The organism is Candidatus Poriferisodalis sp., from assembly GCF_965221945.1.
GTDB lineage: Bacteria > Actinomycetota > Acidimicrobiia > Acidimicrobiales > Poriferisodalaceae > Poriferisodalis.
This window is the reverse complement of record NZ_OZ244925.1, coordinates 1654589-1885274: the sequence shown is the minus strand read 5'-3', so window position 1 is coordinate 1885274 and position 230686 is coordinate 1654589. Positions and strand designations below refer to the sequence as shown.

Below are 230686 nucleotides of genomic sequence, written 5' to 3'. Positions count from 1 at the left end.
GAACCCGGACATCGGGCGAGATTCGGGTGCTGGGTGTCGATCCGGCCGAGGCCACTGCGTCGTGGCGTGAGCGCATCGGCGTCGTACTGCAAGGCGCCAAGCACGAGGGCGACTTCACCGCATCGGAAATCGTGACGATGTGGTCCGCGTACTACCGCTCTCCGCGCCCGACCGCCGAAGTGCTCGAGTGGGTCGGGCTCTCCGATGCCGCCCGGACTCGAACCCGACGATTGTCAGGCGGCCAGAAGCAACGTCTGGCCGTGGCCCTGGCACTGATCGGCGATCCGGAGTTGGTCTTCCTGGACGAGCCGACGACAGGCTTCGACCCAGCCGCTCGCCGTGAGGCCTGGAACACCATCGGCGGGTTGCGAACGCTGGGCGTGACCGTGCTCCTGACCACTCACTACATGGACGAGGCGGATCACCTCGCCGATCGGATCGTGGTGATCTCCCGTGGACGCATCGTGGCGAACGGCACCGCATCCGAGTTGGCTGCCCTCGCCGCTATGGGGGCGCGCATTAGCTGGGAAGCGGCGGAACTGGAACCGAGCCGCCTGCCGGACAAGTTGCGTGAATTGCTGAACGGCGACGGCTCCTCGATGCCGCCGGGTACTGCCGCCGCAGGAGCAGCGGGCGGATTGCGCCACGAACTGGTCACCGCAGATGTGGGAGGCGTGGTGCGGGAGCTGCTGGCTGCGGCCGACACGGCTGGCACGCGGCTGGACTCGCTGGCGGTCCGGCCGCCCACGCTGGAAGACACCTACCTGGCGCTGACTGGCTCAGACTCTTGAGGGCCCTTCGACAGCTCCGCAGTGAGACCTCGTTCAACTTGCTGGGCTTCTGGCGCAGCCCCGCCGCCACGTTCTTCACGGTGGTGCTGCCGCTCGTGTTCCTGGTGATCTTCACGTCAATCTTCGGCAACGAGATCATGAGCTCTACCGGGGCACGCGTCGCAACGGTGTACGTCCCGGGAATCCTGGCGCTGGCACTTGTCTCGGCCAACTTCATGAACGCGGCCATCGTCACGGTAATCAAGCGCGAGAACGGAGTGCTCAAGGCCATGCGGGCGACACCGCTGCGGCCTTGGGTCTACGTGGGCGGGCAGGTCGGTTCGTCGCTGGTCCTGACGGCGCTGATGACCGTGCTGGTGATAGGCATCGGCTGGCTCGGCTACGGCGTCGAAATCCAGCTCGCCGCCCTGCCGAGCCTGTTCATCTCCCTGCTTGTGGGGGCGGCTGCGTTCTCCGCCCTGGGCTTGGCTATCACCTGCGTCTGCCCGAGCGAGCAGGCGGCGCCTGCGATCACCAACATGTGTGTGCTGCCGCTGTACTTCGTGTCCGACGTGTTCATTCCCTCGGACACAGCACCGCGCTGGATGACTTTCATCGGCGACATCTTCCCGATCAAGCACCTCGCCCATGCGCTGGGGCGCACCTTTGATCCCTTCGCTGAGGGCGTGCCGATGCCGGTGTGGCGCTGGGTGATCATCGGTGTGTGGGGAGTGTTCGGAGTGCTGGTCACGGTGCGGGCCTTTCGTTGGACGCCTCGCAGCTAGCCAGATGTCGGGACCCATCGGGCGCGTGCCCGTCGTGACCTCGCTGTGACCTGATGGCGCGACCTGTCAGGCAGACTGGCGGCGTGGACGTCCTGGCTGACCTCGATGCGCGCGGTCTGATCCATCAGACGACCGACCGTCGGGCGCTCGCGCAGCGTCTGGAGTCCGGCCCGATCACTGTGTACTGCGGATTCGACCCCACCGCCGCCAGCCTCCATGTGGGCAACCTCATGGGACTGCTGACGCTGCGTCGGCTGCAGCTGGGCGGGCACCGTCCGATAGCCCTCGCTGGCGGGGCGACCGGCATGGTCGGCGACCCCAGCGGGCGCTCGACTGAGCGCAACCTGCTCGATGACGACGCTCTGGCCCGCAACCTCGAAGGGATCGTGCCGCAGCTGCGGCAATTCCTGGACTTCGACGACGGGACCTCCGCAGCACGGCTGCTTGACAACCGCGCCTGGACTGTCGGTGTCGGCGTGCTCGACTTCCTGCGAGACGTCGGCAAGCACGTCACCGTGCAGCAAATGGTCGGCAAGGAGTCGGTCCGCAACCGACTGGACGAAGGTGATGGGCTGTCCTACACCGAGTTCAGCTACATGCTGCTGCAGGCGTACGACTACCTCTGGCTGGCCGAGAACGTCGAGTGCGAACTGCAGGTCGGCGGCTCTGATCAGTGGGGCAACATCGTGCTGGGCATCGATTTGATTCGGCGCCGGCTGGGACGCTCCGCCCACGCGCTGACCTGGCCATTGTTGGCGCGCAATGACGGCACGAAATACGGCAAGACGGCTGGTGGCGAGACACTGTGGCTGAGCGCCGACGCCATGAGTCCTTACCGCTTCTACCAAACGTGGGTCGGTGCTGATGATGCCGACGTGGGCAAGCTGCTGGCTCAGCTCACGTTCCTCGATATCGCGGAAGTGCAGGACATCACTGCTGCGCACGAGGCCGATCCGGGCCGTCGCGAGGGCCAACGGCGCCTGGCAACCGAGATCACGCGCATCGTGCACGGAGATGCGGCGGCCACCGCTGCGGCCGGGGCCAGTGAGGTGCTGTTCGGCGGGATGGCGTCGCTGCGCGAGGTGTCGGCACCAGCGCTGGCGTTCGTGGTCGAAGAAGTCCCTTCGGGCCAGCTGCGAGTGCTCGGTGCATCCGTAGTGGACGTGCTCGTCGACGCCGAATTGGCTCACAGCCGCAGCGAAGCTCGCAGGGCGCTCGCCGAGGGCAGCGTGTACATCAACGGCGATCGCACCAGCGATCCCGACCGCCGCGTCGGGGCGAACGACCTGCTCTATGGCCGCTATGTGCTGCTGCGGCGAGGCAAGAAGCGCTGGCACGTGGCGACCGCGCCCTGACAGCGCCGCGTACAGGCGAAATCTGTGACTGAGAGTGGTTGCGGAGGTGGGTCGCCCCCTGTAGTGTCATGCCTCCCCCTCGCAGGCCGCTTTGCCGGCCGGAGGGGCCCGACACCTCCGGCGGCGTCCCCCGCAGCACTCCTTCGCAGAGGGCAGCGGCAGACGCCGATTGAGTGTCAGCTGCCGGCGGCTTCGCCTCAGCAGCGCTCCTTGACAACAGAACAGAGGACGAAAACGCCAGTGCGGGCGATCGGCTGCTGGATTCCAGCCGCCGGTCGAACCACACAGCCGGTCCGCGGTCTACCCAGACCGGGGACCAACTTATTCGTGCCGGAGCATCAGGCTCGCCTCGAGCGGGCCGACATGCGACGGTGCACCAATTCCAGCCAGTTGTCGCAGGAGAGGGGATTTCCCCTCAGATCGCGTCACGGGCTCTTCGATCGTGCTTGCGATGTCTAGTCGCAGCCGCTTCGGCGGTTGCAGCGGCACGGCCACCTTGGTGGCCGCAACGACACAGCAGGCCTCGATCTCGATGGAGAGTTTGATCCTGGCTCAGGACGAACGCTGGCGGCGCGCTTCATCCATGCAAGTCGAACGAACCCGAGACTTCGGTCTCAATGGGGAAGTGGCGAACGGGTGAGTAACACGTGAGAAACCTACCCCGGAGATGGGAATAGCCCAGGGAAACCTGGATTAATACCCGATACCCTGCCTGCACCACATGGTGCGTTCAGGAAATGCTCCGGTGCTCCGGGAGGGTCTCGCGGCCTATCAGCTTGTTGGTGAGGTAATGGCTCACCAAGGCATCGACGGGTAGCTGGTCTGAGAGGACGATCAGCCACACTGGGACTGAGACACGGCCCAGACTCCTACGGGAGGCAGCAGGAGGGAATATTGCGCAATGGGCGCAAGCCTGACGCAGCGACGCCGCGTGGGGGAAGAAGGCCTTCGGGTCGTAAACCCCTTTCAGCAGGGACGAAATTGACGGTACCTGCAGAAGAAGCGCCGGCCAACTACGTGCCAGCAGCCGCGGTAATACGTAGGGCGCAAGCGTTGTCCGGATTCATTGGGCGTAAAGGGCTCGTAGGCGGTTTGGTAAGTCGGGTGTGAAAACTCAGGGCTCAACTCTGAGACGCCACTCGATACTGCCATGACTAGAGTCCGGTAGAGGAGTGTAGAATTCCTGGTGTAGCGGTGAAATGCGCAGATATCAGGAGGAATACCGATAGCGAAGGCAGCACTCTGGGCCGGTACTGACGCTGAGGAGCGAAAGCGTGGGGAGCAAACAGGATTAGATACCCTGGTAGTCCACGCCGTAAACGTTGGGCACTAGGTGTGGGTTCCATCCAACGGAATCCGTGCCGTAGCTAACGCATTAAGTGCCCCGCCTGGGGAGTACGGCCGCAAGGCTAAAACTCAAAGGAATTGACGGGGGCCCGCACAAGCGGCGGAGCATGTTGCTTAATTCGAGGCAACGCGAAGAACCTTACCTGGGTTTGACATGTTGGGGACAGCCGCAGAGATGCGGTTTCCTTATGGTCCCATCACAGGTGGTGCATGGCTGTCGTCAGCTCGTGTCGTGAGATGTTGGGTTAAGTCCCGCAACGAGCGCAACCCTTGTCCTATGTTGCCAGCGCGTAATGGCGGGGACTCATGGGAGACTGCCGGCGACAAGTCGGAGGAAGGTGGGGACGACGTCAAGTCATCATGCCCCTTATGCCCAGGGCTGCAAACATGCTACAATGGCCGGTACAAAGGGCTGCGAAACCGCGAGGTCAAGCGAATCCCAGAAAGCCGGTCTCAGTTCGGATTGGAGTCTGCAACTCGACTCCATGAAGCCGGAGTCGCTAGTAATCCCGGATCAGCAACGCCGGGGTGAATACGTTCCCGGGCCTTGTACACACCGCCCGTCACACCACGAAAGTTGGCAACACCCGAAGCCAGTGGCCCAACCCGCAAGGGGGGGAGCTGTCGAAGGTGGGGTTAGCGATTGGGGTGAAGTCGTAACAAGGTAGCCGTACCGGAAGGTGCGGCTGGATCACCTCCTTTCTAAGGAGTCACCTCCGAGACCGAGACCACCGAGGTCTCGGTTCTCAGACGGAGATTCCCAGTTGGAGCACTGGTGCTGCCTGGATCCATTGGCTGATGTTCTTCATCAGCCGGTTTCAGTCGGCTCGTCCTCTGTTCTGCTGCCAGGGAGCGCTGTGTCGCGCCATGGCGTCGCAGCTCTCTGATAACTGCATAGCGATGCACGAGCATCAAACCCTCGTCGCTGGCGACCGTTGAGTGGCACGAAATAGCTGCCGCTTAAACGTGTTCAAGAGCGATGGAGGGATTTTGATTCTTCGAGACTGAGTATCGATATACCAAGCTACGAAGAGCCAATGGTGAATGCCTTGGCGCCGAACACCGATGAAGGACGTGATAGGCTGCGATAAGCCACGGGGAGCCGCCGAATAGGCTTTGATCCGTGGACATCCGAATGGGGAAACCCGGCACCTTTTATCGGGTGTCACGTCTGCCTGAATCTATAGGGCAGTTCGAGGGAACGAGGGGAATTGAAACATCTCAGTACCCTGAGGAAAAGAAAGCAACAGCGATTCCCGGAGTAGCGGCGAGCGAAATGGGAACAGCCTAAACCGAGTCCGGTGGTAAAGCCTGGTGGCGTTGCCGGATCGGTGTTGTGGGACATCCCCGACCGAACACCAGATCGGTCAAGGAGTTACAAAACAAGCAGATAGCGGAACCGTACAGGAAAGGCGGGCCAAAGAGGGTGACAGCCCCGTACGCGAAATCTGTTTGTCTCCTGGGATTGCTCCCGAGTAGCGCCGGTTCCGTGAAGGCCGGCGTGAATCTGCGAGGACCACCTCGTAAGGCTAAATATGTTTCGGCGACCGATAGCGAACTAGTACCGTGAGGGAAAGGTGAAAAGTACCCCGGGAGGGGAGTGAAATAGTACCTGCAACCATTGGTTTACAAGCAGTTGAAGCGCTACCGGACATTCGTGTCCGTGCGCGACAGCGTGCCTTTTGAAGAATGAGCCAGCGAGTTACGGTGTGTGGCAAGGTTAACCAGTGATGGGAAGCCGGAGCGAAAGCGAGTCCGAATAGGGCGCACAGTCGCATGCTGTAGACCCGAAGCCGTGTGATCTATCCATGGGCAGGGTGAAGCGGAGGTAAGACTCCGTGGAGGCCCGAACCGACCTAGGTTGAAAACTGGGCGGATGACCTGTGGATAGGGGTGAAAGGCCAATCAAACACGGTGATATCTGGTTCTCCCCGAAATGCATTTTGGTGCAGCGTCGCACGTTCAGCCATGGAGGTAGAGCACTGATTGGGCTAGGGGGCCCACAAGCTTACCGACCCCAGTCAAACTCCGAATGCCATGGCTCCAGAGTGCGGCAGTGAGTCCACGGGGGATGAGCTTCGTTGGACGAGAGGGAAACAGCCCAGAACGCCGGCTAAGGCCCCTAAGTGTGTATTAAGTGGCAAACGATGTGGGATTGCCCAGACAGCCAGGAGGTTGGCTTAGAAGCAGCCACCCTTGAAAGAGTGCGTAATAGCTCACTGGTCGAGTGGTCCTGCGCGGATAATGTAACGGGGCTAAATACACCGCCGAAGCCGCGTCTTTGAATTCACCTACGGGTGGATTTGAGGGGTAGGGGAGCGTCGTGCCTGCTGCGAAGCTGGAGCGTGAGCGCCAGTGGAGCGGGTACGAGTGAGAATGCTGGCATGAGTAGCGAGAGAGGGGTGCGAATCCCCTCCGCCGTAAGCCCAAGGGTTCCTGGGGAAGGCTGGTCCTCCCAGGGTTAGTCGGGAGCTAAGGCGAGGCCGAGAGGCGTAGTCGATGCACAACCGGTTGATATTCCGGTACCACCGCGTGCGCGCCCAGTCCAAAATGCGGTTGCTAAGGGGCTGTCTTCCCTTCGGGGAAAGACGAACCGACCCACCGCACTGAGGACAGCAATGAGGGGACGCAGGAGGATAGGTGAACCCAGGCGATGGTAGACCTGGGGTAAGCGTGTAGGACGGGGACTAGGTAAATCCGGACCCCATGAAGTCTGAGACGCGATGCCGAGCCGCTACAGGCGAAGTCACTGATTCCATGCTGCCTAGAAAAGCCTCTAGCGAGTTCACGCGGTGCCCGTACCTAAACCAACACAGGTAGGCAGGTAGAGCATACTCAGGCGAACGGGAGAACTGTGGTTAAGGAACTCGGCAAATTGCATCCGTAACTTCGGGAGAAGGATGACCCCATGATGGTGACGGCACTAGCTGCCTGAGCCGGAAGGGGTGTCACAAAATAGGGGAAAGCGACTGTTTACTAAAAACACAGCAGCGTGCGAAGTCGTAAGACCATGTATACGCTGTGACGCCTGCCCGGTGCCGGAAGGTTACGGGGAACGGTTAGCTCTTTGGAGCGAAGCTGTGAACCTAAGCCCCGGTAAACGGCGGCCGTAACTATAACGGTCCTAAGGTAGCGAAATTCCTTGTCGGGTAAGTTCCGACCTGCACGAATGGCGTAACGACTTTCCCACTGTCTCAACCACAGACCCGGCGAAATTGAAGTACGAGTAAAGATGCTCGTTAGCTACAGAAGGACGGAAAGACCCCGTGGACCTTTACTATAACCTGGTATTGGGTTGTGGCACGTGTTGTGTAGGATAGGTCGGAGACGAGGAAGCGTACGCGCCAGCGTGCGTGGAGTCAACCTTGAAATACGACCCTGCTCATGTCGGAACTCTAACCTAGGACCCTCAACGGGTTCGGGAACAGTGCCAGGCGGGTAGTTTGACTGGGGCGGTCGCCTCCCAAATGGTAACGGAGGCGCCCAAAGGTTCCCTCAGACTGGTTGGCAATCAGTCGTCGAGTGCAATGGCACAAGGGAGCTTGACTGTGAGACATACAGGTCGAGCAGGTGCGAAAGCAGGGCATAGTGATCCAGCGATTGCGTGTGGAAGCGTCGTTGCTCAACGGATAAAAGGTACCCCGGGGATAACAGGCTCATCTTCCCCAAGAGTCCATATCGACGGGAAGGTTTGGCACCTCGATGTCGGCTCATCGCATCCTGGGGCTGAAGCAGGTCCCAAGGGTTGGGCTGTTCGCCCATTAAAGCGGTACGCGAGCTGGGTTTAGAACGTCGTGAGACAGTTCGGTCCCTATCCTCTGTGGCTGTAGGAGATTTGAGGAAAGCTGTCCGTAGTACGAGAGGACCCGGATGGACGCAGCTCTCGTGTGCCAGTTGTTCCGCCAGGAGCACGGCTGGTTGGCGACCTGCGGAAGGGATAAGCGCTGAAAGCATCTAAGCGCGAAGCCTGTTCCAAGATGAGATCTCCCACTGGTACAACCAGGTAAGGCCCGTGGAAGATAACCACGTTGATAGGCCGGATGTGTAAGCACAGCAATGTGTTCAGCAGACCGGTACTAATCGGCCGAGGGCTTGGTATCGATACTCAGCCTCGAAGAAGCGCACCACGTAGTGCGCTGAGCGTGCATCGCTTTGCAGGAGTCGCCGTGCGAGATATCTCGCACGCGAACTGGAACTGTGCATACGGCACGACCGTACGCACTGGATCTCCGGTGGTTATGGCGGCAGGGCCACACCCGTTCCCATTCCGAACACGGAAGTTAAGCCTGCCAGCGCCGATGGTACTTGGGGGCAATTCCCCTGGGAGAGTAGGTCGCTGCCGGAACCCTGAACCCCCGTCGTGTTAGCGGCGGGGGTTCTTCGCGTTCGGGGCCTAGATGATTAGTTCCAAGGGTTTAGTGGTCGTAGGCGGTGAGTGAGCGGCTGGGGCGTGTTCGGTGGTAGGTCTCGTTGTGCCAGATGGCGGCCGTGAGGGCGAGGAGCCGGGCGCCGATGCGCGCGGCGACGCCGGCTTTGGTGCGGCCTTTGTGGCGTTCGAGGCTGAGCTGGCCTTTGAGGGTCTGGTTGATCGATTCGATGATCTGGCGCAGGGGCCGCAGGAATCTGGCGCCGGGCCGTGGGGCCTCGGATCGGGTGGCGGGGCGCAGCACGGTGATGCCGACGTCGTTGAGGTCGGCTTCGAACGCAGCAGAGCGGTAGCGGTTGTCGGCGATGAGGGTCTGGCCCGGCCGGGCGATCCCGGCGGCGTCGATCATGTCGGCGCAGACGTCGCGTTCGTCGGCTTTCGCGCCGGCGAGAGCGAACGCGATCGGCAGCCCCGCCGGGGTGGCCACAAGATGCAGCCGCAAGCCCCAGAACCAGCGGGAATGCGACGCGCAGTAGCCGTATTGGGCCCATCCCGCGAGGTCAGACCCGAGTTTGACGGGTGTTTTGCGTTTTGGCAGGTCAGTGGGGGCGCGCGGGTTGGTGTTTCCACTACATCGGTTCTGGGGAGGGGGTACGCGTTAGTGGATGCGGGCTTTGTCCCAGGTGCGTGTGGGGGTGTGGGTGGCGGCGAGGATCTGGTTTTGGAGGGGGCTGCGGCGGGTGGTGAGGGTGATGTGCTTGTCGTGGGCGGTGAGGCGGACTTGGCGTATGCGGTCGAGTTCTCGCAGGGCTCGGGCGGCGGTGAGGTGCTGGTCGGGCTGGTCGGGGTCGGCGATGTGGGCTGTTTGGAGGTCGCGTGAGATGAGGGTCTCGGCCAAAGCGGCGTAGACGCACACGGCGATGTGGCCGCGGACGCGTTTTTCGGTCCAGTGCCGTATGGGGCGCAGCCGCAGGAAGTCCTTGAGGGTCCGGAACCGGTCTTCGACGTCGGCGAGCTGACGGTAGGCGGCGACGACGCGTGCGGTGGGGGCCTGTTGGGCGTCAAGGCTGGTGGTGAGCACGTAGCGGCCGGCGAGGAGTCTCTCGTAGGCGTGAGCGTGTTCGTCGTAGTGGTAGACGAACCGGCCGGGCGCGATCTCGAGGTCGAACAGGGCGGCGACGCCGCTGGGCCCCAGGACGCGCTGCGCGGCGCGTCCGATCAGGGCGGGGTCTGCGAGCCGTCCGGCCCGGACTCTGTGTTCGAGGGCGACCAGGCCGGCTTCGGCGCGGGCGACGAGCTCGGCTGTGCGCCGCGTGTCGCGTCGGGCGCGGGCGTCGGACTCCACGACTATGGCTCGGGTGCCGTCGGCGAGGACGGCCTCGGCGGCGCGGCACCGACAGGCGGCCACGTCGGTCCAGGCGGTGTCGGCGCCGATGGTCTCGAGGGCTTCGCGGCAGGCCTTGTCGCGGTGCAGGCGGGTGGCGAGCACGTGGTCGCAGCCGGCGTCGGCGACCGCGGCGACGTTGCCCGCCGAGACCAGGCCCCGGTCCGCGACCACGCAGATCCTCCCGACCGCGAACCGCTCGGTGAGGTCGGCGAGCACGCCGGGCAGCGTGGACGCGTCGTTGGTGTTCCCGGCGAACACGTGGTGCGCGATCGGGACGCCGTCGCCGGTGCACAGCAGCCCGATCACGACCTGGGGCCGGTCCGGGCGCCGGTCGCGCGAATAGCCGAACGCCTTGGACCCGAACCGCTCCGAGGGACCCGTGGAGCCCTCCAGATAGGTCGAGGTCAGGTCATAGCACACGAACCGCAGGTCCAGGCTGGTCAGGTCGCACAGCCGACCGAACAGGAACTCCTCGGTCGAGTCCTTGACGTCCGCGACGGCGTCCAGCGCCCGGTAGTACTGCGCCGGCGACGGAGCGGACCACCCCTCGGGCATGACCACGTCGGCTGCGGCCCACTCGGGCAGCCGCCGCTTCGAGCACGGCGCGACCAGCCGGTTCGCCGTCATCGCGAACACCGCGTCGCCCAGCCGGTCGGCGCCGCGCGCCGATCCCGCCTCGGCGAACCAGCCGCCCAGGCCCAGCCGCTCCCACACCGCCGCCGCGCACGCCACCCCGCCCGCCGCGGGCGCCCCCTCGGCCTCCACCGCCCCAGGATCGACGCGTTCGCGTTCCAGATGGGCCTCCAAGGCTGCGACGATGCGCTCGAGCTGGCCCGAGCGTCGCAGCGCTGAGGCCTCGCCCAGCCGCAGCAGCGTGCGGTGCCCGACCTTCGCGCCGTCGCGCACCGACTCCACCAAAGACAGATACTCATACGTCTTGTCGCCCCTGCGCCGCCTCGTCGTCTTCACGAACACCCCAGCAGCATAACACCCACCACTCCCGCCAAGCTGCAAATGTCGCCCCTACAAAACCATCACGGAACAACCTCGCCGCACCCAAACCCGCAGGTCACAAACCCGACACCCGCCCAACACGCACCCCAACCCGTCAAATTCGGGTCAGAGCGCTTTTGGGTCTCGCGGCTGGTGCCGCACTCGACCGGGGTGGAGTCCACCAGCCACACGTCGTCGTGCCACGACTCGCACTCGCGTGCGAGGCATCCCATGACACGAGCGATCATCTCGGCGCTGCGCCGCAGCCGCTTGTTGTAGCCGTCGCGGTTGGGCAGATACGGGAACCACGGCCCCAGATGCGCTCTCGCGTAGCGCACGAACTGCGACTCGTTGTCATAGCCCAGCAGCGCCGAGATCACCGCCAAGGTGACCAGCTCCGCGTCCGACAGCTTCGGGGCGAACCCCACCACAGGCCGCCGCGGAGCCCACCCAGGGTTCTGCGCCAACAGGTCATCGATCCTCACATACAGTGCGGTCGCGAGGGTGTCCAAGTCCGGGCCCATGCTGAGAACCTCCAAGATCGAAGCGTGAATACACACCCCGAGCTTGGACACCCTCACCCCACAACCGGTGGACCCGACCCCTTGGAACTAATCATCTAGTCTCGAGGAGTGACGCAGAACCGGCGCCCGCCTCGCAGAGGCCCGCAGCGGCGCCCCGATCGCGACAGCGATCGACGGCAAGGTCCCGGTCGTCGAGGCGAGTCCGGCCGCGGTCGAAATGACCGACCTGGGAAAGATCGCCGCCCTGGGGGCCAACGTGAGCAGCGTCGGTCTGGACCTCCTCGTCGAGGTGACAAGCCTGTCGACGAGGTGGCAGAGCGAGCGGCCCGGCGGACAGATTGGGGCGGGGTTGCACGCAAGGGCGCTTCTGTGCTTCGGCCGATCCCGGGGGCCGACCGGGGGGACGCGTATGCCGCGGGGGTGCCGGTCCGCCAAGAACCGCGACCTTCGGTGCCTCAGGGCCCGGAGCCCCTCCAGCGTGCCGCGACGAAGACGACAAAGACACAGCCCCGGCGTCGGCCGAGAGTCCGGCTGGATGTGCCCCAGCTGGACCCAGCATCGGTGCGAGACCTGCCGGCATCCGAACGGGACCGACTCGCTCATCGCCTGCGCGATGCAGGAGAGGACTTTCTGGCAGAACGATTCGGCGACGCGCTCAGCACGCTCCGACCACTGGCGTCGAGATATGCGGCCGTCGCGGAGGTGCAGGAGCTCTACGGCCTCACGCTGTACCGCCTTGGTCGCTGGACTGCGGCGTCACACCGGCTCGAGCAATATGAGGCGCTTACCAGGGCTATCGACCAGCTGCCAGTGCTCGCGGACTGCTACCGGGCACTGGGCCGGCTGAACGACGTGCACGACGTCTGGGATCGGCTGAGGCACGCCGATCCTGACGCTGAGACGATCACCGAGGGGCGCATCGTGGCTGCGGGTGCGCTGACGGACGAAGGCCGCCCACGCGACGCCATTCGCTTGCTTGAGGCGGGTCCGCTGCGCCCTAAGGGCCCTCAGGAGCACCACCTCAGGCTGTGGTACGCGCTCGCAGATCTGTACGACCGGATCGGGGACTTGCAGCGGGCCCGGCGCGGCTTCGCCCGGATTGCCGATGTCGAGCCCGAATTCGTTGATGTGCAGGACCGGTTGGCAGCACTCGGCACGCACAACGCCTAGCGATAGCGCACAACTTCAAGAAATCCCTGCCGGATCAGCCTTCCGCCGCGAGCGCGCGGGTAGAGTGATCCCGTCATTCGGCGAGCGCCGCCCTCAGTACCGGCCCTCAGTACCGGCGCCGCCCGATCGCGCGAGGCAAGCGGCACAACGTGACTACCGACATCGAGCGCCTGCTGGGCGAGCAGGCCTCCTATTTGCTGGACCACAAGTGTGAAGGCATCGGGCGGGATCTGCTCACCCTGCCCGGGCCGGACTTCGTAACCGACGTCGTAGCCGGCACCGACCGTTCACCCCAGGTCATGCGGAGCCTTCAGTCATTGTTCGACCACGGCCGCCTCGCCGGCACCGGCTATGTCTCGATCTTGCCGGTGGACCAGGGAATCGAGCACTCCGGGGCTGCTTCGTTCGCCCCCAACCCGATCTACTTCGATCCAGCTTCCATTGTGGAGTTGGCGATCGAGGGCGGTTGCAATGCCGTGGCGACCACGTTCGGCGTGCTGGGGGCGGTGTCCCGCCGCTACGCGCATCGCATCCCATTCATCGTCAAGCTCAACCACAACGAGCTGCTGACCTATCCCGCAAAGTACGACCAGATCATGTTCGGTTCGGTCGCCCGGGCGCATGAGCTCGGCGCCGCTGGCGTCGGAGCCACCATCTACTTTGGCTCGGCTGAGAGCGGACGGCAGATCACTGAGGTAGCCGCTGCGTTCGAGGAAGCACACCGGCTCGGCATGTTCACCGTGCTGTGGTGCTACCTCCGCAACCCAGCCATCAACCTGTCCAACGAAGCAGGCGGCGTTGACCACCATGTGTCCGCCGACGCCACCGGGCAAGCCAACCACATCGGCGTGACAATCGAGGCCGACATCATCAAGCAGAAGCTGCCCGAGAACAACGGCGCTTTCGTCTCCGTCTCGGGTTTTGGCAAGACCCACGCTGCCGTGTACGACCGGCTGACATCGGATCATCCAGTGGACCTGTGCCGCTGGCAAGTGGCCAATTGCTACATGGGACGTGTCGGGTTGATCAACTCGGGAGGAGCCAGCTCGGGCGCCACGGACTTGACCGAGGCCGTCACCACTGCGGTCGTCAACAAGCGAGCGGGCGGCATCGGGCTGATCTCGGGACGCAAGGCCTTCCAACGGCCAATGGTCGAGGGCGTCGAGCTGCTCGGCGCCATCCAGGACGTGTATTCGGACCCGGCGGTGACCATCGCCTGACAGGTGACCCCAACCCGGCTGCATCGGTGCGGCCGCGGCTAGCGTGGTCGCCTGGAGCGGCTGAAATCCCCCAGGAGCCGTCTTCCCCCAGGAGCCATCCCCCCCAGGAGGTACTGTGACCGACACCGCATCGCGCGAATTGCCGCTGCAGGAGATCGACGAGGTCATCATCCGATTCGCCGGTGACTCCGGCGACGGCATGCAGTTGACCGGAGATCAGTTCACGAGTATCTCCGCAGCCCTCGGAAACGACCTGTCGACCCTGCCGGATTTCCCCGCCGAGATCCGCGCCCCGCAGGGGACACTGGCGGGCGTCTCGGCCTTCCAGGTACGCATTTCGGACTTCGACATCACCACGCCGGGCGACGCTCCGACAGTGCTGGTCGCCATGAACCCCGCTGCGCTGAAGGCTCAGCTGCACCATCTCACGCAGGGCGGCGCGCTGATCATCAACACCGATGCCTTCACCGACCGCAACCTCGAGAAGGCCGGCTACTCCTCCAACCCGCTCGAAGACGGCACGCTTGACGACTACCGGGCATACCCGGTGCCGATGAGCCAGATCACCCGGGACGCGGTGGCTGAGCACGGCGTCAAGCAGCGCGACGCGGAACGGTCCAAGAACTTCTTCGCGCTCGGGTTGATCTCGTGGATGTACACCCGGCCGACCGAGCCGACCATCGAATTCATCAACACCAAGTTCCGGGGTCGCACTCAGGTCATTGACGCCAACACCTCCGCCTTCAAGGCCGGCTACAACTTTGGCGAAACCGCTGAGATCTTCGAGGCGCACTACGAGGTCAAGCCGGCCCCGCTGGCACCTGGCGAGTACACCAACGTCAACGGCAACACGGCGCTGGCGTGGGGCTGCGTCGTGGCGGGTCAGCTGGCGCGCCTGCCGGTGTTCCTGGGCTCATATCCGATCACCCCGGCGTCGGACATCCTGCACGAGATGTCGCTGAAGAAGAACTTCGGCGTGCGGACCTTCCAGGCCGAAGACGAGATCGCCGCTGCAGCGTCCGCTGTGGGGGCGGCCTTCGGCGGAGCGCTGGCGTTCACCGCCACGTCGGGGCCAGGCCTGGCCCTCAAGGGCGAGACGCTCAGCCTCGCGGTGAGCTTGGAGCTCCCGTTGGTGGTGCTCGACATCCAGCGCGGCGGTCCGTCCACGGGACTGCCGACCAAGCCCGAGCAGGCCGACTTGATGATGGCCATGTACGGGCGCCACTCTGAGTCGCCGCTGCCCGTGGTGGCGCCGCGCAGCCCGGCCGATTGTTTCGACATCGCGATCGAGGCGTCGCGCATCGCCTTGAAGTACCGGACGCCGGTGATCGTGCTGTCTGATGGCTTCCTGGCCAACAGCTCCGAGCCGTGGCTGCTCCCAGACGTCGGCACGCTGCCTGACATCGGGGTCGACTTCGCCACCGAGTTCAACGGCACCAACGAGGACGGCGACGGCATCTTCCTGCCGTACCTACGAGATCCGGAGACTCTGGCCCGACCGTGGGCCATTCCCGGCACGCCTGGCTTGATGCACCGCATAGGTGGCATCGAGAAGGAGGACGGCACCGGCAACATCTCCTACGAGCCCGAGAATCACCAGCTAATGGTGGACCTGCGGCAGGCCAAGATCGACGGTGTCGACGTGCCCGATGTCGAAATCGCCGGCGACGTCGATGCTGATCTCGTCGTGTTGGGCTGGGGGTCCACATGGGGGGCCATCGACGCCGCCGCCGGACGGCTGCGAGAGGCTGGCTTCCAGATCGCACACGTGCATCTGCGACACCTCAATCCGCTGCCGACGAATCTTGGCGACGTGCTGCGGCGCTACCGGGCCGTGGTGTGCCCCGAGATGAACAAGGGCCAGCTCAGCGATCTCGTGCGAGCGAAGTACCTGATCGATGTCGAACACATCGGAAAGATCGACGGCGTGCCCTTCACCACGAGAGAAGTGACCGCCGGGGTACGCAAGCGCCTCGAGGAGTTGGCAGCCACATAGAAGCCGACGACGCAAATCCACACACACGACATACGACGCACGAATCGCAACTGGCACAAGCCGGAACAATCTCCCAACGAGCACTCAGAGCACAGACAGAGGCCTAAAGCACGATGACCGACACCTCTTTCACGCCGACCACACAGCCCGCAGACTGGGCCACCGACCAGGAGGTCCGCTGGTGCCCGGGCTGCGGCGACTACTCCATCCTCACGGCGATGCGGATGCTGATGCCGAGCCTCGGCACCGAGCCGCACAACACGGTGTTCGTCTCGGGCATCGGGTGTGCCGCCCGCTTCCCGTACTACATGAACTCCTACGGCGTGCACGGCATCCACGGCCGAGCACCTGCGATCGCCACCGGTCTGGCAATGGCGCGGCCCGATCTCGACGTGTGGGTGATCGGCGGTGACGGCGACATGCTGTCGATCGGCGGCAATCACCTGATTCATGCGTTGCGTCGCAACGTCAAGATCAAGGTCCTGTTGTTCAACAACCAGATCTATGGCCTCACCAAGGGCCAGTTCAGCCCCACCAGCGAGATCGGAAAGGTCACCAAGAGCTCGCCGATGGGTTCGTTGGACGCCCCGTTCAACCCGCTGGCAGTGGCGCTCGGAGCTGAGGCCTCGTTTGTGGCCCGTACCCACGACATGGACCGCCAGCACATGATGGAAACCTTCCGGCGGGCGCACGAACACGAGGGCGCCGCGTTCGTGGAGGTGTTCCAGAACTGCAACGTCTTCAACGACGGCGCCTTCGAAGGTGTCACGAAGAAGCAGAATCGTGACGCCAATCTGATCCCGCTGACGCATGGCGAACCCATCCGGTTCGGGGCTGATGGCGAGTTCGGCGTCATTGACGAGTCTGGCTGCGCCCGGGTCATCCACTCAGTCGATGTGAGTCCTGACGAGCTGCTCACCCACGACGAGACCAAGCACGATCCGTCGACGGCGTTCATGCTGGCCCGTCTTGCACGCGGACCCTTTGAGCCGACTCCGATCGGCGTATTCCGTGCCGTGCGGCGCAGTGAGTACGCAATGGCTTCCACGCGACAGCTGGCCGCAGCCCAGGAAAAGCAGGGCCCCGCGGACATCGGACAGTTGCTGCGTGCACGCGGTACTTGGTACGTCTGAGATCCATCTCGTGCCCCGAGGCTCGCGGCGGCAAGACCGCCGCGGCCGTGTCTGAGAATTCGCTGCGGCGCCCGATGGGCGCGCTGGTACTTTCGGCTGCATGAACGCCGTGCGACGACGCCTCGACAACGAGTTGGTGCGCCGAGCCATGGCGCCGTCACGGGCGGCCGCGCAGGCACTCATCTCCGGTGGTCGGGTGCTCGTCAGCGGTGCCGTCGCGCAGAAGCCCTCACGGATGGTGGCGGCCGCGGAGCCGGTCCAGCTCAGCGGTGAACCTGCCCGATTCGTGTCACGCGGCGGCGACAAACTCGATGCAGCGCTGGACGCCTTTGGGGTCCCCGTCGTTGGGCGGCGCGCATTTGACGCCGGCTCTTCGACGGGCGGGTTTGTGGACTGCCTGCTGCAGCGAGGCGCAGTTCAGGTTGTGGCGGCCGACGTTGGCTGGGGTCAGCTGGATGCACGTCTGCGCACCGATACCCGGGTCACGGTGCGAGAGCACTGCAACGTGCGTCATGTGGGGGCCGCTGACATCGGCGGTGCGGCAGACATCGTGACCGCCGACCTGTCGTTCATTTCGCTGCGAACGGTGATGGCGAACCTGGCGGCGTGTACCGCACCCGGCGGGGATGCGGTGCTGCTTACCAAACCGCAGTTCGAAGCCGGCCGGCGGGAAGCCTCACGGGGCAAGGGCGTGGTCCGCGACCCCGAGGTGTGGCGGCGGGTGCTCAGCGAGGTGGCAGCGAGCGCGTCCGGATGCGGCTTGGTGCCGGCAGGCGTCGCCGTTTCGCCGCTGCGAGGTGCGGCGGGCAATGTCGAGTTCTTCCTGTACTGCCGTCGCGCTGCGGACCAACCGAGCCACGTCGTCGGCGCCTCCCGAACCGCCGCCGCGTTTGACCTCGATGCCGCAATCGACAGGGCAATCCAGCGTGTCGACGGCACACGCGACGACGGGGGAGCAACTCGATGAGCGCGGTGCTGATCATCGCTCATGCCGAGCGCGCCGAGGCAGTGTCGGCATCGAAGCGATTAGTGGACTGGCTCGAGAGCGAGGGTCACACCGTCGAGCTGGGACGTGTGGAGGCATCGGCCATCGGTCGCAGCGAACTCGCAGCCGACGAGCCGATCGGCACCATGCCGGATCTCGCCGTGAGCGTCGGCGGCGATGGCACCATGTTGCGCTCGTTCGATCTGGTGGCGGCCGCAGGAGTGCCGGTTCTCGGCGTCAACGTCGGCCACCTCGGCTACTTGACCGAATTCGAGCCTGCACAGCTCACCGAGACGGTTGCCGCGGCGCTCGAGGGGACGCTGGGCATATCGGTGCGGATGATGGTCAGCGCCACCGTGCGCCGGCGACCTGGCGAAGATCCCGACGACCCCGACCCCCACGACGCAGATACGTGGACCGGTTTGAACGAAGTCGTCCTCGAAAAGCGCGATCCGGGCCACACGGTCAGGCTGGAAGTCTGGCTCGACGGCGACATGTTCGCGACCTATGCGACAGACGGTCTCATCGTGTCCACACCAACCGGTTCCACCGCGTACAGCCTCTCTGCGGGAGGAGCCGTCGTTGCGCCGACGCATTCGTCCCTGCAGGTCACGCCCGTCGCGCCGCACATGCTGTTCGATCGGTCGCTGCTGCTGCCACCCGACACCGAGATCGGCATCCGGGTGGTCAGCGAGCGGCCGGCGCTGGCCGCAGTGGATGGGCGTTCGGCCACAATGCTGCAGACAGGTGACGAGCTCGTGGTGACGCGCGCCCCATACGAGGCACAGTTCGTCACCGCCGGCGGCGACAGCTTCCATCGCGTGCTGAAGCACAAGTTCGGCCTCAAGGATCGCTGAGTTTGCGTCGATGAGCGAGCGACCAATGCCCTGCCAGCGGCAGCCACCGGACCCTTGCGGTCGACCGGAAAGCGGCAGGAGCTGCTGATGCTTGCAGAGCTGGCGGTGCGCAATCTCGGGGTAATCGAGCGAGCCAGCCTGGTGCTCGGCGCGGGAATGACGGCATTGACCGGCGAGACGGGAGCCGGCAAGACGCTCGTTGTGCAGGCGGTTCAGCTGCTCGTGGGCGGGCGAGCTGATCCTGCGATGGTGCGGGCAGGCGCGACCGAAGCAGTCGTCGAAGGCAGGTTCGTGAACCCTGATGGCAGCGAAGGGGTGCTGCGTCGCGTGATTCCAGCCGCAGGCCGCAGCCGTGCCTACATGGACGGCACCATGGCTTCGGCACCGGAGCTCACCGAGCTGGGAGCCGGGCTCATCGACCTGCACGGGCAGCACCAGCACCAGTCGTTGCTGCGGCCGCGCACCCAGCGTGAGGCGCTGGACCGCTGGGGCGGCGTGGACCTGCATCCATTGGCGGCAGCACGTGAGGAGCTGCGGGCACTGGCTGAGAACCTGGCAGTGCTCGGCGGCGATGCACGTGCCAGGGCACAGGAAATCGATCTCCTGCGGTACCAGGTCGACGAGATTGCCGCCGCGCAGCTGGAGGACCTCGACGAGCTGGAACGGATCGCGGAGCGCGAAGACCTGCTGGCGGATGCGACATCTCACCTCGGGGAGGGGCACGCGGCCCGCCACGCACTCGCCGGTGACGACGGCGTCATCGACAAGCTGGGCAGCGCTTTGGCCGCGCTGGGTGGCCGGAAGGCGTTTGCCCCCCTGAGCGAGCGACTCGGGGCCGTGGCCGCGGAGCTGGACGACACCGTGGCGCAGCTTCGGAGCGTGCTCGAGACGATCGAAGACGATCCCGGTGCGTTGGCCGATGTCCGCGCACGGCACCAACTGCTGCGTGAGTTGACGCGCAAGTACGGCGACACACTCGCTGAGGTGATGTCGTTCGGCGCCCGCGCTGCCGAGCGCCTCTCGCAGCTGGAACACCACGAGGAGCTGGCGATCGAACTGGAGTCGGGCATCATCGCAGCGCAGCGCCACATGGACAGCGAGGCACAGACCGTCGCTGCAGCTCGCCGAGCGGCTGCTCCGGGGCTGGCTGCCGCCGTGACCGAGCACCTGGCGTCGCTGGCGCTGCCCGGCGGCACGCTGGATGTCGGCGTATCGGGCGGCCCGCCGAGCGACAGCGTCGAGCTGCGCTTCAGCGCGAACCGGGGTGTTCCGCCCGGCCCGCTGTCCAAGGTGGCCTCCGGCGGCGAGCTGGCACGGGTGATGCTGGCCTTGCGGCTGGTGCTGACCGCTGGTCCGCCGACACTGGTGTTCGACGAGGTCGACGCCGGCATCGGCGGCGAGACGGCGGTGGCCGTCGGTCAAGCGCTGGCCTCGCTGACCAAGAACCACCAGGTGCTGGTGGTGACCCATCTCCCGCAGGTCGCGGCATTTGCGCATCACCATGTGGCGGTGCGCAAGACCGACGACGGCGCAACGGTGGCGTCGGATCTGGTCGCGGTCACTGGCACCGAACGTGTGAGCGAATTGGCGCGGATGCTTGCGGGTCAGCCCCACTGGGCAAGCGGCCGCCAGCACGCAAGCGAACTGCTCGACAATGCCGCTGCGAAGCGACCGGCGCTCGATGGAACGCAGCCGGACATCGACGCAGCGACGGCTGAGCTCGCCGACGAGGGGGACGCAGCGGTGGTTGCTGAGCCAGCGCGCAGCGGCGCAGTCCCGTGAGCTTGTCCCGCGACGCACAGACGGCTCGCCGCCGGCGTGTGCGGCGCCGCCAAGACGGGGCCAACGCTGAATTGGCGGGCCGGTGCCGCGTGGACCGCCGCACCAAGAACCTGCTCCGACGCTTGGAACGAGGCGAGATAGCAGTCATCCACCACGCAGATCTCGATCGGGTCGCCGCCGATGGGCTCTTGGCAGCCGGGGCGGCGGCCGTGGTCAACGCTGTGCCGACGATGAGCGGACGGTACCCGGCGCTCGGCGGCCTCACGCTCGCTCAGGCCGGGGTGCCCGTGCTGGAGGACATCGGCGAGGCTGCATTCAAGGCGTTGGGAGAGGGCGACGAGATCGCAATTGCCGGCGACGAGGTCCTGCGCGGCGGCGAGGTGATCGGGACCGGTTACCGCCGCGACGCCGAGTACTTCGAGCATGTGCTCGAATCGGCGCGCATTGCGGTGCGCAGCGAATTGGGGAGCTTCGCCCGCAACACGCTTGAGTACCTCGAAAAGGAGCCGCAGATCCTCACCGAGGAATTGGACATCCCTCCGCTGCGACACGAACTGCGCCGCCGCCACGTGCTGGTGGTGGTGCGCGGCATCGACTACCGCGAAGATCTCGCGGCACTTCGGCGCTCGGGCTATATGTCGGACATGCGGCCGGTGCTCATCGGTGTGGACGGAGGGGCGGATGCGCTCCTCGAAGCAGGTCTCGTGCCGCACATCATCATCGGCGACTTCGACTCAGTCTCGCCGCGGGCGCTGAACTGCGGGGCGCAGCTCATCGTGCATGGCTATCCCGAGGGGGGCGCGCCGGGTGCTCGACGCCTTGATGATGCAGGCCTGAGCTATGACGTCATTGCGGCGCCCGGCACCAGCGAGGACGTCGCATTGCGACTGGCATTTGAGCAGCGCGCAGAGCAGATTGTGGAGGTCGGGTCCCACACCTCAATGGTCGATTTCTTCGACAAGGGCCGCCGCGGCATGGCATCCACCTTCCTCACCCGGATGCAGGTGTCCTCGGCACTCGTGGATGCAAAGGGTGTGAGCCGTCTGTACCGCACCCAAGTGCGCAAGCGCGACATGGCGATGCTGATCGTCTCGGCGCTGGTCACTATCGGCGTCATTGCCGCAGTGACCGAGCCAGGCCGGCTTCTGCTGCGCACGCTGTGGATCAACATGGGCCTCTGAATGGTCAACCTCCGCTACCACATCGTGTCCATCGCGGCCGTCTTCCTGGCCTTGGCAATCGGCCTGGCGCTGGGCTCGACGTTTGTGGACTCGGTGTTGGTCAGCAATCTGGAATCCCGGGTGGACCAGCTTCAAGCCGACACTGAGGAGGCGATCGACAGGCGTGCCGAAGCCGAGGCGGCGCGTGACGAGGCTGAGGCGGCGCGTTCCGAAGCGCTTGCGAGCGTCGACGCCGCGCGGTCCGAACGGTTCGAGGTCGAGGATCTGGTCCGCCCATACCTTCCGCAAGGGCGTTTGAGCGGCACGACAACGCTGATCGTTGCACCCGAGAACACCGACACCGACGCGGTTGTCGCCATCAGAGCCCGCTTGGCAGCAACCGATACACAACTCGGCGGTGTGCTGTGGCTCAGCGACGATCTGCGCCTCTATGACTCCGAAGTGCGCCAACGAATTGCTGTAGCGTTCTCGCTCGCAGGCGACAGCCGCAACGCGGTGCGCAGGGCGTTGCGCTTCTTGGTGCCCCAGGCGCTCCTGCGGCCATCGGAGGCCGGATCGAGCCGAGCACTCAATGCCGACGTCAACGCGGTCACCGACGCCGGTGCGCTCGACGGCTTCTCGCGCGGCTTCCTGTTGGCCCCTCGGACGCGCACGACGCTCACACTGCTTCGCGACTTGGGCTTGGTCACCCACGACGGCACCGGTGCAGTCGCGTTGCACCTGCTCGGCGGGGAGGGACTGCGCCTTGTGGTGGTGACCGATGCAGCTGCAGCAGGGCTGAACGAGGACTTCGTGTTCGACCTGTTGACGGTCATCGCTGACGACGGATACTCGGGCAGCGGCGTGATTGTCGAGGTGCCCGCCCGCGACGCCGCAGGCATCGGATACGGCGCTGTGCTCGAAAGGGTTCGGTCAGACCCACTGCTCGCCGCCTCGTTCTCGAGCGTCGACGGCGTGGACACCTTCTCGGGCGATCTGGCGCTGCTCGTGGCGCTCGAGGATCTGCCCGAGATCCGTCACTTCTCCTCGGCCGATCCCGAGCACGGATTGGGCCCGTCATGACACACGCCGTGGCAATCGTGCCCGCATACGACCGGGCCGACACGGTGGGAGCCACGGTGACGGCGCTGCGGACCGTGCCAGATGTGCTCGATGTCATCGTGGTCGACGACGGGTCGTCCGATCGCACGGCCGCGGTTGCGGCCGCCGCAGGGGCGCGCGTCATTGAGCTCGCGCGCAATCGCGGCAAGGGAGCCGCGATTGCCGCGGGCATTGCCGCCTCCGGTGCCCCCGACGCGTACCTGCTCATCGATGCCGATCTAGGCCGCACCGCTGCGCTGGCCGGCGAACTGCTGCGGCCGGTTGCGCTGGGAACGGCCGACATGACGATCGCCGCGTTCGAATCCCCCCCTGGCGGGGGCGGGTTCGGATTCGTCAAGGGCTTCGCGGCGCGCGTACTGCGCGCCGAGACCGGGCTGACGCTGGCAGAGCCGCTGTCGGGCCAGCGCGCCCTGCGGGGTCCGCTGCTGCGTTCGCTGGAGCTCGCCGACGGATTCGGTCTCGAGATCGCCTTGACGCTCGATGCGGCCTCGCGCGCGGCTTCCATCAGCGAGATCGAGGTCGGATTTTCCCATCGGCCGTCCGGGCGTGACCTCAGCGGCTTTGCTCACCGGGCAAGAATCGGCCGGCACGTGTACCGCGCCGCGGCCTCCCGCATCGGGGGCCCGAAGACCATCTATCTCCTGATCGCATCGCTCGTTAGCCGAGCGCTGTCGTCACGTCGACCAGCGTCTCGGAAGCGAGGGCGGGACGTGCATGCGGCGTTGAGGCGACTGCGATTGTGGCGGCCGTCGTGGCCACAGTGGCGCTTGGGATTGCGGCAAGGGCTGGGGTCCCGTCTCAAGTCACGGCGGCGCCGGACCCCGAGCGAACCGTGAGGCCTCGGCGTAGCGCCTGCGAGGTCCACTGACGGCAATGACGCTCGCACTCGTCAATTCCGATTTCGACAATCGGCTGCGAACTGCATTGCTGCTCGTCGCTGCGTTCTTCGGCTCGTTGGCGATTGCGGCGCTGCTGTGGCGCTGGCTGGGCAACCGCATGGCGCGTGGCCGCTGGGTACGCCCCAACTACCGCGGACAGCCCGTCGTGGCCGTGGGGGGACTGCTGACGGTCGCAGCGAGCATCATTGTGACGATTGCCGTGACGGCTGCGCTCGTCATCATCGAGCCTGGCGGACACGGTGTCTGGGCGGTCGTCGTGGGGGACCGCCACTTCGTGCTGGACCGTTCGCCGGAACCCGCAGCAATCGCCGGGGGCATCGCGGCGCTGATGCTGCTGGCAGGTCTGGGCTGGCTCGGCTACCGCGACGACACTCGCGGAGCCATTGAGCACCAGGACTCACTCGGCGGGTTCGCCGGACACTTGCGCCTCAGCTGGCAGCACCGGCGGCTCACCACCGGGGCGCAGAAGGCGCTTGGCGGCTTGGCGGTGGCATTTGGAGCAGTCCAGCTGGCGACCTGGGCCGATCCGAGCGACTGGTTCTCCACAGCAGCGTCACCGCCGTGGAGCATCGTGACGCTGCTGCGTGGAGCCCTGATTGTGGCCCTCGCGGCCAACCTGGTGAACCTGTTGGACCGGGTGCCGGGACGCGCCACCAAGGCTGCTCTGGCGTGGTGGCTGGTGGGTCTCGTGCCGGCGGCGATCACGGCATCCTGCGGCCGCGGGTGCTTCACCCAGGGACCCGATGCGGCGGACTGGGGGGTGTGGGCTGCCGGAGCGGTCGGAGCGGCGGCCGGGCTGCTGCGCAGCGAGCTGGCCGAAAAACACATGCAGGGTGACACTGGCGTCAATCCCCTCGGTGCGGTGCTGGGCATGGCCACGATCGCCATGTACTCCGCGGCCCTCGAGTGGGTCGTGCTGGTGGTGCTGGCGGTGCTGAACCTCGCGAGCGAGCGCTGGTCGTTCAGCCGGATAATCGACGCAGTGCCGCCGCTGCGGTGGCTGGACCGGCTCGGCTCGCCGTACCGCCGCGACTGACAGGCGAGTCTTATGCCCGCTGCATGGCAGCAGCGCACTGGCGATGTTCCGCTAGGCGGGCGTCGAGGCTGGGGTGGACGATCTGACCGTCGGCGACGACGGGGCGACCGGCCACGACCGTGTCCCGGGCGGACAGCGGGCCGCAGCGCAGCCACGCCTCGATCGGATCTGACAGTGCACCAGCGAACGCGGGACCGTCGAGCTGCCAGACAACGAGGTCGCCGCATGCACCGGGCGACAGCTCGCCGATCTCGCCCACCCGGCCGAGACAACCCGCACTGCCACGAGTTGCAAGGTCTAGGACATTGCGGGCGGAGAAATACACCAAATCGGCTCTTCCGGCGTCATCGGCGCTGCCGCCGGTCGCGCCGTCGCCCGTCCGGCCGCTGTCTAGGCCCTGCTCAGCGCTCAAGTGTCGCTGGCCGTCGCGCAGCCGTGCTACCAGCAGGGCATTGCGCGCCTCGGTCCACATTGATGCCGAATCGGTACTGGCCGAGCCGTCCACGCCGAGGCCCACGGGCACACCGGCGGCCCGTAGCTCGCGTACCGGGGCCAGTCCGACACCGAGCAACATGTTCGAGCTCGGGCAGTGCGCCACTCCGGTGCCCCAGGAGCCGAGCCGTGCGATCTCGGCGGGGTTGGGCTGCACCCCATGTGCGATCCACGAGCGATCCGAGCCCCAGCCGCAGTGCTCGAAGTACTCCACCGGCCGCATCCCGAACATCTCGATGCAGAACCCGTCCTCACCGGGGTCTTCAGCGAGATGCGTGTGCAGACGCACGTCAAGCTGGGAGGCCAACGCAGCGGTGGCGGTCATCAGATCGGTCGAGACCGAGAACGGCGAGCAGGGCGCCAGCGCGATGCGCACCATCGCGTTCGGTGCGCGGTCATGGTGCACGGCGACAAGCCGCTCCGATTCCGTCAAGATCTCGTCGGGCGATTGGCATACCTCGTCGGGCGGCAGTCCACCCGCCGAGCGTCCGAGCGACATCGAGCCCCGTGTGGGATGAAAGCGCATGCCCAACTCGGCAGCTGCGGCGATCTCGGCAGTGATCAGGTCGCCGGCACCTCGGGGGTGCACGTACAGGTGATCGGTGCTCGTGGTGCAGCCGCCCAGCGCCAGCTCGGCAAGGCCTACCCAGGCGGACAGGTACGCGCCCTGCTCGTCGAGCCGTGCCCACAACGGGTACAGCGTGGTCAACCAGTCGAACAGCCCGCCCCGAAGCGCCGGTGCGTAGGACCGAGTGAGGTTTTGGTACATGTGGTGGTGGGTGTTGATGAGCCCCGGCGTCACCAGGCAGCCGCTCGCGTCGATGTGCCGCTGCGCCCGCGGAGGCGCCTCGCTGGCTCCTCCGACAGCGCTGATGAGACCGTCCGCGATGGCAACCCACCCGCCATCGATCTCTTGGCGCTGATCGTCACACGTCGCCACCAACATGGCGTTGCGTACCAACAGATCTGCCGGCTCTTCGTTGCGTTCTTCGTTCGTGACGTCGTTCATCGTTTCCCGTCCAGCAGGTGGATGCTCCCGAGTGAAGTTCTCAGCGAGTTCCCCCCAGGTCGCTGAGCTCTTGCGGGGATCAGCCACCCCCGGCCAAAGCGACGGTAGCTTGAGATGAAATTCGAGGGAGCCCACTAAGGGAGCCGCGTGGCCAAGCACATTTTCGTCACCGGTGGAGTCGCCAGCTCCCTCGGTAAGGGACTCACCGCGGCCTCACTGGGGCGCTTGCTCGTCGCCCGCGGACTGCGGGTCACCATGCAGAAGCTGGACCCGTACATCAACGTCGACCCCGGCACTCTCAACCCGTACGAGCACGGCGAGGTGTTCGTCACCGACGACGGCGGCGAGACCGACCTCGATCTCGGTCACTACGAGCGGTTCATCGACGTGTCGCTGACCCGTGATTCGAACGCGACGACGGGCTCGATCTACCAGAAGGTGCTGGCTGACGAACGAAGGGGCGAGTATCTCGGGCGGACGGTGCAGGTCATCCCGCACATCACCGACGAGATCAAGGAACGCATTCGAAAGCTGGCGACCAGCGACGTTGACGTGGTCATCACCGAGGTGGGCGGCACGGTCGGCGATATCGAGATCCTGCCCTTCCTTGAGGCCATCCGGCAGATGCGCCTCGAGGTCGGTCGGCAGAACATCTGCTACGTGCATGTCACGCTGGTGCCGTTCATCGGCCCCTCAGGCGAGCAGAAGACCAAGCCCACACAGCACTCCGTGACCGAGTTGCGCAGCCGCGGCGTGCAGCCCGACGCCATCGTGCTGCGCAGCCAGGGTCCCATCGAAGACGGCCTGCGCAACAAGATCTCCAACCTCAGCGACGTCGAGCTCGCCGGCGTGGTGAACGCCCCCGATTCGTTAGTCCTCTATGAGATACCGATGGTGCTGCGGGCCGAAGGTCTCGACAGCTTCCTGTGCGGGATTCTGGGCTTCGAAGATGTCGAGCCCGACCTCGCCGAGTGGGAAGCGATGCTGGCCCGCATCAAGGCACCGCAGGCGACGGTGCGCGTCGGCATCATCGGCAAGTACGTGACCCTGCCAGACGCTTACCTGTCGGTCGTGGAGTCGCTCCGCCACGCGGCCTCCTACCACGGTGTCGAAGTTGAAATCGAGTGGATCCACTCCGAGGAGATCGAGGGTCTGCTCGCTGCGGGGCGATTGCGGCATCTCGACGGCATGGTGATCCCGGGAGGGTTCGGCTCGCGAGGCATCGAGGGCAAGATCGCCGCAGCGGCGTACTCCCGCGAGCACGACATCCCATGCCTGGGTCTGTGCTTGGGGCTGCAGGTCATGGTGATCGAGTTCTGTCGCAACGAATTGGGTTTGCTGGGCGCCAACTCGACCGAGTTCGACCTCAACACGCTGCACCCGGTGATCGACCTCATGCATGCGCAGCGCAACGTCCAGGACAAGGGCGGCACGATGAGGCTCGGCGCATATGTGGCCAGGCTGGCTCCTGGCAGTCGTGTCGCAGCGATGTATGGCGACACGCTGGTCAACGAGCGTCACCGGCATCGCTACGAGGTGAACAGCGCCTACCGCCAGCGGATGGAAGATGGCGGCCTGCAGTGCAGCGGGATGTCGCCCGACGGCCGGCTGGCGGAGTTCATCGAGCTGGACGGCCACGCGTACTGGGTGGGCACCCAAGCGCACCCGGAGTTCAAGAGCCGCCCCAACCGGCCCGCACCGCTGTTCTGCGGATTGGTGGGTGCTGCGCTCGCCCGAGCCGAGGGACGCAACCCACAGCTGCTGCCAGCATCTTCTGGAACCGGACCGCTGGGCTCAGAGCCGCTGGGCTGACGGTGTCCGCTGCGCTGGCAGTCGAGGCCGAGGACTACTTGGGCTGGCTGTCGAACGAGCGGGGTCGAGCGCCGCGCACCGTGGCGTCGTACCGGGCAGACCTTGACGCCTTCGCAGCATGGCTGGAATCCAGAGGCGGAGGACTGCTCGACGCCAGCACCTCCGATATCGCCGCCTACCTGGCGCACCTGCGAGACGACCTCGGGCGGGCCCCCTCGACGGTGGCCCGGGCCGCGGTCAGCCTGCGTGGCCTCTACCGGTTCCTGATGGCCGAGGATCTGGCGTCGACCGATCCAGCTGGGGCGCTGGACGTGCCCCGCACGCCCGCCGGTTTGCCCCGTGCGCTGCGGCGCGACCAGATCGAACAGCTGCTGGCCTCACCGGTCGGGGACAGCCCGCTGACCCGGCGCGACCGGGCAATGCTCGAAGTGCTCTACGGCATGGGCCTGCGGGCCAGCGAGCTAGTGGCGCTGTCCTTGGGCGATGTCGATCTCAACGAGCGGCTCATGCGGGTCTGGGGCAAAGGACGCAAGGAGCGAATCGTGCCGGTGGGGCGTCATGCCGCCGATGCGGTCGGGGACTGGTTGAGCGGGGCCGGCAGGGGAGCGTTGGAGCCCGAGCCATGGAAGTCCCGCGACGATGCCGCGGCACTCTTCCTCAACGCCCGGGGTCGGCGGATCACCCGCCAGGGGGTGTGGCTGATCGTGCGCCGCCATGGTGAACGCGTCGGTCTGGGCCCTGACCAGTTGACCACTCACGTGCTGCGCCACTCGTGCGCCACCCACATGCTCGACGGCGGCGCAGACATCCGCAGCGTGCAGGAGTTGCTGGGCCACGCCTCAATCTCGAGCACTCAGCGGTACACCGCGGTCTCTCAAGAACGACTGACCGAGGTGTACCGCCAAGCGCACCCCCGCGCCCGCTATTAGCGCTGGGTGTCGCTACTTGGGCAGGAAGCCCATGGCCGTCTTGGCGCGAGCCAGGGTGCCTGCTGCCACCGCTTCAGCCTTGTCGGCACCGGCCGCGATGATGCGAGTGAGCTCGGCGGGGTCCGCATCGAGCTCGGCCTTCTTGGCGGCGATCGGCTCGAGCATCGCGATGACCGCATCGGCGGTGTCGGACTTGAGCGCCCCGTACTGGCTGTAGCCCGCCGCGGAATCGGCTGGGCTGCGATCGGTGGCGGCACCCAGGATCGACAGCAGGTTCGAGACGCCTGGCTTGGCGTCGGAGTCGTAACGCACCTCGGACTCGGAGTCGGTCACTGCGCGGGCGAACTTGCGAGAGATGTCGGCAGGATCGTCGAAGATGCCGATCGACCCCTGCGGGCTCTCGGCTGACTTGGACATCTTCGCGGTGGGACTCTGCAGATCCATGACGCGGGCGCCCACCGCGGGAATAGCAGCATCGGGAATCACAAACGTGTCGCCGTAGCGGCTGTTGAATCGTTGCGCCACATCGCGGGTCAGCTCGAGGTGCTGGCGCTGGTCGTCGCCGACGGGCACCCGGTCGGCGTCGTAAATCAAGATGTCGGCGGCCATCAGCGCCGGGTACGTGAACAGGCCGGCAGAGACATGGTCGCTGCTCTGCCCGCCCCCCTCTGAGCGAGCCGATTTGTCCTTGAACTGGGTCATCCGCCGCAGCTCGCCGAGCGACACCGTGCACTCGAGCAGCCACGAAAGCTCCGTGTGCTGGGGAACATGGCTCTGGACGAAAAGCGTGCAGACCTCAGGGTCCAGGCCGACCGAGATGAGCGTGGCCATCGTGCCCAGCGTCGCGGAGCGCAACTGTTGCGGATCCTGCTGGATGGTGACGGCATGCAGGTCGACGGCGCAATAAAAGGCGTCGGCATCGTGCTGATCGATCGCCCACTGACGCAGCGCCCCGAGATAGTTGCCGAGGTGAACGTCGCCGGTGGGCTGGATTCCCGAGAGCACTCGTGTCATGGCGCCTGACGGTACCGGGCCGGTGTGCGCGGGCCGCAGCGAAAGCCGCATTGGGCTGCAGGCCACTCGGCGCGGCCATTTTCGAAACTCACCAAATATCCCGAGCCATGCCCATAGGCCGCGGTACCTTCGGGCCGCGTGACCCACGAGGTTCGCACCGAGGCCTTCGCGGGCCCGCTGGATGTGCTGGTGAAGCTGGTCGTCGCCCAGGAGGTCGACATCTGGGAGGTGTCGTTGACGCGCCTCGTTGACGACTTCGTCGCCGTGATGGTGGCTGCGGACCTCACGCTTGGCACCGACGGCGAAACCGACGTTCACAGCAATGGCGAGGCCAGGATCGACCTCGATGTTGCGAGTGAGTTCACGCTGCTGGCTGCAACGCTGATCGAGCTGAAGTCCCGCCGCCTGCTGCCCGCCCCGCCTGTCGAGCTGGATCTGGAAGAAGAGCTGGCGGCATACGGGTTGCGGGACGCGGCATTTGCACGACTGGTCGAGGGCCGAACGTTCGGCGTCGCGGCCCGGCTACTGCGAGAGCGGTGGCTGGCCGCATCGTTGCAATGGCCCAGAAACGCCGGTCCCGAGGAGCGGTTCGTTGCCTTTGCGCCTGACTTGCTCGAAGGCGCGTCCCGTGACGACTTGACCGCAGCGCTCGAGCGCGTGCTGGCCCCAAGGCCCGTGCCGCGTGTCGACATCGGTCACCTGCGTGCTGCGGGGATCACGGTGGACGAGGCGCTGAACCAGATTGCCGAACGGCTGATGGTGGACGGTGCGGCATCTTTCCGCGAGCTCACCGAGCATCTCACCGAGCGCATCGTCGTCGTCGTGTACTTCTTGGCCGTGCTCGAGCTGTTCGGATCGGGGCTCGTGGAATTGGCCCAAGCCGAGCACTTCGGCGATATCGGCGTGGAGTGGACCGGGGGCGACGACGCATCGCTGCCGGTATCGGCTGTCGGCTACGGGGAGGACGCTGCGTGAGCAGCAAGCGTCCGCCGCACAGCTCGACCAACGGCCTGCGCCTCGTCAGCGATGAGGGTCGCACGGTCGCTGAACCGCCGACGCCGCCGATCTCACCGGCAGAATCGCTGCCACAGCCCCCACTGCACCCGTCGATTCCGGGCCAGAACGGGCACGCCGAGAATGGCGTGGCGGAATCCGGTGCCGGTCTGGACGGCATCGCTGCTGAAATCCTCGCCGGCGAGATGACGCTCGACGAGCTACGAGCGCTCGACGACAACGAGCTGTACGCAGCGATCGAGGCTGTGCTGATGGTTGCAACCGAGCCTGTGCCGGCCGAGGTGCTGGCGTCGGTGACAGCGGCGCCCATCGCGTCGGTCCACGTGGTCTGCGAGGAACTCGCTCGCGAGTACGCGACGGCCGAGCGCGGTTTCACGCTCGTGCGGATTGCAGGCGGCTACCAGCTTCAGTCAGCCCCGGCCGTATCGGAGTATGTCGAACGGTTTGTCGGCGGTCGCCGATCCGGGAAGCTCTCCGCCGCGGCGATGGAGACCCTGGCACTGGTGGCGTACAAGCAGCCAATCTCGCGTGCCCAGATCAGTGCCATCCGGGGCGTGAATGGCGACGGTGTGGTGCGCACGCTCGCAGATCAGGGCTACATCATTGAGGTCTCGCGCGATCCGGGACCGGGCAACGCTTCCCTGCTGGGGACGACAGCGCTGTTTCTGGAACGACTGGGCCTCGACGGCCTCGAGGACCTGCCGTCGCTGGCGGAGCTGAGCGTGGACCCCGACGCGGTGGAGGCCATGGACCGCCTTGCAGCCAGCCGCACCGGCTAGGCGACGTGGCACCCGCTGGCGGGCCAGAAAGCGGTATCGAGCGACTGCACAAAGTCATGGCGCGTGCTGGCGTAGCCAGCCGGCGCGCGTGCGAGGAGCTGATCATTGCGGGACGCGTCACGGTCAACGGCGCAACAGCCCGGATCGGCGATAGTGCGGGACCGGCAGATCGCATCGAAGTCGATGGAGCGGTCGTCACATGGGACCCGGAGCTTGTCCACTACTTGGTGAACAAGCCGCGCGGGGTGCTCAGCGCCGCATCGGATGACCGGGGACGACGCTGCGTGACCGACCTGGTGCCTGCGGCAGTGCGCGTCTTCCCAGTCGGTCGGCTGGACGCCGACAGCGAAGGGCTCATCATCGTGACCAACGACGGCGAGCTGACTCACCGGCTGACGCACCCGTCGTGGGGTGTCGACAAGGAGTACTTGGCGCATGTGGAGGGGGTGCCGTCCCGAGGATCGCTGGCCCGGCTGCGCGATGGCATCGAGTTGGAAGATGGGAAGACTGCGCCAGCGTTGGTGTCCATGCCGCAGCCGTCAATGCTGTGCATCACGATTGGGGAGGGCCGCAACCGCCAGATCCGCCGCATGTGCGAGGCGGTGGGCCATCCGGTGCTGCGGTTGGTGCGCACACGCATCGGCACGCTTGCCGATCCAGCACTGCGCCCTGGCGAGCACCGATCGCTCAGTGCCGACGAGATTCGAAGGCTGCACCGGGCCGCAAGGAGCGGGGATTGACACAGACCGCAAGGCGCGGAGATTGACTCGGGCGCGGTGCGAACTGCTGCCCGGCACCCGCAGACGCGTGCAGTTAGGCGGCCCCTCAATGTCACAGCGAGCGACCACAATGGACGTAGCGCAGGCAGAACACCCTGATGTATTGCCCGAGAACCTGCGCATGCACACCGGAGCAAGCAGATGAGCCTCGCTGAGACATACCGGCTGTCGGGGCGCTACACGGACGACAGCGGCACCACGTTCATGACTGGGCTGCAAGCGTTGGCGCGCCTGCCGATCGAGCAGCTGCGGGCCGATCGGCGGGCTGGACTGCGAACGGCGGCCTTCATATCGGGCTACCCCGGCTCGCCACTCGGCGGCTATGACGCCGCCGTCGAGGCCGCCCGTGCCACAACCGACTTGCCAGTCGTGCATTCGCCTGCTGTCAATGAGGACCAGGCAGCGACCGCCATCATGGGCAGTCAACTGGCCACCACCCGGCCCGACGCCGTCTATGACGGCGTGGTCGGCCTGTGGTACGGGAAGGCGCCCGGCGTCGACCGCGCAACTGATGCCCTTCGACACGCGGTGTTCGCCGGCACCGATCCTCGCGGTGGCGCGGTCGCCATCGCCGGCGACGACCCGGCCGCCAAGAGTTCCACGATCCCCTCGAGTTCCGCTGGGACCATGGCCGACCTGCACATCCCGGTGCTGTATCCGGGCACGCCCGCCGAGGCGCTCGATCTGGGCCGCCACGCCATCGCGATGTCCCGCACGACGGGCCTGTGGACGGGCCTGAAGATCGTGGCCGACGTGGCAGACGGCGCCGCAACGGTCCTGCTGGATCCAGACCGGTTCGACCCGGTCATCCCGCTCGTCGACGGCGAGCCCTACCGCCACAGGCCCGACGGCTACCTGCTGACGCCGCACACGGTCGACATCGAGCGTGAGATCGTCGAAATCCGCTACGAGCTGGCCATCGCGTACGCGGCAGGCAACCACCTGAACGACGCCACGGTCGACCCTCCCGACGCCTGGATTGCCGTCGTGGCCTCGGGCATCACATACCGCGAGGTGCGCGAGGCCCTGCGGCGGCTGGGCCTTGACAGCGACGAGTCGGTGCGAGACGCCGGCATCCGGCTCGTGCGGATGGGCATGCCGATCCCGTTCAGCGCTGAGCGAGCCCGGCACTTCGCCCGCGGGGTCACTGAGATCTTCGTGATCGAGGAGAAGAGCCCCAACATCGAGTCGCTGCTGAAAGACGCCCTCTACAACCAGTCGCACCATCCCCGCATCGTCGGCAAGACCGACGAGAACGACCGGATGCTGCTGAGCTCGTATGGTGCGCTGACCGCCGATGACCTCATCAAGCCGCTGCGCAGTCGCCTCGGGGCTCGCATCGGCGACCGGCTCGTGGGGGCCCGTCCCGAGCGTGTGCGCATCGAGTTGCCGCTGGCACCGCCGCCCGAACAGAGCCGTTCGCCGTACTTCTGCTCGGGCTGCCCGCACAATCGATCCACCGAGGTGCCCGACGGCGCGCTGGTGGGCGCAGGCATTGGTTGCCACACGATGGCGCTGTTCATGAATCCCGAACGCGTCGGCGACATCGTGAGCGTGACGTGCATGGGTCAGGAGGGCACCCAGTGGATTGGCATGTCGCCCTTCGTGGAGACGGCCCACATCTTCCAGAATCTGGGCGACGGGACGTACTTCCACAGTGGTCAGCTGGCGATCGCCGGCGCGGTGGCGTCCGGCACGAACATCACCTACAAGCTCCTGTGGAACCGGGCCGTCGCCATGACCGGCGGGCAGGATCCTGCCGGCCAATTGGAGGTGCCCGAGGTGGCGGCGGGTCTGCTGGCAGACGGGGTGGCCAAGGTGCTGATCACCACTCACGACCCCGCCGCCTACCACAGCCGCTCGTTGCCTGCGGGTGTGGAGGTCTGGCATCGCGACCGCCTCACCGAAGCTCAGGAACTGCTCGCGGACATCGAGGGCGTCACCGTGCTGATTCACGATCAGCAGTGCGCGGCAGAGGCACGCCGGGCCCGAAAGCGGGGAACGCAGCCGACGCCGACCCAGCGGGTGCTGATCAACGAGCGGATCTGCGAAGGCTGCGGCGACTGCGGGCGCAAGAGCAACTGCCTGTCGGTGCAACCGATCGACACGTTCTTCGGCCGCAAGACCCACATCGACCAGATGTCCTGCAACCTCGACTATTCGTGCCTCGACGGTGATTGCCCGTCGTTCATGACCGTGAGCCAGCGTGGACCGTTTCGCACCGCAGTGCGGCAAATGCTTGCGCCGCTGCGGCGTGCGCCCCGGACCGGAGAAGGAATTGGCGTCAGGCCCGAGCCGCCAGCCGAACTGCCCGAACCTGTTCGGTTCACCGGTCCCGATGAGGTGTCGGTGCGCATGTGCGGGATCGGCGGCACCGGCGTCGTGACGGTCAACCAGGTGCTCGGCACTGCGGCGATGTTCGACGGCTTCGAGGTTCGGGGGCTCGATCAGATCGGTCTGTCGCAGAAGGCCGGCCCCGTTGTGGGCGATCTGCGGCTGCGGCGCCTCGGGGGACCGGCTACGGCCCGCCTTGGCAGCGGCCAGGCCGACGTGATCCTGGCTTTCGACTTGCTTGTCGCCGCGTCTGGCGCGGGACTCGATGTGGCCGACTCCCAACGAACCATGGTCGTCGGCTCCACGTCGGTGACGCCGACCGGCGCGATGGTCGCCGATCCGAGCATCGAGATGCCCGCGACCGCCGAGCTGCTCGAGCGGGTGGCGGCCGTCACTGTTGACGGGCAGCGGCACTGGGCGGACGTCGGCGAGCTGGTGACCGCATTGTGCGGCTCGGCGGTCACGGCGAACGTGTTTGTCGTGGGAATGGCCATGCAATCTGGCGCACTGCCCATAGCACCTTCGAGTGTGGAGGCGGCGATTGAGTTGAACGGCGTTGCGGTGGCCCAGAACATCGCGGCCTTCCGCTGGGGCCGGGCGATGGTTGCTGACCCGAACGGCACCAAAGCAGCCGCAATCGCAGCGGCAGCCTCGGCGCCCGTTGCGGATCGAGGCTCCAGCGACATCGGCGCCCGCGAATTCTCGTTGCCGCGCCCCTTGGCGGCTCGCATCGACGAGATGGTGGACGACCTCGGTGGCGTGGAAGCGGCGCACGATTCAGCGGAGCTGCGATCCAGCCTCGGTACCTATGTGTCAGAACTCTGCGCCTACCAGTCCGAACGCTTGGCGGCCGACTTCCTGGAGGCCGTCCAAGGTGTGGCGCGTGCGGATCGGACTGCGGGGGACGGCTCGGCCAGATTGACCGATTCGGCAGCGGCCGGGCTGTTCAAGCTCATGGCATACAAGGACGAGTACGAGGTTGCCCGCCTCATGGGAGACCCGGCTGCGAACGAGGCTGCGCGCGCCTTGGCGGCTTCGGTTGGCGGCACCGTGTCGTGGAACTTGCATCCGCCGGTGCTGCGGGCGCTTGGGCGCACGGGCAAGGTCCGGTTCTCGCTGGCGTGGCGACCGATGTTCGCGCTGCTGGCGGGCGGCAAGCGCTTGCGAGGCCACTGGTTCGATCCCTTCGGCCACACCGAGATCCGCCGGACCGAGCGGGCGCTGGTACACGAGTACCTCGCCGCCCTCGATGCCGCTGTCGAAGCACTCGAGCGTGACGCCGGCGCCGCTCGATACGAGCAGGCAGTTGCCATCGCCAGGTTGCCGGAGCTGGTGCGCGGCTACGAGGACATCAAGATGGCCACGGTCGAGACGTTTCGGGCTGAGCTCGACGAACGTGTCGGCGAGCTCACCCTCTGAAGGTCGATCAGGCAGATCGGTAACCAGAGCCTGCACACGGGGAGGGTCGGGAGGCATCGGTACCCTTCGGTACGTGGCGACTGATCCCTCCGCGCCCGAGCAGGTGCCGTCGTTTGGCACCGGGGAGGTGCGGCGCGCCCAAGTCGTCGGCACGGGCCTGATCGGCGGGTCGGTCGCTTCTGCATTGCGCAAGTCGGGTTGGCATGTGACCGGGCGGGACGCTGTCGGCGGTCACGCTCAGCGGGCGCTCGAGCTTGGTTGTCTGGATGCCATCGGCACCGATTCCGAGGCGATGTTCTGCGTGGTGGCCGTGCCTGCTGCATTTCTTGCCGGTGAAGTCACGAGAGCACTCGCAGATACCGCAGCGGGGGGTGCTGTGGTGACCGACACCGGCAGCGTCAAGACACCGGTCGCTCGGACCATCACAGATCCTCGTTACGTGCCGGGCCATCCGATGGCCGGTTCAGAACAGGAAGGCGTCGAGGGAGCGAACCCGGACATGTTCGTCGGCGCCGTGTGGACGCTGACGCCGACCGAGACCACCGACGACAACGCCTTGCGTTCGTGCCAGACGGTGCTGACCGGCTTCGGGTCTGATGTCGTGACGATGACGCCCGAACGACACGACGCACTCGTGGCAGTGGTGAGCCACGTTCCGCACCTCGCTGCAGCATCGCTGATGTGCCTCGCAGACGAACGGGCCCTCGACGATGCGCCGCTGCTGCGCCTCGCGGCGGGCGGTTTCCGGGACATGACGCGAATCGCCGCGGGACACCCGGGAATCTGGCTCGACATCTGCGGCGAGAATCGAGACGCCATCGTCGACGTGCTCGATGAGCTGTCCGAGCGCTTGACACAGATGCGCGAAGTGGTAGCGGGAGCAGATCGCGAGGGCTTACGCGCCGTACTCAACCAAGCGCGTCGAGCGCGTACCAACCTGCCGTCTCGCTACGTGCGGCCCCAGGAACTCCTCGAGGTGCGGGTGCCGATCCCGGACCGCAAGGGCCAGATTGCCGCCATCACCATGCTGGCTGCGGACTGCGACGTGAACGTGGCCGACATCGAGGTGGCGCACTCACCCGAGGGAACCGAGGGCGTGCTCGTGCTCGTGGTGGCGCGCAACGAGGCCCAGCGCTTCCTTGCCGCCCTGGCCGGGCAGGGCTACCACCCCACGACGCGCGATCTGGCATGAGCGAAGGGCGGGTCATCGCCCCCTTCACGAACGGGGTCTCAGGCACAGCGTCGGTGCCGGGCTCCAAGAGCATCACCAACCGGGCGATGCTGTGCGCAGCACTGGCCGGCGGGCTCAGCACGCTCGACGGAGCGCTGTTCGCCGATGACACCGAGGCGATGATCGACGTCGCACGCGCGATGGGGGCGTCGGCGCGCATCGATCGCGCGAACTCACGGCTGGTCGTCAACGGCATCGGTGCTGGCAGCGCTACTGAGCAAACTGCGGGGGACGGTGTTGCGCGGGTGCATGCGAGATCATCGGGCACGACGGCACGCTTCTGTCTGCCCGTGCTCGCAGCGATCGGTGGGCGGTGGCTGCTTGACGGTGATCCGCAGCTGCGTGCCCGTCCCTTCGGGGACCTCATTGCAGCTGTGCGTTCGCTCGGTGCGGAGGTACGCGAGCTGGGCGAGCCCGGCCATCTGCCGCTTGACGTGGTCTCGGCAAACGGCGTCTACTCCCTCGCTGAACCGCGTCAGGTTCGGATTCGGGGAGACGTGAGCAGCCAGTTCGCCAGTGGTCTGCTGTTGGCGGGTCCGCTGCTCGGTGGCATCGACCTGCAGATCCACTCGGCGCCAGACGCCGTGAGCCGGCCGTACATCAACATGACGGTTGCGGTGATGACAGCGTTCGGCGCAACCATCGACACGCCAAGCCCAGACCGCTATGTCGTGGCGCCAGGCGGCTACCGAGCTGGGGGCTATGCGATCGAACCGGATGCCTCTGCCGCGAGCTATTTTTGGGCAGCGGCGGCGCTCTGCGGCGGCAGTGTGCGTGTCGAGGGCCTGGGGAACAGCAGCATCCAGGGCGACGTCCGCTTCGCTCAGATCCTCGGTGAGATGGGAGCTGAGGTCGCGATCAGCCACAATGCCGTCGTTGTCGGTGCGCCGGCGGACGGAGCGCTGCAGGGGGGCACATTCGACCTGCGCGACTGCTCCGACACGGCCCAGACGCTGGCGGCAGTGGCCGCGTTCGCCGAGGGCACGACACGCATCAGCGGCATTGGTTTCATCCGCCGCAAGGAGACCGACCGCATCGGCGACACCGTGTCCGAGCTCTCCAAGCGTGGCGTCCCCGCCGTTGCTGAGCCCGACGGCATCAGGATTCGTGCGAATCCGTTCGGGCTGCGAGTGGGTCGGGTCGACTGCCACGGCGATCACCGCATGGCGATGGCGATGTCGTTGATCGGCCTGCGTGTTGCGGGCATCGAAATCGACGACCCGGACTGCGTAGCCAAGACATTCCCGGAATTCTTCGACTCGCTCCAGTCGCTGCGATCCCCGCCGGAGGGGGCTCGGGAGCCGATTTCGCCGGTGATCGCGATTGACGGCCCTGCTGCTTCAGGCAAGTCCAGCGTGGCCCGTGCCGTGGCAGCCGAACTCGAGATGGACTACCTCGACACCGGTGCGATGTACCGGGCGGTGGCATGGGCGGCGTTGCAGTCACATGTCGACCCGCACGATGCCGAAGGTGTCGCCAAGATTGCCCGCACGGCCGAGATCGAGATCTCCAGCGTGGGTGACGCACAGCGCGTCACGGTGGACGGCGTCGATGCCACGGCGGCGATCCGCAGCGGCGAAGTGGACCGCAGCGTCAGCGCCGTCGCGGCCAATCCCGCAGTGCGGCGAGTGCTCGTGGAGCACCAACGGCATTGGGCCAATCGATTGGGCGGGGGAGTCATGGAAGGCCGCGATATCGGCAGTGTCGTGTTCCCCGACGCCGTGCTGAAGGTGTTCCTGACAGCCACCCCAACCGAACGGGCACGTCGTCGCCTCGCACAGCAGGCCTCATCAAGCGGCAACTCCGATCGGGTCCCTCCTGATGACGGGGCGGTGGCAGTGTTGGCCGCCGAGCTGAGCGAGCGGGACCGGCTCGACTCGGGCCGGGCCGACTCGCCGCTGCGAGTGGCGCCCCGAGCCGTCATCGTGGACACCAGTGAGATGACTCAGGATGAGGCCGTGGCGCAGATCGCTGAGCTCTACGCGTCAGCAACCGACTTCCGACTGCCGGCCGGAACGGCGAACAATGTCTGAGTCCGACGGCCCCGAGGTTGACCTGCGCGACAGCCGGTTCAACCTCGCGGTTTACAAGACGGCGAAATACCTGCTGTGGGGCATCTTCCGGACCTGGAACCGAATGTCCGTCGAGGGGCTGGACAACATGCCTGATGGCCCGTGCGTGTGGGTGCCCAACCATCGCAGCTATATCGACACGCCGATCCACGCCGCGATTCCGGCGCAGATGCGGGTGATGGGCAAGGAATCGATGTGGAAGTACCGCCCAGCTGCCTGGCTGTTCAACACGTTCGGTTGTTTCCCCGTCAACCGCGACGCTCCTGACCGGGCGGCACTGCGGATTGCGCTAGATGCGCTGCGCTACGGCGATTGTCCGGTGGTGATGTTCGGCGAAGGCGAGCGTAAGGACGGCCCGCGGGTGCTGCCGCTCATGGATGGACCGGCGTACCTGGCCGCCCGGGCGCAGGTGCCAATTGTGCCCGTCGGGATCGGCGGAACTGCCGCTGCCATGCCTCGCGGTGCCAAGTTCATGCATCCCCGTCGGATCAAGATGATCATCGGGGAGCCCATGGATCCTCCGCCGCTGAGCACCAGCGGGCGGGTTTCACGCCGTTCGGTGCGGGAGGTCACCCGAGAGCTGCGCGAGCGTATGCAGGAGCTCTTCGACCGGGCTCAAGCCGACGTCGGCACGCCCAACGTGTACTGAGGACTCCGGATCGCTTCAGTCCGTCGTTGCGGCGAATGCGGCAAGCACGTCGCTCGCCGCTGTCGTCCTATCGGCTGCACTCACTCGTGCCGCTGGCGCCACGGCGAGGCTGGCATGCACGGCGGTTTCCATGGCGCCCAACACGTCTCGCAGCTCTCTTGGCGGGGGGAAGTACTCGTCCTCATCGGTGATGGTCACCTCTCTGGTTCCCGCTGTTGGTGCGAGTCGCGAGATCACTGCATCCACAAGCTCCTCCGGTGCGGACGCCCCCGCAGTGACTCCCACCGTGCCGAACAGGTCGTCGGGCAGCTCAACGGCGGCGTTCACCCGCAGCACACGTTCGCAGCCCGACTCGGCCGCCACCTTGGCGAGCGCCATGGTGTTGGACGAGTTGGCCGAACCGATGACGATGACGGCATCGCAGTCGGGGGCGATCTTCGCCAAGGCGCCCTGCCGGTTGGTGGTGGCGAAGCAGAGGTCCGAGCGGCCCGGCATCCACACTTCGCCGAATCGCGCCTGTGCCGCCTCGGCCACGTCTGACCAGTCGCGGTGGCTGAGCGTCGTCTGGGCCAGTACGGCCACAGGTCCATCGAAGTCGTCAAGAGCGTCCACGTCGGCCGGCTCGGACACCAGTGAGATCGAGGCGGGCGCCACCGCCATGGTCCCCACTGCCTCGTCGTGACCCTCGTGGCCCACGTACACGACTCGGTAGCCTTTCCCAGCACGCACGCGCACCTCGTGGTGCACCTTGGTGACCAGCGGGCAGATGGCATCGACCACGTAGCCGCCCCGCTGGCGAGCCTCGTCGACAACCTCCGGCGCCGAGCCGTGAGCCGACAGCATGAGCGGCCGGCCAGCGGGCACTTCGGCCACGTCATCGACGAACACCACCCCGAGCCGTTCGAAGCGATCGACCACTAAGCGGTTGTGCACTATCTCGTGGTAGCAGTACACGGGCGGTGCGAACGTTCGCACCATCCAGGCGAGCGCCTTGATGGCCATCTCCACGCCGGCGCAGAAGCCGCGTGGCGCGGCCAGAAGCACCCGGTCGACTGCCACGGCGACGACGCTACCGACCCAGCACAGAAACCCAGTGCAGCAACACAGTGTGGCAACTGGGCCGAACCAGCAGGGCAAACGGTGACAGCTTCCTATCCTGAACCCATGTCCCGGCCGGTTGTTGTGGCGGTGGAGCCCGGCTCGGCGGCCGAGGTTGCCGGATTGGCTGTGGGCGACGAGGTGGTGTCGATCGACGGCGTCGTGCCGACCGACGTGATCGCCTGGCAGCTGTTGCTTGACGAAGCCGACCCCAGCCTCGAAATCGTGCGAGCCGGCAGCGCGGTCCAACTCGACGTCAGCAAGGACGCCGGGGTTCGGTTGGGTGCCGAGGTGAACGCTGCGATCTTCGACCGGGTTCAAACGTGCGACAACCATTGCGAATTCTGCTTCATCTATCAGTTGCCGCCGGGACTGCGCCGAAGCCTCTATCTCAAGGACGACGACTACCGGCTGTCGTTTCTGTACGGGAACTTCACGACGCTGACTCGCTTCACCGAGCTGGATCTCGAGCGGGTGACTGATGAGCGCCTGTCGCCGCTGTACGTGTCCATCCACGCCACCGACCCCGACGTGCGGTCTCGGATGCTGCGAAACCCACGCGGAGCGACGAGCCTGCGATGGCTGGGCGCCTTGCTGGATGGCTGCATCGAAGTGCACGGCCAGGTGGTGGTGTGCCCGGGTGTGAACGACGGGGCAGTGCTGGCGGACACGCTGCTGGGCGTACTGGACCGATTCTCATCGCTCGCAACACTGGCGGTGGTTCCGCTGGGTGTGAGCTCCCACCAGCGGGAGCCAGCGATGCGGCCGCACACCGCAGCCGAGGCCGCGGCAGTGATCGATCTGTGCGAAGAGTGGCAGCGGCGATTCGGAGACGTGCTGGGGCGGCGCTTGGTGTTCGCCGCCGATGAGTACTACCTGCTCGCCGAGCGGCCCTTCCCGGACGCGTCGACCTATGGCGAATTCCCGATGCACGAGGACGGCATCGGCATGGCGCGAGCCTTCGAGCAGGAGTTCTGGGCCGCAGCACCGGATGCACCCGACGACGGCAACGGGGCGCCCCAGGCCCGAGCGCCAGCTGCTGGCTTCTTCTCATGGGTCGACGGAGCGCCGGCGGAGGGCTACCGGGCGGTCCGGGTGCCGGGGCACGGCGCCAACCGCAGCGGCGAGGTGGACGCCGAAGGTTTGCCGCTCAGCCTCGGCTCGGTGCCGGTGAATGTGCCGGTGAATGTGCCGGTGAATGTGCCGGTGAATGTGATTGTGTCACGGCGGCCGCGGCGAGTCCGGCCCGACGTCGACCGGCCGATCGGCGTCCTGACCGGCACCTACGGTGCTGCTGTACTCGAACCGCTGGTAACGGCGTGGCGCACCGGTGCGGCTGCTAGCGAAGCGTCCGGCGTGCCTGACGTGCGCGTCATCGAAGTCTCCAACCGGTTCTTCGGCGGGAACATCGGCGTGACAGGCCTGCTCGCTGGTGCCGACATCGCGACCACGCTGGCCGGCGAACCGCAGGGGCATCGTTATGTCTTGGCAGACGTGTGCTTGTCGGGCGGCAAGTTCCTCGATGGCAAGACGCCGGCAGAGCTGCCCCAGCCCGTCGAGATCGTCCCGACGAGCGGCACCGCCCTGCGGCAGCTGCTCGATGCTGCGGTGCGGTCCGAGCCTGCCCGGGCGTCGGGCAACGAGGCTGCGCCTCACCCAGCGGGGGCTGCCCGATGAACGCGGGCCTGCCCGTGGTGGGGATCGTGGGGCGGCCCAACGTGGGCAAGTCCACCCTGTTCAACCGGCTGGTCGGGCGACGCGAGGCCGTGGTGGCGCCCGAGCCGGGTGTGACCCGCGATCGCAAGATGGCCCCCGCCGCCTGGCGCGGGCACAAGTTCCTGGTGGTGGACACCGGTGGTTGGTCCGCTGCCGGCAACACACTCGACGACAAGGTGTCGGCCCAGAGCGAGCGAGCGATGGCCGACGCCGACGTGCTCCTGCTGTTGGTCGACGTGACCGTCGGCATCACCGAGCCCGATGCCCGCATCGCATCCATGCTGCGCCGCAGCGGCCGGCCGACCCTGGTCGTTGCCAACAAGGCCGACAGCGGCACCCGTGACGACGGGCGATGGGAGTTCAACCGCTTGGGTCTCGGCGAGGCGTGGGCGACGTCCGCGTTGCACGGCCGCAACGTCGGCGACCTGCTCGATCGGCTGCTGGAACTGCTCGACGTGGATGAAGCCGATGCAAGCCTCGACCACGACGACGGCCAGTTGCTCAACCGCAGCAATGAGGCATCGCATGACGAAGACCCGACCGGCCAAGATGAGTCCGGCCAAGATGACCAAGACGCCCAAGACAAGGTGCCGGCGGTGGCGATCGTGGGCCGCCCCAATGTGGGCAAGTCGACCTTGTTCAACCGGCTCATCGGCGACGAACGGTCTGTGGTGCACGACCGGCCCGGCACGACCCGCGACACCATCGACACTCTCGTGGAAACCGAGGCCGGGCCCGTGCGGTTCGTGGACACAGCGGGCATGCGGCGCAAGGCCCGGGTCGACGCGGACACCGAGTACTACGCCAACCTGCGGGCGCTGCGTGCCATCGACGCCTGCGACGTGACATTGCTGGTCATTGATGCCACTGAAGGCGTGACGGCGCAGGACCAGCGGCTTGCTGAGCGCATCGACGGCGCCGGTTGCCCGATAGTTGTGCTGATCAACAAGTGGGAGACGCTGGACGCCGAGCACCGTGAAGGCGTACTCGGGGAATTGGCGCGTCGCCTGCACTTCGTGGGCGAAGCGCCGGTGCTGCGCATCAGCGCGCTCACGGGTCGGGGCGTGCACCGGCTGGTGCCTGCAATCGAGGCTGCCATGGAGGCGTATGAATCGAGAGCGCCGACGGCCAGGGTGAACGAGATCATCCAGCTGGCTCAATCCGCCCAGCCAGCCCCCGGCGGGGCACGGGTGCTGTATGCCACACAGGTCGCCACGCAGCCACCGACGTTCACACTCTTCGCCAACCGGGAACTGCCGGCGACCTACCTGCGCTATCTCGAACGTCGCTTGAGGGAGGCGCTGGGCCTGGCCAAGACTCCTCTGCGGCTGCGGGTGCGACGACGATGAAGCGCCGTGCGCCACCCAGCGCGCCACGGCTGAACCGTCGCCCGCAGGCGGCCGATGTGGCCCACCCGGAGCGACGGCCTCACGGCCGCGACGACCGTCGAGTGCAAAGGCGCAGCGGCGCTCCGTGGCATTTCTGGCTCGTCGTCGTCATGGCAACGGTGTATCTGGGCTGGCGGGCCATCGAGGGCATCGTGTGGCTCATCGGGTGGATCGGTGGCGCTATCGGCTGAGCGTTCGGGCCCGTCGAATCGGAGAATCCGTCAGCGGCTCGCAGCGCGAATGAGGCGGTATCGTGCTCGCCTACACGGGCTGTGGCGCAGTCTGGTTAGCGCACTGGTCTGGGGGACCAGGGGTCGGAGGTTCAAATCCTCTCAGCCCGACCACACTCAGACAAACCTAGGTCGTTCATGGCGAAGGATGCTGCAGCAACGGCGGTCACTCCCACTGTGGGGGCGACGCGGCGATTGGCCACCGGCGTGTTCGCATTCGAGGGCGACGACTCCGACGCCGATCTCCGCCAGCAGTTCGGCGTGGCTTCGCTGCTGTATACCGTGCGCGAACTCAGCGGGCTGAAGTTCATCCGCAGGGACATCGGAACAGCGGGCGAGCTCTACTACTACGTGCGCAAGTGGACCCAGCAGCGCTACCGGGACTACCAGGTGGGCCATTTCGGGTTCCACGGCAAACCCGGCGAGCTGTGGCTGAGCGGCTCGACCAAGGTGACCCTGGACGAACTTGCCGAGGTTATTGACGGCCGAGCCGGCGGCCGGATCATCTACTTCAGCTCGTGCGAGATCATGGGCACCGACGACGCGGCATTGCGACGCTTCCGTGAACGCACCGGTGCAAGCGCAGTGATCGGGTTTCTCAAGCGTGTAGGAGGCAGTCTGGAGCTTCCGGCGTTCGAGCTCTTGCTGCTCCAAGCGCTCAACGACGACGTGAAGATCGGCAACACCGAGGACCGTCTGCGCAGTCAGCATCCCTACCTATGCGACCTCCTCGGCCTCAAGATCATCAGCTGACCGCACGCCCTGGCTGGGACGCGCAGCTTGCGCTCTTGGCGCGGATTGTCGTCGCCGCGTTGGTGGTTGGGGTCGTGCTGAGCTGCAGCGGAAGTGCAGTCGACGATGCGGAGATCGAGGACCAGCTCTCGCACCTAAGAGTCGAATGCCGAGAAGCCATCGACGTGGTCACCGAGCCTGGAGCCGGCTACACCGCACACGGCTCTGACGGCGGGTTCATTGCGCTGCCCGCGTCGGCGATGCAACTCGGGCGATGGGCGCCGGAAGGCTCCGGCCATGAGGACTATCGGTTCTCAAAGTTCGGGCTGATCGTGCGCCGCTTCCGGCAAGTATCGCTCGAGGTCGTGAGAGCCCCTGACGGCGCTTTCTTTCACTACGGCGGGAGCGCACTCGCGGCCCCAGATGTCTTGACTGCTGGCCCTTGTGACACCGATGGCCCCGAATGTGTGATCGAGCCCACCGAGCACCTGAGTGTCGGGCCTTGTGGCTCCGGTCGTGGTGAATGGGTCGTGTGGGCGGGCGGAATCTGGGTCAACGAACCCGGCTGCGTCGAGGTGGTCGCCTCGTCGCACGACGAGGAGATCTCAGCATGGCTAGCTGTCGGCGCTTCCTGCGATGGGACAGGTACAACGTCATGAGCGGCCGCGCGGATAGGTGACGTCTCGGAAAGCTGCTGTCACGCCTTCTTTGTGCAAATTTGCCGTCTGTGGCGGCACTTCTGCACAAAGTTCGATGCCAAAAAATTCTCTGCGCAAGATTGCCGCCTACAGCGGCATTTCTGCGCAAGATCCAGGCCGTGGGGGCTGCCGGGCATCGCCGCCTATCCGCTAACGCTCTGAGCGTGGGGAAGTGCCTCGGTGGTAGAGGGACGCCTCGCCGGTGGACCGGCGCCAACGGAGCAAGCGGGTCCGTCGAGTGGATGCGTGGCCGGGGCGGTGCAATGATGAGCGACAGGAAAGCTCAGGGAGGAATGCGGATGAGTGAGGCAATGATCGAACATCGGAAGCCCGAGATTGCGGTCGAGCCCGAGCCGGGACTGGTCACCGTTCGGGTGGACGGCGTGGTGGTGGCGGAGTCGACCTCGGCTGTGGTGCTCACCGAGGGACGGTTGCCGCCGCGCCACTACCTGCCCGCTTCGGACGTGCGGATGGACCTGTTCCGCTCAACTGTCACATCGACTCATTGACCGTGGAAGGGTGATGCCAGCTACTGGTCAGTAGCAGTCAACGGTCGCAGCTTTGCCGATGTCGTGTGGTCCTATCCCGATCCCATCCCTGAGATGGCCGGGATCGCCGGGATGATGAGCTTCTACGCCGAGCGCGGCGAGGTGTCCCAGGACATTTCCTGAATCCCGGCGCCCGAGCCGATCAGCGCAGCGTGGCAGCCAACTCCAGCGCCTCATCCCACGTGGGGTGGCCAGCCAGCAGGCGGCGGAATCGGACGAACGGCCTGATCGAATCGAGCGCCATCACGGCGCTCAAACGCCCGTCGCGCCGGTAGCCAGCCAGGAACGAGCGGCCTGTATCCGAGACATCTGCAGCGGACCCGACCAGCACCTCGACGTCATCGTCGGCGTCGGGATGTCCCGCGACCTGGATACGGGCGTCGTATTGGTCGGACCACACGAAGGGCACCGAGTCGTAGGGCTGTGCCTCATCGGGTGCCATCAGGTTGCGTCCGACCGCCATCCCGTGCTCGACCGCCGCGGTCCAGTGCTCGACCCGGATGGGCGACTCGCCGTACAGCGGGGCGAGCCATCCATTGGGAGCCCGCGCAACGTCACCCACGGCGTAGACACCCTGGGGGCCGCAGCACAGCGTGGCGTCGCACACCACTCCGTTGTCGATCTGCAGTCCTGAGCCCTCGAGCCATCCCGTGTTCGGGACGACCCCGATGCCGACGACGACGAGGTCGGCCTCGATGCGGCTGCCGTCGGCCATGGCGACCGCCTCGACCCGGTCGGAGCCCAGCACGCCCTCGACGCCGACGCCGAGTCGCAGTTCCACACCGTTCTGGTTGTGCAGTGCGCCCACCCGGGTGCCCATCTCGGCTCCTAAGCCCCGCACGAGCGGCGCCGAGGCTGCTTCGATGACCGTCACCTCGCATCCGCGAACCTTCGCCGAAGCGGCAACCTCCGATCCGATGAAACCGCCCCCCACCACGGCAACGCGTGCGCCGGCGACGAGACCATCCCGGATGGCCGTCGAGTCGTCGAGGGTCCGCAGCGTGTGGACGCCTTCGATGCCCTCGGTTCGGGGCAACGGCCGGGCTGCTGCGCCCGTGGCGATCACCAGTGCATCGAACGGCACCGTGGCGCGGCTGTCGCCGCTCGCCGATCCGTTGGCAGCCGGCGCGACCGCAACGGTTCGATTCTCGAGGTCGAGCCCAACTGCGGCCGTGCCGAGCATCACCTCCACATCGAGCTCGTCGTAGGCACCGTCGGCGTCCAGCATGAGCTGGTGAGCCTCTCGCTCGCCGGTCAGGAACTCCTTCGACAGGGGAGGCCTGTCGTAGGGCAGATGGGACTCGGCGCCGATGAGCGTCAGCGCACAGTCATGTCCGGCGGCCCGAATGCTGTGCGCAGCCCGAGCGCCTGCGAGGGACGCGCCCACAACCACGACGCGTTCTGGCCGGTTCATCTGAGGTGACACACGAGCAGTGTGGCAGCCGCGGACGCGCCGGGGCGAACGCTGATGCACTCCTGATCGAAGGCGCCGGCATTGCAGCCGAGGGCGCTCAGTAGCCCGGAGCGTCGGCTGTGCGGAAGCGACCGGGCTGGGGCCGGCAGCCTCTGTGTTCACACGGCGCTCTGTGCTCAGTCGACGCGCATCTCGCAATGCGCAGCGCGCGTCGCCGCGAACCGATAGCGCCGAATCCGGCCAATTCCCGCTGGATCCGGCTGAAGCTCGCCACACCCGTCTCGGCGCGCTAATAATGTTCCTCACATCTCTGTAGTTACAGCAGTGTTATTCGGGCAGTGTGCTGCGGGTCGGCATCACGCCACGGCGTCACTGCCATGCAGGGGCATGAGAGGGACGAGAACCACATGACCACCACACGTCGCACGGCGCACCTCGGCGTCTGCCTGCTCCAGGGCGGGCCGGCATGAGCGTCACTGAGGCTTCGGCGACTGAAACACAGCGGCAGGCCGCAGATTCGCCCGGAATGCGCGTGCAGAAGCGTGACGGTTCGATGCAGGCCGTCGACGTCAACAAGATCGTGCGTGCCGTCGAGCGATGCGCCACCGAGCTTCCCGGTGTCGATCCGATGCGCATCGCTACCCGGACGATCTCGGGTCTCCATGACGGCGCCACCACCACCGAGCTCGACGAACTGTCGATTCGCACGGCCTCGGCGCTGATCTCCGAGGAGCCGAACTACTCGAAGCTTGCGGCCCTGCTGCTGGCCACCTACATCGACAAGGAAGTCCAGAACCAGAACATCCACTCGTTCAGCCAGTCCATCGATCTCGGCGGCGAGTGCGGACTCATCCACCCCGACGTGGTGGCATTCGTCGGCACAAATGCCCGCAAGCTCAACGACGCCATCATGACTGAGCGCAGCAACGGCTTCGAGTTCTTTGGCTTGCGCACCGTCTATGACCGGTACCTGCTCCGCCATCCGCAGCGGCGCACCGTCGTCGAGACCCCGCAGTATTTCCTTCTGCGGGTCGCCTGCGGCCTGTCCCGTACTGCGGAGGAGGCCATCTCGTTCTATGAGCTGATCTCCAGTCTGCGCTACATGCCGTCGTCGCCCACATTGTTTAACTCGGGCACTACCCACCCCCAGATGTCGTCGTGCTACTTGCTCGACAGCCCCGAAGACTCCCTTGAGGGCATCTACAACCGCTACACCGACATCGCCAAGCTGTCGAAATTCGCCGGCGGCATCGGTGTGGGTTGGCACCGGGTGCGATCGCGGGGCTCGCTCATCGGCGGCACCAACGGCGAGTCGCACGGCATCGTTCCGTGGCTCAAGACGCTCGATTCATCTGTAGCCGCGGTGAACCAGGGTGGTCGGCGCAAGGGTGCAGCATGCGTCTACCTGGAATCGTGGCATGCCGACATCGACGAATTCCTGGAACTGAAGGATTCGACTGGCGATACGGCCCGGCGCACACACAACTTGAATCTGGCGAACTGGGTGCCCGACGAATTCATGCGCCGGGTCGAGAACGACTGGCAGTGGTCGTTGTTCGACCCGAAGCGAGTGCCGCACCTCACCGACCTCTACGGCGATGAGTTCACCAAGGCGTACCAAGAGGCCGAAGCAGAGGGTCTCTATGTGGAGCAAGTGTCTGCTCGGCAGCTCTACAGCAGCATGATGCGCACCTTGGCGCAGACCGGCAACGGCTGGATGACCTTCAAGGACACCTCAAACGTCAAGTCCAACCAGACAGGCGAACCGGGCAACGTCATTCACCTGTCAAACCTGTGCACCGAAATCCTCGAAGTCACCAGCAACGCCGAAACAGCCGTCTGCAACCTCGGCTCGGTCAATCTCGCGAAGTTCGTGCGGGACGGGACTGTCGACTACGAGGCGCTCGGCGAAGTGGTGCGCGCAGCGGTGCCGTTCTTGGACCGTGTCATCGACATCAACTTCTATCCGACGTCCGAGGCGGCCCGTTCCAATGAACGCTGGCGCCCGGTCGGGCTCGGCGTCATGGGCCTGCAGGACGTGTTCTTCCAGCTCAATCTGGCCTTTGACTCGCCTGAGGCTTCTGCGGTGTCGGCCCGGATCGCCGAGGAGATCTACTACTGGGCGGTCTGGTCAAGTTGCGAGCTGGCCCGTCAGTACGGCCCGCACGCGGCCTTCGGCGAAACCCGAGCTGCTGCTGGGCAGCTGCAGTTCGACCTGTGGGGCGTCGAGCCAGCAGATGCACCGCGCTGGGCCGAACTGCGTGAACGCATCGGACAACACGGACTGCGGAACTCGCTGCTCGTGGCCATCGCTCCAACGGCCACGATCGCGGCGATCTCGGGCTGCTACGAGTGCATCGAGCCTCAAGTGTCGAACCTGTTCAAGCGCGAGACGCTCTCGGGCGAGTTCATGCAGATCAACCGCTACCTCGTGCGCGAGTTACAGGCCCGCGGCCTGTGGAACGACGCCATGGCGAATCGGATCAAGATGGCCGAGGGCTTAGTGGCCGACATCGCGGAGATCCCCGCCGAGGTGCGTTCGGTGTACCGGACCGCATGGGAGCTGCCCCAGCGGTCGCTCATCGACATGGCTGCGACACGCGGCGCCTTCGTCGACCAGAGCCAGTCGTTGAACCTGTTCATGGAGAGCCCGAACATCGGGAAGCTCTCGTCGATGTACATGCATGCGTGGAAGTCGGGCCTCAAGACCACCTACTACCTGCGCTCGCGGCCGGCCACCCGCATCAATCAGACCACTACCGACAACGCGTCGCAGCCTGATGCGACAGTCGCTGCCATGCCCGAAGCGACAGCTGCCGCTGATGCAGTCGCGTGCTCTCTGGAGAACCCCGAGACATGCGAAGCCTGCGACTGAGCAGTCCCTGATCAACAAGAGGCCTACTAGGGAGAGCAGAGGATTCTCATGGCACTCGTCCAGCCAGAGCCCGAATTGGGGCCCGAGCCGAGACCACAAGCCGTACCCCAACCCGACCCGGCCGCCGAACCAGCAGTGCGGCAGGGCAAGATCTTGGACCCCGGTTTCGAGTTGACGCTGCGTCCTATGCGGTACCCGCAGTTCTTCGACATGTACCGCGATGCCATCCGCAACACCTGGACGGTTGAGGAGATCGACTTCTCTGACGACATCGTCGATCTGAACCGGAAGCTGGCACCCGCTGAGCGGCATCTCATCAACCGGCTCGTGGCGTTCTTCGCCACCGGCGATTCGATCGTCGCGAACAATCTGGTGCTGAACCTGTACCAGCACATCAATAGCCCTGAGGCTCGGATGTATCTGAGCCGGCAGCTGTACGAGGAAGCGCTGCACGTGCAGTTCTACCTGACACTGCTGGACCACTACATCCCTGACATCTCCGAGCGGTCGGCGGCCTTCGCTGCCATCGAGAACATCCCCTCGATCGCTGCGAAGGCCGAGTTCTGCTTTCGCTGGATGGACAGCGTCTGGTCGGTCGATCGACTCACGACGGTCGAGCACCGCAAGGCGTTCGTGCTCAACCTCATCTGTTTCGCCGCGTGCATCGAAGGGCTGTTCTTCTTCGCCGCCTTTGCCTACGTGTACTTCCTGCGGTCGAAGGGGCTGCTGAACGGCTTGGCGGCCGGCACGAACTGGGTGTTCCGGGACGAGTCGGCGCACATGAACTTCGCTTTCGAGGTGGTGCGCACGATCCGGGCCGAGGAGCCCGAACTGTTTGACATGGACCTGGCTGAGCGAATCCAGCAGATGGTCACCGAGGCGGTCGACGTCGAAACGCAATTCGCGCACGACGTGCTGTCTGGCGGCGTCGCGGGCATGTCGGTGACCGACACCCGGGCGTACTTGGAATTCGTTGCCGACCAGCGCCTCGCCCAGCTCGGCCTTGCCAAGCACTACGGCTCGAAGAACCCCTTCTCGTTCATGGAACTGCAAGATGTGCAGGAACTCACGAACTTCTTCGAGCGCACCGTCGCCAGCTACCAAATCGGCGTCGAAGGCGAAGTCGCCTTCGACGCCGACTTCTGATCGGAGCGCTCTTGCTCTCAGCCGAGGTCGAGAATCATGCTGAGGGCAGAGTCGATGCCCCACTGCTCCTCGGGGCGTAGACGGCCTACGAAGTCGCCGAGCCGGGTCACGTCAACAGCGCCCACTTGCTCGACGAGTACGGCGGTCTGCTGCCCATCGAACTCGATGGTGGGCCTGAAGGAGGCTGGCCGAGCGCTGGTCGAGGTGGGTGCCACTAACACGACCGAGCGCGGCAGCAGCGCGTCGGACTGCACGACAACTCCGAATCGTCGCCCATGTTGCTCGTGGCCAACGCCTCGGGGAAGACGCAGTTCGTAGATGTCACCCCGGCGCACGGAGCTGTTCCATCAGATTCGCTACAGCGGTCATCTCGGTGCGGTCGGCGACATCGGCCTCGAGCGCGGCGACCTCAGCGGCCAGTGCCGAGCGGGCGCGCCGCCGCGCTGCTTCGTGCACCAGCGATGATCTGATGGCCTCCGATTGCGTCAGCCCCTGAGCCTCGAGCTGGATCAGTGCACGGAGGGACTCCTCGTCGAGTCGCACAGAGATCGCCCGAGCCATGGCAACAACATATCGCGAAATGTGATACACACCCGTCGGGATGCGCACCGGCCACAAATCAGAAACTCGCGTAGAACATCGCGAGTCCCAGAATGACGAGGATCGGCACGGCTGCAATCTGTGCACCTGCCCTCCACAAAACGGGGGGAGGCCCAGATTCAGGCTAAGAGACCGCGCGGATAGGCGACGTCTCGGAAAGATGCTGTCACGCTTCTTTGTGCAAATTAGCCGTCTGTGGCGGCATTTCTGCGCAAAGTCCAGGCCCGTCGGGGCTGCCGGGCATCGCCGCCTATCCGCTATGAATCACCCCCCAACAACCCGACCAGACCCGAAGTGATCCAACCCGACACCGGCCCGCGAATCCCGCACCCGCCAACAGCCAATCGGTGGATTCAGGCTAAGAGGGCCAATGGATGTCTGTCAGCCGTCAGCCGGCTTTGACCCACGCAGTCACGACCACCCCGACGAGCAAGAGCGCCGCAACGACCGAGATGGTCAGGCCGGCAATGCCCAGTCCGCTGAATCGTCGGGTGCTCGTCTTGGATCGTGCTATGGCGCGCAGCGATAAGACGAATGCCGGCGTCAACAGAACGAACTCGCACGGAGCAACAATTAGTGTGACGAACAGCGCTGTGAACGCAGCGTTGCTCAACAATAGGCCGCTGCCTCCGAACCATCCGTCGGGATTGTTGGCGAACGAGATTGCGAGCCACAACGGCGGGATGATCGCAGCGAGCGAGAGGAGGAATCCGGCGGTCGCCATGCCGTTGGTTGTAAAGCGTGAGGGTTGCGCAGCAGTCTCGCCGCTCGGTGGAGGTGGCGACGCTGGCCGAGGCCGACGAGTCCGTTTGGCGTCCTGTGGACTGTCTGGGTCATTCATGATGGCGACGAATCTCGCATTCGATGGTTGTTCGTGCGGTCAGGTGCTCTCCGCGAGGCGCGTGGCGGACCGAGCAGAGCAGCCGCGGCGAGGGCGCCGATGAAGCCTCCGGTGGTGGAGAGAGCGAGGTCGCTGATGGTGTCGGCGTAGGTGAGGCCGAGTGCCTCGGCGGCGCCGAGTTCGCCGGCGATCCATTCGGCGATCTCCCAGATCACGATGGCCACGGCACCGAAGCCGGTGCCGATCTTGACGGCGTCGCGGCGGTCCGCGAGTCGGCGGAAGCGCCATGCCAAGAATGCTCCGACCAGCAGTACCCAGTTCACAAAATGGAATACATCGTCGAAGTGGCTGAATGAGTCGTAGAGACCTGCCACATTGCCGCCAAGATCCAGCACGAACGGCGACATGGCGAGCAGGTCCGCCGTCGCCGGGTAAGGGGTGAACCGGCGCCGCCATGCCAGCGGCACGACGGAGCTAGCGACGACCACGATCGGCAGGCGCCATGCCATGCCCTTGCCCTCGAGTTGATCCAGCGGCACAACTGTCACGGCGACAGAGGCCGCGAGCAACATGGCCTTGAGCAGGAGCACCAGTCGCCGCGGCCATCGCTCGCCGTCAATCCGCTCCACGCCCGTGGCTGAGGGGCTGCAGTCCTTCACGGCCAGTCCATTGTCCGAGAGGCAATCCGACGTGTCGTGCGTTGAACGGATGGTGGTCGAGCGGCCTCAAGTTCGGTGTCGTCAGTGTCGTCCGGTTGCGTCGGCGAGTCGTCAGTCACAGCAGTCGCGTCATCGATCGGCAGCGTGGGTGTATTCCGCGGTCAAATGACGGCGGCGGCCTTTGTCGATGCCGCGGACGAACGGTGTGCGCATCTGTTTGACGAACCCCATCGGGTAGTTGCGGTTGATGAGCCCGAGAGTGCCCACGCCGTCGCCCTTGGGCAGGAACCAGGTGCCGAACAGCAGGTCCCAGATGATGAGGACGTTGCCGTAGTTGTGGTCGGACTCGGCGATGCGCTCGGAGTGGTGCCAGCGATGCAGTTCGGGGCCGCTGAACACGTAGTTGAGCGGTCCGAAGCGGACATCGCAGTTGGAGTGCTGGTAGAAGCCGGTGACTCCCCACAGCACGTAATAGACAGCCAGCGCCTCTTTGGAGACGCCGACGAGGGCGAACGGCACGATGTCGATGGCGAAGTGCGCCAGCTTCTCGAACGGGTGCACCCGTGCTGAGTTGACCCAGTAGAGCTTGTGCGGGGAGTGATGCACTGCGTGGAATCCCCACAGCGGCACGAAGCGGTGCAGCGACCAGTGGATCCAGTAGCGCACGAAGTCCACAATCAGCAGCATCATGACTACCTGCACGACGATCGGCCAACTATGGGGCCACAGGCCTGTGAGCGACCGATCGGTGGCTGCGAGCCAGTCGACCAGCCAAAACGTGACTGCCAGGCCGCCCAGGTATGGCAGCGCCATGTGGAACGCCGCCATGAATGTCGCGTCGGAGCGCACCTCGCCCGCCGTCGGGTGCCACTCACGCCGGTAGGGCAGCTTCGCCTCGTGCCAGGTGACCAGGACCGCCGCAGTGGCGCTCGCCGCGTACGACGCCAGCGTCAGGGGCAGCCCCGCCGCCTTCAGCGACAGCAGCACCGCCATCGCAAGTGCCATCGTGACCGGATACGAACCCGCCCGAACCAACCGAACGCATTGCCCGTTCTCGGCGGCGGCCGCTGCAGGCAATGCCGGAGACCGGCCGCTTGGACCAATCGAAGCAGCCACTCAGAACACCTCGAGAGTGCTGAACAAGTAGCTCACCAGCTCGCCGAACTCGGGGAGGGTCAGCGCGTAGCCCTGTTCTGCCTGATTCTCGGCCTGATTCGCGAAATAAATGTATGCGACTCTTATAAGCAGATTCCCCTTGACACGGAACGCGAGTGCTGTCACGTCTTCGTCGCCGATTCTGAACGACAGAATGTGGGCCAATGTGCCGGACCTCAGCGGTGCGATTTCCGATGAAATGATCTCTTCGGCACCTTCGTAGCGAGTCTCCAGCGCCGTCAGGATTTCGGTCGCGTAGTCCTGCAGTGTGTATGTCTCAGCTTCGGCGACGCTGAATTGTACGATGGTGACTCTGGCGATGCCCTTTGGGTCATCAGCCACCAGTAGATGACTCGGGTTCGCAGAGGGCCGCTCGACGTAGTGGCCCGGGAACTGAATCTGGAAGAGGGCATTCGGATCCTGGTAGATCCTCATGATTCCGTGTGGGCTAAGGACAGCGTCGACCGTGTCCGCGTGCGACCCAGCGAACGGGTAGATGGCTGCAGAGAGGTCGTGCAACATGTCAGCGAGCCACAACACGGTGTTGGCTGCGTCGTCGGTTCCAGCACGCAGCTCGGCAAGCTCAGCCGCTCCGCCGTCGGTCGCGTGCGCTGCCAATGAACGCAATGCCCCAGCGGCTGCGGAGATCTCACCTGCTTTGGCGTGCAATTGGCCGTCGTGCAGCGAGCTCGCGGCGGCGTCAGCGATCGAGGCAGCTTCGATGCTGCCATCTGCCATCACTTCTGGGGTGTCGGCGCTGCTGATCGCTTGAGCCAGAGTGCGAAGCGCTGCGCTGGCCTCGTTGAGGAACGACGCCTTGAATATGTCGTCGGCCAGCGCACGCAGCATGCCCGCGTGGCCGTGCATTCCCAGATCGTCGGCTGCTCCCGCTGCTCGCCTTGTCATCAGGCCGCGGTTGACCAGACTGGTCCGCCGCGTGGTGGCCTCGTGCAGAAGATCGCGTAGACGAGCGATCTCGTCGTGCATTCCTGCAGCCTCGGCTGCGTCGATCATCTGCTGGATCAATTCGTCGACATCGAGGTCATTGAAAGCCGGGTTCGCTGGCGCTGCAGCTTGCTGAGTCGCTTCTGCCGGCTCGGTTGGACCTCCGTCCCCATTGCCATCGCCGCGAATGGCCTGCGGTTCGGATCCAGACGTCCCGGTCGCATCGTCCGGCTCGGGCCCGGCAGAGGGAGCCGGCAGTGCTGTACTCAAAGTCGGCTTCGACGCTGCGTCGCGCTCGGCGAGCGCTGCAACGATTCCGAGACCTATGAATGCCACGACGAGTGCCACTGCCGCGTAGGAGCACACGATGCCGGTGATGGCCTGTGCTCGACCCTTGCCGTTGATCTTGCGCGACTGGCGCAAGGCGACGTGGCCGAGCGGGGCGCCGACCAGTGCGGTGATGCCGAAAGTCACGAAGGCAACAATGCCCAGCACCATTGCCGCAATGGCCAGGCCGTTGGTTGCAGGCAGTGTCGGCGGTGAGCTCTCGCCACCGGCTGGAGCGTCGGGCGGTTCGTCCTGCTCGAGAGACCAGCTGGGCAGTCGGGCGGCATCGGAATTGGTGTCGTCGCCGTCGGGCGGCGTCGTCAGCGAGTCGTCAGGCACGTCCGCGTTGCCTCGCGCCAAGCGACCAAGATTGCCGCGGTGACCTCGCCACCAGCTGCTGCATCAATTTGTTTTTTCGACGAACAGCAAGTATGAACCCGTGGAGGTACGGCTCGAATCAGGCAAGTACTCGACGGCGATGAAGTAAGTGCCGCTACTCGGCACTTGGTACACGACTTGAGCATTGAGGTTGCCGCCCAAGAAGTCCAGCGGTCCGCTGTCGTCGTCCGCAGCGACTAGTTGGCCGTCGCTGTCGGCGAAGCGGAGGTAGGTGTCCGCATTGGTTGAATCGACCCAGATGCGTACTTGATCCCCTTGAGTCAGGTCGATCTCGTATGTGTCCGAATCACGGTGGTAGTCGAACACGCCGGCATAGCGAGCGGGGCCGTCGTCGAGTTGCAACTCGACACCGGTCTCGTCGAAGTACTCGATCAGCTCGGCATTACTCTGCAAGCGGCACGACGCCGATTCCGTCGCGAACCCTCCGACTTCCACAAAGCTCAGGAGTGCGTCGTCAGCCGAGAGACGAAGGCTGCGCGGCAGGTCGCCCTCATCGTCGAACTCGGTGTGCGGCTCGAACCAGTCAGCCACCCACATCCAGGCGTCGGAGCATCCATGCAGCTCTACCTCAACGTCATCGTCTCCGTCGTGGTCGATGAGAAAGCTCCGAATGTGGAATCCAGCGGGGAGTGTGAAGCGTTGCTGGGTGCTCCCGGTCTCGCCCAGTCTTGATACCCAGTCAAAGGAGTACTCGTAGTCTTCGCTATCGAGCATGAGCTCGATGATCGCGGCATCGTCGACAGCAGACGTAGCGATACCGAAATTGGCGCCGCTCCAGCCCCAGGTCGAGACGCCGACGACCCTTCCCGCGCTGTCGACCAGAGCACCGCCACTCTGGCCGCCGGCAATGGATGCGTCGGTTTGCAGCAGCGTCAGGTCGTAGCTGTCCCATTGGCGGACGCGCGACAGGATTCCGCGGGTGATCGACGGCTGTGGTGCATCCTCGAATTCGGCGGGGTACCCGATGAGGTACAGATCACTGCCGGGGGGCAGGTCCTCGCCGTCCGCGAGGTCGAGCTTCGGCTTGCCGGTCCGGATCGGGCCGAGGATGGCGATATCGGCCCAAGGATTCGAAGCGACCACCGGGACCCCCGTGTACTCCGTGCCATCGGGGAACAGCACTGTTGACGCCTCTCGGCAGTTCCATATGACGTGATCGTTGGTAACGATGTAGCCGCCCTCGATCAGAATGCCGCTGCCATGGCCCACGCAGCTGCGCACAATCGGGATTGACGGCGAGACGCGAGCGAAGATCTCTACTGCCGATAGTTCTGCGTTGGCAGAGCCGGACTGCGAGTCCGAGGACGCTGTTGTGCCGCAGCCCCTGCTGCTGGCTGTGCCTGTACCGGCGTTACGCTTGCGCGCGGCATCGTCGAGTGTGGCCAGGACGCGCTGCACCTCTGCGCCGACAGCCTGCGCGGTCTTCCAGCGGTCGGCACCGGAGATCCTCCTCAGCGAGCGGCCCGAGATCTTGCTTCCGGGAACGGCGCCGGTGCCGCCGACGACGTACCCACCGGATGCTGCGGCGTCGAGGCATTCAAGTTCGGACGCGGGGAATGGCTCATCGCGCCCTCCGGCCAGGATGATGCAGTCAGTGCCGAGGGCGCCGGCCAGCGTGACGGCTGAGTACATGTCGGACTGTGCGGCGGCGTCTGAGGCCACGACGATGGGCAAGGCGCCGATGCAATTGCCAGTCTTGGTCTGCGGTGGAGTGCGCGGCGACGGCTCGTGCGCGGCTGCGGGCGCGCTGTACAGCGTCGTTGCGGCGATGAGGACTGCCGATACAAGCACGGCGCCCCAGCGGCGCCGCGGTCGTGTTGGAGAGTCAGGAAGCTCAGATGCGCTCACTGAACGGAGCTGCTTCGATGCATCAGGGGGGGGGCATTGCTGTGTGCTCCTGTGCTCGGGCGCAGCGCGCTCAGACCGGCCAAGCGGGCTGATGCTTGACGTACAAAGTGGAGTGTCTAGCAGAATGCATGTACTACATGCAATGTTCCATGAAATTGATATATGGCTGCGCACGTGCGATCACAGTCGAGGTTGCGCGTGCGACCGAGCGGCCCTCGCTGACGAATTGCAGAGCCTTGGACTCACGAGGCCGCTTCGTGCACCAGCGAGGATCTGATGGCCTCCGATTGCGTCAGCCCCTGAGCCTCGAGCTGGATCAGTGCACGGAGGGACTCCTCGTCGAGTCGCACAGAGATCGCCCGAGCCATGGCCACAACATATCGCGAAATGTGATACACCCCCGTCGGGATGCGCACCAGCCACAAATCAGAAACTCGCGTAGAACATCGCGAGTCCTAGCAGAGAACCCAATATGGCACCGGCGGACTCGCTAGTGGAAGGTATGTTCGCTTTGCGAAGCCAGGTCCACGACTTCATCGCTTACCGACATCACACCGTCAATGGCGACCTGCCGCGTCAGGGCGGTCCGTGATTCGGCGGAAGCGCCAAGCCAGGAATGCCCCCACCAGTGGCACGACCGCGGCGGCTGTCCCGGAATCCGCAAGGCTCACTCGATCGACTCGACGTTGATGATGTAGTTCTGCGAGTACGAAAATTCGGGGTAGTAGCTCACGGCGATGTGGAAGGCGCCGGCGCCGATTGCCTCGTAGAGGATCTCGGCGTTCACGGGGTCGCCGAACACAGCGACGGGACCGCTGTCGTCGTCTTCGGCAACGATGGCCGAATCCTGGTCGAACAGCGTCAGCGTCGTATCGGCGCCAATGGAATCAGTCCAGATGCGGATGGTGTCGCCGCGCGAGAGCTGAATCGTGTACCAGTCAACGTCGCCGTTGTAGTCGAAGATGCCTGCGTTGCCGACGTCGATTCCGAGGCTCGTACCGTCTTCGTCGTGGTAGCGACTGAGAACTGCATTGCTGCGCAGCGTGTACGAGGCGCCTGCGTCAGTGCCTGCGACCTGGACGAATGCGTAGGGGCCGGGCACCGTCGCGCGTCGTGGCAGGGCCTCGTCGACGTCGATCAGATTACTGACGATGTCGGCTACCCACAGACCTGCGCCGTTGGCACCCTGAAGCTCCAGTTCTATGTCATCTCCAGCGGGTGACGAAGCGACGAAAGTGAACGATTCCCACTCATCAGTGACGACGATGTGTTGCTCATGCGCAAACTGCTCAGGATCGCCGATGCGATCTGAGTAGGAGAAGACGTAACCGTCATCGTTCAGCATCAGATCTATGAGATCAGCGTTGTCCGCCGCCGATGTGGAAACCGCGAAATTGGCGTCCGTCCACGACCAAGTAGAAACGCCCACGACACACCCGCGACCGTCGACGAGGGCCCCGCCGCTCTGGCCTCCGGCAATCGCCGAGTCGGTCTGCAGCAGCGTGTGGTCGTAACTGTCCCAGTGGCGGACGCGCGACAGGATGCCGCGTGTGATCGTCGGCTGCGGCGAGTACTCGTACTCAGCCGGATAGCCAATGAGGTACACATCGCTGCCGGGAGGCAACTGCTCGCCGTCAACTAGCGCCAGTTGCCTCCCGTCGGTATCCAGCGGGCCAATCAAAGCGATGTCGGCCCAAGGGTTGGTCGCCACGAGCGGCACATCGACGTACTCACTGCCATCGGGAAAGACGACCGTCGCTGCCTCGAATGGCCACAGCACATGGTGGTTGGTCAGCACGTAGTCGCCCTCGACCAAGATGCCGCTTCCACTTCCCCAATCGGTCTCGATGTACGCGATTGAAGGCGCGATGCGGTCGTAGATTTCCTCAGCCCCCAGCTCCGGGCCTTGCTGTTGGCTGCAGTCACCGTCCCTTGCGGAACTCGCGGTGACTTCAGTTCTGTCGGTGCCGGCGCTGTCGCTGCTCTCGTCGGATTCGCCGATGCACGGGGCCAGTCTCGGAAGAACAACATCCTCGTCGAGCTCTCCGAGAAAGTCGCTCAGGTCCTCGTTGTCAGGGATGCTGTATTCGCTCGACAGGCGCTCTGAGATGGATGCGGCCAATTCGGCATCACCAGGAAGCCGCTCGACGCACTCCTCGTAACCGGACGCAATCGCGACAACCTCGCGCAGTTCCTCGAGCGTCACGGAGACGTAGACGGCAGCGGCGGTCTCAGGTGCCATGCAGCGCCATAGCTCGTGGGGCCACCGGTCGTCGCCGACACTGATGCCAAGCAACTTCGAGGTGATAACAGGCCAGCCCTCCCCATCGGATGCCGTGAGGCCGAGCAGTTCTTCACGCAACTCGTCGCCCAGAGCGTCGTCGATACACGCCAGCTCGGCATCGTCGGCTGTGACATCGATCAGTTCTTGCCACGTCATGCCGCTTGGTATGTCGAGAACGGGTACGGCCGCGGTGCTGCGCGTCGGCCCGGTACCGGTGTCGACTGGTGAGTCCGCGGAGTCCGTCGGCGTGGAATCCGAGCAGGCTGTAGCACCGGCAGCAAGCGCAAGTAGTAGCGCAGCAACGCGAGCGGGCAAACGGGGATTTGGTTTTGGAAACATCGCGTGGTTCCTTGGACGGTGGAGGTGACAGCCGGGCGGCTGACGCTATGGATTGGCGTGTACGTCAGATGCAGCTCTGCCGCCTAGAGCGACAGCAGTACCGTCATCGCCCTGGCCATCGTCACCAGGTACGAACTGGCCATGACCGGCCGCGCAGCCGTGCCGTGCTGGAGTATCTAGCAGGACTCTATGTCCTGTGCAGCAAAATGTACATCAGATGCATCACTGCACGTCTGCGATCAGGTTCGAGCTCACGCCTGTTCCTGTGCGGCCGCCGTCGATGACATGCATGGCGTCTGGCTCAGGAGCCACCGGACGCGTCGAATGCTGCCATCAGCTGATCGACAGCCGCAGCCGGCGTCAGCTGGTCGGACCGCACCTGTGCTTCGAGGTCGGCCAGCAGGTCGTGCACGCTCGCAGCGAGCTGAGCGCGCATTCGCTCGGTCAGCATCGCCCGCATCCAGCGCACTCGCTGGTCGGCACGGCGCGCTGCCAGCTCGCCCGAAGCCGACATCAACCGGCGATGTTCGAGCACGTGTTCCCACAGGGTGTCCAGGCCGTCGCCAGCCAATCCTGAGCACGTGATCACCGGGGGAGTCCATGTGGGCGAGGCCGGCTGGGTCATGTGCAGCGCCAACTCGTAGTCACGCGCTGCCGCGCTGGCGCGCTCGACGTTGTTCCCGTCGGCCTTGTTGACCGCAATGAGATCGGCGATCTCGAGAATGCCCTTCTTGATCCCCTGCAGATCGTCGCCGGCACCCGCCAGCATGAGCACGACAAAGAAGTCGACCATGTCGGCCACGGCGGTCTCTGATTGGCCAACGCCCACCGTCTCGACAAGCACGACGTCGAATCCCGCCGCCTCGAGCACGAGGACGGTCTCGCGGGTGACGCGTGTCACGCCGCCCAGTTGGCCCGCAGTCGGCGACGGTCGAACGAAGGCTGCAGGATCGTTCGCAAGCGCAGTCATTCGGGTCTTGTCACCGAGGATGGAACCGCCGTGGAGCGCTGAGGTCGGGTCGACGGCGAGGACGGCCACGCGGTGCCCGCGCTCAGTGAGCATCCTGCCGAGCGTCTCGATGAGCGTGCTCTTGCCAACTCCGGGCACACCGGTGATGCCCACGCGGTGCGCACCGCCGCTGTAGGGCAGCAATTCATGGAGCAGGTCCTGCGCCGGCTGAGCGTCAGCGGGCCGCTGGGACTCGACGAGCGTGATGGCCCGGCCGATGGCGGCACGGTCGCAGGCGCGCACTCCGGAAGCAAGTTCCCCAAGAGCTGCGATGGCGGCCACTGTGTGCAAGGTACCGGGGCGCAGGGGTCCGTTCGGTATTCGGGCAGAATGTCGCCGTGGGTTTGTTGAAGCGCATCCGCACCGCAGACCGATCCCATCCCGCGGATCAGTTCCTGCACCAGGGCGATCATGTTCACGCGCTCGTGCCGGCACAAGGCGGCCTGCACCCGTTCACGCTGCTGCTGATCGGTGTGGTGGCGCTGGCGGGCATCGTGCTGACGGTTGACTTGCCGTGGGTGCAGATCAGCCTGATCTCGACAACGGTGTTTGCCACTGTTGCGGTGCTCAGCATGTCGCGCTACCGACTACTGGCCCTCACCGATGCGGACATAGTGGTCATGCGCACCCGGGCCCTGCGCCCGGCCAAACCCGTGGAGCTGCTCGAACGCATCGAACGCATCGAGCCATTCGGCGTCCGGGGCTCAGGGTGGGGTCAGATCGTCGTCGGCTCGGAAAAGCTGTGGGTACACCGCCGCTACCACAGCCAACTTGACGATGCCGACACGCGGCTCGCAGCTGCGCCGCGCCGCCTCCGCTCGGCGTCCAGCACGGCATACCGCGGTACCCGGGCCAAGAAGAAGATCCGCAATGTGGGTGGCCGCCACCGCTGAGCCGCGCCGTGTGAGTTCGCGCCGATGAATCGGCGCGGGGCCGGACCAGCTAGTCGGCGGACTCGAGCAGGTCGAGCATCTCCGCCGCAGCGTGGGCGATGACCGTGCCGGGCGGGTAGATCGCTGCGGCACCCGCAGCTCGCAGCGCTTCGAAGTCCTGCGGCGGGATCACGCCGCCGACAACGACGAGGATGTCGGGCCGCCCCAGCTCGGCGAGAGCGTCCCTGAGTTTCGGGACCAGCGTGAGATGTCCCGCCGCCAGCGAGGAGGCGCCCACGATGTGCACATCGTTTTCGACGGCCTGGCGCGCTGTCTCAGCGGGTGTGCTGAACAGCGGGCCGATGTCGACGTCGAAGCCGAGGTCGGCGTACGCGGTCGCCACCACCTTCTGCCCCCGATCGTGACCGTCCTGGCCCATCTTGGCGACCAGGATGCGCGGCCGACGCCCTGTCCGCTCGCCGAAGGCGGCGACCCGGGCGCGCACTGCATTGACCGTGGCCGCCATCGGGTTTGTGCCGTCGGGGCCAGATTCGTTGCCAGCCATCTCGCTCCCGTACACGCCGCTGATCGTGCGGATTTGCGCAGTGTGCCTGCCGAACGCGTCTTCTATTGCCGCGCTGATCTCTCCCACGGTGGCATGGCAGCGCGCAGCGTCGATGGATGCGGCCAGGAGATTTCCCTCTCCTGTGCGCGCCACCTCCCGCAGCGCATCCAGCGAGCCCTTTATCGCATCCCGGTCACGCTCCGCGCGCAGCCGGTCCAGCTTTGCAAGCTGCGCGGCACGCACCTCCGCGTTGTCGACTCGCAGGATGTCGACCTCGGCGTCGAGCTCGGACCGGTAGCGGTTCACCCCCACGACCGTCCGCTGGCCCGCCTCGATGCGTGCCTGCGTCCGGGCGGCGGCCTCCTCAATGCGCATCTTGGGAATCCCGGCTTCGATTGCGCGGGCCATGCCTCCGAGCTGCTCCACCTCGACAATGTGGGTTGCCGCCCGTCGCGCCAGCTCGGCGGTGAGACGCTCCACGTAGTAGCTGCCGCCCCATGGATCGATCACCCGGGTCGCGCCGGCCTCGTGCTGTAGGAACAGCTGCGTGTTGCGGGCAATGCGGGCGCTGAAGTCGCTCGGCAGCGCCAGGGCTTCGTCGAAGGCATTCGTGTGCAGGCTCTGGGTGTGGCCGTCGACGGCGGCCATGGCCTCGATACACGTCCTCACGACGTTGTTGTACGGATCCTGCGCCGTGAGCGACCAGCCCGAGGTTTGGCAGTGGGTTCGCAGCGAGGTCGACCGCGGGTTCTCCGGCTCAAAGGCAGACACCAGCTTGGCCCACAGCAGCCGGGCGGCCCGCAGCTTGGCGACTTCCATGAAGAAGTCCATGCCGATGCCCCAGAAGAAGCTGAGGCGTGGCGCAAAGTCATCGATGTCCATGCCGGCGCCGATGCCGCACCGCAGGTATTCGAGGCCGTCCGCCAGCGTGTAGCCGAGCTCGAGATCGGCCGTCGCCCCGGCTTCCTGCATGTGGTAGCCGGAGATCGAGATCGAGTTGAAGCGCGGCATTTCGGCCGACGTGAAGTCGAAGATGTCGCTGATGATCCGCATGGATGGCTGGGGCGGGTAGATGTACGTGTTGCGGACCATGAACTCCTTGAGAATGTCGTTCTGAATGGTCCCGGTGAGCTGCGCGGGGGCAACGCCCTGCTCCTCTGCGGCCACGACGTACAGCGCCAGGATGGGCAGCACAGCGCCGTTCATCGTCATCGAAACGCTCATGCGGTCAAGCGGGATGCCGTCGAACAGCGTGCGCATGTCGAGAATCGAGTCGATGGCCACACCGGCCATGCCCACGTCTGAAGCCACTCTGGGATGGTCAGAGTCGTACCCCCGATGGGTTGCGAGGTCGAATGCCACCGACAGGCCACGTTGGCCGGCCGCAAGGTTCCGCCGGTAGAACGCGTTGGAGTCCTCGGCGGTGGAGAATCCTGCGTACTGGCGGATCGTCCAGGGCTGGTTGGTGTACATCGTCGGGTACGGACCGCGTAGGTACGGGGCGAAGCCGGGGAACCCGTCGAGGTAGGTGCGCTGGTCGGGGTCTCCGCTGCCGGCGTAGAGGCCGGTGGTGTCGGCCGCGACGTACAACGGCGCCACATCGATGCCCTCAGGCGTGGCGCTTGCAGCGGGGGAGCGACCGGTCACCTCCGCGAACCGTGCCTCCCATGCCGAGAGGCTCGCGCCGTTCGATCCCTGCTCATCACCGGCACTGCCGACGAGATCGAGCTGCGAGAAATCTCCGACTGCGCTCATGACTCCAACGCTCCGGCCTCGTAAGGAGCAGCCCAGCGATGCACGCCCAGGCTTGCGCCGAGCTTGCTGCGGTTGGACTCAGACGTCGCGCCGACCTCAGTTGGGTAGACGAACTCGGTGACTCCGACGAGCACTCGCTCGCCCGCTGTGATCCGTTCGTCGCGGTGCTCCCGCTCGGCAGACAGCGATGCTTCGAGCTCACCGCTGGCCATGACTGCACAGATGCCCCCGGCGGCTTCGATGTTGCGAAAACGATCCCAGGAAGCGCTCGCCATGGACCGGGTGAGGTCTTCGACGTACCAGCTGCCCCCAGCGGGATCGATGACCGAGCCGATGCGGCTCTCGTGGCGCAGGATCAGCTGCGTATTGGCCGCTACCCGCCACCCCAAGGCGCTAGGCGCTGCCGCGGCGCTGACGGTGTCGAAAGGGCGGACCGTTATGGCGTCGACACCCCCGTTCGCAGCGCCGAAGGTGGCCGTTGTGGCCCGCAGCATGTTCACCCATGGATCGAGTTCGCTCAGCATCGCTGTCGAGGTCACGGCGTGCAGACGCAGGGGCAGCCCTGTACCTCCGACGATGTCGACGCCGCATGCGCTCAGAACGCGGGCCCAGCACATGCGCAGCGCCCGGCACTTGGCTGTCACCACGAAGGGATCGGGTCCGGCTGAGATGGTGAAGCCAACCAGTCGGGCAGCGGCTGCGGGATCAAGGCCGGGGCCTGCGGGGGCATCGCATGCCGCGCGCAGCCAGGCCACGCCGGTGGCCAGCGTCGCTGCAAGTTCCGAAGCGTCAGTCGCCCCGGCATCGGCAAATACCGAGCCGTCGGCCTCCAGGGGCACCCCTTGCGGCCAGCGCTCGGCGAGGTCGGTAGCGCTGAGCGCGGCACGCTCCACAGCGGCCGCGAGTTCATTGGCGTCGCCAGGGTCGGTGTCCGCTGACCAGCCGCAGGCTGCAGCTGCGATCGGATCCACCCCCAGCCACGAGCGATTGCGCCCGGGTTCGCAGCGCTGACGGCGCAAGACCTCCAGCAGCGCCCCGGCGTGCGCGGGCGAGGTGCCGGCCTGCAGGTGGATCGTGACACCCGCAGCGGCGGCATCGCCGATGCAAGACGCCAGCGCATCAGCGTCGTCTTCGGCGCTCCAGCCGCGGGCCACTGTGACGGCATCCACTCCCGACGTTGTGTCGACGGTGACTGCGTCGGGCGTGCCAGGCCGGCGAACGTCGTGGATCTGGCGGACTTCCCAGCCCTGTCCACCGCTCGCTGCGGTAGCGCCCCGAACGTACGGCGTGTCGCCTGGAATTCCGGCGAGGTTCCCTTCGGTGCCATGTCGGTGGGGCGAATACAGCGGCGCAGTCTCGATGCCGTCGATCAGCATTGTCTGCAGCGATGACAATGGCTGACCGCGCAGTGCCCCTCGCGCCGCGGCTTCCCAGTCGACTTCGGTGACGTCAGCGAAACCTGGGTCTGCAAACAGCGAGCCGGGCTGGGAAGGCACAGTCTCAGGAGCGGGCACGGTCCGCAGGGTAGCGGTCGCTCCTTGAGCAGGAATGTGCTGGTAGCAGAAGGGATTTGCGGGCAACCGTGGCATCCTTGCCCGCATGAATGCCCCCGCATCGGCCTCAAGCTCAGGCGCGGGAACAGCCGCTGAAACTGAGTTCTCGCCCTCCGGTGCGGACGAGCTGCCGCCCTATCGCTACAACGCCCAAATGGCGAACGAGATCGAGCTGCGCTGGCAGGCGCAGTGGCGCGCAGACGGCACCTACCACACGCCGAACCCCAGCGGCCCGCTCGCAGGCCCCCAGAACCCGGATGCCCTCAAGCTCTTCATCATGGACATGTTTCCGTACCCGTCGGGTTCGGGACTGCATGTCGGGCACCCGCTGGGATACATCGGCACCGACGTGTATGCGCGCTTCAAGCGCATGAGCGGATACGTGGTGCTGCACCCGATGGGCTATGACGCGTTCGGCCTGCCCGCCGAGGAGCACGCCCGTCAGACCGGTGAGCATCCCCGCATCAACACCGAGCAGAACATCGCCACGATGTCGCGCCAGCTCTCCCGGCTGGGCCTCGGTCACGACGACCGGCGATCATTGGCCACAACCGACATCGAGTACTACCGCTGGACGCAGTGGATCTTCGTGCAGATCTTCAATTCCTGGTACGACACCGAGACGGACTGTGCCCGCCCGATCGCCGAGCTGATCGAGCTGTTCGAATCCGGCCAGCGGGCCACCGCCGACGGCACTGCGTGGGCACTCATGACCGAGACCGAGCGACGGGTCGAGTTGGACCGCTACCGCTTGGCATACCTGGGAGAAGCGCCCGTCAACTGGTGCCCAGCGCTGGGCACGGTGCTGGCGAACGAAGAGGTCACCGCCGACGGTCGGTCTGAGCGGGGCAACCACCCTGTGTTCCGCCGGCCGTTGAAGCAGTGGATGATGCGCATCACGGCCTACGCCGACCGCCTGCTGGCTGATCTCGACCGGCTGGACTGGCCCGAAAGCGTCAAGATCATGCAGCGCAACTGGATCGGGCGCAGCGAGGGCGCGCTGATCAGCTTCGCCACCGACGCGGGCCCAGACGTTGCGGTGTTCACCACACGCCCCGACACCATCTATGGCACCACGGCCATGCTGCTGGCGCCTGAACACCCACTGGCCGACAAGCTCGTCGCCGACCGGTGGCCGTCGAGCACCGATCCGCGCTGGATCGGCGACGCCGCGACGCCTCGTGAGGCGCTGGAGGCGTACCGGGCCCACGCCGCGGCGATGAGCGACCTGCAGCGGCAAGAGAACCGCGACAAGACAGGCGTGTGGCTGGGGGTCAACTGCATCGTGCCCACTACCGGTGAGTCGGTGCCGGTCTTTGTGGCCGATTACGTGCTCATCGATTACGGCACAGGGGCGGTGATGTCGGTGCCCGGCGAGGACCAGCGCGACTGGGACTTCTCCGAGCAGTTCGGGCTGCCGATTGTTCGCACTGTGCAACCACCACCCGACTATGAACCGAAGGCCTACGTCGGCGAGGGCCCGGCCATCAACAGCAGTTTCCTGAACGGGATGGGCTCAGCCGAGGCGAAGGCCGCCATCTGCGACTGGCTGGAGGCCAACGGCCACGGAAGTCGCACGGTCACCTACAAGCTGCGGGACTGGCTCTTCAGCCGGCAGCGCTACTGGGGCGAGCCCTTCCCGATCGTGTTCGACGAGACGGGCCTGCCGCTGGCCGTGCCCGAGAGCGAACTTCCGGTGGTGTTGCCAGAGCTCATCGACTGGGCGCCGAGGTCCCTTGACGAGTCCTCGGATCCCGAGCCGCCCTTGGGCCGGTCCACTGAGTGGGTGACCGCCACCTACGACCTCGGCGACGGCGAGCGCACTTACCGTCGCGAACTCAGCACGATGCCTCAGTGGGCTGGGTCGTGCTGGTACTACCTGCGCTACCTCGACCCGACTAATGACGAGGTCCTTGTGGATCCCGACGTGGAGCGGTACTGGATGACCGATGCTGCCGGCGGAGTCGGCGGCGTCGACCTGTATGTCGGTGGCGTGGAGCACGCCGTGTTGCACCTGCTCTATGCCCGCTTCTGGCACAAGGTGCTGTACGACCTGGGACACGTCGGCGGGCCGGAGCCGTTCGGTCGGCTCTACAACCAGGGCTACATCCAGGCCGCCGCGTACCAGGACCAGCGTGGCGTGTACATCGAAGCGTCCGAAGTGGACGAGCGCGACGGGAAGTTCTTTCACGGTGATGTCGAAGTGACGCGCCACTTCGGAAAGATGGGCAAGTCGCTGCGCAACGCTGTGACGCCGGACGACATCTACGGCGCGTACGGGGCAGACACGCTGCGGACCTATGAGATGTTCATGGGGCCGCTGGATCAAGGTCGGCCCTGGGAGACCCATTCGGTGATCGGCTCGCACCGATTGCTGCAGCGTGTGTGGCGGAACCTGGTCGACGAAGAGACCGGCGCGCTGACAGTGTCAGATGTCGAGCTTGATGCGGATCTGGAGCGCTGGGTGCACCGCACCATCACTGCGGTCACCGATGCCATGTCGGATCTGCGCTTCAACTCGGCCATCGCACGCATTACCGAGCTGAACAACGAGCTGACCCGCCGTGGCGGCCCGACTCCCCGGCCGGTCGCGGACGTGCTGGTGCGGCTGCTGGCGCCGCTGGTGCCGCACCTCGCAGAGGAACTGTGGTCAAAGCTGGGCAATACGACCACGATCGTCTATGCCCCGTTCCCGGTGGCCGATCCGACATTGCTGGCAGCCGAGGTCATCGAGGTGCCGGTCCAGATAAATGGCAAACTGCGCAGCCGCATCACGGTCGACGCCGCCATCTCGACCGCCGATCTGGAGGCCGCCGCGCTGGCCGACGAACGCATCTCACAGCTCACCGCCGACACCGACATCCGGCGAGTCGTGACCGTACCGGGCAAGCTGGTGAACATCGTGTTGGCGTAAGCCAGCAGCAATAGACACGTCTGGCGCAAGCCAGCAGCATCGAACACCCGCTGGGGGATCAACATGAGCGGCAAGGAAAAGCGCGCACTGGGCGTCACGGCCACCGAGACTCACGGCGGCAAGCTCGCAGCGCGGGCGCTGAAGGCAGCCGGCGTGGAATGCATCTTCACTCTGTCCGGCGGTCACGTCATGGGGATCTACGACGGCTGCCTCGACGAGGGCATCGACATCGTGGACGTACGCCACGAACAAGCGGCCGTGCACGCTGCCGATGCGTGGGCGCGCCTGCACCCGGGCAAGGTCGGCGTGGCCATCCTCACTGCAGGCCCGGGAGTGACTGACGGCGTGACCGGCGTCGCGAACGCCTGGCGTGCCAACTCGCCGATCTTGGTCTTCGGAGGTCAGGGACCGTTTCGTCACGCCGGACGGGGCTCGCTGCAGGAGATGGACCACGTGTCGCTCATGCGGCCCGTGTCGAAGTGGTCGGGCGCGTGTCTCGAGACCCGCCGTATCGCCGAGTACATCGAGCTGGCGGTACGCACGGCGCTGAGTGGTGTGCCCGGGCCTTCGTTCTTGGAGATCCCCATGGATGTGCTGCACGGCAAGGTGGATCTCGACGCGGTGGCCATACCGCCGTTTCGCGACTACCGAGTCGCGTCGGCCGCACCTCCTGATGTGCTTGGGGCCGCAGCAGAGATCATCGCCGACGCCCGAACGCCCGTCGTGATGGCCGGCACGTCGCTGAAATGGAGCGAGGGCGGTGCCGCGCTGGCTGCGTTTCTGGATGCCACGGCCATCCCGTGCTACGTGAACGGCATGGCCCGCGGCGAGGTCAATTGGGACCATCCGTCGTTCCTGTCGCTGACGCGGGCCCAGGCGCTTGCGGGGGCTGACGTGGTGGTCCTTGCCGGAACGCCGCTCGATTTCCGGATGAAGTTCGGCCGTGCCATCCCTGCCGACGCCCGCATTGTGCAGCTCGACTTGGACGAGACGCTTATCGGGCAGAACCGTGCCGCCGAGGTCGGGCTGGTCGGCAACCTAGGTGCCAATTTCGAGGCGCTCTTGGATTTGTTCAAGTCGACCGGCGTCTCGGTGGACGCCTCGGCGCACCTGGCTGCACTCGCTGCACGCGAGTCCGAGCTCGACGAGGCTCGCAACGCCGAGCTGAACAGCGACGAAGTGCCGATCGACCCGCTGCGGCTGTGCCGCGAGATTGCCGATGCCGTCACCGATGACATGATCGTGATCGGCGACGGGGGCGACATCGTGGCCCAGGCATCCAAGGTCATCCGCGTGCCGCGCCGCGGCACCTGGATGGACCCCGGCCCGCTCGGGACGCTTGGCGTGGGGATGCCGTTCGCTCTCGCTGCGCAGAAGGCTCACCCTGACAAGCGGGTGCTGATCGTGTACGGCGACGGTTCGTTCGGCCTGAATGGATTCGAGTACGACACTGCGGTGCGCTTCGGCCTGCCCATTGTGGGCGTCGTCGGCAACGACGCGGCGTGGGGCCAGATGCTGCGGCCGCAGGCCAGCCTGTACGGCCAGGATCGGGTCGTCGCCACCGAGCTGAACTACACCCGCTACGACAAGGTGGTCGAGGCCATGGGCGGCCACGGTGAGCATGTCATCGAGCCCGGCGAGATCGCACCGGCACTTCGCCGTGCATTCGACTCGGGTCTCCCGGCACTAGTGAACGTCGAGATCCGCCAGGATCGCGGTGCCATGAAGGGCTCCACTTACGTGTAACGACGCACAAGATCGGGACTGACTGCGCGCATTTGAAGTAATGCACAGCGTCTGATGACAGCGGGCGCATTCGATACGCTGCATTCCACACAAGGCGATCCTATGCATCTAAAAGGCTGCATCGAAGCATCCACAGTACAATGAATCGGATACAATGCAAGCACTTCTCCAAGACGGCCCGCAGCGATGACCGATGACGCGAACACACGTCCGACGAGCACAGGCCCGCCGCAGGTCCGGCCTGCTGGCGCCAAGCATCGACGCTCTATTGACGTCTACACGGTGGAAGGCATGGGTGCCGTGCTTGCCCGGCTGCGTCGCGAGGCCGGGCTCACGCAGACCCAGTTCGGTGAGATGGTCGGCGCATCGCGCCCGTGGGTGTCCGATCTTGAGCGTGGCAACCTGCGCCGCGGACAGCTCGATACGGCACTGGCGTGCATCCATGCGTTGGGCTACCGCATCGTGCTGGCAGACATCGATACCAAGCCATCGGTGCTCGACGATCTGAAGAACAGCATGCGCCGCGGCCCCCTCGCCCGCTGCGTCGATTCAGGCAGCGAAAACCACTCGTCACGATGACGAGGCAGCTCGCAATCCTGCTGAACGGCAGGATGGCCGGCACCGTCCACGACGATGCCGATGGCGCCTCATTCGTCTACGACGACGACTACCTCGACGGCGGCCCCGATTCTGTCCCCCTGTCGATCAGCATGCCGCTGACGCGACGGCGGCACCCCGGGGGTGCGATCAAGACATGGCTGCAGGGCCTGCTCCCCGACAACGCCGAACTGCTCCGGTACTGGCAGCAGGGAACCGGTGCAGCCTCGGTGGATCCATTCGATCTGCTCGCCACCGCGATGGGCCTCGACTGCGCCGGCGCCGTGCAGGTTTGCCCCGCTGCGGAAGCCGACACTGCACTGTCCCGCGGCGGGAGCTATGAGCCGTTGAGCGAGGCGGAGGTGGCGCGGCGACTGACGTCCATCCGGCACCGAACGCACCTCGCGAGAGATGTCTTTGTGCCCGGCTACTTCAGCCTCGCGGGAGCGCAGGCCAAGATCGCGCTCCATCGTCACCAGGGCGCGTGGCATCAGCCGCACGGCACTGCCGCCACCACGCACATTCTCAAGCCTGCTGTTTTCCTGACACAGCACCAAGCGGTCATCGAGCACCTGAGCATGGCCGCGGCGAGACGCTTGGGGCTGCCCGCAGCGGGTACGGAGGTGGCCGTCTACGAGGGCTGCGACACGGTCATCGTGGAGCGCTATGACCGTCGGCACGTCGGCGGCCACGTGCTGCGGCTGCACCAAGAGGACATGTGCCAGGCCTTGGGCCTGGCCTCGACGCTGCGCTATGAGCAGCAGGGCGGACCGTCGCAGGCCCGGATCGTGCGACTGCTGCGCAGGCACTCCACATTGCCTGCCGACGACATCGCCGACCTGGTTGATGCGTTGGTCTACAACTGGGTCATCGGTGCCCCCGACGGCCACGCCAAGAACTTCAGTCTTCTGCTGGATGGCGCTGAGGTGCGCTTGGCGCCGATGTACGACGTGTGCACTGTGCTGCCCTACCTGGATCCCGAAGAGACGCCCATGCATGCGTTCGCCGTCGGCGGCAGCCACGCGGTCGCTCCAGACGAGGCGGTGCCGTGCTGGACCCGCTTCGCCGCTGATGTCGACGTGCCCGCCGACCCGCTCCTCGTCCGCATCTGCGACATTGCCGCTGCTGTGCTTGACGCCTTCGCCGCTGAAGCAGCGCTGCTGCCGGGCGACCTCGCCTCCTCCCCCCGCGTCACCTTGCTGCTTGATCGCCTCGGCGCCCGCACAGAGGCCTGCCTCGCCCACGTGTGTTGAGACGGTGATGTGTCAAGCGAAGTGCCCGGGTCACGATCCTGTCTTGGCCCATCCGATGGCCCGTAGGGCCGAATTCGCACGGCGGCTCTACGATCAGCACATGTGCGGGCGCTTCGTCTCAGCGGCGGATCTGGAGACGGTGGCGGCGTATTTCGACACCCCATTGCCTGGCTTCGATGCGCCTCGCAGCTACAACGTGAGCCCGACCACCGACATCGTGGCAGTTGTGGGCGCGGAGGATTCCCGCCGGCTCGAGACATTCCGGTGGGGCCTCGTGCCGCCGTGGTCCCCCGATCCCAGCAAGGGCCCGCCGCTGTTCAACGCGCGATCCGAAACGGCGGCGACGAAGAACTCCTTCCGCGGCCCGTTCAAGCGCCGCCGATGCATCATTCCCGCCGACGGCTTCTACGAGTGGCCAAAGGCGCCGACCCGCACGAGCCGCGACGACCGCCCGCTGCCGCACTACATCACCCGCGCCGACGGCGGCATGCTCGCCATGGCTGGCCTGTGGGAACGATGGTCGCCACCCGATGGCGCTCCCGGTGAAGATGGCAACTCTGGCGGCGACGGAGCTGAGGTGGCTCGATCAGCGCTGCACTCGGCGACGGTGCTGACCACCGCAGCAAACGGCTTCATGGCGCCGATTCATGACCGCATGCCGGTGCTGCTGGAGCGTTCTGCGTGGGATGCCTGGCTCGACCCATCCAACGAAGATGTAGGCGAGTTGTCGGCCATGCTCGTGCCCGCGGCTGAGGGGATCCTGCGCTCGCATCAGGTCGGCCGCGTCGTGGGCAACGTCCGCAATCGCGACGCCAGCCTCATCGAGCCGACCGAGTCGGATCAGCTGTTCTAGCGCCGCTTCAGTGCCATCGGATCCGCAGCGCTAACGACGCATGCGCTCAGTCGGCCAACGCAGCTCGAATGGCCTCGGCCGGCCCGGCGAGATCGGTGGGATCCGCCATCGGCAGGGCACGGGCGAAGTTCATGTCGGCCATGGAGTTCACCGGGCACACGTGAATGTGACAGTGGGGCACCTCGAAGCCGGCGATGACGAGACCGATCCGCTCGGGCCTCAAGGCGCGCATCTGTGCCTCGCCGATGCGGCGGGAGACGTCGAACAGGTGTGCCTGCAATTCGAGCGGGACGTCCAGCCAGTGGTCGATCTCGGCGATCGGCGCCACAAGCGTGTGGCCCGGTGACAGCGGGCTGATGGACAGGAATCCGACGCAGTGTTCGTCCCTCCACACAAACGTCCCGGGCAGCTCGCCTTCGATGATCCGCGTGAACACTGAGCTCATCACGCGCATCCTAAGGATGCGCCGGACTCCGCACGCGCAGCCTGAGGATGCGACGGGCTCAGCACGCGCAGCCTAAGGATGAGCCGGCGACTCATCACGCGCTACCTCGGCCGCTGCGTCACTGCGGCTCCGCCCCGCGTGGCGTCGGTACTGTGAGACGGATGAGCGGGGCTGCGGATGGGTCGTTGACCGAGAGTCCCGGGTGGCGGCCCTTCACAGTGCCGAACCTGATCAGCCTGGCTCGACTGTGCTGCCTGCCGTGGTTCGTGTGGCTCGTGTTCGGCGCGGAGGACCGCTGGGCCGCCGCGCTGCTGCTGGGAGCGCTGGGCGCGAGCGACTGGGTCGACGGCTGGGTGGCGCGCCGCTTCGACCAGGTGTCGGAGCTCGGCAAGATTCTCGATCCGACGGCCGATCGACTTCTGCTGCTGGTGGCGCTCGTGGCGATGATCGTCGACGGCTCGCTGCCGATCTGGATCGCGGTGCTGGCTCTCGTGCGAGAGGGCGGGGTGGCCGTGGCAGCAGTGGTGTTGGCAGCGGCAGGCGCCCGCAAGATCGACGTGACCTGGTGGGGCAAGACGGGGACATTCCTGATGATGTTCGCCGTGCCGTGTTTCCTGGCAGGTCTGAGCGACATCGCCGCAGCGGACGTGTTTCGTGTGCTGGCCTGGGTGTTTGTGGCAGTCGGACTGCCCATTCACTATTGGTCTGCATTCGGCTATGTGCCCCAGGCGATCACCGCTGTTCGGGAGGGACGCGCCGTCCGGCTGAGCCCTTGAACGCAGTGAGATTGCTGATGAGGGACTGGGTGCCACGAGTTATTGGTGTGACAGCGATCCGGTAGGTTCGCGAGCATGGAGATTCCCGCCGAGCTTCACTACTCGAGCGATCACGAATGGGTGCGCCCCACACAGGGGGGATTGCAGGTGGGCATCACCGATTTCGCACAGGACGCGCTCGGCGATGTCGTGTATGTGGAGTTGCCAGAGATCGGCGCGGTGGTCACCGCCGACGAGGCAATGTGCGAGATCGAGTCGACCAAGTCCGTCTCGGACCTCTTCGCCCCGGTATCGGGAGAGGTTGTCGAGGTGAACGTGGCGCTCGAGGACGAGCCGCAACTGGTCAACGAGTCCCCCTATGGCGACGGGTGGATCTGTGTGATCGCCCCGTCTGATGACGCTGCGCAGGCGCCTGCCGAGATGGAGGCGCTGCTTGACGCCGACGGCTATGCCGCGTTGATCGCCGAGGACGTCTGATCGTCATGGCTGTCACCTGCGGTTCGTGCGGCCAGTCAAGCGCTGACGATGCCCGCTTCTGTTCCGGCTGCGGGAAGCGCCTGGACCCAACCGCCGATGCGCCCACGGAGGTGCTGTCGCCGGTCGGTGCCACCGAGATTCCGCCCTACAGCGGCGCGGCGGAGCTCGTGGTCACGTCAGGGCACCGGTCGGGGACACGATTCGAACTGGCTGGCGACCGGGTCACCGTGGGGCGCCATCCCGACAGCGACGTATTCCTCGACGACATCACCGTGTCGCGGCGCCACGTGATTCTCGAACTGGGGCCCGCCGGTCACATCCTGCGCGACGTGGGCTCGCTGAACGGCACGTATGTCAACGGCAATCGCACTGACGGCGAAGTGACCCTGCGGGGCGGCGACGAGTTGCAGGTCGGCAAGTTCAAGCTGCTGTACCTGGTTTCCTCGGTGGGGCTGTGAGCGCCCAGTCCGAGCCTGAATCCAAGAGAGGGCGGCTGTCGATCGGCGAGGTCGTGTCCTTGCTGCGGCCCGAATTCGGCGATCTGACCGATTCCAAGATCCGATTCCTCGAAGATCGCAAGCTCATCTCGCCGGCTCGCACGTCGGGGGGTTACCGCAGCTTCGGACCCCACGACATCGAGGTTCTGCGCTGGATCCTGGCTCGCCAGCGCGACCAATACCTGCCGCTGGGCATCATCGGGGAACGCATCGATCGAGGCGAGCACCTCGTGGACATCTGGGGCATCGGAGCCGACGATGCCGGCGAATCGCCAACCTCAACTGCTGCTGCTGAATCCGAGCCAGCGGCGGCGCACGAACCAATGGAAGAGGCTGTAACGGCGACACCAGCTGACAGCGATGCAGCCGAGAGCTCCAGACCGACCGAGGTACAGGCGACTGGCTACCGAACACAGCCGCCGTGGACTGCTCCGGACGACTTGCGAACGTTCAACGCGGCAGAGCTGAGCGCCGAGAGCGGGCTGACTCTGGCCGAGGTTGCCGAGCTGACCGAATTCGGGTTGCTCGTGCCCCTCGACGAAGCCGATGCTGCGGGGTCCCTGCCGCCCGGGGGAGCGGCTGTGCAGGTATCCCTCGGGCTTGAACCGCCTGAACCCCGCTATGGCAGCGGCGCGTTGCTCGTCGCCCGCATCTCACGTGAGTTCTCCACGTACGGCCTGCAGGCCCGCCACTTGCGTGTCATCCGAAATGCCGCGGCGCGCGATGCCGCCATGTTCGAGCAGGGCATACAGCCGGTCCTCCATGCCGGCGGCACATCTGCTGCCCTCGACGCGCAACGCTCCCTCGGGCGCCTGGTGACGCTGTGCGAGCGCTTGCGATCCCAGGTGATGGGGGAGGCGCTGCGCCGCTACTGGCGCGACCCGGGCCCATAACCCGGGCTCATGGCTCACAGGGGCCGAAGTAGTGTTCGTTGCATGGTCGAGATGGAGCTTCTTGGCGTGCAGGTGGAGATGCCCTCGCAGAGCCCGTTGCTGCTGCTGCGTGAAACCGGCGGCTCCCAGCGAGTGCTGCCGGTCGTGATTGACACGCCTGAAGCCCAAGCGATCTACCGCGGCATTGAGCAGATTCGCGTGCCGAGGCCGCTCACGCACGACCTGATGGCGGCCATCTTGGACGTTCTCGGAGCGACCCTCGTCAAGGTCATTGTCACCGACCTGCGCGACCGCACGTTCTTTGCCGAGATGGAGGTCACCATCGGCTCGGCCACCCATACGATCTCCGCCCGGCCAAGTGACGCCGTAGCGCTCGCAGTGCGGGCCGATACTCCTATCTTCGCCAGCGAGTCTGTGCTCGACGAGGCGGGTCAGATCATTGAGCTGCCACCTGATCCTCCCACCGATGTCGACCCCGATGAGCTTCTCGACGAGTTCAAGCAATTTCTTGATGATGTGCAGCCCGACGACTTCGGGCCCGCGGCGGAGGCAAGCGACCCAGAGTGAGACGCGGTGACCGGACCGTTGCCGAGGTCCGATCAGCCACTGGACCCATGCAACCGCGAGTTGCTGGGCTTCTCGCGGTGCTGAGCGCAGCGGTGTTTGCCTCACTGGCGGCCTGCAGCGCCCCCAGTGGAGTCCCGACGCAGAGCGAGTCGGCCTCCAGTGCGCCTCCAGCGTCTCTGGCCGACAGCGATGCAGCAGGCACCGATGTGACTGCCACATCGACGGAACCTCTATCGGCGGTGACTCCAACGGTGCCGCCAGCCGCCCGGGTGCAGGTCTCGGTGCCGCCGCACCCCGCCCCCCGTCGAGCACGGTTGGTTTTCACCGGTGATGTTCTGTCGCATGGACCGGTAACCCGGCAAGCACACGCAAACGGCTCGAGTGACCTTCGATACGACTACCGACCGATGTTCGCCCAGGTGCGCGACAGCATTGCCAGCGCGGACCTGGCGATCTGCCATCTCGAGTCTCCGCTGTCTGCCGACAACACTGACCTGAGCGGCTACCCACTTTTCAATGCACCAGGCGACCTCGCAGTTGGGCTCGCCGATGCCGGATACGACGGGTGTTCGGTGGCCTCGAATCACTCTCTGGATCGAGGCATCGACGGCATCACAGCAACGCTGGAGGTGCTGGAGCGTCACGGGCTGGGCCATGCCGGCATGGCTCGAACCCCTGCTGAGGCTGCGATGCCTTCGATCTACGTCGTGAACGGCATCGTCATCGGCCACCTGTCCTACACCTATGGGCTCAACGACATTCCGCTGCCTCCCGACAGAGATTGGGCCGTGGACGTCATAGACCGCGATGCCATCGAGGCCGAGGCTCAGGCTGCAGTGGCTGCAGGAGCTGAATTCGTCATCCTGAGCATCCAGTGGGGCCCCGAATACACGAGTGTGCCCAACGCCAGCCAACGCAGACTCGCCAACAATCTGCTTGCAGACAGCGATATCGACCTCATCGTTGGTTCGCACGCCCATGTGCCCCAACCCATCGGCAAAGTGGGAGACAAGTTCGTGATCTTCGGGCTCGGCTATTTCCTCACGAACCAGTCGCCGCTGTCGTGCAGATCGTGTCCGGCAGCCACAGTCGACGGTGTCCTCGTGGAGGTGGTGCTCGCCGAGACGCCCGCGGATCGCATCGAGGTAGCTGCACTCGGCGCGACTCCTACGTGGGTGGATCGGCCGCACTACACAATCGTCGATGTTGCCGACGAACTCGCAGGCGATCTCGGGCCGAACCGGCGCGGGGTGCTGGAGCGCTCGTGGCAGCGCACCGCCGGTGTGCTGCGTGCCGAGGGCGTCGACATCGTGATCGAGGGCGACCCCGCAGGCACCCAGGCCATCTCGGGGGCGCCGGACATTCCATCAGCGTGGCCCCTTGCGCTGCGGTGACGCGCCCCCGTACGCTCTGTTGGAGCACAGATCACAACTCGGTAGTTCGCCGGGTGTGATTTGCAAAGCCGTAACTGGACGGGGAAGGAGACACCGATGGCCAACCAGCAGCGAGATTTCTTGCCCGAGCCCGATACCTCCGAGAGCGATGACCTACCGAAGCCGCAGCCCGAGCCTTCCGCCGGATCAGTAGGCGCGATCGTGCCTCCGACAGCCGTCCCTCGCACAGCCGTCGCTGACGAACCGGGTGAATTCTCTGAGGGATTCTTTGGGCCGCAGACTGCGGAACTTGTCGGGATCAGCTACCGCCAGCTCGACCACTGGGCCCGTAAGGGGCTGGTGAGGCCGTCGGTCGCGGAGGCAGCAGGCAGCGGATCGCGCCGCCGCTATTCCTACAACGACCTCGTGGAACTGAAGATAGCCAAGAAGATGCGCGATCAGGGCATCGACCTGAAGTCAATTGCCCGGGCGTTCGACTACCTGCGCAACCAGCTCGGGGGTGAGGTCGCCTCAGCGACCATCGTCATCAGCGGCAGCGACGTGCTGATGGTCGACGACGACCAGGTGCTCAGCCTCCTGCGCCAGGGTCAGGCGGCGATGCTCAATGTGCTGTCGGTGGCAGGCGTTCGCCGAGAGCTGGATGCGGACGTGGTGAAGCTGTTCCCCGACGAACCTATTGCCGTGCAGCTCAGCTTCGACATCGGAGACGAATCCGACACTGACAGCACCAGCTGACGCCCCGCAAACGTCCCGGGCCGGTGCTCAGTCGGCCCTCTTCAGTCGGGCTCGTCGGTCGGGCTCGTCGGTCGGCACGAATTGCAACGACGCCGAATTCATGCAGTAGCGATCGCCCGTCGGCCGCGGTCCGTCGGGAAAGACGTGACCGAGATGAGCCCCGCAGGCCTTGCACATCACCTCGGTACGGACCATGCCGTACGCGCGATCGGCCTCAGTGTCCACCGCATCGCCCGAGACGGGCTGGGTAAAGCTCGGCCAACCAGAACCGCTCTCGAACTTCGTTTCTGAGCTGAACAACTCGGCGCCGCACACCACGCAGCGGTACCCGCCTTCGTCATGGTTGTCCCACGTCTCGCCCGTGAACGGCCGCTCGGTGCCTGCCTCTTGGGTGACGTGGTACTGCATCGGCGTGAGTCGCTCCCGCAGCTCGGATTCGCTGAACGTGACAGGGTCCTCGGTCATGGACACCACGGTAGTGACGCCGCGGCCTGCTCTCGTGCTGATCGCTGTTCAGATGATGTCCAACGAGGGCGTGAGCGACCGGACCAGGGCGGCGGGCCATCGACGGTCGGTGGTCAGGAGTGCATCGGCCTTGTGGACGATGGCGGTTGCGATGACGAAGGCATCGGGGAGCTTCAGCGATGGGTGTTCGGCCCGCAAGCCGGCGGCGGTTCGGGCGACATCGGCATCGGCGTCAAGAACGCCGATCGGGATCGCTGCGAGTGCTGCTTCGAATCGTTCTGTGGCCTTGCTACCGGCCTGTGCTGGGTAGACGAGGCATTCGGCGAAAGCCGTGACCGGCAGCATCAAGCGCTCGGCAACCGACGCTGCTGCCGCGAGCGCATGAGCGGAGGTGTCGTGGTGCGGATTGGCCCGATCGAGGTGACCGATGACCACGCCGGCATCCACGACCACCAGCCCAGTCGCGCTACTCCCACTCACCGCGCAGCACCTCGACAGCGTTCTCTGGATAGATGCCGTCGAAGATCCCGGCAGTCTCGGCGAGCCGGTCGCCGACCCGCTCGAACAGGACGCGTCCCGGGCCCAGCGCTCTGCCCTGCAACGAGTCGCCGGCGGTCAGGCCCGCGGCGGCAAACGCCTCAGCCGGGATCGTGACCTGATGCTTCGACGTAATCGTCGTGCGCCCCCGGGGACGTTTCCTTACTTCTCTAGTCATAAGTAAGACTATATCGCTCGAGCCGTGGGCCTCGCGCAGTCGTCGACGCTCCGGTGCAGGGGGCACAGCTAGGACGACGTGTTGGCGGGCCCAGTGCCGACGGGCCCTGTGCTGGCGGGTTCAGCACTGACGTCTCGCACGATGTCGATCATCTGGTCGAGCGTGTCCAAGCGATCGATGGCAGTGGGTCCCTCGGGCTGCAGGCGCAAGACGTCCACGCCGGCGTCTCGATACCCGCGCACCTGATCGGTGACCTGTTCGTGGGTCCCCAAGAAATTCGTCTCGGTGATCAGCCGATCCGGAACCGCTGCGGCGGCGCGATCGCCGTCGAGCCACAGGCGCTGCACCCCACGGCACTCGTCCTCGAAGCCCGCCCGGCAGTAGGCGTCGTTGTAAAAGTTGGCCGTGGCCGATCCCATCGCGCCCAGCGTGAAGGCGACGCCGGGACGCCGCGGTTCGATCAGCGCTTCAAGATCGTCACCGAATTCGACGGCGCCCCCGGCCTGGCAGGCCACCGAACCTGGCGCACGCCCGGCCGCCGCGGCCCCCTCAAGCACCTGACCCCAGGTGACCTCGGGACAGCTCGGCACGAAGCACACACCCACCCAGCCGTCGGCAGCCTGACCGGTGTAGCGCAATGACTTGGGCCCAAGGGTCGCGAGCCAGATCTCGATGGTGTCATTGGCGGGTTGGGAGAGACGCAGAGACTTGCCCTGACCGCCCGGCAGTGGGAGGACATGGTGGCGGCCTTCGTGGGAGATCCGCTCGCCGGCGAACGCCTGGCGGCAGATGTCGACGGTCTCGCGCAGCCGCCCCAGCGGGTCGGCGAACGGCACCCCGTGGAGGCCCTCGACGACTTGAGGTCCACTGACGCCGAGTCCCAAGATGAAGCGGTCGCCCGTCATCGCAGCCATTGACAGCGCAGTCATGGCGGTCATCGCCGGGGCGCGGGCCGATATCTGCAGGATGCCGGTGCCGAGCTTCACCCGTTCGGTGACTGCGGCGAGGTACGCCAGCGTGCTGACGCCGTCCATGCCCCACGCCTCGGCCGACCACAAGATGTCCACGCCAAGACGCTCGGCCTCGCGCAGGAACTCGACCTGTTCGTCCCAATCCCGCCGCTTGCCCGACGCCGGCCCCCCGAATCCAATGGCTGTGCGCATCAGCGCACCCTAGGTCTTTGCGTTCGTGGCGGACGGCTGCTCAGACGGGGTGCAGGGTCACGAGGCCGCCGAGCTGGGCGAGGTCTTGCAAGGCCTGGTCGTAGAAGAAGCGCGCCGAGCAAGCGTCACGCGCCCATGCTTCCTCGGCCGGAGTCGGGTTGCGCCCAATGGCGCCGATGCTCAGGCCACCCGTTGTCGCAGAGCTGATCGCCGTGCGGTTGCCGATGAGCAGTGCCTCGAGCGCATCACTGCGATCGCCGGGTTCGTCGAAGACAAACATCCGCCCGCCATCTGTCACGAAGGGCGTGACGTAGTAGGTCCGGTCACCAGCGGGCGTCTCGGTATCGAGCCGCAGCATGAGCACACCGTCAAAGGGGGCGAACGGTGCTCGGGAGACGTACGGCTGGTCTGGCACGGCGCGCAGCGTATCCAGCTGCCGCAGATTCGTTAGGTTCGGGGCCACCGACCTGCGAGACCACCGGGGAGTTGCAATGGCACAGCGTCAATCGGGAATAGGCGACACCGAGTACTTCGGATTTGAGACCTCGTTGGCGGACAGTGGTGTCCTGACCGTCACGTTCAATCGACCCGAGGCGATGAACGCCTCGAACGCGCCGATGAAGCGGGACTTGGTCGAACTGCTGACCCAGGCACAGATGGACGACGACGTGCGCGTGCTCGTTTTCACCGGCCAGGGTCGGGCCTTCTGGGCCGGCGACGACCTGCGCGGCTACGAGGAAGTCCATCCGGGCTCCACGGCGCCGATCTTCGGCGGCCACCACAACGCGCCGGGCACCTACAACGGACTGCGGACGATCTCGCAGGCCGTCAACACAGCGGTCCGCCATCTGGACAAGCTGACCGTCGCCGCGATCAATGGCTTCGCCATCCAGACCGGCTTCAGCTTCGCCTTGGCCTGCGACTTCCGCATTGCGGCACGCTCGGCTCGCATGGGTTCTGCAACGCTTCGCTTCGGCCTGCTGCCCGACGAGGGCGGCCAGTGGCTGCTGGTGCAGCATCTCGGCGTGGCCCGCGCGACGGACTTCATGATGCGCAAGCGGATCGTCGATGCATCGGTGGCGCATGAGCTGGGCCTGGTCCATGAGGTGGTCGACGACGACCAGTTGCCCGCAGCCACGGCCGAGCTCGCAGCCGAACTGGCCGAGGGCCCCCAGGTGGCGATGCGCATGCTCAAGCGGTCGATCCTGCTGGCGGCGGAGATGACTTGGGAGCAATCTCTCGACGAGATCGCTGCGAAGACCGCAATCACCGATCACCTGCCCGATGCAGCAGAGGGCGTCTCGGCATTCCTGGCCAAGCGGCAACCCGAGTTCAACGACTGGCTCCGCTGAGCCACCAAGAGCCTCGACGAGTCTCCCGCGAGGACCTTCGGTCCCACCCAACTCGCTGAGAGTCGCGGCCAGATGGCATACTGCCGCGCATGGCTGCATATTTCATTGCTCAGTACGTCGTGAAGGACGCCAATGCGTATCGGCAGTACCAGAAGGCGGCAGCGCCCACGGTGCAGGCCGCAGGGGCCAAGCTGGTTGCGTTCGACGCGGCCTCCGAGGTGATGGAGGGCACCCCGCCAGGTCCCCAGACCATTGTCCTGGAGTTCCCCGATACCGAGGCCGCCAAGGCTTGGTACAACTCGCCCGAGTACCAGGAAATCGTCGGCATGCGTCTTGAGAACACCGAGGGTTTCTCCGTCCTGGCACAGTCGTTCAACACCGGCTGAGCCGGAATTCCGGCTGTGAAGCGCGCAGAACAAATCGATCAGATCAAGACGCTGCTCGCGCGCCTCGACTCTGGCACCAACGTCGATGCCGGCGGTGTGCGTTACAACCCCACGTCGGCGTATGCCGATCCAGAACTCGCAGCACTCGAGCAGCGGGAGTTCTTCGATCGATACCCCCAGATCGTCGGGCTGTCGGGCGACCTCCCCGAACCGGGTTCGTTCATGACCTTCGACGAACTGAGTACGCCGATCCTGCTGACGCGCTCAGCATCGGGGGAATTCAAGGCGTTCGTGAATGTCTGCCGGCACCGTGGCGTCGTCGTCGAAACAGCAGAGCGCGGCACCAAGCGGCGTTTTGCCTGCCCGTTCCACAACTGGACCTACGACGGCGACGGGACATTGGTGGGATTGCCGAAATCCGACCAATTCGGGGAGCTGGACCGCTCAGAGCTCGGCTTGGTCCCGTTGCCTGCGGTCGAGAAGCACGGCCTGCTGTGGGTGCATCCGGTGCCCGGCGGCGTCATCGATCCCGACGAGCTGTTGGGTGCCGAATTGGCAGCCGACCTCGCCGATTGGGATCTCGGCGAGCTGAGGTGGCTCGGCGGCGACCGGTACGACGTGGCGTGCAACTGGAAGCTCGCCATGGACACCTTCGGCGAGACCTACCACTTTCCGGTGCTGCATGCCGACACGCTGTATGGGGCCTTCTACGGCAACGTGCAGTGCTATGACACCTTCGGCCGGAATCACCGGATGCTGCTGTGCCGGCGCGAGATCGACGACGTGCGCAAGCTGTCGCCCGACGACTGGGATCTGTGCACCGCCACACTGCCGGTGTACTGGCTGTTCCCGAATGTCCAGTTCATCCCGTCAGGCAGTGTTGTGTACGTGGTCCGTGCCTATCCCGACGCCCGGTACCCGGGGCGGCACATCAGCCGCATCTCGTTCTACTTGCGACCTCATGTTTCGCTCGACACAGCGTCTGACGCTGCATCAGATGCAGACGCCGCTCACTTCGCCGAGGAGGTCGCTCGTGGTTTCGGGAACATCATCCGCGATGAGGACTACGCGATGAGCGCCAGCCAGCAGCGCTCAGCCAGCAGTGGGGCGCTTGAGCACGTCGTGTTCGGACGCAACGAGCCGGCATTGCATCACTTCCACAACACCTACCGAGCGGCGCTCGGCAAAGAACGGCTGCCGTTGCACCCGACGCCCTGATCGGGCCCCAGAGGAGGCACGGACCGCAGCTCAGGCTGCCACCAGTTCTTCGAGCGCGCCGAGCAGCATCCTGACGTTGCGCATCCGGGCTGTGTGGCCCATACAGCCGATGCGCCACACCTTTCCTGCCACGGGACCCAGCCCGCCGCCCACCTCGATGCCGTAGCGCTCGAGCAGGGTACGCCGCCCGGCGACGTCGTCAAAGCCTGCTGGCAGCGTGACGGTGGTCAGCTCGGGCAGCCGGTGGCCCTCTTGGGCCCACAGCTCGAAGCCCAGTTCCGGCAGGCGGGCGTGCAACTCATCCCCGCAGGCCTGATGGCGTGCCCAAGCGTTGTGGAGCCCTTCATCAAGCACCGCTCCGAGGCCGGCGTGCAGCGCGTAGAGCATCGAGATCGGGGCCGTGTGGTGGTAGGCGCGAGCGCCCTCCCCGACGACATAGGCCCGGATCATGTTGAGGTCGAGGTACCAGCTCTGGGGCTTGGCCACGAGTGATTCGAGAGCGCGGTCGCTGACAGTGAGGGGGGCAAGGCCCGGTGGCACCCCGAGACACTTCTGGGTGCCGCTGTAAGCGATGTCGGTGCCCCATCCGTCGATGTCGACCGGGATCCCGCCCAGCGACGTGACACAGTCGACGAGCAACAGTGCATCACCCTTGGCCTCACCGAGCGGGGCGATGTCGTTGCGCACACCCGTGGAGGTCTCCGCATGCACCACCGCGATGATCTTGGGCGAGGGGTGCGCGTCGATGAGCCGCTGGGGGTCGATAGCGCGGCCCCACGGCTCCTCGACGGCGACAACATTGGCGCCGCATCGTGAAGCGACGTCACACATGCGGGTGCCGAAGACGCCGTTGACGCCGATGACGACGGTGTCGGCGGGCTCCACGAAGTTGCAGAAGGCGGCCTCCATGCCTGCCGAACCGGTGGCGCTCACGGGGAACGTCAGCAGGTTCTGGGTCTGCCAGACGGTTCGAAGGCGCGCGTTGATCTCGTCCAGCAGAGCAATGAACTCGGGATCGAGGTGGCCGAGCACCGGTCGGGTGAAGGCTTCGATGACTTCGGGATAGGGGTTGGACGGCCCCGGTCCCATCAGGATGCGGTCGCTGTGCGTCACGGGCCCGCACGGTACCGCTCGAGCGGGGGAGCCGTGACGACACCGGGGCGGACTACGGGCACCTAGTCCCTCGGCAGGATTCCGCGGGCAACGTTGACGGATGTGTGAATCCGGGTCTGGCCGCTGGTGCGTTGCGTCCTGCCGCCCGACGGCAAGAGAGCCGCGATCTCGTTCTGAACGGCGGTGGGAATCGCGTTGGTCCCGCCAATGATGCGAACCAACCTCGGCTGGACGAGTCTGAGAAGTTCTCCTGTTTCGGCCGGCAGCATGCCGGGTGCCGTGTAGACGACGAGGGCGCCAGGCGTGCGTGCCGAGAGCGCGGCTGCGACGCCGATGTCGGGCGGGCTCCAGCCGCTGGCCACGATGACGACCCGTTCGTTGGCGGGAACGGGCGTGGAGTGCTCGTCGAGGTACTGCGCGGTGAGCTGTGCGGTGTGGGTCCGTGAGCTGCCGTTGATGCGCTCGACGCCTGTGTCGGGAGCGGCTGCACGGATCTGGTCCTCGACGGTCTGTGATACCGCTGCCGTGCCACCGACGACGAGGATGCTGCTGGGAGATGTGTCCGCGATGAGCTGACGCAACTCTGCTCCGAGCTCGGCGGTCTCCGTGTAGACGACAGCCGAGTAGGGCAGGCGCGCCGCCAACGTTGCGGCAATGCCGATGTCGGGCGGCCTCCATCCATTGGCGACGATCAGCACTGCGTTCCCCGCACGCGTGCCGTCGAGGGCCAAGCGGGCGGCTCGAACTGACGTCTCGACACGCGTCGCTCCCGTGATGCGCTTGATGTCCGCAAACGGCTCGGAGGCGGCAAGCGACTGGCGCACTGCTTCGGACACGGCGGTCTCACCGCCGATGATCGCAATGAGGTGAACGGTTCGGATGTCGAGGAGCGCCCGGACTGCAGCCGGAAGGCGGTCACCTTCGGTGTAGACGACCGCGGCGCCTGCTGTGCGGGCTGCGAATGCCGCAGCAACTCCGACGTCCGCTGGACTCCAGCCATTGGCAACAAACAGCGTCGTCCCTTCCACGCCATCGATGCCGCCGCCGCCTCCGCCACCACCGCCACCGGTGGTGTTCAAGCGTGAGCTGCTGATTGTTTGGGAGTTGCCTCCGTTGTCGTTCGACATAGTCGACGTCGTTGACGAACCGCCGGAGCTGGAAGCCGACTTGACAGGTCCATGGTCGTCGTCATAGACGGCTTCGGCGCGCAGGGAATACCCAGAGTCGCTCCTCGTGACGATGTAGGTGTTCGAGGCGGAGCGGGGAATGGGTGTCCATTCCCCGCTGGAGCGCTTGCGTTGCCACTCCCACCTCAGATTGGCGATGTCGCCGTCGGGGTCGCTCAGTGTCGCTGTCACCGCAGTTCCCGTCGGTTGCGATTCCGACAGTGACACGCTTCCGAATTCATCGAGGTCAGCGACAGTGATCCGGACACGCTGCGTGGCCGTGAAGCTGCCATCGGAAACGCGGACGTCGACCTCATAGGTGTTATCGAGATTCGCATCGGCCGGCGCATTGGCGTCCGGGAACTGCTGGAACCTCAGCTCGCCGCGCGTGCTGATCTGAAGATCATCTTCGTCGGGCCCGCCGAGGCTCCAGCCGAGCGCGCCGCGGTCAGGATCGTATGCGCCGAACAAAGCGACCTCTGTGTTTCGTTCGTCGATATGCACGACGCGGGGGCCGGTCAGCACGGGTGCTTGCGGCTGGTCTTGAACAGTGATGGTGACGGGTCGTTGAGCCCTCGCACCCGACGGGTCCGCAGCGTTGACCGTGAGATGAAACGCTTGGCCCGGATATCCGTCGAGCGGCGCATGTGTGCGGATCTGACCTGTTGTCGCGTCGATCCTGAAAGAGCCGTTGCCCACGCCGCTCAGGGAGTAGACGAGGGGATCGTCATCGTCGTCATCGGCGCTGACGGGGGGCCCGACGGCGTAGCCGGCTGGATCGGTCTCTGGTACCGATCGTTGCGCTGCCGCAGTCGAGTCGAAGTAGGGGGCCGTGTTGCTGGAAGGCTCAGCACGTACCGCGCTGTTCCATGTGAACCGCTCTGTCTTGTTGTCGCCCTCACCGTCGTTGTAGCTGACGTTGACGCGTAGGTATCGGCCCTGGTCGCCCGATGTCGGGTAGTACGAACTTGACGTGGCGGCGCTGATCGTCGACCAGCTGACACGGTTCGACGAGCGTTGCCAACTCCACTGCGTGCCTGTCACGCTGCCGTCGGGATCGCCGAGGCTCAGATGCACCGAGTTGCCTACTTGCGGATACAGCCCGAAGGGGCGCAGCTCCGGACTCTCGTCGATATTCGAGACCTTGACGGTTACGGCGAGCGAACCGGTGTGGTCGCCGTCGAACGCTTCGACGGTGATCCCGAAGACGTTGTCCCGATTCGCGTCGGCGGCCGACTCGAAATCCGGCGTCTTGGCAAATTTCAGCTGGCCGAACGCGTCGATCGCAAAATCAGCGCCGTCTCTCCCCGCAACACTCCACTCGACATCCCCGGACTCAGGATCGTCGACGGAGTACCGACCGATGATCGAGGTGTCATCGGTGTACAGCTCATCTCGCTCGATCGAGGTGTCGCCGCTCACGGTCGGTGCCTCGTTCACGTCCCGCACTCCGATGCGCACCGCCCGCGAGGTGGTCAGCGCGCCATCGGACGCCTCGATGCTGACCTCGTACACGCCGTCGCGGTCAACGTCGCCGGGCTGTTCGAAATCCGGGGCGCTGTCGAGGCTCAACACACCGTCGTCACCCAGGCTCAGCGATCCGGAGTCACCGCCGCCGAGTGCCAGGGTCACCGTGGCATTTTCAGGATCGATCGCCCGGTATCGGCCCAGTTCGCCAGAGATGTTCTCCGACAGGCTGACTGCACGGGGGCCCAGCAGCACCGGTGCTTCGTCGATGCCCGTCACGGACACCGCGACCGCAAGCGAGACTGTGTTTGATCCGTCGGATGCCTGGACCAGCAGGTCGTAGCTATTGTCCCCGCCCCGGTCTGTCGGCGACTCGAAGTCGGGCGGAACGGCGAAACGCAGCGCGCCGTGGCTGTCGATTTCGAATGCCTGTTTGTCGACCCCTGCCACCGTCCAGGCGATCTCGGCGCCTTCAGGATCGTCGGCGTAGTAGTAGTTCAGGACGGTGTCGGCGTTCTCGGTTGTTGTTGCGGTGGCCGGACCGGTCACCGTGGGCTCCTCGTCCACGTCGAGGATCGTGACGGTCACGTCGATCGTCGTGTCGGTCGACGTGACCGGTTCCCCGTCGCGGTCAGTGCCGTCGTGCACCGAGACCGTGAAGGAGTGAGTCTCCTGGGATTCCCGATCGAGGGCTGCCGCAACTCGCAGCTGTCCCGACGATGCATCGATCTGGAAATTGCCCGTGTCGGCGCCCCCGAGCGCGTACGTCAGCGGGTCGCCGTCGCGATCCACCGCAGCCACGGGCCTGCCCACGGCGGTTCCCACGGTCGCTCCCTCTGGGATGCTGCGCAGTCTGGATTCCGAGGTCCGGAAGATTGGCTTGGCTCGGCAGTACGGGAGCCCGAGTTCGGCGATGTCGTGTTTCGAAACATACGACAACGATCCGGGCACGCAACCAGTCAAATTGTTGTCGGCGAGTCTGAATTCTTCCAACTCCACCAGCTTCTCGAGCTCGATGGGGATGTCGCCCGTGAGGTTGTTGAGGTTGAGTTCCAGTCTCGTGAGGTTCGTCAGATTGCCGAGCGAGGCCGGAATGCTGCCGCTCAGACCGTTGCCCGTGAGGTACAGCACCTTGAGGTTGGAGAGATTGCCGAGCTGTGAGGGAATCGTGCCAAAGTGCTGATTGCCGGCGAGGTGGAGCTCGGTGAGGTTGGAGAGATTTCCCAGCTGTGAAGGAATGTGGCCGAGCAGGTCGGTGCCGGAGAGATCCAAATGGCGCAGGTTGGTGAGATTCCCGAACGAGGGCGGAAGGGCTTGGAGGAAGAAGTTGCTGGTGAGGCTGAGCGTCTCAAGGTTGGAGAGATTGCCCAGCTGCGTCGGCAGCGGCTTTCGCAGTTCGTTGCGCGCGAGGTTGAGATGGCGGAGATTGGTGAGATTGCCGATCGATGCCGGGATGCTTCCGCTGAGGTCGTTCGAGGGCATGGAGATCGTGGTGAGGCCGCTCAAGCTGCCCAGTTCGGTTGGGATCGTGCCGCTCAAACCGGTGCTGCTCAGCCGGAGTTCCGTCACGCGACCGCCCGACATCGTGATGCCCGTCCACCCCGTCATCGCACGTGACGCCGACCAATTGAGCCGGCCCGATCCAGCCAGCGTGGACTTGAGGCCGAGCAGTGTTTCGCAGTCTGCAACGAGGCTGGAGTTGCCGGTGGGATTCGGCACGGCGGTGCCGCTGTTGCACGTCAGTGTCTGCGCCGACACAGAGGGCTCGCGAACTGGCGCCACAACACCCGCAAACGCCAATACGAATGCCGCGAAGGCGAGTCTTGAGCGCTGGCGACGTGCTGGAACCGCGCCGCGCGAGCCCGAAGTCTGCATGGCGGCTCCCACCAGTCGCGTGGTCAAGGCCCCGACAGCGCGATTGGCAGCCGAGAAGACTCAGAGTAGAGAGACGGATACGAAATGCGGTGGCAATCAGCAGCTGAGGATGAGGTATCCCGAGTGTGCGCGCCCCGAGCTGGAACGTTTCAAACGTCGGCTCAGGACTGGTGGTCAGGAGGGCGCAGCAGGGCGATGAGGCTGGAGGTGTCCCAGCGGCCGCCGCCGAGCTCACCGATGCGCTTGTAGTACTGGTCAACCAGCGCGGTGACCGGCAACCGAGCGCCGTTGCGCTGTGCCTCGGACAGCACGATACCGAGGTCCTTGCGCATCCAGTCGACGGCGAAGCCGAAGTCGAACTCGTCGGCCATCATCGTCGTGCCGCGGTTGGACATCTGCCAGGACCCAGCGGCTCCCTGCGAAATCGTGTCCAGTACGGCGTCGAGATCGAGTCCTGCCCGGCGACCGAACTCAAGGCCTTCGGACAGCGCTTGAACCAGCCCGGCAATGCAGATCTGGTTCACCATCTTGGTGAGCTGCCCCGAGCCCGCGGGCCCGATGAGCGTGACAGCCCGGGCGTAGGCGTCGATGACCGGGCGGGCCCGTTCGAAGTGCTCGGCGGCGCCGCCGCACATGACGGTCAGGACGCCGCTGCGCGCGCCCGCTTCGCCGCCCGACACCGGTGCGTCGACAAAGCCCACCCCACGCGCAGCGCCCTCATCAGACAGCTCTCGTGCAAGGTCGGCCGAGGCGGTGGTGTGGTCGACGAGGATCGATCCCTCGCTCATGGCGGCCAAAGCCCCGTCATCGCCGTAGGCGACGGCTCGCACGTCGTTGTCGGCGCCCACGCACATGAACACGATCTCCGCCTCGTCGGCGGCGTTCGAGGGCGTCGTAGCGATTGTTCCGGGGTGTTCGTCGGACCACCGCTGCGCGACGCTCGTGGTGCGATTGAACACGGTGACACGGTGGCCCGCCGCGGCGAGATGGCCGGCCATCGGGTAGCCCATCACGCCGAGCCCGATGAATGCGACGTCGGTGGGCTCTGGCGTGGACTGCGTGGCGTGGTCGGGGGAGTCTTGGCTCATCTTGCGGTCCTCCGGTGGTCGGGTGTTGCCGTGCGGCGCTCCGCCAGCATCGCCTTCACCTCGTGCTTACGTACTTTGCCCAAGGCGGTGCGAGGCAGCTCGTCGAGCCAGATGACGGCCTTGGGCTGCTTGAACCGCGCAAGCTGACCGTCGAACAGGCGCAGCAGGGCTGCTGCGATGGCATCGTCAGACTCAGCATCGTCGGACCCGGCTTCGAGGCCGAGCGTGTCTGCAGACGGTGCAGCACGCACCGCCACGATCACCGGAACCTCGCCCCAACGTTCATCGGGCACTCCCACGACGGTGGTTTCCGCGACGAGGTCGCTGCGGGCGAGCACCTCTTCGAGTTCTGCTGGGTAGATGTTCTCGCCGCCGGAGATGATCATGTCCTTGCGCCGGTCATCGATGAAGATCCAACCGCTGGCGTCAGCGTGACCGACGTCGCCGGTACGGAACCAGCCGTCGGTGAGTGCCTCAGCGGTTGCCAGCGGGTCCCGCCAGTACTCCCGCAGAATGCTTTGGCCGCGTACCCACAGCTCGCCATGCTCGCCAGGCAGCGCATCGGTGCCAGCGTCGGTGACGATGCGCACCTCGCACATCGTCGACGGCTTGCCGCACGAACCCGGATGGTCGGCCGCTTCGTCGCAGCGCAGGTGTACGGCGATCGGGGCCGTTTCAGTGGAACCGTAGATCTGCCCGACCGGCAGGCCCCGCTCGAAGTACGGCCCGGTGACGGCACTGGGAACAGGTGACGATCCCGTCATGATCCCGCGCAGCGAGCCGAGATCGGCACTCGCGAAGCGCGGGTGAGCGGCAACGGCGGCGAGCGCTGCCGGTACCAGCACCGTCCAGGTGGGCTGCCACTGCTCAACGTCGGAGATAAACAGCCCGGGATCGAAGGCGCGATGGATTAGCACCGCCGCTCCGCCCAGCACCGCCGGGAGCGTCTGGATGTTGAGCCCGCCGACGTGGAACAACGGAATGGCCGTCAGCACCCGATCAGCGCTGGTGAGGTCGTGTGCGTGCGTGGAGTTGACGGCATTGGCTGCCATGGCCGCTTGGTCCAGCAGTGCGCCCTTGGGGTGTCCGGTGGTACCTGAGGTGTATGCCAGCAGCACCGGGTGTGCCGGCGTGCCCCGGCGGGCAGGTGCCCCTTTCGGGGCGCTGAAGTCGTGGGGCTCATCAGGCACGACCAGGGTGTCGCATTGCGTGCCGATCAATGCCGCGTGCTCTTCGAATTCAGTGTCGACGGCCAGCAGGCTCGGTCCGGCGTGGTCGAGGATCCACCGGTGCTCGGGCGGTGCCAGGCGCGAGTTCAGGGGGAGGTAGATGGCGCCCAGCCAGGAACAGCCGAGCATCAACCTCAGTGCGGCTGGCCGATTCGGACCGAGCCACGCCACGCAGTCGCCCTCGCCGATGCCCGCAGCCGCCAGCCAGCTCGCAGTAGCGACGATCTGATTGGCGAAGGAGCCGTAGGTGTGCTCGACCCCTTCGAATGCCAGAGCGGTCGCGTCCGGGCAGTGGTCGGCCCAGCGTTCGACGCGAGCTGCAAGGTCGGCTCCGGTAGCCAGCGGGCGGGGGTCGCTCACAGTGCTGGCTGGTAGGGACCGGTTGGCAGGTCGCTGGCGCTTGTGCTCAGGCCAGATCGCCTTGCAGCACACCGGAGATCACAACCGCCTCGCCATCGAGCAGCACGCTGTGATTCCGCATCGGCAAGTCGAAGTGCCCGAGCGTGTGGCGGCCGGCGTGCTCGTTCGCCCCCGTGGAGTACAGGAAGTTGCCGGCGAAGGCCCGTTGTTCGGTGCCGTTGGTCTGGCTTCGGTCGTACATCGACATGGTGTCCCAACGCGCGCCCGGGTTCATGCCCCATCCCACGTGGCTGGTCGCGTATGCCTCCCGGTCGCCCCAGGCGTCGGTGTAGCTGCGGAACAGCGCAGCGTCAGTGCCGGTGCCTTCCACTTCGACGACGTAGTCGTCGCTGATGTGCAGCGTGACCGGTGACTCGATATAGCGCTTGAACGTGAGGTTCATGTCGCCGCGGTCCATCACGATGGTGCCGTTCACGGTTCCGGCCTTGGGGAATGCGAGGCACAGACCGCCGGGCCAATGGCTGATCGTTCCCGGCCGCGAGGTGTACCCCCAGCCGCCCCCGCACGGGGCCTCGCTCACGTCGACGACCAGGTCGGTGCCTGCGGCCGAGGTCACAGCCATCTCGCAAGCACCGATGAGCTTCTTGATGCCGACCTTCACCTTCGGCTCGAGGTCAGGCGCCGGCAGGAGTCGCTCCAGCGCTTCAGGATGCTCGTTGGAGACCATCAGGATCCGGGTGCCCTCGCCCAGGATCTTCGGGAGCTCCGGTGCGTGCAGCAGTCCCTCCACCGTGCAGTCGACGACAAAGTCCACAGCGCCGAGGGCTGCAAGGACCGCCGTCGAGCCGGCGATCGCATCCGATGCTCCCGTTGACCTCACGGGTACCGGCGCCGACTGGCGCGGCGTGGGCACGACGACGTGGATAGGCGGTGCGCCGAGGCGATCCAGCGCCAGTTCGGCCAGGTTCACGTTGACGGCCCTGCTCTGGCTCTCCGACAAGATTGCGGCAGTTTGGGGCGGCTCGACGCCGCACATCTCGAAGACCGACGCAAAGGCGTCGATCCACTTGGCTTCAATTCGTTCGACCAGCATCCGGTCCTCCAGTCTCCCGACAACGCCAAGCTAGAAGGTCGCAGAGCCTGTGTGTTCTGCGAAGCGGGGGCTATCGGTTCAGACCGCTTCGACGGCGGTGAGATGGGCAGCGTCGTTGAAGCGACGCACTTGCCAGCGTCGCCCTTTGTCGCCGTCGAGCAGCCCGTTATCGCCGTCAAGCAGCTCGAGCTCGGTGATCGAGGTCACCGCAGTGACTACGCCGACGCCCGGCTGGGCGGGCGGGATGCCGAATGCCATCGCCATCGCTGCGGACACGATTCCGCCATGGCACCCCACGAACACCGTGGCGCCCGGATGCGATGCTGCAATGTCATTCAGCACTTGCGCAACTCTGTGACGGAACCCGGCTCGGCTCTCCCCACCGGGTACAACCGGTGCGTAGGGCTGCCCGTCAGAGCGGACGAAAGCGAATTGCTGACGTGCGGCCTCCCACGTCATGCCGTCGATGGGACCAAGACGCATTTCCTCGAGGTCGTCATGGATGCGAACGTCGAGGTTGCCCCGCTCGCCCCCGCCTAGTGCCGGCAGCACGATGTCGGTGGTCTCACGAGCCCGCGGCAATGGAGACGTGTACACGAAGTGCACCTCAGGTTCGCGCCCGGCCGCGAATCTGTCACGGAGTGCTGCAGCCTGAGCATGACCCCGGTCGGTGAGGCCGCGGCATCCCTTGGGTCCGCCGACGATTCCCTCAGCCATTGCCACTGATTCACCGTGCCGCACAATCAGCAGCCGCGAGAGCAACTGCTCGTCAGTCATCTCGCCTGCTGCCGACATCCACACCGGAGAACTCTAGGACCGGCCTCGCGAGACCAGTCCCCTCCTGCGCTGGCTAGCGCAACGGGAGAGGCGAACCGATGTGCTGGGAGCGACCGATTCTCCGCTGGGGCCGCGCCGGCATCGCACCAGTCGGGTCGGTCGGCGTCGGATCGGCATCAAGGTCCATGGGTTCCATCGTGACGGGGTCGAACACCGCCACGGCACCGCTTCGGACGTTGCGGGCAATCCACACTTCAGCGATGCACTCTGCCTCCGCCGCTGCTGATTCGGCAGCATCGGCGAGGCGTTCTGCGGGCCGGGAGAACACGAGCGCTTGAATTCCAACGCTTGCCGCAGCTGCGGGATGGGTATAGCCAGCTCGTTCCAGTTGTTCGACCGTCGAAGCAGCGGTGAGGTCGGCACCTTCCGCATACACACTGAATTCATAGGTTCTCGTCACGACCACTCTGCCTTCCGTTCCCACAATTGATGCCGGGACCTCAGGCCGGATGGCAATGTGCCCGGCGAGCGTGCGCACTTTAGCCGTGCCGACTCGGTTGCTGTCAAGTGCATTATCTTCGATCTATTTCTTCGATGGCTGTGTTGTCTCGATCAATGTCGATATAACGCGCTCACCCAGACGCTCGAATCACCTGTGCGACGGAGCGAGTGCTCGCTCACCCCCTGGCGACGCGCCCTGCGCGCACCTGCGCCGTAACCTGCGAAATCGCAGCGCAGAACCGTCGGAGGCAGTGATGGGATCGATTGAGGCGGAAGTCGAGCCGACCGAGGTGGGGTTCGACCCTGCCCGGCTGGGACGCATCACAACGCACCTGAATCGCTACGTCGACGATGGCCGCCTGCCCGGCGTCTCGGCACTCGTGACGCGCGGCGGCAAGATCGCGTACACCCACCGCTACGGCGATCGGGATTGCGAGCGGTCCCTGCCGGTCACGTCCGACACGATCTATCGCATCTACTCGATGACCAAGCCGATCGTGTCGATCGCAGCCATGCAGATGTACGAACAGGGCCTCTTCCAGCTCAAGGACCCGGTGTCTCGGTGGATTCCGTCGTTCGCGAATGCGCGCGTGTTCGCGGGCGGCAACGTGATGCAGTACCAGACAACCGAACCGGCCAGCGAGGTCACGATCCACAGCTTGTTGACCCATACCTCGGGCCTGACGTACGACTTTCACTTCTCGAACGCGGTCGATGCGCTCTACCGGGCGAATGGCTTCAACTGGGGGGCTCCTGGCAATCTCGAAGAAACCTGCGAAGCCCTCGCATCGCTCCCGCTGCTCTTCGATCCCGGCACCGAATGGAACTACAGCTACTCCACCGACGTCCTAGGCCGTGTCGTCGAGCTCGTCTCTGGCCAATCCCTCGACGACTACCTCGTCGAGCACGTGACCGGACCGCTGGGCATGGCCGACACGGGCTTCGAAGTGCCCTCCGCCGACGCTGAGCGCTTCGCAGCCAACTACACGACAGCCGTCCTGGCAGCGAGCGACTTTGCGGGCAACACGGGGCCATCAATTCCGGCGTACCGCCCCGACGATCCGGGCCTGCGGCGCACCCTTCTGGACGATCCGCGCACGTCTGCCTACTTGGCGCCGCCCAAGATCCTGTCCGGCGGCGGCGGCCTGGTGTCGACCATGGGCGACTACCACCGGTTCACCCAGATGCTTCGCAGCGGCGGCGAGCTCAACGGGGTCCGCGTCATCGGTCGGCGCACCCTTGAATTCATGGCCAGCAATCACCTGCCTGGCGGCACTGACCTCACCGAGTGCGGCCGGGCGCTGTTCTCCGAGGCGCCTTTCGATGGAGTGGGCTTCGGGCTGGGCTTCTCTGTCGTGCTCGATCCTGCGAAGGCCAAGGTGGTGTCCAGCAAGGGCGAGTTCGCTTGGGGAGGTGCCGCATCGACGGCCTTTTGGGTGGATCCGGTCGAGGACATCACTGTCGTCTTCCTGACGCAGCTGCTGCCGTCGAGCACTCATCCCATCCGGCCTGAGCTGAAGGCGCTCGTCTATCAGGCACTCGTGTGATGCCGGCTGCGTCCGATCCAAACAGTTTCGATCTCATCATCGTCGGCAGCGGTTCGGCAAATTCGATCCCGGGTCCCGAATTCGACGACTGGTCGATCGCACTCGTGGAGCGCAGCAGGTTCGGCGGCACCTGCCTGAACGTGGGGTGCATCCCGTCGAAGATGTTCGTATACGCGGCAGATGTGGCCGACACCATCCACACCGCCGCTGCCTATGGCATCTCGGCCACCTTCGAGGGCGCGGATTGGCCCGCCATCCGGAATCGAGTCTTCGGGCGCATCGACCCGATCGCCGAAGGCGGCAAGGTGTTCCGCTGCGGGACTGCCTGCCCGAACATCGACGTCTTTCTGGGCCAGGCGCACTTCGTGGGCGAACGTGAGCTCGAGGTCCGGCTGAACGACGGCGGTACGGAGCGCATCCGGGGCCGTCACGTCGTGCTGGGAGCGGGGGCACGGCCGTTCATACCGCCGTTCCCTGGCCTTGAACGCACGCCGTACCACACGTCCGACACCGTCATGCGGCTTAACGAGCTGCCGCAGCGGATGATCGTGTTGGGCGGGGGCTACATCGCTGCCGAGTTGGGCTACGTGTTCTCGGCGCTCGGCACCGAGGTCACAATGATCAACCGCAGCGAGCAGCTGTTGCGGGCCGAGGATGATGACGTTTCCGAGGCATATACCCGTGCAGCGCAGCGACACTTCGATCTGCGGCTCGGCGCGACGATCACCCAGGTGAGCCCAGAGCCGAGCGGCGGCGTCTCGGTGGAGCTGAGCATCGGCGGGGAGCACCAGCAGGTGAACGCTGATGTCCTGCTCGTGGCCACGGGCCGGGTTCCCAACGGCGATTTGTTGAACCTCGATGCGGCCGGGGTGGCCCACGACGGCGGTCGCGTGCTTGTTGACGAGCACTTCCGAGCGAGCGCGCCGTGGGTGTGGTCCTTCGGCGATCTTGCCAGCGAGATCCAGCTCAAGCACCTCGCCAACGCTCAGGTGCGCGCAATTCGGCACAACCTGCTCGTAGCCGAGGGCGCCGCAGACGGTCCAATGCACACGGTGTCCGAACGGCTGGTGCCCCATGCAGTGTTCTCGCACCCGCAAGTCGCGTCGGTCGGCCTCACTGAGCGAGATGCTCGGGCAGCCGGCCTGCCCATCTCGGTGGCCAACAAGCCGTTCGGCCACACGGCCTACGGCTGGGCCATGGAGGACCGCACCAGCTTCGCCAAGCTAATTGCACACGCCGAGACCCGTGAGCTGCTCGGCGCCCACATCATCGGTCCGCAGGCTTCCACGTTGATCCAGCAGCTCATCTCGGGCATGACATTCGGGCTGACCGTCGATCAGATGGCGCACGACCAGTTCTACATTCACCCTGCGCTGACCGAGGTGATCGAGAACGCGTTGCTCGATCTATAGCCGGCGGGGCTACCCAACCCGGCGGCCGTCAGGCGAAAGAGCCTCAGACAGCCTCAGGCGCAGCAGTGCCGATGGCAGGACTGGCCTTGTAGTCGTCGGAGCAATCTCGGGGAGCGGACGCTGCAAGCTCCTTCAGCTCCGCCAAGGTGAGCGCCTTGGCAGTCTTGGGAACCGGGGACTTGCGCATGGCGCGCTTGCGGTCAGTTCGCATCGGGACGCTCTCCTTCCTCCGACGGCCTCGGGACGCCTCCGTAGGCTTCCCGGTGCTCAATCGTAGCCTGAGCGAGGATTGCGACCAGATCGTCAGCCACTGCGGGCGTCAGCTTGAGCCTCCCCACGATGGTGCCATCGCAATCCACGAAGCTCGAAGGCATCACGACGAAATCGAGTGTGAACTCGTGGCGCGTGTAGGACGCTTGCACATAGTTCGAATACACCCCGCCGTCAGGGACGCCTTCCTCGAATCCGAAATAGCGTCCCTCTTGCTCTTCGTCGGCCACCCCGTGCCTCGCTCTCTCATCGCTCAGGAGCAGTTCGGGGCGCTCTGGGTCGCCCGGATCTCCTGCTCGGCCTCTTGTCTCAATCCCGACACGGCAAATAGACGCGCCCGAAACTGCTCGTCAATCATCGGCCTGACCCTTCAGCCACAAAGCACGCAGTGTCGCGCACTCCCTCGACGCATACGCGTCAGATTTTTCGGATGTACAGCAGCGGGCGCAGTTACTCGACGCGGCGGGCGTCGGGGATCAGGTTGATCTCCCAGATCACTTCTTCGAGCCGATCTTCGGCTGAGACGGCCTCGTAGCGGCACGGCCGCTCGGCGGTGACCGTTGACGGTGCTGGTGTGAGCACTGTGGAGGGCCGGGGGTGACAGAACTGCACCACGCTGAGCCGGTCGGCGCGCTGGTCAGGGTCGGCCTTCACTCGGTGCCAGCCGGCGCCGATCAGGCCGTTGGTGACGTGCTCCAGCATGATCCCCGAGTTGACGATGACGTGGTCGGCAGGCGGAGCTGCCTCCACCCATTCGCCGTCGATGCGTACCTGCAGGCCGCGGTCGCTCGCGCGTGGCAGTGCAGTGATGAGGTTGATGTCGGCGTGTTCGTCGGCCCAGATGTGACCCTCAGCACCGCCGTCTGGGGCGCTCGACATCGGCGGGTAGTGGATGGCCCGGCTGAGGTGCGTGCCGTAGTTGGTCATGTTGTCGAAATAGGTCTCGTGGGCGCCGATCCCCTCGGCGATGACCCGCAGGAATCGCCGTTGCAAGTCCACAAGCCGGCGATGGAACTCCGTGAGGATCTCGCCTGCGCCGGTAATGTCGGCGTCCGGGAAGACGGACGGTGGGTACCAGCGCGCGTACTTGACCGTGAGCGGATGGCCGGCCGGCGGCAGGTCGCTCCAGTTGAACATCTCCTTCCAGTCGGGCAGATCGGAGATGGCGGCGGTCTCGGTGAGCGGTCCGGTGTAGCCGCGGGCACCAAACGACTCAGTATCGACATAGCGCGCCTTGGCGTCAGGTTCGAGCGCGAAGAACCTGCCGAGCACGCCGTAGGCGTCGTCGAGCGAGTCGCCCGACAGGTCGTGCGCTGTGTAGACGAAGCCGGTCCGCAGGCTGGTCATGACGCCGTCGGTGACCGCTCGGCGCTGCGTCGCAGAGCCTTGCTCGAATGCCAACAGGTCCACGTCGAGAATCTCGTCCATCGCGATCTCCGGAGTTTGATCCGCTTCGTTCAGCAGTGAGGCGTGTGGCTGCCACTGACCCTACGCGTGCTCGCTGCCAGGCTCCTGCTGGCGCACAAGCCACTTTTCGTAACGCGCTGGATCGGTCCACGCGCCGGTCTCGGCGTCGAAGCGCGCCGCCTCGGGGACCATCAGATCCGGATCGGTGGTGCGGGCCTGCGTGCTCGACACTGCGCCCACCCAGTCCGGCAGGTTGAGCACCAGATGGGCAGGACACTCATGCGGCGGACGAGCAGCGATCGCCACCGTTGGCAGTGATGCGATCGATGCATCGCGGCGGGAGGAGTCGTTGCCGTAGAAGACCGAGTCGTGAATCTGGTGCCACTTGTCGGCACCCATCACGATGACGTCGAAGCCGGCGGAGATTTCCGACAGCAGTTGCACATCGGTCACGCTGACTTCCAGCCAGTCGAACCGTTCGGCAATCCAAGTGAGCACCCTGACCCGATCAACCAGTCGGGGACGCAACACCTCTTCCTTGGCAAGGGCTACCCGGCTCACCGACCACACGAGCACGTCGAGAGCATGCTGGGTGCGTACCGCCTCGCTGATCGCGAGGTGCGCGTTCGTCGGCGGATTGAAAGAGCCGGGAAACACACCACGGCGCAATGTTCGGCCGGTGGCGCGTGCCGGTGCTGCGGCTGGTCCCGACGACTCTGCGGTGCCGCCGGTCTGCTCCTGTGAAGCGACCATGTGTCAGCTTCAATCGGCGCCCGGGCCGACATTGCCGGTGATGGTGATGGTGCCGGTGTTTCCCTCAGTGAGTTCGCCGATCACCGCTGCGTCATGCCCGCAGTCGCGCAACTGGCGCATGGCGATGCCGGCTCGCCCCGGCTCGCAGCTGAACAGCAGGCCGCCCGAGGTCTGCGGGTCGCCCAGCACGGTTCGGGACAGCGTGTCGCCGCCGTCAAGCCGACCGTCCAGATGATCGAGATTGCGCTGAGTGCCACCTGGCGCGAAGCCGCCCTTCGCGAGCCCAAGAACATCAGGCAGCAGTGGCACTGCCGGCGCGTCCACCACAGCACTGAGGCCGCTGCCCATGGCCAGCTCCGCCAGATGGCCGAGCAAGCCGAACCCGGTGATATCGGTTGCTGCCGTCGCACCCACCGACAGTGCGATGTCCGTCGCTGCAGCATTGAGCCGGCCCATCTCGACGATGCCGGCCTCGTAGGCGGCGTGCAGTTCGCCCCCTTGGGAGACCAATTCTGGTTCCGAGCGCATGAGCGCTGTCGCCAGCAGACCGGTACCGAGCGGCTTGGTGAGCACCAGCGCTTGGCCGGGCTGCCCGCCGGCATTCGTGAGCAGGCCTGTCCCGTGGGCACCTGCTGCGCAGACGCCGGTCACCGCCATGCCGTAGAGCGGTTCGGGTCCGTCGATGGTGTGACCGCCGGCCACGATCCACCCGCCGTCTGACGCGGCGTCCGCGCCGCCGGCAAGCACCTCGCCCAGCAGGTCCAGCGGCAGCACGTCGCGTGGCCAGGCAGCCAAGTTGAGTGCGAACAACGGCCTGGCGCCCATCGCATAGATGTCGCTGGCGGCGTTGGCCGCAGCTATGCGCCCCCACGTGCGGGCGTCATCGATGATCGGAGCGAAGAAGTCGGCCGAGCTCACCAGCAGTTGGCCGTCGGCGAGCCGCCACACGGCCGCGTCGTCACTGGTGTCGGTACCGACGACGAGATCGGGGTGAGACGGGGGAGTCAGATGGCGCAGCACCTGCGCCAGCTCGGAAGGTCCGAGCTTGCACGCTCAGCCCGCACCGTGGCTGTACTGGCTCAGCCGGAATGCTGAGCTGTTCTCCGACACAGCGGCAACGGTACCGAGGCCCCCGGCCCGAGCGGCCGGTGAGCGAAGCGAACAAGAGCGGCAGATGCGGCCCGAGCGGAAGGCGGCGCTGGACTGGCCGTCAGTCGTAGCTGAACACGGCGTCGACGATGAGTTCGAGGGCCGCGACGGCATCGATGCGGTAGGCAACCTCGCTGTTGGGTACGGCATCGGTTCCTGGTCGCTCGTCGACCACCGTCATGCCGCGCGTGAACTCGCCCGATGTCTCCACGTCGACGCGGCGGGCGACGAAGTTGAACAGATCGGGATGGGTGACCGCCAGGACTGCGCAGGGATCATGCAGGGGCGCAGCTTCCAGGCCGGCCCGCTCGCGATAGCCAGCGAGGTAGAAATCGAACAGTCCGGCCACAAACGTCGCCGCCGTGCTGCCGTGGTCGCGGAGTTGAGCGATGACATCGGGCCCCACGCACAGCTGGTGGGTGAGGTTGAGCCCTGCCATGCGAACGAGCGGTGCGCCGCAGGCAAACACGATCTGCGCGGCATGGGGGTCGGCCCAGATGTTGAACTCGGCTGTCGGCGTGACATTGCCTGGTCCCACCGCACCGCCCATGAGCGATATGCCTGCCACACGCTCGACGATGTCGGGAGCTTGCCGAACGGCGAGCGCCACGTTGGTCAGCGGTCCGACCGGGACGAGCCAGACGTCGTCGTGAGCCCGGACTGTCTCGATGATGCAGCTCACCGCATCGTTGCCCGCTGCGGTGCGGTGCACCTCCGGCCGGGGCGGGCCGTCCAATCCGGTGTGTCCATGGGCGCGCGGTGCATGGGCGGCCGGCACCACCAGGGGCCGGTCGGCACCGGAGTGCACCGGCACGTCGAGGCCCGCGAGCTGGCACATGAGCAGTGCATTCGCCGTGGTCATGTGCAGCGGCGCATTCCCCGACACGGTCGTGATGGCCAGCAGTTCGCAATGACGAGCCGCCAGCAGGATGGCGACGGCGTCGTCATGACCGGGGTCGCAGTCGAGAATGATCTTCGGCGCCATGGCGGCTACAGCTTGGTGATGCTTGGGGCCGGCGCTTCGGTCTCACCCCAATAGTGGGGGAGGCGCAGGTAGCCGAAGCGCGTCATCTCGACAGCGGCCGGCAGTCCCTGGATCTCCTTGAGGCGCTGAATACTGCGGATGTGCGAGGACATCTCGTAGAAGAGCATCCAGATCGCGCACTCGAGCGTGTTCACGATGAGGCGCTCGTCGTCAGGGTCGTGCCAGGCACCCCGTGGCAGCACGGTGATGGCGTCGTCCCAGAAGAGCGTGCTGTGACGTGATTCGACCATCTCGCGGAAGGTCTCGATGGGGTGTTCCGCTACGACATGGCGCATCCAACTCAGGCCGAGATCCAGCTTGTCGAGCAGGTCACCCACGTCCCAGAACAGCGCTGGGTCGAGACGCAGGCCGTGCTTGTTGTTGGGGCCCTGGTGGTGCTCGGACCACACGATCGGCTCTGGGATGTCATCATCCGGCCACAGCAGGGAACCGCAGCGGCGTTTCGAGAAGATCAGCGACACCCAGGCAACGTGCGAGATCTGCCGCCGGATCGACCACCACATCAATTCCCGGTCGGGAGACTGGTCGTCGAGGTCGAGCTGGGAGTCGCTGAGACCGTCGATCTCAGCTCGCAGCCAGGTGTCGATGTGGGAGAAGTACGGCATCGTGCCGGGGCCGGCATCGGCCGGCATCTCCAGCACTGAAGGATCAACTCGAGCCATGAGCGAACGCTAGGCGAAGTGACGTCGATACGACGTTGTGAGAGCACCGACGCCCTCACTGCGTGGTTGCGAAGAACGGCCGAGTCTTGAGCGCTCTCATTGGTGCCGGATTCGTCAGCGCACACGGGGGAGCGTCCGGGGGGCCGTACTGTCTCAATGGTGCTTGGTGTTGCGCGGTTCCGGGTTCGTGGCAAGACGGGCTTGTCGTCGTTGGAGTGGCTGCTGGTGGCCGCGGCATCGGCTGCCTTGGCGGCTATGGCGGTGGTGGCGGTGCAGTCGGTGGTGCGTGACGTGGGTCTGGATGCGGGGAGTTTCAGTGCCCGTTTCCGGGCGGCGCGTGTCGCGGCGGACTCGGTCACGCGGGAATGGCGAGCCCATCACCCGGCGGACCAGTTTGAGGCCGATGTGCTGAATCGGCGCTACGGCGAGCGCTGCGCCCGTTTGGGGATCACTTTTGCTGACACGGAGGCGCTGCCGTTCTGGAAGCCGGGTGTGCTCGATGCGGGGGGCGGCTGGTTCGAGGTGCACAAGCTGCCGGTGTGCAGCCTGCAGAACGTTCGGGGTGAACGCGAGCGTTTCCGCCCGTTCGAGACGGCCCCCGTTGAGCCCGCACCGCCCGCGACTGGCGAGCGTCAGAACGAGTGATGTGGGATCAGGGTTTGCGTCGGCAGATGGCTTGGGGCTTGCCGGTGCCTGGTACGTCTGTGTCGGCTTTGTTGAGCTCGCCGACGGTGGGAGGCGTAGCGCCGGTGGCGCCGGTGGGTCTCACGAAGACGGCCTCCACGTCGAGGCTGGTGTCGCTGTAGAGGATCTCGAGGCGTTCGCAGCGGGCGGTGAAGTAGAGCTCCCACCGCTGCCAGGTGTTGTAGCGGGCGTCGTCGGGCGATGCGGTGCGGGCTTCGCGGATGACGGTGTCGGCTGCGACGTTGGCGGCAGTTGCGCGTGCACTGCTGCCGCCGAGCTGTTCGGCGGTGTCGTCCACCACGTTCTGGACGAGCACAACGGCAAGCGCGGCGAGTCCGGCGACGGCGGCCACGATGAGCAGCCATTCCAGGGTGGTGAGGCCGGCATCGTTTCGGCGGGTGGTGCTGTGGGTCATGGGGGCATTCCTTTGGTTGGGTTGTGCGAGTGTCATGGGATAGGTCCGACCGTGGCCAGGCGTGTTCCCAGGGTGAGTGCGGTTCCCAGTGCAAGCGCCGGCGCGCAGCGGACTGTTGCGCCGCGCCCTTTGCGCAGCGTCACCATGAACGCGCGGGGCCATGCGGCGACAGCACCGGCCGCCAGCGCCCACCAGGGCCATGCGGGCCCCCACCAACTCAGCAGCAGGCTGTTGACGATGATGAGCCGGATGTCGCCATAGCCGATTGCGTCCGGGCGGATGCGGTAGGCGATCTCAGTGACTGCGGCAATGGCGGCCGTGCTGGCGAGTATGCGCGTGCATCGGCTGGGCTCGCCGAGTGCAATGGCCGAGCACCCGAGCAGCGAGGCGATAGCGATGCCAGCGGCCCAGCAGGCTCGCCGGCTGATGATGGCGCTTCGCAGGTCTGTCCACGTTGCATGCGCGGCGAGCAGTGACCACGCCCCGGTGGCCGCCCAGATCCCGATCCCGGCGCTCACGGTGTCTCGCTCTCGTCGTCTGGTGTGCCGCTCTTGGGGTCGTCGGGTGCCTTGCCGTCGGGATTGGGTGCCTGCGTGAACACTGCGACATGGGCACCGTGCCCGTGCAGTGTGCGGGTGCCGAACAGCCCGCGGACAGGGGCTGTGGCGCCGTCGGTCTCGCAGGTGACATGGGTGGCGACGACCAGCACTCGCCGGGTCACGCCGGCTGCTGATTGCTGGCCGGCGAGGTCGGCGGTGGCTTCGGTGACAAATCCGGCGCGACCAGGTGCGGGCCGGGGACCGTCCAGGCAGAGGTAGTCGAGACCGGGCCGGGCGCCGAGCACGGCTTCGGCAATGAGTTCGCGGCGCGGCTCGCTGCTGGTGCCCTCGTTCGGCTCGCCGCCGTCGGCGGGTCCATTCGGGGGATCGTCGTTACAGCAAAGCGCGGCGGCCACGGCGGCCTCTTGCGCCGCGAGGCTCGTGACGAGTTCGGCACGGGCGCCGCGCCCCGCCCACAGGATGAATAGCACCCCCAGGGCGAGCATCGGCGTGAGCGCCATCAGCTCCAGCGACGATGACGAGCCGTGTTCGCCTCGACTCGTTCGGCGTGGCCGGATTGGCTTGGACCCAGCACTGCACAGCAGGCGTCTTCGCTGGGGCCGGATCGGTGTCACGAAGCGCATCGGGTGCTCAGCCGCCGAACGCCGTACGCGTGGGCAGCGATTCGGCAAAGATCCGCGCCGCGTTGTCGTTTCCGGGGCGGGCATCGAGCGGCGCGAGGTCGAGCAGGTCCCCGCAGGCCGGCTGTGGGGTTGCTTCGGCGGCGGCGGGCAGGGGAAGCGTCCCGATGGCCTCTGCGCTGATCGGAAGCCCGCGTGGCCACACCTGCGACGCGGCCCAATCGGTTGTCGCCCAGTCAGCGGTGAGCCCGAGGTGGGCGGCATCGGCGACGACGGCTCGACCTCCCGCGTGACACGGCAGACTGGCAGGGTGGTCGCCGTTGGGGGTCGTCGCATGCGCAGATGCGGCATACGCGCTGCTGTAGAAGCCCGCGACGGTCATCCCATCGAGACCGCTCCCCGACAGACCAGTGAGCAGAGACTCCGTGAGCGTTTCGCAGGCGTGCTGGAGTTTGTGTCCCAGCGCCGCGAGATCGCCGTCCCCGGTGTCATGGTCCAAGGGGGCACAGTCAGGGAAGAACCAGCCGACAGGCCCGTGGTCGCGGCCTTGGGCGTCGCGCCATGCGACGGCAAGCGATGCAAGGTTCTCGGCAGCGGCATCAGCTGCGGATTCAGCTGCGAGCCGTCGCGGTACGGCCGCAGCCACCACGGCTGCGAACACGCAGACCGGCACCATCAGCATCACCAGCAGGGTCACGGCGCCTCCCGCCTCGTCGCGGCTGCGCCTCGTCTGCGTCGCCCGCCGGGCGTGTGCGCTCACCGGCAGTCTCCTGACGCCCGCAGCGATGAGCGCGGCGAGGTCCTGCCGCTGCTGATTCTGTGGCCGGGGATTGTCGTGCTCCTGTTGCTCCTCGCGGCACAAGCGTTCTTGGTTGCCGGCGCGCGGGCGCAGGCCGACGCAGCGGCCTCGGAGGGCCTGCGCGCGGTCTGGGAGGCGGTCGGCGATGCGGGCTTGGCGTACGCCGACGACGGCAGCCTGCACACCGGCAGCGAGCCGCACCCGCGTGCGGCCGTGATGTCGGCGGCCGCCCACGACGCAGTCGCGCAGGCGGCGTCGGGCAGCGCCGGAGGGTGGCGCTGGTGGACACCGGGTGCGGTGACGGTTCGCAGCGATTGGTGCCATAGCGGCGCCCGCTCGGTTCTGCGGCCGGGTCCGGGCGAGCCGGGCTGGGTTCGCGTGACGGTGTCGGGCGATGTGTTCGGGCCGTTCAGCGCCCTGTGGCCGGGTCGGCTGGATCGGGTCCATGCCGCAGCAGCCGGCCCAGCCGTGCTGGTGCCGCCGGCGGCCTCCGAGTCGATCGGTGTTGACGACGGCGGCCTGCCGTCGGTGCCCGCCGATCTGCCTGAGTGCTGAGCCACGGTCATGGTGCTCGATGGCGGATCTGGCACACCCAGCGCCCGGAAGTGTGCGTCGGGTCTTCGCCGTCCGCAGCAGGCGTCGTGTGGGGCGTTTGGGGGGACTGAGTGGTGACGACGACCGCAGTGGTCGGCGACGGCTCGGTGACCGGCACTGCAGTCTGGACCGGAGCAGGGATCTCGACGGGCACCTTCAGCCAAGTCCATTCGGCGTCGCTGATCGCGTCGGCGTAGGCAGATTCGAGGGCTTCGCATTGCCGTTCGAGCGCGACCAGCGCTGCGGTCGCGGAAGCCGAACGTTCAGCATCGCCGTCTGAGGTTTCCAGCGCGATCAGTTGGGCCGCCGCATTGCCGGAGATGCGGGCCGCTGCGACGCCTGCATTGATGAGCCTGGTGTCGGCGTCTCGATTCACGTAGCTGGCGTCGTCGATGAGGTTTTGGAATCCGACGGCCATCGCCGCGGCGAATCCGCCCGCGGCCGCAATGACGAGCAGCCACTCCAGCGTCGCGAGCCCTGCCATGTCACGGCTAGCAGCAGTCCGAGGTGCACCCGAGCGCTCGGTCTGTTGCGCACTCGGGCGTTCGGTGAGCGGCACCATCGGTCAGGGAGCGTTCGCGACGATGCCGCCGGTGAGCGACACGAACGGGGGATAGATGAGGATCGCCGCGAGCGCCAACGCGACGGCCGTGGCCGGCAGGACGATGATCTGGTTGCGCCGCTCGGCGGCTTCGCGTTCGCGCTGCATGGTGTCGCGCCACAGGTTGTCGGCAGCGGCTAGGACGGCGTCCGCCATGCGGGTGCCGCGGCGGGCAGCAAGCCCGAACGCGCCGACCGCCTGGGTAAGACTCACCAGCCCGTAGCGCTCGACGAGTTCGCTCAAGCCATCCGATGCCGGCCGGCGCTCGTTCTGCGCGCCCACAAGGTGCCGATGCAACAGCCGCCAAGTGGGACGCCTACCGGCCTGAGCGGCGATCAGCATCGCGTTGGCTGGCTCGGCGCCGGCAGCGACTTGCTGCGCAGCAAGCACGATCCACAGCCGGACGACTTGGTCGAGCTCGACGCGAGAGCGTTTGGCAGCGTCTTTGACCCCTTGGTAGGGCACCAGCCATCCCACTAGCGTGCACAGCGCCACAGCGGCGACCGCCGCGGTAGCGGTGCTGGTCCACCACGCTGCCGCAACGGCGCCCGCAGCCAGCCCTCCCACCAGGCCGGCAACGCGCTGCGTCAAGTACGCCTGATAAGTCACTCCCGCGAGCAGCAGATCGCTGGCCCGGCCAGGTTTCGGCGCGGGGAGCAAGTCCCACACGTGGCTTGTCGCAGCACGCAGCGACATCCGCGTCGGTCTTCCGGCACCTGCGGCGACCACGAGCGCAGCCCCGCAGGCGAAGGCCGCTCCGCCGAGCACTGCCGCCACCGTCGCGTTCACAGCGGATCCGGGGCGCGCCTGGCGCGCTTGGGGGCGACAAGCACCGACGGCTCGGCACGGACGACCGAATGGCGGACCAAGAATGCTGTGGCACCGAGGAGCACGAAGGCGATGAGCAGCAGCACCGCTTGGCCGGTGGGTGTGCGGTAGGGCTCGAAGTAGGCGGGGTTGTTGCGGTACATCAGCGTCACGACGCCCGCGGCCAGTGCGAGCAGCGCAATGGTCTGTGTCCACAGCTGCACAACGGCCTCGGTGCGTGCGCGGTGCAAAGCAACGATGTCGCCGATGCGTCCGGCAAGGTCGCTGAGCGGTCCGGCCAGCGGCCCGCCCGATGACGCCGCGATGCGCAGCCCGGCGGCCGCTTCGGGCTCCCACACCCTCCCGCCTGCGGCGAGCTCATCGGTTGCTGCCCGCAGGCCCGTTAGACGGGCAGTTCGAGCGGCGCGGCTCACGGTGGCGGCGATCTGGGGCGGAGCGTGCTCGGTGCTGGCCGCCAGCGCGTCCCCGAGCCCCGCGCCGGAGCGGGCCAGTTCGGCGATCTGCCGTGTCCAGGTCTGCCATGCCAGCGCCTCGGCGGTCTGGCGACGGCGCCGCGCCGGTGCAGCGACGAACGGCGGGAGCAGCATCCCCAGGCCCCCGGCGAGCACCGCCATGCCCCACAGCCGGGTCGCCCACAAGCCGCCGCCGACGCCGCCGGCTGCGGCGACGGCTTGAACAACCCACAGCCTCCCGAAGCCCACGACGCCTGTCATCGCAGGCCAGCGTCCTCGGGCCACGTCGTGACGTCGAGGCCGCCCTCGGCGAGGCGCTCGGCGAGCTCGGGGCTGCGGGGACGGCCGACCGGCTCGAGCGGGCCGGTGCGCCTAGGCCGCGCGTAGATGTCGTGGGCCTCGAATCGGTCGCCGGGAGCGCCGAGCACCTCGGTGATCTGGCGGACGCCGCGGAAGCCGGTACGGGGGTCGCTGCCCATGTGCACGACGAGATGGACCACGTCGGCTGCTTCTTGGACCAGCGCGGACTGCGCCCCGGCCAGGCCCGATCCCATGCAGTAGCGCACGAGACGCGTGAGCGCCTGGCGGGGCGACGACGCGTGAATGGTGGCCATGGAGCCGTCCGAGCCGGTGCCGCACGCGGACAGGAACGTGGCTGCCTCGGGTCCGCGCAGCTCCCCGACGATCACGCGGTCGGCGCCCGAGCGCAGGGAGCGCCGGGCGAGCTCTTCCATGGTGATCTCGCCTTCGCCGTCGCTGTTGGGCTCACGGGTCTCGGCTGCGAACGTGTACGGGTGTGTCTCGTCGAGGAACAGCTCGAAGGTCTGCTCCAGGGTGCACACCACCTCATGGGGTGCGATCTCGCCCAGCAGTGCTCGAAGCAGCGTGGTCTTGCCCGAGCCGAGCGCTCCGCAGATGAGCACATTGGCCGGGCCAGGGGGCCGCACCGCCGCCGCGAGGAACTCGGCGGCATCTGTGCTCAGCGAGCCGCCTGCCGCCAGGTCGCCAAGGCGGATCAGCCGGTGGCGGTGGCACCTGACGGTGAGATACGGGGTGCCGCACACCTCCATCGCCGCGAACATCCGCTCTCCGGTGCGCAGGCGCAGGTCCAGCAGCGGCGCGGACGCATCGAAGCGCCGCCCGGTCTGCCCGTGGGTGACCGCCAGGTGGGCAATGAACCCGATCATCTCGTCGGCGTCCGCGAACGGCGGCTCTGCGATCGTTTCTTGGCGGCCTCCGGACAGGCCCAGCACGCCCAGGTGCGGGCCGAACAGCCAGATGTTCTCCACGTCGTCGCGGCGCAGGAAGCCTTCGAGCGGGCCGGTGCCCAGCAGCTCTTCGAGCTGGCTGTCCAGCCACGATGTGTCGTCGTCGCTCAGCGATTCGCCACGCGCATCCAGCGCCTCCGCCTCGCGCCCTCGGGTGATGTCTGCCGCGATCTGCCGGCACGCGTCGGCGACTGCGGGCAGCGGCTCGGTCGCGTCCAGCCGGTAGCTCTGCACCTCGGCGAGCACCTCGCTCCAGATCGACGCCGCTAGGCTCACGAGGTCGCCCCCGCCGGCGATCTGTCCGGTGTCCGGCTGCCGGCGGCCGCCGTATCTGTGGTGACGCATCGCTCCGCTGCCAGCCCGTTGGTGCCGGCCCAGTGCCTCGCCGGTTCCTCAGAGCGATCGGCCGCGGCCCCCAAGCGCTCGGCGACGCCTGTGAGCGCTTCCAGCAGCACTCGGTCGCGGTGACGTGGGCGTGCGCCCAGCAGTGCCGCTGGGCGCGCCCGCCTGGTGCCGCCGATGAGCGGCGCGCTCGTTCCCACAGTCGGCGCATTCGCCCTCAGGCCTTCCGGGCCGGTCCCTTCGGGCCGAGCGGAGAGCATCCTGACTTCGGGGTCGGGCGTGAAGCGCAGCCAGAATGCGGCAAGCACGGCGCGAAGCCCGCCCGGAGGGGCGGTGCCTGGTGCTACGGCCAGTACCAAGCGCTGCGAAGCGGCGTGCATCAGCGGCTCATATGAGGGTGCCGTCGGCCCGGGCATCGACACGATGACCGCCCAACGGTCTGCCAGCCCCGCCAGCTCCCCGGAGCGGTCCGCCAGCCAGCCTGCCGTGCGACGTGCCCCGTCGGGATGAGCCGGTGCTCCCAGCAGATGCACCGAGCCGCCGCCCTCGGTCGGCAGCAGCCAGCAATGGCGGACGACGATCTCGGCACTGAGCGATGAGCGCGAGGCGATGAGCGACGGCAGGCCCCGCTGCGCGGGTTGCAGCGCCAAGCGGGCCGCAACGCCGATGCGTCCACTGAGGCCGGTGCCGTGCGCGTCCGCGTCCACCAGCAGCACGTCCCGGCCGGCGTCAGCCCACGAGCGGGCGATGGCCGTCGCCACTGCTCCGGCATCGAGCCCGGGCGCGGCCAGGCTCGCGCCCTCGGTGTCGCGCACGGCCAGCATCAGCGCTCCTCCCACGCCTGCTGCCACTCCTCATCGAGGCTGCGAGCCGTGGCGTCGGTGTCAGTGCCCTGGGGGACCCGCAGCACCATGGGCGCTGCGCCCAGCTGTTGAGGCAGCGATTTCCACCACACCCATTCGGCGGGTTGGGCCCAGACGCCCAGCACACCGTCCTCGTAGTGCTCCAGCCGCACGGCGCGCAGCACCGAGCGGGGCCGCCCGCCGCCCGCGCTGCCGCGGGGCGCACCAGGATCGATCAGCAACGCGAGGTCGCCCTCCGCGATGCCCGAAGGAGCAAGGCTCAGATCCACCGGCGTCAGCACTTCGAGCTCGCCGGGCGCTGCTTGGTCGCGCCATCGGCCGCCGAAGGGCTGCAGCGCGGCGGCCTCCTGCTCATAGGAGGCTGCCCACAACTCGTCGAGATCAGCAGCCAGCGCTGCAGCGTCGCCGCCCAGTGGCACCGGCAGCGCCATCGGCGGTGCGCCAAGCTCTGCGGGCAGCGCTCGCCACCACACCCACTCCGCAGGCGGCACGAACAGGCGCATCGCGGAGCCGTCGAAGGCGGCGAGCTCGAGCGTGCGGATGACTGATCGGGGCCGCCCCGCCCGTTCGTGCGACGGCGCCGCACCGGGGTCCACCAGCAGCACCACATCGCCCTCGTGCACACCAGAAGGCACCAAGCTGGTGTCGAGCGGCACCACCACCTCGAGTGCGTCACCGAAAGCGCCGGCCGACGGCTCGACCAGCAAGTGGGCGCCCACCAGCGACCCGGCAGGCAATGCGTACCTGACCGCGAGGCCGGCCAGCGTCTCGGGCGCGCTGCGGGTCCACGGGATGTGCGGGACGTCGCCCAGCATCACCTCAGCCTGCGCCAGATCGGTCGCACTGAGCACATGGCCCTGGGGAAGATCCCGGGCTGTCACCACCACCGCGATGCGCTCGTCGAAGGCCGCTGCGGTCGCCCAGAACCCCGCGATGCTGGCTGCCATCAGCGCCGATCCGCCGAGTCCGACAAGGGCGCGTTTCGCCGCACGCGGCAGCCGCCGGCGCGTCCTCGCCGGCGTGGCGGCCCCGCCAGTCCCCGCCGAGGCAGACGGCGCTTCGGCCTCCTCACGCATCGAAGAAAGCCGCCGCCCGGATCCAGCTGAAGCTGAAGCCGAGCAGATTTCGGTTGTTGACAGAGATGCTGTCGGGGGCTACGTTGCCTCGCTCATGACCCCGACCCGCCAGACGACCGACGGATTTGCGGGGGGGGGGGGTTAATAGCAATTCCCCGCCCCGCCGCGCGACCCGCGCGCGACAGCGGCGCGTCGGCCGGCTGGGCTGGGCGTCGCGGCTGGTGCTCGCGACCCTCGTCGCGACCTCGGTCGTTTCCGGCGTAGGTGCGGTCCCCTGGCTTGAACGAGCCGACAGCGACGGCGACGGCACTGAAGAACTCGGGGTCGAATGGAACAGCCTCGCCGACGAAGCCGGTGCTGCCGCAGCCTCGGGAACACCCGGGTTGAGTTGCCCGGCGGGCATGGTGCTCCACGAGGGGCTGTGCAAGACCCCCGCCACGGACTACGTCGAGCAGGACCGCGTCTGTCCCCAGGCCGCTGACGGCTATGAGCTGGTGAGCGCGATCGGCGAGCATGGGGCGTCTCATAGCTGCCAGAAGACGGTACCGGCGTACTGCACGGGCGACAAGGTACTGCACCAAGGTCAGTGCCAAACCGAGAACACCGAGCAGCGGAACGCGAACTGGACCTGCAGCGAGGGCACGCTGGTGTCGACGTTCGTGGATCCGGGCTACACGTACTCGTGCCGGATCACGGTCGATCCGCCCGAGTGCCCCGACGAGGAGAGCTACCGCACGACTCCCAGCAGCGGCTGCTACGAGGAGGTGTCGTTCTACGAGACCGCCGACTACACGTGGACCTGCAGCGAGGGCACGCTGGTGTCGACGTTCTTGGATCCCGGCTACAGCTATTCGTGCCGGGTGACGCTGGGGTCGCTGACGTGTCCCGACGGTGAGACCTATCGCAATAATCGCTGCGAGACCCAGCAGGAGTACTACCCAACCCGTGATTACACGTGGTCGTGCAGCTCGGGCACGCTGGTGACGTCCTCGGGCGATCACGGCGTGACCCGTTCGTGCCGGGTCACGCTCAACCCGCCGGTGTGCCCCGCCGGCGAGACCTGGCGGAACAATCGCTGCGAGGAGCAGCAGACCTACTACCGGACCCGCGGCTACACGTGGTCGTGCAGCGAGGGCACGCGGATAACGAATTCGGGCGATCACGGCGTGAGCTACCAGTGCAGGATCACGCTCAACCCGCCGACGTGCCCCGACGGGGAGACCTACCGCAGCAACGGCTGCTATGAGTCCGAGAGCTATTACAACTCGCGGCCCTATGATTATTCGTGCCCGTCGACCTACACGCTGGGCACCTCGGGCGGGTCGCGCACGTGCACCAAGACCGAGACGTACCAGGAGCGGGTGTGCAGCTATGACCCGATCGCGGGCCAGCAGTGCTGGTACGAGACCCGCACCCGCACGCTGACTGCCGCGGTGATCGAGTCGTGCGCGTCGGGCTATTCGGCCGACGGGACCGGCTGCACCGCCAACAGCCCGTCGACGCGGTGGGTGGCCACGGGCAGCACGCCGACGAGGTACCGGTACGAGCCGGCGACGAGTTCGTGCCCGTCGGGCTGGTCCGACAATGGCTCCCAGTGCGAGTCCGACACGGCGTCGACGCGGTGGGTGGCCACGGGCAGCACGCCGACGAGGTACCGCTATGACCCGGCGACGAGTTCGTGCCCGTCGGGCTGGTCCGACAACGGCTCCCTGTGCGAGTCCGACACGGCGTCGACGCGGTGGGTGGCCACGGGCAGCACGCCGACGAGGTACCGCTATGACCCGGCGACGAGTTCGTGCCCGTCGGGCTGGTCCGACAACGGCTCCCAGTGCGAGTCCGACACGGCGTCGACGCGGTGGGATCCAACCGGCAGCACTCCGGTCACGAGCCGCACCGGACAAGCCGATCGCTCCTGCGACACGGGCTTCACCTGGAACGGCAGCAGCGGGAAGTGCGAGAACACCACCTACACGGACCCGACCGCGCCGCTGACGACGGTGGTGGGGGACCCGCCGGACGTGTCGTGCCCCGACGGTTACGATTCTGCTGGGGGTGGGCGCTGCTCGCGCACCACCCTCGGTCCGCCCACCGCCACGCCGATCGGCGCGGGCTGCGTCGACGACCTGGGCACGCTGGGAGCGGGGGCTGTGTCTCGCTCGGGCACGCTGGCGACGGGCTGCACTTCGCTGCGCAAGGGCGACGCGCAGTCGTTGCACTACGCGCGCCGGTTCTCGCTGCGGGTCTCGGCGGCGTCCACCGCGACGTTCACGGCGTCGTCGTCCGACGCCGACGCGTTCATCTATGTGCTGTCGGGCTCGGGCACCAGCGTCACCGAAGTGGACTCCGACGACGATTCGGGCGCCGGCACCGACGCGAAGGTCACCGACGTCGCCCTGGCGGCCGAGACCACCTACACCGTCGAGGTCACCACGTCGGCAGCGGGCGTCACCGGCGCGTTCACCCTCACCGGCACCATCGCGCCCGACGAGCCGCCGGTGGTGATCACCGACCTGCGGGACGGCACGGGCTACGGCTTGGCGGGGGCGACGGTGACCGCCGAGGACGAGTTCACCGTGGAGCCGGCGGATGCCACCTGCACCGCCACCACAGCGACTGCCGGAGTCACGCCTTCGGTGGCGGCGGGCACAGCCGCGGACAAGCGCAAAGTGAGCCTCGCACTGGCGGCGCCGTTCAGCCACGAAGTCACGGTGAACTGCGACGCGCCGGGCCGCACAGCCACCGAAGACACAGCCACCCTGTCGGGCAAAGTGGCGATCAGCTCGGTCACGGTCGCATCGGGCACGGCATGCACCGGGACTGCTTCGGCGGGCTATTCGTGCACCGTGCCTCAGGGCGGCACCTTGGCGGTGACCGCCACCGCGCAGGGCGCTCACGACGGGCTGTCGCTGGCGTGGGCGGGCTCGGGCGGCGCGTCGGTGGGAACGCTGACCCACACAGCGGTGTCCCCGGTGCCGGGGGTGGGGTTCTCGCGCACCTCGACCGCGGCCCTGTCGTGCACAGCGGACGGCACCGTCACGGTGACAGTCACTGCTGGTGCCGTCACCAAGGCCGTCCCCATCGGCGTGGACTGCGCCGTTGCATCCGACCCGTGCGATGATCCGTTGGGCAGTCTCGCTGAGGGCGTCACATCCCGTTCAGGGACGATTGCGGCCAATGCGTCGTGCACGTCGCCCCAGCGCCGAACGAGCAGCACGAACACGTACTACGCGCGTCGGCACACATTCACCCTCGACGCCCCCGCGACGGTCACCGTCGACTTGGGCTCGGCGTCGTCGAACGCATCCAGGCTCGACACTTACCTGCTGCTGCTGCGAGGCCACAGTAGCGACGGCACCGGCACCGTCGAGGGCCGCAACGACGACCGTGGCGGCGGCAGCCGGGACTCGCGCATCGCCAACAAGCGGCTCGCTGCCGGCGACTACACGATCGAGGCCACCACGTTCGGCTCAGGACGCACCGGCGACTACGACCTGAGCGTCAGCGTCGTGCTCGACTCGGCGGTCAGGTCGGTCACGGTGTCGTCGCGCGACGCGTGCGAGCCCGACACCGACGCTGCGCCCCAGGGCGTGGACGCTGTGCTGGAGTGCGAGATCGTCAACGGCCAGACCGCGGCCGTTGCTGCCACCGCGATAGCGAACCACGCCACGATCGGTCTGGCGTGGGCTGCGACCGGCAGCGCGTCGGTCGCTGCCGCCGCGACGCCGGCAGCCACGGCGATCCTCGGTCCCGACAACGTCGCGACCGGCGACTGGCAGACCACCGCGACCGCGGATCTGTCGTGCACCGCGGACGGCACCGTGACCCTGACGGCCACGGCGGGGCCCTCGGGCAGCGCCGACACCCACACCACCCGGCTGGACGTCGACTGTGTCGACCCGGTCGAGATCACCGGCCTCGACGACGCCACAGAGTCCGGCACCAGCGCTGTCACCGTCAGCGACACCTTCACCGTCAGCCCCGCGACGGCCGAATGCACCGCCGCGCCGGTAGGCACTGCCACCACGCCCCAAGGCGGCGCCGCAGGCGACCGCGTCCTCAGCGCCACCTTCACGACGCCGGCAGCGACGACGATCACCGTGGTCTGTACCAACGACGGCTACGCCGACGGCGTCGACGATGTGGTGTTCACCCACGCAGGCGCAGTGACATCGGTCACGGTGACAGCGACATCGGGAGGGGCGTGTGCTGCTTCGGCGACGACGCCGGCGGGCGTGAATGCGGCGTTGGACTGCGACATGACCGACGGCACGACGCTGGTGCTGTCGGCCACTGCCGATGCGAGCGCCAACGGGCCGTCGTTGGGATGGACCACCAGCGGGGGTGTCAGCCGGGTCCGCAGCACCCAGTCCCAGCGCCCCAGCCCGCTGATCGCGCCCGACGGGTCGCTGGGTAGCTGGCGGCGCACGGGCACGGTGACGCTGTCGTGCACCGCGGACGGCACGGCGACGCTCACCGTGAGCTTGCCCGCAGCCGCCAGCCACCTCACCGCGGTGAACGCCGATTGCCAGGACGAAGTCCAGATCACGGATCTGTCCGATACGACCAAGACAGGCACCGGCACCGTCACGGTGACAGACGACTTCAGCGTCGACCCTGCCGCGGCGTCATGCACCGCGACCGCGACGGCCGGCACCCCCACGATCACGGCGGGCGCCGGCGGGGCCCGTACCGCAAGCTTGGGGGTGCCGGTGGGGTCCTCAGCAGATGTGACCGTGACGTGCACTCACTCCGGCCATGGGGACGGCACTGCCTCGGTGGCGTTCTCAGCTCGGGCCGCTGACAGTTGCGCTGAGCACATGGGCACGCTCGCGGTGGGCACCACGACGCGCAGTGGGACGATCGCGGCCGTTTCGGGATGCACCTCGCCGCAGCGCTTCAGCGACGGGGGCACGTCCACAAGCCGCTACGCGCGCCGTCATACCTTCACGGTGGCCTCCCCGTTGCGGGTGCAGATCGATCTGGCGTCGGCAGCGGCGAACACCAGCCGGCTCGACACCTACCTGTTGCTGCTGGAAGGCCACAGCAGCGACGGGACGGGCACCGTTTTGGGCCGCAACGACGACGTCGGCTCCGGGCACGGCACCCACCGCCACAACTCGCGGCTGTCCGCGGTGGAGCTCGCGCCGGGGCACTACACGATCGAGGCCACCACCTACGGCAGCCGCCGCACCGGCGACTACACGCTCACCGTGGTCGCTGTCGGGGGCGCCGGCGCGGCATGCACCGACGATCTGGGCACCCTGACGGCGGGCCGGCATGTGCGCACCGGCACCGTCGCGGCCGTCGAGGGATGCACCTCGACCCATCGCGGCAGCGGCACCAGCCGGCCGTCTGCACGCTGGTACACGTTCACCCTCGACGCCCCCGCATGGATCGACATCGACCTCGCCAAAGCCACCACCAGCAGCCTGGACCCCTATCTGCTGCTCCTGTCAGGACACACCAGCACCGGCACAGTCCTCGCCCAGGACAACGACAGCGGCACCGCCACCGCAGCCCAGATCCAAGGCGTCCACCTCGACCCCGGCACCTACACCATCGAGACCACCGCCGCCACGCACACCGGCACCACCAGCACCGGCGACTACACCCTCACCGTCACCGTCCCCATCAGCGGCCTCGCCCAGACCGTCGACGCCACCGTCGACCAGCACACCACCATCCACTTCAACTACTGGCCCAGCGACGCAAGGATCGGGTTGCAGTCCCGTTCGGGCGATATCGATTATCTGGCGGATCTGCTGGATATCGGCATATCCGCGTCTGGAGGCGAGGTGTCGCTGTCGCTGGCTGTGCCGCTAGTCGATACGCACGGCTTGAGCGTGACGCGAACCACCGTTGCGGCTTCGAATGGCGCAAGCGGCGCAGGGGGTTCGGCGACTCGAGGCGCTCGGCAGGTTCGGTCTGCGACATCTGTGGTGTCAGTGACATCGGGCTATGAGTTCTCGGTTGACGCGGTGTGCGGTCTCGGCATGGTGGTGAGCCCGAGCAGTGAGCAGCTGTGTGTGTCAGCGTCGTTGCAGAGCAATCCGCGCGAGGACGCGGGCGCGGCGCTTGACGAGGGGCCGCTGTACCGGGTGACTCCGGGGGCCTTGGCGGCCACCGTTCACGCTGCCTATACGGGCAAGTCGAGGTTCGAGACCCGAACGCGCCGGGAGTGCGTGAACATGAGCGTGCATCGCCTTGCGGCGGTGATGCTCGCGATCCCGTATTGGGAGAACCCGGCCTTCGACGCCAACGGCGACCCAACGCGCCTGTTGGCGCGTTCGCCGATGGCGCTGTCCCGCAAGGACGTCGTCCGCCAGAGAGGCGAGATCCAACCGCGCAACTACCGGCTGTACTCGGCCAACTCGCAGACCTCGGGGCCCGCTCGAGCGTTCTGGCATCCTGGGGTGGGCTCGTGGCAGATCGACGACACCTTCGCCGTCGACGGCGACCTCGCACCGGTGCTGGCGCTGGATCACGGCGAGCGGGCAGACACCCGCATCGGCGGGACACTGGTCGCGGAGCGGCTGCTGGCGACCCTGTGCGGTGCCGACGCGGGGAACACGGCAACGTTCTTGGGGGAGCTGGCCAAAGTGTACAAACCGTGGTTCGGCTGCCTTGGGGAGTCCGGGACCCAGACGTGCCGGGACAATACGTATCTGAAGATGTACGACATCGAGCGCGATGACCTGCTGGTGACCTCTCAGCGCTACATGGGCGAGGGCCCGGTGGACGGTTATCTGCGTGACTACAGCCCCTCGGGCGGGGTGATCGACCTGAACTGCCGTTGGGGTGACACGGGCGCTGCGTTCGACTGCTGGTTCTTCAACCCCGGCAACCGGCAAGGCGCCATGCAGGTGTACGACCCCGAGGCCGACAACACGGACCTGTGGAAGACCGATCCCGACACCGGGGAGCGGTACCGGTCGCGCACACCGCTCGCAGCGCCGTTCCTGTCGTTCACCTACGTAGAGAACAGGGTCGGCACGAAGTTCGCGGTGTTCCCCGCAGCGTTCCTGCCGGGCTCGACCACGACATGGTTCAAGGCCGTGCCCGACAGTGCCGGCGTTCGCGACGCGGACTACCCGTGGCAGCAGACCAGCTACACCTTCGGCAGCGGCTCGACCGCCCAGAGTCGGCAACTGCAGGTTCAGGTGTGCCTCGCGGAGGGCACACCGCCGAGGGTCCGCCACACTTGCAGCTGGTGGCCGGTGAACAGCGACAGCCTGGTGAACGTGTTCGCTGCGGCGCACTTGACGAACCGCACACGCGAGGACCCGGTGTACCTGCCATGAACCCAAGCAGGCCGCGTCGGCAGCTGGTGGCGGCGGCCGTGCTGATGGCGGTGTCGGCTGGCTGCACCGGGAACGATCCCGCTGCGGAGCCGCGGCTGCCCCCAGTAGCCAGCACGCCGCCGCCGCCGTCCAGCGCGCCGGCGACCCCGGAGTCGGGTCCGGTCGCCACGACAGCCGCCGAGACGGCACAGTCCCAAGCCACAGTTTCCGAACCCGTCAGAGAGCACTTGGCGCAGGTACGCCCATCGGGAGACTACGCGCCCCGCAGGGACGAGTACTTCGACTTCCGTCCCGGGCGTCTTGAGGAGGCGGCCGATTTGCGAGTGCCCGCCCAAGAGGAGGACGTCTTGGGTCCGGTGCACCGGCCTAGACGTCCCGATCTGAGGCTCGAGGCGGTGTGGGGCCGCGCGTTCGACATGTGCGACGACCGCCAAGCCTATGAGGCGATCATGCATGTGCCCTACCAGACCGGGGGACTGTTACGCCTGCAGGACTACAACCGCCTCCAGGACATGCGCCCCCAGATGGGCTGCGAAGGGCCGCCGCCAGACCCCGACGCTCCCACGCACCGCTACGGCTGGGTCGCGTCGCACGGGAGCTTGGGCTATGCCGAGACCGCCCTCGAAGCCCGCGAGCAGTCCGAGCAGTCCGTCGAGGCCGAGAACGATCGGTGGAAGGACACGCTGTACGGCGCGGCGCACGCGTTCGGCACCTTCTCGCTATTTCATTCCGACTACAGAGAGACCCGGTTCGCTCCCGCCGACGCGCCTGTGGACGCAGTGAGGGTCCTGGCGGAGTCGGTCAAGGTGCGCGACGGGGTGCTGCGCGGCCTGGTGCGCAACTGGTCCCGCAGCCTGTTCGCATACGGCGCCACGGTCACCGCAGACGGCAAGTCGTGGCATTGGCCGTTGTCGGTACAGCCCGGCGAGACCGCCCCCTTCGAGATCGACGGCTGGGACGGCCCGACTGACCCTGCACTGATCGAGTTCGCCGTCGATGCCGAGATGTCGCCCGAGATCGACATCTCCCGCGCATGGTTCATCGACTTTCCGCACCAAGCCAGGACGCACAGCGCGGAGAGCCTTCGCCAATTTGGCTACACCGACGCCGTGATCGAACGCGTCCCCGTCACCGGCGGCTTCTCGTTCTACCCGGCGCTCATCCGCTACGTGCTGGAATTCCCATTGCGAGGTGATCCATTCGTGCGCATGAATCTGTTCGACTACTGGCGCGCGGTGCGCATCGAGGATCTGCGCGCCTACCTCGCCCACCTCGACGACCAGCACGGCCGAGTGGTCCACATCGAGCAGCTCCCGGTATTCGCTAGGGAATTTGGATTTGTCCGCTCCACGGAGGAGTCGTTGACTCGCTGGGTCCTTGCTGAGCGATACCCGCACACCGCGACCACGAACGTGACCGGCCGGATGGAGTTCAATATTTACCTGAGTCTCCTCTGGCACATATCTCCCGGTCTGCCATACGACATCGGGAACATGCTCATCTGGATCGGCGGCGCGCACCCCCAAACTCCGCCACCTTGAAGAGCCATAGCGCCCGCGGCAGCTGGGCAATCCTGAGCAATCAGCAGAGCATCAAGGCGACGCGGATGGGCCGCAACGACGACCGGGACCGTTCCGCGGGCGATGACAACTCGCGGCTGTCCGGGGTGGAGCTCGCGCCGGGGCACTACACGATCGAGGCCACCACCTACGGCAGCCGCCGCACCGGCGACTACACGCTCACCGTGGTCGCTGTCGGGGGCGCCGGCGCGGCATGCACCGACGATCTGGGCACCCTGACGGCGGGCCGGCATGTGCGCACCGGCACCGTCGCGGCCGTCGAGGGATGCACCTCGACCCATCGCGGCAGCGGCACCAGCCGGCCGTCTGCACGCTGGTACACGTTCACCCTCGACGCCCCCGCATGGATCGACATCGACCTCGCCAAAGCCACCACCAGCAGCCTGGACCCCTATCTGCTGCTCCTGTCAGGACACACCAGCACCGGCACAGTCCTCGCCCAGGACAACGACAGCGGCACCGCCACCGCAGCCCAGATCCAAGGCGTCCACCTCGACCCCGGCACCTACACCATCGAGACCACCGCCGCCACGCACACCGGCACCACCAGCACCGGCGACTACACCTTGACCGTCACCGTCCCCATCAGCGGCCTCGCCCAGACCGTCGACGCCACCGTCGACCAGCACACCACCATCCACTTCAACTACTGGCCCAGCGACGCACGTACGAGCATTGCCGCGAACTCCGTATCTGCGCGGGAATCGCTGCGCATGGCGTACTCGTCTGCTGCAGGAACCGGAACGCTGTCGTTGGCGGTGCCGATAGTCGATGCTTATCGGCTCGGTCTCAGTTATTCCGCCGACGCGGGGTCGGCGGGCAGCCGGACGCGTTCGGTGGCACGCAGCGTGCAGTCCAGTGCGACTGACCGCCGGTTTGATGTCGACGTTCGCGGCACATGCGATCCGGGCGAGATCGTTAGCCCGTACAACGGTTTGCGCTGTGTCCCGTTTGCGCGTACGGCCGATGATGTGGTGCTTCCTTTGGGGCATGGGGACAAGTTTCAGGTCACTCGGGGGACTCTGTTGGGGGTCGATCAGGCCGCGAGGGAGGTGCTGATCGATTACAACGCCTCATCGAGGGGGCCCTGCCCGGCCAGGTCGGTGACCGAGACGTATCTCGCAGCGGTGCTGTTGTCGATCCCGTTCAAGGAGATCCGCACGGGCAGCCGAACCTCGCCGGCCCGCTCGCCGATGTCGTTGCCGCGCACCGATATTGCGAGCAGCTCCAAGCCCCACTTGGTTCAGCTCTATTCCTATGACAGCCTCACCAAGGACCCGAAGCGGGCGTTCTGGCATCCGTCGGCGGGGTTGTGGAAGATTGACGACACCTTCGGTGTCGCCGGGACGTACAAGCTGAATCACGCCGACAGGGCTCATGTGATCACAGCAGCCAAACACGCTGCCCAGCACATCCTGCCGAAGCTGTGCGCTAACGCTGAAGTTGACGACGCAGATGTCGATCTGGCGTTTTCGAAGTGGCTCGGGTGCCACAACGAACGATTGGGTGTTGTTCGCGAGTGTCGCTTGGAGGTGCTGCCGAGGCTGTATGTGAAGGCGACGAGCAGCCGGCCCGAGGGTCTTTGGGTGACAACAGCGCAGAACCAAAACGACTACAGCTTGAGGGGCGGCGTGTCGTCGCATCGGTGCCGCTGGGGTGTCTCTGGGGCGAGCTTCGATTGCTGGTTCTACGACACCGACGACACCCCGAACAGGCAGGGCTATATCGATGGCTTCGATCCTGAAGCCGACAACCCTGACAACTTCGTCGACGGATCCCCTTGGCCAGTATGGCGCAGCCCGTTGGCAGCGCCGTTCCTGTCGTTCAACCATGGTGAGCGGCTTGGAGAGCAGAGATTCGCGGTGTTCCCGCATTCGCTGCTGAGCGGCGACGATCCAGCGGTCCTCGACACGCTCATCAAGGCCGTGCCGACGGATGAGAGTGCCCGCGTCTGGTATCCGTCCTCGGATGACCCGTCGGTGGATGCGGACGACCCTGACGGCGACGAGAACCCTGACCATTCGTGGGAGGTCAACACCTACGGGCAGCAGGCACTGTGGGTGCACGTGTGCCCGCCGGGAATCTGGGAGCTCGGCGCGAACCTGTGCCAATGGGTGAGCACCAATGCCGGCGATACTGATCCGCTGGGTAGTTTCGCGACGCGGATCCGAGCGCTCGGCTACTGAAGGGAGATCGATGTTCAGGAAGGCTCAGCGGCTTTCTGTCGCCGTGAGAACAGCAGCCGCAATCGGCGGCGCAGCTGCGGCCGCTGCTGTGATTGCCGTGGCAGCGTGGTCGCTGCGGGGATCCGAAGAACCCAGCGAGGAACTGCCGCGAGTGGCTCCGGCGCCGGCGCAGACGGCCGATGCGCCGGTCACCACCGAGACTCAACCGAGGACTTCTGTGACCGTGGCGCTGCCACCGATCAGCACCACTGCTGCGGGGGAGGCGACGGCCGGGACGAGTCTTGACAGCACTGTTGATGAAGCGATCGAGGTGGCGCCAGAGCAGTATCGGGTTCCGCTGGGTCCGCGCGACGAGCCGGGGGCGCTGTGGGTGATGCGCGCTCCGCGGCACCAGTCCAGCGGCATCGAGGAGCGCGTGCTGGACGTGTGCGTCCGGGACGACGCAGTGTCGGCGGTTCTCGGTCGGGCGGCGGGGCCCGGTCAGCTGCTGACCCAGAGCGAGCAAGAACGGCTCCAGCAGGTCCAGTGGCTTGCGGGCTGCAACCTCCCAGAACCGCACCCGGACCGCTCGGGCCGCTACGTGGGTTGGAGCCTGACGCGCGGGACGCTGAGCTATCACGCCACCTACGAGGACGCGGCGACGCAGCTCCAAGCGGAACAGGCGGTGCGTCGGGCCCGCCGCAACACGCTGCCCTTTGAGGCGGCATTGCTCGGCAACGTCAGTATTGGTAGCAGCAGCGGGCCTTTCGACATCGAGTATTCCGATGCGTCGTCGCCCGTCGACGAGGTGGAATTGATCGCGAGTTCGGTCAACGTCGCCGACGGCGTGCTGAGAGGCATGGTGCGCAACAGGTCCCGAACCCTGTTCGCCTACGGGGTGACCGTCACCGCCGGCGGCACGTCGTGGCGGTGGCCGCTGTCGATGCAGCCCGGCGAACTGGCGCCCTTCGAGATCGAGGACTGGTCCGGGCCATCTGACCCCGACGCCATCGCCATCGCGGCGGAGATGTCCCCCGATGTCGACCGCTCACGCGCATTCCTCTTTTTTCTCCTCCACGAGCAAGCACCGTACCGGTATCCCCCCGAGGTAGAGGTCGAACTCGAATCGGGAGACTGCATCGCCCCAGCAGGCAACGGCCGTCACTACGCCGTAGAGCTTGGCCGCCCGTGGTACGCAGAACTCGACTCGCACTCGAGCCTCTATCCACACATCTACAACCTGGAGATAGCGGACTTCCGCGTGTACGTCGCGTTCTACGACGAACGCACCTACGGCGTGCACGAGGTGCAACAGCTTCACGTCCTCTTCCCCCTCAGCTCATCGCAGGTGGACTACGACGATCCCGACGCCGCCGAATTCAGGATCATCAACAGCCTTCCGCAGCCTCACCCGAACCCGGCTGCGACTTCGGTCGACTACCACGCTTTCATGGCGTTCTGCAACAACCACTACACCATCGGAAACGACTACACGGTCTGGGTCGGCGGTGCCCATCCCCAGCACCCGGCGCCGTGACGCTGTCGTGCACTGCGGACGGCACTGCCTCGGTGGCGTTCGCGGCTCGGGCCGCTGACAGTTGCGCTGAGCACATGGGCACGCTCGCGGTGGGCACCACGACGCGCAGTGGGACGATCGCGGCCGTTTCGGGATGCACCTCGCCGCAGCGCTTCAGCGACGGGGGCACGTCCACAAGCCGCTACGCGCGCCGTCATACCTTCACGGTGGCCTCCCCGTTGCGGGTGCAGATCGATCTGGCGTCGGCAGCGGCGAACACCAGCCGGCTCGACACCTACCTGTTGCTGCTGGAAGGCCACAGCAGCGACGGGACGGGCACCGTTTTGGGCCGCAACGACGACGTCGGCTCCGGGCACGGCACCCACCGCCACAACTCGCGGCTGTCCGCGGTGGAGCTCGCGCCGGGGCACTACACGATCGAGGCCACCACCTACGGCAGCCGCCGCACCGGCGACTACACGCTCACCGTGGTCGCTGTCGGGGGCGCCGGCGCGGCATGCACCGACGATCTGGGCACCCTGACGGCGGGCCGGCATGTGCGCACCGGCACCGTCGCGGCCGTCGAGGGATGCACCTCGACCCATCGCGGCAGCGGCACCAGCCGGCCGTCTGCACGCTGGTACACGTTCACCCTCGACGCCCCCGCATGGATCGACATCGACCTCGCCAAAGCCACCACCAGCAGCCTGGACCCCTATCTGCTGCTCCTGTCAGGACACACCAGCACCGGCACAGTCCTCGCCCAGGACAACGACAGCGGCACCGCCACCGCAGCCCAGATCCAAGGCGTCCACCTCGACCCCGGCGCCTACACCATCGAGACCACCGCCGCGACACACAGCGGCACCACCAGCACCGGCGACTACACCCTCACCGTCACCGTCCCCATCAGCGGCCTCGCCCAGACATACGACGCCACCGTCGATGAGCAAACCACCATCAACTTCAACTACTGGCCCACCAACGCGCGCATCGCGGCGGAGTCGGAGCACTTGGCGGTGGCGTCTTCTGGCAGCGGCGGCAGCCACAGCATGATGGTGGCCCCCGACCGAGCGCGCAGCCACGCCGTGTCAGTTCACATGAACTCCTCAACGGCACCAAGAAGCGGCACAGCAGGCGCTGCGCGGGGCGCGACAGCACGCAGCTCCCATCAGGACGGCACGACGAGAACGTTCCCGGCAACTGTCACAAGCTCATGCCCGACCGGCAAGGTGCTGAGCCCGATCAACGAAGTTCTGTGCGTCGTGCCCTCGAGCGATCCGGACCCAAGACTGGACGATGTCGGCGAGGAGCCCGTCTACAACCAGGCGACAGACACTCTAAAACTGAGCCTTCGTCTTTTTTGGGATTCGGGCTGCTGGGCTCGGCGGGGTTCATGTTAGGAGAAGGCCGCGGGCTTCGAAGTTGGCGTAGTTGGTGAAGCCGTGCGCTTTGCGGCGCAGGACCTGGAGCAGGTTGTTTGTTCCCTCGATGCGTCCGTTGCTGGGCCGTCGCGCGTGGTGCCAGTCGAGGATCTGGTCGTGCCACGCGAGGAACGTGTCGACGGTGTCGCTGAACTCCGGGATCTGCCCGGTGCCGTAGATGTCCGCGAACCGGTCGAGTGCTTCGAGGGCGCCTTTGCGGTCTTTGGCGAGGTAGAGCTGGTGCAGCTCGCCGAGCGCGTCCCTTGCTGCTTTGAGCCGGGGATGGGTCTCGAACAGGGCGTCGAGCCGTTTGCGCTCGGCGGCGTCGAGCTTGTCGGGCGGCGCATCAGCAAGAACCGCGCTCGGAACACTTCGGGGTCGAACGCCGGCTTGGAGCCCTCGGGGCGGCGCTGCACGTCGCGGCGCACTGCTGTGAGGCCCGCCGCGAACCATCTGATCACGTGGAACCTGTCCAGCACATGGCGGGCGTGGCCGAGGCGCACTTCGATGGCTGCCTTGTACGCCGCCGAGCCGTCGGACACCACGACCTTCACGCCGCGGCACCATTTGTGCCCCTGAGCAGCTAGAAAGCCCGACAGCGCCTGGGCGCTGCGGTGGGGCACCATGGCGAGCACCTCGCCGGTGTCGCCGTTCACCAGCACCGTCACGTACCGGTGCCGTTTGGGGATCGAGGTCTCGTCCACCAGCAGCACCCGGTACCTCTGCCGACGGCGGCGGTCGGCGACCAGGCCTGCCCAGGCCACCACCAGCGCGTTGACCAGCCTCCAGCTCAGCCCGTGACGGCGAGCTGCGGCGTTGACCGTCATCGCCCGCGCGTCGGCCACCAGCCGCCGCGCCAGACGCGCGGTGACGCGGCCCTCGAACGCCGGATGGTCCTCCATGAACCTCCGGCCGCCGCAGGCCTCGCAGACCATGCGCCGCTGCTCGAACACCAGCGTCACCGGCCGGCCCGACACCTCCAAATCGCGTATCTCGCGGTCCCGGCGGTCATGGACCCTGCCGCTCGGCGTCCCACAACCGGGACAGCACGGGCGGCACACCGCCGACTCCACCCGCACCACCAGCCGCTCAGGCGCGTCAACGACCACCCCCAGCACTCTGACCCGCGGCAGCCACAGCCGCACCGACACAACATCACGCGCCATCGAGGCCCTCCAGGGTTCGGCGTTGTCTCAAACACCGATCCCAGCAGGGCCTCGACCCCTACAAACGGACCCTCAACCCACCCTCATCCCAAAAAACGGCGAAGGGCCAGCATCTCGGCACGCTGTCCACCGGCCGCGTCGAGCGCACCGGCACCATCACCGCCGACACCGCATGCACCTCCGCGACGCGTCGCAGCGGCAGCGGCACCTACTACACGCGGCGGCACACCTTCACGCTCGACTCGCCCGGCTGGGTCACCATCGACCTCGCCAACGCAGCATCGAACACCAGCCGGCTCGACACCTACCTGATCCTGCTCAACGGCCACGGCGGCGCGGGCACCCAGATCGACAGCGACGACGACTCAGGCAACCGCAACGACAGCCGCCTCGCCGACATCTTCCTCCAGCGAGGCAACTACACCATCGAAGCCACCACCTTCACCGCCCGAGCCGTCGGCAACTACAACCTGACCGTCGACGCCACCGTCACCGGACTCCAAACCAGCTACGACGCGATCGTGGGCCGCGAACTGCGTATCGACTTCGACCTCGGAAACCACGAAGCCACTGCCACCGCATCGCATGCTGACTTCGGTGTCAGAGCGCGACGCACCGGCACTACCGGCACGCTGCTGGTGGTGTCTGACAGCACCAACGCCCGCTCGGTCACCGTGTCGTTCGCCAGTGCCGGCACAAGCAGTGGAACTGCACGAGGTGCGGCTCAACGCTCGCCTGATACGGCTAAGAGCGCGGAAACCGCTCACACGATCAACTTCGTGTCGACTTGCGACGACGACCAGCTCGAACACCCGGAGTTCGGCACCTGCGAATGGGACGAGACTGCGTTGCAGGATGACAGAGGCGACCGCTATCTCGTCACCCCCGCACTGCTCAATGGCGTGTACCGGGTCGCCAACCGGGCGGTGAGCGCGTATGAAGGCGAGTGCGACATGACGCCCACCCGGCTAGCGGCGTTCATGATCTCGATTGGGATCTGGGAGACCAGGGCCCCCCGGCGGCAGGTATCACGTGAACCACAAGGGTCATCCAAGGTCACTGATGAGCCTGTCCCGCAAGGACCTGAGCGACAGACTGTATCCGAGCAATACCCCTGGGACCGACCCCGCGCGGGCGTTCTGGCATCCCGGCGTCGGCTATTGGCAGCTCGACCATTGGCGCCCAGACCTCAACCACGCCGAACGTGCCGATGTCGATGTCGGTGGAGGCGAAGTCGCGAGTCGGCTGCTCAAGAAGTACTGCGGCAAGAAGCTGATCGAATTCAAAAACGGCCTTCTCGACAGCGCGTGGAACGCATGCATCCTGCCCCCATACGACGACGATGACAACCCTATAGTTGACCCGAAAACGGGAAGACCGTTCAAGGATGACGACGGGCTCTACATGGGCGATCACCGGTGCTTTGAGACTCACAGGGAGATCTATCTCGGCGGCGAACTGGACGATGGCACCTACCGGGGCTTGGAAGGGCTGTGGGTGACCACTGATACCCCCGACGATCCTGACGAACACAAGTATTGGAACAACGAGTCCTTCGTCAACACCAAAGGCGGCGTGCAGCCCTTGCAGTGTCGCTGGAACGACTCGGCAGCCCAGTTCGGGTGTTGGCTGTACGACACCGACAACCCCGAGGGCTACGTCGACAACTCATCGAGCAGTGGCGTGCGGACCGGAGACAACCGTTCGAGTCCGTATTCGGCGCCGTTCGTTTCATTCACCCACAGCAACAAGAGGTTTGCTGTATTCCCTGAGTCGTTCGCGGGTGGTTCGGTGACGTGGTTCAAGCATGTGCCGGTGGACAAGCTCGTCCGCGGGTACTCGGGGACGTCGTGGCACGAAGATGACTATGACATCGACGGCGGCACCGATGACGTGCTGAGGGTGCAGGACACGACCCGCGTGCTCAGTACCGATCCAGAGACTGTGTACGAGTGGGTGGATGTCGCGGCGTCGGACTTCAAGACGGCGATGCGCAGGCGCTACCCGTGAGCGATCGCGGCACTCACAGCGTCCGGTGCCGCACTCGGGTTTGCTGGGGTGCGGCCGGCGCTGTGGCCGCCGGCTTGCTGGCAGGTGCCTGCTCGGCGGAAGTGGCAGTGCGGCCTGACGGTGGCCCCTCGGCGACTGCTGCGGCCGTGGAAACGCTGATGCCGGTGCCGACGCTGTCGAGCCGGGCGGCGGTTGAGAGGGCGGCACCTGCTGATACTGAGATCTCGGCGACGACAGTTGTGCCGCCAACGACAGAGATGTCGGCGCCGACGAGTACCTGGGTGGTGTTCGAAGAGGTCGAGGAGCCGCCCGCACCTGCGGTGTTCGATCGGGTGCGCATCCCCCTAGCAGTAGACGACGCCGCGGGCGCGATGTACTGGTACATGAGCGGTTCGTACGAGCCTGGATACCTGCCGCCACCGTTTGAGCATGCGGGCGAGGTGTTCGATCTGTGCAGTGTCGAGGATGCCCATGTCGACCTCCATCGCCGTCGCGCGGGTGCGAGCGGTCCCAGCAGGGAGTTCAAGCGCGACTGGTTCCGCTACCGCGCGCCGGGGGACTGCCGGGGGCACGATCTAGCGCTCGCCCGTCCGCTGCTGGGCGTTTGGCCCGGGCGTTACTTCACTTTTGACGATGACGGCCGCAAGAGTCCATATCTGGTGTCGCCGCAGGAGGCCGCCGAATGGTACCGGGAGCATGCGGGGGCACCGGGCGCCCCACAGCAGAATACGATCCCTTTGGGGATGGCGCCCGCGGGTCTGTTCGGGCGCTTCAGCTCGCGGGTCACGGAATTGGCTGACGGTCAACCTTGGATCCATTATTCCGATGCCGGCGACCCGGTCGACGAGGTGCGGGTGCTGCCCGACTCGGTCGCCGTCGGCAACGATGGAACGCTGCGGGGCTTGGTGCGGAACTGGTCGCGCACGCTGTGGGCGTATGGGACGGTTGTAGACGCAGGCGAGGGTGAGTGGACGTGGCCGCTGTCGATCCAGCCCGGAGAGTTCGCGCCATTCGAGATCACGGACTGGGGCGGTCCTGCGGATGCGGCACTGATCGACTTCTCGGTCACTGCGGAGATGTCCGGTGACATGGATCTGTCGCGAGCTTGGTGGGGATGGTGGGACTGGCAGTACTACGACAGCAAGTCTGACTTTGGAGCGTCGGATCCGGAGTTCGATCGCTACACATTCAGCAGGCTTGACCCGATCTCGCATCCGCTCGGTGACGCCGCGTGGGCATCGGGGCTCACCTTGGATCTGGCCGTGTACGCCGCGGAGCTAGATCCCGACGGCACCGTGACTGAAGTAAGTGCGTACGAGTTCCACGAGTCCGGTCCGCGGAGGGACATTCACGACGAAGCCCACCTAGGCGACGGGAGGCCGCTGGTGCGCTGGTACTACCCGCGCTCGGCGTACTGGACCAGCGAGGTCGGTTTTCTTCGTCACTATGGCTCGCATGATGATCCTTGGGTGGCGTGGGTCGGGATGCCGCGCCCTCGGGTGGACCAGTGAGCTGGGCAGGCCGCTGGGCTTCCGGCGCACGTCGCGGCGGGTTCGTGTCGGGGGGCAGCGGGTCGATTCGTTGGCGTCGGCCGTGCGCGTTCGTGGCTGTTGTGGCGCTGGGTTGGGGCTGCACGGCCGATGGCGGGCCGGCGGCGGATTCCGGTGTTTCGGGTGAGGAGGCTGTCGCGGCGGAATCGGTGACAGAGGCTGTGCAGTCGTCGGTGACTGCGACCGAGGCGTTGGAGCCGGCAGCGCCAGCGGTGCTGCGTCCTGGTGAGGGTGTTGCGGTGAGCGCGGCTGTGAGCGCGCGGCCGGGGTCGGTTTTTGGGGGGGAGGTGTATCGGCGGTTGTTGGGGGAGCTGGGCTATGCGGTGTCTGATCCGGCGGTGTCAGTGGTCGGGCGCCAGAGCGTGGCGTATCTGCATTTGGCGGAGGGAGAGTTCGATGTGTGGCTTGATGGCCGATTCCCCTATGACGAGGTGTGGCTGGACGGTCAGCGGTTCGATGAGTCCCGTGTGGGGGACCATGTAGCGGTGCTGGCTGGACGGCGTCCGGCCGATGCGGTGTCGGGCTGGCTGATCAGCAAGGCGTTCGCGGACGAGCACAGCGTGTACACCCTCGACCAGTTGAACCGCGACCACGTGGCTTTGGCGGCATTCGACGCTGCTGATGCGATTCCGGGCAACGGAAAGGCCGACATTTTGACGGCACCCGAGGGGGCCGTCAGCGGCGATGTCCATGCTGCGCAGGTCGCGTTCTCGGGATGGGACCGTATCGCTGTGGTGCGGCTGGGCTCTGAGGAGTTCTTCGCTCTCGACGAGCGCTTCGTGGACGCGGTGGCTCGGGGGGTTCCGATGATCGCTGTGGCGAGCACGCCGTCACGGCTGGTGGGGCTGCTGCGTCCGGGTGTCGATGTGTACTGGCTGGGGATCGAGGAGTACCTCGACGATTCCAATCCGCTGGGGCACCCCCAGGGGGCGTTGTTCTCGCAGTGGACTCGCGGCCTCGACGGCGCTGGTGGGCACGCCCAGTTCAGCCCCGATGAGTGTCCCTCAGCCGCATGGGACCCACGAGGGCTGTGCCCGCTGGGCTGGATTGCCAGCACCCGCACGGTCGCGGTACGCGCGGAGTTTGCTGCGGCGAATCCCGCTGCCTCGGCTCTGCTCGACGCTGTTTTCATACCGACTGCGGACATCTCGCAGGCGCTGGTACGTGAAGCCGAAGGCGACGCGCCAGAGGTGCTGGCCGCTGAGTGGATCGCTGCCAATCGTGCGTTGGTTGACGAGTGGTTGGGAGCAGCCCGCGTAGCGACTTCCCGCGGCTAAGTGACCCGTCATCGGAACGCCGGAACATCCCGGTTCTGTGATGTTTGTGCCGGACAGGTTGCTATTGCTCGTGGTTCCGCCTTGTTGTCTGCGGCTGCGGCCTGCACACGGGCAGCGCGACGCCAGCCGACGGCCTACGCGTCGCCTTTGTTCGCAATCCTGAGTTCGAGGCGCCACCGGCAAACGGCCCGCCGCATCGCTCGCAGTGACTGCTGAGATCCGGGGGCTCGGCAACCTCGTGAGCCAGTCGGTTCGTCGTAGCATCCGGCCGTGATTCGACAGGGAATGCGTGCAATTGCCGCCGTGCTAGTGGCGGGCGCCTTGTTGCTGGCTCCCACGATCGGTGTCGCTGCACACGTCGACGAAGCCGATCTTGCTGCGGTGCATGTCGTGCGCTACGGCGGCGCGGATCGCTATGCGACGTCTTTGCTGGTCGCGGAGGCTTTCGCTGCCGATGCCGGTGGCAGCTTGGACTGGGTCGTGATGGTGTCGGGCCGGAGTTGGCACGAGGCTGTCGTCGCTGCGTCGGTGTCGGGCAGCCTCGGTGCCCCGGTGTTGATGACGCCTCCCCACGAGGTGCGCGACGACGCGATGGACTTCCTGGATCGCGTCGGGGCATCACGGGTCCTCCTGGTCAGCACCGGTACCGATTCGAGGCGTTCCATCGACAGCGCTGTTGATGAGCAACTGCGCAGCGCAGGCCTGACCGTCGATCACGCCGCCGACGCTGAACTGGTCAACGGGGCGCACCGGAAGCCGCAGCAGCCTGGCGTTGACGGCGGACATTGCTGACACGCATCGGGGCTCATCAGGACACGGTGCGCCGCTGGCGTGACGAGTTCGGGTCCCGCGGCGTGGACGGGCTGGGGGCGGTGGCGCCGGGGCGTGGGCGCAAGCGGGTCGTGCCTCCAGAGGTGACCGAGGCGATCGTGGCCGACACGCTGTGCGCCGAGCCGCCTGAGGGGGCGGCGTGCTGGTCGACGCGTGAGATGGCGGCCCGTCACGGCGTCGGCAAGGACTTCGTGGCCGAGGTGTGGCGCGAGCGGGGTCTGCGCCCGTGGCTCGCTGATGTGTTCGAGGTGTCCGCGGATCCCGACTTCGAGGCCAAGCTCCAAGACGTGATCGGGCTGTACGTGGACCCGCCCGAGCGCGCTGTGGTGTTCAGCTTCGACGAGAAGACCCAGATGCAGGCCCTGGACCGCACCCAGCCGTCGCTGCCGATGCGCCCGGGCCGCAACCGCACGATGACCCACGACTGCAAGCGCAACGCCACGATCGACCTGTTCGCCGCGTTCAACGTCGCCACCGGTGAGGTCCTGGCTCAGACCCGCAAACGCCGCACCGGCGCCGACGTGCTCGCGTTCTTCAAGTGGATCGACCTGCACACGCCCCGCCATCTCGACGTCCACGTCATCTTGGACAACGTCTCCGCCCACGAATCCGAGCCCGTGCGCACCTGGCTCGCCCACCCCCGGCGCAAACGCTGGCACCGGCACTTCACACCCACCACCAGCAGCTGGGCGAACCTCGTCGAAGGCTGGTTCTCGATCCTGACCCGCAAAGCACTCAAGACCCGAGCGTTCACATCAGTCGGCCGCCTCACCGAGGTCATCGAGCACTGAGCAGCCCACTGGAACCACAACCCCCAGCCGCTCAAATGGGCCAAGACAGCCGACCAGATCATCGCCGAAGTCAAACGAGCCCGAACCGCCCTAAACAAAACCGCGACACACCACTAGGCAGACTCCTGAGGCTTTTTGATCTCGAGGACCACCCGGAATTTGGCAACGTAGAAGTCCCGTTCGTTTACGGCTGTATGAGACACGACATGAGCTGGCGAAACCTCTATCGTGCCGAGTATCATTACCGACACATCGGCGCAGTTTCGAGGGGTCCGTGGCGAGTGGGAACGATGAACGAAGCAAATGGGCGTCTCGGATTGGACCTTGTGCAGCTTTGCCGGGTTGATGGCAGTGAGACAAGTCCTGAGAGCGAGTCCATCTATTTCAACTGGAGTATCCGACGCGATGCTCCATATCCGGCTCAAGCATTACGACGCTGCGATGCTAAGGCCACTCAAGTTCTACGTGGTGTTGGTGCCGTAGTTCCCTTCATTTCGAGCGTGTATTATCCTCCGAAATAGCAGAGAGAAGTCTTGCCGATGAATGCGCGCACTCGCATTGCCTTAGTAGTTCTTCTCATTGCAGTTGTGGTTCTAGCCATATGGATCGGACGATCAATCGTGTTTGGCTCTGCTCCAAGCGAGGATTCAGCGGCAACGGATCATCAACCGTACGACAACATACGGGGTCCGACTGGTCGGGCTTACACCGAGGATAATCTGCAGTTGTTGGAAGCGGTCCGACAGCAGTTTCGGTCCGTACGACCGTGGGTTGATCCGTACACGCCAGAGGAGGAGCTCAGTAGAATCGAAGACGAACTCGAGGAATTTCACCAGATGAAAGGTCACGAGCGTGAACGGCAGTTCTTTGAGATGCAAGTTGAGAGCGTGATCTCCAGTGCGATTGATAACCTAAGTTCTGACCTGGATCTTTATGAGGGAACTTTGGCGCTTTCCTTTCACCAGTCTGTAGATGAGTGTGCTGCAGAACACGGAATTGAGAACGGTAACGATCTAATTACGGCCCTTGACTGGGGCGCAATAGAACCACGGATCGCCAATGATAGCGACTATGAGCTTGATAACCTATTGCAATTGCGGCACGACTGTGCAGTGCATGCTTCAAGCTATCCGACGTTGTCGGAAGCACTTCGAAATGATCTGATCAGTCGAACTGAATCAGCGCTGCTTGAAAGTGTGCTGAAATGGACACGCGAACATCCAGAGTTGGTGGTACCGATGGAATACCATACAGGAGCTAACCATCCCTATGCGGATCAGTTGGCGGAGGCATGCCGAGGGTCGAGTAATCCCAGTGCTTGTGCTGAGAACGCCGGCATTGATTTGGAATCTGACACGCCAGACAACGGTCAAAACCGTGGGGAATAGAATGGGTGCTCGTAACCCGAATGTGCTCGCTGGTGATGTCCGGGTCGCGCGCATTGGAGCGCGTATTGCGGCCACAGTCTATGATGCGACTATCCTATTTCTGGTGCTTCTTATTGTTGGTGTGGTGCTATGGGTTTAGGCTTTTACGCAAACCCCAAGTAACTTTGGCAATAGCTACAGTACTGATCAGATCATGATCTTCATCCTGCTTCCTATAGCGACATGGCTCGGCTATCACTTTCGTCAAATATACCGCGTGGTCTTATCCGGACAAACGGCAGGGATACGCAACGCAGGCATTGAGATCATCTGTCTTGGTACGGACGATCGTCTGACTTTCCTCAGAGCAATGACCCGCATAGCTCTGCCAATCGTCGCTGCGACAGCGGGTATGATATTGGCCTTGATCACACGTATCAGTGAGCTTCTATGGGTGAGTGCCCTGTGCTGGTTGTTTTTTCCGCTCTCGGTTCTATGGAATCGATCCCGACATGGTTGGCATGATCTCGCAGCAGACGCGGTTGTCGTTGTGAGCGAGGAGAGCGAGGCACGGCGCTCAGCGTGAGCCTGGCTGAGCTGGGCGACATCGACGTGACTGTGACCTGCCGCCAGGCCGGCTACCGCACAGCCACCGCCACCTCAACGAGCTTCGACGCCGCAATCGACGTCGACTGCGCCGCTGCGTCGGACCCGTGTGATGACCCGTTGGGCAGCCTCGCCTCGGGCACGACCGCCCGCAGCGGGACCATCACCGCTGACGCGTCGTGCACGTCGCCCCAGCGCTTCAGCGACGGGGGCAGCTCCACGAGCCGCTACGCGCGCCGGCACACGTTCATCCTCGACGCCCCCGCGACGGTCACCGTCGATTTGGGCTCTGCGTCGTCGAACGCATCCCGGCTCGATACCTATCTGCTGCTGCTGGGGGGCCACAATGCAGGCACCGGCACCGTGGAGGGACGCAACGACGATCGAGGCGGCGGCAGCCGGGACTCGCGCATCGCCGACAAGCGCCTCACTGCTGGCGACTACACGATCGAGGCCACCACGTTCGGCTCAGGACGCACCGGCGACTACGACCTGAGCGTCAGCGTTATGTTCGACTCGGTAGTGACCATCAGCGGGCTCGTCGACGTCACGCAGACAGGAACCGGCGAGCTGACGGTGTCCGATGAGTTCACCGTCGCGCCCGTCACGGCTAGTTGCAATGTGACGCCGGTCACGGCGTCGGTCACCGCTGGCCAGAACGGGCTGCGCACCCTGTCCGCGGCATTCACGGTGCCTGGCTCGGTGGGCACTGTGGTCAGATGCACTGCGGCCGGCCGAGGACCCGCGCAGGACACCGCGACGCTTGCTCACGCCGGCGTGCTGTCGTCCATAGCGGCGCGCGTTATCGACAGTGGCGAGTGCACGGCCACGGCTGCTACTGGCAGCATCGATGCCGCCTATAGGTGCACCATCGGACGCGGCAACACCGCCACGGTCGCCGCGGACGCCACAGCCACCGGCGACACGCTCGAGGTGGCCTGGAGCGCGACCGGCGGCGTCGCGGTGGGCTCGCAGGTCCAAGCCTCGGCAGTTGCCGGCTCGACTGCGGGAACGTTCGAGCGCACCGCGACCGCTGAGCTGAGCTGCACTGCGAACGGCGCTGCGACGGCGACGGTCACGCTGCCGGGCACCACCGCCACCAAGACGGCGCAGCTCACGGTCACCTGCGCCAACGCGGTCACCATCACCGGGCTCGCGGACGCCACCGGCACCGGCAGCGGGCAAGTCACGGTCACTCGCGGCTTCACCGTGTCGCCCGCGACGGCCTCCTGCACGGCGGACCCGGCCACCGCGACCGTCACCGGTACCGGCAGCTCGCGCACGCTGTCGGCATCGGTCAACTCGCCGGGATCGCTGGAGGTCACCGTCACCTGCGAGGCCACCGGTCATGCCGACGGCATCCGACAGATCACCCTCACCGCTGAGCTGGCCTGCTCGCAGCATCTCGGCACGCTGGCCACCGGCCGCGTCGAGCGCACCGGCACCATCACCGCCGACACCGCATGCACCTCGGCGACACGCAGCAGCGGCAGCGGCACCTACTACACGCGGCGGCACACCTTCACGCTCGACTCGCCCGGCTGGGTCACCATCGACCTCGCCAACGCAGCATCGAACACCAGCCGGCTCGACACCTACCTGATCCTGCTCGACGGCCACGGCAGCGCGGGCACCCAGATCGACAGCGACGACGACTCAGGCAACCGCAACGACAGCCGCCTCGCCGACATCTTCCTCCAGCGAGGCAACTACACCATCGAAGCCACCACCTACCGCACCACCGCCACCGGCAACTACAACCTGACCGTCGACGCCACCGTCACCGTGTCCCGTGTCAAGTTTCTTGCTCAGTCTCGGGTGCGTCTTGTATGAGGGTCGGGGCTTGGGGGTGTGCGTCGAGGGGGCGTGCCCAGTCGAGGTTCTCGTGGGGCCTGGCGCGGTTGTATTCGTCGATGTAGTCGGTGACGTGGGCGGCGAGGTTGATGCCGTCTGCGATGTCGTGGCGGTAGAGCCGCTCGTATTTGAGGGCTTCGAACCAGCGCTCGATCACGCCGTTGGTGTGCGGTGAGCGATGCCGGGTGCGCACGTGAGCGAAGTGCGGCCTGGCGGCGAACCAGCGGGCCGCGGCTGCTGATTTGGTGGCCGGTGCGTTGTCGGTCACGATCACGACCGGGGTGATCTCGCTGGTGTCGGGGTCGGCGCAGTCCTCGATGAGAGCGTGCCCGAGCAGCTCGCCGGCTCGGGCCTGGGCGGCATCGAACGCTGCGCACCCCTCCCCGGCGGTCCCGGTGGCGCTCACCGGGCACGCCAGAACCACCTTGGTGACGTAGTCGACCACGCCGCCGAGCTGCCAGGTGCCCTGCGCTGCGGTCTCGAACTCAGAGACCTCTGCCTGCGGTACCCGGTTCGGTCTCGACGGGGCGTCGGCCAAGACCGCTCTGCGGGCGGCGCCGAGCTGGCGCCGCCCGGCCTGGTAGCGGATCGGCTGGAGCAGGCCCCGGCGGGCCATTGCCCGCCTGAGCGACGACTGGGACCCGAAGTCGTGGCCGGCGTAGCGGCCCATGGCCCAGATCTTGCGATGCCCCCACGCCGGCCACTCCGCAGCCAGCTTGGCAACTGCGGGTTCTATCCGATCCACCACGGGCGCAGGCCACGGCCCTTTCGGCGGGCCACCGGCGCGGTGGGTGGCCAACCGGTACTGGTAGGTCCGTCGGGGCACGCCGATCAGAGCCGCGAACCTCGTGATGGGCATGCCCGCGTCGGTGCGGACCGGCTCGAGGTCCTCAACGGGGGGAGATACTCCGCCCCCTTGCGCCACACCCCCAGCCCCACGTGGGCTTCGCCCAGTGCCGCTCCCGGCTCCTCGTTCTCCGCTTCGAGCTCGACCTCACGAGATGTCCGGCGCCTACGGCCCGCAGCCAGGCCCTCCCGACCCGACTCGACCAACAGGCTCTTCCAGTTGTGCACCGACTGCTCACTGACCCCAGCCTTGCGGCCAGCCTCAGCAGCGCTCTGCTCACCCCGCAGCACACTCAGCACCACTTGGAGCTTCTGCTCCGCGGACTTATTCGACGGTCTCGGCATCTGTCTCTCCTTGCACGGGCATCAAACCCGTACCTGAGCAACAAACGATGACACGGGACATTCGCGGTCCAGTCAGACGATCTTCCTCATACTGTGACCGCGACGGTCCGCCAGGCCAGCCGCGTGCGGTTCGAGTATCTGCCAGCGGACGCGACCGTCACCGTCGGGCCGATCAGCCACGAGGGGCTCGCTGCTTCGGTGACCGCGCTGTACGGAAGCGCAGCAGTCGACCTCACCCCCGACAAGGCCCGCACCAGCACTGTCGCGGTGGCGTTCACCGCATCAGAACATGTCAGCACCGGACAGATCACCGTCACCGCCGGCTGCCAGACCGGATATCGGTCCAGCCCCGACGGCACCTGCCAGGCACTGTCGCAGGAGTTGCCTGACTCCTTCAATCGGCGACTTCGCTGCTGCTCTCGATCGTCCATCTGGTCTTCCTCTCACGAAAGACCTTGACAGGCAACGACCTCCGTCAGTCTTAGAGCTAGTCGGTCTCGAAGGCGCGAGGGGCGGGGCAGGCGCACATGAGGTTGCGGTCCCCGTAGGCGCCGTCGACACGGCTGACCGGCGGCCAGTACTTGTCCGCGACCAGCGACGCCACGTTGGTGCCCTCCGGATAGACAGCCTCCGTGCGGGAGTACGGATGGTCCCATTCGTCGCCCAGTACATCGATCGCTGTGTGCGGTGCATTCGCGAGCGGGTTGTCGTCGGCTGGCCATTCGCCCGAGGCGATCTTGTCAATCTCGGCCCGGATCGTCGCCATGGCGTCGCAGAACCGGTCGATCTCCGCCAGCGACTCGCTCTCGGTCGGCTCGATCATGAACGTCCCGGCGACCGGGAACGACATCGTCGGAGCGTGGAATCCGAAGTCGATGAGCCGCTTGGCCACGTCGTCGACGCTGGCCCACGCGGAGAACGGCCGCAGATCCACGATGCACTCATGGGCGATCAGGCCGTACCGGCCTTGGTACAGGATCGGGAAGTGCTCGCCGAGGCGGGACACCAAGTAATTGGCAGACAGGATCGCGGTCTGGGTGGCTCGGGTCAGTCCCTCGACTCCCATCATCGCGATGTACATCCACGGGATCGGCAGGATGCCCGCCGATCCCCACGGGGCAGACGAGATCGCACCAGGACCGGTATCAGGGCCGGCATCCGGCTCCAGCGGGTGATTCGGCAGGTACTTCGCCAAGTGCAGTCGGGCCGCGACCGGGCCGATGCCTGGACCCCCGCCACCGTGGGGAATGCAGAACGTCTTGTGCAGGTTCAAGTGGCTGACGTCTGCACCGAACGTGCCGGGTGCCGCCAAGCCGACGAGCGCGTTGAGGTTGGCGCCGTCGACATACACCTGCCCACCCGCTTCGTGCACCTTGAGGCAAACCTGGCGGATGCCGTCCTCGTACACGCCGTGCGTGGACGGGTAGGTGACCATGAAGGCCGCCAGCTGCTCGCCGTGCTCGGCGATCTTGGCGTCGAGGTCTCCGAGATCCACGTCGCCGTCGTCGGAGCAGCCCACCACGACAACGCGCATGCCCGCCATCACTGCGGAAGCAGCGTTCGTGCCGTGCGCCGATGAGGGAATGAGGCACACGGTCCGGTTTGCATGGCCTCGGTCGTCGTGGTAGCGGCGGATCGCCAGCAGACCTGCCAGCTCGCCCTGCGAGCCGGCGTTGGGTTGCAGCGACACCGCGTCATAGCCGGTGATCTCTGCCAGCCACGCTTCGAGATCGGCGATGAGCCGTCGGTAACCGGCGGACTGGTCTGCCGGTGCAAACGGGTGGATCTCCGCGAACTCCGGCCAGGTCACCGGTGTCATTTCGGCCGCGGCGTTGAGCTTCATGGTGCAGCTGCCCAGTGGGATCATCGAACGATCGAGGGCTACGTCATAGGAGGCCAGACGCCGCAGGTAGCGCATCATCTCGGTTTCGGAGCGGTACGCGCCGAATGTGGGATGTGTGAGGAACTCGGTCGTGCGCTTGAGCTCCGATGCGATGCCCGAAGGGGCCGTCGCTGCTGGTGCAGCGACGAACGCACCGCTGCGGGCTTCGGTCGCCCCAGTGACGCCGAACGCTGCGAGCACCTCAGCCACCGTGGTGTCGCCGCAGTTCTCGTCGAGCGACACGCCCACCGTGTCGTCGTCGACGCGCCGAAGGTTGATGCCCGCGTCCGCGGCGGCGGCCAGCACCCGTTCGGCTCCGTGGGGGACTTCCACGGTCAGCGTGTCGAAGAACGATGTGTTGCGCACGTGCAGGCCGCTGCTGCGAAGGCCCGCAGCGAGCCCGGCAGTCAACCCATGTACCCGCTCTGCGATAGCGACAAGACCTTCGGGGCCATGCCAAACGGCGTACATCGAAGCCATGACGGCAAGCAGCACCTGTGCGGTGCAGATGTTGCTGGTGGCCTTCTCACGCCGGATGTGCTGCTCACGGGTCTGCAACGCCAGCCGGTACGCGGGCCGGCCGGCGGCATCGCGCGAGACGCCGACGAGCCTCCCGGGCATCGAGCGCCGATGCTTCTCGCTGGTTGCAAGGAATGCCGCGTGCGGTCCGCCGAATCCCAGCGGAACGCCGAATCGCTGCGAGCTGCCCACGACGATGTCGGCGCCCTGCTCGCCGGGTGGCCGCAGCAGGCAGCACGCCAGCAGGTCGGCGGTAACCGTCGCAATGGCCCCTGTGCTGTGCAGTGCCTCAATCACAGGTTCAAGGTTGCGGACGGTACCGCTGCTGCCGGGATAGGACAGCAGGGCTCCGTAGACCTCCGCTGGCTGCAGGTCGGTGCTGGGATCGCCGATGCAGATGTCAATCCCGAGCGGCGCAGCACGCGTGACAACCACATCAATCACCTGCGGGTGGCAATCGGCGTCGACGAAGAAGCGATCGGGTCCGCTGCGCGTTATCCGACGCGCCATAGCCATCGCCTCAGCGGCGGCGGTGCCTTCACACAGCAGCGACGAGTTCGCGATCTCCATGTGCATCAGGTCGCAGATCATCGTCTGGTAGTTCAGCAATGCCTCGAGCCGGCCTTGGGAGATCTCGGGCTGGTACGGCGTGTACGCGGTGTACCACGACGGATCCTCGAGTACGCCCCGCCGGATGACCGCTGGGGTGAGCGTGCCGTAGTAGCCGAGCCCGATGAGCGAGCGCGCCGGAGTATTGGCTTCGGCCAGCTGCTTGATTGCCGCAAGTGCCTCGGTCTCGCTCATCGGCCGTCGCAGGCCGGCGAGTTCGAGCGGCTCGTCCAGCCGGATCTCGGCAGGGACCGCGGCATCGACGAGTTCTTCGAGCGAGCTGAACCCGAGGCGCTTGAGCATGGCGGTGATGTCGTCGGGCCGCAGACCGATGTGCCGTGTTGCGAACTCCCCAGATGCTGCGAGGTGCTCTTGGGAATCACTCATACGTGTCACTCATATCTTGGGACCCTGTTTGCGTTCGGCGAGCTGTTCACGACGGTCGCCAGAAGCGATGCTCCACAAAGGGCAGCGGGGCGACCCGGCATGGCTCGGGACCCTTGCGGCCCTCGGCGAATAACTCGGTGCCGTCACAAGCGTGTTCGGCGGCCACATAAGCCATGGCGATCGGCGCGTCGACGGTGGGTCCGAAGCCGCCGCTGGTGACGATGCCGACATGCGCGCCGTCGGCGTCCGCCAGCACAGCGCCATCGCGGATGGGCCGGCGGCCCTGCGCCGCGACGCCGACCCGGTGCCTCGGCGGTCCCTCGCACAGCTGGGCTGTGATGGTCTCGGAACCGGGAAAGCCGCCTTCGGCACGCCTCCGCTTCGGAATAGACCAACCGAGTCCGGCCTCGGCAGGTGTCGTCGCCTCGGTGAGCTCGTGGCCCACCAAGGGAAGGCCCGCTTCGAGCCGCAGCGTGTCGCGGGCGCCGAGTCCTGCCGGGGAAACTTCGTCGCTGCTCAGCAGCAGCTGCGCGAGATGCACCGCTTCGGTGGAAGGCACGGCTATCTCAAAGCCGTCTTCGCCTGTATACCCGCAGCGCGACACTTCGCACTCGACTCCGTCGATCGATATGGCGGCCGTCGACATGAACGCGAGCTCGGCTGCAGGCGGCGCCCAGCGTGCGAGCACTTCAACCGCGGCGGGCCCCTGAAGTGCCAGCAGTGCCAAGTCATGGCGCACTGCGATGCGTACGTCGCCGTCGTCGCTGCCACCGTTGACGCCGCGCAGCATCGCGAGATCGGCGTCGGCGCGCACGGCGTTGACCACAGCGCGCAGCCGGTTTCCGTAGTTGGACACGATGAGATCATCGAGCACGCCGCCAGCGGACGTCGTGAACAGCGTGTAACGCATGCGCCCCGGGGCCAGGTTGACGACAGAGCCGGGAATACAACGTTCCAGCCACGCCGCGACGTCGGCAACCTCGTCGCTGCGGTTGGGGTGCAGTTCGATGATGCCCATGTGGCTCACGTCGAACAATCCCGCTGCAGTGCGGGTTGCACGGTGCTCGGCGATGGTGCCTTCGAATCGCATCGGCAGTGCATGACCCCCAAAGTTGGCCATCCGGCCGCCAAGCTCGGAGTGCAATGTGAACAGCGGCGTGCAGAGGCCACCTGTCGCGGGGTCGATACCGGTCTCTCCGGCGCGGCAACCGCCGGCGTCAGTCATCAGCGGAGGTCTCAGCCAGCCAGCAGTGAGGCGATGCGATCCTTCGGACGTCCGACGATGGCCCGGTCGCCGCATACCACGACGGGGCGCTGCATGAGCGCTTTGCGCTGGCTCAGCAGCTCGACGACTGCCATGGGATTACCGACGTAATCATCGGCATTCAGGCCCAGTTTCTTGAACTGAGAGTCCTTGCGCACCAGGTCTTCGACGGGATCCTCAAGGATCGACACGAGGTGCTCAAGCGTCTCGCGGTCGGGCGGCGTCTTCATGTACAGGACGATGTCGGCTTCGACTCCAGCTTCCTCGGCGACCGCCAAGGCATTCCGCGAAGAGTTTCAGTGGGGGTTGTGAAAGATGGTCACTTCAGCCATGTACGCGAAGCTAGCGGCGCAGGGCCGAAGCGTCGGCGGCCTCGACTTCTTCCCGTGTCACGCCCAGCATGAACAGGATCGCGTCTAGGTAGGGCACGTTCACGGTGGTGTCGACTGCATCGGCCAGGACCGGTTTGGCGTTGAATGCAATGCCCAGCCCGGCCGCGGCATCGAGGGCCATCAGGTCGGGCAGGCTATTGGGCCGTCAGATTGGGCAGCCCAGGCGTAGGCTGATCCCATGCCGCGCTACCGATCCGTCACCTCCACCGCTGGCCGGAATCAGGCCGGGGCTCGCGCGTTGTGGCGGGCCACCGGCATGACCGACGAGGACTTCGGCAAGCCGATCATCGCCATCTCGAATTCGTTCACCCAGTTCGTGCCCGGCCATGTGCATCTGAAGGACATGGGCCAGCTTGTTGCCCGTGAAATCGAGGCCGCTGGCGGCGTTGCCAAGGAGTTCAACACCATCGCCGTCGACGACGGCATCGCTATGGGTCACGACGGGATGCTCTACAGCCTGCCGTCACGAGATCTCATCGCTGACTCGGTGGAGTACATGGTGAATGCGCACTGCGCCGACGCTCTGGTGTGCATCAGCAACTGCGACAAGATCACCCCCGGCATGCTCATGGCGGCGATGCGCCTGAACGTTCCGACGGTGTTCGTGTCAGGCGGTCCCATGGAGGCCGGCAAGACCAAGCTGGCCACCCAGAAGGTGGACCTCATCAACGTCATGGTCGTGGCGGCCGACGAGTCGGTGAGCGACGAGGACGTGGCCGAGATGGAACGGTCTGGCTGCCCCACGTGCGGCTCATGCTCGGGCATGTTCACCGCCAACTCGATGAACTGCCTGACCGAGGCGCTGGGACTGTCGCTGCCTGGCAACGGAACGGTGTTGGCGACCCACTCGGATCGGCGCGAACTGTTCCTGAAGGCGGGGCGCTTGGTGGTCGAGCTGTGCAGGCGCTACTACCAGCGAGACGATGAATCGGTACTGCCTCGGGCGATCGGCAGCTTCGAGGCCTTCGAGAATGCGATGACGCTCGACATCGCGATGGGCGGTTCCACCAACACGATCCTGCACTTGCTGGCAGCAGCGCAGGAAGCCGGTCTGGACTTCGCGATGGCCGATATCGACCGGCTGTCGCACAAGGTGCCGAACATCTGCAAGGTGGCGCCGGCATCGGAGTTCTTCCACGTCGAGGACGTGCATCGTGCCGGGGGCGTGATGGGCATATTGGCCGAGCTGAACCGGGCCGGTCTCATTGCCAACCAGGTGCCCACAGTGCACTCGCCGACGATGTTCGAGGCCATCTCCCGCTGGGATGTCGCCACCAATGACGATCCGTCGCTGGCTGAGTTCTTCCGGGCGGGTCCGGCGGGCATCCCGACGCAGGTCGCGTTCAGCCAATCCGAGCGTTACCGGACGCTCGACGTCGACCGCGAGCGGGGCTGCATCCGCTCGGTCGACTTTGCCTATTCGGCCGACGGCGGGTTGGCCATTCTGTACGGAAACCTCGCGCCCGACGGCTGCGTGGTGAAGACCGCCGGGGTGGACGAGTCGATCTGGGTGTTCTCTGGCCCCGCTCACGTCGTCGAGAGCCAGGACGAGGCGGTCGAGCACATCCTGGACGGCAAGGTCGTTGCCGGCGATGTCGTGGTGGTGCGTTACGAGGGCCCCCGGGGCGGCCCCGGCATGCAGGAAATGCTGTACCCGACGTCGTACCTGAAGTCCAAGGGGCTCGGCAAGGCGTGCGCGCTGGTGACCGACGGCCGGTTCTCGGGCGGCACCTCGGGCTTGTCGATCGGCCATGTCTCGCCCGAGGCGGCCTCCGGTGGGCTCATCGGTCTCGTGAACGACGGCGACACCATCGAGATCGACATCCCGAACCGCACGATCAACCTCGCCGTCGACGATGCTGAGCTGGAGCGGCGGCGTGGAGAGCAGGATGCAGCTGGCTGGCAGCCAGCGAAGCCTCGTCCACGCCAGGTGAGCACAGCACTGCGGGCCTATGCCGCCATGGCCATGAGCGCCGACAAGGGCGCAGTCCGCGACGTCTCGGGTCTGGGCTGACGACCCCGCAGAGCCCTGCGGTCGCCCGCGGCAGGCTTGAGGCATCCTTCCGCAGAGCCGGCGCTGCCGCCGTAGCCTCGCAACGGTGATGGCCAGCGGCCCGACGCACCTCGACTCGGCACGCGGCTGGGTCACGGCCTGCGGCGCGGCCCTCAGCGTCATGGCGGCGTTCGGGACGATCTACAGCTTCAACGCGTTCGCGAAGAGCATGGCGGACGAGTTCGGGACCGGGCACGGACCGATCAGCCTCGTGTTCGGGATCACAGTGTTTCTGTTCTTCGGCAGTGCTCTGGTCTCGGGCCGCCTGTATGACCGGTTCGGCATCGCTCCGCTGCTCATCGTCGGAGGAGCGATGTTCTGCGGCGGTCTCTTCGCCATGTCGCAAATATCGGTGTTGTGGCACGGATATGTGCTGTTCGGTGTCGGCCTGGGTTTCGGTGGAGGTCTGTTCAACGCACCGTTGTTCGCACTCACGGCCATGTGGTTCGTTCGTCATCGCGCCGTGGCTCAAGGCATCGTGGCGACCGGCTCAGGGCTGGGAACGATGCTGTTCGCGCCGCTGGCCCAATGGCTGCTCGAGGTCTATGGATGGCGTGGCGGCATGAAGGCGCTCGCAGTGGTGGCAGCGGGGATCTTTGCTGTAGCGCTCTTCATGATCAAGCAGCCGCCGAAGATGGACATGGGCGACGCGAAGCGTCACGTCTCTCTGGTGGTGCGTTCCGCTGCTTTCTGGCAGATGTCAGCCTCGGGTGTGTTCTTCACCGTGGCGGTCATCGGATCATTGGGTTCGGTGGTTACCTTCGCCCAAGACGATGGCCTGCCGCCGCGAGCAGCGGTGGCGTTGTTCACGATCATCGGCTTCTCGGGCATCGTGGGGCGCATGGCGCTCACGAGCCTGGCCCGACCGCTGGGCTCGGTCCGGCTGCTCAAGATAGCGTTCTTCGGGCTGCCCGTCGCGTACGCGATCTGGTTCGCAACGACTCGAGTGAGCGGACTGGAGACGAAGTTCGCTCTGCTGATCGTCTTCGCTTCGGTCCTCGGGGTGTCCTATGGCGGCTTCGTTGCGCTGCTCGGCCACGTCACCGCTCACTTGTTCGGATTGGCGGGCCTCGGCACGGTCATGGGCATGTTGTTCTTCTGCTCCGGTACCGGAGCGCTCATCGGGCCGCCCTTGATGGGTTTCACTGCCGATGCAACTGGCGACATCGGTTTGCCGATCGCCATCTCGGGCGTGATAGCGGCGGTGGGAGTTGTGGTTCTTCTGCCGATGACACGTCATCCGCTTCCTCTCCCGACGTATATGGGGCCGCCCGGCGTGCCCCCGACACAAACGTCCTCGGCGCCGATCCAACGGCCGGTTCGGGAACCCTTGATTCCCCAACGGCTGTTTCGCGAACCCGCCGTGCCGATGGTGAGACCTCTGGCCGACCGGACTGCCGAGGCGCTCGAACGGCCCCGCTCTGCGTCACTGCGCGATGCTCCGCCTGACGTCTTCTGGCCCATTCCCGACGACGACGCCAGTGATCGAAACGGTGCGGCCGTGCCAGTCACCGTGGCGGACTTGGCCCGCAGCAACTGAGCCCGATCGCTGGTTCACTTGCGCAGGGAACGACCGACGGTTCCGGCAGCGAGGAGACTGGTGTGAGCGATGCATCGCTGAGTCCGCAGCCGACCGACGAGGTCGCCGCAGCACCGGTCGAGGTGCTGCGGGGGACGGTGTTGGAGCAGTGGATCGACTACAACGGCCACCTCAATGCCGGCTACTACCTAGTGGCCTTCGATGACGCCATTGCACCTTGGATGGAATTCATCGGGCTTGGTACCGCGCACCGGGCAGTGCGGGACATCACCACGTTCTCGGCGCAGAACCACATCGCATACGTGCGTGAGATTGGCCCCGACGAGCCGTACGTGATCTCCGTCCAGCTGTTGGGCTTCGACCGCAAGCGCGTGCATGCGTTCCAAGTGATGACCCAGACGCGAGATGACTACGTTGTGGCCATCTGCGAGGTCATGTCGCTGAACATCGACGGGCCGACGCGCCGTGTGGCACCGATGGCCGACGAGCCCTATGAGCGGCTCGGTGAGATCTGGGCGGTGCACCGGGAGCTGCCAGTACCGCCGCAGGTGGGCCGCTTGATTGCCATCCCGCCCTCGGACGAGGCCTTGCGGCATCCAGACCTCGCCTGACGCTTCGACACGGTCGGCTCGACCGGGTATCGAACCGGTCCCCGGCCGCAGTCGGCATGCCGTGACTATGTTGCGGCCGTGGAGATCTTCGGCGTGGTCAACGCCTCTCCCGACTCGAAGGCCGAGTTCTCGGTCGTGCACGACTGCGATGAGGCAGTCGCGCGTGGCACAGAGCTGATGGCCGAAGGCGCCGACTACTTCGACCTCGGCGGTGAAGGCTCCACGCTCGGCAGCGACGAGGTGAGCGCAGCGGAGGAATGGCGGCGGGTCTCTGGGCCGCTGCGCGGGCTGCTGTCGCTGGGCGCTGATGTGGCGATCGATACCCGAAAGCCCGAGGTGGCTCGCCAGGCGCTCGATGCTGGCGCCGCTGTGCTGAATGCCGGCGACGCACTGCAGACACCTGAGATGGTGGAGCTTGCTGTCGAGCGTGAGGTGACGGTGGTGCTGCCGTTCATGCTGGGGCGGGATTTTCGCAGCGTGCGCGATGTGAGCGGTGACCCGGTCGCCGTGATGGTGGAGTGGTTCGGGGAGCACATCGGGCGCCTCAGGCGGGCGGGGATCGCGCAAGATCTGCTGCTCGACTGCGGCGTCGGGTTCGGTCCGCACGACATGGACTGGCCCGAACGAGCCGTCTATCAGCAGGCCATCTACAGCGGCCTGGGGCAGTTGCGACAATTCGGTTTGCCGCTGTACGTGCCGGTGCCTTGGCTACAGACGCCGGACCGGCTCGAGCTACTCGACCTCGCACTGTCCCAGAATCCCGAGTACGTGCGCGCCCACCGTCCGGCTCAGGTACGCGAGCACTTCGCAGCGATCACCGGGGCGAAATAGGCGCTGCCGCTGACCCTCCAATCGTGAGTGTCACACGGTGATGCTTGGATGTGCAGCGAACGAATATGCGTAAATGCATACGTTCGTTTGTGTACGCTGATATACTGTAGAAGAGTATAGAAAGGAGTGAAAACAATGGATGATTATCGAGACAGTGGACAGTTCGATGCGGAGCGGTCATCATGCCCGGGGCAAGGTTTCCCCCACGCGGATGCGGCCGGGCGGCCGGGCGTGATTCCGTTCGAGTCACCAGCCGATCTCGATAATTCGGGCGGGGTTGTTGGGCCTGCCGGCTTGTTGGTCGAGGCAGCGGAAACGATTTGCTCAGCCGAGGCCTCCGGGTTGTCGCGTGACGATCTCGAACAGGGCATTCGAGCACTTACCCGCGTGCGTTCAGCGGTAGACGCCTGCGAGGCGCGGTTTGCTGCCGAGATCAACCGGCTGGACGACTTCGGCGACCGCTCCGAGGCGGTGCTTCGGCGGCTGTCTGGCTGTTCGGCTGCGACGGCGAAGCGTGCTGCAGGGCGCGCTGCGGCGTTGGCGGAGATGCCAAATGTCGAAGCGGCGTTGAGTGAGGGGCGCATCACTGCGGAGCACGCGGATGTGCTCACGACTGCAGCCGGTCTCGCTGGCACCGATGCCGTCAACGACGCTTCACGGCTGCTGGAGGCTGCGTCCTCGACGAACGTGGAGCGTACCCGCCGGGCCGCCAATGACTGGGTGCGCGAGCTTCGCAAAGGCCTCACACCCGACGAGGAATACCGCCGCCAGCGTGCCCTGCGGCGGCTGAGTATCACCCAGACCGCTGATGGCCTCATCAAGGCCACTGCCCTGATGGATCCTGCGAGCGGCGCAGCGTTCAAGGCGATCATCGAAGACGTCGCTCAGCGCTTGGCCGAGGCCGACCGTCACGATGCCCGCCCTGATGCTCCCGAGCCGCGTACCTACACCCAATGCCGCGCCGACGCGCTCGCAGCGTTGGTCGGCACGGACAATCGCCGTGCCGCGCGGCGTTGGTACGCCGAGGTCGACCACCGCGATGCCGCCTCCATCGCCGAACGCAACGGCTGGTCGCCGCCGGCACCGCTGCCGCCCCTGGCACCCGACCACCTCACCGGGTTGCCGGCTGGCTCTGGAACGGTCGCTTTGGTCGATTCCGAGCCGCTGCCCATTGCGAATGGGTCGGTTCCCAGTGCAACGCCGTCGCAGCTGTCTTGCGACGCTTCACTGCGACGTCGCAATCAACTGGTGATCGTTGCCGACATCCGTGCTGTTCTTGGCGACGAGTGGGCCGACTGCGAGATTCCCGGCACCGGTCCCATTCCCACCCACGTACTTGAGCGTCTGGCCTGCGGCTCCGACATCTTCGGTCTCGTCTTCGACGGACGTGGGCAGCCGCTCTGGCATGGGCGCAGAGTCCGCACCGTCACCGACCCCCAGTGGCGTGCGCTGCTCGCCCGAGATCGCCACTGTGTGATCTGCGCAGCCGCACCCACATGGTGCGAAGCCCATCACATCGTTCCCTGGCAGGCTCCAGCTCGAGGCCGCACCGACATCGACAATCTCGCACTGCTGTGTTCCCGCTGTCACCACCAACTGCACGACAGCGGCGGCCTCCTGCGTCGGACGTCACCAACCAGCTTCACGGTCGCCTTCGGCCGCCAACGCGAATGAATGTCGTCAACATGGCCGAGCCACATGGGTCGTGATCTACGATCCCTCTCAATGCCGTGCAGTCATCTGCAAGCTGGGAGGATCAGTGGGGCTGGAAGACGCACTCGCAAAGGCGCGAGACACGCTCGTGTCGGGCGTTCTGACAAGTGAAGCGCAAGTGCGCGCGGCCGTAATTGCTCCGCTGTTGCAAGCCCTGGACTCGGATCCTGCCGATCCAGAACAGTGGCAGGTGGAGTAGCCGGTAGGTACTGGGCGAGTCGACGATGCGCTCTTTGGGCCTGATAGTTCCGCGTTTGTGTTCGTTGAGGCCAAGCGGCACGGAAACCTGAGTCCAGATGCCGAGTCGCAGTTGTTTGAATACGCCAACAACAAGGGCATTCCGCTCCTTGTGCTCACTGACGGTGACACGTGGAACCTGTACTTGAGCATGGCCGCCGGGCAACCTGCCGAGCGACGATTCATGCACATCCAAATCACGGCAACCGGAGACTTGGATGCGGTTGCCAGTGATCTGGAGAGATTCCTGCGGCGAGCAGAAGTCATCTCGGGAAAGGCATACGCAGCGGCTCTCCGTCGTATGAGCGACCTCAAGAACCGACAGAAGGGCAAGTCCGGTCTTCAAGCGGCTTGGTCGGCGCTGCTACGTGAACCAGATGAGATGCTTCGCGATCTGCTCATCGAGCGGATCGAACGAGACAGTGGTTCACGTCCGTGGTCGCAGGATGCCGAAGATTTCCTGCGACGACAGGTTGGCCCCGAGTCTGTCGCCAGCCCCGAGCCTGTTCCTGCCGAACCTGCCGCATGGCTGGCGGCGGTGCCTGCGGTTCTCTCGACACAGCAACGTAACCAGATCCAGCAGTGGCTCGCCGACCCTGAGCCGCCAATCAGACCCAACCCTCCAGTACCAAAGAATCCCAAGCCGACATCTGGGTCTGGCAATTTGCGCGGCTTTCGTTATCGCGGAGTAAGTCGTCCGGCGCGAGACGGCTGGGAGACGCTGACGACTCTTGCTTCGGTGCTGGAACAGCACAAGCCCGGATTCTTGGAGAAACTGGCACGGCACGGATCACCGAAGCGGAAGTGGCCGCGTGCTGTGCGCCAGAATGATCCGCTGTTGCAGACGGAGGCCAGCGGACCCAGCTATCGCCCGGTCGAGGGACACGCTGACTGGCTGCTCTTGGTTCACGGATCAACGGCGAGCAAGCTCACGTGGATGCGGCAAATGACTGAATTGGCCGGACTGAAGTGGGCAAGCGATGTCGAGCCGATCTTGGACGGTGCGGGTGCATAGAACTGTGTCGGTCGGCTGGCTCTGAGTGTGGCTGGCTGCGCTTAGCCGGCGACCGGTTCGAGGGCGACGCGGACGTGCTTGTGGTGTGGGGTGAGCGACAGCCAGTCGCGGTCTTCGATGTCGGTGAGCTCGTTCACCGCCACGCCGTGAATCTTGTGCTCGCCGGTCTCGTCGGGGTACTCGGTGCCGAAGCCGTGGGGGAGGGTGACATGCCCGGACATCACGGTGTCGGTGACCTCGGCAGGGGCCTCGGCCTCGCCACGCTTGGAGACGATCCGGATGCGGTCCCCGTCCACGACGCCGAGTGCGGTGGCGTCGTCGGGGTTGATCCGCAGCGAGCCGGCCTTGTCCTTCTTGCGCCACTCTGGATCGCGGATCACGTCGTTGGCGTTCGACGAACGGCGCTCGCCTGCTGAGAGCACGAACGGGAACCGGTCGCCGCCGCGGGCAGGCTCCTCGTCGCCCAGTGATCGGTACTCGTCGGCGAGCTCCTCGATGAAGAGATGGATCTTGCCGTCAGGATGCACGATGCGGTCCCAAGTCTGGGAGTACTCGCTGACGCTGTAGATCATCCCCGAGGGCGAGTCGACCAGCTTGTCGAACAGATTGTTTGCCAGCTCCAAGCCTTCGCCGGAGATGCCCGCAGCCCGGACCTCGTCGGGATAGCGCATCGAGGCTTGCATGGCTGCACCGAACATGATCGCGGCTGGCGCCATGTTGCCCAGTGTCGGCCCCAGGGCGTCGTATAGCACCACTGGCAGCTTCGCACCGACGTCGGGATCGGTTGCCGACGCCTCGCCGAGAGCGGCGATGAACGCCTCACGGCCTTGCTGCGCAGCATCCGCGAGATCGGTGGTGGCGTCCGGCTTGCCGCCCATGGCCGCCACGAGCCGGCTGTGAATCTCGGCCTCGGGCAGCGAGTCGCCCAACGGTTCCAAGATCGGGTGGCGCACCTGGAAATAGTTCGCAGGCATCTCGCCGGCAAAGAATGTGGCCTCTGGCTTCTCGTACTGCGAGGCGGCCGGCAGCACGTAGTCGGCGGCGCGGGCCGTTTCGGTCATAGCCACGTCGATGACCACGAGGCACTCCAGCTTGGCGAAGGCCTCCCGGAATCGCTTCGAGTCCGGCAGCGTGTGGAGCGGGTTGGCCGACTCGACGATGATCGCCCGGAACCGGTTCGGGTGGTCGGTGTCGATGGCGTCGGGAATGGCGGCGCAGGCCATGAGGCCCGACAGCATGGGGCTGCCGGTGACGGGATCGACCTCGCCCTCGCCCGAGTGGCCGCACAACGGTGCGAGGCGCAGCGGAAGGTTCATGCCGCCGGGCTTCGCGAAGTTGCCGGTCACCAGGTAGAGCAGGCGTTGCAGCCAGCTGTTCAGCGTCGAATGGGGTGCCATCTCGATGCCGAGGTCTTCCTCGGTGGACAGCGAATGGGCATTGCCCATCGTGCGGGCTGCGGCACGCAGATCTGCCTCGTCGATGCCGCACTTGCGAGCGCAGCCGGCAATGTCGGTGCCCAAGATCAGGTCGCGTAGCTCGTCCCAGCCGGTGCAGTGCTCTGCCAGGAACTTCTCGTCGGTGAGACCCTCGGTGACCATGGTCGCCAGCAGTGCCGCCAATGCCCACGCATCGGTGCCGGGGCGTACTCGCAGGTGGTGATCGGCCATCGCAGCTGTCTCTGAGACCCGCGGATCCATCACGATGAGCTTGCGGACGTCGTCGTTGCGAATCTTGTTCAGCTCGTTGCGGGTTTCGGGGAAACCGTGGCTCTGCCAAGGATTCTTGCCGATGAACACAGCGCAGTCGGTGTGCTCGAAATCGCCCATGGCGCCGAGGTTCTGTTTGCCGAACATCTTGCCCTGTGCCCAGAACATGCCGGTTTTTTCTTGGGCGAGCGCATTCGAGCGGTACTTCACGCCCAGGGTCTGCAGCACGCCGCGGGCGTAAGCGCCGGGGAAGTGGTTGCCCTGCCCGCCGCCGCCGTAGTAGAGGATCTTGTCGCCGCCGACCAAGTCGCGGATGCCGGTGAGCCGCTCGGCCACCTCGGCGATGGCGACGTCCCACGAGACCTCCTCGAACGTCCCGTCGTCCCGCCGGCGCAGCGGAGTGGTGAGACGATCGCGGCCGTTCTGGTAGTAGTCGATGCGCAGAGCCTTCTCGCAGGTGTAGCCCTTCGAAGCCGGATGTTCCTTGTCTCCGCGAACGCGGGTGATCTTGCGGCCGTCGAGACGAACCTCGATGCCGCAGTTGTTCGAGCACAGGATGCACGCGGTCTTGTGCCAGACCTTGGTGGGGTCCTCAGCGCCGTTGGATTTTGCTTTGGGGGCGGTCGCAGTGGAGGCTGGAGAATCCTTGCCGGCGCGGCTGGCGCGAAGCGCTGCAAGACGGGCTTGGGCATCGGACATGGCATCCCCTCAAGGTGCGCAGGCGTGGACATCGCAAGGCTACGGGACCGTTATGGCCGCTGCCGGAACCGACTCGCGCTCCCACCGCAAGCGGGACGTGGCCGGCGGCCCGCTAACTTCGGACCTGCTGGGTTGACCTAACCGGCCTCATTGACAGCTGGCCTCAGAGGCTCGCAGGGAGGATTGCTCGTGCGGATCAGCGTGGATGCCGACAAGTGTCAGGGCCACAACCGCTGCTACTCGCTGGCGCCGGAACTGTTCGACGTGGACGACTACGGCTACGCCACCGCAGCTGATGATGGCGTAGTGCCTGCAGGCCTCGAGGACAAGGCCCGGCTGGCCGCTGCGAATTGCCCCGAGTACGCCGTCATCATTGAGGAATAGCGCCCACGGATCGCCGCTGGCGGCTCGACGCCGACCGCTGGGCCAGCGCAGCCAGGCCGGCGTCGGTCAGTGGCGCTTCAGCTCGAGATTGTCGCGGGCCTCTTCGGGACCGATCACCCGGTAGTTCATCGCTTCGAGGATTTGCTTTGCCCGCGCGGTCAGGTCGGCGTTCGTGGCAAGCCGGCCGCGATCGAGGTACAGGTTGTCTTCGAGGCCTACCCGCGCGTTGCCGCCGGCAACGGCCGCAAGCGCAACGTAGGGCAGCTGGTCGCGTCCCAACGCAAACGCCGAGAACGTCCAGTCATCCGGCACGTTGTTGACCATCGCCATGAATGTGTTCAGGTCCGGCGGGGCGCCCCACCGAATGCCCATGCACAGCTGCACCATGACCGGGGCCTCGATGACACCAGCCTCCACAAGCGACCTGGCCTCCCAGAGCTGACCCGTGTCAAAGGCCTCGATCTCGGGGCGCACGCCCAAGGCTTGGATCTGGCGGGCCATTTCCATGAGCGTGTCGTGGGTGTTGGTGGCCACGTAGTTGCCCTCGCCGAAGTTCATCGTTCCGCAGTCGAGCGTGCAGATCTCCGGCAGCAGATCGCGCACGTGAGCCAGCCGCTCGGTGGCGCCCGCCATGTCAGATCGCAGCGGATCGGGAGGCAGCGGCTGCTCCACTGAGCCAATCACAAAGTCGCCACCCATGCCCGCCGTGAGGTTCAACACGACGTCGGTGCTCGATGCACGGACTCGCTCCACCACTTCGCGGTAGCAGTCCACGTCGCGTCCGGCGTCACCCGTTATGGGATCACGCACGTGGATGTGACAGATCGCAGCACCCGCCTGGGCGGCTTCGATGACGTTCTGGGCTATATCGGCCGGCTTGTACGGCACCTTGTCGGACTTGTCGACGGTGTCGGCGGCGCCAGTGACGGCGCACGTAATGAAGACGTCAGGCATGAGCAGCAGCCTTTCTGCGAGCGCATCGCAGCTTCGTTATTCCGCAGATTGTCGCACAGTGTTCAGATTCCTTCGGCCGCTGCGAGCCCTTCGGGATCGATCTCTTGGCCGGCTTCCATCGCGGCGAAGATCGCTGGAGGCTCCCGCCACGGATCTGCCGGGTTGCCCGCCCTGGCCGCGGCAATCGCGTCCCACACGCGCTGGGGGCTCATCGGCATGTCGATGTGTCGCACCCCGAAGTGCGCCACTGCGTCGATGACGGCGTTCTGCAGCGCCGGTGTAGATCCGATCGTGCTGGCCTCGCCGATGCCCTTGGCGCCCAGCGGGTTGAGCGGCGAGGGCGTCACCGTGTTGTGGACTTCGAAGCTCGGAAACTCCGCAGCGGACGGGAACAGGTACGTCATGAGAGTGCCTGTCTGGGGGTTCCCATCGGTGTCGTAGATGACTTCCTCGTACAGCGTCTGCGCAGCGCCTTGGGCGATGCCACCGTGCTGCTGGCCCGCGAACAGAAGCGGATTGATGACGGTGCCCGCGTCGTCGACGGCGATGTGGCGCAGGTAGTGGACCTCGCCGGTGTCGGTGTCCACCTCCACGACGGCTATGTGAGCCCCGAAGGGGAAGCTGGCTTCGCCCTGGTCGAAGTCGAGCTGTGCGGCGAGCCCCGGGTCGACGGGCTCGTCCCGCTCGGCCGCCGTGGTCTCGGCCGCGGTGGGTTCGCCCAGCAGGCCGTCGGGTGCGCTGTCCACCGCAACGGCGAGCGCTGACCAGTCCACGGAGCGTGCCGGGACGCCCGCCACGCTGAAGGTGCCCTCCTCGGTGTCGAGCACGATGTCGTCGACGCTGGCCTCGAGCAGGTGTGCTGCCAGTCGCTGCGCCCGTTCGACGAGCACATCGGTGGCGTTGGACACCGCCGAACCGCCGACCTGAACCGAACGCGATCCGCCGGTGCCGCCGCCGCGGGGCACCAAGTCGGTATCGGACTGGACGAACCCGATGCGCTCAAGGTCGATGCCGGTACGAGCGGAGACGATCTGGGCGAACGTCGTTTGATGACCCTGGCCGTGGGCGCTGGTGCCGACGCGGATCGTGGCCCCACCGTCGGGCTCGATGCGCACTGCAGCGAATTCGCTGGTCAGCCCACCGGCAGTGATCTCCACGAAGCTGGCGATGCCGACGCCGAGCTGGCGCACGTCGCCGCGCTCACGACGCCGTGTCTGTTCGGCCCGCAACTCGTCGTAGCCGGCCAGCTCGACGGCACGTCGCAAGGGCAAGGCGTAGTCGCCGCTGTCGTAGGTGACGCCGGTGAGCGTGTCGAACGGGAAGGCGTCGGGCGAGATGAAGTTCCGAAGGCGGATCTCGATGGGATCGATGCCGGTCTCGATAGCGGCCTGATCGACGAGCCGCTCGAGCAGGGCGGCCGCTTCGGGCCGTCCGGCGCCCCGGTACGCGCCGGTCGGGGTCGTATTCGTCACTGCCGTCGCGACATCGAAGCGGATGGCCGGAAATGCGTAGGTGCCGTTGGACATTCGCTTGGTGCCCGCTGGCAGCATCGTGCCGATGTTCGGGTAAGCGCCGGTGTCGCCCACCAGCCGGACCCGTAGCCCGGTGAATGTGCCGTCGTCCCGCACGCCCAGCTCGGCGTACTGCACCTGAGCACGGCTGTGCGCCAGCGTGGTCATGTCCTCGCTGCGTCCCGGCGTCCAGGTGACCGGGCGGCCCAGCCGATCCGCCAGCGCTGCCACCACCGTGTGCTCGTGGTAGAGGCCGGCCTTGGCGCCGAAGCCGCCGCCGACATGGGGGGCGATGACGCGCAGCCGCTGCGGCTCCCATCCGAGCGCGCCGGCAAGCTGCATCTTGGTGAGGTGAGGCATCTGCGTCGCGCAGTACACAGTCATGCGACCGTCATCGCCCGGCACGGCGGCGCACGAGTTCGGCTCCAACGGAACCGCTGCCAGTTTCTGGTTCACGTAGCGCCCCCGGACAACGTGGGATGCCCCGTCGAGCGGATCGATGCCAGGCGGGTCGGTGATCTCGGTGGCGACGTTGTTCGGACGCTCGTCGAACAGCGCTGGGGCGCCGGGAGCGAGCGCTGCCTCGGCGTCTACGGCTGCGGGCAGCGGCTCGTAGTCGAACGCAACGAGCTCGGCGGCATCGGTGGCTTCGGCGAGGGACTCGGCCACGACGACGGCCACCGCTTCGCCCACGAAACGCACCTTGCCGGTTGCCAGCGGGGGGCGGGCGAACTCGTCGGCAACCTTCACGAAGCCGTGGTGGGGTGCAACGCCCAGCTCAGCTTCGGTAAACACTGCAACGACCCCTGGTGCGGTTTCAGCCTCGCTGGCATCGATGTCGGCGATGTGCGCGTGTGCGACGGGGGAGCGGACGAATACCGCATGGCACATGCCATCGGCGGTGTGGTCATAGACGTAGCGCCCGCCGGCTGTCAGCAGCTCAGGGTCTTCGGTGCGTCGGACTTCATTGCCCAGGATCGATCCAGCCATGGGCGGCGAGGCTAGCCACGACCTCGCAAGCCCGGCCGGGATCTCTAGCTCGTTACGCTGCCGCCGTGACCAGCGGCGACGTGTACACCCACGGCCACCAGCCCGCTGTCGTGGCCCAGCATGCACGGAGGACCGCGGAGGACTGCGCGGCGTTCGCACGCCACGTCATCCATGCAGACTCGCAGGTTCTGGACGTGGGCTGCGGTCCGGCCTCGATCACCGTCGGTCTTGCCCACTGGGCAGCGCATGGTCACGTCACCGGCGTCGAGGTAGGCGAGGAGATTCTGGCTACTGCTGCCGAATCGGTCGCCGACGCCGGCATCGGCAATGTGACGCTGACCGAAGCGTCGGTGTACGAGCTGCCGTATGCCGATGGCAAGTTCGATGTGGCCTATGCGCATCAGGTGATGCAGCACCTGTCGGACCCCGTCGCCGCGCTGTCGGAGATGGCTCGGGTGGTGCGCCCGGGTGGCTGGGTGGCAGTGCGCGACTCCGACTACTCCACGATGCGGGGCTACCCGTCCAGCACCGAGATCACACGCTGGCGGGAGGTGTACCGGCAAGTTTGCCGCCACAATGGGGCCGAGCCCGACGCAGGCCGTCACCTGTACTCATGGTTCCGCGCCGCAGGAATGCCGGGTGTCCAGATGTCGGCATCGGTGTGGCAGTTCTGGACCCCCGAGACTCGCCAGAACTGGGGCTATTCGTGGGCCGATCGCTGCCTGCGCACGAGCTTTGCCCGCCAGGCCGTCGAATACGGCTATGCGACGTCCGACGAGATGGAACAGATCGCCGCCGGCTGGCGAACGTGGGCGGACGATCCCGACGGCTACTTCCACTTCATTCACTGTGAGGTGCTGGCTCAGGTCAGCTGATTGCGACGCCATCTGCTCCCCGAATCAGGCGTCGGGGTCCAGTTCCTGCGCGTAGGGCGGGTCGGCACCCGGGCGGGTGCACGTGATGGCGGCAGCTGCGGCGGCACGTTCCGCTATGGCTTGCCATTTCCGCAATTCAAGAGAGGCGAACGCGGTCCGGTCGGCCCTGAGCAGGTTCCAGAGAGAGACCAGCACCGAGCCCACGAATGAGTCGCCGGCGCCGACCGTGTCGACAACTTCAACGGGCGGGGCCGACATGTCGAGCTTGCCTTCAGCCGTGTACACGGTGACGCCGTGGCGGCCGCGGGTCACGATCACCGTTACGACTCGCCTAGCGAGTAACTCTGCGGCGCAATCGTCAGCTGCACGCCTGGGCCAGATCCACTCCAAGTCCTCGTCCGAGGAGCGGTAGAGATGGGTGACACTCAGCCACCGTTGGTGAAAGTGATCCCAGCGGCCCCGGTCACCGATGATGGCGGGCCGGACATTGGGATCGAGCGAGACGAGGCCGTCGTGACGCTCAGCGAGCGAGGTAAGCACCTCAGCGGTGCGGCCGCGGAACATGCCCAGCGTGCCTCCGTGCAGGATGTGCGGGCCGACGCCCAGCGCAGCCAAGTCCGCAGCTTCGAGCGCCGTGTCGGCAGTGTTCTCGCCTTCGAAACGGAATGACGGGCCCGCCGTAAGGCTGATGATCGCCCTCGCCGTCGGTTCGGGGCCGCGCTCGCAGCCACGCAGGTCGACGCCGTTGCTCTTCAGGTGATTCCAGATGTGCTCGCCCGATGCATCGGTGGACACCCGGCCCACGAACGCACTCGGCGCCCCCAGACGAGCTGCCGCTATCGCTGCGTTCATGGGCCCGCCCCCGGGCACCCGAGCGGCATCGGGGCCGAGAACATCGACAAGCGCTTCACCGCAGCACACGATCACTGGGCAGTCTCCATCGGAGCAGTCTCGTTTGCGCCAGCAATGAAGAGGCGCGGGCTAGCCGCGAGACTGTCCGCCATGCCTGGCGCCATTCCCGACAACTATCCCGATCTCGTCGACCGGGCAGCGGAACTGTTCGGCGAGTCCGAAGCAGTACGGGACGGCGACATGTCGCTGAGCTTCGCAGACATCAAGCGGCTGTCCGACGAATGTGCAGCGGCGCTGGTGGCCTCAGGACTGGAGCCAGGCGAAACGGTGGGCATCTGGGCACCGAACGCCTGGGAATGGGTGATCTCGTCCATGGGGACGCTGCGTGCCGGCGGGGTGCTCGTGCCCGTGAACACCCGCTTCAAGGGACGCGAAGCCGCGTTCGTGCTGAGCAAGTCCAAGATCAAGGTGCTCTTCACCGTGGCGGGATTTCTCGGCTACGACTACGTGAAGGATCTCCACGAGGCGGCCGACGGGGGTCACTCGGTCCCCTCGCTGGCAGACGTTGTCGTGCTGCGCGGTGACGCACCGACGGGCACGATCTCCTACACCGAATTCGCGGCCCGGGCCACGCCAAAGGCCGCAGACGAGGTGGCATGCCGATGCGCGGCGGCCTCGGGCGAGGACCTCGGATTGGTGATGTTCACCTCCGGCACCACCGGCCTGCCCAAGGGCGTGCTGGTGCACCAGGCACCGGTGCTGCGGAACTTCGCCCAGTATGCGGCCGAGCTCGGCATGCGCCAAGGCGACCGCATGCTGGTCGTGAACCCGTTCTTCCACGCATTCGGCTTCTCCGCAGGCATCACACCGTGCATCATGCAAGGCGCGACGATCCACCCCCATCCCGTATTCGACGTCCAATCGGTGCTGCAGCGCGTCCAGGACGAGAAGATCACGATCCTGCCGGGGCCGCCCGCCATCTTCCAGTCGCTCATCAACTTTGCAGGCCTCGACGACTACGACACGTCCAGCCTGCGCTCGTCGCTCACCGGGGCTGCGGCCATCCCGGTGGAGACAGTGGTGGCGATGCGTGAACGTCTCGGATTCAAGACGGTGCTCACGGGGTACGGCATGACCGAGACCCATGGACTGGCGGCGATCTGCGCTTCGGACGATCCGCCCGAATTGGTGGCCACCACCAGCGGCCGGGCGCTTGACGGCGTCGAGTTGCGGATCATCGACGACGAGGGTCGGGATCTGCCCATCGGGCAGCCGGGAGAGATCCTGGTGCGCGGGTACAACGTCATGCAGGGCTATCTCGATGATCCCGTCGCCACCGCCGAAGCGATCGACGAAGACGGCTGGCTGCACACCGGCGACATCTGCGTGATGAACGAGCAGGGCTATATCGACGTCACCGACCGCAAGAAGGACATGTTCATCAGTGGCGGCTTCAACGTGTATCCCGCCGAGATCGAGAAAGTGATGGCCGAGCATCCGCAGATCGGCCAGGTGGCGGTTGTCGGCGTGCCCGACGAACGCCTCGGCGAGGTCGGAGCGGCGTTCGTGGTGCCGTCGCCCGCCGGTGTGCCAGAAGCAGATGCGCTGCGTGCGTGGTGTCGTGCGCAGATGGCCAACTACAGGGTGCCCCGCTACTTCTGGAACGTCGAGGCGCTGCCGCTGAATCCATCGAACAAGGTGCTCAAGAACGAGCTGCGCGAGCAGGCCGCCAACCGCCTCGGCGCTGGGCTGCGGTGATGAGGCGGGCCAGTTCTGCCACGTCGGCGTCGCCTTGAAAGTCGCGGGTCAGGGATTCTGCTTCCCTGCGCACGGTGCGCATGGACGGGTCGTCGGTGAACCAGCTCTGGCGCAGGACCTCTGCGAACTCGGCAGCCACGGCGGCCAGCCGGAAGTGGCGACCGGCGTCGTCGAAGCTGCGATGTGCGTCGTTTGTCCTGATCGTCTCGGACACCTCGGTGATCGCCTCGCTGGCGGGGCGCTCGTAGCGCAGCGTCACCTTGGCGAGTGTCTCGTTGCTGCGCCGGCTCCTGCTCTCGGGATCGACCAGCGTCAGCTCATACAGCGCCGTGGCGCTCTGAGAGATGGCGACCTCGCCGGCGTCAACAGCGTCGTTGCGGAAGTCTCGATCGGCCACGTCGCGGTTCTCGAAGCCCAGCAGCCGGTAGGCGACCACCGTGTCGGGGTTGAAGATCACCTGGACCTTGGCGTCGCGTGCGGCGACCGAAACGAACGATGTCACGTCGCCTCCGAGCAGCCGCCAGGCCTCGTCTGTGTCGTCGATGTAGTGATACGAACCATCGGCCCGGTTGGCCAGCTGCTCCATCAGCTCGTCGTTGAACGGGCCGAGGCCGACGCCGATCGTGGACAGGCCGATGTCGGAGCGCTCGCCCAGTTGCCGGAGGATCCGGTCGGTCTCGGTCGCGCCGACATTGGCGACACCGTCGGAGAACAGCAGCACTAGCACATTGCGACCCGCGGCGGCTTCGCTGTCTGCCATGCGGTACCCGCTGACGAGTCCGCCTGCCACGTTGGTGCTGCCGTTGGGGCGCACGTCTCGCTGGATACGACGGATCAGGTCGTCGTGGCTCCTGCCGACTGCGGCGGGTCGGGCGACGATGCGGGCGTTGTTCGCATAGGCCACGACACCCACCCGGGTCTGCGGCTCCAGCCCCCCCAGCAGCAGGTCGACGGCGTCGTAGACTAGCTCGATGCGCCGGGTCCTGTCGTTGCTGGTGCCGATGTCTTGGTTCATCGAGCCCGAGCTGTCCAGAACCAGGATGATGCTGTCGGGTCGCAGGGCGTCGGACACCACATGCGGTGCCTGAACGCCCACCCGCAGCAGCAGGTCACCGCTGTCCGCGAACGGCGATGGCGCGGCGTCCACGCTGATCGTGAACTCGTCGATCTCGTCGTCGTAGCCGCCGTCGAAGTAGTTGACGAACTCCTCGACCCGGACTGCTTCGAACGGCGGCAGCTGGCCGCCGTCGAGGAAGTTGCGGGCGATCGTGTACGAAGCGGTGTCCACGTCGAGCGCAAACGTCGAGAACGGGTCGTCGGCGGTGTCGACGAACGGGTTGATGCCGTAGTTGACGAAGTTGTCCGGTTCGGTGCGGCGCCGTTGCGTTGGCTGGAACGGCTCGTGCTCAGATTGCGCAGACTCAGCTGACTCGGTCTCGGTGCGACTGCCGCTCGGAGACTGCCCCGACGAGGATTCGTCGGACATTTCCTCTTCGGCCATGTCGTCGGACCCGACGGCCGCGGCTTGCTCGGTTGTCTCTTCCGAAGCAGCCTCACCGCGCGTCGAACGCTCTTCCTCGTCGTCCGCCTCGTCCATCCGTTCATTCGCATCGCTGGATGGGCTTGCCGTCATGGCCGTGGTGCTTTCGGTCTCCACGTCCGCTACTCCATCGGCGTCGGTGTCGTCGGTCGACGTGCACGCCGCCGCCAACAGGCACAGCGCCAGCAGCGCGACGACCATTCGCCACACTCTCTTGCCGGCCCCCTGCCGGCGCTGTCGTGGTGTGCAGTTCTTCAACACTTCAGTCCCCTTGCGTTGGTTGGCTTCAGTCGCATGCGGCCTGCAGCACTGCTGCGGGACGTGCGACTTGATGCCCCGACGCCGCTGCGGGGGACTGCGTTCCGCCGAATTCAGATGAGCAACGGCTTTGTCACCGGAACGCAAATTGCGACAGCCGGCCGACACACATGCGCAACAGAACGCAGCGCCTGAGGCCACGAAGGCGCGCCGAGTGAGCGGATCGTGGAGCGCCGGAGTCTGCCGAAGCCGGGCGGCGGCTCAGCCTCGCTCAGCCCTGTGTAGCCCCGTTCAGTCCTGCTTGGACTTGCCTGCAGCCTTCTGGTTCTTTTTCCAGGCCCGCACTTCGGCGAGGGCGTCGGGACCGTCGATGTCGGCCACCGAGCGAGGCTGGCGGTCGGCGAACGGGCCGGCGACGGCCTTCCATCCACGGGGAGCGACCCCGAAACGCTTCGCCAGGATGGCCACGAAGATCTTGGCCTTCTCGTCGCCGTAGCCGGGCAGGGCACGCAGCCGGTCGTACAGCGCCTTGCCGCTGCGCACGTCGGCCCAGATGGCACCGGCGTCGCCGTCGTAGTGCTCGACGATGTGGCGGGTCAGCTCGCCGCATCGGCGGGCCATCGAACCGGGGAAGCGGTGCAGCGCTGGCTTCTCCTTGAACACAGCCTCCAGCTCGTCGGGTTCCATGGCGGCAATCGCAGCCACGGAGTAGCGATCGCCGAGGCGTTCGGCCAGCCGAGCGGGGCCCTTGAAGGCCCATTCCATCGGGATTTGCTGGTCGAGCATCATCGCCAGCAACAGCGAGAACGGGTCGTCCAGCAGCAGCTGATCGGCCTCGGCGTCCCCAGTGACCGCCAGCGTTCCCGTGTCGTCACCTGTGCCGCTTGCCATGGCGGCGAACGTTACCGCCACGTCAATCACCACCAACGCCCAGCGCCACGCCTTCGTGGGTCGAAGGAACGAGTCATTCGCATCCTCGCGAAGCGCAAGGTCGAGGATTATCCAGCGACGTACCCTGCGGCTGAACCCAGGGGCCGGCCCGCTTGGGTTCAGACGTGGTGAGAGAGCGGTTTGGCAACGACGTGGTGATGGAACTCAGCGACTTGGCTGCCGGGATGCGACTCGCTGGCGTGGTGGCGGGAACAGATGTCACTGTTGTCGCCGTCGACATTCACGGTCCGGGTTCGGCGACGCTCACGTATCGCACGGCGGAGAATCGTCTTGGCGAACGGCTCATCACGGAGACCGATCTCGCCGAGATTCGCCCGGCTGCGCAGAGCACCTGGACCTTCGACGCTGACGGTGCCATGTTCAAACTGGCGTCTGAAGCCCGGCGGATGCAGATGGCCCACCTGGCCGATCCGTTCGCCGCAGTCGACACCTCCAACATCGAGCCTTACCCGCACCAGATCGAGGCCGTCTACAACCGCCTTCTGACGCAGAAACCCCTGCGGTTTCTGCTCGCTGACGACCCGGGCGCGGGCAAGACGATCATGTCCGGTCTGCTCATTCGTGAGCTGATGCTGCGCGGCGACGTCACTCGGTGCCTCATCGTGGCGCCAGGCAGCCTCGTTGAGCAGTGGCAAGACGAGATGTGGGACAAGTTCGGCTTGAGCTTCGATCTGATGTCACGTGAGACCGTCGAGGCGTCACGCACCGGCAATCCCTTCGTCGAACGGAACCTTCTCGTCGCCCGCATCGACCAAATCGCCCGCTCGGAGGAACTGGTTGCGCGTCTGGGCGCTTCGGAGTGGGATCTCGTAATCGTCGATGAGGCGCACAAGATGTCCGCTCACCGCTATGGCGACGAGCTGCGCCGCACAAAGCGCTTCATGGTCGGCGAGGTGTTGCGCGACTGTGCCCGCCACTTCCTCCTACTGACGGCAACTCCCCATAACGGCAAGAACGAGGACTTCTTGGCCTTCATGACGCTCATCGACCCCGAGCGGTTCGAGGGACGGCTGCGCGCCACCAACGGCAGCGGGGGAGCCGCTGAGGTTCCCGATGTCAGCGACGTCATGCGCCGTCTGGTCAAGGAGAACTTGCGGACGTTCGAGGGCAAGCCCCTGTTCACCAAACGCCACGCCCACAGCCTGCAATTCGACCTGTCAGAGCCGGAGGCTGAGCTCTACGAGGCGGTCACCACCTACGTCCGCGAAGAGATGAACCGTGCCGCCCGGATGCGAGAGGAAGGCGATCGCCAGCGTGGCGTGATCGTCGGGTTCGCACTTGCGGGGCTGCAACGACGGCTGGCGTCCTCACCGGCAGCTATCTACGAGTCCCTGCGCCGGCGCCGCGATCGTCTGGCCGGACAGGCCGCCGAGATGCGTCGCTTGGCCGCTACTGGCGAGCCAATTCCGGTGCTCGAACTGCCGCGGGGAGTGCGGGTCGCCGACTTGGAGGACTTTGACTTCGACGACTTCGACGAAGCAGAGCTCGAAGAGCTGGAGAGCGTCACTGTGGACGCCGCCTCGGCTGCGGCCACCGCTGATGAGCTCGAGGCGGAGGTTGTCGTCCTGAAGGGCCTCGTGGAGCTGGCCGATCGGGTCCGAAACAGCGGCGTGGATGCGAAGTGGACTCGACTGCGGGATCTGCTGCGCTCCGAACACTTCAACGCAGCCTCTGATTCAAACAACGACCGCCGCAAGCTGATCGTGTTCTCCGAGCACCGTGACACGCTCGACTATGTCGCTGGGCGGATCGCCGCCGAATTGGGCCGCCCCGAAGCGGTGGTCACGATCCACGGCGGCATGAGACGGCAACACCGCCGCACCACTCAGGATCGCTTCCGGGTCGATCCGACTGTGTCGGTGCTGGTGGCCACCGATGCCGCTGGTGAGGGCGTCAATCTGCAAGTCGCCAACATGATGGTCAACTACGACTTGCCGTGGAACCCGAACCGCATCGAGCAGCGCTTCGGCCGCATCCACAGGATCGGCCAGCGTCGGCCCTGCCATTTGTGGAATCTGGTCGCACACAAGACCCGGGAAGGCCAGGTTTTCGAGCGGCTGTTCGCCAAGATCGAGCAACAGCGTCAGGTGTACGGCGACCAGGTGTACGACGTGCTGGGAGATGCGCAGATCAACGTCTCGCTGCGGGAACTGCTGATCGATGCCATCCGAGCCGACACCGACCCCGCGCATGCCGCTTGGATGGACAAGGTCATCGACAGCGATATCGGTGAGCAGCTCCGCGAAGTGCTCGAGGAACGGGCGCTCGTGGCGGGGTTGGCTGACCCGTCCGCCAATGACGAAATCCGTCGCCAGATGGAAGAATCCCGCGCTCGGCGGCTTCAGCCGTGGTTCGTGCACGACTTCTTCACCGAGGCACTGCGGCTGTACGGCGGTCGCATCGCGGGCCGCGAACACGGTCGGTACGAGGTCACCCGCGTCCCTGCAGCGATGCGGTCGGGTGCCGACCCGGCGCTCGGACCGGTGCACGACCGATACGCGCGGGTGACGTTCGACAAGAACCATGTGCTTCTCGACGCCGAGACCGCTGGCAAGTTGTCTGGGGCCGCCGGTGATCGTGCGGAGCTGATCTCTCCCGGCAGCGCGCTGTTGAGTGTGGTGGCGTCCAAAGTGCTCGCCGACTGGGGCGAGTCGCTGCAGCGTGGAACGGTCCTGGTTGATCCAGCGGACCCGTCGACCGAACCTCGGCTGCTCGTGTACCTCGATCACGTCGTCACCAATGGTCGCATCGTGAACGGTGCCCGCCAGGTCGTGTCACGTCGGTTCCAATACGTAGAGGTGGACGAACTTGGAAACGCCCGTGACCCTGGAGCGGAGCCGTACTTGGTCTATGCACCGCCGACCGGCGACCAGGAGAGCTTGCTGGCCGACCGGCTGGAAACGTCGTGGGCAGGGCCGGCCGCCGAATCGGTCGCCCGCGATTGGGCAATCGAACATCTCGCTGGCCCGCACCTCGAATCGGTAGCGGCCATAGTGCGCGGCCGGGTGGCGCGCGTAAGCGAAGCGGTGCGCCAGCGTCTCGAATCCGAGATCCGTTACTGGGATCGGAGAGCAAACGAGATCAAGGCGCAGGAAATCGCCGGCGGCAAGCCCAGGCTGAACTCAGGTCGTGCCCGGGCGCGCGCCGACGAGTTGGAGACCCGCATGGCGCGGCGTCGCGCCGAGCTCGACACCGAGGCCGACTTGCACAGCAGCCCGCCGACCGTGGTCGCGGCGGCAGTGATCGTGCCCCAAGGCTTGGTCGACGCACTGTCCGGTTCGCCGCCCGACGCGGAAGCGGTCGCCGACAAGATGGAAACCGACCGGCGTGCAGTCGCCGCGGTCCTGGCAGCTGAGCGCGAGTTGGGGCGTATCCCGCAGGAACAAGCGCATAACAACCCAAGGTTCGACGTGATGTCTGTTGACCCCGCGACGGGTGACCACTACTTCATTGAGGTCAAGGGTTCATTGAGGTCAAGGGCCATTTGCCTCGGACTGAAGAGATCCACGTCAGCGCTCGTCAGGTGCGCCGGGCCCAGAACGACCCCCAACGCTGGCGCCTCGCTGTGGTTTCCGTGCCAGATGATCCCGACGCTGACCCAGGTGTCGCCTATCTGGTTCAGCCCTTCGTCGGCGTGACCATGCACTCAGCCCAGACAAGCGTCCCGCTGAAGGTCGCCACCCTCCTCGCCGACGCCGGCCCACCCTGCTGAAGCCCGTCGGCGCTGGCGAGAGCAGGGCCGAGAAAAGAAAGGCCCGGCACCGCCGCAGCGAACTGCGGTTGGCGCCGGGGCGGTAGGAACATTATGTCCCAATTTGGGACAAAACGCAACCGAGGTTGACGCAGAATGCGCCGCCAACGAAGGATGCTGTTCCTGTATGCGCCTGATGGAGCCTCAAGTCGTCGCATCGTGCGACAGCAGTGGCGCTTCCTAATGCCTGGACAACGCGATTCTCCGCATGAACCGTCGCGATGTGGGGCTCGCGGAAGAGCTCACCACTCATTGGGTTTGCTGTGGCCCCCAACTCGATGTTCCGTCGCACATGGGTGGCTGGCAACCTGAGGTCGCCGTCGTTGCTGACCAGAATCGCTGCGTCGATCTGGTCCGTGTAGAGGTCGATGAGCATATGAGAGGCCACGTTGTGTGGTGCGTCTGACTTCGCGCGACGGGATCCTGGTTCTTTCAGACTGCATCTGAGATGGTTGCTGGCCTTGATTGTGGAGGCCGTCAACGATGACATCGACACCGCGGAAGCCGAAGCGGATGCTGACAGCAGAGCAGAAGTACGACTTGTGGCTGGGGATGCTGACGGGGCAGATCTCCCAGGCCGACGCGGCAGCCGAGGCTGGGGTGGATCGGTCGGTGATCACCCGGCTGCGAGCGGTTGCCCGCGATGGAGCGATCGCGGCGCTGGGGGCGTCGAGGCCGGGCCGGCCGCGTCAGTCTCGCCAGGAGGCGTCGGAGGCCGCGGCGTTGGGGGCCGAGGTCGACCGGCTCCAGGCGACGGTGGTCGAGCAGGCCGTCGAGTTGGCGGTGCTGCGGGGAAAATCGCGCTGGGGATGAGCGGTCCGGTTCCCGCCCGTGTCGATGGGACCGCCAAGGCGGCGTTGCTGTCCTTGATCGACGATGCGGTCGATGCCGGCTGGACGCTGAACCGGGCGTGCGCGGTGGTCGAGCTGGACCGGGGTCGGGCGTGGCGGTGGCAGCAGCGCCGAGCCGGGGGCGGGCTCGATGACGCCCGCCCGGGCGGGAACCCGATCCACGGGCTCTTGGAGTGGGAGGAGGCTGAGATCTTGGCGTTGTTCGACGAGTGGGGCGACGTGGACCGGTCGCATCGCAAGCTCGCTCACCGCGGCTCCTACGAGCAACGGGTGTGGGCGTCGCCGTCGACCGTCGATCGGGTGCTGGCCCGTCACGGCCTTGCCCTGCAAGGAGCTCCACGACCGGCACGGACCGTGAAGACGCCGTGGCCGGACTGGTGTGAGTGGCACCCGAACCAGCTGTGGTGCTGGGACGGCTCCCAGTTCGAACGCTGCGTCGCCGCCAAGCACGCGTACGCGATTGTCGACCTCGTGTCCCGCAAGTGGATCTCGACCCGCCTCACCGCCAACCCGGACTCGGTCGCCGCCCGGGTCCTGTTCAGCCGCGGGCTCGACAACGAGGGACTGCTCACCGACGAGCTCCGAGCCCGCCTCACCGACCCCGACACCGCGCTCCCCGACGGCGACCAGGCGCCGTTGCTGCTGGCGGTCTCGGACAACGGGACCGAGATGCACGCCAACGAGACCCGCCGGTTCATGGCGCTGTGCTCGATCGCCCAACACTTCGGTCGCCCGTCGACCCCGACCGACCAGGCGTGGATCGAGTCGCTGTGGGGCCACGTCAAACGCGAGCACCCACACCTGACCACGATCACCGACCCGGCCGTGCTCGCCGCCGAACTCGAACGCGTCCGGGTCCACCACAACAGCGTCCGGCTGCACGAAGCGATCGGCTACGTCACCCCCAACGACGAACACGACGGCCGCGGCAACACCATCCGCGCAGCCCGCACCCACGGCATGCGAAACGCCGACGAACAACGCCGAGCCTGGCACCGGAGCCAGCGATGAACCCGCCGACTACCCTCACCAACCACAACCCGCCAGCGACCATCGGATACGGCCTGAATCCCAACCCGATCCGTCGCGAAGAGTCAGATACGCCTCAGTTGACGTCCGAGCCCTTTTCCTCTTGGGTCTGGATTTCGGCGTACTGCCGGTTCACGGCGTCGACACCTCGAGCGGTGCGCGTCATGAATGCTCCTAGTTCGATCTCGACGGTGCCACTTGCGCGTAACGCATTGAGATAGGTCTTTTGCCGTATCCGCGCTCCGGGATCGATCTGGCCGTTGACGAGTGCCGTGCAGTACACAATTCGGGCGACGTCAGCACCGGCGGCCGTCCAAGCACGGTTCCTAGCGATGAGCTGCCTCACCAAGGCATTGAAGTCGAGCCACCGCCATCCGGTCGCGTCCCGGCCACACAGCTGCCGGCCTCCGTAGTAGACGTTGAAGCCATCGATATATGCACCGACGCGCATTGACAGAGTCTAGATTCACGATGCGTCAGATTCATTGAATGACAGTAGGAGCCTCACATGGGTGACAAGCGGCTTGTAGTGAAGAACCGCGCGGGAGGCTGGGATGTTCGAGCACCCGGCGCGCACAATCCCGTCTCTCAGCACGCCACGCTTGAAGAAGCCGAGCGAGCCGCTGGTGAGTGGCGTCAGAGAGTGGGCGGCGGCAAGATCTCGATCTTCCTCTAGTTGAAGTCGTGCGGCGAAACCGGGCTGAGGGCGAGACATCCCACGCTTCGCGGCGGGCGCAAGACGGCTACTCGCCAGAGGCCGCGGTCGGTCCTGACAACGTTCCCAAGGGCCTCTTCCAGCCGCCCGAGGACGGAGTTCCGCCTCTTTCCGCCGACAACGGCGACCAAGGCGACCAAGGCGACTAGGTCCGCTACCTTTCAGGACGACCGGAGGGTGCGGAGACAACCGCCTGAGCAGGGTGACCTGAGCACACGGCCGCCGAGCCGACTTCAGGCGGACCGGCCTTCTGGTGCTCACTGCACTTCCCAGCGGTGGTTGTGCCGAGCCGGACCTACTTCGCCTCGCCGATCGCCTTCTGGTACGCCTTCAGCGTGGGCACGTCGAAGCAGACGAAGCGGACCTCGCGAACCTTCGTCGGCGTCTTGCGGACCGTGCTGATGGCAATCTTGGCAGCCGCTGTCCGTGGGTACTTGTGAGCGCCGGTGGCGATTGCGGGAAAGGCCACGCTCTCCGCGCCGACCTCATCGGCGCGGGCGAGGCATTCCCGGTAGCACGATTCGAGCAGCACCGGTTCGCCGTGGGACCCGCCCTGCCACTTTGGCCCGACGGTGTGAATGACCCATTGGGCGGCGAGCCGGAAGCCGGGCGTGATCTTGGCGCGCCCTAACGCGCAACCGTCGAGTGATCTGCAATGCGAACGCAGTTCCGGGCCGGCGGCGCGATGGATCGCCATGTCCACACCGCCTCCGCCCAGCAGGACCGTGTCTGCCGCCGTGACGATGGCGTCGACCTTCTCCGTCGTGATGTCACCGAGCACCGCCTCGAGCTGGGGCTTGCTCTGAATCAAGATGGGCAGCAGCGGTGGCATCGGTTCGCCGGCGACGTGCGCGATGATTTCTCGCAGCTGTTCGCGCTCGCCCATGTCCGAGTCACGCTTGTAGATGTCGGGATCGCTCTCGACATGTACGGAAGTGATCAAGAACCCGGTCTCCTTCGCTGCGAATGTGACTTCGTAGATGCCGAAACCGGTCCAGCTGCGATGCAGGAACAAGCAGTCGTCTTCCATGAAGGTGAACCACTTGTCATTCATGTCCATCGGTACGTAACCGCGCGCAATCTCCTGCATCTCGGCACGCGAATGGCGGCGGCCCACCTGAGCCCGAGCCCCCGCCGGAGGGTGATCCACCTAAGCCGCAGCCGCCTGCAGACCTGAAGTTGGCGCCGGCGCAGTTCTACGCGCACTTTCAGCTAGATCCAGTCCGCGGCATCAAGCAGCTCAGTGACATCCTTAACCACGTCGCCGCCCACCTGGGCCAAAACCTTGAACTTGCGCTGGAAATCCGAGCAGAAAACGCCGACGGCTACGACGACTCAACCCGCAGAACTGTCAGTGAGAACGCCCAAAACCTCAACGCCCAAGCCGCCGAGTTCGAATAGCGACACTGATGCGCGATCGCGGCGAGCAGAATGCCGCTCGTGGACGACTGCATCTTCTGCAAGATCGCGGCCGGTGCCGAGCCGAGCCACATGGTCTTTGAGGACGAGAGCCATCTCGGGTTCTTGGACATCTTTCCGAACACCGAGGGCTTCAGCGTCGTGATCACGAAGGACCATCACCCGAGCGATATCGCGAGAGCAGACGCTGCGGTGGTCTCTGAGCTGATGAGGGCAGCGCGCCTCGTGGCAGCGAAGATCGCTGCTGCATACGACGACGTCGATCGCTGCGCCGTGGTGTTCGAAGGGATGATGATCGACCACCTGCATGCCAAGGTCATCCCGATGCATCAGACAGCGGGCCTGCGCCCAGGTCCCGAAGCTGAAACGACCGCCCGCGGAGATCAGTATTTCGAGGCATACCCCGGCTACGTGACCACCGAGATCGCAGCCAGACGGGCAGACAACGAATACTTGGCCGCTGTTGCCGCCAAGATCAACGCTGCTGCGACTGATTGACAAGCGGGGCATACGCGCCGAATATTCAGTTGGATCAATATAGGCTAGACTCTATGTTCGGTCCGTGGTCTGGGAGATCAACGGCACCGACGGATTCGCCGATTGGTTCGGTCAGCACGGTGAGCCCGAACAGGACGAGCGAAGCACCTGAGGGTGTTGTTCCTGTTCGATCCGAGACGTCAAGCGATCTTGTTGGTCGGTGGGGACAAGACCGGGCAGTGGGATCGCTGGTATGCGACGGCTGTGCCCGAAGCTGAGCACCGGTACGAGCGCTATCTGACGGAGATCGAAATGCAGGAGGATGGCGATGCAGAGCGATATTGAGCTTGGGTGGTAAGGACATGGGACACCGCAAATTCAGCGCGATCATCGGCACTATTGGGCCGGAGCGGCGTGCAAGCATCGACGCCATCAAGGAGGCCGCGCGTGCGGACGCAATTGCCTTCAACCTCGCTGAGCTTCGCAAGCATCGACACATGACCCAAGTGGACTTGGCGCGGCGCTTGCAGCGCACCCAGGCCACGATCTCGGCGATCGAAGCGTCCGAGGACAATCTGCTGTCGACGTGGCGAGCCGCTGTGGAAGGAATGGGTGGTCGGCTCGAGCTTGTCGCCGTTTTCGACGACGAGCGGATCGCGATACCCACAAGTCTGACAGGTACGGTTCCGTCTCCGACACGTCCCAATCCGGGTATATCGGAGAAGCGCGGTGCGAGGTAGTCGCTCTGCCGCGATCATCGCGAGTGCAGCGCATGCGGGCAATTCGACTTCGGTTGTTGCCAGGACCGACATGGCGCGCAGCGGCTGAGCCTTCCGGATGGCCAGCCGCGCTCGCTCATAGAGTCGTAGCCGATGGGCACTGCAGTTCCGTTTCCGGCGACGCAGCCGCGGGGGTACGAGTGGCTCGACGGCGAGCCGGCGTTCGATTCTGCGCGGCATCTGCAGCTCGAAACGCCCGCCGAGGTGCTCATGCTGGCTGACCTCGGCTATGACGATGCCGAGATCGCCACGAAGGCCACGCCGGTGGCGCTGTCGTCGCCGTTCCGGATGTTGAGCGACGAGGGCGCGGCCGTCATGCTGGAGACGGCCCGGCGCCTGCGGTGTTTCGCTCGCCCGGCAGGGGAGCGGATCGAGCGGACGGTGCGCGGCGGCTGCTACCGCTCACGCTGGCTGCGCGACGTGTGCCTGAGCCCCGACGTCACGGCGCATCTCGAAGCGATCTACGGCATCGAGATCGCCCCGCACCCGATGCCGGTGCATCTCGGCCACCTCAACTACGAGCCGTCACAGATCGACACTGCCATCGACAAGTGGCATCACGACACGCTGCCTCTCGACTACGTGCTCGCAGTGACCGACCCCGCCGAGGTCGCCGGCGGCCGCTTGGAGTGGTTCCGGGGCACCAAGCACGAAGCCGCCGAGCTCGCCGACGCAGGCAAGCGAATCCCGGCAGACCGCACCGTCGCTCCCGACTTCCCGGGGCCCGGATACGCCGTCGCGCTGCACGGTGACATGGTCGTGCACCGGGCTGGGCCGCTCTCCGAGATGTGCGAGCGCGTCTCGATGGTGAACGGTTACGTGTCGCTCGACGCCACTGTCGACGAGCAGAGCCGCACCTCCAACCTCATTGACATCGACGACCACGAAGTGCTCTGGACCGAGTGGGCCAAGTTCGCTGCGTGGCGGACGCAGGGGCGCTTGGCTCGCCTCGTTGAGGGGCTGGAATTCACCTCCGACCCCGACATCGTCATTGCTGAGCTGGAGCACGCGATCGGCGACGCGCAGCGAGCGGTGGACGAGATGCGCGCCCGCGAGCGCGGCCTGCACCACTACGGCGACTGATCACCCCTCCACTCGGTCCCCGGCCAGGTCGCCGTTTGGGTCATCGGGCCGTGGCCGTGGCCTGACGGTGGCGCGGAATCAACGGCGGATTTGCGATGCTGGCACGATGCAGACGCAAATGCTCATCGGAGGCAGCTGGCTGGCTGGAGACTCAACAAGCCGGATTGACGTGCTCGACCCCGCCACGGGTGACGTCGCGGCAAGCGTTGCGGCGGGAACGCCAGCAGACGCAGCAGCCGCATGCGATGCGGCAGCCGCTGCGCAGCCGGGTTGGGCCGCCGAGCCGCCGCGTGTCCGCTCGGAGATCCTGCGGGAATCCCACCGCATCCTCATCGAGCACACCGACGAGCTGGCCGATCTGATCACGCTCGAGAACGGCAAGCCCCGCGCCGACGCCGCCGGCGAGGTGGCCTACGCCGCGGAGTTCTTCCGATGGAACGCCGAGGAGGCGGTCCGCATTCACGGCTCGATCAGCGTCGCCCCCTCGGGTGCGAACCGGATCATCACCCGGCACCCACCGGTCGGCGTCGTGGCGATGATCACGCCGTGGAACTTCCCGGCGGCGATGATCACCCGCAAGCTGGCCCCGGCGCTGGCGGCCGGCAACACCGTGGTCATCAAGCCGCCGCGCGAAGCCCCGCTGACCTCGCTGCGAGTTGCCGAGCTGCTGGCCGAGGCCGGCGTGCCGCCTGGTGTCGTCAACCTGGTGCCCACGTCGAACTCCGGTGCCTGGCTCGATGCCGTCGTCGACCACCGCGCCGTGCGAATGCTCTCGTTCACCGGCTCAACCGAGGTCGGCCGGGTATTGCTGAAGCGCTGCGCCGACCGGGTGCTCAAGGTGGTGATGGAGCTCGGCGGCAACGCGCCGTTCGTCGTGTTCGACGATGCCGATCTCGAAGCTGCCACCGCTGGCGCCATGGTCGCGAAGATGCGCCACTCGGCCGAGACCTGCACCGCCGCGAACCGGTTTTTCGTTGAAGCATCGGTGCACGATGAGTTCGTCGAGCGACTGGCGACAGCCATGGGCGATGTGAAGGTTGGCAACGGCCGTGACCCCGGTGTCGGCTGCGGGCCGATGATCAATGCCGCGTCAGTGGAGAACATTGATCGGCTCGTGCGCGCGGCGATCGACGGGGGAGCCCAAGCCGTTACCGGCGGCCGGGCCATTGACGGCCCGGGCTTCTTCTACGAGCCAACCGTGCTTGGCGGCGTCGACCCGGCGGCACCCATCACGCGGGAGGAGATATTCGGCCCCGTGGCGCCGGTCTCCAGCTTCACCGACACCGATGCCATGATCGCCGCCGCCAACGACACAGAGATGGGTCTGATCGGCTACGTCTACACCCAGGACCTGGCCAAGGGTCTGGCGGTCAGCGAGCGCATCGAGGCCGGCATGATCGGTCTGAACCGTGGCGCAGTGTCTGACCCAGCAGCGCCCTTCGGCGGCATGAAACAGTCAGGCCTCGGCCGCGAAGGCGCCAGCGAGGGCATCTACGAGTTCTGCGAAACCCAGTACATCGCCGCCGAGTGGTAGCCGCGATGAACCGCGCCTAGTGCGCGGCGCGGGAGTCTCAGTCCAGGAAGCTGGGGTCGCGCTCGACCATCTTGTCGTAGATGGGCTGGTAGCTGAACCAGCCGCCTAAGGGGCTGCCGACCTGCGCGGCGGTGTGCTTGGCTGACTCGTGGCGGATCGGGATCGGCGTGCCGGCGGCTTCGGCCAGCAGCTGGCTCTGGCAGGTGCGCTCCATGGTGATGAACCACCACGCCGCCTCGTCGACGGTGTGGCCGACCGTGAGCAGGCCGTGGTTTTGCAGGATCACCGCCTTGCAGCTTCCAAGCGCTTGCCCGATGCGCTTGCCCTCTGAGGTGTCCAGCACGACTCCGGTGAAATCGTCGAACAGGGCGTGGTCTTCGTAGAACGCGCACGCGTCCTGGGTGAGCGGGTCGAGCAGGCGGCCCAGGCTGGACCACGTCTTGCCGTAAAGCGAATGGGTGTGGGCTGCCGCGATCACGTCGGGCCGGGCCTTGTGCACCTCGCTGTGAATGGCGAAGGCTGCCTGGTTCAGCGGGTAGCGCCCCTCCACGATGTTGCCGTCATGGTCCACGAGCAGCAGGTCCGACACCTTGATCTGGCCGAATCCGACGCCGAAGGGATTCACCCAGAAGTGGTCGGTCAGTTCGGGGTCTCGTGCGGTCACATGGCCGGCCACGCCCTCTTCGAAACCGAACAGCGAGAACGCCCGGTACACCGACGTCAGCCGCTCCTTGCGGTGCTGCCGCTCGGCCTCCATCGTGTCGAACGTCGGCGCTTGCGGGATCGGTATCTCGGTGAATGGGTTCGCGGCGGTGTCGGAAGTCGTCGTAGTCACAGATGCAATCGTACGACGCGGAACCAGCGGCAGTATGAGGACCGGGCCACCTACAGTCATCCCGATGAGCAGCGCCGACGGTGCCCGAAGCAGTGATTCGCCGGTTCGTTGCCTTGACGGGGTCCGCGTCGTCGAATTGACCACCGGCATCGCGGCGCCCTACGCAGCGCGCTTCCTGGCTGATCAGGGCGCCGATGTGGTCAAAGTGGAGCCACCTGGAGGTGACCCCTACCGCAGCGACCCGGGCTTTCAGGCGGTGAGCCGCAACAAACGCTCGGTGGTGCCCGCCCGCGTCGAGTGGGAGCGTGCCCCGCTGCCTGCCGGAGTCAACGGTCCGCCAGCATCACTGCCCGGCATCCTGCGACCAACGGCTGCATCGCTCGCCGCGCCGTTGCTCAGCGAGCTGCTCAGCGGCGCCGATGCGGTCTTCGTGCCCGACGCCGACACTGCGACAGCGGCACGGAACCTGGCTCGGGGCGCGGTGATCGTTTCCTGTCCGACTTGGGGCGATGTCGGGCCGTATGCAACCCGTGCGGGCACCCCGTCGCAGGTCGCCGCCGTGACCGGCATCGGCTGGAACCAGATCAGCTACTCCGAAGGGCCAGTCGAACTCGTGGTACCGCTGGCGTCCTACGGGGCCGGAATGTTGGGCGCTATGGCCGCGGCAGCGGGGCTGTATGCCCGGCAGGCGCGCGGAGCAGCGCCCACCTACAACGTGTCGGAAGTGTCCGGCTCGGGCGCCATGCAGATCGGCGACTTCGAGATGCCAGAGATGGCCGGCCTCGACCGCGACGGCTCGTGCCCGCTCGGCTCGGCTGGTCGGCTGCCGGTGTACCGGCTGTTCCCGGCAGCCGATGACCGGTGGATGTTCGTGGCCTGCGGCACGCTGCCCTTCTATGTGGCGATGCTGCGAGCCATCGGCCGGGAAGATCTGCTCGGCGACAAACGCTTCTCGGACCCGCCGTGGGGCCTCCTCGACCTTGAGCCGCTGGCGGAGATCACCCCGATCCTGGAGGAGGCATTCGCAGCCCGCCCGCTCGACGAGTGGCTGGAAATCCTCAGAGATCACGACGTGCCGTGTCAGCCGACCCAGACCCGCGAGGAGTTCATGGCGTCGCCGCTGGCGGAGGCCAACCGGCTTGTGGCAACGGTGGAGCACCCTGACCTCGGCGAAGTACGCACTCCGCCGCAGCCGATGTGGATTGACGGGTGCGATGCGGTCGAACTGCAGCCAGCCCCGCGATTGGGCGAGCACAACGGCGAGGTTGCAGCCGAGATTGAGGCTGGCGCGTGGTCCACCCAATCGGGCCCCGACCGGGCGGCGCCGGGCGCAGCGCCCTTGGCGGGCCTGAAGGCCGTCGATCTCAGCTCGTTCATCGCAGGACCGGTCATCACCCGCCATCTGGCGATGCTTGGCGCCGAGGTCACCAAGATCGAGCAGCCCGGCGGCGACCCATTCCGCGTCCTCGGGCCCTACTTCAATGGCTGGAACCAGTCCAAGCGCTCGGTCCGTCTCAACCTCAAGGACGCCGCGGACCACGCGGTCATGGCGCAGCTTGTCGCCGATGCCGATGTGATCGTCGAGAACTTCCGCCCCGGCGTCGCCGAACGACTGGGGTGCTCCGACGCGGAGTTGCGCCGCATCCGTCCCGATGCTGTGCTGGTCAAGAGCCCCGGTTACGGCCGAGACGAGTCGATGGCAGAGGTGCCGGCCTTCGACCCGCTGCTGCAGGCGCTGGGCGGGATCATGTCAGCCCAGGGTGGAGACGACGAACCGGTGTTCCTGACCGTCCCTGTGCACGACGCCGCCACGCCCATGATCGCCACGTTCGGGGTCCTGTGCTCGCTCTACCGACGGCTGGCCGACGGCGAGGGCCGGACCGTGCGCACGTCGCTCACCCAAACCGTCACCGCGGCGCAGGCAGCCGAGTTTGTGATCTATGACGGGCGGCCACCGGCTGAGATGGGCGGCCTCGACTATCGCGGCGCCGGCCCCGACCGCACCTACCTGGAGGTCTCGACCCCGGACGGGCCGCAATGGGTCTGGCACGAGACGACGCCCGAGGGCACCAGCGATCTGCCCGCCGAACGGCGAGGATTCGTCAGGTCCGAGGTCGCGACCTCGAATGGCCACGTCGTCGATCTCCCCGAGACCGAGTGGGGCCCGATGACCCAGGTCGGCTCGCTCATCGGCGGCATCGACGTACCGATGCGCCGAGCCCCGTTCCTCGACGAGCACCGGGAAGAGATCCAGGTCGAACTCGGGGCCAGACAAACGGGCAGCACACATCCCGCACCCGTCGATTGGCAGCAATCGGTCTCGGCGCGACCACCGGAACCGGCGTCGCTACGGTGACGCCATGAGCACTGCCCGGCTCGAGTCCGAAGACCTGCCGATGCTGCGCGGAACGGTGACCTACACCGCCGACCTGCCTGTTCCCGAAGGCTGCCTGCATGCAGCGTTCGTGCGCTCGACGGTGGCTCACGCCGAGCTGCGCAACGTGGACCTGCGCGAGGCCGAGCAGGCACCCGGGGTAGCTGCGGTGTTCGATGCCCCAGCCTTGGGGCTCGCACCACTCGAGTACTACCGTGCCACGACGATGGGCGGGACGATGGCCCGGCCGCTGCTGGCCGACGGACGGGTGCGCTTCGCCGGCGAGCCGGTTGCCGTCGTCCTGGCTGCGTCACCGGCCGCGGCTCTCGATGCGGCCGAGCTAGTCGCTGTCGACATCGACGAACTGCCGGCCGTCATCGACGCCGAGCAGGCAGCTGCCGACGAGATTCTGCTCTTCCCGGATGCGGGCACCAACGTGGCGCGCCCGCTCGATCCGCCCGACGGCGGCGGCTTCGTGTCCGAACCGACCCGCTTCGATGGCTCGGCCGTGCCCAATGGTGCGCCCGGCGACGACCCCTGCGCTGGCGCTGCGGCGGTCGTGGAGCTCGTGTGCGAGAACGACCGGATCAGCTCAGTGCCGATCGAGCCGTGCGCGATCGTGGCGACGCCGTTCGAACTGATCCGCGGCACGCCGCTGGCTGACGGCGCGTCGCTGGACTGCGAACTCGACATCTGGAGCACCGGCCAGGGAGTGCACAGCGCGCCGTACCTGTACCGCCGCCTGCTGGGTGTGCCCACGACCGCCGTTCGAGTACGTGAACCCTGGGTCGGCGGCGGTTTCGGCGGACGCGGCGACCCGATGCCAGAGTTCTTCGTGGTTGCCCGCGCCGCGCAGTTGCTGGGCCGCCCCGTGCGCTGGGTGCAGAGCCGCCAAGAGCAATTCGTCTCGATGCCGTACGGACGCGGCCAGCGTCATCGCATCCGCATGGGCTTCGATGCCGAGGGCCGCATCTCGGGCATCGACGTGGTGATGTGGTGCGACGCCGGGGCCTACCCGCACATGGCCCCCATGCTGGCTGCGGCCAGCTACCGCCAGAGCACCGGCCTGTATCGGGTGCCCCGGCTGCGCTACCGCTACGGCGCTGCGGTCACCAATGCGCCGCCGGTGGGGGCGTACCGCGGCGCTGGCCAGCCGGAGGTGAACGCCGCTCTCGAACGAGCCATCGACGCCGGCGCCCGCGAGCTCGGCCTCGACCCCGCCGAGGTACGCCGCCGCAACCTGCTCCGTGCCGATGAGTTGCCGTTCGACACCGGTACCGGCGTCGTCATCGACAGCGGCGACCCTCACCGGGCCCTCGACACAGCACAGGAACTCATCGACGCACCTCGCTGGCAGGCGATCGCCGCCGAGCGCCGCGCCGCAGTCGATCGCACTGCGCTCATCGGCATCGGCTACGGCTGCTACAGCCAGACCGCTGGCAGCGAAGACGATCCCGACTACGCGTCGCTGGAATTGGGCCCTGACGGCAATGTGCTGGTCACCTGCGGCAGCCACGGTCACGGCCAGGGCCATCACAGCCTGTGGGCGCAGATCACGAGTGCCAGGATCGGGATCGCTCCCGGTGCCGTGCGTGTCAACGACGCAGACTCCGTGACATCGACCTTCGGCGGGGTGACCGGAGGCTCGCGGACGGCGTCGGTGCTGGGCAGCCAGATTGCCGCTGCTGCGACCCAACTGCGTGCCCGCATCTGCGGAGTCGCTGGCGAGCTGCTCGAGGCGAGCGCTGACGACATAGAGGTCACATCCGAAGGCGCGCACGTCGCCGGCGTCCCGTCCCGTCTGGTCAACTGGACCGACATCGCGTCGGCCGCTCCGGAAGGCATCAGCGCCACCGTCGATGAATGTCGAAGCGGCCCGACGCATCCCTACGGCACCCACGCCGCAGCAGTGGAGGTCGACGCCGAGACCGGGCGCGTCACGTTGCTGGCGTTCGCAGCGGTCGACGACTGCGGCCGCATGCTGCACGAAGCCTCGGTGGAGGGCCAGCAGCACGGGGGAGCCGTTGCGGGCATCTCCCAAGCCCTGATGGAAGCCGCCCAATGGGATGCCGACGGCACGCCGCGCACCACCACGCTGATGGACTACCTCATCCCGGCCGCCGCAGACGTGCCACCCATCGACACAGCCCGGCTCGCCATACCGACCGACCGCAACGAGCTCGGCACCCGCGGCATCGGCGAGAACGGTGCCATCGCCGCCCCGCCGGCCGTGCAGAACGCGGTCATCGACGCGCTTGCCCACCTCGGCGTGACGCACATCGACATCCCGGTCACACCACAGCGCGTCTGGGAAGCCGTCAGCGCCGCCGAGGCCTCCGCAGGCTGACCGTCTGGCGCCCAGTCTCAGGCGTCGGGTGGCGCCCACGTTCGCGTGCTGAATACTTGAGTTCTCGCACACCGCCCCGGAGGCATCCATGGTCGAGCCGGACTTCCTGCACTTTGACACGCTGGCGCTGCACGCCGGCCAGCGGCCCGACCCGACCACCGGTGCTCGGGCCGTGCCGATCTACCAGACGACCTCGTTCAGCTTCACCGACACTGAGCAGGCGGCCAGCCTGTTCAACCTTGAGATCCCCGGCCATATCTACAGCCGCATCTCCAACCCCACCGTGGCGGTGCTGGAAGAGCGGATCGCAGCCCTCGAAGGCGGCGTCGGCGCGGTGTGCACGGCCAGCGGCATGGCCGCGTTCCACCTTGCCTGCGCCACCATCGCCTCCGCGGGTGATCACATCGTGGCGAGCCGAAACATTTACGGCGGCACCCACAACATCCTGAGCCTGACGCTGCCCCGCTTCGGCATCACCACGACGTTCGTGGATCCGCGCGATCTCGACGCGTGGCGTGCCGCAATTCAGCCCAACACCAAGGTGCTGTTCGCTGAGACGCTGGGCAATCCCAACATCGAGGTGCTCGACGTGTCGGCCGTAGCCGAAGTAGCCCATGAGGCAGCTCTGCCGCTGATGCTCGACGCGACGTTCACGACGCCGCACCTGATGCGGCCCATCGAGCTGGGTGCCGACATCGTGATGCACAGCGCCACGAAGTTCCTCGGCGGGCACGGCGTTGCCATCGGCGGCGTCGTGGTCGACGGCGGGCGCTTCGACTGGGCAGCTTCGGGCAAGTTCCCGACCCTCAGCGAGCCCTATGCGGGCTATCACGGCATCGCGTTCACCGACGAGTACGGGCCTCAGGCGCTGTCAATGCGGGCCCGAGCCGAAGGCTTGCGCGACTTCGGTGCCGCGATGAGCCCGGCCACGGCGTTCTACCTCCTCCAGGGGGTAGAGACGCTGCCGATCCGGATGGACCGTCACGTTGCCAACACCGAAGCGGTAGTCGATTTCCTGGTCTCTCACGACGCCGTCAGCTGGGTGAGCCACCCGTCGGTGCCGACACATCCCGACTACGAGCTCGCAAAGCGCCTGCTGCCCCGCGGTGCGGGAGCGATCCTGAGCTTCGGCATCGAAGGCGGGCGCGAAGCGGGCCGAAGGTTCATTGAGGCAGTGCGACTGGCGTCACACCTCGCCAACGTCGGCGATGCCAAGACGCTCGTGATCCATCCCGCGAGCACCACCCACCAGCAGATGAGCGCCGAAGACCTTGCCGCTGCCGGGGTCGGCGAGGACTTGGTGCGGCTGTCGGTGGGACTCGAACATCCCGGCGACATCATTTCGGACCTGTCCCGCGCCCTGCGGGCCTCACAGAAGGGCTAAGCCGGTGGCAGCTACCGAGGCATTCTCATTGGAAGTCGGCGGCCGAGCAGTCGGTGTTGCGACCGGGGGAGTCGTGCCCGACGCTGTGTCGGCGGCCGAGGCACCGGTGGTGCTGCTCGTGCACGGCGCAGGCATGAATCGCACCGTGTGGCAGCTGCAGACACGGTGGCTCGCACACCGCGGGTACACGCCCCTGGCGATCGATCTGCCCGGCCACGGTCTCAGCGAAGGCGACCCACTCGGTTCGGTCGCCGATATGGCTGCATGGCTCGGAGAGGTGATCAGCGCAGTGTCGCAGCGGCTCGGCTGCGAGCAGGTGCGGTTGGTCGGCCACTCGATGGGGTCGCTGATCTGCACCGAAGCGGCGGCGGCCGACGATGACAGGATCGCCCGCCTTGTCCTGCTCGGCACGGCGGCGGCCATGCCCGTGCATCCGGCGCTGCTCGGCGCTGCCGAGCGCAACGAGTTGCTTGCGCCAGAACTCATGACGGCTTGGAGTCACGGCAGCCGTGCACACGTCGCCACCAATCCCACGCCGGGCTTGTGGATGCTGGGTGGCGGCCTAGCCCTGCTGGAACGAGCCGACAATGGCGTGATCCATGCCGACCTGTCGGCATGCGCTTCCTACGAGGCCGGCGACGTCGCGGCACGGGTTCAATGCCCGGTCACGGTCATCGTCGGCAGCGAGGACAAGATGACACCTCCCCGCGCCGCAGCTCCGCTCATCGCCGACTTCGAGAACGTCGACGTCGTCCACCTCGCTGGCGCCGGCCACATGATGATGAACGAGGACCCCGCCGCGATCCGCGCGGCCCTCGCCGCAGCACTCACCTAACCAGCTCGGCCGTGCGCGTTCTGGGCTGTGTCGGTGGTGCGCGCTCCGCGCGCGGCTGCCATCATGTTGCGGCGGCATCCTGAATCGAGCAGCCGCGAGAGGAGCCAGACATGGCAGTCGAGCGATTTCCCGTGGAGGCCTCGCACATCCTGATGTTTGCGAGGGCCGTCGGCGACACGAACCCGATCTATAGCGACGCTGAGTATGCGGCCGGCACTGAGGTCGGCTCGATCATCGCGCCGCCGACATTCGCGCAGTCCAGCGCTCAATTCGACGCCGACTACTTCCTGCGTCCGAAGCCGGACAAGAAGTGGTTCGGCAGCGGCCGCACCGCCTCGGGAACGCTGGTGCGAGACCTATCCGAGTCAGATGGCGATGACGTCGCCGACGAGCGCGAGGACGACAAGCAGTCCGGTGCCGCAGCGGGTGGCCTGCACGCCGAGCAGCACTTCACCTATCACCGGCACCTGAAGCCCGGCGACGTACTGCACACGGTCACCTACGACGGCGAGAAGTGGGAGAAGCAGTCCAGGCGGGCCGGCATTCTCAAGTTCTCCGAGGCCGTCACCGAGTACCGCGACGAGGACGACGAGCTGGTCATCACGGCCAAGGGCGTCGGCGTCGTCACCGAGAAGGTCATCGACGACTGAGTCGTCACCCAGAAAGGAACGCAGACATGGCACTCAGTGCATCGCAGCTCAGCGTCGGAGACAGCTATTCCGAGCAGATCGTCGACGACCTCACCCGCACCCAGATCGTGCAGTACGCAGGGGCGTCGGGCGATTACAACCCTGTCCACACCGACGAGAAGTTCGTCACCGAGGTGGCGGGCTACCCGACGGTGTTCGCGCACGGGATGCTCACCATGGGCATGACCGGGCGCATGGTCACGAATTTCGTGGGCGACGGCCGTCTCACCTATTACGGCGTGCGGTTCACCAGCCAGGTGTGGCCCGGCGACACGCTCACCGCAACAGCCGAGGTCGCCGAGATCCGGGATGAGGACGGCCAGAAGTTGGTCGTCCTCACCATCACCACGACGAACCAGGAGGACCGAGCAGTCCTCACCGGCCAAGCCACCGCCCGCCTCGACGACTGATCAAGTCCGGCGCGGGCAGATCGCGCCTGCGACCTCATTGTGCTACAATGTAGAACATGGCTGAAGTCGGCATCCGGGCGCTCAAGCAGAATGCCTCCGAGGTCGTGGCGCGGGTAGCCGCAGGTGAAGAGATCACCGTGACGAACCGTGGCCGGCCGGTGGCGAAGATCATCCCTATCCGCCGGTCGCGGCTCGAGGAGATGATTGCCGCAGGCGAGGCAACACCAGCACGGGGCAAGCTGGAAGATCTGCCGCCGCCGCAGCCGGGTCCGAATCTGTCCGATGCGATTATTGCGATGCGGGCAGAAGAGCGCTATTGACGGTTCCAACAAGGCGATCTAGCGGTGCCGCTCTATTGCGATAGTTCAGCGATGGTGAAGCAGATCGTCAGCGAGCCGGAATCGGCGACGCTGGCTGCATGGCTCCGACGAGAGCAGCGCGATCTCGTCGTGTCGGACTTGGTGCGCACTGAGGTCGTGAGAGCAGTTCGTCGCTACGCACCCGAACTCACGGCTCAAGCTCGGTCGCTGTTCGATTCGGTGTCGACTGTACGGGTCACCCGGGCAATCACCGAGAGCGCGGCGATGTTGGATCCGCGGGAGCTGCGCAGTCTCGACGCATTGCATCTGGCGACGGCGCTCGCCATTGGCGATGACCTCGATGGTCTCGTCACTTACGACCAGAGGCTTGCCCGCGCTGCGCAAGACGCGGGTATTGCGACATTTTCCCCGCGCTAGTTGTTGGCGCCTCGTCTGGCATCAGCTCGTCTCCCACCCGTCCCGCTAGCTCTTGGCGCGCCCGGCGCTGTGCTAGCTCTTCGCCCTCTGGACGAAGCCGAACAGCTTGCCGGCCACCTTGCGGATCTGGATCTCTTCTGATCCCTCGGTGATCCGGTACCGGCGGTGGTGCCGGTAGATGTGCTCGAAGGGCATGTGGCGCCCGTAGCCGTTGCCGCCGCAGCTCTGCATGGACCGGTCAGCTGCGTCGCAGCAGAACCGGTTGCCGCGGTAGTTGCACATGGCCACCTTGTCGGTGATCTCCATGTGGTCGACGCCTTCGTCCATCTCCCAGGCAGTCTTCCAGATGAGCGCCCGGACCATCTCGGCCTCGGTGTACAGCTCGGCCAGCGGGAACTGGATGGCCTGGTTCTGCGCCAGCGGCTTGCCGAACGTGGTGCGGTTCTTCACATAGTCGACTGCCACGTCGATGCAGTGCAGGCCAGCGCCCACTGACGAGGCCGCCTGGCGGATCCGGTTCTCGTGCACGAACAGCTGCGCTGTCTGCAGGCCGCGGCCCTCTGACCCCAGGATGTCGTCGTTGTGGACCCGCACGTCGGTCAGGCGCACGTGGGCGTGGTCGGTGGGCATGTTGAAGGTCCACATGAACTTCTCGACCCCGAAGCCCGGCGTGTCGACCGGGACGATGAAGCAGGTGATGCCGTGCCCCTCGCCGGGATTCCCCGACGTGCGGGCGAAGATGTAGTCGTGGGTGGCGTGGTGCAGCCCGGTGTTCCAGTATTTCTCGCCGTTGATGACCCACTCGTCGCCGTCGCGCTCCGCGGTGGTCTCCATCCAGGTGGCGTCAGAGCCGTGCAGCGGCTCGGTCAGGCCGAAGCCGATGCGGGCTTGACCCTCGAGCATCTTGGGAATCCAGTACTCCTGCTGGGAGGCTGACCCGTAGCGTTCCATCATCAGCACGGTCGGGAAGTTGCCGATGATCGAGCTCTCGTTCTGCAGGTCGTTGTGCAGACCCAGCCCGCGGCGGGCCAAGTGCTCGCGGATGATGGCCATGCCGAGGTTCGTGCCATCGCTGCCGCCGAAGCGCTCGGGCAGGTGCCAGCGCAAGAAGCCCGCCTTGTCGGCCTCCTTGCGCATGCGGACCAGCAATGCTTCCCACTCTGCGTTCGGCAGGCCGTCGCGTTCCCAGTCGGTGCGCGAGTCCTCCCGGCGATGGTCGAAGAACCGGATGTTGTCGTCTTCGTTCTCGATGGACTTGATGACGTCGTCGATGAACGCGTCCAGGTCGTCGAGCAGCTGCGCGATGTCGGCGGGGATGGTGAAGTCCATGCGCGGCAACCTACCGGCCGCCCGAAACCCCCGCCGGGCCGTGTGCGAGGATGGGACTCGGGAGGCCGAGATGAGTTCCGCATTCGAGAAGATCATGGACGGCCTGAGGGAGGCAGAGGCCTATCTCGAGGGAGAGAGCGCTGGTTTCCGGGTCAGCGAAGTCAAGGTTCCCGAACCCGACGAGCGCGACGGGGAATCGACAGAACAATGACGATGTCGGTGCTGGTGTGGTCGGACTACCTGTGACCGTGGTGCCATCTGGCACGGGCCCGGGCGGTCCAACTGGCTGAGCGTCACGACCTCGAAATCACCTGGCTTGCCTACGAAATCCATCCCGAGGTGCCGGCGGAGGGCATCGAAGTCCGTTCAGGTTTCGATCGGGTGGCGGCACTCGCCGAAGCTGAGGGCATCCGCTTCGTGTCTCCCAAACGCCTGCGGAACAGCGCCAAGGCGCACCAGGCAGCGCTGGCAGTCGAGCACGCAGACCCCGACGCTGCCGAGCGTTACCACGATCGGCTCTACGCCGCCTACTGGGAAGACGAGCTGGACGTCACCGACCCTAAGGTGCTGGTCACCTTGGCGGCAGACGTGGCCATCGACCCTGACGTGCTGCGGCGCGTCGTGGCCAATGACGAACTGCTGCCCGCCCTTCGGGCGTCGATGGCGCGTGCGAACGAGTGGGGGATCAGCGCTACGCCCAGCTGGCTGTTCGATGGGCGGCTCGTCATTCCAGGAGCGCAGGATGACGACTTCATGGCCGACGTCATCAGGCGCCTGCGCGAGCGGCCCGCCCCCGGCACGAGCTGAGGTCGCCTCGCAGGTCGCCGCGGCGACCGAGACCCCGATTCGTCAGCCGTCGGACCCGGCACCCACCGTGGGCGGCGGGATTACCGGCAAACCGTGGGATTTCCAGCCGGCCATGCCCCCATCGAGGTCCGTGGCGTTGCCGAACCCCAGGTCCTGCAGGCGAGCGGCGGCGAGGCTGGAGCTGTAACCCTCATTGCACACGATGACCAAGCGGTCGTCGAAGTCGGCTGCTGTGCCCTCGGCGAAACCTGATGCGTCGTCGATGCGCCACTCGAGCACCAAGGGGTCGATGGGCTCGGAGCCCTCGATGATGCCGTTGGCCTCGCGCTGGTCCCGCGATCGGATGTCAATGACGCGCAGCCGCCCGGTGTCGGCGGAAGCCCCAGCCTCCAGCAGCACGGCAAGTTCAGCGGGCGAGACCCGGTCCAGCCCGGCGCGCGCCTCCGCCAGCAGGTCGTGGACTGTCTTCCGCTGTGGTTCAGGCACAGTTCAACGCTCCCAACGCTCCCAACGTCGCCGTGCCCCGCAAGCCTAGGTTCAGGGGTTGTCGATGAACTCGACCCAGTTTCCGTCGGGATCCTCGACCATCCCGACCACCACGCCGGGCCGCGCTTCGAGCCGGCGCCAGATGATGTTGGCCCCGGCCTCCTCGCAAGCGGTCATCACTTCTTCGAAGTTGCCGACGTTGAAGGTGAAGTAGCGCAGGCCGGTGGCGCCGGTGATGCCCCCCGTTGCCCCGGCAGGCACGTCAGCGACGGGCACCACAAGTTTCAGCATGCTCTTGTTCGCCCACAGTCGGTGCATCTGGGCAATGCCCACCTTCTCCATGTTCAGCGTCTGCTCGAACTCGAGCCCGAGCACATCGCGATAGAACGCGAGCATCTCGTCGCCGTTGCTGGTGACGATGCCGAGGTCGAAGCCTTCCTTGGTCGGTTGCAGTGCCACGCTGTCCCCTGTCTTTCTGCTGGTTTGGAGGGTGTAGTTGGCGGTTTTCTGAGGTGCGGGCCGGTCTCGTGTCCTCAGTCGTAACTGACGCCGAGGCCGGCACGAGCGTCGGTCTGGATGCCGTACGTCGGGATTGGGTAACGCAGCCCGTTGCGGGACAGCGCCTCCATGCCCTCGACCGCAACGACGAGATCTTCCGGTGTGAGAGCAATCAAGAGCTCGTCCTCCATCACGCCGCCATAGCGGCGCTCGGCGAAGCAGGGAATCGACACGCTCGGCTCTCCCGTGTGCAGCGCCCTGCCCCACGAATCAGCGCACGCCGACTCGCCGACGCAGCCCCATTCCATCTTCTTGTAGCCACGCCACTGCAGGCCGTTGATGAGGATGATCATCTGGGCAGGCGTGGCATAGATCATGCAGACGTCGGGCGGGTTGAGTCGCTTCGACGACAGCGGTGCGACCACCATCGCCTCATAGGTGCCATAGGGCACGCAGTCCATGGCGTGCTGGTGCTCGGAGGCATCCTCCAGCGTCTCGAACCACACGCCGGCCATGCGGTCGCCCGACAGCCACTTGTCGTCTTGGGGATGCAGCCCGATGACGGCGCCGCACTGGGCGCCGACGAGGTCGTCCATGGTCACGCCGACCGTCCAGTTGAGCCGGCAGGCCATGCCCACGATCTGATCGGTGGTGTGGATGGCGTTTGGGCGGCGCACCCGCGGCACGGCCTCCATATCGGCCGTGGTCTCGAAGAGCTTCATGCCGATCGGAGTGGTGCGCAGCCGCAGCACAGCCTGCAGGCGTGCAAGCAAGTCGTCCCAGTCGATCGACTCGGTACGCACGTGCGCTGCGGTCTCGGTCGTTGCGTCGGCTACGTCGGTCTGGGTCACGGCTTCCCCCTCAGGTATGGCTGGCCTGTTGTTCCCCGATTCTCAGGTCAGCCGGATTCGCAAGGTCACGCTAGTTCGGCGACCACGATCGTGAGCCGTCGGCTGCGCTGGCTCTGCGGCCGGCGCAGCCATGGCTCGCAGCGTCAAGCGTTGGTGATCGGGTTGATCCAGCTCAGTTCGGCAAATCTCGCGAAGTCGGAATCTGCTGAGACGATTGCCAAGCCATGTTCGATGCACAGTGCAGCGAGCGCAGCGTCGGGAATGAGGTTGGCGCTGAGGTGCAGTTCACGCACGAGCCGACCGAGGATGGCGCGATGCCCTTTGCCGGGCTCAGGAATCCATGCGCTCGGTGCGTCCAGCCAGGCTTCCACAAAGGCCCATGCCGCTGTGGGCGAGAGCGGATTGGGCACCGCTCGGGGGTTGGTGACGATCCTCAGAAACCCGGTCAGAGACTGCCACGGAAGCCCGACACGACGCGGTCCGTTCAGCGCGTCTTCGAGCCAAGGTCTCGCTGCGGGGTGGAAGGGACTGTGCTCGTCGACTGCATAGAGCAGGACGTTGGCATCGACGAGCACCGGCAGCTACCTGGACTGGGGGCCTTCGAGCAGGTCGATGGCCTCGGCCACGTTGCTCACGTCGATGCGGATGCCGAGCGGGTGGGTCTTCTGGACGAAGGGCTCGCTCGCCGATTCAGCCGCTAACCCTCGGCGAACGAGATGGTTGACGGCCTCGGACACCCCCATGCCGGTTTCTCGGCGCAATCGGGCAAGTGCTTGCGCCGCGTCCTCATCGAATTCGACGGTCGTGCGCATGCAAGAAAGCTAACACGTAAGTGTGAGAAGTTCAGCATGTACGTGTACAGGCCGGGGCACCACTCTGGGGGCCGACTCCAGAATCGGCGATAGCAGCGGTACTAGCGTGGCGCGCCGGCTCACCGCTGGCGGGCCGGATCGGAGCGGGCGACTGCCCGTCGATGCGAAGGAGCATTCGCGACATGGCAGAGGGACTGAGGGTCGAACGGGACGGGCGCGTCGGACTGGTGATCATGGATCGCCCGCCCCACAACTTCCTGAGCTACCGCCAAGTGCATGGCATCGCCGACGCGCTGGTCGAACTGGAAGAAGACATGAGCATCGGCTGCGCGGTGCTGGCCGCCGAGGGTCGCTCGTTCTGCGCAGGTGCCGACCTGGGCGGCGAGGGCGTCGGCGGCGGTGCCGAGGAGAAAGTCGGCGGCAACGCCACACTGGAGCTGTACCAAGGCTCGGGGCGACTATTCGACGTGACGCTGCCCATCGTGGGGGCGATCCACGGTCCCGCCATCGGAGGCGGTCTGGGACTGGCGATGGTGCCCGACATCCGCATCACCTGCCCCGAGGCCCGGTTTTGCGCCAACTTTGCATCGCTCGGCATCCACCAGGGCTTCGGCATGAGCGTGACGATGCCGGCCCTGCTGGGCCCTGAACGCGCTGCCAAGGTGCTGCTGGGCGCCAAGCGGTACAAGGGCGATGAGGCAGTCGAGCTGGGTCTCGCCGACGAGTGCGTGCCTGCTGATCAGGTACGCGACCGCGCCATCGAAATCGCTGGCGAGATTGCTGCGAACGCCCCGCTGGCCGTACGGGCCATCAAGGCCACGCTGCGACTCGGCCTCGGCGACCGCGTCCGCGAGATCACACAGCGCGAGGCCGCCGAGCAGCTGCGCCTCTCGGGCACACAAGACGCCCGCGAAGGCATGGCGGCCGTCTCCGAGCGCCGCCTCGGCGACTTCCAGGGCCGCTAGAGCTCCCGACGGCGCCTCACCGCGCCTTGAGACCCAGCGGGGGTTGCTGGGCGCGCCATGATGAATGACATGCGAGTCGCGATCACGGGCATTCGTGGGCTGATCGGCGGAGCGCTTGCAGCGAGCCTGCGGGCTGACGGCCACGAGGTCGTCGGGGTGTCCCGAAGTCCCGGTCCAGCGCCCGTCGAAGGCAGCGAGAGCGATGCCGCCGGGCAAACGGTCGTCTGGAACGTGGCCGAAGAATCCATCGACGCGGCCGCGCTCGAAGGGCTCGACGCCATTGTTCACCTGGCGGGGGAGAGCATCGGCGGGCGGTGGACCGACAAACGCAAGGCCGCCATCATGTCGAGCCGCGTCGAGTCCACCAAGCTGCTGGCAGACACCGTCGGCAAGCTCGATGCCAAGCCGTCGGTGTTCGTCTGCGGCTCTGCTGTCGGGTTCTACGGCAACCGGGGCGAGGAGGAGCTGACCGAGTGGTCGCTGCCTGGTAACGGCTTCCTGGCCGAAGTCTGCAAGCGCTGGGAACGCGCCGCGGTGCCGATCCCCGACGCCGGGGTGCGACTCGTTCGCATTCGCACAGGTCTCGTTGTGGGGCGCGGAGCGCCGGCGATTGAACGCATGGCGCGCATCACCCGACTCTGTGCCGGAGGGCCGCTGGGCACCGGTCGCCAGTGGTGGAGCTGGATCAGCCTCGACGACGAGGTCCGCGCCATCCGGCATCTCATCGACAGCGACGTCAGCGGCGCTTTCAACCTGACGGCGCCCAACCCGGTCCGCCAGCGGGGCTTCCAACGGGCGCTGAGCTCGGCCCTGCGCCGCCCTTCGTTCATGCCGGCGCCGCGGTTCGCCATCCGGGCTTCGCTGGGCGAGATGGGCCAAGCACTGCTGCTCGACTCGACTCGGGTGCTTCCCGACGCTCTCACCGAGGACGGATTCCGCTTCGAGCATCCCGAACTGGCCGGCGCACTCGCGGAGGCGCTCTAACAGCGACAAACAAGCTGCCGAGCGAACTCCGGCGTCCTAGCGTGGCCGCCATGACCCAAGGCAGTGGCTCGGACGGCGGTGTCTCAGCGGGCGTGCTCGGCGTGACTATCCGGCGTGACAGGTGGGGCATCGCTCACGCCGAGGCCCCGACGGCCGATGGGGCATTCGCGGCACAGGGCTGGGTGGCAGCCGACGACCGGATCTGGCAGATGGAATGGGATCGGTGCAGGGCCACCGGACGCTGGGCCGAAGTGGTCGGCATGGCCGGGGCCCGTGAGGATGCCTTCTTCCGGCGACTCGGGCTCGCCGCGATCGCGCAAGCGAACTATGCAGCGCTCGAACCCCGCACCCAGGCGATGTGCGAGGCCTACACGCAGGGCGTTAACCGTTGGCTGGCCGACTACGCCGATGCGCTGCCCCCCGAGTTCGAGCACCATCCGTCTCCGCCGGAGCCGTGGGAGCCATGGCACTGCGTCGCGGTCTACAAGCTGCGTCACATCTTCATGGGCACGCTCACCCGAAAGCTGTGGCGAGGACGCATCATGGCCCAAGCCGGACCCGAAGCGGTCATGGCGATCGTCGGGGATGTCGAGGCCGATACGGCCATCGTGCCCGGCTACGGGCAGCATCGACACGGCCCCGGCGATGGGGCGTCCCCCGATCTGCTCGCCGACGCGGCCACGCTGCTCGATGCGAGCGCGGTCGACATGGCGGCACTTGCAGCGGCCATGGACTCCGACGGGGCGTCCAACTCATGGGCGCTGAGTGGCGAGCGCACCGCCAGCGGCAAGCCGCTGCTCGCAGGCGATCCGCACCGGGGCATCGAGTTCCCGAACGTGTACCACCAATGCCACCTGAGCTGCGATGACTTCGACGCCATCGGGATGGGATTCCCCGGCGTGCCGGGCTTCCCGCACTTCGGGCACAACGCCGAGGTTGCGTGGGGCATCACCCACGGCATGTGCGACGACACCGACGTGTTCGTGGAGCGATTCGAGCTGGACTCGACGCTCGGGGAGCCTTGGCGGAGCGAAACGCTCGACATCCGGGGCGAGGGAACTGTCGAGGTGCTCTGCGGGTCCACGCCGAGGGGACCGGTCGTGCTCGGCGACCCCGCCGACGGGGTCGCGCTGTCGTTGCAGTGGACCGGCATGTTCGGCCCCGACACGACGTTCGATGCTCTGTGGCCGATGCTGGCTGCCGGTTCGACAGCCGAGCTGATCGAAGCGGTGCGGCCCTGGGTGCTGCCGGTGAACAACCTGCTGACAGCCGACCGCGCCGGCGGCATTGCCTTCAAGATCCGGGGTCGGGTCGTCGAGCGTTCGCCTGCGAGCCGCTGGACCCCGGTGCCGGGTACCGACGAGTTTGGATGGGACGGTCGCCAACCGGTCCCGTTCGAAGAATTGCCGCACTGGGCCAATCCCGACCGAGGCTTCCTCGTCACGGCCAACAATCGCACCGCCGACGGCGGCCCCTACATCTCGCTGGACTTCGCCGGGCCCAGCCGCCACGACCGCATCTGCGAGCTGTTGGCGCCGATGACGAGCGCCACCGTTTCGGATATGAGCCGTGTCCACTCGGACGTGACCTCGCTCGTCGCGCCCAGGGTGCTTGATCTCATCAACGAGTACGCGGTGGAGTGCGGCCATGAACTCTCACACACGTTGCTCGACATGCTGGCTGACTGGGACCAGCGCATGACTGCCGACTCGCCAGCCGCAACCATCTACTCGGTCATCAAGCGACGGCTCATCGAGGCGATCATCGAGCGGCTCGGCATTGCGGGAGCGGAGTTGGGCGCAGCGGGGTGGCCGCCCGCCGCCGAGGCCAGCCGCATGGCCGCCGGGGCAGTCGTGCGCATGCTCTGCGAGCGGAACCTCGACGTGGTACCTGGGCTGGATAACCCCATCGGGCGGCGCATGGCGGTTAGCGCTTGCGTCGACGAAACCGCGGCCGAGCTCACCCAGCGGCTCGGCGACGATCCGCAGTCGTGGACCTGGGGAAGGGTGCACCGCATGGCATCGCCGCACCCGCTCGCCTCGGCGCTGACGGCCGCACGGGACCTGCATCCGCCGGTCGACGGCTGCGCGGGCGACGGCGACACGGTTCGCCAAGGCGGCACCGCGCCGGAGACCGGTGAGCGGGCCATTCACGGCTCGGTCGCCCGGTATGCGTTCGATCTCGGCGACTGGGACAGCTCCGGTTGGGTGGTCCCACACGGCGTGTCGGGCGTGCGTGGCAGCGGCCATGACCTCGACCAACGCCAGGCCTGGATCGACTGCGAGCTGATCCCGATGTCCTACAGCCCCGATGCGGTGGAAGCCGTCTCGGTCGATGTCCTTGAGATCTAGGGGAACCCGCCGCCACGAGCTGTCGCCCGAGGCGGCTGCGTACAAGGCCCGAGGCACGCCTTCGGTGCCATTGCAGATGCCCGACCTGGCCGACTTGGACGCCGTCGCACGCTGGCGCGCCGAGACCAACGCCCTCTGGGGCACCGACGACGACCCCGAAGTGCCGCACCGGCCGGTCACGATCGGCGGTGTGCCGTGCCTCGTGGCAGGCCCACAAGCCTCGGATTCGAAACCCACCGTGGTCTACGCACACGGCGGCGGCTACGTCTTGGGCAGTGCTGCAGTCGCAATCCCGATCACAGCGCGCCTCGGCCGAATCCTCCGGCTCGTCTCGGTGGACTTCCGCCAACCTCCCGAGCACACGTTTCCCGCGGCCCTCGACGACATGCTGGCGGTGTACCGGGCGTTGGCCGGCTACAGGGCCTCAGTGGCGCTCGCAGGCGACTCGGCGGGCGGAGCGCTCGCGCTCAGCGCTGCGGTCATTGCCGCCGCCGACGGGATGCCCCCGGTTCTCGTGCAGGCTGCGGTCGGCGAGCCCCTTGCGTCACAGGCGCGCGAATTCCAGCAACGCGCAGCCGGCGCAGGCGTTGACATCACACTCGACCTGTGGGAGGGCCTCTGGCACACGTGGCACTACCACGCACTGCCCGAAGCGGACCAAGCTCTGGCTGAAGCAGCTGCCTTCCTGGCGGCGTCCCTCAACCGTGCAGATGGGCCGTAACGGCCGCCACCACAGCTGCCGGCTGTTCGTAGGGAAGCATGTGCCCGGCACCGTCAACCAGTTCAACACTGGCGTCGGGCAGCGCTTCCTGCCAGGCGTCTGCATAGGGCGGCGGGATCAGCCGATCCTGACGGCCCCAGGCCAGCAGTGTGGGCACCGTCACGCGGTACGCCCGCTCGGAGAACCGCCGGTTGGGGATCGGGAACAGGATCTTGCCGGCCATGCCCTGCTGGCGGGCCCGGGCCACCATGAACCGGGTCAGCGTCGCGTTGTCGGAGAAGTCGGCGCCTCCGGTCAGCACTTCCTCGCCCACATTGGGGTCGGCGAAGAGCACTTCGGCCAGCTGGTAGGGCAGCATCGCGAAGATGTCGGGAATCGGGTGATCCGCGAGCCACATTCCTGCGGGGCACATCAATGCCATGCGCCCCACCGACTGAGGTGCCAGCGCCGCCATTTCGGCGGCGATCATGCCGCCCATCGAGTGGCCCATCAGGTGCAGGCCGCCGGCCGCGCCCGAGGACAGCAGACCCATCTCGGTGGCCACATCCCAGCCGTGCAGCGCGAAATCCTGCATGTCCGACAGGCGGTCCTCGTCGCCGTGCTCGCTCCAGGCGGGCCACACCGGCGCCACTACTCGTAGCCCAGCCGCCGCCAAGCCCTCGAGCACGGGCTCGGTCGGCAGCCAGCCACCGGCACCGTGCAGCGCCAGGACGGTCGCTGTGCCGGAGGAAGCCCCGCCCGCCGGTTCGTAGACGCGCACCGGTGCAGTCACCGAACGCCGCGTGGTCACCACGACCTCGTCAAAGGTCGATGCAGTTGCTGTCACGGTGGTGCTCATGCCACGGCGCCGTTGGGCATCTCGGGGTAGCGCCGGGCGTCGGCCATGGTGTCTTCTGGACGCACCCGCTCGGCCATGGGCTTGCACCACCAGTCCTCGGCATCGGCGAACTCGTCGCCCCAGATGTCCCGCAGCCCACCCATCACTTTCTCGGCGAACAGCTGGCTCGAGTAGCGGGTCTTCCAGTCGGGCATGTTCCCCATGTGCAGCAGGCAGAACACGGTGCCGACGCGCAGCCGCTTGATCATGTCCTCCATGCGCTCGCGCACCGTGTCGGGCGAGCCCGCAATCACGTAGCCACCCTCGACCAGGTCCTTCCAGGTCAGTCGCTTGAACAGCGCCTGGTTCTCCTTGCGGAATTGGTCGAGCTTGCCGGCCTGGATGGTCTTGACCGTCCGGTAGCCGGGCGGGTCGGCAAAACCGGGGAACACATGGAGGCAGCGGTTGAAGAAGTACAGCATGTGCTCGCTGTAGAGCTCCTCGGCCTCGGCGTCGGTGGCCGCCGTGCAAATGATCTGGGCGAAGCCGGCCCGACCGGGCGTCTCGCTCTTGTCCATCTCCGCGACCCGGTTCCAGTAGCCGTCCATCAGGGTCTGGCCCGCCAGGTAACCGTTGAAACTCAGGTACGAGTAGTTGTAGTCGTGCTCAAGGCAGAAGTCCCACGTCTCGATCGAACCGCCGCCGGGGATGTAGATCGGCGGATGCGGCTGCTGGATCGGTTTCGGCCAGCAGTTCACGTAGCGCAGCTGGTTGTACTTGCCGTCGAACGCGAAGACGTCAGGGTTGGTCCACGCCTCCATGATCAGGTCGTGGGCTTCGTAATACTTCTCGCGGGTCAGCGCAGGGATCTGCCCGTACGTGAAGTTGGTGTCCATCGGGGTGCCGACGGGGAAGCCGGCAACGAGCCGGCCGCCGCTCAGGCAGTCGAGCATTGCGAACTCTTCGGCGACACGGTGCGCCGGGTTGTACAGCGCGATGGAGTTGCCGATCACGCAGATGGCGGCCTGCGACGTCCGTCGCGCCAAGCCTGCAGCGATGATGTTGGGGCTCGGCATGATGCCGTAGGCGTTCTGGTGATGTTCGTTGACGCCGATGCCGTCGAAGCCGAGCTCGTCGGCGAACTCGAGCTGGTCCATGTACTCGTGATAGACGCCGTTTGCCCGCTCAGGATCGAACAGCGACCCGTCGATGTCGACCCACACAGACCGGTGCTCGGTCTTGAAGTCGTCGGGCAGGTCGGGCCAGGGCATCAGGTTGAACCAGCAGAACTTCACGGTCATGTGGGGTTACCTCCGTTCGCGGCGATGGCTCACCGCGCTGGCAGAATTCGCAAACGTTACGGGGAAGGTTCGCGCGGCAGGCCGAGCACCCGCTCACCGATGATGTTCCGCTGGATCTCGCTGGTGCCACCCGCGATGCGCATCCCCGGCGCGTACAAGAATGCTTCGGTCTCGGTCCCAGCGAGCATGGCGTCGGCACCGCGCAGGCCGGCACCTATCTCCACTTCGTCGTAGCCGAGTTCGCTGTTCGCCAGCTTTGCCACTGGAGCCATGCGCGGATCAGCGCCGTGCAGTTCCATGAGCGCGGCCAAGGCGCTCCCGCGGGCGAGCAGATCGGCAAGTGACTGCCTCCCCAGTGGTCCGGTGTCGCCAGCAGCTTCGATCATCTTCGAGAGGCGCTTGCGGAGGCTGATGACACCCGAGGCGCCCGCACCGCCCCGCTCGTCTTCGAGCACCGCCATCGCGACGCCCCAGCCGCCGCCGCGTTCGCCGAGCAATGCGTCGGCTGGCATCGAGACCTCGTCGAAGAAGACCTCGCAGAATTCGCGGTCACCGGTCATCTGCTGGATCGGTCGCACCTCGACGCCGGGCAATTTCATGTCGAGCAGGAAGAAGCTGATGCCGCGGTGCTTGGGGGCATCTGGCTCAGTGCGTGCCATCAGGATGCCGTACTCGGCGAATTGCGCGTTCGAAGACCACACCTTCTGCCCATTCAGCACGAACCGGTTGCCGTCGGGCACAGCGGAGGTCCCGAGCCCGCCCAGGTCAGACCCAGCGCCGGGCTCGCTGAACAGCTGGCACCACAGCATCTCGCCGGTCAAGGTGGGACGCAGGAACTGCTCGCGTTGGCGGTCGGTACCGGTGCGCATGATGGCCTCGCCGGCCAGCACGATTCCTTGCAGATTCAGGTACGGCGCGACGGCCGAACGCTCGCATTCCTCCATCCATACGCCGGTGTGGTCTCGGCCCAGCCCGCGGCCGCCACAGGCAGTGGGCCAATGCAGCCCGGCCCAGCCGCTGTCATAGCAATACCTCTGCCAGCGGCGTGCGCGTTCGTGCAGCGCTGGCACGAGGATTGCTCCGTAGGCAGGGCAGGCTTCACCGGCGTCAACGGCCTCGCTCAGGAACTGCACGGCCTCAACGCGGAACGCGTCGAGACTCGTCTCGGTCCCCATTTCCTCAGATCCGGTCTCCATTGACGTCACGGTAGCCGTGAGGTGCCACCGCGGTCCTAACATCGCCCCCATGGGTGACCTGAGCCACACTGACCCCGCATTGACGAACCAGACGGTTGATCTGCTCCAGCAGATGATCCGGAACGCTTGCGTCAACGACGGCACCGTCGCTTCCGGTTCCGAAGTGCGCAACAGCGACCTCTTGCAGACCTACCTCGAAGGCCCGGGTGTCCAGGTCGAGCGTTTCGAGTCGGAGCCGGGGCGTCGCTCGATGGTCGCTCGCATCGAGGGCACCGACCCGGCAGCACCGAAGCTCTGCCTGATGGGACACACCGACGTGGTGCCCGTCAACCCCGAAGGCTGGAGCCGGGATCCCTTCGCTGGCGAACTGGTGGACGGCGAAGTGTGGGGACGTGGAGCCGTCGACATGCTGAATCTCACCTCCTCGATGGCGGTGGCCTTCCGCCACATTGCCGAGAGCGGCTTCCGTCCGAAGGGCGACCTGATCTACTTCGGAGTGGCCGACGAGGAGGCCGGCGGCACCTATGGCGCAAAGTGGATGGCCGAGCACCACTGGGATGCCATCGCCTGCGACTACGTGCTCACCGAGTTCGGCGGCATGCCCACCCACACGCCTCAGGGCACCAAGCTCACGCTCGCGGCAGGCGAGAAGGGCCTGGGATGGCGACGACTGACGGTACGCGGCACGCCGGGGCACGGCTCGATGCCCCTCGGCACCGACAATGCGCTGCTCAAGGCAGCCGAGATTATCCGCCGCATCGCGGAGTACCGGCCGGCGCCGCGTCTCACCGAGATGTGGCAGCACCATGTCTCGACGCTGACCGTCGACGACGAGACTCGAGAGGCACTGGGTGACCCGGCCCGTGTCTACGACGCCGTTGCCGGAATGTCGTCCCCGGGGCTGGCGCGCCACCTGCATGCATGCAGCCATACGACGTTCAGCCCCAACGTCGTGGCCGGCGGCAACAAGACGAACATCATCCCCGACCGGGTCGAAATGGAGATCGACATCCGCACGGCTCCGGGCGATCCCACCTCGGTCGACGAGCACCTGCGGGCGGCGCTCGGCGATCTGTTCGACGAAGTCGAGATCGAGCACCTGCACGACGATCCAGCAAGTTTCTCGCCGACGAACACGCCCATGTGGCAGTTGCTCGGCGAGCTGATGGCCAAGGCACATCCGGGTGCGCCCCTCATCCCCTCATTGATTGTCGGTGCGACCGATGCCCGTTTCTTCCGTCACAAGGGCGCCGTGGCATATGGGGCGGGCTTGTTCAGCGACCGTGTGAACTCCAACGACTTCATGCTGCGCTTCCATGGCAACGACGAGCGCGTCGACATCGACTCGCTGGCGCTCACGACGCAGCTGTGGATCGACGTCGTCAAGAACCTGGGTGACGCCGTCGCCAGTTGAGACGAGCCGCTGGCTCGGGTTGCTGGAGCGCAGGTGCGCTCAGCCGGTGCAGGCCACCCGGGGCTCGATGTGCGGCAGGCGTCCAGATCGCAGGGAGATGACCGCGCCTTCCTCGTTGACCTCCCACACGACTCGCTTGTCGACGTCGGGAGCGTCGACCGGCACGTACTGGATCGCCGAGAGCCCGGGCCCGTCTTCGATCCGGTCGCCGAAGGCTTCGACGATCTCGCTCCGGGTGGAGCCGATGCCGTAGCCCGAGATGGTCGTGATCGGTCCGGACCCGATGTCGACCCGCACGATCTCGGAGTTGACGGCAAGGAACCGGACACCCTCGGGACCGTTCTGGACGGTGTAGTAGCGACAGGCATCGCTGCCGCCCGGCACTGCAATCATCAGCGCGCCGGCGGCTTCACGGGCGTCTTCGAGGCTGTGACCGATCTGCACCGGTCCAAGACCAGCCGTCGAGAGCTTCGACTCGGCGGTCACGCTGGGACCTGACGGTTCCTCTTCGGCCATGCCGTCACCAGCACCTGTGGTGGTCGGCGTGGCCGTGACGATCGTGGGGGTATCGGTCCCTGTGTCGGACATAGACCCGTCGTCAGCGGCCGTAGTCGTGGTCGCATCGGTGCTGTCGTCGCTGAGCAAACCGCAGGCGCTGACCAGCAGCGCAGCAGCCAGGGCTGCGGCGAGCGCACGCCAGCGAACGGTGTTGCCTCCGAAGCGGGAGTCGAGTTGGTGCACGGCAGTCGCCCTTCGCAGAGGATTCGGCATCTAGTCGAGAGTACCGAAGCCAAGACAGGGGCGCGGAGACACCGGCGGGCCGGAAGGGACGGGCGTAAGCTCAACGACCGGAAACCGGTACGAGCAGGGGAGCGCGCGATGTCGCACGACACAGTCATTCGCGGCGGCTTGGTGGTGGACGGGACTGGCGCCGACGCCAAGGTTGCCGACGTTGCTATCGACGGCGAACGGATCACAGCGGTCGGTGAGGTGCCCGATTCCGGGCGTACCGAGATCGATGCTGCCGGCAAGGTCGTCACGCCCGGATTCGTGGACATTCACACTCACCTCGACGCCCAGCTGGCGTGGGACCCCATTGGCTCGAGCTCGTGCTGGCACGGCGTTACCTCGGTGGTGATGGGCAATTGCGGGGTCACGTTCGCTCCGGTGAAGACCTCCGACATCGAATACATCGCCGAGGTCATGGAGTCGGTCGAGGACATCCCGAAGCAGTCGATCATGCAGGGTTTGCCCTGGGACTGGCGCTCTTACGGCGAGTACCTCTCCTTCCTGGACGGCATCGGAAAGGGCATCAATGTGGGCGGCATGGTCGGTCACGTCGCAGTCCGCTGGCACACGATGGGCCCTCACAGCCTCGAAGAGCGCCCCGCTTCGGCGTCGCAGGTCGCCGCGATGTGCGAGCTGGTGGACGAGGCGATGGGCTCGGGCGCCCTGGGGTTCTCGACGTCGCGCACGTTGCTGCATCGCACGCCCGACGGTCGTCCGATCCCGGGCACGTTCGCTGACGACAACGAGTTGTACGCGTTCGGCGATGTCTTGGGCCGCCACGGCCGGGGCGTGTTCGAATCAGCTCCCCGCTTCGAGGCCGCCGGCCCGGACTTTGCCGGCGGTCGCCATGAGATCGAGGTGCTCGGCGAGATCACCCGGCGCAGCGGTCAGCCGTGCACCTTCGGCCTGGTGTACTCCGCCCGCAAACCCGAGATGAGCGATCTGGTGCTCGGCTACGTCGCCGACCAGAACGCGGCGGGCGCGAACCTGCGGCCGCAGACCACCTGCCGCGCCATCGGCGTCGTCTTGGGAATCCAGCACCGCACGCCGTGGGACCGCGCCGGTGACACCTGGCGTTCGTTGCGCCACCTCAGCGTCGCCGAGCGACTCGCGGCAATCCGTGACCCCGCCACGCGTGCAGCACTGGTTGCCGAGGCAGACTCGTCGGACGAGAACTCCACCGGTATGGCGAACTCGCTGGTGGACCTGAGCCGCCTCTACCTGCTCGATGCCGTCAATCCGAATTACCGGATCGGACCCGATGACACGCTCGACGCTCAGGCTGCCGCCGCAGGGGTGTCCCCGGTGGAGTTGTTCCTGGATGCGACGGATCGCTCCGACGGCACTGTGATGCTGAGCCTGCCGGTGCTGAACCAGGACTTCGACGCGATCGAGCGGCTGCTGAGCCACCCCTCCATCGTCATGGGTCTCGCGGATGCGGGAGCCCATGTCGGTCAGATCATGGACTCCAGCCAGCCCACGTTCTTCCTGAGCCACTGGGTGCGCGACAACGGGTTCTTTTCCCTTCCCGAAGGAGTGCGCCGGATCACCTCGGACACTGCGGACCTGTTCGGGCTGGCCGACCGGGGTCGGCTCGAATCCGGCCGGTTCGCCGACGTCAACATCATCGACCTCGATCGGCTGTCGTTGTCAGGACCCCAGTACGTCTACGACTTCCCGGGCGGTGCGGGTCGGTACATCCAGCGCGGAGCCGGCTATGAGGCCACACTCGTGAACGGCCAGATGTTCATGCGCGACGGCGAGCACACCGGTGCGCTCGCCGGACGCACGCTCCGCTCCACCGACTGACGGCAAGCGCTCGGGCCTCGAGGCTTGCCGGGCGCGCTTGGATAGCGTCGCAGCCTCATGGCATCTGCACCTCCAATGAACATCAACACCGATGCGATCTGGCGTGTCACCCTTGACACGTCCAAGGGTCGCATCGTCATGGATCTCGACCCGCAGCTGGCGCCGGCCACGGTGAACAACTTCGTCAACCTGGCCCAGGACGGCTACTACACCGGGCTGACGTTCCATCGCGTCGTTCCAGACTTCGTCATCCAGGGCGGCTGCCCCGAGGGGTCCGGGCGCGGGGGCCCGGGATACCGCTTCGCCGACGAACCGGTGAAGGGCGACTACACGCTGGGTGCGGTGGCAATGGCCAATTCCGGTCCTGACACGAACGGCAGCCAGTTCTTCATCTGCATCGACGACTGCCGCGCCAAGCTGCAGCCCGCCTACAACCTCTTCGGCTATGTGACCGAGGGCATGGACGTTGCGCTGGGCATCGCCGTGGGCGACACGATGGACACCGTGACGGTGGAGGCACTGCCTCGCTCGTGAGTAGCGTGGTCGCAGCGGCGTCTGCGAGGAGGATTCAGATGAGCGGCAACCAAACGAATGACACAGTGCTGTACGAGGTTGACGACGGCGTGGCAATCGTCACGCTGAACCGTCCCGAACGCCTGAATGCCTGGACGGGTGAGCTAGGCACCGGCTACTTCGACGCTCTGGACCGGGCGGCAGCCGATTCCGATGTGCGCGCAGTCGTGGTCACGGGCGCAGGCCGAGGTTTCTGCGCCGGGGCCGACATGGACAGCCTGCAGGGAATCAGCAGCGGCCAAGGAGAAGGCACCGGCGGTGGGGACGCTCCGCGCGTGCGTGCCGAGCGTCACGACTATGCCCTGACTATTCCCAAGCCGGTTGTGGCGGCGATCAATGGAGCATGCGCTGGGCTGGGCTTCGTCCACGCCATGATGTGCGATGTTCGCTTTGCCGCCGAGGGAGCCAAGTTCACCAGTGCGTTCGCCCGTCGAGGCCTCATTGCCGAGCACGGTGTGGCGTGGATGCTGCCGCGGGTGGTCGGTCCGTCCCATGCGCTGGACATCCTCATGTCCGGTCGGGTCTTCCTTGCCCCCGAAGCCAAGGAGATGGGCGTTGTCAGCAAGGTGGTGCCTGCGGGGGACCTGTTGTCAACGGCTGTCAGCTATGCCCGCGATCTCGGTCGTTACAGCGCGCCGTGGTCGATGGCGCAGATCAAGCGTCAGGTGTGGGGCCAGCTTGACCAGGCAAGTAACGAGGCGCTCGAGGAGTCGAACGCCCTCATGCGCGAGTCGCTCCGACGCACCGACTTCAAGGAAGGCGTCCAGAGCTTCGTCGAGCAGCGCGATCCGAACTTCGAGCCAGTCGTCGCCGACAGCTAGGCGAACGCCGTGAGGCGGCCATGAACGACACGCTGGTCGCCTTCGCTGTCCTGGCGTGGCTGGCGTATCTGGCCAGCCGCTTGCTGGCACGCCACAATCTGCCTGAGCTGGTCGCGTTTCTCATCGTCGGCGCCCTGCTCGGCCCCTCGGGTCCGCCGTTCATCCGTCTGATCGACGAGCCGTCGTTGATCGCGCTGCGTCCGGTCACGGAGGTGGCGCTGGCGGTCCTCATGTTCGTGATCGGCGAGCGCGTGTCGGCGCGTGCGCTGCGGGCTGCGCGGTGGACGCTCACGACCGGTGTCATACAGTTCGCCTTGAGCGCAATAGCGGTGTACTGGGTGACAAGCAGGCTCGGAGCAGACCGTTCGGTGGCGCTGGTGCTCGGTGCGCTCGCCGGTGCTGGCGCGCCGATGACCATCGCGCACATCGTGAGTTCCGTACGGGCGCGGGGCAGCTATCCCACCGGCATCGTCGGAACGCACGCAGTGTCCGATGCGCTGGCCACGACGACATTTGCCGCGGTTCTCCCGATTGCGCTACTGCTTTCCGACGAAGCCGCCGACATCGGCAGCGCTCTCATCAACTTCGTGCAGCTCGGCATCGGCGGGGCGGTGCTGGGCCTCATAGGTGGCTGGTTCATCTCGCGGCTCGGATTCCAGATCGAGACCTCCGGTGAACTCCTGCTGTTCGTACTGGTGCATGTCGTCATCGGGTGGACCATCGCGGGCTGGCTGGACATCTCGCTGCCGCTGGCGGCACTGGTTGCGGGAGCCACTGCAGCAACGGTGTCGCCGCAGTCGTTCTCGGTGAGGTTGTTCCGGACTATCAAGACCGTCGAACAGCCGCTGTACCTGCTGTTCTTCGCCCTCGCCGGCGCCTCCATCCACCTGGCCGATGTGCCCAAGGTTGGCGTTGTCGGCATCGCATACGTCGTTGTGCGCGTGGCAGCGAAGATCGTCGGCGGTTTGACTGGTGGCTTGGTGGGCGGCCTCGGCTGGCGCAGGGCGCTGCGGCTGGGTGTCAACCTGACACCTCAGGCGGGTGTTGCGGTGGGCTTGGCAGTCATTGCATCAGAGCGTCTCGGTGCCCCGGGCGCAGAGGCCGCGACGGTGGTCCTGGGCGCCGTCGTGTTGTTCGAACTGGTCGGACCACTGCTGGTTGCCCGCGACTTGCGTGGCTGGTCGTCCGAAGAAGAAGAGAACGGGTCCGTTCCAGAGCAGTTCGAGCTGCCAGCCCGCGTGCTGGTCGCTGCACCTGTACCGGTGGAGTTGCCCGAGTGGCTGATCGATCAGGCGGCTCGATGGCGTTCGTCGCTGGTCGTGCTGATGCCGGGAGAGCGTGACGAGCCGCACGCAGCCAAGATCGGGGAGCGATGCGGCAGCCGCGATGTCGATTTCGAATTCCGCTCGCTGCGCAACGAGAGCTTCACCGGCGCAGTGGTGCGTTCACGCAGCCAGCATCATGCAGATCTTGTCGTACTGTTCACTCCGCGACCACCGGCGGGCGCCTCGCGCCTGGTGCTCCTGCCTTCCGAGCGGATCGCCCGCCAGATGTCTGTGCCGGTGTTGACCTTTCCGCTGAATCTGCCTGAATCCGACGAGCCGCCGCGACCTCGACGGCTGCCGTGGCAGAGCCCGGGGCGAAGCGAATGAGCCAGGGGGCCGACGCTCCACCGCGCGGAGATCCCCCGAACGCCAGCGAGTCGCTCGTGGGGGCGGTGCGCGACATCGCCGCTGCTGCGGGAGCACTCACGCTGCGCTGGTTCGGCCAGCGCGACCTCGGAGTCTCCTGGAAACGCGACGGGACCGAGGTGACCGAAGCCGACCGGGCAGCTGAACGCTTCGTCCGGGAGCGGATCGCCCAGCAGTTCCCCGGTGATGCGATCTTCGGTGAGGAGGAAGGTGGCGCAGTCCGACCCGATGGGCGGACCTGGATCGTCGACCCCATCGATGGAACCCGTGGCTTCGTGCGAGGCGTTCCGCTGTACGCGACTCTTGTGGCGCTGGTGGACCCCTACGGCCCGCTGGTCGGTGTGATCGACCTTCCCGCGATGGGGTTGACGCTTGCCGCTGGCCGTGGCACTGGTTGCTGGCTCGGCGATCATCGCTGTCTGGTAAGCGATCACCCGGTTCTCCGAGGTGCCATGGTTAACACCTCCAGCTACGAGACCTTCGAGCCTGAACAATTCGAGGCATTGCGCGCCGGGGGTGCGATGATGCGCACATGGGGCGACGCCTACGGCTACTTCCTGGTCGCGACAGGGCAGGCTGAGGCCATGATCGACCCGGTGTGCGAGACCTGGGATCTGGCCCCGATGCCGGTGATCATGTCCGAGGCAGGCGGGATTTTCACCGATGTCGAAGGCCGGCCCGAGTATCGCAACCGCAACGGGATCGCCACCAACGGGCTGCTGCACGCAACCGTCGTCGCCGCCATGGAAGCCCACCACGGGAGTGCTCATGGCGAGTGACGCCCGGAGTCGAAGGGAGCTTCACCTGCCCGAGCGCGACCGAATGCCGCGCTGGGTGCCGCGCGCGATCGGCTTGACCATGGCCGCTGTCGTGGGCTTGGCCACGGCAGCGTGGCTGCTCGAGAAGCTGCAAACCCTGTTGGTGGTCCTGCTCGTATCGATGTTCCTGTCGTTTGCGATGGAGCCGGCGGTGAATTGGCTGGCGCGTCGAGGCTGGCGCCGGGGGCTCGGCACAGCGCTCGTCTTCTTGGTGTTCGTGCTGGCGGTTGCCGGCTTCACAGCAGCGATGGCGTCGGTGCTGGCCGATCAGATCGTCAAGCTCATTGACGCCGCTCCGGGCTACCTGTCCGACATCGAACGCTGGGCCGACGAGCAGTTGGGCGTCCAGCTCAGCACCGACGAGCTCGCGGCGCAGTTCACCGAGGGCGGGAGCGCTGCTTCGGTGGCCGGTGATGTGGCAAGCAACCTCGTGTCGGTCAGTTCGGCCGTGGTGAATGTTGCGGTGCAACTGCTCACCATTGTCCTGTTCACCTTCTACCTGGTGGCCGATGGGCCCCGGCTGCGCCGCCTCCTGTGCTCGACCCTGCTTCCGACCCGCCAGGCGATGGTGCTGCGTGGCTGGGAGTTGGCCATCGACAAGACCGGCGGGTACATCTACTCGCGCACTCTGCTCGCCGTCGCAGCCTTCCTGCTCCACTGGGCCGCTTTCGCCGTCATCGGCGTGCCGTTCCCGGCTCCGCTTGCCATGTGGGTGGGCGTTCTGTCGCAGTTCGTACCGGTCGTCGGCACCTACTTGGCGGGCCTGCTGCCGCTGCTCATTGCGTTGCTCGACAACCCGATCTCGGCGATATGGGTCGCCATCGTGGTGCTTGCGTATCAGCAGATCGAGAACTACCTGCTGGCTCCCCGAGTCACTGCCCACACCATGAACATTCATCCTGCGGTGGCATTTGGCTCAGTCCTGGCGGGTGCCGCCTTGCTGGGCTCGGTCGGCGCGCTGTTGGCGGTGCCGGCCGCCGCAACGATTCAGGCGTTCGTGTCGACGTACATCAAGCGACACGAGCTCATCGAGTCGGAGTTGTTCGAGACTCACAAGGACGAGCCGGACGAACCCGACGAACCCGACGAACCCGACGGCGGGAGCAGTGCGCAAGCGGCTGAGGGTGCCGACGGTGCAGCCCCCGACGCCGATACGGCAGCCGGATCCGACTCGCCGGCATCTGGCTGAAGTGGGCGCCGCCGGCGAGAAGTGGTTAGAAGTGACCCGGGGGCGGTTGCGGCCAAGGTGCCACGTAGTCCAATGGATCGACTGCAGCACCGCCCAGCCGCATCTCGAAGTGCAGGTGCGGGCCGGTGACTGCACCGGTCGAACCAAGTCGTCCCACCCTGTCGCCAGCTTCCACGTAGTCGCCCTCACGCACGTGGATGCTGCTCAGGTGCGTGTACACCGTCGCGATCCGCGCTCCGTGATCGATAATGACTGTGCGCCCGTACGCGGCGTAGTTCCCGGCCGCTATGACGGTCCCCATGCCCGCAGCCAGGACCGAGACCCGCCAACGCCGCTCCCGGTCGACGAAATCGACCCCGGTGTGGGGCAGCCAGCGTCTGCGTACCGGGTGGTAGCGACGGCCGAATTCCGAACTCATGACCGGGTCTGCAAGCGGCATCCGGAATTCGCCGAAGACCGGAACCCGGAGCGGTTGGCAGCCCTGCGTCGCGGAGACGATGGTGGCGATCCAGTCGTCGTAGGTGAGTGCGCCTTCGATGACGGGCCCCAAGTAAGGAGGCGTCGGGAGAGCTGGTTCAGGAAAGCAGGCGTTCAGGTGGAAGTTGACCGGTGGCTCCTCGACGGGAACGTCCGCCGCGTGCACGGCCGGGCCGCCCCCAAGCGCGACACCGGTACACGCGAGCGTGACGGCTGCGATGGCGCGCGTCACCCGCGGGTGGGAACGACGTCCGCGCTGCAGCTGCTCGTTCACGCTGCGCCTCCCCCTCCACAGGCGCGCTGGAAAGGAGATAAGCCTATTTCGTCCGTCTGGCCTGCCCTGACGGAGAACCCGACCGCCGAGCTGGACCGATGACGATCTTCGTCGACGACGCCCGTTGGCAGTGGCGCGGCCGCCGCTGGGCCCACCTCGTTTCCGACGAGAGCTACGACGAACTGCACCAGTTCGCTGCACTCATCGGCAAGCGCCGCGCCGCATTTCAGGGCGACCACTACGACGTCGATGAGGCCGAGAGAGAGCTGGCGCTGCGTGCAGGTGCCGTTGCGGTGAACAGCCGTGAATTGGTGTCGCGGCTGCGGGCGGCGGGACTGCGCCGGCGGAGATCGCGACCCGGTGATGACCTCGTTTGATGCGGTCGTAGTCGGCAGCGGGCCGAATGGGCTGGTGGCGGCGACCGTGCTGGCCCGCGCCGGCAAACAGGTCCTGCTTGCAGAGTCGGCAGATCGCATCGGGGGTGGGATGCGCACTGAAGAGCTGACATTGCCGGGCTTTCGCCACGATGTCTGCTCGGCGGTTCATCCATTCGCTGCGACCAGCCCCGCAATGGAGGCGCTCGAACTCGAGTCATTCGGCGTTAGTTGGCTGCACCACGATGTGGTGCTGTCGCATCCGCTCGCCGGTGGCGACGGTGCAGCCGTGTTTCGCGAGGTGGGGCGAACCGCCGAGGGTCTCGGCGAAGATGCCGCGGCATACCGGCGCCGGATCGGAGCGTTGGTGCACCAGTGGCAGCACTTCGCGGATCTCGCGCTCTCGCCGCCCAGCCGGTGGCCAGCGCTGCTCCTGCAGCGAGCGCCGGCAGCTGCCTGGTCGGCGATTCGGTTCGCCATGGCGTCAGCGTGGCCGGCTGCAGTTCTCGCTCGGCGATGGTTTGCCACCCCCGCGGGGAGGGCACTCGTCGCAGGATGTGCCGCGCATTCCTACGTTCCTCTGGGCAACCCAGCGACAGCAGGATTTGGCACGTCGCTGCTGGCACTCGCACACACCGTCGGCTGGCCGGTCGCGCGGACTGGCAGCTCGGCGATTGCCGATGCGCTTGCATCAGCTCTCCTCGCCGACGGGGGACGCATCGAGACGGGGTTTCGAGTGCGGAATCTCTCCGATTTGCCGGCCGCGCGGGCGGTATTGCTGGACCTCACGGCCTCCAACGCGGCGGCCGTCCTCGGATCCGCCGGCGGGCAGGGTCGGGGGGAGGCAGGTTCGGCCGCGAGTCGCCTGCGCTCGGTGCGTCCAGGCGGATCGGCCCACAAGATCGACTACGCACTTTCAGCTCCATTGCCGTGGGCCCACGAGCCGTCACGTCGTTCAGGCACGGTGCACGTTGGCGGCACGCTGTCCGACATCGCGGCCGCCGAGAAAGCGCACGGTGCGGGTCATCTCAGCGGGCGACCCTTCCTCATTGTCTCCCAGCCCACGATCGTCGACGCGAGCCGCGCCCCGCCGGGATGTCATATTGCGTGGGTGTACGGGCATGTCCCGGTCGGCTACGAGCATGACGCGACGGCCCTTGTGGAGGCTCAGCTGGAGCGTTTCGCTCCGGGCTTCACCGAGTGCGTGTTGGCGCGCTCGGTCAGAGGGCCGGCGGAGTTGGCTGCCGACAACGCGAACTACACAGGCGGCGATATCACCGGGGGCCGACTCGATGCACGCGGGCTGTTGCTCCGATCCGCCACGCGAGGGCATCCCTATCGATTGGCGCCAGGTCTGTATCTATGTTCGGCGTCCACCTCCCCGGGTCCAGGCACCCACGGCATGGCCGGCTGGCATGCGGCACATGCTGCGCTGGCCAGCGAACTCGCCTGAGTTCACGGGCCCTCGACAGGCTCAGAACACTTCGAGGTGTTCCATCACGGCGTCGATGAATCCGAAGTTCTTCGGCGTCGCGAAATGGTCGCAGCCGCGCAATTCGGTGTATGAGGCGTCCGACAACGCTTCGAGCAACGGACTTGCGGGTCCAGCGAAGTCTTCGCTGCCAAGGACCACCCGTACCCGATGGGTGATCCGTGCGAACTGTTCGGGTCCGAGCGGCGCGTGCTTGCGGCGCATGAACGCGGCCAGCGCCTGGCCGTCCTGATCGGGTTCGGCGGCATAGCGGGCAAAGGTCTGTGCGTGAACGTCATCGGCTTCGGCTTCGCCGGCAACACCGCGTGCAATTCGCTCGGCCTGCTCGAGGTCTTGGGAGAACAGGTTCCGGCCGACTCCTGAGACGACGAGGCGGCCGAAGCGTTCGGGTGCCATCGCTGCCATGGCGAGCAGTGTGCGCGACCCCATCGAGAAGCCCACGCCGTCGACAGCTTGACCGCCGACCTCATCGGCGAGTCGTTCGACCAGCTTGGCCTCCATGTCGGCATACCCGGCCGGGTCGTGGTACTTCGGTGCAGAGCCGTGCCCTGGCAGGTCCCACGCGATCACTTCGCGACCACCCTCGCGCAGCAGGTCGATGATGCCGGTCGGCTGCCAGGTGCTCGCAACCGAGCCCGTGAAGCCGTGGAGCAGGAGCACGGGGTTCGCCATGGCGAGAAGTCTGCCAGAACTACGTTTATCGTCCGAGAACATATGAGCACCACCACAGCACCGCCCATCCGGATCGCCAACTGCAGCGGCTTCTTCGGAGACCGACTCTCCGCTGCGAGCGAGATGGTCTCCGATGGCCCCATCGATGCCCTGACGGGCGACTGGCTGGCCGAGCTGACCATGCTGATCCTGTCGCGCATCGCAGCCAAGCGACCCGGCAGCGGTTACGCCCGCACCTTCGTCACCCAGATGGAGGAGGTCATGGGTACGTGCTTGGATCGTGGCATCAAGGTGGTGTCCAATGCCGGCGGCCTGAATCCCTCCGGCTGCGCCGACGCAGTGGCCGAGGTTGCGGACCGTCTGGGCCTCAACCCGTCAATTGCCTACGTGGACGGCGATGACCTCACCGGCCGGCTCGCCGAGCTCATCGAGTCGGGCAACGACTTCGCCCACCTCGACACAGGTCAGCCGCTCGGCGAACTGGCGTCCCGGATCGTGACCGCGAATGCGTACATCGGATGCTGGGGCATCGTCGAGGCGCTCAACCAGGGGGCAGACATCGTCATTACGGGCCGCGCCACCGACGCAGCCGTGGTGGCAGGACCGGCCGCGTGGCATCACGGGTGGACTCGTGACGACTGGGACGCGCTGGCTGGTGCCATCGTTGCGGGACACGTCATCGAGTGCGGCGGGCAGGCCACCGGCGGCAACTACAGCTTCTTCACCGAGATCGCCGACATGACCTACCCGGGATTCCCTTGGGCCGAAGTGGCAGCCGATGGCTCGACCGTGATCGGCAAGCACGCAGGCACCGGCGGGGAGGTTTCCGTCGGCACGATCACCTCACAGCTGTTGTACGAGATCCAGAGCGAGCGCTATCTCAATCCCGACGTGGTGAGCCGCTTCGACACCATCGAGCTGACTCAGCTCGGGCGAGACCGGGTGCGCATCAGCGGCGTCCGCGGTGAGCCCGCTCCGCCGACGCTCAAGGTGGCAATGAACTATCAGGGCGGGTATCGCAACCAGATCTCGATCGGGCTGACTGGCCTGGACATCGAGGAAAAGGCCGAGCTCATCGAGCGGCAGTTCTGGCATGCCTGCCCCTACGGCCCCGACGACTACGAGACCGTGGTGCGCAAGTTCCTGCCGACGCACAAGGCCGACCCCGGCACCAACGAGGAAGCCGTCGCCGTCTACAAGATCATCGTGAAGGATCCGGACGAGCGCAAGGTCGGCCGGGCATTCTCGAACGCGGGCACCGAGATCGGTCTGTGTTCCATTCCCGGGATGTTCGGCACCGGAGGCGGTCCTGGGCCGGGCCAGCCATTCGGGGTCTACTGGCCCGCACTCGTCGACGCAGAGCTGGTTCCTATGCAGGTGGTGGTGGATGGTCGCCGAACCGTCGTCGACAGCACTCCGCCCGACGTCCGGTTCACCGGTGACGAGGTGGCACCCGCCGAGCGCGTCGAGCCTGCCGGCGGGCTGACACGGCCGGTGCCGCTCGGCACGCTGTACGGCACTCGCTCAGGCGACAAGGGACCCAATGCGAACTTGGGCATCTTTGCCCGCTCGGCGAGGGCCTACTGGTGGCTGTCGGATTTTCTGACCGTCGAACGACTCGCGGAACTCATGGGTGAGGCCGCCGAGCACCGGGTGGATCGCTACGACCTGCCCAACATCTGGAGCCTCAACTTCATCTTCCACGGACTGCTGGAGGAAGGAGTGGCTGCCTCGACCCGGCAAGATCCGCAGGCCAAGGCGCTGGGGGAATACCTGCGCGCCAAGATCGTCGACATTCCCGAGGTGCTGCTGTCGTAAGCCGCTAACGCCGTTGCAGATCCGCCAGCCCGTGTCTAACGGCTCTGCAGATCCTGCAGGGACAGACGCGGGCCGTGGCGTGGGGGCGCTCCGGCAGACTTGGCCAGTCCCTGCACCCGGGCGCGCTGACCGCGGTAGGGCTCGAGCAACTCCAGCATCCGGTCGTCGTCGCCGCGCCGTTCGCCGGCAAAGTGCCAGGTGACGTAGCTGGGAATCTGGTAGTCGCCGACGATCACCGAGTCGGGATCGCCATGGCTGAGCATCACCACGATCGACGCGGTCCACGGGCCGATGCCGCGAACGGTTTGCAGGCGGTCGCGCGCCGCATCAGGGGCGAGTTGGGTCAGTCGTTCGAGCGTTCTGGCTCTCCGTGCGAATGCGATGATCGCCTCCGCTCGGCGGCGCTCGATGTCGACGCGATGGAGCTCGTGGTAGGCGAGTGACGCCATCAGCTCCGGAGCCGGTGGCAGCCGCAGTGCGTCGGGTGCGGGCCCTGGCGGGCGCCGCCCCCAACGCCGCAGGATGCCCTGCCACGAGTTGCGGGCATTGAGCCCGGGCACCTTCTGCCCGCACACCGTCGGGACGACGTGTTCCCAGATCGTGCCGGTAGCGGTGAGCCGACGCAGGGGCCAGCGGCGAACCCAGCCGGCCACGATGCTGTCCACGGGAACCAGCGCCGCGGGTTCGTCGTGAGCGCCGAGCAGCGCCGGCACGCCCGACGAGGCGGCGTTGGCTCCCGGACCCCACCCGGCCACGTCCACAGCACGTTCCGAACGAGTGATGCGCAGTGTGGCTTCGCCGTCAGGTGTGTCCTGCGCGCGCCAGATGATCGGCCCGTCGTACAGCACCGGCCCCAGCGCGCCTTTTCCGCCGACACGCCCGAGCGCCTTGCCGATGTCCAATTCGAAATCGAACTCGAAGCGCTTGGTGAGTACAGGCGCAGGAAATGCTCCTGCGGCAGCAGTGCTGGCGTCAGACCGCATCACAACTTTGTTCTAGGCGATGGGCTCCGCAATCACGGGGTTTGTCAACGTGCCGATGCCCTCGATCGTGATCGATACCTCGTCGCCGGGCTTGAGCAGGCGCGGCGGATCGAAGAAGAGGCCGACACCGGCCGGGGTTCCGGTGGCGATGATCGTGCCCGGGTCGAGCGTGAACGCCGTCGACAGATGCTCGACGACTTGGTAGCAGTCGAAGATCAGGTCGTCGGTCTTGGCGTCCTGGCGAACCTCGCCGCTCACCTCGGTCACCAGGCGGCACGAATGCGGGTCGATCGAGTCGCTGGTCACCATCCACGGGCCGCAGGGACCGTGGGTATCCCATGACTTGCCCATCATCATCGTCGGACTCGCACGCTGCCAATCCCGCACACTGACGTCGTTCATGATCGTGTAGCCAGCGATGTGGTCCGGGGCGTCGGCCGCTGATACTGCCCTCGCGGTGCGGCCAATGACTACGGCCAGCTCGCCCTCGTAGTCGACCATGCTGGGCGCCGCTGCCGGGAGATGGATGGGATCACCTGGACCGACGATGCACCTGTAGTGCTTGTTGAAGATGATGGGCACTGACGGGGGCTCGCGGCCTCCTTCGGCGGCGTGGGCTCCGTAGTTCAGTCCGACGGCGAGGATTGTGGGCGGATGCCCCACCGGAGACAGGAGGTTCGCATCGTCGAGCGGTGTCACCGATCCTGTGCCCATTGCCCCGACCGCGGCCACTAGGTCGCCACCTGACGCGGCGAGCAGCGAGGGCAGATCGGTGTGCTCGGTCTGCAGCGTTGCCAAACCGTCGTCGGTCACGATGGCCAATGCCGGCTGGCCGTCCACAAGATGTCGTGCAATTCGCATGCGCCGACGCTAGTGCGGAGGCGCCCATTGGGCGCGGTGAAGCTGCTGCTGGTTGTCGCCGGTGCTGCGGGTTCGTCGCTCGGGATTGTGCGAATCGCTCGACAGTGGCACTCTGGCGATCCATGGCTCGCCATGGCGCCGGGGGCTCGACTCCCGGCGTGTTCGACTCTGTGCTGGAGCCCGTCACGGGACTCCCAGATGTGCGCGTCTTCGCGGTGCTGCTCGACCGGAAGCTGGTGCTGGCTCGGCGGGCCCTCCAGCCGCTCTCGGTGGTGTTCTTCGAAGTGGACGGCTTCTCCCAGCTCAGCAGCACGCAGGCCCGCGTGGCACAGCGGCTAGCAGCCCGCTTGGTGCGGGGCACGCTGCGTGAGTCAGACAGCGTCTGCCACTGCACCGACGGGATCCTGGCCGCCATCCTCGACGACACGCCTCACGGCGGAGCGGTCTGGGCTGCCGACCGGGTTCGACGCGAGGTGGCGGCACGCTCGTACCACACCGGCATCACGCTCTCGATGGGCGTGGCGAGCTACCCCACGCACGCGCTGGAAGTAGCAGATCTGCGCGACCGCGCGTACGCGGCCTTGTTCGTCGCCCGGTCGCTCGGTCCATCCCGACTCGAAGTGGCCGAGGCGCTGCGCCCGTAACCCAGGACTCGCATCGCAGAGTCGAGCAGCAACGCGAGCGGATGCTGCAGCCGGTCTCGGATCGGGACTTGTCGTTGCGCCGTCGCCGAATCGTTCATCTCGACGCTCCAGCACGAGCTCACATCACGGCGCCGCTGGCGCACCCGCGACCAAGCCCGCCGAGACATCGCTGTCTGGATCGAAACCTGGTACAACAGAAGATGGCTCCACTCAACCAGCAACATGACCAGCCCAACGGACTACGAACTAGCCAACGCAGCCGAAACCAACCCTTCACGATCCGGGGGGAAGCTCAGCGTGAGACCCCGTTCGTACCCCCCTCCGACACGCCACCTTGGAGCGCAGGCCTAGGAGCCGATCTGCGGGGTGTCGGGCTCGCTTGGACTCGGGTCGTCACTGCTGCACGCGACGACGGTGAACAACATCGCTGCCGCCAGTAACCCGGCGACGAGTCGCTTCCTCAGAACGGGCATCGGCCTAACCTACCTTTGCGGCGCGGCTCACACCGGCGCCTTCGACCGGGCGACGTTCGCTAGCGAGGATCGCTCGCCTAGCTGAGGATCGCTCGCCTAGCTGAGGATCGCTCGCCTAGCTGAGGATCGCTTGCGAACCACCGTGCACTCGCATTGTAGACCATTTCGTGGCTTGACTGGAAGTAGACGAGCAAGGCTCGACCCGACTGTCGGGCGAATACGGGGGCGGGGTCTCCGTCCCCGAAGTAGGTCTCGGTTGTGATCGACAGATGGCCGGGAACCCTCCCCCGACCGAAAAGGTCCACCTCCTCAGCGCTGAGGAGGTCGTCGGGGTGGGCCAGCTGATTGAACACCTCGGCGCCCACACTCGGGGGCAAGAACTGATCGCGGATGCCCTGAGCGATGAAGATCGGGACCGCCTGGTCGCGGGCCGACTCCAGGTACGTCGCCGGACTACGGGTCAGACACTCCTCCTGCGCCGAGCCGGCGGCCCTCGGGTCACCTCCGCAGGCCCGCCTGATGTCGCTGGCATAGCGCAGACCCTTCCTCCTCGCGTGCTCGTAGAACTCCACGAGGTCATGCGGCGGCCCCCAGACCGAGACCGCGCTGACCTTGTCAGGGTGTCGCCCAGCAAGGAGGAGCCCCATCATCCCGCCGCCGGAGTAGCCGACGACGTACACCCGATTGGTATCCACCCCTGCCTGGGCGACGGCATAGTCGATCGCATCCACCGCGTCCTGGACCGCCAAGTCGGATCCGACCGCGTCGGCGTCGTCGTTCTTTCCTCGGAACTCGGGGACGATGACTGCCCAACCATTTTCCTGGGCCCACATCGCAAAGGGAATCCCGGCGTGTTGGGTGTACGGGGCGCTCCAGGAGTGCAATATCACCAACACGGGCTGATCGCGGTCGCCACTCGGAGCCAGCCAGAAGACGGGTTGTTCGGCGCCGTCCGCGGTCGAAATAATCCGAAGCTGCTCGATTCCTGGGACCGACCGCTCCCACCGGGACCGGCCGGAGGACACGTATTTGCTGAAGTCGCGGATCATGTTGATCCGGTCAAGCGATTCGAATGTCAGAGGATCGAGTGGCGGCAGAGTCGTTGTTGTTGTGGTCGTGGTGGTCGGGGAGGGGGAGCCATCGCCGTAGGGGGGGCCGCCGCCGTATGGGGGACGGTCACGATCCGAGGGGCCGCCGCCGCCCCATGGGGGAGCCATCGCCGTAGGGGGAGCCTCCGCCGTATGGGGGACGGTCACGATCCGAGGGGCCGCCGTGGTCTCCACAACTTGCCGCGCGAATCCGGCGTCAGTCGCGGACCCGACGGCATCACGGCCGTCGGCGGACAGCAGGTTCAGCAGCAGGAAAACCGCAATTGTGACTCCTATGCGTCGGGCTGTTTCCATGCTGTTGGGCGTCGGAGGTATCTCCCGCCGTCCTTTCAGCGCAGGCTCTGCGCTCCGGCTGGCGCTAAGTTATCGTCAGCTGATCTGCGCTGCGGGAGTAGCACTAGCAGGCTGCTGAAAAAGTACTGAAATCGCGCATGGACGACGGCAAAGCCGCAGGTCAGGGCGTTGGGCATATATCGGAAAGCGGCTCTTCAGCAGCGTGCTAGCTAGGAGGTGCGATGCGACGGATCCCCGCGCTCGATGGATTGCGCGCCGTAGCAATTGCGGTAGTGGTCGGCTACCACATCGACAGTGCCGTCGTGCCTGCAGGGCACTACGGTGTCTCCCTGTTCTTCGTCTTGTCGGGCTACGCGGTCACCGGCTCGCTGTGTGCCGAGATGGACCGGACCGGTCGGGTCGACCTCGGCTCGTTCTATCGACAACGAGTGCTCCGGCTGCTTCCTGCCCTTCTGGCCGTCTGTCTCGCAATGGTCGCAGTGGGGACCGACTGGTCCCACTTGATTGCGGTGCTCGGCTTCTACGCCAACTATGCGCGAATCGAAGGTCTCGACCTGGAGCGGCTGACGCACACCTGGTTCATCGCGGTGATCGCCCACTTTTACGTGCTGTGGCCGCTCGCCATCGCTGCAATACGAGCCAGGCATCGGACCCGCATCGTCGGAGGCCTGGCGCTGGCTGCCATCGCCTGGAGAGCAATCGCGATCGAAGTCATGTCGCCAGGCTGGGTGTACAACGCGACCGACACCAACGCTGCGGCACTTCTGGTGGGGTGTTATCTGGCCGTCGCTCGGCCCACCACGTGGCGGTTCGCGAGGTGGTCGGTTCCGGCGCTGCTGGCGCTGATGCTGGTGCCCGCATTCGGCAGCACGGGCACAACCGTTCTCTGGGGCGGTTTCGTGGCCCTGGCGCTCAGTGCGCTCACGGTCCAGTACGCGCTGACTGGCCCCGTATGGTTGGCGAACCGGGTCCTGTTGCGGGTCGCCGAATTGTCCTTCGGGCTCTACCTCTGGCACTACGTGTTCATCCGCTCTGACATCGCCCTCTGGCTGGCCCTCGTCCTCACCGTCACGGCGACCACCGCCTCGTGGTATCTCCTCGAACAGCCGGTCCTGCGCTGGGCGGCAAGGCGGAAGGGTCAGGCTCGGACTCTTCCAGCGCTATAGGCGTAACGGCCGGCGCCATGAAGAGATCCCCCTTCCGACAATGGCTCGCTCTGGCCGTTGCTTTGATCTTCGCGATCTCCGTCGTGACGGTGTACGAAAGGGAGATCACGGCAGACGGTGATGCTCCTGCCATTCCCGTCGACGGTGACGGGGCGGTTGACGTGCCGGCACCGAACGAGACGGACGGCGGGGTCACAACGACGACCGAACCGGTAGAGGACGTGTCCGCGGCGCCAGTAGCACCTCCTCCATTCCCGAACCAGTTCGAGCCTTCGCCCAATGAGGTGCAGGCCGACGCCAAGCGGCTCGGTGCCGTGGTGGCCTACCAGATCACGAACTACGGCCCGGACTCGTCGGTGAATGAATTGGCGGCGGGCGTGACAGCCGATCCTGCTCGTGCCGACGCGCTCGCGAGGGGGGCGGCGACCGTGCATCACCCCGGGATGTGGTCACGCGGCACGATCGAGTACGCCCAACTCGGCGGTCACTTTGACGACCGGATCTCGATAATGGTCGTGATCCACCAGGAGTTGGGTGGGGAGGGCACAGCGGATGCCGAGCGAGCCGAGACCCGGACGATGGACGTGCGCCTTATGAGGGGCGCTTCGGGTGCGTGGGAGTTCGAGGAGCTCGCTTCGGCCGGAGGTCAGCCGGTCGCTCGGCCTGCGGACCTCTCGCCCCTCGCCGCCTCGGTGGTCGACGATCCCCGAATCGACCTCCCCGATTCGGCGATCTGGGACATCTACTCCGGGGACACCGATCATGCGCTGCTCGAGGCGATGCTCGACATCGCCGAGCGAACCCCCTACTCCGTCATCGTGTTGAAAACGGGACACCCGCACAACGTGTTCGGAACGGGTAGGTTAAGCAATCACACGGTGGGCCGGGCGGTCGACATCCACGAGGTGGACTCGGAGCTGGTAATCGACTCGCACGACGCGACGTCATCGATCTATGTGCTATCCGAGTGGCTGGTGTCGCGGCACGACATCAGGGAGTTCGGAAGTCCGTGGCGGTTCGACGACGCGGTTGCGCACAACTTCACCGACGAGGTTCACCACGATCACCTCCACGTGGGCGTCTTCCCGGAGTTGTAGTCCTCGCCGGGGGCCCTTCCATTGCACGAGGTAGCCGTTGGCTTGGGGTTCTCTGGTCCACAGCGGCCTTCTCCAAGTGACCTGGAGAATGCGGTTCCCGGCGGTTGCGGTGACGTCGCGGGGGCGCCGCGATTCGCATCGGCGCTTTCCCCCGTTGATCGGTCAGGTGGTTAAGACGGGCTGGTTGACCGCGGTGTCACGGTAGTGGGCTTCGTATTCGTCGGGTGTCCGGCAGTCCAGGCTGGTGTCGCTTCGGTCGCTCATCTGATAGCCCAGCAGCCGGCGGCTGCCCAGGTCGAGCACCACCGCCAGGTACAGCCAGCCTTGGTCGGTGCGCACGTAGGTGATGTCCGACACCCACGCCCGGTCCGGGGCGCCGGGAGCGAACCGGCGGCCTACCAGATCGGGCAGCTTCGGCGCCGAGCGTGCCGGTGTGGTGGTGCGCTTGGGCCGCCGCGGGCGGATCCCGGCGATCTGGTGGGCTCTCATGAGCCTGGCGACACGCTTGGGGTTCACCCGATGCCCTCTGGCTCGCAGCTCAGCGGTCACCCGAGGCGACCCATTGGTGCCGCCCGAGGTGGCATGGGTCTCACCGATCTCTGCCGCCAAGGCCGCCTCGGCCGCCTCACGGTCTGTCGGCCGTGTCGCGTGCCTGACGGCTGACCTTGGCCACACCGCAGCACATCGAGGTCGGGAACCCCTCGGCCCTTTGGGCCAGCACCCACCGATACCGGGTCACTGTCCCGACTCCTTCACCCAAAAGGCCGTCGCCGCTTTGAGCAGATCACGCTCCATGCGCAGCTGAGTGTTCTCCCGCCGCAGCCGCGCCAGCTCGGCACGCTCGCCGGTGGTGAGCCCCTCACGCTCGCCGCGGTCGATCCGAGCCTGGCGCACCCAGTTGCCCAGATTCGACGCGCCGATCCCCAACGAACGAGCCACCGACACGATCGTGCGGCCCTCGTCGAGCACCAATGCGACAGCGTCAGCCTCGAACTCCTTGGGGAACGATCTTCGCGTGCGGCCCGGCGCCAACACCGGCTCCGACCAGCTCTGTTCCTGCATCGTTGACACGGCTACCTCTTAATCGAGGTGACAGGCCCCCCGAGGGCGCGACCCCGGCCGTTCACCTGACAGGGACCCCTCACAACCGGTCCAGTTGGACGGTCGACGTGTGCAGGCCGACCGATTCGTTCGCCACCAACGGTGAGTGGGTGCAGCGGCGGTCTGGCGTGCCACCGCGGCCAGGAACCAGTCCGAGATCTCGTGCTCGAGCAGCCGCTTAAGCAACAGATCCCTGGCGCAGCCGCTTACATTGCGAGCGCACCGAGTACGACGTCATCAGCACCGATGCCTTGGGCAGCTCCTTGCTAGTTGCAGAGGCCGCTGTCGCTGACGCCGCGTTCGCTGTAGCACAGAGGCGTGGCGAAGACCTCCTGGAGCGTGAACGTTCTTGCTTCGGCGTCGGTGTCGTCGTCTCCCGACGAGCCACCGCTTGAGGTGGCGGTGATGAGCAGCCGGTAGCCGCGAATCGAATCGTCAGGCAGGCCCACGACGTCGATGGTGATCCCCGCGACGCCGCCAGACTCGCTCGGTGCCCCGCTGACTACGACGTGCGAGGGCGGCTCGTCGGACTCGAACACCGCTGCGATCATGTTGCCGAGTTCGGCCAGCGTTGGCGCTGTCGGTGCTGCGCCGAGCTGGCTCGTGATTTCGTCGATCGCACTGAGGCGTGCATCGGGGGACAGCGCAGCGAGATAACGGCTGCTGGCCCAGCCCAAGATTGGGCCGGCTTGGATCTCGTACCACGTGGAGGTGCGCAAGTCGCGACTGCGGCCTGTCGCGGTGAGGCCGTCGACGCTCAACGACCCGACAACCACCCCTGCGTCGACGTCACGGACTTGCAGAACCTGGTCGCCCTGTCCTCCGAGCCGCAGATTCAGCTTGGCGACGATTGTTCCGTTGGGCGTGTCGCGTACGTTGAGAGCGCTGGTGTGTCGGATGCCGACGATTCCCAGCTGTGTGCCGGCCGCGGGTCCGAATTCCGACGGCTCGCCGGGCAGCTCCTCTGTGGTGCCGGGTGCCGCAATGGTCGTGGTGGGCGTCAGCGTGGTCTCTGGTGCGACGGTGACGAGGGGGACCGTACCGGCGACAGTCTGCGAGGTCTCGGCAACGGTCGCCTGAACAGGCTGATCGGGGACTTCTGAGGTTGTGGCCGCCTGGGCGGCGGTGACGTCGGCTGGAGCCGGTACCTGATAATCGGTGTCGCGCAACGAGACGAACAGCGCGAGCACCGCAATCACGAACGCTGCACCCGCAACCCCGGCCGCGAAGTTGTTGGACATCGCAGGTGCACCTCCTGTGCATGCGCTGACCGTCTGGCCAAGCGCAATAGTGCCCAGAGAACCACAGACTTGGAGTCTCGGTCGGGCACTCTCTACCGGAAACTTCGACTTCTTGAATTTCTGAGCCTGCTATTGGCCGGATTCAATCGGTCGTTGCAACACCGCCCCATCTCCCTGCTGTTCCTGCATCGTTGACATGACTGCCTCCTGATCGAGGTGACCGGTCAACTGGGGGAGGCAACCCATCCCCGAACACGGAGGCTTAGATGCCACGCAGATGCAGATTGCTTGTCAGTAGCCCGCAACCGAACCGGTGAGCGCCCGAGGGTCGGCAGCGCCGGCGAGCACACCGTCGTGCACCTCGATGAGATGCGCGTGCCCGAAGGAGTTGTCGTGAGGGCCGTCGGTGCCGACGTGGTGGCCACGCTGTCGCAAGTCGGTGAGCCCGTTGGCACTCGCCCAGGCTGCGTGCCCCTCGATGCGCAATTCGAGGTTGCCGGGTTCGGCCCACGTGTCGAAGCCTGTTCCTGCGGCCGCTCCCCAGCGCCAGCGCCCTGAACCGATCGAGGCCGCAGGTTCGGAACCGAGACACAGCGAGCGGGCCAGCACCTGCAGCAGCACCTGCGGCTGGGCGTCGCCACCCATCGTCCCCACGACCGAGCGCAGAGAACCGTCGGCGCGCTGGACGACGGCTGGGGCGAGGGTGTGAGGGGGACGGCGCCCAGGTCGGTACTCGGCGGGATGGCCCTCGGTGAGATTGAATCCGATACCCCGGTTGTGCAGGCTGATCCGGTGTGTCGGCGTCCACAGCCCCACACCCCAGCCCCCCGCATTCGACTGGATCAGCGAGACGCCCATGCGGTCGGCATCCACGGCCGCGAGGTACATCGTGTCGCCGGTCCCGGTCCCGGCGCCGAGTGGCGCCACAGTGTCGGGCGAGATCGCTGCACGGCGCGGTGCGAGCCGGTCGGGCGCAATCAATGCGGCCCCGTCAGCGGTGTCTGAGAGCACCGCGGGCCGATCCCAGCCCGCCTGCTTGGCTGCCTCGGCCAGCAGGTGGGCGAACAGCGGATCGTCGGGGTCAGGGGGGAGGTCCAGTCCCGAGGCGATCCACGCGCCCGCGAGCGTGAGGTAGCCCTGCGAGTTGGGCGGCACGGTCCAGATGCTGTGCTCCCAGGCATCCGCGCCGAGCGGCGTCACCCAGTCGGCTTGCGAGCGGGCCAAGTCCGCTGTGGTGTACTCGCCACAGCCCAGTTCGATGAGATCCCGCCCGAAGTCGCCTTCGTAGTAGGCCTCCCGACCGCCCTCGACGATCTCGCGCAGCGCCGTCGCGACACCGGGCCGCGTGATGAGATCTCCCGGCAGGCACTGCGGTGAATAGTCGCCGGAGTTTGCAATGCCCTCGAGCAGCGTCGCCCCAGCCGCACCATGGGGCGAGAGGGGAAAGCCGCCTTCCGCGAGGTCGATCGCAGGAGCCAGCACCTCCGCCAGGGGTGCCCGTCCGTACCGGTCGTGCAGGCTCATCCATCCGTCGACGCACCCAGGTACCGGAACGCTGCGGATGTCGTTGGAAAAGCGCATCCGCGTGCGCCCCTGCGCCCGAAGCGCATCTGGATCGGCACCGCTCCCGGCTCGACCGCTTGCATTGAGCGCTGCCGGCGCCTCGCCGTGGGTGTGGTGGACCAGCGCCCACAGGTCGCCGCCCATGCCGCACATGTGCTGCGTGGTGACCGCGAGCACGGCGGAGGCGGCCACCGCAGCGTCGGCCGCTGAGCCTCCGGCACGCAGCAGCGATACTCCGGCTTCGCTCGCGAGGTGGTCGACGCTGCACACCATGCCGCTGCGGGCGTAGCGGGTGGCGAAGGGAACTTGCGGTCGGGAGCGGCTCATGGATCGAACGGTAGACCCACCCAGCAACACATGCGTCCGAACTGACTGGTCTTCGCTGCGGGTCTGTCAGGGCAGCAGTACATGGGGGTTCAGCAAGCCCTCCGGGTCGAGCGCCCGCTTGATGGCGCTGAACGCGGCCAGCTCGGCCTCGGTGCGGTTGAGGTGCAGTTGTCCGAGCTTGGCCGTTCCGATGCCGTGCTCGGCCGAGATGCTCCCGCCGAGTTCGGCGACATAGCGCAGCACTGCATCGTCCACCTCCTCGGCAGGTTCAGCCCCGCCGGGGCCGAGCACGTTGACGTGTACGTTGCCGTCCCCGAGGTGGCCGAACAGCAGCGGCTGAGCGTCGGAGTCGGCCATCCGGACGACGTCGGCGACGCCGTCCACGAACTCGGCGAGACGAGCCGCCGGCAGCGTCACGTCCAGCTTGTGAGGGATGCCGGCCGCCGAGATCGCTTCGGTGACGTTCTCGCGGAATGCCCACAGCCGCTGGCGTGCAGGAGGGTCGAGCGCCACGGCCGCATCGATGAGCAGATCGGCGATCTCATCCACGGCAGTGCCGAGCTCGTCGCTGGGATCGGTGCGCGCCGCGGCCTCGGCGATCAGCCACGCCGCGCCGCTGGCGTTTCTGCTGCCGCTGGAAAGGCTGCCGACAGGAGGATCCACGCCTAGGTGGGCCGACACGAGCGCCATTGCCGAGTCGAAAACGGCTTCCAGCGCGTGCAGCGAACCGACGCTACGGCGCAGCGCTGCGGCGGCGGCGACAGCGTCCTGGGCGGTCTCGAAGGCCAGCAGGGCGGTCGCACGCTCGGGCTGCAGGGGATGCAATCGCAGCCGCACTCTCGTGATGACGCCCAACGTGCCCTCACTGCCCGCCAGCAGGCTTCCGAGGTCGTAGCCGGTGTTGTCCTTTTCCAGGCCTGCCAGATGGCTCACGATCATGCCGTCGGCGAGCACTGCTTCGATGCCGACGACCTGGGCACGCATGGCCCCGTAACGCAGCACGTTGATGCCTCCGGCGTTGGTGGCAACCATGCCGCCGATCGTCGCCGACTCGCGCGCAGCGAGGTCCACGCCGACGCTGAGTCCGGCCGCTGCCGCATGGATTTGGGCATCGGCCAGGGTCACTCCGGCGCCCACGGTCACTTGGGACGCGAGCTCGTCCACTGCCTCGCAGACGTCAAGACGCCGCATCGAGAGCACGGCCTCGCCTGCGAGTGGCACGCTGCCGCCCACGAGTCCGGTGTTACCGCCCTGGGGCACCACGGCGATGCGGGCAGCTGCCAAGACTCCCATTGCGGCGGCCGTTTCGGCGGTGTCAGCGGGACGCACCACCAGCGGCGTCGAGCCGGCGAAACGGCGAGTCCAGTCGATGGAATAACTCGCGGTGATCTCCGGGTCGCTCAGGACGTGCGCCTGGCCCACGATTTCCGTGAGCTCGTCAACCACAGCCGGATCGATCGCGCCAGCGCTCATGCCCCGAAGCTCATGACTCGAACCTCATGAACCGGCGCTCATGGCCCAGTCCCGCCGTCGCCCTCGGGCCGGTTTCGCCGCTGTGTCATGACCTCGAGCAGCACCCTCGGCTCGTCGGTCATGATGCCGTCGACACCGATGTCGAGCAGGCGTTCCATCTCGGCGGGATCGTCGATCGTCCACACGTACACGGTCAGCCCGGCCCGATGCGCGTAGTCGACCAAACGGCGGGTCGCGAGCGGGATGGGGCCCTGCCGCAGCGGGATCGAAGCGATGCGGCCACGGAACGGGCGCCTTTGCAGCAGTCGGCCCCGCGACCCGAGCCGCGGTCTCAGGCTCGGGTGGGCCGGAAAGCCCACGCCGCTGAGCGCCGCGAGCCGGGCGATCTCACGCGGGCTAAAGCTCAAGCAGACTGATTCTCCGAAGGCCTCATTGATGCGAGCCAACCGTGCATCGGAGAACGAGCCCACACACACCCGGTCGAGCACGCCTGGCCGTCGCAGCGCCTCGATGAGCGGCTCGACGGCGGCATCGGCCTTGGGATCGATGCTGATGCGTACATCGTCGAACGCGTCGAGCAGCTCCTCGAGTCGGGGAATCGGCTCGCCGTCGACGCGGGCTTGGGACACCTCGCTCCAAGTCATCTCCGAGATGCGTCTGTGACGACCCGAGCTCGGCGCGAGCTCATCGTCGTGAAAGACCGCAAGCACTCCGTCAGCGGTCGCTTGCACATCGGTCTCGAGGTAGCGGTAGCCGAGACCCACCGCGCCCTCGAATGCGGCCATCGTGTTCTGCGGCCACACGGCGCTGCCGCCACGGTGGGCGATCGGCACCGGTCCCGATTCGTCCAGGAACGGGTGATGCGACGTCACAGCGCAAGTATCGCCGCCAGGCGGTGCAGTGCCGCCGGTACCGTCGTGTCGATGTCTGATGGCGAGACTGGGGCAACCGATCCCGAGGGCGACCATCCGTCGCCAGCAGATACCTTTGCCACGTGGGCGGTCAGCGAACCGGTGCCGCTCGACCGGGCGGCGCTGAGCATCGCAGCCCATTGCCGTGGGGAGGGTGTGGACGAAGCTGCGGCATTGGCCGAGTTGGACCGTCTAGGCGGCGCGGTACGCGAGCCCACGCCAGACGCCGTCGTCGAACTGCTCTTCGACGAGGAGGGCTTCGGCCCGAATCGGGGACGATTTGCAGATCCGGCAAACAGCTACCTCGACCTCGTGGTCTCGCGGCGGCTGGGGATACCGATCACGCTGGCCGTGGTCACCATCGAGGTGGCCCGCCGCGCCGGTGTCGTGTTGCACGGTGTCGGCATGCCGGGCCATTTCCTGGTCGGCACCCCCGATCCGGAGGTGTTCATCGACGCTTTCGACGGCCGCTTCATCGACCACGCTGGTGCCGCGGAGATCTTCACCCGCTTCGAGCCACGGCAGCCGTTCGACGCTTCGTTCCTCGGGCCGACACCGCCGGGGGAGATCTTGCTGCGAATGCTGAATAACCTGCGGACGCTGCATATTCGTCAACCCGATGCGCCGTCGCTGGTGGCTGTGCTGGAACTCCTGACGCGGCTGCCTGGGTGCCCGCTCGACGAGTTCATGCGGCTGGGCCAGGCTCTCGCGACGCTGGGACGGCCCGACGAGGGTGCTCGGACCCTGGAAGCAGCAGCCGAAAGATTCGGCGGCAGCGATGCCGAGTACCTCAACAACGCTGCAGTGCGCCTCTGGGCCCAGCTGAATTAGGGGCAGCGTCGCCGAGACGTAGCGTCCTGTGAACTACGCCGGGTTCCGTGGAGGCCGTGGGATCCTGCTCCATGCGGGCAAGCCCGACTGGAACCTGCTCGACACCCTCAGCCGACGCCAAGGGCGAGGAGCGCCGATCCGGTTACACCCCTCTGCGAGTATGAGCGACCATCGACACACGAGAATGCCGCCAGTGGGGAACACCAATAGGGTGCCGAGCAGTGGTGTTATGGAGGTCGTGATGGCTCATCTGATCGACATCTCATGCGCTTGGATGTGTTGCCGATGACTGCGCGTGCTGAGCTGACCGAACTCGGTGAGATGTCTTCGCGCGCTATCGCATCGCGGATGGCCGAACTTCTCAAGGCGACGTACGCGAACTGTGAGAACGAGCACTCCATTGGTTGTCGAAGCCGCTCCCGTAGTGGCACGGCTCTCCTTGAACAACGGGCGCAGGGCTCACCCTGGGCGTCGCTCGATGCCGACCGGTCTGGAGAGGGTCGGACCTCCTGCGCACCAGTCTGTGACTGCCAGATCACCTCAGACATGCACGTGAGGCGAATGTTGGGCCGCGTCGGCACGATCAACCATGACCCGATCGTCGGTGAGATTGACGCTTTCGTGCGCTTGGTCCCGAAGAAGGATCGCTCTGGATTGGCTCGGCAACTGATGATCCACAGCCGCGTGGTCTGCGCCGACGAGGAACCGCGCTGCGCGAGTTGTCCGCTCATCTCGTTCTGTGAGACCGGTCGCCGCCGCGTCACGTCTCAGCATGGGAATGCCACAGCGGTCGATCTCTTCGGTGGTGCCGGTGCGCTCGGTTTGGGATTCAGATGGGCTGGCTTCAGCATTGTGGCGGCTGTGGAGATCGATCGGGATGCCGCGCAGACCTATCGCCTGAACCACCCCGGTGTACCGGTGCTCGAGGCCCCTGTCGAGAATGTGACGGCGGACGGGCTGCAAGCGTGGCTGTCGGCCATGGCTGCTCCGTCAGCGGTCATCGCCGGACCGCCGTGCCAGGGCTATTCGGCGGCCGGCTCACGCGACTCCGACGATCGGCGCAATCTGCTCTTCCGGCATGTGGGACGTCTCGCTCGTCGGCTTGGTGCGCGATCTGTCGTAATCGAGAACGTGCCCGGCTTGCGCCGCGTCAACGGCGTCACCTACACCGACAAGATCACAGCGTCATTGCGGCGATGTGGATATCAGACTTGGAAACGGCCGGTTGCCCTCCGGGCGTCAAGCTTTGGCGTGCCGCAGAATCGTCAGCGACTTTTCTTCGTGGGTGTCAAACGCGAGATCGAACTTCCGGAACTCCCAATGCCCACGCACGCGCCGTATGACGGCCACGCCGTCGACTCATCGCTGCCGCGGACACCTCCGTTGGCAGAGCGTCTGGAAGACCTGCCTCATCTCGCGCCTGGCGCGGGGGCCGAACGGCTGCGGCTCCCGGACGGGCGGGTCGTGCTGAACTCTCAGGCGATGGCGCATTCGCCGAGAGTGGTCGCGAAAATCAACGCGATACCGGCTGGCGGTGGTCCGATCTCGTACCGCCGGCTTGAGAGCGACGTAGCCCGCACGTTGGTGGCCGGCCATCGCGCGCTACCAGTGCATCCTGATCAGGACCGCTCGATCACGGTTCGTGAGGCGGCACGCATTCAGGGCTTTCCTGATGGGTACTTCTTCTGCGGACCGCGCTCTGCGCAGCCGCTGCAGGTCGCGAACGCTGTGCCTCCTGCTCTCTCTGAGGCGGTTGCCCGGCAGCTTTTGAAGTCATTGGACGCGGCGTGAGTTCCGAGCCACAAACACAGGCGACAGCTGACGCCAAGCTGACCGCGGACATCAGGGCCAGCACTCGAGACGAGCCGGTCCGCGCACGTCTGACAACCGATGAGCGTGTACTGGCCCGTGTCACCGACGGGATCTACCGACAGCCGGGGTCAGCCATTCGAGAACTTGTGTCGAACTCGTACGACGCTGACGCGACCCGAGTGGT

General features: G+C 66.3%; 198 protein-coding genes, 1 tRNA gene, 3 rRNA genes and 6 pseudogenes (2 of these 208 cut by a window edge). 121 read left to right on the top strand and 87 right to left on the bottom strand.

What is annotated here, in order from left to right; all coding sequences use genetic code 11:
- From ACOQPH_RS08760 to rrf, 6 genes are all read left to right on the top strand, one after another.
- Positions 1 to 791, top strand: partial view of an ABC transporter ATP-binding protein gene (locus tag ACOQPH_RS08760; protein ID WP_420624240.1) — the 3' portion only. It extends 172 nt beyond the left edge of the window; the window shows 791 of its 963 coding nt (coding positions 173–963); the start codon falls outside the window, past its left edge; the stop codon is at positions 789 to 791.
- Complete coding sequence (locus ACOQPH_RS08755; RefSeq protein ID WP_420624239.1) at positions 788 to 1555, top strand: ABC transporter permease; 768 nt, start codon at positions 788 to 790, stop codon at positions 1553 to 1555. The genes ACOQPH_RS08760 and ACOQPH_RS08755 overlap by 4 nt, the downstream gene beginning before the upstream one ends.
- An 83-nt stretch (positions 1556 to 1638) precedes the next feature.
- Entirely contained in the window at positions 1639 to 2910 is a 1272-nt protein-coding gene (gene tyrS, locus ACOQPH_RS08750; protein WP_420624238.1) for a tyrosine--tRNA ligase, read from the top strand.
- 529 nt (positions 2911 to 3439) lie between these two features.
- Positions 3440 to 4959 (top strand): 16S ribosomal RNA (locus ACOQPH_RS08745).
- Between the two features lie 315 nt (positions 4960 to 5274).
- Positions 5275 to 8357: ribosomal RNA gene (locus ACOQPH_RS08740) — 23S ribosomal RNA — on the top strand.
- Between the two features lie 128 nt (positions 8358 to 8485).
- A 5S ribosomal RNA gene (gene rrf, locus ACOQPH_RS08735) occupies positions 8486 to 8602 on the top strand.
- The 16S, 23S and 5S rRNA genes sit together here, the layout of an rRNA operon.
- A gap of 70 nt (positions 8603 to 8672) precedes the next feature.
- Here rrf and ACOQPH_RS08730 read toward each other — a convergent pair.
- The 3 genes and pseudogenes from ACOQPH_RS08730 to ACOQPH_RS08720 form a co-directional block, all read right to left on the bottom strand.
- Positions 8673 to 9206: pseudogene (locus ACOQPH_RS08730) on the bottom strand (transposase); the annotation flags it as partial.
- Positions 9207 to 9281: 75 nt separating this feature from the next.
- Positions 9282 to 10985, bottom strand: coding sequence for an IS1634 family transposase (locus ACOQPH_RS08725; protein ID WP_420621888.1), 1704 nt, complete (start codon positions 10983 to 10985; stop codon positions 9282 to 9284).
- 125 nt (positions 10986 to 11110) lie between these two features.
- A pseudogene (locus ACOQPH_RS08720) lies at positions 11111 to 11527 on the bottom strand (IS982 family transposase); the annotation flags it as partial.
- A 537-nt stretch (positions 11528 to 12064) separates the two neighbouring features.
- On the opposite strand from ACOQPH_RS08720, the gene ACOQPH_RS08715 reads away from it, so the two are divergent.
- From ACOQPH_RS08715 to ACOQPH_RS08665, 11 genes are all read left to right on the top strand, one after another.
- Entirely contained in the window at positions 12065 to 12697 is a 633-nt protein-coding gene (locus ACOQPH_RS08715) for a hypothetical protein (RefSeq protein ID WP_420624237.1), read from the top strand.
- Between the two features lie 149 nt (positions 12698 to 12846).
- Complete coding sequence (locus ACOQPH_RS08710) at positions 12847 to 13917, top strand: class I fructose-bisphosphate aldolase (RefSeq protein ID WP_420624236.1); 1071 nt, start codon at positions 12847 to 12849, stop codon at positions 13915 to 13917.
- A 115-nt stretch (positions 13918 to 14032) separates the two neighbouring features.
- Complete coding sequence (locus ACOQPH_RS08705) at positions 14033 to 15913, top strand: 2-oxoacid:acceptor oxidoreductase subunit alpha (protein WP_420624235.1); 1881 nt, start codon at positions 14033 to 14035, stop codon at positions 15911 to 15913.
- A gap of 113 nt (positions 15914 to 16026) precedes the next feature.
- Complete coding sequence (locus ACOQPH_RS08700) at positions 16027 to 17046, top strand: 2-oxoacid:ferredoxin oxidoreductase subunit beta (protein WP_420624234.1); 1020 nt, start codon at positions 16027 to 16029, stop codon at positions 17044 to 17046.
- Positions 17047 to 17146: 100 nt separating this feature from the next.
- Entirely contained in the window at positions 17147 to 18013 is an 867-nt protein-coding gene (locus ACOQPH_RS08695) for a TlyA family RNA methyltransferase (protein ID WP_420624233.1), read from the top strand.
- Complete coding sequence (locus ACOQPH_RS08690; RefSeq protein ID WP_420624232.1) at positions 18010 to 18888, top strand: NAD(+)/NADH kinase; 879 nt, start codon at positions 18010 to 18012, stop codon at positions 18886 to 18888. The genes ACOQPH_RS08695 and ACOQPH_RS08690 overlap by 4 nt, the downstream gene beginning before the upstream one ends.
- An 87-nt stretch (positions 18889 to 18975) precedes the next feature.
- The gene (recN, locus tag ACOQPH_RS08685; RefSeq protein ID WP_420624231.1) at positions 18976 to 20670 is read left to right on the top strand and encodes a DNA repair protein RecN; all 1695 of its coding nucleotides are present in this window, start codon (positions 18976 to 18978) and stop codon (positions 20668 to 20670) included.
- On the top strand, positions 20667 to 21851 hold the full coding sequence (gene steA / locus ACOQPH_RS08680) for a putative cytokinetic ring protein SteA (RefSeq protein ID WP_420624230.1): 1185 nt from the start codon (positions 20667 to 20669) through the stop codon (positions 21849 to 21851). The genes recN and steA overlap by 4 nt, the downstream gene beginning before the upstream one ends.
- Positions 21852 to 22913: a copper transporter gene (locus ACOQPH_RS08675; RefSeq protein WP_420624229.1), complete on the top strand. Its 1062-nt coding sequence runs from the start codon at positions 21852 to 21854 to the stop codon at positions 22911 to 22913.
- Positions 22910 to 23788, top strand: coding sequence for a glycosyltransferase (locus ACOQPH_RS08670; RefSeq protein WP_420624228.1), 879 nt, complete (start codon positions 22910 to 22912; stop codon positions 23786 to 23788). The genes ACOQPH_RS08675 and ACOQPH_RS08670 overlap by 4 nt, the downstream gene beginning before the upstream one ends.
- 37 nt (positions 23789 to 23825) lie before the next feature.
- Positions 23826 to 24887, top strand: a complete 1062-nt coding sequence (locus tag ACOQPH_RS08665; RefSeq protein WP_420624227.1) for a hypothetical protein — start codon at positions 23826 to 23828, stop codon at positions 24885 to 24887.
- Positions 24888 to 24897: 10 nt separating this feature from the next.
- Here ACOQPH_RS08665 and ACOQPH_RS08660 read toward each other — a convergent pair whose 3' ends face one another.
- Positions 24898 to 26388 carry an amidohydrolase family protein gene (locus ACOQPH_RS08660; protein WP_420624226.1) on the bottom strand — a complete coding sequence of 497 codons (1491 nt, stop codon included), beginning with the start codon at positions 26386 to 26388 and terminating at the stop codon, positions 24898 to 24900.
- A 147-nt stretch (positions 26389 to 26535) separates the two neighbouring features.
- On the opposite strand from ACOQPH_RS08660, the gene ACOQPH_RS08655 reads away from it, so the two are divergent.
- Together ACOQPH_RS08655 and ACOQPH_RS08650 are read left to right on the top strand one after the other, a co-directional pair.
- Positions 26536 to 28200 carry a CTP synthase gene (locus ACOQPH_RS08655; RefSeq protein ID WP_420624225.1) on the top strand — a complete coding sequence of 555 codons (1665 nt, stop codon included), beginning with the start codon at positions 26536 to 26538 and terminating at the stop codon, positions 28198 to 28200.
- Positions 28201 to 28202: 2 nt separating this feature from the next.
- Entirely contained in the window at positions 28203 to 29129 is a 927-nt protein-coding gene (locus ACOQPH_RS08650; protein WP_420624224.1) for a site-specific tyrosine recombinase, read from the top strand.
- Between the two features lie 12 nt (positions 29130 to 29141).
- Here the strand turns inward: ACOQPH_RS08650 and trpS are convergent, their stop codons facing one another.
- Positions 29142 to 30143 (bottom strand): tryptophan--tRNA ligase, encoded by a 1002-nt coding sequence (gene trpS / locus ACOQPH_RS08645; protein ID WP_420624223.1) that lies wholly within the window; start codon positions 30141 to 30143, stop codon positions 29142 to 29144.
- 138 nt (positions 30144 to 30281) lie between these two features.
- Between trpS and ACOQPH_RS08640 the strand changes: the two genes are divergently transcribed.
- The 7 genes from ACOQPH_RS08640 (at position 30282) to ACOQPH_RS08610 (ending at position 40420) form a co-directional block, all read left to right on the top strand.
- On the top strand, positions 30282 to 31118 hold the full coding sequence (locus ACOQPH_RS08640; protein WP_420624222.1) for a segregation and condensation protein A: 837 nt from the start codon (positions 30282 to 30284) through the stop codon (positions 31116 to 31118).
- Positions 31115 to 31936, top strand: a complete 822-nt coding sequence (gene scpB / locus ACOQPH_RS08635; RefSeq protein ID WP_420624221.1) for an SMC-Scp complex subunit ScpB — start codon at positions 31115 to 31117, stop codon at positions 31934 to 31936. The genes ACOQPH_RS08640 and scpB overlap by 4 nt, the downstream gene beginning before the upstream one ends.
- 5 nt (positions 31937 to 31941) lie before the next feature.
- Complete coding sequence (locus tag ACOQPH_RS08630; protein WP_420624220.1) at positions 31942 to 32676, top strand: pseudouridine synthase; 735 nt, start codon at positions 31942 to 31944, stop codon at positions 32674 to 32676.
- A 180-nt stretch (positions 32677 to 32856) separates the two neighbouring features.
- Complete coding sequence (locus tag ACOQPH_RS08625; RefSeq protein ID WP_420624219.1) at positions 32857 to 36468, top strand: indolepyruvate ferredoxin oxidoreductase family protein; 3612 nt, start codon at positions 32857 to 32859, stop codon at positions 36466 to 36468.
- A 73-nt stretch (positions 36469 to 36541) separates the two neighbouring features.
- Entirely contained in the window at positions 36542 to 37660 is a 1119-nt protein-coding gene (locus tag ACOQPH_RS08620; RefSeq protein WP_420624218.1) for a prephenate dehydrogenase/arogenate dehydrogenase family protein, read from the top strand.
- A complete protein-coding gene (gene aroA / locus ACOQPH_RS08615; RefSeq protein WP_420624217.1) occupies positions 37657 to 39732 on the top strand; it encodes a 3-phosphoshikimate 1-carboxyvinyltransferase in 2076 nt (691 codons plus the stop codon). Before ACOQPH_RS08620 ends, aroA begins: the two co-directional genes overlap by 4 nt.
- On the top strand, positions 39725 to 40420 hold the full coding sequence (locus ACOQPH_RS08610) for a lysophospholipid acyltransferase family protein (RefSeq protein WP_420624216.1): 696 nt from the start codon (positions 39725 to 39727) through the stop codon (positions 40418 to 40420). The genes aroA and ACOQPH_RS08610 overlap by 8 nt, the downstream gene beginning before the upstream one ends.
- A gap of 15 nt (positions 40421 to 40435) precedes the next feature.
- On the opposite strand, the gene ispH is transcribed toward ACOQPH_RS08610, so the two are convergent.
- Complete coding sequence (gene ispH / locus ACOQPH_RS08605) at positions 40436 to 41479, bottom strand: 4-hydroxy-3-methylbut-2-enyl diphosphate reductase (protein WP_420624215.1); 1044 nt, start codon at positions 41477 to 41479, stop codon at positions 40436 to 40438.
- Between the two features lie 105 nt (positions 41480 to 41584).
- Here ispH and ACOQPH_RS08600 point away from each other — a divergent pair, with 105 nt between their 5' ends.
- The 7 genes and pseudogenes from ACOQPH_RS08600 (at position 41585) to ACOQPH_RS08570 (ending at position 46953) form a co-directional block, all read left to right on the top strand.
- Entirely contained in the window at positions 41585 to 43195 is a 1611-nt protein-coding gene (locus ACOQPH_RS08600) for a DUF512 domain-containing protein (protein WP_420624214.1), read from the top strand.
- The gene (gene der / locus ACOQPH_RS08595; RefSeq protein ID WP_420624213.1) at positions 43192 to 44583 is read left to right on the top strand and encodes a ribosome biogenesis GTPase Der; all 1392 of its coding nucleotides are present in this window, start codon (positions 43192 to 43194) and stop codon (positions 44581 to 44583) included. Before ACOQPH_RS08600 ends, der begins: the two co-directional genes overlap by 4 nt.
- Positions 44580 to 44813, top strand: coding sequence for a hypothetical protein (locus ACOQPH_RS08590; protein ID WP_420624212.1), 234 nt, complete (start codon positions 44580 to 44582; stop codon positions 44811 to 44813). The genes der and ACOQPH_RS08590 overlap by 4 nt, the downstream gene beginning before the upstream one ends.
- A 75-nt stretch (positions 44814 to 44888) precedes the next feature.
- Positions 44889 to 44966 (top strand) — tRNA-Pro (locus tag ACOQPH_RS08585).
- A 24-nt stretch (positions 44967 to 44990) separates the two neighbouring features.
- Positions 44991 to 45605: a DUF6642 family protein gene (locus ACOQPH_RS08580; RefSeq protein WP_420624211.1), complete on the top strand. Its 615-nt coding sequence runs from the start codon at positions 44991 to 44993 to the stop codon at positions 45603 to 45605.
- The gene (locus tag ACOQPH_RS08575; RefSeq protein WP_420624210.1) at positions 45572 to 46243 is read left to right on the top strand and encodes a hypothetical protein; all 672 of its coding nucleotides are present in this window, start codon (positions 45572 to 45574) and stop codon (positions 46241 to 46243) included. Before ACOQPH_RS08580 ends, ACOQPH_RS08575 begins: the two co-directional genes overlap by 34 nt.
- 281 nt (positions 46244 to 46524) lie before the next feature.
- Positions 46525 to 46953 (top strand): annotated as a pseudogene (locus ACOQPH_RS08570) (DUF427 domain-containing protein).
- A gap of 19 nt (positions 46954 to 46972) precedes the next feature.
- Here the strand turns inward: ACOQPH_RS08570 and ACOQPH_RS08565 are convergent.
- Positions 46973 to 48256 carry an NAD(P)/FAD-dependent oxidoreductase gene (locus ACOQPH_RS08565; RefSeq protein ID WP_420624209.1) on the bottom strand — a complete coding sequence of 428 codons (1284 nt, stop codon included), beginning with the start codon at positions 48254 to 48256 and terminating at the stop codon, positions 46973 to 46975.
- A 454-nt stretch (positions 48257 to 48710) separates the two neighbouring features.
- Here ACOQPH_RS08565 and ACOQPH_RS08560 point away from each other — a divergent pair, with 454 nt between their 5' ends.
- Together ACOQPH_RS08560 and ACOQPH_RS08555 are read left to right on the top strand one after the other, a co-directional pair.
- The gene (locus ACOQPH_RS08560; RefSeq protein WP_420624208.1) at positions 48711 to 51119 is read left to right on the top strand and encodes a ribonucleoside-diphosphate reductase subunit alpha; all 2409 of its coding nucleotides are present in this window, start codon (positions 48711 to 48713) and stop codon (positions 51117 to 51119) included.
- Between the two features lie 186 nt (positions 51120 to 51305).
- Positions 51306 to 52265 (top strand): ribonucleotide-diphosphate reductase subunit beta, encoded by a 960-nt coding sequence (locus ACOQPH_RS08555; RefSeq protein WP_420624330.1) that lies wholly within the window; start codon positions 51306 to 51308, stop codon positions 52263 to 52265.
- 17 nt (positions 52266 to 52282) lie between these two features.
- On the opposite strand, the gene ACOQPH_RS08550 is transcribed toward ACOQPH_RS08555, so the two are convergent.
- From ACOQPH_RS08550 to meaB, 10 genes are all read right to left on the bottom strand, one after another.
- The gene (locus ACOQPH_RS08550) at positions 52283 to 52600 is read right to left on the bottom strand and encodes a type II toxin-antitoxin system PemK/MazF family toxin (RefSeq protein ID WP_420624207.1); all 318 of its coding nucleotides are present in this window, start codon (positions 52598 to 52600) and stop codon (positions 52283 to 52285) included.
- Entirely contained in the window at positions 52587 to 52826 is a 240-nt protein-coding gene (locus tag ACOQPH_RS08545; protein WP_420624206.1) for a hypothetical protein, read from the bottom strand. Before ACOQPH_RS08545 ends, ACOQPH_RS08550 begins: the two co-directional genes overlap by 14 nt.
- Positions 52827 to 53253: 427 nt before the next feature.
- On the bottom strand, positions 53254 to 53589 hold the full coding sequence (locus ACOQPH_RS08540) for a hypothetical protein (RefSeq protein ID WP_420624205.1): 336 nt from the start codon (positions 53587 to 53589) through the stop codon (positions 53254 to 53256).
- Between the two features lie 113 nt (positions 53590 to 53702).
- Positions 53703 to 54365, bottom strand: a complete 663-nt coding sequence (locus ACOQPH_RS08535) for a hypothetical protein (RefSeq protein ID WP_420624204.1) — start codon at positions 54363 to 54365, stop codon at positions 53703 to 53705.
- A gap of 129 nt (positions 54366 to 54494) precedes the next feature.
- Positions 54495 to 55370, bottom strand: a complete 876-nt coding sequence (locus ACOQPH_RS08530; RefSeq protein WP_420624203.1) for a sterol desaturase family protein — start codon at positions 55368 to 55370, stop codon at positions 54495 to 54497.
- Between the two features lie 111 nt (positions 55371 to 55481).
- Positions 55482 to 57152 carry a DUF4190 domain-containing protein gene (locus ACOQPH_RS08525; RefSeq protein WP_420624202.1) on the bottom strand — a complete coding sequence of 557 codons (1671 nt, stop codon included), beginning with the start codon at positions 57150 to 57152 and terminating at the stop codon, positions 55482 to 55484.
- 42 nt (positions 57153 to 57194) lie between these two features.
- Positions 57195 to 59039 carry a trypsin-like peptidase domain-containing protein gene (locus ACOQPH_RS08520; protein WP_420624201.1) on the bottom strand — a complete coding sequence of 615 codons (1845 nt, stop codon included), beginning with the start codon at positions 59037 to 59039 and terminating at the stop codon, positions 57195 to 57197.
- Positions 59040 to 59281: 242 nt separating this feature from the next.
- Positions 59282 to 59407: a hypothetical protein gene (locus ACOQPH_RS08515; RefSeq protein ID WP_420624200.1), complete on the bottom strand. Its 126-nt coding sequence runs from the start codon at positions 59405 to 59407 to the stop codon at positions 59282 to 59284.
- 299 nt (positions 59408 to 59706) lie between these two features.
- Positions 59707 to 61479 (bottom strand): trypsin-like peptidase domain-containing protein, encoded by a 1773-nt coding sequence (locus ACOQPH_RS08510; protein WP_420624199.1) that lies wholly within the window; start codon positions 61477 to 61479, stop codon positions 59707 to 59709.
- A 484-nt stretch (positions 61480 to 61963) separates the two neighbouring features.
- Positions 61964 to 62953: a methylmalonyl Co-A mutase-associated GTPase MeaB gene (gene meaB / locus ACOQPH_RS08505; protein WP_420624198.1), complete on the bottom strand. Its 990-nt coding sequence runs from the start codon at positions 62951 to 62953 to the stop codon at positions 61964 to 61966.
- Between the two features lie 56 nt (positions 62954 to 63009).
- On the opposite strand from meaB, the gene ACOQPH_RS08500 reads away from it, so the two are divergent.
- Complete coding sequence (locus ACOQPH_RS08500; protein ID WP_420624197.1) at positions 63010 to 63564, top strand: hypothetical protein; 555 nt, start codon at positions 63010 to 63012, stop codon at positions 63562 to 63564.
- A 49-nt stretch (positions 63565 to 63613) separates the two neighbouring features.
- Here ACOQPH_RS08500 and scpA read toward each other — a convergent pair whose 3' ends face one another.
- On the bottom strand, positions 63614 to 65863 hold the full coding sequence (scpA, locus tag ACOQPH_RS08495) for a methylmalonyl-CoA mutase (RefSeq protein ID WP_420624196.1): 2250 nt from the start codon (positions 65861 to 65863) through the stop codon (positions 63614 to 63616).
- Positions 65860 to 67377, bottom strand: a complete 1518-nt coding sequence (locus ACOQPH_RS08490; protein ID WP_420624195.1) for a methylmalonyl-CoA mutase family protein — start codon at positions 67375 to 67377, stop codon at positions 65860 to 65862. The genes scpA and ACOQPH_RS08490 overlap by 4 nt, the downstream gene beginning before the upstream one ends.
- A 193-nt stretch (positions 67378 to 67570) precedes the next feature.
- Between ACOQPH_RS08490 and leuS the strand changes: the two genes are divergently transcribed.
- The 5 genes from leuS to ACOQPH_RS08465 all read left to right on the top strand — a co-directional run bounded on the left by leuS (position 67571) and on the right by ACOQPH_RS08465 (position 74779).
- Entirely contained in the window at positions 67571 to 70330 is a 2760-nt protein-coding gene (leuS, locus tag ACOQPH_RS08485) for a leucine--tRNA ligase (RefSeq protein ID WP_420624329.1), read from the top strand.
- 63 nt (positions 70331 to 70393) lie between these two features.
- The gene (locus ACOQPH_RS08480) at positions 70394 to 72076 is read left to right on the top strand and encodes a thiamine pyrophosphate-binding protein (RefSeq protein WP_420624194.1); all 1683 of its coding nucleotides are present in this window, start codon (positions 70394 to 70396) and stop codon (positions 72074 to 72076) included.
- Between the two features lie 186 nt (positions 72077 to 72262).
- On the top strand, positions 72263 to 72655 hold the full coding sequence (locus tag ACOQPH_RS08475) for a helix-turn-helix transcriptional regulator (protein ID WP_420624193.1): 393 nt from the start codon (positions 72263 to 72265) through the stop codon (positions 72653 to 72655).
- Complete coding sequence (locus ACOQPH_RS08470; RefSeq protein WP_420624192.1) at positions 72652 to 73926, top strand: HipA domain-containing protein; 1275 nt, start codon at positions 72652 to 72654, stop codon at positions 73924 to 73926. Before ACOQPH_RS08475 ends, ACOQPH_RS08470 begins: the two co-directional genes overlap by 4 nt.
- 100 nt (positions 73927 to 74026) lie before the next feature.
- Complete coding sequence (locus tag ACOQPH_RS08465) at positions 74027 to 74779, top strand: SOS response-associated peptidase (protein ID WP_420624191.1); 753 nt, start codon at positions 74027 to 74029, stop codon at positions 74777 to 74779.
- A 46-nt stretch (positions 74780 to 74825) separates the two neighbouring features.
- Here ACOQPH_RS08465 and ACOQPH_RS08460 read toward each other — a convergent pair whose 3' ends face one another.
- Entirely contained in the window at positions 74826 to 75224 is a 399-nt protein-coding gene (locus ACOQPH_RS08460; protein ID WP_420624190.1) for an HIT family protein, read from the bottom strand.
- 161 nt (positions 75225 to 75385) lie between these two features.
- On the opposite strand from ACOQPH_RS08460, the gene ACOQPH_RS08455 reads away from it, so the two are divergent.
- From ACOQPH_RS08455 to ACOQPH_RS08425, 7 genes are all read left to right on the top strand, one after another.
- A complete protein-coding gene (locus tag ACOQPH_RS08455) occupies positions 75386 to 76000 on the top strand; it encodes a CDP-alcohol phosphatidyltransferase family protein (protein WP_420624189.1) in 615 nt (204 codons plus the stop codon).
- 75 nt (positions 76001 to 76075) lie between these two features.
- A complete protein-coding gene (gene gcvH / locus ACOQPH_RS08450; RefSeq protein WP_420624188.1) occupies positions 76076 to 76477 on the top strand; it encodes a glycine cleavage system protein GcvH in 402 nt (133 codons plus the stop codon).
- Positions 76478 to 76482: 5 nt separating this feature from the next.
- Positions 76483 to 76935, top strand: coding sequence for an FHA domain-containing protein (locus ACOQPH_RS08445; protein ID WP_420624187.1), 453 nt, complete (start codon positions 76483 to 76485; stop codon positions 76933 to 76935).
- Entirely contained in the window at positions 76932 to 77867 is a 936-nt protein-coding gene (locus ACOQPH_RS08440; protein WP_420624186.1) for a MerR family transcriptional regulator, read from the top strand. The genes ACOQPH_RS08445 and ACOQPH_RS08440 overlap by 4 nt, the downstream gene beginning before the upstream one ends.
- A gap of 42 nt (positions 77868 to 77909) precedes the next feature.
- Entirely contained in the window at positions 77910 to 78434 is a 525-nt protein-coding gene (locus ACOQPH_RS08435) for a bifunctional nuclease family protein (RefSeq protein WP_420624185.1), read from the top strand.
- A 47-nt stretch (positions 78435 to 78481) separates the two neighbouring features.
- Positions 78482 to 79828, top strand: a complete 1347-nt coding sequence (locus ACOQPH_RS08430) for a CapA family protein (RefSeq protein ID WP_420624184.1) — start codon at positions 78482 to 78484, stop codon at positions 79826 to 79828.
- 96 nt (positions 79829 to 79924) lie between these two features.
- Positions 79925 to 80563, top strand: a complete 639-nt coding sequence (locus ACOQPH_RS08425) for a MerR family transcriptional regulator (protein ID WP_420624183.1) — start codon at positions 79925 to 79927, stop codon at positions 80561 to 80563.
- Between the two features lie 27 nt (positions 80564 to 80590).
- On the opposite strand, the gene msrB is transcribed toward ACOQPH_RS08425, so the two are convergent.
- The 5 genes from msrB to ACOQPH_RS08400 form a co-directional block, all read right to left on the bottom strand.
- On the bottom strand, positions 80591 to 81028 hold the full coding sequence (gene msrB, locus ACOQPH_RS08420; RefSeq protein WP_420624182.1) for a peptide-methionine (R)-S-oxide reductase MsrB: 438 nt from the start codon (positions 81026 to 81028) through the stop codon (positions 80591 to 80593).
- Between the two features lie 48 nt (positions 81029 to 81076).
- Positions 81077 to 81508, bottom strand: a complete 432-nt coding sequence (locus tag ACOQPH_RS08415; protein ID WP_420624181.1) for a type II toxin-antitoxin system VapC family toxin — start codon at positions 81506 to 81508, stop codon at positions 81077 to 81079.
- Positions 81495 to 81743, bottom strand: coding sequence for an AbrB/MazE/SpoVT family DNA-binding domain-containing protein (locus tag ACOQPH_RS08410; protein WP_420624180.1), 249 nt, complete (start codon positions 81741 to 81743; stop codon positions 81495 to 81497). The genes ACOQPH_RS08415 and ACOQPH_RS08410 overlap by 14 nt, the downstream gene beginning before the upstream one ends.
- 68 nt (positions 81744 to 81811) lie before the next feature.
- Positions 81812 to 82906 carry an LLM class flavin-dependent oxidoreductase gene (locus tag ACOQPH_RS08405; RefSeq protein WP_420624179.1) on the bottom strand — a complete coding sequence of 365 codons (1095 nt, stop codon included), beginning with the start codon at positions 82904 to 82906 and terminating at the stop codon, positions 81812 to 81814.
- Between the two features lie 40 nt (positions 82907 to 82946).
- Positions 82947 to 83321: a hypothetical protein gene (locus ACOQPH_RS08400; protein WP_420624178.1), complete on the bottom strand. Its 375-nt coding sequence runs from the start codon at positions 83319 to 83321 to the stop codon at positions 82947 to 82949.
- 76 nt (positions 83322 to 83397) lie between these two features.
- Here ACOQPH_RS08400 and ACOQPH_RS08395 point away from each other — a divergent pair, with 76 nt between their 5' ends.
- From ACOQPH_RS08395 to ACOQPH_RS08385, 3 genes are all read left to right on the top strand, one after another.
- On the top strand, positions 83398 to 84258 hold the full coding sequence (locus ACOQPH_RS08395; protein ID WP_420624177.1) for an enoyl-CoA hydratase/isomerase family protein: 861 nt from the start codon (positions 83398 to 83400) through the stop codon (positions 84256 to 84258).
- An 89-nt stretch (positions 84259 to 84347) separates the two neighbouring features.
- Positions 84348 to 84644 carry a DUF1330 domain-containing protein gene (locus ACOQPH_RS08390; RefSeq protein WP_420624176.1) on the top strand — a complete coding sequence of 99 codons (297 nt, stop codon included), beginning with the start codon at positions 84348 to 84350 and terminating at the stop codon, positions 84642 to 84644.
- A gap of 15 nt (positions 84645 to 84659) precedes the next feature.
- Positions 84660 to 85862 carry an aromatic ring-hydroxylating oxygenase subunit alpha gene (locus tag ACOQPH_RS08385; RefSeq protein ID WP_420624175.1) on the top strand — a complete coding sequence of 401 codons (1203 nt, stop codon included), beginning with the start codon at positions 84660 to 84662 and terminating at the stop codon, positions 85860 to 85862.
- 30 nt (positions 85863 to 85892) lie between these two features.
- On the opposite strand, the gene ACOQPH_RS08380 is transcribed toward ACOQPH_RS08385, so the two are convergent.
- The 7 genes from ACOQPH_RS08380 to ACOQPH_RS08350 form a co-directional block, all read right to left on the bottom strand.
- Positions 85893 to 86975 carry a pyridoxal-phosphate-dependent aminotransferase family protein gene (locus ACOQPH_RS08380; protein WP_420624174.1) on the bottom strand — a complete coding sequence of 361 codons (1083 nt, stop codon included), beginning with the start codon at positions 86973 to 86975 and terminating at the stop codon, positions 85893 to 85895.
- Positions 86976 to 87037: 62 nt separating this feature from the next.
- Entirely contained in the window at positions 87038 to 91483 is a 4446-nt protein-coding gene (locus ACOQPH_RS08375; protein ID WP_420624173.1) for a cadherin domain-containing protein, read from the bottom strand.
- Between the two features lie 161 nt (positions 91484 to 91644).
- Entirely contained in the window at positions 91645 to 92571 is a 927-nt protein-coding gene (locus ACOQPH_RS08370; protein WP_420624172.1) for an NAD(P)-dependent oxidoreductase, read from the bottom strand.
- Complete coding sequence (locus ACOQPH_RS08365) at positions 92568 to 94160, bottom strand: class I adenylate-forming enzyme family protein (protein WP_420624171.1); 1593 nt, start codon at positions 94158 to 94160, stop codon at positions 92568 to 92570. Before ACOQPH_RS08365 ends, ACOQPH_RS08370 begins: the two co-directional genes overlap by 4 nt.
- A gap of 46 nt (positions 94161 to 94206) precedes the next feature.
- The gene (locus ACOQPH_RS08360; RefSeq protein WP_420624170.1) at positions 94207 to 95253 is read right to left on the bottom strand and encodes a peptidase M29; all 1047 of its coding nucleotides are present in this window, start codon (positions 95251 to 95253) and stop codon (positions 94207 to 94209) included.
- A gap of 78 nt (positions 95254 to 95331) precedes the next feature.
- Entirely contained in the window at positions 95332 to 96048 is a 717-nt protein-coding gene (locus tag ACOQPH_RS08355) for a histidine phosphatase family protein (protein WP_420624328.1), read from the bottom strand.
- 55 nt (positions 96049 to 96103) lie between these two features.
- A complete protein-coding gene (locus tag ACOQPH_RS08350; protein ID WP_420624169.1) occupies positions 96104 to 96490 on the bottom strand; it encodes a hypothetical protein in 387 nt (128 codons plus the stop codon).
- Between the two features lie 295 nt (positions 96491 to 96785).
- On the opposite strand from ACOQPH_RS08350, the gene ACOQPH_RS08345 reads away from it, so the two are divergent.
- Together ACOQPH_RS08345 and ACOQPH_RS08340 are read left to right on the top strand one after the other, a co-directional pair.
- Positions 96786 to 98078 carry a serine hydrolase domain-containing protein gene (locus ACOQPH_RS08345; protein WP_420624168.1) on the top strand — a complete coding sequence of 431 codons (1293 nt, stop codon included), beginning with the start codon at positions 96786 to 96788 and terminating at the stop codon, positions 98076 to 98078.
- Entirely contained in the window at positions 98078 to 99490 is a 1413-nt protein-coding gene (locus ACOQPH_RS08340; RefSeq protein ID WP_420624167.1) for a mycothione reductase, read from the top strand. Before ACOQPH_RS08345 ends, ACOQPH_RS08340 begins: the two co-directional genes overlap by 1 nt.
- A gap of 43 nt (positions 99491 to 99533) precedes the next feature.
- On the opposite strand, the gene ACOQPH_RS08335 is transcribed toward ACOQPH_RS08340, so the two are convergent.
- The 7 genes from ACOQPH_RS08335 to ACOQPH_RS08305 form a co-directional block, all read right to left on the bottom strand.
- Positions 99534 to 99701 carry a hypothetical protein gene (locus ACOQPH_RS08335; protein ID WP_420624166.1) on the bottom strand — a complete coding sequence of 56 codons (168 nt, stop codon included), beginning with the start codon at positions 99699 to 99701 and terminating at the stop codon, positions 99534 to 99536.
- Positions 99691 to 99990 (bottom strand): hypothetical protein, encoded by a 300-nt coding sequence (locus ACOQPH_RS08330; protein ID WP_420624165.1) that lies wholly within the window; start codon positions 99988 to 99990, stop codon positions 99691 to 99693. Before ACOQPH_RS08330 ends, ACOQPH_RS08335 begins: the two co-directional genes overlap by 11 nt.
- Before the next feature lie 220 nt (positions 99991 to 100210).
- The gene (locus tag ACOQPH_RS08325; RefSeq protein WP_420624164.1) at positions 100211 to 101188 is read right to left on the bottom strand and encodes an isopenicillin N synthase family dioxygenase; all 978 of its coding nucleotides are present in this window, start codon (positions 101186 to 101188) and stop codon (positions 100211 to 100213) included.
- Positions 101189 to 101248: 60 nt separating this feature from the next.
- Positions 101249 to 101920: a hypothetical protein gene (locus tag ACOQPH_RS08320; RefSeq protein WP_420624163.1), complete on the bottom strand. Its 672-nt coding sequence runs from the start codon at positions 101918 to 101920 to the stop codon at positions 101249 to 101251.
- A 9-nt stretch (positions 101921 to 101929) separates the two neighbouring features.
- Positions 101930 to 103030 (bottom strand): selenide, water dikinase SelD, encoded by a 1101-nt coding sequence (gene selD / locus ACOQPH_RS08315; protein ID WP_420624162.1) that lies wholly within the window; start codon positions 103028 to 103030, stop codon positions 101930 to 101932.
- Between the two features lie 100 nt (positions 103031 to 103130).
- Complete coding sequence (locus ACOQPH_RS08310) at positions 103131 to 104054, bottom strand: nucleoside hydrolase (protein WP_420624161.1); 924 nt, start codon at positions 104052 to 104054, stop codon at positions 103131 to 103133.
- Between the two features lie 5 nt (positions 104055 to 104059).
- Positions 104060 to 104776 carry a hypothetical protein gene (locus ACOQPH_RS08305; RefSeq protein ID WP_420624160.1) on the bottom strand — a complete coding sequence of 239 codons (717 nt, stop codon included), beginning with the start codon at positions 104774 to 104776 and terminating at the stop codon, positions 104060 to 104062.
- A gap of 159 nt (positions 104777 to 104935) precedes the next feature.
- Between ACOQPH_RS08305 and ACOQPH_RS08300 the strand changes: the two genes are divergently transcribed.
- A complete protein-coding gene (locus tag ACOQPH_RS08300; protein WP_420624159.1) occupies positions 104936 to 105421 on the top strand; it encodes a hypothetical protein in 486 nt (161 codons plus the stop codon).
- Between the two features lie 7 nt (positions 105422 to 105428).
- On the opposite strand, the gene ACOQPH_RS08295 is transcribed toward ACOQPH_RS08300, so the two are convergent.
- The 4 genes from ACOQPH_RS08295 to ACOQPH_RS08280 all read right to left on the bottom strand — a co-directional run bounded on the left by ACOQPH_RS08295 (position 105429) and on the right by ACOQPH_RS08280 (position 107815).
- Complete coding sequence (locus ACOQPH_RS08295) at positions 105429 to 105875, bottom strand: hypothetical protein (RefSeq protein ID WP_420624158.1); 447 nt, start codon at positions 105873 to 105875, stop codon at positions 105429 to 105431.
- A gap of 32 nt (positions 105876 to 105907) precedes the next feature.
- The gene (locus ACOQPH_RS08290; RefSeq protein ID WP_420624157.1) at positions 105908 to 106393 is read right to left on the bottom strand and encodes a prepilin peptidase; all 486 of its coding nucleotides are present in this window, start codon (positions 106391 to 106393) and stop codon (positions 105908 to 105910) included.
- A complete protein-coding gene (locus ACOQPH_RS08285; protein ID WP_420624156.1) occupies positions 106390 to 106935 on the bottom strand; it encodes a hypothetical protein in 546 nt (181 codons plus the stop codon). The genes ACOQPH_RS08290 and ACOQPH_RS08285 overlap by 4 nt, the downstream gene beginning before the upstream one ends.
- Before the next feature lie 130 nt (positions 106936 to 107065).
- Complete coding sequence (locus ACOQPH_RS08280) at positions 107066 to 107815, bottom strand: hypothetical protein (RefSeq protein ID WP_420624155.1); 750 nt, start codon at positions 107813 to 107815, stop codon at positions 107066 to 107068.
- On the opposite strand from ACOQPH_RS08280, the gene ACOQPH_RS08275 reads away from it, so the two are divergent.
- Complete coding sequence (locus ACOQPH_RS08275; protein ID WP_420624154.1) at positions 107804 to 108409, top strand: hypothetical protein; 606 nt, start codon at positions 107804 to 107806, stop codon at positions 108407 to 108409. The genes ACOQPH_RS08280 and ACOQPH_RS08275 overlap by 12 nt on opposite strands.
- Positions 108410 to 108416: 7 nt before the next feature.
- Here the strand turns inward: ACOQPH_RS08275 and ACOQPH_RS08270 are convergent, their stop codons facing one another.
- The 6 genes from ACOQPH_RS08270 to ACOQPH_RS08245 all read right to left on the bottom strand — a co-directional run bounded on the left by ACOQPH_RS08270 (position 108417) and on the right by ACOQPH_RS08245 (position 113878).
- Positions 108417 to 108932, bottom strand: a complete 516-nt coding sequence (locus tag ACOQPH_RS08270; protein WP_420624153.1) for a hypothetical protein — start codon at positions 108930 to 108932, stop codon at positions 108417 to 108419.
- Positions 108933 to 109013: 81 nt separating this feature from the next.
- Positions 109014 to 109838 (bottom strand): type II secretion system F family protein, encoded by an 825-nt coding sequence (locus ACOQPH_RS08265; protein ID WP_420624152.1) that lies wholly within the window; start codon positions 109836 to 109838, stop codon positions 109014 to 109016.
- Complete coding sequence (locus ACOQPH_RS08260) at positions 109835 to 110590, bottom strand: type II secretion system F family protein (RefSeq protein WP_420624151.1); 756 nt, start codon at positions 110588 to 110590, stop codon at positions 109835 to 109837. Before ACOQPH_RS08260 ends, ACOQPH_RS08265 begins: the two co-directional genes overlap by 4 nt.
- The gene (locus ACOQPH_RS08255; protein WP_420624150.1) at positions 110587 to 111873 is read right to left on the bottom strand and encodes a CpaF family protein; all 1287 of its coding nucleotides are present in this window, start codon (positions 111871 to 111873) and stop codon (positions 110587 to 110589) included. The genes ACOQPH_RS08260 and ACOQPH_RS08255 overlap by 4 nt, the downstream gene beginning before the upstream one ends.
- On the bottom strand, positions 111870 to 112790 hold the full coding sequence (locus tag ACOQPH_RS08250; protein ID WP_420624149.1) for a hypothetical protein: 921 nt from the start codon (positions 112788 to 112790) through the stop codon (positions 111870 to 111872). The genes ACOQPH_RS08255 and ACOQPH_RS08250 overlap by 4 nt, the downstream gene beginning before the upstream one ends.
- The gene (locus ACOQPH_RS08245; RefSeq protein WP_420624148.1) at positions 112763 to 113878 is read right to left on the bottom strand and encodes an SAF domain-containing protein; all 1116 of its coding nucleotides are present in this window, start codon (positions 113876 to 113878) and stop codon (positions 112763 to 112765) included. Before ACOQPH_RS08245 ends, ACOQPH_RS08250 begins: the two co-directional genes overlap by 28 nt.
- Positions 113879 to 114099: 221 nt before the next feature.
- Between ACOQPH_RS08245 and ACOQPH_RS08240 the strand changes: the two genes are divergently transcribed.
- The 5 genes from ACOQPH_RS08240 to ACOQPH_RS08220 all read left to right on the top strand — a co-directional run bounded on the left by ACOQPH_RS08240 (position 114100) and on the right by ACOQPH_RS08220 (position 127843).
- The gene (locus tag ACOQPH_RS08240; RefSeq protein WP_420624147.1) at positions 114100 to 121179 is read left to right on the top strand and encodes a hypothetical protein; all 7080 of its coding nucleotides are present in this window, start codon (positions 114100 to 114102) and stop codon (positions 121177 to 121179) included.
- The gene (locus ACOQPH_RS08235) at positions 121176 to 122720 is read left to right on the top strand and encodes a hypothetical protein (RefSeq protein ID WP_420624146.1); all 1545 of its coding nucleotides are present in this window, start codon (positions 121176 to 121178) and stop codon (positions 122718 to 122720) included. Before ACOQPH_RS08240 ends, ACOQPH_RS08235 begins: the two co-directional genes overlap by 4 nt.
- A gap of 65 nt (positions 122721 to 122785) precedes the next feature.
- Positions 122786 to 124945, top strand: a complete 2160-nt coding sequence (locus ACOQPH_RS08230; RefSeq protein ID WP_420624145.1) for a hypothetical protein — start codon at positions 122786 to 122788, stop codon at positions 124943 to 124945.
- Positions 124946 to 124955: 10 nt separating this feature from the next.
- Entirely contained in the window at positions 124956 to 126461 is a 1506-nt protein-coding gene (locus ACOQPH_RS08225) for a hypothetical protein (protein WP_420624144.1), read from the top strand.
- A complete protein-coding gene (locus ACOQPH_RS08220; RefSeq protein WP_420624143.1) occupies positions 126458 to 127843 on the top strand; it encodes a hypothetical protein in 1386 nt (461 codons plus the stop codon). Before ACOQPH_RS08225 ends, ACOQPH_RS08220 begins: the two co-directional genes overlap by 4 nt.
- Here the strand turns inward: ACOQPH_RS08220 and ACOQPH_RS08215 are convergent.
- Both ACOQPH_RS08215 and ACOQPH_RS08210 read right to left on the bottom strand, forming a co-directional pair.
- A pseudogene (locus ACOQPH_RS08215) lies at positions 127835 to 129030 on the bottom strand (ISL3 family transposase). The gene ACOQPH_RS08220 and the pseudogene ACOQPH_RS08215 sit on opposite strands and share 9 nt — an antisense overlap.
- 365 nt (positions 129031 to 129395) lie before the next feature.
- Complete coding sequence (locus ACOQPH_RS08210) at positions 129396 to 129617, bottom strand: hypothetical protein (protein ID WP_420624142.1); 222 nt, start codon at positions 129615 to 129617, stop codon at positions 129396 to 129398.
- Positions 129618 to 130092: 475 nt separating this feature from the next.
- On the opposite strand from ACOQPH_RS08210, the gene ACOQPH_RS08205 reads away from it, so the two are divergent.
- The 8 genes from ACOQPH_RS08205 to ACOQPH_RS08170 all read left to right on the top strand — a co-directional run bounded on the left by ACOQPH_RS08205 (position 130093) and on the right by ACOQPH_RS08170 (position 139295).
- Complete coding sequence (locus tag ACOQPH_RS08205) at positions 130093 to 131040, top strand: hypothetical protein (protein WP_420624141.1); 948 nt, start codon at positions 130093 to 130095, stop codon at positions 131038 to 131040.
- Positions 131037 to 132551, top strand: coding sequence for a hypothetical protein (locus tag ACOQPH_RS08200; protein WP_420624140.1), 1515 nt, complete (start codon positions 131037 to 131039; stop codon positions 132549 to 132551). Before ACOQPH_RS08205 ends, ACOQPH_RS08200 begins: the two co-directional genes overlap by 4 nt.
- Positions 132548 to 133867 carry a glycine betaine ABC transporter substrate-binding protein gene (locus ACOQPH_RS08195; RefSeq protein WP_420624139.1) on the top strand — a complete coding sequence of 440 codons (1320 nt, stop codon included), beginning with the start codon at positions 132548 to 132550 and terminating at the stop codon, positions 133865 to 133867. Before ACOQPH_RS08200 ends, ACOQPH_RS08195 begins: the two co-directional genes overlap by 4 nt.
- Positions 133868 to 134137: 270 nt before the next feature.
- Positions 134138 to 134659 (top strand): cell wall-binding repeat-containing protein, encoded by a 522-nt coding sequence (locus ACOQPH_RS08190; protein WP_420624138.1) that lies wholly within the window; start codon positions 134138 to 134140, stop codon positions 134657 to 134659.
- A complete protein-coding gene (locus tag ACOQPH_RS08185; protein ID WP_420624137.1) occupies positions 134653 to 135489 on the top strand; it encodes an IS630 family transposase in 837 nt (278 codons plus the stop codon). The genes ACOQPH_RS08190 and ACOQPH_RS08185 overlap by 7 nt, the downstream gene beginning before the upstream one ends.
- A gap of 836 nt (positions 135490 to 136325) precedes the next feature.
- On the top strand, positions 136326 to 136877 hold the full coding sequence (locus ACOQPH_RS08180) for a hypothetical protein (RefSeq protein ID WP_420624136.1): 552 nt from the start codon (positions 136326 to 136328) through the stop codon (positions 136875 to 136877).
- A 193-nt stretch (positions 136878 to 137070) separates the two neighbouring features.
- Complete coding sequence (locus tag ACOQPH_RS08175) at positions 137071 to 137442, top strand: RDD family protein (RefSeq protein ID WP_420624135.1); 372 nt, start codon at positions 137071 to 137073, stop codon at positions 137440 to 137442.
- The gene (locus tag ACOQPH_RS08170) at positions 137439 to 139295 is read left to right on the top strand and encodes a hypothetical protein (RefSeq protein WP_420624134.1); all 1857 of its coding nucleotides are present in this window, start codon (positions 137439 to 137441) and stop codon (positions 139293 to 139295) included. Before ACOQPH_RS08175 ends, ACOQPH_RS08170 begins: the two co-directional genes overlap by 4 nt.
- Here ACOQPH_RS08170 and ACOQPH_RS08165 read toward each other — a convergent pair.
- Positions 139258 to 140175: an integrase core domain-containing protein gene (locus ACOQPH_RS08165; protein WP_420624133.1), complete on the bottom strand. Its 918-nt coding sequence runs from the start codon at positions 140173 to 140175 to the stop codon at positions 139258 to 139260. The two genes, ACOQPH_RS08170 and ACOQPH_RS08165, sit on opposite strands and share 38 nt — an antisense overlap.
- Entirely contained in the window at positions 140148 to 140507 is a 360-nt protein-coding gene (locus ACOQPH_RS08160; protein ID WP_420624132.1) for a helix-turn-helix domain-containing protein, read from the bottom strand. Before ACOQPH_RS08160 ends, ACOQPH_RS08165 begins: the two co-directional genes overlap by 28 nt.
- Before the next feature lie 93 nt (positions 140508 to 140600).
- Between ACOQPH_RS08160 and ACOQPH_RS08155 the strand changes: the two genes are divergently transcribed.
- On the top strand, positions 140601 to 140966 hold the full coding sequence (locus tag ACOQPH_RS08155) for a hypothetical protein (protein WP_420624131.1): 366 nt from the start codon (positions 140601 to 140603) through the stop codon (positions 140964 to 140966).
- 28 nt (positions 140967 to 140994) lie between these two features.
- Here ACOQPH_RS08155 and gcvP read toward each other — a convergent pair whose 3' ends face one another.
- The 4 genes and pseudogenes from gcvP to ACOQPH_RS08135 form a co-directional block, all read right to left on the bottom strand.
- A complete protein-coding gene (gene gcvP, locus ACOQPH_RS08150) occupies positions 140995 to 143904 on the bottom strand; it encodes an aminomethyl-transferring glycine dehydrogenase (RefSeq protein ID WP_420624130.1) in 2910 nt (969 codons plus the stop codon).
- A 46-nt stretch (positions 143905 to 143950) separates the two neighbouring features.
- The gene (gene gcvT, locus ACOQPH_RS08145) at positions 143951 to 145129 is read right to left on the bottom strand and encodes a glycine cleavage system aminomethyltransferase GcvT (RefSeq protein ID WP_420624129.1); all 1179 of its coding nucleotides are present in this window, start codon (positions 145127 to 145129) and stop codon (positions 143951 to 143953) included.
- A gap of 11 nt (positions 145130 to 145140) precedes the next feature.
- The gene (locus ACOQPH_RS08140; protein ID WP_420624128.1) at positions 145141 to 145446 is read right to left on the bottom strand and encodes an arsenate reductase family protein; all 306 of its coding nucleotides are present in this window, start codon (positions 145444 to 145446) and stop codon (positions 145141 to 145143) included.
- Positions 145447 to 145510: 64 nt separating this feature from the next.
- Positions 145511 to 145666 (bottom strand): annotated as a pseudogene (locus ACOQPH_RS08135) (phosphoserine phosphatase); the annotation flags it as partial.
- 72 nt (positions 145667 to 145738) lie between these two features.
- On the opposite strand from ACOQPH_RS08135, the gene ilvD reads away from it, so the two are divergent.
- The 6 genes from ilvD (at position 145739) to ACOQPH_RS08105 (ending at position 153560) form a co-directional block, all read left to right on the top strand.
- On the top strand, positions 145739 to 147574 hold the full coding sequence (gene ilvD, locus ACOQPH_RS08130) for a dihydroxy-acid dehydratase (RefSeq protein WP_420624127.1): 1836 nt from the start codon (positions 145739 to 145741) through the stop codon (positions 147572 to 147574).
- An 88-nt stretch (positions 147575 to 147662) separates the two neighbouring features.
- Positions 147663 to 149153 carry an MFS transporter gene (locus ACOQPH_RS08125; protein WP_420624126.1) on the top strand — a complete coding sequence of 497 codons (1491 nt, stop codon included), beginning with the start codon at positions 147663 to 147665 and terminating at the stop codon, positions 149151 to 149153.
- A 62-nt stretch (positions 149154 to 149215) separates the two neighbouring features.
- Positions 149216 to 149764, top strand: coding sequence for a thioesterase family protein (locus ACOQPH_RS08120; protein WP_420624125.1), 549 nt, complete (start codon positions 149216 to 149218; stop codon positions 149762 to 149764).
- A gap of 78 nt (positions 149765 to 149842) precedes the next feature.
- Complete coding sequence (locus ACOQPH_RS08115; protein WP_420624124.1) at positions 149843 to 150595, top strand: dihydropteroate synthase; 753 nt, start codon at positions 149843 to 149845, stop codon at positions 150593 to 150595.
- A 387-nt stretch (positions 150596 to 150982) separates the two neighbouring features.
- A complete protein-coding gene (locus tag ACOQPH_RS08110) occupies positions 150983 to 152269 on the top strand; it encodes an HNH endonuclease (RefSeq protein ID WP_420624123.1) in 1287 nt (428 codons plus the stop codon).
- Between the two features lie 295 nt (positions 152270 to 152564).
- Positions 152565 to 153560 (top strand): hypothetical protein, encoded by a 996-nt coding sequence (locus ACOQPH_RS08105; protein ID WP_420624122.1) that lies wholly within the window; start codon positions 152565 to 152567, stop codon positions 153558 to 153560.
- A gap of 41 nt (positions 153561 to 153601) precedes the next feature.
- On the opposite strand, the gene ACOQPH_RS08100 is transcribed toward ACOQPH_RS08105, so the two are convergent.
- On the bottom strand, positions 153602 to 155965 hold the full coding sequence (locus ACOQPH_RS08100; protein WP_420624121.1) for a molybdopterin-dependent oxidoreductase: 2364 nt from the start codon (positions 155963 to 155965) through the stop codon (positions 153602 to 153604).
- Positions 155966 to 156154: 189 nt separating this feature from the next.
- Here ACOQPH_RS08100 and ACOQPH_RS08095 point away from each other — a divergent pair, with 189 nt between their 5' ends.
- Complete coding sequence (locus ACOQPH_RS08095) at positions 156155 to 156349, top strand: ferredoxin (RefSeq protein ID WP_420624120.1); 195 nt, start codon at positions 156155 to 156157, stop codon at positions 156347 to 156349.
- A 66-nt stretch (positions 156350 to 156415) separates the two neighbouring features.
- Here ACOQPH_RS08095 and ACOQPH_RS08090 read toward each other — a convergent pair whose 3' ends face one another.
- Together ACOQPH_RS08090 and ACOQPH_RS08085 are read right to left on the bottom strand one after the other, a co-directional pair.
- Positions 156416 to 157303, bottom strand: coding sequence for a 3-keto-5-aminohexanoate cleavage protein (locus tag ACOQPH_RS08090; protein ID WP_420624119.1), 888 nt, complete (start codon positions 157301 to 157303; stop codon positions 156416 to 156418).
- A gap of 62 nt (positions 157304 to 157365) precedes the next feature.
- Positions 157366 to 159804 carry a xanthine dehydrogenase family protein molybdopterin-binding subunit gene (locus ACOQPH_RS08085; protein ID WP_420624118.1) on the bottom strand — a complete coding sequence of 813 codons (2439 nt, stop codon included), beginning with the start codon at positions 159802 to 159804 and terminating at the stop codon, positions 157366 to 157368.
- 65 nt (positions 159805 to 159869) lie between these two features.
- On the opposite strand from ACOQPH_RS08085, the gene ACOQPH_RS08080 reads away from it, so the two are divergent.
- Positions 159870 to 160679, top strand: coding sequence for a class I SAM-dependent methyltransferase (locus ACOQPH_RS08080; RefSeq protein ID WP_420624117.1), 810 nt, complete (start codon positions 159870 to 159872; stop codon positions 160677 to 160679).
- 24 nt (positions 160680 to 160703) lie between these two features.
- Here ACOQPH_RS08080 and ACOQPH_RS08075 read toward each other — a convergent pair whose 3' ends face one another.
- The gene (locus ACOQPH_RS08075; RefSeq protein WP_420624116.1) at positions 160704 to 161531 is read right to left on the bottom strand and encodes a PfkB family carbohydrate kinase; all 828 of its coding nucleotides are present in this window, start codon (positions 161529 to 161531) and stop codon (positions 160704 to 160706) included.
- Positions 161532 to 161681: 150 nt separating this feature from the next.
- Between ACOQPH_RS08075 and ACOQPH_RS08070 the strand changes: the two genes are divergently transcribed.
- A complete protein-coding gene (locus ACOQPH_RS08070; protein ID WP_420624115.1) occupies positions 161682 to 163289 on the top strand; it encodes an AMP-binding protein in 1608 nt (535 codons plus the stop codon).
- On the opposite strand, the gene ACOQPH_RS08065 is transcribed toward ACOQPH_RS08070, so the two are convergent.
- The gene (locus ACOQPH_RS08065) at positions 163234 to 165030 is read right to left on the bottom strand and encodes a YfbK domain-containing protein (protein ID WP_420624114.1); all 1797 of its coding nucleotides are present in this window, start codon (positions 165028 to 165030) and stop codon (positions 163234 to 163236) included. The genes ACOQPH_RS08070 and ACOQPH_RS08065 overlap by 56 nt on opposite strands.
- A gap of 348 nt (positions 165031 to 165378) precedes the next feature.
- The gene (locus tag ACOQPH_RS08060; RefSeq protein ID WP_420624113.1) at positions 165379 to 165978 is read right to left on the bottom strand and encodes an HhH-GPD-type base excision DNA repair protein; all 600 of its coding nucleotides are present in this window, start codon (positions 165976 to 165978) and stop codon (positions 165379 to 165381) included.
- A 197-nt stretch (positions 165979 to 166175) separates the two neighbouring features.
- Between ACOQPH_RS08060 and ACOQPH_RS08055 the strand changes: the two are divergent.
- The 4 genes and pseudogenes from ACOQPH_RS08055 to ACOQPH_RS08040 form a co-directional block, all read left to right on the top strand.
- Positions 166176 to 169451 (top strand): annotated as a pseudogene (locus ACOQPH_RS08055) (DEAD/DEAH box helicase); the annotation flags it as partial.
- A gap of 110 nt (positions 169452 to 169561) precedes the next feature.
- Complete coding sequence (locus tag ACOQPH_RS08050) at positions 169562 to 169750, top strand: hypothetical protein (RefSeq protein WP_420624112.1); 189 nt, start codon at positions 169562 to 169564, stop codon at positions 169748 to 169750.
- Between the two features lie 552 nt (positions 169751 to 170302).
- Positions 170303 to 170602: a helix-turn-helix domain-containing protein gene (locus ACOQPH_RS08045; protein WP_420624111.1), complete on the top strand. Its 300-nt coding sequence runs from the start codon at positions 170303 to 170305 to the stop codon at positions 170600 to 170602.
- Positions 170599 to 171651, top strand: a complete 1053-nt coding sequence (locus ACOQPH_RS08040) for an integrase core domain-containing protein (protein ID WP_420624110.1) — start codon at positions 170599 to 170601, stop codon at positions 171649 to 171651. Before ACOQPH_RS08045 ends, ACOQPH_RS08040 begins: the two co-directional genes overlap by 4 nt.
- Positions 171652 to 171745: 94 nt before the next feature.
- Here the strand turns inward: ACOQPH_RS08040 and ACOQPH_RS08035 are convergent, their stop codons facing one another.
- Positions 171746 to 172120 carry a hypothetical protein gene (locus tag ACOQPH_RS08035; protein ID WP_420624109.1) on the bottom strand — a complete coding sequence of 125 codons (375 nt, stop codon included), beginning with the start codon at positions 172118 to 172120 and terminating at the stop codon, positions 171746 to 171748.
- Positions 172121 to 172177: 57 nt separating this feature from the next.
- On the opposite strand from ACOQPH_RS08035, the gene ACOQPH_RS08030 reads away from it, so the two are divergent.
- Together ACOQPH_RS08030 and ACOQPH_RS08025 are read left to right on the top strand one after the other, a co-directional pair.
- Positions 172178 to 172345 (top strand): DUF2188 domain-containing protein, encoded by a 168-nt coding sequence (locus tag ACOQPH_RS08030; protein WP_420624108.1) that lies wholly within the window; start codon positions 172178 to 172180, stop codon positions 172343 to 172345.
- Between the two features lie 8 nt (positions 172346 to 172353).
- The gene (locus ACOQPH_RS08025) at positions 172354 to 172533 is read left to right on the top strand and encodes a hypothetical protein (RefSeq protein ID WP_420624107.1); all 180 of its coding nucleotides are present in this window, start codon (positions 172354 to 172356) and stop codon (positions 172531 to 172533) included.
- Positions 172534 to 172679: 146 nt separating this feature from the next.
- On the opposite strand, the gene ACOQPH_RS08020 is transcribed toward ACOQPH_RS08025, so the two are convergent.
- Entirely contained in the window at positions 172680 to 173438 is a 759-nt protein-coding gene (locus ACOQPH_RS08020; RefSeq protein WP_420624106.1) for an O-acetyl-ADP-ribose deacetylase, read from the bottom strand.
- Positions 173439 to 173563: 125 nt separating this feature from the next.
- Between ACOQPH_RS08020 and ACOQPH_RS08015 the strand changes: the two genes are divergently transcribed.
- The 6 genes from ACOQPH_RS08015 (at position 173564) to ACOQPH_RS07990 (ending at position 177676) form a co-directional block, all read left to right on the top strand.
- Complete coding sequence (locus tag ACOQPH_RS08015; RefSeq protein ID WP_420624105.1) at positions 173564 to 173785, top strand: hypothetical protein; 222 nt, start codon at positions 173564 to 173566, stop codon at positions 173783 to 173785.
- A gap of 39 nt (positions 173786 to 173824) precedes the next feature.
- Complete coding sequence (locus ACOQPH_RS08010) at positions 173825 to 174301, top strand: HIT family protein (RefSeq protein WP_420624104.1); 477 nt, start codon at positions 173825 to 173827, stop codon at positions 174299 to 174301.
- 153 nt (positions 174302 to 174454) lie between these two features.
- Complete coding sequence (locus ACOQPH_RS08005) at positions 174455 to 174625, top strand: type II toxin-antitoxin system RelE/ParE family toxin (RefSeq protein WP_420624103.1); 171 nt, start codon at positions 174455 to 174457, stop codon at positions 174623 to 174625.
- A 17-nt stretch (positions 174626 to 174642) separates the two neighbouring features.
- Positions 174643 to 175020 (top strand): helix-turn-helix domain-containing protein, encoded by a 378-nt coding sequence (locus tag ACOQPH_RS08000; RefSeq protein WP_420624102.1) that lies wholly within the window; start codon positions 174643 to 174645, stop codon positions 175018 to 175020.
- A gap of 132 nt (positions 175021 to 175152) precedes the next feature.
- Entirely contained in the window at positions 175153 to 176142 is a 990-nt protein-coding gene (locus tag ACOQPH_RS07995; RefSeq protein WP_420624101.1) for a hypothetical protein, read from the top strand.
- Positions 176143 to 176248: 106 nt separating this feature from the next.
- Positions 176249 to 177676, top strand: coding sequence for an NAD-dependent succinate-semialdehyde dehydrogenase (locus ACOQPH_RS07990; protein ID WP_420624100.1), 1428 nt, complete (start codon positions 176249 to 176251; stop codon positions 177674 to 177676).
- A 37-nt stretch (positions 177677 to 177713) separates the two neighbouring features.
- On the opposite strand, the gene ACOQPH_RS07985 is transcribed toward ACOQPH_RS07990, so the two are convergent.
- A complete protein-coding gene (locus ACOQPH_RS07985; RefSeq protein ID WP_420624099.1) occupies positions 177714 to 178511 on the bottom strand; it encodes a class II aldolase/adducin family protein in 798 nt (265 codons plus the stop codon).
- 64 nt (positions 178512 to 178575) lie between these two features.
- Between ACOQPH_RS07985 and ACOQPH_RS07980 the strand changes: the two genes are divergently transcribed.
- From ACOQPH_RS07980 to ACOQPH_RS07945, 8 genes are all read left to right on the top strand, one after another.
- Entirely contained in the window at positions 178576 to 180867 is a 2292-nt protein-coding gene (locus tag ACOQPH_RS07980; protein ID WP_420624098.1) for a CoA transferase, read from the top strand.
- A gap of 4 nt (positions 180868 to 180871) precedes the next feature.
- Entirely contained in the window at positions 180872 to 183232 is a 2361-nt protein-coding gene (locus ACOQPH_RS07975; RefSeq protein WP_420624097.1) for a xanthine dehydrogenase family protein molybdopterin-binding subunit, read from the top strand.
- An 88-nt stretch (positions 183233 to 183320) separates the two neighbouring features.
- The gene (locus ACOQPH_RS07970; RefSeq protein WP_420624096.1) at positions 183321 to 184616 is read left to right on the top strand and encodes an O-acetylhomoserine aminocarboxypropyltransferase; all 1296 of its coding nucleotides are present in this window, start codon (positions 183321 to 183323) and stop codon (positions 184614 to 184616) included.
- 4 nt (positions 184617 to 184620) lie between these two features.
- Complete coding sequence (locus tag ACOQPH_RS07965; RefSeq protein WP_420624095.1) at positions 184621 to 185451, top strand: alpha/beta fold hydrolase; 831 nt, start codon at positions 184621 to 184623, stop codon at positions 185449 to 185451.
- Positions 185452 to 185561: 110 nt separating this feature from the next.
- On the top strand, positions 185562 to 186101 hold the full coding sequence (locus ACOQPH_RS07960) for an FAS1-like dehydratase domain-containing protein (RefSeq protein ID WP_420624094.1): 540 nt from the start codon (positions 185562 to 185564) through the stop codon (positions 186099 to 186101).
- A 26-nt stretch (positions 186102 to 186127) separates the two neighbouring features.
- On the top strand, positions 186128 to 186550 hold the full coding sequence (locus ACOQPH_RS07955; protein WP_420624093.1) for a MaoC/PaaZ C-terminal domain-containing protein: 423 nt from the start codon (positions 186128 to 186130) through the stop codon (positions 186548 to 186550).
- A gap of 56 nt (positions 186551 to 186606) precedes the next feature.
- A complete protein-coding gene (locus ACOQPH_RS07950; RefSeq protein WP_420624092.1) occupies positions 186607 to 186870 on the top strand; it encodes a type II toxin-antitoxin system Phd/YefM family antitoxin in 264 nt (87 codons plus the stop codon).
- A 51-nt stretch (positions 186871 to 186921) separates the two neighbouring features.
- Positions 186922 to 187287, top strand: coding sequence for a type II toxin-antitoxin system VapC family toxin (locus tag ACOQPH_RS07945; RefSeq protein WP_420624091.1), 366 nt, complete (start codon positions 186922 to 186924; stop codon positions 187285 to 187287).
- Positions 187288 to 187359: 72 nt separating this feature from the next.
- Here ACOQPH_RS07945 and ACOQPH_RS07940 read toward each other — a convergent pair whose 3' ends face one another.
- Positions 187360 to 188616, bottom strand: a complete 1257-nt coding sequence (locus tag ACOQPH_RS07940) for an acyl-CoA dehydrogenase family protein (RefSeq protein ID WP_420624090.1) — start codon at positions 188614 to 188616, stop codon at positions 187360 to 187362.
- Positions 188617 to 188686: 70 nt separating this feature from the next.
- On the opposite strand from ACOQPH_RS07940, the gene ACOQPH_RS07935 reads away from it, so the two are divergent.
- Together ACOQPH_RS07935 and ACOQPH_RS07930 are read left to right on the top strand one after the other, a co-directional pair.
- The gene (locus ACOQPH_RS07935; RefSeq protein WP_420624089.1) at positions 188687 to 188827 is read left to right on the top strand and encodes a hypothetical protein; all 141 of its coding nucleotides are present in this window, start codon (positions 188687 to 188689) and stop codon (positions 188825 to 188827) included.
- Between the two features lie 47 nt (positions 188828 to 188874).
- Complete coding sequence (locus ACOQPH_RS07930; RefSeq protein ID WP_420624327.1) at positions 188875 to 189423, top strand: DsbA family oxidoreductase; 549 nt, start codon at positions 188875 to 188877, stop codon at positions 189421 to 189423.
- Between the two features lie 42 nt (positions 189424 to 189465).
- Here ACOQPH_RS07930 and ACOQPH_RS07925 read toward each other — a convergent pair whose 3' ends face one another.
- The 5 genes from ACOQPH_RS07925 to ACOQPH_RS07905 all read right to left on the bottom strand — a co-directional run bounded on the left by ACOQPH_RS07925 (position 189466) and on the right by ACOQPH_RS07905 (position 192070).
- A complete protein-coding gene (locus ACOQPH_RS07925; RefSeq protein ID WP_420624088.1) occupies positions 189466 to 189909 on the bottom strand; it encodes a rhodanese-like domain-containing protein in 444 nt (147 codons plus the stop codon).
- A 51-nt stretch (positions 189910 to 189960) separates the two neighbouring features.
- Positions 189961 to 190368 (bottom strand): VOC family protein, encoded by a 408-nt coding sequence (locus ACOQPH_RS07920; RefSeq protein ID WP_420624087.1) that lies wholly within the window; start codon positions 190366 to 190368, stop codon positions 189961 to 189963.
- Between the two features lie 74 nt (positions 190369 to 190442).
- On the bottom strand, positions 190443 to 191210 hold the full coding sequence (locus ACOQPH_RS07915; RefSeq protein WP_419554880.1) for a DUF169 domain-containing protein: 768 nt from the start codon (positions 191208 to 191210) through the stop codon (positions 190443 to 190445).
- 191 nt (positions 191211 to 191401) lie between these two features.
- A complete protein-coding gene (locus ACOQPH_RS07910; RefSeq protein WP_420624086.1) occupies positions 191402 to 191833 on the bottom strand; it encodes a TA system VapC family ribonuclease toxin in 432 nt (143 codons plus the stop codon).
- Positions 191834 to 191839: 6 nt separating this feature from the next.
- Positions 191840 to 192070, bottom strand: a complete 231-nt coding sequence (locus ACOQPH_RS07905) for a CopG family transcriptional regulator (RefSeq protein WP_420624085.1) — start codon at positions 192068 to 192070, stop codon at positions 191840 to 191842.
- Between the two features lie 182 nt (positions 192071 to 192252).
- On the opposite strand from ACOQPH_RS07905, the gene ACOQPH_RS07900 reads away from it, so the two are divergent.
- The 4 genes from ACOQPH_RS07900 (at position 192253) to ACOQPH_RS07885 (ending at position 197091) form a co-directional block, all read left to right on the top strand.
- Positions 192253 to 193035, top strand: coding sequence for an enoyl-CoA hydratase/isomerase family protein (locus ACOQPH_RS07900; protein WP_420624084.1), 783 nt, complete (start codon positions 192253 to 192255; stop codon positions 193033 to 193035).
- A 69-nt stretch (positions 193036 to 193104) separates the two neighbouring features.
- The gene (locus ACOQPH_RS07895; RefSeq protein WP_420624083.1) at positions 193105 to 194019 is read left to right on the top strand and encodes a TIGR01777 family oxidoreductase; all 915 of its coding nucleotides are present in this window, start codon (positions 193105 to 193107) and stop codon (positions 194017 to 194019) included.
- Between the two features lie 50 nt (positions 194020 to 194069).
- Positions 194070 to 196370 (top strand): penicillin acylase family protein, encoded by a 2301-nt coding sequence (locus ACOQPH_RS07890; protein WP_420624082.1) that lies wholly within the window; start codon positions 194070 to 194072, stop codon positions 196368 to 196370.
- A complete protein-coding gene (locus ACOQPH_RS07885) occupies positions 196354 to 197091 on the top strand; it encodes an alpha/beta hydrolase (RefSeq protein WP_420624081.1) in 738 nt (245 codons plus the stop codon). The genes ACOQPH_RS07890 and ACOQPH_RS07885 overlap by 17 nt, the downstream gene beginning before the upstream one ends.
- On the opposite strand, the gene ACOQPH_RS07880 is transcribed toward ACOQPH_RS07885, so the two are convergent.
- The 3 genes from ACOQPH_RS07880 to ACOQPH_RS07870 are packed head-to-tail and all read right to left on the bottom strand — an operon-like array spanning position 197069 to position 200405.
- On the bottom strand, positions 197069 to 197929 hold the full coding sequence (locus ACOQPH_RS07880; protein WP_420624080.1) for an alpha/beta fold hydrolase: 861 nt from the start codon (positions 197927 to 197929) through the stop codon (positions 197069 to 197071). The genes ACOQPH_RS07885 and ACOQPH_RS07880 overlap by 23 nt on opposite strands.
- Complete coding sequence (locus ACOQPH_RS07875; protein WP_420624079.1) at positions 197926 to 199209, bottom strand: LLM class flavin-dependent oxidoreductase; 1284 nt, start codon at positions 199207 to 199209, stop codon at positions 197926 to 197928. Before ACOQPH_RS07875 ends, ACOQPH_RS07880 begins: the two co-directional genes overlap by 4 nt.
- Before the next feature lie 56 nt (positions 199210 to 199265).
- Complete coding sequence (locus ACOQPH_RS07870) at positions 199266 to 200405, bottom strand: acyl-CoA dehydrogenase family protein (protein WP_420624078.1); 1140 nt, start codon at positions 200403 to 200405, stop codon at positions 199266 to 199268.
- Between the two features lie 49 nt (positions 200406 to 200454).
- On the opposite strand from ACOQPH_RS07870, the gene ACOQPH_RS07865 reads away from it, so the two are divergent.
- Positions 200455 to 201819, top strand: coding sequence for a M20/M25/M40 family metallo-hydrolase (locus tag ACOQPH_RS07865; protein ID WP_420624077.1), 1365 nt, complete (start codon positions 200455 to 200457; stop codon positions 201817 to 201819).
- Positions 201820 to 201858: 39 nt separating this feature from the next.
- Here the strand turns inward: ACOQPH_RS07865 and ACOQPH_RS07860 are convergent, their stop codons facing one another.
- Positions 201859 to 202590 (bottom strand): hypothetical protein, encoded by a 732-nt coding sequence (locus ACOQPH_RS07860; protein WP_420624076.1) that lies wholly within the window; start codon positions 202588 to 202590, stop codon positions 201859 to 201861.
- A 108-nt stretch (positions 202591 to 202698) separates the two neighbouring features.
- Here ACOQPH_RS07860 and ACOQPH_RS07855 point away from each other — a divergent pair, with 108 nt between their 5' ends.
- The 6 genes from ACOQPH_RS07855 to ACOQPH_RS07830 are packed head-to-tail and all read left to right on the top strand — an operon-like array spanning position 202699 to position 209509.
- A complete protein-coding gene (locus ACOQPH_RS07855) occupies positions 202699 to 204417 on the top strand; it encodes an N-acyl-D-amino-acid deacylase family protein (RefSeq protein WP_420624075.1) in 1719 nt (572 codons plus the stop codon).
- 57 nt (positions 204418 to 204474) lie between these two features.
- Positions 204475 to 204951 carry a peptidylprolyl isomerase gene (locus tag ACOQPH_RS07850; RefSeq protein WP_419553536.1) on the top strand — a complete coding sequence of 159 codons (477 nt, stop codon included), beginning with the start codon at positions 204475 to 204477 and terminating at the stop codon, positions 204949 to 204951.
- Between the two features lie 38 nt (positions 204952 to 204989).
- Entirely contained in the window at positions 204990 to 205811 is an 822-nt protein-coding gene (locus ACOQPH_RS07845) for an enoyl-CoA hydratase (protein WP_420624074.1), read from the top strand.
- Between the two features lie 20 nt (positions 205812 to 205831).
- Positions 205832 to 207463, top strand: coding sequence for a cation:proton antiporter (locus ACOQPH_RS07840; protein ID WP_420624073.1), 1632 nt, complete (start codon positions 205832 to 205834; stop codon positions 207461 to 207463).
- Positions 207460 to 208281 (top strand): inositol monophosphatase family protein, encoded by an 822-nt coding sequence (locus ACOQPH_RS07835; protein ID WP_420624072.1) that lies wholly within the window; start codon positions 207460 to 207462, stop codon positions 208279 to 208281. Before ACOQPH_RS07840 ends, ACOQPH_RS07835 begins: the two co-directional genes overlap by 4 nt.
- A complete protein-coding gene (locus tag ACOQPH_RS07830) occupies positions 208271 to 209509 on the top strand; it encodes an AI-2E family transporter (RefSeq protein WP_420624071.1) in 1239 nt (412 codons plus the stop codon). The genes ACOQPH_RS07835 and ACOQPH_RS07830 overlap by 11 nt, the downstream gene beginning before the upstream one ends.
- 25 nt (positions 209510 to 209534) lie before the next feature.
- On the opposite strand, the gene ACOQPH_RS07825 is transcribed toward ACOQPH_RS07830, so the two are convergent.
- Positions 209535 to 210260, bottom strand: coding sequence for a M23 family metallopeptidase (locus ACOQPH_RS07825; protein ID WP_420624070.1), 726 nt, complete (start codon positions 210258 to 210260; stop codon positions 209535 to 209537).
- 98 nt (positions 210261 to 210358) lie between these two features.
- Here ACOQPH_RS07825 and ACOQPH_RS07820 point away from each other — a divergent pair, with 98 nt between their 5' ends.
- Positions 210359 to 210637 (top strand): DUF4031 domain-containing protein, encoded by a 279-nt coding sequence (locus ACOQPH_RS07820; protein ID WP_420624069.1) that lies wholly within the window; start codon positions 210359 to 210361, stop codon positions 210635 to 210637.
- Complete coding sequence (locus ACOQPH_RS07815) at positions 210624 to 212087, top strand: phytoene desaturase family protein (RefSeq protein WP_420624068.1); 1464 nt, start codon at positions 210624 to 210626, stop codon at positions 212085 to 212087. Before ACOQPH_RS07820 ends, ACOQPH_RS07815 begins: the two co-directional genes overlap by 14 nt.
- Before the next feature lie 21 nt (positions 212088 to 212108).
- Here ACOQPH_RS07815 and ACOQPH_RS07810 read toward each other — a convergent pair whose 3' ends face one another.
- On the bottom strand, positions 212109 to 212798 hold the full coding sequence (locus ACOQPH_RS07810) for an alpha/beta fold hydrolase (RefSeq protein WP_420624067.1): 690 nt from the start codon (positions 212796 to 212798) through the stop codon (positions 212109 to 212111).
- 42 nt (positions 212799 to 212840) lie between these two features.
- Between ACOQPH_RS07810 and ACOQPH_RS07805 the strand changes: the two genes are divergently transcribed.
- Complete coding sequence (locus ACOQPH_RS07805; protein WP_420624066.1) at positions 212841 to 214616, top strand: acyclic terpene utilization AtuA family protein; 1776 nt, start codon at positions 212841 to 212843, stop codon at positions 214614 to 214616.
- A 35-nt stretch (positions 214617 to 214651) separates the two neighbouring features.
- Here the strand turns inward: ACOQPH_RS07805 and ACOQPH_RS07800 are convergent, their stop codons facing one another.
- Entirely contained in the window at positions 214652 to 215599 is a 948-nt protein-coding gene (locus ACOQPH_RS07800; protein ID WP_420624065.1) for a DNA-3-methyladenine glycosylase family protein, read from the bottom strand.
- A 12-nt stretch (positions 215600 to 215611) separates the two neighbouring features.
- Complete coding sequence (locus tag ACOQPH_RS07795) at positions 215612 to 216460, bottom strand: fumarylacetoacetate hydrolase family protein (protein WP_420624064.1); 849 nt, start codon at positions 216458 to 216460, stop codon at positions 215612 to 215614.
- A gap of 122 nt (positions 216461 to 216582) precedes the next feature.
- On the opposite strand from ACOQPH_RS07795, the gene ACOQPH_RS07790 reads away from it, so the two are divergent.
- Positions 216583 to 217104 carry a GGDEF domain-containing protein gene (locus tag ACOQPH_RS07790; protein WP_420624063.1) on the top strand — a complete coding sequence of 174 codons (522 nt, stop codon included), beginning with the start codon at positions 216583 to 216585 and terminating at the stop codon, positions 217102 to 217104.
- A 12-nt stretch (positions 217105 to 217116) separates the two neighbouring features.
- Positions 217117 to 217455 (top strand): integrase core domain-containing protein, encoded by a 339-nt coding sequence (locus ACOQPH_RS07785; RefSeq protein ID WP_420624326.1) that lies wholly within the window; start codon positions 217117 to 217119, stop codon positions 217453 to 217455.
- 199 nt (positions 217456 to 217654) lie between these two features.
- On the opposite strand, the gene ACOQPH_RS07780 is transcribed toward ACOQPH_RS07785, so the two are convergent.
- On the bottom strand, positions 217655 to 218626 hold the full coding sequence (locus ACOQPH_RS07780) for an alpha/beta hydrolase family protein (protein ID WP_420624062.1): 972 nt from the start codon (positions 218624 to 218626) through the stop codon (positions 217655 to 217657).
- Between the two features lie 575 nt (positions 218627 to 219201).
- Here ACOQPH_RS07780 and ACOQPH_RS07775 point away from each other — a divergent pair.
- Positions 219202 to 220146 carry an acyltransferase family protein gene (locus tag ACOQPH_RS07775; protein WP_420624061.1) on the top strand — a complete coding sequence of 315 codons (945 nt, stop codon included), beginning with the start codon at positions 219202 to 219204 and terminating at the stop codon, positions 220144 to 220146.
- A gap of 17 nt (positions 220147 to 220163) precedes the next feature.
- Positions 220164 to 221243, top strand: a complete 1080-nt coding sequence (locus ACOQPH_RS07770; protein WP_420624060.1) for a hypothetical protein — start codon at positions 220164 to 220166, stop codon at positions 221241 to 221243.
- 162 nt (positions 221244 to 221405) lie between these two features.
- On the opposite strand, the gene ACOQPH_RS07765 is transcribed toward ACOQPH_RS07770, so the two are convergent.
- The 6 genes from ACOQPH_RS07765 to ACOQPH_RS07740 all read right to left on the bottom strand — a co-directional run bounded on the left by ACOQPH_RS07765 (position 221406) and on the right by ACOQPH_RS07740 (position 227820).
- Positions 221406 to 221852 (bottom strand): IS3 family transposase, encoded by a 447-nt coding sequence (locus ACOQPH_RS07765; RefSeq protein ID WP_420624059.1) that lies wholly within the window; start codon positions 221850 to 221852, stop codon positions 221406 to 221408.
- A 126-nt stretch (positions 221853 to 221978) separates the two neighbouring features.
- A complete protein-coding gene (locus ACOQPH_RS07760) occupies positions 221979 to 222305 on the bottom strand; it encodes a transposase (RefSeq protein WP_420624325.1) in 327 nt (108 codons plus the stop codon).
- 305 nt (positions 222306 to 222610) lie between these two features.
- The gene (locus tag ACOQPH_RS07755; RefSeq protein WP_420624058.1) at positions 222611 to 223585 is read right to left on the bottom strand and encodes a hypothetical protein; all 975 of its coding nucleotides are present in this window, start codon (positions 223583 to 223585) and stop codon (positions 222611 to 222613) included.
- A 291-nt stretch (positions 223586 to 223876) separates the two neighbouring features.
- Complete coding sequence (locus tag ACOQPH_RS07750; RefSeq protein ID WP_420624057.1) at positions 223877 to 225475, bottom strand: gamma-glutamyltransferase; 1599 nt, start codon at positions 225473 to 225475, stop codon at positions 223877 to 223879.
- Positions 225476 to 225541: 66 nt separating this feature from the next.
- Positions 225542 to 226948: an FAD-binding oxidoreductase gene (locus tag ACOQPH_RS07745; protein WP_420624056.1), complete on the bottom strand. Its 1407-nt coding sequence runs from the start codon at positions 226946 to 226948 to the stop codon at positions 225542 to 225544.
- A 38-nt stretch (positions 226949 to 226986) separates the two neighbouring features.
- Complete coding sequence (locus tag ACOQPH_RS07740; RefSeq protein WP_420624055.1) at positions 226987 to 227820, bottom strand: glycerophosphodiester phosphodiesterase; 834 nt, start codon at positions 227818 to 227820, stop codon at positions 226987 to 226989.
- A gap of 51 nt (positions 227821 to 227871) precedes the next feature.
- On the opposite strand from ACOQPH_RS07740, the gene ACOQPH_RS07735 reads away from it, so the two are divergent.
- From ACOQPH_RS07735 to ACOQPH_RS07725, 3 genes are all read left to right on the top strand, one after another.
- Positions 227872 to 228690 carry a SirB1 family protein gene (locus tag ACOQPH_RS07735; RefSeq protein WP_420624054.1) on the top strand — a complete coding sequence of 273 codons (819 nt, stop codon included), beginning with the start codon at positions 227872 to 227874 and terminating at the stop codon, positions 228688 to 228690.
- Between the two features lie 561 nt (positions 228691 to 229251).
- Complete coding sequence (gene dcm / locus ACOQPH_RS07730; RefSeq protein WP_420624053.1) at positions 229252 to 230481, top strand: DNA (cytosine-5-)-methyltransferase; 1230 nt, start codon at positions 229252 to 229254, stop codon at positions 230479 to 230481.
- A protein-coding gene (locus ACOQPH_RS07725; protein WP_420624052.1) for an ATP-binding protein crosses the window boundary here: on the top strand, positions 230478 to 230686 show its beginning. Its footprint extends 1747 nt past the window's final position; only the first 209 of its 1956 coding nucleotides appear in the window; the start codon lies at positions 230478 to 230480; the stop codon falls past the right edge of the window. Before dcm ends, ACOQPH_RS07725 begins: the two co-directional genes overlap by 4 nt.

Excerpts from the sequence above, each read along its gene's own strand:
- ACOQPH_RS08310 (WP_420624161.1), bottom strand. The coding sequence starts at position 104,054 with ATGGCGCCGAAGATCATTCTCGACTGCGACCCCGGTCATGACGACGCC.
- gcvT (WP_420624129.1), bottom strand. The coding sequence starts at position 145,129 with ATGACTGACGCCGGCGGTTGCCGCGCCGGAGAGACCGGTATCGACCCC.
- ACOQPH_RS08340 (WP_420624167.1), top strand. The coding sequence starts at position 98,078 with ATGCCGGCTGCGTCCGATCCAAACAGTTTCGATCTCATCATCGTCGGC.
- ACOQPH_RS08260 (WP_420624151.1), bottom strand. The coding sequence starts at position 110,590 with ATGACAGGCGTCGTGGGCTTCGGGAGGCTGTGGGTTGTTCAAGCCGTC.
- ACOQPH_RS08045 (WP_420624111.1), top strand. The coding sequence starts at position 170,303 with ATGCTGACAGCAGAGCAGAAGTACGACTTGTGGCTGGGGATGCTGACG.
- ACOQPH_RS08180 (WP_420624136.1), top strand. The coding sequence starts at position 136,326 with ATGAAAGGTCACGAGCGTGAACGGCAGTTCTTTGAGATGCAAGTTGAG.
- ACOQPH_RS07885 (WP_420624081.1), top strand. The coding sequence starts at position 196,354 with ATGTCCTTGAGATCTAGGGGAACCCGCCGCCACGAGCTGTCGCCCGAG.
- ACOQPH_RS08410 (WP_420624180.1), bottom strand. The coding sequence starts at position 81,743 with ATGACTAGAGAAGTAAGGAAACGTCCCCGGGGGCGCACGACGATTACG.
- ACOQPH_RS08040 (WP_420624110.1), top strand. The coding sequence starts at position 170,599 with ATGAGCGGTCCGGTTCCCGCCCGTGTCGATGGGACCGCCAAGGCGGCG.
- ACOQPH_RS07900 (WP_420624084.1), top strand. The coding sequence starts at position 192,253 with ATGGCAGAGGGACTGAGGGTCGAACGGGACGGGCGCGTCGGACTGGTG.
- ACOQPH_RS08360 (WP_420624170.1), bottom strand. The coding sequence starts at position 95,253 with ATGCTGGTCGAACGAATTGAAGCCAAGTGGATCGACGCCTTTGCGTCG.
- ACOQPH_RS08085 (WP_420624118.1), bottom strand. The coding sequence starts at position 159,804 with ATGGCTGGATCGATCCTGGGCAATGAAGTCCGACGCACCGAAGACCCT.
- ACOQPH_RS08100 (WP_420624121.1), bottom strand. The coding sequence starts at position 155,965 with ATGTCCGATGCCCAAGCCCGTCTTGCAGCGCTTCGCGCCAGCCGCGCC.
- ACOQPH_RS08075 (WP_420624116.1), bottom strand. The coding sequence starts at position 161,531 with ATGAACGCAGCGATAGCGGCAGCTCGTCTGGGGGCGCCGAGTGCGTTC.
- ACOQPH_RS07975 (WP_420624097.1), top strand. The coding sequence starts at position 180,872 with ATGAGCACTGCCCGGCTCGAGTCCGAAGACCTGCCGATGCTGCGCGGA.
- ACOQPH_RS07840 (WP_420624073.1), top strand. The coding sequence starts at position 205,832 with ATGAACGACACGCTGGTCGCCTTCGCTGTCCTGGCGTGGCTGGCGTAT.
- ilvD (WP_420624127.1), top strand. The coding sequence starts at position 145,739 with ATGCCGCGCTACCGATCCGTCACCTCCACCGCTGGCCGGAATCAGGCC.
- ACOQPH_RS07940 (WP_420624090.1), bottom strand. The coding sequence starts at position 188,616 with ATGGACTTCACCATCCCCGCCGACATCGCGCAGCTGCTCGACGACCTG.
- ACOQPH_RS08460 (WP_420624190.1), bottom strand. The coding sequence starts at position 75,224 with ATGAGCTCAGTGTTCACGCGGATCATCGAAGGCGAGCTGCCCGGGACG.
- ACOQPH_RS07850 (WP_419553536.1), top strand. The coding sequence starts at position 204,475 with ATGGCATCTGCACCTCCAATGAACATCAACACCGATGCGATCTGGCGT.
- ACOQPH_RS08530 (WP_420624203.1), bottom strand. The coding sequence starts at position 55,370 with ATGGCACTTGCGATGGCGGTGCTGCTGTCGCTGAAGGCGGCGGGGCTG.
- ACOQPH_RS07995 (WP_420624101.1), top strand. The coding sequence starts at position 175,153 with ATGGGCACTGCAGTTCCGTTTCCGGCGACGCAGCCGCGGGGGTACGAG.
- ACOQPH_RS08345 (WP_420624168.1), top strand. The coding sequence starts at position 96,786 with ATGGGATCGATTGAGGCGGAAGTCGAGCCGACCGAGGTGGGGTTCGAC.
- ACOQPH_RS08375 (WP_420624173.1), bottom strand. The coding sequence starts at position 91,483 with ATGCAGACTTCGGGCTCGCGCGGCGCGGTTCCAGCACGTCGCCAGCGC.
- gcvP (WP_420624130.1), bottom strand. The coding sequence starts at position 143,904 with ATGAGTGATTCCCAAGAGCACCTCGCAGCATCTGGGGAGTTCGCAACA.
- ACOQPH_RS08225 (WP_420624144.1), top strand. The coding sequence starts at position 124,956 with ATGTTCAGGAAGGCTCAGCGGCTTTCTGTCGCCGTGAGAACAGCAGCC.
- ACOQPH_RS08425 (WP_420624183.1), top strand. The coding sequence starts at position 79,925 with ATGGCCAACCAGCAGCGAGATTTCTTGCCCGAGCCCGATACCTCCGAG.
- ACOQPH_RS07745 (WP_420624056.1), bottom strand. The coding sequence starts at position 226,948 with ATGAGCGCTGGCGCGATCGATCCGGCTGTGGTTGACGAGCTCACGGAA.
- ACOQPH_RS08555 (WP_420624330.1), top strand. The coding sequence starts at position 51,306 with ATGCGGTACCCGCAGTTCTTCGACATGTACCGCGATGCCATCCGCAAC.
- der (WP_420624213.1), top strand. The coding sequence starts at position 43,192 with ATGAACGCGGGCCTGCCCGTGGTGGGGATCGTGGGGCGGCCCAACGTG.
- ACOQPH_RS08035 (WP_420624109.1), bottom strand. The coding sequence starts at position 172,120 with ATGCGCGTCGGTGCATATATCGATGGCTTCAACGTCTACTACGGAGGC.
- ACOQPH_RS08540 (WP_420624205.1), bottom strand. The coding sequence starts at position 53,589 with ATGGCGACCGCCGGATTCCTCCTCTCGCTCGCTGCGATCATCCCGCCG.
- ACOQPH_RS07805 (WP_420624066.1), top strand. The coding sequence starts at position 212,841 with ATGAGCACCACCACAGCACCGCCCATCCGGATCGCCAACTGCAGCGGC.
- ACOQPH_RS07845 (WP_420624074.1), top strand. The coding sequence starts at position 204,990 with ATGAGCGGCAACCAAACGAATGACACAGTGCTGTACGAGGTTGACGAC.
- recN (WP_420624231.1), top strand. The coding sequence starts at position 18,976 with ATGCTTGCAGAGCTGGCGGTGCGCAATCTCGGGGTAATCGAGCGAGCC.
- ACOQPH_RS08160 (WP_420624132.1), bottom strand. The coding sequence starts at position 140,507 with ATGCCGAGACCGTCGAATAAGTCCGCGGAGCAGAAGCTCCAAGTGGTG.
- ACOQPH_RS08070 (WP_420624115.1), top strand. The coding sequence starts at position 161,682 with ATGCCTGGCGCCATTCCCGACAACTATCCCGATCTCGTCGACCGGGCA.
- ACOQPH_RS07865 (WP_420624077.1), top strand. The coding sequence starts at position 200,455 with ATGGGTGACCTGAGCCACACTGACCCCGCATTGACGAACCAGACGGTT.
- ACOQPH_RS07860 (WP_420624076.1), bottom strand. The coding sequence starts at position 202,590 with ATGCCGAATCCTCTGCGAAGGGCGACTGCCGTGCACCAACTCGACTCC.
- gcvH (WP_420624188.1), top strand. The coding sequence starts at position 76,076 with ATGGAGATTCCCGCCGAGCTTCACTACTCGAGCGATCACGAATGGGTG.
- ACOQPH_RS08610 (WP_420624216.1), top strand. The coding sequence starts at position 39,725 with ATGTCTGAGTCCGACGGCCCCGAGGTTGACCTGCGCGACAGCCGGTTC.
- ACOQPH_RS07750 (WP_420624057.1), bottom strand. The coding sequence starts at position 225,475 with ATGAGCCGCTCCCGACCGCAAGTTCCCTTCGCCACCCGCTACGCCCGC.
- trpS (WP_420624223.1), bottom strand. The coding sequence starts at position 30,143 with ATGACACGAGTGCTCTCGGGAATCCAGCCCACCGGCGACGTTCACCTC.
- ACOQPH_RS08355 (WP_420624328.1), bottom strand. The coding sequence starts at position 96,048 with ATGTCGGCAGCAGGCGAGATGACTGACGAGCAGTTGCTCTCGCGGCTG.
- ACOQPH_RS07780 (WP_420624062.1), bottom strand. The coding sequence starts at position 218,626 with ATGATCCGCGACTTCAGCAAATACGTGTCCTCCGGCCGGTCCCGGTGG.
- ACOQPH_RS07875 (WP_420624079.1), bottom strand. The coding sequence starts at position 199,209 with ATGACCGTGAAGTTCTGCTGGTTCAACCTGATGCCCTGGCCCGACCTG.
- ACOQPH_RS08165 (WP_420624133.1), bottom strand. The coding sequence starts at position 140,175 with ATGCCCATCACGAGGTTCGCGGCTCTGATCGGCGTGCCCCGACGGACC.
- ACOQPH_RS07810 (WP_420624067.1), bottom strand. The coding sequence starts at position 212,798 with ATGGCGAACCCCGTGCTCCTGCTCCACGGCTTCACGGGCTCGGTTGCG.
- ACOQPH_RS07820 (WP_420624069.1), top strand. The coding sequence starts at position 210,359 with ATGACGATCTTCGTCGACGACGCCCGTTGGCAGTGGCGCGGCCGCCGC.
- ACOQPH_RS08295 (WP_420624158.1), bottom strand. The coding sequence starts at position 105,875 with ATGACCCACAGCACCACCCGCCGAAACGATGCCGGCCTCACCACCCTG.
- ACOQPH_RS08690 (WP_420624232.1), top strand. The coding sequence starts at position 18,010 with ATGAGCGCGGTGCTGATCATCGCTCATGCCGAGCGCGCCGAGGCAGTG.
- ACOQPH_RS07735 (WP_420624054.1), top strand. The coding sequence starts at position 227,872 with ATGTCTGATGGCGAGACTGGGGCAACCGATCCCGAGGGCGACCATCCG.
- ACOQPH_RS08575 (WP_420624210.1), top strand. The coding sequence starts at position 45,572 with ATGCGACCTCCTCGGCCTCAAGATCATCAGCTGACCGCACGCCCTGGC.
- ACOQPH_RS07945 (WP_420624091.1), top strand. The coding sequence starts at position 186,922 with ATGGTGAAGCAGATCGTCAGCGAGCCGGAATCGGCGACGCTGGCTGCA.
- ACOQPH_RS08125 (WP_420624126.1), top strand. The coding sequence starts at position 147,663 with ATGGCCAGCGGCCCGACGCACCTCGACTCGGCACGCGGCTGGGTCACG.
- ACOQPH_RS07770 (WP_420624060.1), top strand. The coding sequence starts at position 220,164 with ATGAAGAGATCCCCCTTCCGACAATGGCTCGCTCTGGCCGTTGCTTTG.
- ACOQPH_RS07815 (WP_420624068.1), top strand. The coding sequence starts at position 210,624 with ATGACCTCGTTTGATGCGGTCGTAGTCGGCAGCGGGCCGAATGGGCTG.
- ACOQPH_RS07855 (WP_420624075.1), top strand. The coding sequence starts at position 202,699 with ATGTCGCACGACACAGTCATTCGCGGCGGCTTGGTGGTGGACGGGACT.
- ACOQPH_RS08660 (WP_420624226.1), bottom strand. The coding sequence starts at position 26,388 with ATGAACGACGTCACGAACGAAGAACGCAACGAAGAGCCGGCAGATCTG.
- ACOQPH_RS07895 (WP_420624083.1), top strand. The coding sequence starts at position 193,105 with ATGCGAGTCGCGATCACGGGCATTCGTGGGCTGATCGGCGGAGCGCTT.
- aroA (WP_420624217.1), top strand. The coding sequence starts at position 37,657 with ATGAGCGAAGGGCGGGTCATCGCCCCCTTCACGAACGGGGTCTCAGGC.
- ACOQPH_RS08510 (WP_420624199.1), bottom strand. The coding sequence starts at position 61,479 with ATGACGTGGCAAGAACTGATCGATGTCACAGCCGACGATGCCGAGCTG.
- ACOQPH_RS08020 (WP_420624106.1), bottom strand. The coding sequence starts at position 173,438 with ATGAATGACAAGTGGTTCACCTTCATGGAAGACGACTGCTTGTTCCTG.
- dcm (WP_420624053.1), top strand. The coding sequence starts at position 229,252 with ATGTTGGGCCGCGTCGGCACGATCAACCATGACCCGATCGTCGGTGAG.
- ACOQPH_RS08065 (WP_420624114.1), bottom strand. The coding sequence starts at position 165,030 with ATGGTCGTCGCGCTGCTGGCGCTGTGCCTGTTGGCGGCGGCGTGCACG.
- scpA (WP_420624196.1), bottom strand. The coding sequence starts at position 65,863 with ATGAGCGCAGTCGGAGATTTCTCGCAGCTCGATCTCGTCGGCAGTGCC.
- ACOQPH_RS07870 (WP_420624078.1), bottom strand. The coding sequence starts at position 200,405 with ATGGAGACCGGATCTGAGGAAATGGGGACCGAGACGAGTCTCGACGCG.
- ACOQPH_RS08060 (WP_420624113.1), bottom strand. The coding sequence starts at position 165,978 with ATGGCAAGCGGCACAGGTGACGACACGGGAACGCTGGCGGTCACTGGG.
- ACOQPH_RS08700 (WP_420624234.1), top strand. The coding sequence starts at position 16,027 with ATGACCGACACCTCTTTCACGCCGACCACACAGCCCGCAGACTGGGCC.
- ACOQPH_RS07755 (WP_420624058.1), bottom strand. The coding sequence starts at position 223,585 with ATGTCCAACAACTTCGCGGCCGGGGTTGCGGGTGCAGCGTTCGTGATT.
- ACOQPH_RS08470 (WP_420624192.1), top strand. The coding sequence starts at position 72,652 with ATGACGAGGCAGCTCGCAATCCTGCTGAACGGCAGGATGGCCGGCACC.
- ACOQPH_RS08320 (WP_420624163.1), bottom strand. The coding sequence starts at position 101,920 with ATGGTCGCTTCACAGGAGCAGACCGGCGGCACCGCAGAGTCGTCGGGA.
- ACOQPH_RS08245 (WP_420624148.1), bottom strand. The coding sequence starts at position 113,878 with ATGCGTGAGGAGGCCGAAGCGCCGTCTGCCTCGGCGGGGACTGGCGGG.
- ACOQPH_RS07990 (WP_420624100.1), top strand. The coding sequence starts at position 176,249 with ATGCAGACGCAAATGCTCATCGGAGGCAGCTGGCTGGCTGGAGACTCA.
- ACOQPH_RS07960 (WP_420624094.1), top strand. The coding sequence starts at position 185,562 with ATGGCAGTCGAGCGATTTCCCGTGGAGGCCTCGCACATCCTGATGTTT.
- ACOQPH_RS08515 (WP_420624200.1), bottom strand. The coding sequence starts at position 59,407 with ATGGCTCGGGCGATCTCTGTGCGACTCGACGAGGAGTCCCTCCGTGCA.
- ACOQPH_RS08285 (WP_420624156.1), bottom strand. The coding sequence starts at position 106,935 with ATGGCGCTCACGCCGATGCTCGCCCTGGGGGTGCTATTCATCCTGTGG.
- ACOQPH_RS08695 (WP_420624233.1), top strand. The coding sequence starts at position 17,147 with ATGAACGCCGTGCGACGACGCCTCGACAACGAGTTGGTGCGCCGAGCC.
- ACOQPH_RS08405 (WP_420624179.1), bottom strand. The coding sequence starts at position 82,906 with ATGCGCACAGCCATTGGATTCGGGGGGCCGGCGTCGGGCAAGCGGCGG.
- ACOQPH_RS08665 (WP_420624227.1), top strand. The coding sequence starts at position 23,826 with ATGACGCTCGCACTCGTCAATTCCGATTTCGACAATCGGCTGCGAACT.
- ACOQPH_RS08590 (WP_420624212.1), top strand. The coding sequence starts at position 44,580 with ATGAAGCGCCGTGCGCCACCCAGCGCGCCACGGCTGAACCGTCGCCCG.
- ACOQPH_RS07800 (WP_420624065.1), bottom strand. The coding sequence starts at position 215,599 with ATGCGGTCTGACGCCAGCACTGCTGCCGCAGGAGCATTTCCTGCGCCT.
- ACOQPH_RS08625 (WP_420624219.1), top strand. The coding sequence starts at position 32,857 with ATGAGCCTCGCTGAGACATACCGGCTGTCGGGGCGCTACACGGACGAC.
- ACOQPH_RS08395 (WP_420624177.1), top strand. The coding sequence starts at position 83,398 with ATGGCACAGCGTCAATCGGGAATAGGCGACACCGAGTACTTCGGATTT.
- ACOQPH_RS08445 (WP_420624187.1), top strand. The coding sequence starts at position 76,483 with ATGGCTGTCACCTGCGGTTCGTGCGGCCAGTCAAGCGCTGACGATGCC.
- ACOQPH_RS08545 (WP_420624206.1), bottom strand. The coding sequence starts at position 52,826 with ATGGCTCGGGCGATCTCTGTGCGACTCGACGAGGAGTCCCTCCGTGCA.
- ACOQPH_RS08305 (WP_420624160.1), bottom strand. The coding sequence starts at position 104,776 with ATGGCTCGAGTTGATCCTTCAGTGCTGGAGATGCCGGCCGATGCCGGC.
- ACOQPH_RS08390 (WP_420624176.1), top strand. The coding sequence starts at position 84,348 with ATGGCTGCATATTTCATTGCTCAGTACGTCGTGAAGGACGCCAATGCG.
- ACOQPH_RS08235 (WP_420624146.1), top strand. The coding sequence starts at position 121,176 with ATGAACCCAAGCAGGCCGCGTCGGCAGCTGGTGGCGGCGGCCGTGCTG.
- ACOQPH_RS08560 (WP_420624208.1), top strand. The coding sequence starts at position 48,711 with ATGAGCGTCACTGAGGCTTCGGCGACTGAAACACAGCGGCAGGCCGCA.
- ACOQPH_RS07890 (WP_420624082.1), top strand. The coding sequence starts at position 194,070 with ATGACCCAAGGCAGTGGCTCGGACGGCGGTGTCTCAGCGGGCGTGCTC.
- ACOQPH_RS07795 (WP_420624064.1), bottom strand. The coding sequence starts at position 216,460 with ATGCGAATTGCACGACATCTTGTGGACGGCCAGCCGGCATTGGCCATC.
- ACOQPH_RS07950 (WP_420624092.1), top strand. The coding sequence starts at position 186,607 with ATGGCTGAAGTCGGCATCCGGGCGCTCAAGCAGAATGCCTCCGAGGTC.
- ACOQPH_RS08175 (WP_420624135.1), top strand. The coding sequence starts at position 137,071 with ATGATCTTCATCCTGCTTCCTATAGCGACATGGCTCGGCTATCACTTT.
- ACOQPH_RS07760 (WP_420624325.1), bottom strand. The coding sequence starts at position 222,305 with ATGCAGGAACAGAGCTGGTCGGAGCCGGTGTTGGCGCCGGGCCGCACG.
- ACOQPH_RS07830 (WP_420624071.1), top strand. The coding sequence starts at position 208,271 with ATGGCGAGTGACGCCCGGAGTCGAAGGGAGCTTCACCTGCCCGAGCGC.
- ACOQPH_RS08480 (WP_420624194.1), top strand. The coding sequence starts at position 70,394 with ATGAGCGGCAAGGAAAAGCGCGCACTGGGCGTCACGGCCACCGAGACT.
- ACOQPH_RS08205 (WP_420624141.1), top strand. The coding sequence starts at position 130,093 with ATGAGCCTGTCCCGCAAGGACCTGAGCGACAGACTGTATCCGAGCAAT.
- leuS (WP_420624329.1), top strand. The coding sequence starts at position 67,571 with ATGGCGAACGAGATCGAGCTGCGCTGGCAGGCGCAGTGGCGCGCAGAC.
- ACOQPH_RS08090 (WP_420624119.1), bottom strand. The coding sequence starts at position 157,303 with ATGCCTGACGTCTTCATTACGTGCGCCGTCACTGGCGCCGCCGACACC.
- ACOQPH_RS08270 (WP_420624153.1), bottom strand. The coding sequence starts at position 108,932 with ATGGCAGGGCTCGCGACGCTGGAGTGGCTGCTCGTCATTGCGGCCGCG.
- ACOQPH_RS07970 (WP_420624096.1), top strand. The coding sequence starts at position 183,321 with ATGGTCGAGCCGGACTTCCTGCACTTTGACACGCTGGCGCTGCACGCC.
- ACOQPH_RS07775 (WP_420624061.1), top strand. The coding sequence starts at position 219,202 with ATGCGACGGATCCCCGCGCTCGATGGATTGCGCGCCGTAGCAATTGCG.
- ACOQPH_RS08435 (WP_420624185.1), top strand. The coding sequence starts at position 77,910 with ATGGTCGAGATGGAGCTTCTTGGCGTGCAGGTGGAGATGCCCTCGCAG.
- ACOQPH_RS08370 (WP_420624172.1), bottom strand. The coding sequence starts at position 92,571 with ATGAGCCAAGACTCCCCCGACCACGCCACGCAGTCCACGCCAGAGCCC.
- ACOQPH_RS08580 (WP_420624211.1), top strand. The coding sequence starts at position 44,991 with ATGGCGAAGGATGCTGCAGCAACGGCGGTCACTCCCACTGTGGGGGCG.
- ACOQPH_RS07905 (WP_420624085.1), bottom strand. The coding sequence starts at position 192,070 with ATGCGCACGACCGTCGAATTCGATGAGGACGCGGCGCAAGCACTTGCC.
- ACOQPH_RS08465 (WP_420624191.1), top strand. The coding sequence starts at position 74,027 with ATGTGCGGGCGCTTCGTCTCAGCGGCGGATCTGGAGACGGTGGCGGCG.
- ACOQPH_RS08335 (WP_420624166.1), bottom strand. The coding sequence starts at position 99,701 with ATGCGAACTGACCGCAAGCGCGCCATGCGCAAGTCCCCGGTTCCCAAG.
- ACOQPH_RS07790 (WP_420624063.1), top strand. The coding sequence starts at position 216,583 with ATGGCTCGCCATGGCGCCGGGGGCTCGACTCCCGGCGTGTTCGACTCT.
- ACOQPH_RS08210 (WP_420624142.1), bottom strand. The coding sequence starts at position 129,617 with ATGCGATGCGGTGGCAGTGGCTTCGTGGTTTCCGAGGTCGAAGTCGAT.
- ACOQPH_RS08030 (WP_420624108.1), top strand. The coding sequence starts at position 172,178 with ATGGGTGACAAGCGGCTTGTAGTGAAGAACCGCGCGGGAGGCTGGGAT.
- ACOQPH_RS07935 (WP_420624089.1), top strand. The coding sequence starts at position 188,687 with ATGAGTTCCGCATTCGAGAAGATCATGGACGGCCTGAGGGAGGCAGAG.
- ACOQPH_RS08230 (WP_420624145.1), top strand. The coding sequence starts at position 122,786 with ATGGGCCGCAACGACGACCGGGACCGTTCCGCGGGCGATGACAACTCG.
- ACOQPH_RS08675 (WP_420624229.1), top strand. The coding sequence starts at position 21,852 with ATGGTCAACCTCCGCTACCACATCGTGTCCATCGCGGCCGTCTTCCTG.
- ACOQPH_RS08670 (WP_420624228.1), top strand. The coding sequence starts at position 22,910 with ATGACACACGCCGTGGCAATCGTGCCCGCATACGACCGGGCCGACACG.
- ACOQPH_RS08430 (WP_420624184.1), top strand. The coding sequence starts at position 78,482 with ATGCAACCGCGAGTTGCTGGGCTTCTCGCGGTGCTGAGCGCAGCGGTG.
- ACOQPH_RS08600 (WP_420624214.1), top strand. The coding sequence starts at position 41,585 with ATGTCCCGGCCGGTTGTTGTGGCGGTGGAGCCCGGCTCGGCGGCCGAG.
- ACOQPH_RS08325 (WP_420624164.1), bottom strand. The coding sequence starts at position 101,188 with ATGGACGAGATTCTCGACGTGGACCTGTTGGCATTCGAGCAAGGCTCT.
- ACOQPH_RS07880 (WP_420624080.1), bottom strand. The coding sequence starts at position 197,929 with ATGAGCACCACCGTGACAGCAACTGCATCGACCTTTGACGAGGTCGTG.
- ACOQPH_RS08000 (WP_420624102.1), top strand. The coding sequence starts at position 174,643 with ATGGGACACCGCAAATTCAGCGCGATCATCGGCACTATTGGGCCGGAG.
- ACOQPH_RS08475 (WP_420624193.1), top strand. The coding sequence starts at position 72,263 with ATGACCGATGACGCGAACACACGTCCGACGAGCACAGGCCCGCCGCAG.
- ACOQPH_RS07955 (WP_420624093.1), top strand. The coding sequence starts at position 186,128 with ATGGCACTCAGTGCATCGCAGCTCAGCGTCGGAGACAGCTATTCCGAG.
- ACOQPH_RS07980 (WP_420624098.1), top strand. The coding sequence starts at position 178,576 with ATGAGCAGCGCCGACGGTGCCCGAAGCAGTGATTCGCCGGTTCGTTGC.
- ACOQPH_RS08455 (WP_420624189.1), top strand. The coding sequence starts at position 75,386 with ATGAGCGGGGCTGCGGATGGGTCGTTGACCGAGAGTCCCGGGTGGCGG.
- msrB (WP_420624182.1), bottom strand. The coding sequence starts at position 81,028 with ATGACCGAGGACCCTGTCACGTTCAGCGAATCCGAGCTGCGGGAGCGA.
- ACOQPH_RS07835 (WP_420624072.1), top strand. The coding sequence starts at position 207,460 with ATGAGCCAGGGGGCCGACGCTCCACCGCGCGGAGATCCCCCGAACGCC.